Below are 228,095 nucleotides of genomic sequence, written 5' to 3'. Positions count from 1 at the left end.
GCCGCCGCTCCAGGAGGCTGAAAGTGTTGCCGCGGCCGAGCAGGCCATGGTCCTCTCGTTCCTGCACTGGGGCTTTCACGGCTGGGGCGTCTACTGCATCGTCGGATGCGCGCTCGCCTATTTCCATTACCGCAAGGGTCTTCCGCTCTCGATCCGCTCGGCGCTCTATCCAATCATCGGCGAGCGCATCTACGGCCCCTTCGGTCACTCGGTCGACATCCTCGCCGTCTTCGGCACGATGTTCGGCGTCGTAACGTCGCTCGGCCTCGGCGTCATGCAGATCAATGCGGGCCTCGATACGCTCTTCGGCATCGGCAACAACATCGTCATCCAGCTGCTGTTGATCGCATTCATCACCGGACTTGCCACGCTTTCGGTGCTGGCCGGTCTTGATGGCGGCATCAAGCGTCTCTCGAACTTCAACATCCAGATGTCGTTCGTGCTGCTCGCCTTCATGGTGATCGCCGGGCCGACGCTCTACATTTTCGACAGCTTCGTCGAGAACATGGGCAACTACATCAACGAATTCATCTATTTCTCGTTCTGGTCGGAGGCGTATTCCGGCACCAGCTGGCAGGTCGACTGGACGATCTTCTACTGGGCCTGGTGGATTTCCTGGTCGCCCTTCGTCGGCATCTTCATTGCACGCATCTCGCGCGGCCGCACCATCCGCGAATTCACGCTCGGCGTGCTCTTCGTGCCGGCAACGATCATGTTCTTCTGGTTCACGGCATTTGGCGGCGTTGCCATCCAGATGGAGCTTGCTGGTGATCCGGGCCTGATCGCCGTTACGCAGGAAGCCTATGGCAATGCCATCTTCCGGCTCATGGAATTCTACCCGCTCACCGACATCATCACCGGCCTGCTCGTGATCATGATCGTGATGTGGTTCGTCACCTCGTCTGACTCCGCCTCCTTCGTCATCGACATGCTGACCGCCGGCGGCGAAGCCGATCCGCCAAAGGTCCAGCGGCTGTTCTGGGCAATTGCCGAAGGCGCGATCGCAGCGGTGCTGCTGGTGGCAGGTGGGCTCAGTGCATTGCAGGCGGCGGCCGTCGTGGCTGGCTTCCCCTTCGCCTTCGTCATTCTTGTGATGATGTACGGCCTGATGCGCGGGCTCTCCCGCGACCACCTCGTGCTCTATCGCTACGAGCAGTGGTACGAGACGGAAAAGGAGGCGGAAGCCAATCTGCCCAAGGCCTACAGGGGAGAAGAGGCGCTTGGCGGACCACCGGAGCTGGCGAAGGGCACTTAAAGGCGTCGATCAGGAAAGATGGGTTCGCATCGCATCGACCAGCACTGCGACCCCATCCATCGTCGTCACCGGACCGGGCGAGAAGCGCAGCAGCGCGTCTCGCCTGTCTGCGTAAATGCCGCGATCGCGCAAGGTCGAAAGCAGGCCTTCGGCGGTTTCGCTGCTGTCCAGCCGGATCATCACGCTGCCGCCGCGGACATTGTCGTCGCGCGGGCTGACGAGGCTGAACGGCAGCCCCTCGATGCCGGCGAAGATGGCGTCTGACAGCGCCCGGTTGTGCGCAAGCAGCGCCTGCTGGTCCTGGGCCGCATGCCAGCGCATCGCAGGCAGGCTTGCAAGAGCAGAGACCACCGAGGGGGTGCCATTGTCGAAGCGGCGTATGTCGGATGCATAATGGAACTTGTCGAGATCCCAGGAGAACGGATTTTCTTGGCTGAACCAGCCGCGAAACTCAGGCTCGCAGGCGGCGATCAGATCGCTCGCCACGTGAAGCATGCCGGCACCCGGTGTGCCGCACATCCATTTGAGACTGGTGGAGATGGTGAAATCCACAGCCGGGTCGTTGACGGAGAACGGCATTAGCCCGGCGGCCTGCGTGATGTCGACGCCGACCAGGCTACCCATCTTGCGGCCATGGGCGGTGAGCGCGGCAATGTCTGCCCGATGCGACGAGGTGGACGACACCCAGGTCAGGAGCGCCAGCCCGACGGTCTCGTCCCACTTCGCGATCACGTCCTCGTCTTCCACATAGGACGCGCCTTGGCGCAGCGGCACAGTCTCCAGCGAAAAGCCGAAGCGGGGTGCAAGCGCCGTCAGGAGGAAGTGCAGCGACGGGAAGCAGTCGCCTGCCACAAGGAGTTTCCGTCCCTTGAGATGCATGCCCGGAAGCGCGCCGATCAACGCATAGAGCGCGGCGGTCACGTTTTCCGATGTGGTCACGGTGCCTTCGGGCGCGCCGATCAGCCGGCGCCAATGCTCGATGAATTCGGCGCGCCGACCCAGTATCGCACCCCACTGGCCATCGTCCGGCGCACCCCAGACACCGGCAAACTCGGCCATCGCCGCGGCAATGTCCTCGGTTTTGCCGGGATACTGGCCGATCGAGTGATAGAGGAAATAGCCGGAGCCATCCTTGTCGAGGCGCTGAGCGGTCATGTGATGTCTTCAAATCCCTGGATGGCGTTCAGTTCGTGCGGAAGCGGTTTTCGAGATAGGAAACGAGACGCACCGCCGGCAAAAGCACGATCAGATAGATGAGCGCGGCGGCGATCAGCGGCGACGGATTGGCGGTCAGCGCCTGCGCATCGGTCGCCTGCTTGAGGAGATCCGGCATCGCCACCACGGAAGCGAGCGACGTGTCCTTGGCGATCGCAACCGAGTTCGATGTGTGCGGCGGAATGGCGATGCGAAACGCCTGCGGCAGGATCACCTTGATGATGATGATGCGAAACGGCAGCCCGAGCGATTCCGCTGCTTCCGTCTGACCCTTCGGGATCGCCTGGATGCCGGCGCGGAACACTTCTGCCGTAAAGGCCGAAAAGACGAGGCTGAGCGCCAGAACGGCCGAGACGAAGGGGGAGAAGCGCAGGCCCATGAAAGGCAACGCGTAATAGATGAGGACGAGAAGCACGAGGATCGGGATGGCCCGGAACACATCGATATAGGCGACCGCCAGCAGCCGGAACGGCTTGGCGGCATAAAGCCGGATCAAGCACATCAGGACCCCGGCGATCGCGCCGACCGTCAAGGTCGCGCCCGCCAGCGCCAACGTGTTCCAGATGCCGCGCCACAACATCGGCAGCACGCGCATGATGACATCGATGTTGAGGAATGTGTCGACGAAACTCATGGCGGACCTTCGCGCTTGTCAGAGATCAAAAAGAAGCGGCCCGTCTGTTGCAACGGGCCGCCATGTCGCGAAGAGCCGCTTATTCGGCGGTGGGGATTTCAAGCACCGTCACCGTCGAGCTGTCGGCCGCAGGTGCTTCGCCAAGCCATTTCTCGTAGATTTCGGCGAGCGTGCCGTCTTCCTTGATCTCGCTGATGGCCGCGTTGATCGGCTCCAGCAGTTCGGAGCCCTTCGGCAGCATCAGGCCGTACTGGTCCCCGGTCGGGATCACTTCGGCGATGTTGAGATCGGGCATTTCCTTGGCAGCGAAGATGAAGCCCGTCACGTCGCCGATGGCGCCGGCAATGCGGCCGGCACGCACGTCGAGCAGAAGGCCCTGCTGGTCCGGGTAGGTGCGCAGCTCGCCAAAGCCATATTCGGCGGTGTTGGCCTGGATCCAGGCATCGCCGGTCGAAGAGGCAATGGCGCCGACGGGCTCGCCAGCGAGATCGGCAAGGCTAGACGCGCCGTCAGCGAGCGACACGAGCGCGAGGTCCGCGTCGTAGTAGCCCTGCGTGAACGACTGGCTCTGCAGGCGCTCCTGCGTGATCGTGATCGTGGAGATCGCGACATCGATGCGGCCGGAAGCGGTGGCGGCGAACAGCGCCTGGAAGCCGAGATCGGAGATCTCGAGGTCCATGTCGAGCCGTTCGGCGACTTCCGTGATGAGGTCGACTTCGAAGCCTTCAAACTCGCTCTGCTCGTTCTTGAATTCCCATGGCGGGTTCGACGGATAGGCGCCGACGGTGAGCGTCTCGGCGAATGCGGCCGCACCGGCGGTCAGGCCGAGTGCAAGCGTCGTGGTGGCAAGCAGCAGTTTCTTCATATGACTTGTTCCTCTCGTTTGGCCTTCTTTTCCTTCACGCTCGCGCCGGCGATCGATCGAAAGACCTCCAGCGTGATCTCGACATGCAGGCGCAGCTTCTCCCGCGCCACCGGGGCGTCGCGATCGAGAACGACCTGCATCAATTCCGTATGTGCCGTTACCGAATGGGCGCGCGACAGCAGCGCTTCGGTTTCCGGCGTGTGTTTCTCCGGGCCATTCGGGTTGATGGCACGCGGATAGAAGAGAAGTGCCTGATGGTGCAGCCGCAGCTGCTCTGCCGTCCGCACGAAAAAGCGCTTCAGCCAGGACGAACGTCCGGCGGCGTGCAGCGCGATGTGAAACGCATCATGCGTCTCGTCCCACAGCTGGCGGGCGGCGACATCGACATTGCCCGCAGGTGGCGCAACCTGGGTGAGGCGATGATGGGCCGCGACGATGCCACTTTCCCAGTCGAGATCGCCGTGGGCGATCGCATCTTCCAGGAGCGAAGTCTCCACGGTCAGGCGGGCGATTTCCAGATCTTCCAGCTCGGGCAGTGACACAGGTGCGACGCGCCATCCACGGTTGGCGCTGCCGACGACCAGCTGCTTTTCCTCGAGCCGCGAAAGCGCCTCGCGCAGCGGGGTGGCGCTGACGCCGTAAAGAGCGGAAAGCGCTGCGATACGCAGCGGCTGACCGGGCGCGTGACTGCCGTTCAGAATGTCACGGTGCAGCATCTCAAACGCCGCATCTGTCTTGGCCGAATACCCCATGTCGAAAATCTTATTATATACAATCCGGCAAATCCACTATAATTATCATCGGCAGAAGGGGAGATGTGTGGATGGCTGAAACGAAGATTGCGGTGGTGACCGGCGCCGCCGGAGGCATGGGGCGGGCGATCGTGGAGACCTTGCTGCAATCGGGCATGACGGTCGTCGGCCTCGACATCGACGGACCGGCCGTGAGGGCGATGGAAGCGTCTTCAGGAGGCCGTTTCGAAGGCCACTTGGTGGATCTAACAAAGGCCGACGCGATCGCGGAAGTGTTCGAGGCAATCGCCCAAAAGCACGGCGGCATCGACGCACTCGTCAACAATGCCGGCACGTGCCTCATGTCCTCCTTTCCGGACATTCCCGCCGAGGAACTCGATCGCCAGATGGCGATCAACTTCTCGTCTGCCTTTCACTGCTCCCAGCAGGCGGTGAAGCTCATGGCCGGCCGGCCGGGCGTGCGCAAGATCGTGATGATCTCTTCGAACGGCGCCTATAATTTCGATGTGTTCGACCCGCCGCACTACCGCGCGAGCAAGGCGGCTATGGACACGCTGACGAAGGATCTGGCGCGCCGCTACGCTCGCGAGAAGATCGCCGTCAACTCCATCGCGCCGGCCATGACCGAGACGCCGCTCTTCGGCGTCGTCAGCGAAGAAGTCCTCGAGAAGGCACTCGCCGCCATGCCGCATGGCCGCGCGATGCAGCCGAGCGAAATCGCCGCCTGGGTCGCCTTCCTGCTGTCACCGGCAGGCGACGTTTCAAGCGGCAATGTCATCATCCTCAATCAGGGTCGCGATGTTCGCTAGGCGTAGAATTCCGGCGATTTCTTCAGCTGCGGCCACTGCTCGGGCGAGTGGCCGTAAATGACCATCGCACCCTTTTCACCCGCCAGACGCATCAACCGGTCGGCGCTTTCGATCGCAGCTGCCGGATCGTCGGCCGTATCGAAGCGCTCGTCGATTTCCGCCGGCCGCGAGATGGCATCTCCCGTCAGAATCACCGGGCCGGTCTCAGGCAGTTCGACGAGCAGGGCCAGCTGGCCGATCGTATGGCCGGGGGCTGCCAGAACCTTGAGACCGGGGCCGAGATCGACGTCGCCATCGACCAGCATGTATGCGCGATCCGGCCAGTCGAGCGGCTTCAGCCCGCTCCAGTATATCGGCTTTTCGAGCGCGCGCTCTGCGGCCGACATCAGGATCGGGCGGCCCGGGAAATCGGCGATCCCGCCGACATGGTCGATATGGGTGTGCGTCATGACGAGGAGATCGACGTCGTCCATCGCGACGCCGGCCTTGGCCAGTTGCGCCTTTGGCAGATTTTCCTCGGTGAGCGAAAGCACGACGCCAAAGCTGCCAAGCTTGTCCTCTGCGCTGGAGGCCTCGATGTCATAGGCATACTTTGCCGGAAAACCGGTATCGACGAGAATGGTCTCGTCGCGGTCGGTGCGGATCAGAAAGCCGACGATCCCGATCACCCGGCCATTCGCATGGACCTTGAACAAACCGTAGTCGAGCACGGTCAGCGATATCGGCTTACCTTTGATATAAGTTTCTGAAATCATTTATTAATCTCCTCTTTCCGCCTAGTAGGTGCCGATCCGGATGAAAGTCAAGATTCACACGCTCTTTCAGTATCTGCTCGATACGACCGAGGCGGACCCGGAAGCGATCGTCGGCTTTTCGCTGGCGCGCTCGCCGAAGCTCGGCGACTTTCTTCCCGATCTCGATCCGGAACTGTCGCTGGACTGGAACGGCAAGTCGTTCCGCGGGCTTCCGGCGCTCCGGGAGCATGTGATCGCGCAGGCCGGACTTTCCGGCATCTGCACGCCGGACGATATCTTGATCACGGCGGGTGCAGCGGAAGCCAATTATCTCGTCATCCGCCAGTTGGTCGAGGCCGGCGACGAGATCGTTACGGAAGTGCCGGGCTGGCCGCAGGCCGCCGTTCTCGGCGCGGCCGTCGGGGCAACCATGCGCTTTGTCCATCGCCGCGAAGAGGATCAATGGCGCCTGCCGCTCGGTGAGCTGCGCGATGCGGTCACGCCGCGCACGAAACTCATCTTCCTGTCGAACCCCAACAATCCCACCGGCCGGTTGATGGATACAGCCGAGCTCGCCGAGATCGTCGCGATCGCGCGGTCGGTCGGCGCCTGGCTTCTCGTCGACGAAGTCTATGCCGGGCTTGAATGGGAAGGCACGCGCGCGCCGAGCATTGCAGGACTTTACGAGCGCGGCATCACGACCGGCAGCGTTTCCAAGGCGCTCGGACTGCAGGGTTTGCGCACCGGATGGATGATCTGCCGCGACAAGGACCTGATCATGGACGCCGTGATCCTGCGCGAAAACGCAAGCGAGATCATGAACGTAATGGGTGAGGCCATCGCCGAAATCGCGCTCAGACCCGAGCGCCTCGGTCCCGCGCTGGACCGGGCACGCGCAGAAGGCCGCACCAATCTCGATCAGTTGGACCGGTTCGTGGCGAACGAGCCGAAGCTGTCCTGGGTACGACCGCAGGCGGGCCTGATCGGTCTCGCTCGTCTGGCAGACGGCATCGATTCCGACGATTTCGCGCGGCGCCTGCTTGCCGCCCCCTACCGCACCTTCCTGCTGCCCGGTTCCGCCTACGACATGCCCGGCCATATCCGGCTCGGTGTCGGCGGAGGCGAGAGCGTTCGGCTGGAAGACGGGCTTTCGAGGGTTTCCCAGCTCCTGCACGACTGGGACGGACCCGATCACCGAGACCACAAACCATTGCGAGAGGCATGAGCCATGAGCGATACGCGTGCTGAAATGCGCCTTCCCACGAAAGACGTGCGCGACGACCTGCCCTTCTTCACCAAGGTCTTGAAGATGCGGCTCGACACGATCTTTCCTGCCGACGATCCGAAGGTGGCCGTCGTTTCCGGCCACGGACTGCGGCTCTGCCTCGATGCCCATGCCAGCGAGTCGCCCGGCACGATCCGCATTCTGACCGAGGATCCGGACGGCTTTGCCGGCGGCGAGAGGCGGCTGACCGCGCCGAACGGAACGCGGATCGAGATCGAACCGCTGCATGTGCCGCTCGCGACACCGACGACTGCCCATGACTTCGTCGTGCGGCGGCTCGCCGACCAGGCACCCTGGGTCATCGGTCGCGCCGGCATGCACTACCGCGATCTGGTGCCGTCGCGGCTCGGCGGCTCGATCATCGCGAGCCACATCCGAATCCCCGATGGCGGGCCCGTGCCCGACATGGTGCATTACCACACTGTCGGCTTCCAGCTGATCTTCTGCTATCGCGGCTGGGTCGACCTCGTCTATGAGGACCAGGGCGAGCCCTTCCGGCTTGAAGCGGGCAATTGCGTTATCCAGCCGCCTGAAATCCGCCACCGCGTGCTCTATGCCAGCCCCAATATCGAGGTGATCGAGATCGGCGTGCCGGCCGAGCACATCACGTCGATCGACCACGACATGACCTTGCCGAATGGCCCTGCCAATCCCGACAGGCGCTTTCAGGGGCAGCGCTTCGTGCACCACAAGGCTGCGGAGGCGGCTTGGAAGCCGTTCCGGCTGCCGGGTTTCATCGCTCGCGACACGACGATCGGCGAGAACACGCAAGGGGTTGCCGGCGTGCATGTGGCCAGGCGCGGCGAGGGATCGCCGGTTCCCGCGCGGCATGACAGCGACATTCTCTTTACCTTCGTGATGGATGGCGAACTGACGCTCGAGGCCGAAGGTCACGCCGCGCAACGTCTTGGCGCCGGCGATGCTTTCGTGGTGCCGCCGGGCCTCAAGACCCGCTACGCCGACCCATCAGACGACATCGAATTGCTGGAAGTGTCCCTTCCCGCCACCTTCACCACCGACATAGAGGAGGCGGGCGCCGCCTGAATGGTGCGCCGGCTAAATATTTACATGACCGATTTCGACAAGACCCGCCGCGAATTCCATCTGCCCGAGGGCCTGATCTATCTGGACGGCAACTCGCTTGGTCCGCTGCCCAGGAAGGCAGCCGAACGGGTCGCCTCGACCATCACGGCCGAATGGGGGGACATGCTCGTCACCGGCTGGAATAAGGCCGGCTGGATGGCCAAGCCGACGGATATCGGCGTCCGCATCGGCAAGCTGATCGGGGCGCCCGCCGGCACCGTCGTCATGGGCGACACCCTGTCGATCAAGGTCTTCCAGGCGCTTGCCTCGGCGCTGCGGCTGCGGCCCGATCGCAAGATCATCCTGTCCGACACGGGCAACTTTCCCTCCGATCTCTACATGGCCGAAGGCCTGGTGGGGCTGCTCGGCCAAGGCTACAGCCTGAAGACGGTCGCGCCGGAAGACGTCGAAGGCGCGATCGACGAAACGGTGGCGGTCACCTTGATCACGGAGGTCGACTACCGCACCGGGCGCATGCACGACATGAAGCGGATCACCGAAAAGGCCCATGCGGCCGGCGCGCTGACTGTCTGGGATCTCGCCCACTCGGCCGGCGCCGTACCCGTCGACCTGACGGGCGCCGATGCCGATTTCGCCGTCGGCTGTACCTACAAATATCTGAACTCGGGCCCGGGCGGCCCGGCCTTCATCTATGTCAGGCCCGATCTTGCCGAAAGTGCGGAGCCCGCGCTTGCCGGCTGGCTCGGCCACGAGCAGCCATTCGCCTTCGACCAGAACTACAGGCCCGGCCGCGGCATCGAGCGGATGCGCGTCGGCACGCCACCGGTGCTGCAGATGGCCGCGCTCGAAGCGGCGCTGGATATCTGGGACATGACCACGATGGCCGACGTGCGCGCCCGCTCGATCGAACTGACGGAACGCTTCATAGCCGGCGTCGAGGCCGCTTGCCCGGAATTAACGCTCGCGACGCCGCGCGACGCGGGCATGCGTGGAAGCCAGGTCAGTTTCCGGCATGCGGAGGGCTACGCCATTATGCAGGCGCTGATCGCGCGCAAGGTGATCGGCGATTTCCGCGCGCCGGACATCCTGCGTTTCGGCTTCACGCCGCTCTATATCGGCGAGGCGGAAGTGGACGGTGCGGTGAAGATCATCGCCGAAGTCATGGATGGCAGGTTGTGGGATCGCGAAGAGTACAAACGTCGCGCCCGCGTCACCTGATAGCCGGCTAACTTCTGAGCCAGACATAGATGCCGCTGCCGACGAGAAGACCGGCGCCGGCGATCATCGTCCATTGCAGCGGGTCCCCGAAAACGACAACACTGATCGTGGCGGCAGCCACGATCTGGGAATAGAGAAAAGGCGACAGCGACGAAGCCGGCGCGATGGCGAAGGCGCGCACGAGCAGGAAATGGCCGAGCGCGCCTAAACTTCCCATTGCAGCCATCAAGCCGATCTGCGGCAAGGTCGTTGCTTCCCAGACGAAGGGAAGCGCCAGCGAAAACAAAACGGCGCCCACGCTCGTCGTATAAAAGAGCGTGGTCGATGCGACATCGTAGCGGCCGACAAGCCGTGTCAACAGGTAGAAGAAAGCCAGAAGCACGGCTGCGCCGAGCGGGATCAGCATGGCGGCTTCGGCGCCGAATCCCGGCCGGATGATCAGGAGAACGCCCAGGAAGCCGACGACCACGGCGACGAGCTGGCGCGGCCCCACGCTTTCACCCAGGACCAGATAGGCCAGCAGCGTAACGAGCACCGGCGCGAAGAACAGCACCGCGGTCGCATCGGCAAGCGGCACGTGGATCAGCGACGCGTAGAGAAGAAACGTCGTGGCGCACAGCAACAGCGCCCGCACCAATTGCAGGTCGAGACGCCGACTTTTCCAGAAGCCCGGCTTCGCGCGCAGTGCGAGCACCGTCATCACGATCAGCGTATGGAAGAAATAGCGACCCCACACCACCTGCACCACGGGCAGGTCGCCGGTCAGCAGTTTCGACAGGGCATCCATGCTGGCAAGCACGAAGGTTGAGCCGAACGTCAGGGCAATGCCGAGCAGGAGGCGAACCGGTCGGGCGTCGGGCGAGGCTGGGGGCGGAAATTGGGTCAAAGGTTTCTTCAAAGCAGTCCAGGGATCGCGGAACCCGTTTGCTCGGATCCGGCTTTTGGAGGAAGGGTGACCCTATCACCGTCTGAAAGCGCGGGCAGGTTCACCAAGCGAAAATTATTGAAGCAGTCGAAAGGAATTTCGGGATGATGAAGACGGCGATCGTCACCGGTGGCGCTTCCGGAATAGGCGCGGGCATCGTGCGTCAACTGATCGACGAAGACTGGGATGTCGTCGTCGCCGACCTCGATGAAGAGAAGGGCGCTGCGATCGTAGAGGAAACCGGATGCGATTTCGTGGCCTGCGATGTGGCGCGCGAGGACGACATCGTCGCGTTGATCGAGGGCGTGCAGGAACGCAGCGGCCGCATCGATGCCATCGTTTCCAATGCCGGCATCTCCGAGTTTGCTGGCCTTTCCGAACTGACGCTCGCCGACTGGAACCGGGTGATCGCAATCAACCTGACGGCCGCCTTCCTTCTCGCAAAGCATGGCGAAGGGGCGCTGCGGCAAGCGAAAGGCGCCATGGTGCTGATCGCATCCACCCGGGCGCATATGAGCGAGAAGGACACGCACGCCTATTCCGCGACCAAGGGCGGGCTCGTCGCGCTGACCCACTCGCTGGCGATCAGCCTTGGGCCGGACGTGCGCGTCAACTGCATCTCGCCGGGCTGGATCGACGTTTCGGGGGCTAAGCTTTCGGCCGAAGATCACGCCCAGCATCCGGCCGGCCGCGTCGGCACGCCGGAAGACATCGCGCATCTTGCCGCCTACCTCCTGTCCGAGAAAGCCGGCTTCGTCACCGGAGCCGAGTTCACCGTCGATGGCGGCATGACGCGCAAGATGATCTACAGCTGAGCCACTCGGCCGGCTGTCAGTGTGCCTCGTCCCAATTGTCGGCGGCGCGCGCATCCACCTTCAGCGGCACCTTCATGGAGAGCGCGGGCATGGCTGCGTTTTCCATGAGATCGGTGACGAGCTCGATCGTCTGGTCCACTTCCGCTTCGGGCACCTCGAAGATCAGTTCGTCATGCACCTGCAGCAGCATGCGGCCGGACAGGCTCGATTGTGCCAATGCCGGCTCGATGCGGATCATCGCCCGGCGAATGATGTCGGCAGCCGAGCCCTGGATCGGCGCATTGATCGCCGCGCGCTCGTTGAAGGCGCGGACCTGAGGGTTTGACGAGCGGATTTCCGGGTAATGCGCCCGGCGGCCGAAGATCGTTTCCACATAGCCATGCTCACGCGCAAACGCCTTGGTCGCATCCATATAATCGCGGATGCCCGGGAAGCGCTCGAAATAGCGGCGGATGTAGTCGCTGGCCTCGGACCGCTCGATGGCAAGCTGGTTGGCAAGGCCGAAGGCGGAGATGCCGTAGATGATGCCGAAATTGATGGCTTTCGCCCGCCGGCGGACTTCCGACGGCATGCCTTCGATCGGCACTGAAAACATTTCCGACGCCGTCATCGCGTGGATGTCGATGCCATCGGCAAACGCCTGGCGCAGTTGCGGAATATCGGCCACATGGGCAAGGACCCGCAGTTCGATCTGGCTGTAATCTGCCGAGACCAGCTTGTTGCCCGGTTCCGCGATGAAGGCGGTGCGGATCTTGCGGCCTTCGGCGGTGCGGATCGGGATGTTCTGCAGGTTCGGCTCGGAGGAAGAGAGCCGGCCGGTGGTCGTCGAGGCAAGCGAATAGGAGGTGTGGACGCGCTTCGTCTGCGGATGAATGTAACCCGGCAACGCATCGGTGTAGGTCGATTTCAGTTTCGACAGCTGCCGCCAGTCCACGATCTTGCGCGGCAGCTCGTGGCCGACCGCGGCCAGATCTTCAAGCACCTGGGCAGATGTCGACCACTGCCCGGTCTTCGTCTTCGAGCCGCCCGGCAGACCGAGCTTGCCGAACAGGATTTCACCGAGCTGCTTGGGCGAACCGAGATTGAATTTCTCACCAGCAAGTTCATAGGCCGCCGCCTCGTGGGCGCCCGCACCTTGCGCGAATTCGCCGGACAGACGTGACAGGATCTGGCGATCCACCGAGATCCCGCGCTCTTCCATGCGGGCAAGAACCGGCAGCAGTGGCCGCTCCAGCCGCTCGTAGACGTGCACGAGACCCTTGGCCACCAGCTGCGGCTTGATCGCGAACCAGAGTCTCAGCGCAACATCTGCATCCTCGGCGGCATATTCGGTGGCCTTCTCGATCGACACGAAATCGAACGTCACCTGCCCCTTGCCGGACCCCGCAACTTCCTTGAGGCCGATCGTCTTGTGGCCAAGCCAGCGTTCGGCCAGCGCGTCCATGCCATGGCCGCCGGAGCCCCCGAAACTCGCCATGCCGGATTCGACGACATATGACATCAGCATCGTGTCGTCGAACGGGCCGATTTCGACGCCGTAGCGCTTCATCAGCAGCCAGTCATATTTCAAGTCCTGGCCCACTTTCAGGATGGCCGGGTCTTCCAGCAGCACCTTCAGCCGGGCAAGCGCCTCGTCGAAATTCACCTGCCCTTCGGCGATGCCGCCGCCGAACATGTCACCTTCGCCGGTACGGTGGGCGAGCGGCAGGTAGGCCGCCATGATCTCCCTGCCGGATGCATCCTTGCTGTTGCCGGCAACCGCGAGCGACACGCCGACGAGATCGGCCTGCATCGCATCCAGCGCATTGCTTTCCGTGTCGAACGCGACGAGCCCAGTTTCACGGGCAATAGCGATGAAACGGTCGAGCGTCTCCAGATCGGAAATGGTGACATAGGACGTGCGGTCGATCGTGCTGGTTGCTGCCGCTTCGGCACGGGCCTTCGCCAGAGCCTGAGGCGTCCAGGTCTCTGTCTTGGCGCTTACGGAGGCACTTGCAACGGTTTGCTCCGAGCCGCCGGCTGCCCTTTGGGCAACCGTCGTCCCGCCCGCGGGCGCTGCCGCATCGCCCTTGTCGAGATCGGGTCCGTGGGCGTCAGCCCCCCACTGCACCTGGACATGGGACGGCTCGACGGCAGCCGCATCCGTACCGGTGGCTTCCGCGACGCGGCGGGTGAGCGAGGTGAACTCCATCGCCTTCAGAAAACCGACGAGCTTCGGCCCATCCTGTGCGTCGAGGCTCAATTCTTCGAGCCCGACATCGATCGGCGTGTCGAGCTTCAGCGTGACGAGCTCGCGCGACAGCCTTGCCTGATCGGCGAACTGAATGATGTTTTCGCGCCGCTTGTTCTGCTTGATCTCGGACGCACGTTCCAGAAGCGTATCGAGATCGCCATATTCCTCGAGCAACTGCGCTGCGGTTTTCGGGCCTATGCCGGGGATGCCGGGAATGTTGTCGGTCGAGTCCCCTGTCAGCGACTGCAGGTCGATCATCTTTTCAGGCGGCACGCCCCATTTCTCGATGACCTCGGGAATGCCGATCTGCTTGTCCTTCATCGTGTCGTAGAGCGACACTTTGGGGGTAACGAGCTGCATCAGGTCCTTGTCGGAGGAGACGATCGTGACGTCGCCCCCGGCCTCGACAGCCAGCCGCGCGTAGGTGGCGATCAGATCGTCTGCCTCATACCCTTCCTTTTCGATGCAAGGCAGGTTGAAGGCGCGCGTTGCCTGGCGGATCAGGCCGAATTGCGGGATGAGATCATCCGGCGGGGCGGAGCGGTTCGCCTTGTACTGATCGTAGAGCGTGTTGCGGAAGGTCTTTGAAGAATAGTCGAAGATCACCGCGAAATGCGTCGGCGTGACGCCCACTTCCGTGTCGCGCGCCTCGACGAGCAGCTTCCACAGCATGTTGCAGAAGCCAGACACGGCGCCGACCGGCAGGCCGTCGGATTTGCGCGTCAGAGGCGGAAGCGCGTGGTAGGCCCGGAAGATGTAGCCCGAACCGTCGACAAGGAAGAGGTGATCGCCGTTTTTCATGCGCCGACGATTAGCGCGGCGATGAAAGCGAGTCTACACGGCGTCGCTTCGCCAACGCCGTTGTTGCGGCGCCCGGTGCCCATGCTTTCGACACACTCCATTGGAATGGTCGCCCCCTGGCATGCAACCTACGCGTATTGGAGCCGACACCATGTTCTCAGCCCTTGGCGACCTTGGCGCGCTGCGTGCTCCACTGGCTCTCGGCTTTGCCGGGCTCCTGGCTGCCTCGATCATGCCACTGCCGGCGGCCGCCCAGGACGCGCCAGCCACTGCCGTCATCACGAGCGACGAGGCCAAGGCCGCGCTTCCAGACGCCGAAGGATACCGGCTCGAGATTGAAAATGACGGGCTCAATGCGCAGCAGAGGCAGGACCTCGGCACGATGCTGATCGACACGATCGGAGATGCGCATTTCTTCGGTGCGATCTATGCGTTTCTGCCCGAAGGATCAAGGCAGCTCTCCATCCATCTGCGCCGGCAATTGCACTCGATGGAAGCGGCGGAAAAATCCGCACTGGCGGACTGCGACGCCGAACGGAGCGAAGGCGATTCCGAGTGCTACCGGATCGGCCGGATCGTGCCGGAGAACTGGAGCGACGACGACGGCTCGTTGCTATCGCACGAAGCCACCTTTGCGTTTTCCCAGAATGTGGACGCGCTGGAGGGACCGAAGATCGTCGCGCGGTCCCGCAACACGACCGCCTGGGCCATGTGGAGCGGCGAGGATGTTCGCCAAAGAGCGCTGAACGAATGCAATGAAGCGGTCGAGGCCGGAGGGTTCGAGCCGGATTGCGAAATCGTCATCGACGATGACGCGTGAGCGGCAATCATCCGGTGCGTGAGGCCATGGACGATATCGAGCATCGCGCCGGCAGTCCCCTAAAGCCTATCGGCGTGTTCCCGGGCTTCGAAATTCTCGTGTGTTTTGCCGTTCTGATCGGATGCATGGCAGCCGGGGCAGCTTGCTTTGCGCTTGGTGCTTTCGCTCTGCTGCAATGGGCGGAGGGCGATGCACGTGGCGGTGAGATCCTGTTCCTGGGCTTTGCCGTTCTCACCGGCGCCGTCGTGGGGTGCCTGGCAGGCATTGCGTGGTCGGTGCGCTGGCTGCGGGGCCGGTGGCGGATCTTAAAAAGCTGACGGTCGATCCGCCGGCAACGGCCCGCCAGGCATGCGAATAGGCTGACCGGCGAGTGAAAGCCGCCAACGGGCTGGCGCAGAATATCTACCAACAAGAGACAAGCATGGGCCGCTCGGTGACGAGCAAGGTTCAAAGTTAGTCCCTGATGGTTGCTTTGTGGCAGCCCCTCAGCCTCAATGGGATGAGCGTCGCATCGTCTGCGACGGTCACACGAGCTTCCATTGGTCGCGCGTTCGTGCTGGAGGGAGGGGCGTTGCGATCGCATTATTGAAGGAGCGGCCCGCTCCTAGAGGGGATTTTGAGCTTATGGATCTGATTACCGGCTTTTTCGGTCTGATCGAGGACCTCACCTGGGGATGGGCGCTGATCCCCATTCTCGTGGTGTTCGGCGTGTTCATCACGGTGATGAGCGGCTTCGTTCAGATCGAATATTTCACCCGCATGTTCCGTGTGCTCTCGGGCAAGAACCAGAGCGGCGATCCGAATGCGATCAGCGCGCGCGAAGCGCTTCTGATATCCGTCGGCGGCCGTGTCGGCGGCGGAAACATCGCGGGCGTGGCGGTGGCGATCACGCTTGGCGGACCGGGTGCGGTGTTCTGGATGTGGGCGATCGCGCTGGTCGGCATGGCGACGAGCCTTGTCGAGGCATCGCTGGCGCAGCTCTACAAGCGCTCGAACGGCGACGGCACCTATCGGGGCGGACCGGCGAGCTATATCATCCACGGGCTTGGCCACCGCTACCGGTGGCTCGCCGTCGTCTACGCAATCTGCCTGATGCTCGCCTTCGCCTTCGGCTTCAACGCGTTCCAGGGCAACACCTTTGCGGGCGCGGTGAATGACAGCCTCGGCGTCGACCGGCTGTGGAGCGGCATCCTCCTCGCCATCATCACCGGCTTCATCGTCTATGGCGGCATCCGGCGCATCGCCAAGGTGGCGGATGTCATCATCCCGATCATGGCGTTCATCTATATCGGGCTGGCACTTATCGTCATCGTGATGAACATCACGGAGCTGCCCGGCGTGATCTGGTCGATCATCGCCAATGCGTTCGGCCTGGAAGAAGCAGTCAGCGGCGGCGTGGGCGCGGCGCTGGCGCAGGGCCTAAGGCGCGGCCTCTTCTCCAACGAAGCCGGCCTCGGCTCGGCCCCGAACGTGGCGGCGACCGCCGATGTGCGCCACCCGATCAGCCAGGGCATCACGCAGTCCTTCTCGGTCTTCATCGACACGATCATCATCTGCTCCTGCACGGCCTTCATCATCCTGCTCAGCCCCGTCTACCAGCCGGGTGCCGAAGGGATCGACGGGGTGGTGCTGACGCAGCAGTCGCTGGTGAGCCAGGTGGGCAACTGGTCGCAGTACTTCCTGACCTTTGCGATCCTGCTCTTCGCGTTCAGCTCGATCATCTACAACTACTATCTGGGCGAGACGGCGCTGAAGGTGATGACCGGCGCACCGGCGGCGCTGCACGTTCTGCGGCTGGCGATCGTCGTGATCGTCTTCCTCGGCGCGACGGCGCCCGGCGCAACGGCGGTGTTCTTCTTCTCAGACCCGCTGATGGGCGTGCTCGCGATCGTGAACCTGATGGCGATCATGATGCTGTTCCCGACCGCGCTGCGCGTGCTCAACGATTTCCGCGACCAGCTGAAATCGGGCGTGGAACGGCCGGTCTTCCGGCCGACGGCGTTCCCGGATCTCGACCTCGACCACGAGGCCTGGCCCTATGCCAAGGCGAACCCCGAAACGGTGGTGGAGAGCCGGCCGACGGGCGCCTGACAGCTGACGACAGATCTGGTCGGCGGCGGCGCCTTCAGCCGCCGCCGGCTTTGACGGCAATGTCGAAATGCATGACGTCCTCGCGCGTGCCGAGCCTGGTGTAGAGCGCGACGGCCGGATCGTCGCCGTAATCGGCCTGAACATAGACGACCCAGGCGCCACGCTCGGCGCCGATCGCGCGGAGCTTTTCGATCAGAGAGGTGGCGACGCCCTGCCTGCGATGGGCCTCGGCCACCGCAAGATCGTAGATGTAGAGTTCCGAGCGCTGCTGCTCGAACTTTTCGAGCTCATAGGCGACGAGACCGCCGATCACATCGTCCCCGTCCAAGGCCACCAAGGCATGCACGTATTCGCGGGCGAGAAGCCGCGCGAGCCAGGCGTCGGCTGGCGGCCTGGACGCATAGCTCTCGGGATCGTCAAATTCCCGCGCGAAAAGGCCGTTGAGCTGGCGCGCGAGCGCCTCGTCACCCGCGGTGAGCCGCTTGATCTCGAACATCGATCGCTCCGTTTCCTGTCGCCTGTCCAATGCGCGGAGCGTAGCGCGGCCAGTCTTCGAGCGGGAGAGGCCGGCAACGGAACAGGCCGAGAAGGGAGGCCCATGCGGCTTTGCCCGGCACGGCTTTCGCCGCCCGGGGGATGAGGCAGAATGGAGACGGGGCGCGCGAAGCGGCCTCGATAGAAAAAGTAGGTGTGGCTCGCTTCGCGCGCCCCGCCCGACGTTTCACGGGACCCTCGTCCCTCTGGACCAGTCGACACCCTCTGCGCCGTCGCCCTTTTGACGGGGACTTCATGCGGGACCGGACCTTCGCGAGCACATGGTGGCGCACTTCAGGCTCCCGGCGGGACCCTTCATGCGGCTTCACGCGCTCAGCCCGGATCGAACGCCCCTCCACCGGCCGCATCGCAGCTCACGGGGATCATCGCTCGCTTCCGCACCGACGGCTTGCATGGACACGGAGCCAAAGCCGGTCGTAGTGCCGGCGGAGGCGCTGTCGGTCCAGCTCCAGGCTGCGGGCATCGTTCCCCACAACCGGAAGCGCCGTCCCCCACCCGCACCCGGACGTCTCGCGAATGCTTCCAACCGGCGGGGACGAAGGGAGTATGGCACGGGGCGGAGGGGCGGGGAAAATTGGGGGGCAGTTATGACGGCTTTCGATCCAACGACGGTCGGCTACGTCGATATTAGAGAACCCCGAGAGCGGCCGTCATAGATGATTCATGGGGATTGGCCTACCGCATCCCGACAAGCCCGCCGAAGTTTACGTCGAATATTTCAGAATGACGTTGTCAACGAGGTCTTCTATGAAGTCGATGACTTTAGATTTGTTGACCGTCACTCCAGACGGATGGGCGCATGAGTTCCGCGTGCCTAACTTTTGGTCCAAGATTTTCCGAACATCGTTTGAGACTACACCTGCTGCGCGGCACAGCTCGATGAACTTCGTTTCCTTGATTTCGGTGAAGTCATCCCGCTGCGTGATGGCGTCAATTTTGACGCCCTTGTCCTTCAATAGGGCCGCATTGAAGTCCACTAGTTTGTGCTTGATGATATGGGCAAACAGATGATCCATCGCCAATATCCACGTCATGACAATGGCAGCGCGGTTAGCGCCAACCTCGAAGCAATTGATGGCTTCTTTAAGAAATTCCTTATCAGCGCCAGCGGGTAGCTTCTGCTCTAACCCCCGGAGCGTGGCGCTGGTCTGAGCGGTGACGGTTTCGGCTCCAATCTTACGGGAAAGAGCCTCACGCATGTGGCGTTGAAGTTTATAGCCACCATTTGATTTGATATATTTTGGTGGCTTGCTTTTAAGGCCTTCTGATAGGCGAGCACTCACGTTCCCTGGCACAACGAGATCACATGCAGCAAAACATTCAGCAACTTGCTTGGGCGTCGCCGACTCCTGCCCGGATTTGAACGTCAAGAAGTATACAAATAACTCGACGAGGGCACTTTGGCTCTGGTCAGCAGCATTCTCAATCGAACTATAGAATTGATTGACCTCATTGGTCATTCAGAACTCTTCTTTTTGAGATCAAACTTAAAGTGGTTGCTTCCTACAGTGGTAATCCTAATATCCGTGGCGGAATTATAATCGATGTAACCAAAGTTCCGACCGCTAGCATCGCGGAATGCTTGCGCGAATGCCTTGGGCACCCGTGCGTTCACTTTTTCAAAGCAAGTGTAGAATTGATCGGTGTTGGGGTTTTCGATACCCAGTTCATCATTCATGAACTTCAAGAACACCAAGATTTTCTGCGGATTATTTTTAGCTTCATAACGCTCATAAAAAGCCGGCAAGCCTGAAGTGTCGAGATTCTTGTCCAGTTTGGGCGAGTCCGCGCTCACATTGGGACCACCCTCATCACTGGCCAGCCGCTTCTTGGCAGGCGGTTTGCGTTTCGACCTTGCCTTGGGCCTGCCGCCGTCTTCAGCAGGGCCTGCTCCTTCGCTCTCATCAAGTGGAGGCGGCTGCATGGTGCCCCCCGCCAATAATTGTTCTTTGAAATCATCGTAAATGGCGCGAACAAGTTCAGGATCGCCCTCCACATCAATAATTCCCTGAGAGATGTTTATATGAAGCTTCGCGATCACCGAGCCCCCCAGCTGTAGTTAAAATCGGAATTGCGATCTCACGCGATACCAGGCGCGGGAGACAAGGACAATTTTCGGTTCTACACCGTAGATTTCAATTCCAGAGAAGTGCACAGTCTGCGACCCTTTGAATTCTGCCGGTCATCGTTGCCCATTCACCCCACCGCGCGGCGTAGTTCAGCCAAGCATGTCATAGCATGGAAGCGGTGGTCCTCGGCGTCTTCTCGTTCTTCGAGCAAGGCGCGCTGGAAGGTGAAGAAGGCGGCTTGGAAATTGCCGGCCGATCTCGCGAGTTCGGGTCGGCTCCTCAGGTCAACGATCAACCGGGTCAAGGCTAAGTCCTTCTGAACATCCGGTTCTTCGACCACCGCCAGATAGTCTGCAGCTTGGTCGAGGGTCATGCGCACGCCACTCCATGCCAATACTTCAAATCGGCGCGAAGTTACATGCAATTACGTTTTCTGCAACCGCTAGTTTAAGCGGATCGCTACAGCTTATGGAAACACTTTATTTCTGTTTCTATCGACATGCGACCAGCATCGCTGCAGATTTCAGGAGGTTCACTTCTGGCTTCAAGTTCAGCCATGGCGAGAAGATGAGCGAGCATGGGCTCGCGCGATTCGATCGCCAGTTTCCGCAATTCTACGAGCATTTCCGCGACATAAATGAGCTTCAGCTTCGAATTGGCCATGAACGATATCCTGTCATGATGATTCGCTCATACAGAATTCACGCAACTACAGATCGCTTCAAGCACTGAAATGTTATTCAAAACATTTAAATTGGATAAGACGCAGAATGGCTGAGTATTCTGCCGAATACCCCTAAATATTTATGGGAGGACAGTGAACACTCACGCTCCAACAAACAACAAAAACGGCCGCATCTTTCGATGCGGCCGTTGGCATTTCAGCGGAGCTGATCGGCTTGATCAGTCTTCCTGCTTTTCGCGTTCCTTGCCGGTTTCCTGGTCGACGACCTTCATGGAGAGGCGGACCTTGCCGCGTTCGTCGAAGCCCATGAGCTTGACGTAGACCTTCTGGCCTTCCTTGACGACGTCGGATGTCTTGGCGACGCGTTCTTCGGCGAGCTGGGAGATGTGGACGAGGCCGTCGCGCGGGCCGAAGAAGTTCACGAAGGCGCCGAAATCGGCGATCTTCACGACCGTGCCTTCGTAGATGTGGCCGATTTCCGGCTCGTCGACGATGGAGTGGATCCACTTCTTGGCGGCTTCGATCTCCTTGCCGGAGGCCGATGCGATCTTGATCGTGCCGTCATCCTCGATGTTGATCTTGGCGCCGGTCTTCTCGACGATCTCGCGGATGATCTTGCCGCCCGAACCGATGACGTCACGGATCTTGTCGACGGGGATCTGCATCACTTCGATGCGCGGGGCGAATTCGCCCAGCTCTTCGCGGCTCGTCGTGAGGGCCTTGGCCATCTCGCCGAGAATGTGGATGCGACCGTCCTTGGCCTGGCCGAGCGCGATCTTCATGATCTCCTCGGTGATGCCTTCGATCTTGATGTCCATCTGCAGCGAGGTGATGCCGTTCTCGGTGCCTGCGACCTTGAAGTCCATGTCGCCGAGGTGGTCTTCATCGCCCAGGATGTCGGAAAGGACGGCGAAGCGCTCGTCTTCCTTGATCAGGCCCATGGCGATGCCTGCGACGGGGCGCTGGATCGGCACGCCTGCATCCATGAGTGCGAGCGAGGTGCCGCACACGGTCGCCATGGAGGACGAGCCGTTGGATTCGGTGATTTCGGAGACGACGCGCAGCGTGTAGGGGAACTGCTCGGGCGCCGGCAGCATCGGGCGGATCGCGCGCCATGCGAGCTTGCCGTGGCCGATTTCGCGGCGGCCAGGCGAGCCGATGCGGCCCGTTTCACCGACGGAGAAGGGCGGGAAGTTGTAGTGGAGCAGGAAGCGCTCCTTGTACATGCCCGTGAGGCTATCGACGTACTGCTCGTCTTCGCCGGTGCCGAGCGTGGCGACGACGATCGCCTGGGTCTCGCCGCGGGTGAAGAGTGCGGAGCCGTGGGTGCGCGGCAGCATGGAGACTTCCGACACGATCGGGCGGACGGTGGCGAGATCACGGCCATCGATGCGCGACTTGGTGTCGAGGATGTTCCAGCGCACGATCTTGGCCTGGAGCGACTTGAAGACCGAACCGATCTGCTCGGCGGTGTAGCGGGCTTCTTCGCCTTCGGCCGGTGCGAAATGCGCCTTGACCTTGGCCTTGACGGCATCGACGGCGGCGTAGCGTGCGGCCTTGTCGGTGTTCTTGTAGGCGTCGCGGAGTTCGGCTTCGGCGAAGGCGAGCATCTCGCTTTCGAGCGCCGAATGATCTTCGGCGGTGAAGTCGCGCGGCTCCTTGGCGGCCACTTCGGCGAGCTTGATGATCGCGTCGATCACCGGCTGGAAACCGCGATGGCCGAACATGACGGCGCCGAGCATCGTCTCTTCGTCGAGTTCCTGGGCTTCCGATTCCACCATGAGAACCGCGTCACCCGTGCCGGCGACCATCAGGTCGAGCTTGGATTCCGGCATCTCGTCGACGGTCGGGTTCAGGCGGTATTCACCGTTGATGTAGCCGATGCGCGCGCCGCCGACGGGGCCCATGAAGGGCACGCCCGAAAGCGTCAGCGCAGCGGACGTGGCGACGAGGGCGACGACGTCCGGATTGTTCTCCAGATCGTGCTGCATCACGGTGACGATGACCTGGGTGTCGTTCTTGTAGCCGTCCGGGAAGAGCGGGCGGATCGGCCGGTCGATGAGGCGCGAGGTGAGCGTCTCGTTTTCGGAAGGACGGCCTTCGCGCTTGAAGTAGCCACCCGGGATCTTGCCGGCGGCGTAGGTCTTTTCCTGGTAGTTGACGGTGAGCGGGAAGAAGTCCTGGCCGGGCTTCGGCTCCTTGGCGGAAACGACGGTGGCGAGCACGACGGTCTCGCCATAGGTGGCGATGACGGCGCCATCAGCCTGGCGGGCGACCTTGCCCGTTTCGAGGGTCAGCGTGCGGCCGGCCCATTCGAGTTCAACTTTGTGGTGATCGAACATGGAGTGTCCTTGATTGGCGGGGCGCGCGAGGCTCGTCTGAGAACCGCAGCACCCGGCTTGGCGTTATGACGCGCCACGGGCAAGACAACGGGAGGCTTGGTGTCCGGAAGGAAAACGGCGCGCGGCCGATGCAAGCATCCTGCAATCCTGCCCCATGACAGGTCGCTTATCACCCGCACCGACCTCTTGCCGGGCGGGGTAGACCGGACAGGCGGAGCTGCGAAAGGCGCCGCCTGCCGAAAGTGCAAACCGGCGGATGGCCGTTCAACGAACAGCCCCGCCGGCTTCAAGCTCAAAGCCTAGCGGCGGATGCCGAGGCTGGTGATCAGCGTCTTGTAGCGCTCTTCGTCCTTCGACTTGACGTAGTCGAGGAGCGAACGGCGGCTGGAAACCATCTTGAGGAGACCACGACGGGAGTGGTTGTCCTTCTTGTGGCCCTTGAAGTGATCGGTCAGGTTGTTGATCCGCTCGGTCAGGATCGCGACCTGGACTTCCGGCGAACCGGTGTCGCCTTCCTTGATCGCGTATTGCTTGAGCAGTTCAGCCTTACGTTCGGCAGTGATCGACATCGGACAATCCTTTCTATCGATTGTTTGAGGATCTTCGGGACGCCTGCGGCCGGGATGTCGTCCAGCGGAGGCCATGACAAAACGCGAAGGTGGCAGAACCACCCGTCGCGCTGGCGTGCCTATAGGCCAAAACCGCCCATAAGGAAAGGGCGAAATGGCCGTTGCGCCCTGCGGAAAGCCGCAACAGCGGGAGCCCACGCGCTCAGGCTTGCTCCTCGGAGCCATCGGCACGCAGGCGGTCGAGCGGGATGGCGAAGTGCCACTCGATGCCGTTGGCATGAAGCGTGCGCGTGATCTGAGCATCGAGCGTGCCGCCCATCATGCGCTCGAGCACGACGGAGCCGAAGCCCTTGCGCTCCTGATCGGGCGAGACGTGGAGTTTCTTCACATATTCGCGCCAGGTGAGCGACAGCATACCCTCGCGCCGCCACCAGGTGATTTCGAGCCGGCTCTCCTCGTCCGCCAGCGCACCGTATTTCGAGGCGTTGGTGGCGAGCTCGTGCACCGCCATGCCGAGCGTCTGCGAGGCCTGCGCGTCGACCATGACTTTCGGTCCCAGAAGCCGCACGCGCTCCGGGTCGCTCGGCAGAAAAGGCTCGAGCTGGCTTTCCACCAGCGCGCGGAAATCGATGCCGCGGGCGGCGTTGGCGAGCAGCAGGTCGGTGGAGCGGGCAAGGCCGGTGATGCGGCGCCGGAAGCTGTCGACGAACTCGTCGACGCTCGCAGCGTTCTTGGCGGTCTGGCCGACCATGGCGTTGATGACGGTGAGCTGGTTCTTGGACCTGTGCGCCACTTCGCGCATCAGCAGGCGGATCTCGCTCTCGGCCTCGCTGCGATTAGAGGCTGCCTCGCTGAGGGCGGTCGACACGACGGCAAATTCGCTGATCGGATGGGGCGGCTGCGGCACCGGCTGCCCGGCGCCCAGAAGCCGCGCGCTTTCCGACAGCCGCCTTGCAGAGCGCGTGACACGGCCGGCCACGAGCCAGGCGACGAAACCTGCCAGAGCGCCGATCGTCAAGCCGCCGATCAAAAGAAGGGCGATCGAACGCATGATGGGGGCGCTGATCGTCGCCTTCGGAGTCCAGGCGACGACACTCCACTGGGTGAGCGCCGAACCTTCCCGGATGATCTGGAAGGAATGGCCGTTCATGTCCACCTCGGTGATCCCTTGGCGGAAGTTTTCCTTGAAGGTGAAGGGCAAGGTTCCGCCCGCCGCAAGTGAGGGATCGGTGGAGGAGAGAACCGTCTGACTGTCGTCGACGATGGCGACCTGCCAAGAGGCGGGCAGACGACCGTCTTCGATCGCCCGGGCCAGGGAATCGGCGCCACGCGCCAGAACGAGAAGGATGGGTTCGCGCCCCTCGCGATTGACGGGTAGCGCCACGAAGAACACCCACGAGAGCGACGTCTCGCTGAAGAGCACGCCGGATACGGCAGAGGTTCGGTCCTCAAGTGCGCGGCGCAGCGTTCTGGGATCGCTCGCCGCAGGCAGTTGCACCCCATAGTCGGCGCGCGTGTTGAACACCTGCCGCAGATCACTGCCGACGACGGCGAGGTTCATGCCGCGGCCGATGAGCGCGCGGCGGCCGCGGTCGTGGAATGCTTCGAGGTTGTCGGCCTGGAGAGTCGGATCGGTCGCCAGCACCCGCAGCGTCGTCAGCATGCCGGAGACTTCCTGCTCCACCACCTGAACGATCGAACGCGTGTTGGACTGGAAGATGGACTGAAGGCCTTCCTGCTGCACCGAGTTGGTGCGCACCAGAAGGTAGCCTGAAAAGAGGAGGGCAGGCACGAGGCAGATGAGGATCAGGAAGAAAAGATAGTCCGAGATCGGGCGCGAACGCAGCCTGTCCGTCGCTTTGGGAGCCGCCTGCTCCACCTCGGAAGGAGCGTTGTCTTCCACTGCCTGACTCATCAGCACGCAACCCGCATCGAGGCGCGCTTCTGACTGCTCAGCCGATGATGGGAAACAACTTCGAACATCTGATCCCGAGCCTTCTATGCGGCAGCGCGTTCTCGTTATTGTTCTTGCCGGAATGGCGGGCCCGGCACTTTATAGTTTCTCCTTCGGCCACCGGCCGAGAACGCTCCTGGCGTAGATAGGCGCGCCAAGTTGTCCAACTAGGCGCGCAACGTGTGAAATGGATTTCAGTTGCCGAAAACCCGGCGGGGACGAAACTCTCCTTGGCCAATTTCGCCGATTGCAACAAGACGACCGCGCGCCGTGACCCAGACATCGGCCTCATCGAGCGGCGCGTCGCGGCCGCGCAGAATGATCGGGTTGCCCATGCGCAGCCGGTGCGCCTGATCGTCGGTGATCGCGACATGCGGCAGATTGGCGAGCGCTTCACCGGTGTCGATCAGGAACGCATCGAGCGCAGCAAGCCGCTCTGCATCATCCGCCATCTCTTCCAACACCGTCAGGTCGGCGAGTGGCACCATGTCTTCGTCTGAGAACGGCGCGACGCCGATGCGGCGCAGCTTGGCGATATGGCCATAGCAGCCAAGATCGCGACCGAAATCGCGGGCGAGCGAACGCACATAGGTGCCCTTGCCGCATTCCACGACGAAGACGGCAAGATCGTCCTCGGGACAGGCGACCAGATCGAGACGGTGGATTTCCACTTCCCGCGACGCGATCTCGACCGTTTCTCCGCCACGCGCGAGATCGTAGGCACGGTTGCCGTCGATCTTGACCGCAGAATACTGCGGCGGGATCTGCTCGATCACGCCGGTATAGCGCGGCAGCAGGGCCTCGATGTCGGATTGGGCCGGGCGACGGTCGCTCGATTGCGTGACCTCGCCTTCCATATCGTCGGTGTCGCGCTCGGCACCCCACCGCACGGTGAATTCATAGATCTTACGCCCATCCATGACGTAGGGAACCGTCTTGGTGGCGTCGCCAAGGGCGATCGGCAGGAGGCCGGACGCCAGGGGATCCAAGGTTCCGGCATGGCCGGCCTTCTGGGCCTTGAACAGCCACTTGATCTTGGAGACGGCCTCCGTCGAGCCGAAATCCTCTGGCTTGTCGAGGATGATCCAGCCCGAGACGGGCCGACCCTTGTTCTTGCCGCGACGACCGCCCATCAGCTCGACGACCCCTTGTCGGCATCGTCGGTGTCATCGCCATAATTGTCGGTCGTGCGGTCGAGATCGCGAGCGACTTCGGGCGAGCGCAGAAGCTCATCGATCTTCTGGTAATTGTCGAAGCTCGTGTCGTCCCGGAAACGAATTTCCGGCATGTATTTCATCTGTCGGAGCGCTGGCGTGATGTGCTTGCGCACCGCGCGCGCATTGCGGTTGAGCGCCGCGACGAGCGCATCGTGATCCCGCTCGCCAAGCGGCGTGACGTAAGCCGTCGCGATCTTGAGATCGGGCGACATGCGCACTTCGGAAATGGCAATGACGGTCGCTTCGATCAGCGGATCGCGGATTTCGTCGCGCTGAAGCACTTGCGTGATGGCGGCGCGGACCTGCTCGCCGACACGCAACATGCGCTGGCTGGGTCCGGAGCTGGATGAATTCGTACGTGCCATGGGTAATGCTTGTTCCGGTGAAACGGGAATATCGATCGAACGGACAACCGCGTGGATAGCCTCCGCGAATGGGAAGACGCGCCGGGCTGAATGTCCCGACGCGTCCTGATCCGATCGATCGAACGACGACTAGAGCGTCCGCGTTACATGCTCGACGCGGAAGCACTCGATGACGTCGCCTGCACGAATGTCTTCGTAGTTCTGGAACGCCATGCCGCACTCTTGGCCGACCGGCACTTCGGACACTTCGTCCTTGAAGCGCTTGAGGGTCTTGAGCGTGCCTTCGTGGATGACGACGTTGTCGCGGATGAGGCGCACGCCGGCTCCACGCTCGACCTTGCCTTCCGTGACGCGGCAACCAGCGACCTTGCCGATCTTCGTGATGTTGAACACCTCGAGGATCTCGGCATTGCCGATGAAGGTCTCGCGCCGCTCCGGCGACAGAAGGCCCGACATGGCGGATTTCACATCATCTACCAGGTCGTAGATGATGTTGTAGTAGCGGATCTCGATGCCGGCGGCCTGCGCAGCATCGCGTGCCTGCTTGTTGGCGCGGACGTTGAAGCCGATGATCGCCGCATTGGAGGCTTCCGCAAGCGAGATGTCGCTTTCGGTAATGCCGCCAGCGCCGGAATGCACGATGCGTGCACGAACTTCGCTGGTTCCGAGCTTGTCGAGCGTGCCGATGATGGCCTCGATCGAACCCTGAACGTCGCCTTTGATGACGAGCGGGAATTCCTTCAGCCCGGTATCCTGGAGCTGCGTCATCATCTGTTCGAGCGAACCGCGTGAGCCGGCCTGACGCGCGACTGCCTTTTCACGAGCGAGACGCTGACGGTATTCGGAAATCTCGCGGGCGCGCTGCTCGTTCTCGACGACCGCGAACCGGTCACCGGCCATCGGCGTGCCCTGCAGGCCGAGGATCTCGACCGGCATCGACGGACCCGCTTCCTTGACGCTTTCGCCGCGGTCGTTGACCAGCGCACGCACGCGGCCCCACTGGTCGCCCGCGACGATGATTTCGCCCGGATGCAGCGTGCCCTTCTGGACCAGCACCGTGGCAACCGAACCGCGACCGCGATCGAGCTTCGCTTCGACGACCATACCTTCGGCCGTACGGCTCGTATTGGCCTTCAGGTCGAGAATTTCCGACTGGAGAAGGATCGCTTCGAGCAGCTTGTCGAGATTGGCGCCGGTCTTCGCGGACACTTCCACGTCGAGCACTTCACCGCCCATGGATTCCACGAACACCTCGTGCTGGAGGAGCTGCGTGCGGACCTTCTGGGGGTCGGCCGACGGCTTGTCGATCTTGTTGATCGCCACGATGATCGGCACGTTGGCCGCCTTGGCGTGGCTGATCGACTCGATCGTTTGCGGCATCACGCTGTCATCAGCTGCGACCACGAGGATCGCGATGTCGGTTGCCTGCGCACCACGGGCACGCATGGCCGTGAAGGCGGCGTGGCCGGGCGTGTCGATGAAGGTGATCTTGTTGCCATCCTTCTCGACCTGGTAGGCGCCGATATGCTGGGTGATGCCACCGGCCTCGCCAGACACGACGTTGGCGTTGCGGATGGCGTCGAGCAACGACGTCTTGCCGTGGTCGACGTGGCCCATGATCGTGACGATCGGCGGACGCGACGACAGATCGCCATCGACATCCTGCACGTCGAAGATGCCCTCTTCGACGTCGGATTCCGACACGCGCTTGACCGTGTGGCCGAATTCGGTGGCGATGAGCTCGGCCAGGTCGGCATCGATGATGTCGCCGGGCTTCATCATCTGGCCTTCCTTCATCAGGTACTTGATGACGTCGACCGAACGCTCCGCCATACGCTGGGAGAGTTCCTGGATGGTGATGGTTTCCGGCAGGACGACCTCGCGCTGGATCTTCTCGCGGGTCTCCTGCATCTGCGCGCGCTTGAACTTCTCCTGGCGGCGACGCATGGCCGAGAGCGAACGACCGCGGGTCGAACCATCTTCGTCCAGAGCGCCCGTGAGGGTCAGCTTGCCACGGCGGCGTTCGCCGTCGGTCTTGGCGCGGGTTGGCTTCGGTGCCTCCACCTTGGCCGGACCTGCACCCTTGCGAGGGCCGGCGCGACCATCGTCATCGTCGGCATCGACCTTGCGGCCGACGCGGGCGACGGGGGCAGCCTCTTCCTTTTCCTTCTCCTTGACGGGAGCCGGACGCTTGCGTTCGCCGGATTCGGCGGAGAGGACCTTGGCTTCGGTCTCAGCCCGGTTCAACGCGGCCTGTTCCGCCTCGATGCGGGCCTGCTCGGCACGCTCGATGGCGAGGCGCTTGTCTTCCTCGGCGCGGCGGCGAGCTTCGATCTCGGCCTGCTTGCGCTCCTCGATGTCGCGGATGCGTGCTTCCTCGAGTGCACGACGGCGGGCATCCATCTCACCGGCGGAAAGGTTGCCGGTGGAGCCTGGACGCGGCCGCACCTGCGGAGCCGGACGCGGGGTCTCGAAGCGCTGAGGAGCTGAGGCCGGGCGCTGCGGGGCCGGACGCGGGGCTGCCGGACGTTGCGGCTGCTGCTGCGGCGCGGCGGCAGCCGGCGCGGGTGCCGCGGCGGCAGGCGCAGGTGATGCCGACGTCGACGCTGCTGGCTGTGCCGGCTGCTGCTGGGACTGCGCTGCCGGGGCAGCAGCAGGCGTGGGTGCAGCCGGCGCCGCCTGAGCGGGTGCCGGCTTCACATCGTCTTCTGGGCGGTGAATGCGACGCTTGCGCGTCTCAACGACGACGGCCTTCGTCCGGCCGCGTCCCATTTCCTGCCGTACAGTGCCCTGGCTGCCGCCGGGACGCTTCAGAGTAAGGGTCGACTTGCTCGGTACGCTCAGGGTCTTGTCGTCTTTAGTGTCGCTCATTCCGTATCCGTTCCTTGGAAACAGAGATGCGCGACAGGGATGGCGGCGCAGCGCTGTTTCGATCTATTCTCGACGGCGCGGGCTCATGCCGACGCCACACATCTATTCCAGTTCGCCATGTTCGGTCCCACCGTTGAGGGCCCCATCTGACGGCTTAGCCAAGCCGTGGCGGTAGCGATGGAGCAACTTTGCGCGCTTCACTACACCCTCACCGGCCTGTCCCGCAAGCGCTGCGGCATGGATTAACGCGCCTTCGCCCAAATGAAACGCCATCTCGTCGGCGCTGAGGAGGTGAAATGCCTCGATCGGCTCCAGTCCGACCTCGACCGCGAAATGGCGCGCCTGGCCGATCTTGCGCACGCCGTCCTCTGCCGCATCGGTGGCATGGAAGACCGCGAGCGCTTCGCCGGAGCGCACGGCCTTGTCGACCTTGGTGGCGCCGGAGACGAACTGGCCGGCCTTGCGGGCCATGGCCATCATGCCGAGCAACTGATCGCGCAACAGGCGATCGAGCATTTCCGGCATGTCCGGATCGATCGTCACCTCGGCCTTGAGGGCCTTGGCGAAAAGGCGGCGCTTCAGGGCGAGTGCGACGATATCGCGCTCGGGCGTGATCCAGCAGCCGCGGCCGGGCAGTCGCTCCTTCAGATCGGGAACGACGGTGCCGTCCGGAGCCGCGACGAAGCGGATCAGGCCTTCCGTCGGGCCGCTTGCGCGCGTGACGATGCACATGCGCTCGCTCATTGGCTCAACCTTTCCGGCCACGATCCGCTTTCCAGTTTCTTGCAAAAGCCGTTTCGCGTTTCTTCGACTCGCTCAACGGCTCTAAGTTTTGATTTGTCGCGTTTCCGACGGTGAACCGGTATCCACTTAACCTGGAAACGCTCTAGGAGCCGTGAGGCCTCAGGCCTGCTCGGCATCCTCTTCGACGGCTTCTTCCGCACCTTCTTCGGCTGCGATGTCGTCCTCGGTGATCCAGCCGGCAGCCAGACGCGCCTGGATGATCATCGCATCGGCGTCAGCGCGGGACACTTCGAAATCCTTCAGGATGCCGTCGAACCGCTTGGTTTCGCCGTTTTTGCGCTCCGCCCAGCCGACGAGGTCGTCGGCCGCACAGCCGGCGAAGTCGTCGAGCGACTTGATGTCGTTCTCGCCGAGCGCGACCAGCATCTGCGTCGTCAGGCCTTCGACCTGCTTCAGGTCATCGGCAACACCGAGCTCGACACGCTTGGCTTCGAGTTCGGCTTCCAGGCGATCGAGGTGCTCGCGGGCGCGGGTTTGGAGTTCCTGCGCGGTCTCTTCGTCGAAACCGTCGATGGACGCGATTTCGTCAAGATCGACATAGGCGACTTCCTCGACCTGGCTGAAGCCTTCGGATGCCAGCACCTGGCCGACCATCTCGTCGACATTGAGGGCTTCCATGAAGAGGTTCGAGCGCTCGACGAATTCCTTCTGGCGGCGCTGGCTTTCTTCTTCCTCGGTCAGGATGTCGATATCCCAGCCGGTGAGCTGCGAGGCGAGGCGCACGTTCTGGCCGCGGCGGCCGATGGCGAGCGAAAGCTGCTCGTCCGGCACGACCACTTCGATGCGCTCGGCATCTTCGTCGAGAACGACCTTGGCGACTTCGGCCGGCTGAAGGGCGTTGACGATGAAGGAAGCCGGGTCGTGGCTCCACGGGATGATGTCGATCTTTTCGCCCTGAAGCTCGCCGACGACCGCCTGGACGCGGCTGCCGCGCATGCCGACGCAGGCGCCGACGGGATCGATGGAGCTATCGTTGGAGATGACCGCGATCTTGGCACGCGAACCGGGATCACGGGCAACCGAGCGGATCTCGATGACGCCGTCGTAGATTTCCGGCACTTCCATGGTGAAGAGCTTGACCATGAACTGCGGATGCGTGCGCGACAGGAATATCTGCGGGCCGCGCTGCTCGCGGCGCACATCGTAGACATAGGCGCGGACGCGGTCGCCATAGCGGAAGTTTTCCCGCGGGATCGTCTCGTCGCGGCGGATGATGCCTTCGCCACGGCCGAGATCGACGATGACGTTGCCATATTCGACGCGCTTGACGGTGCCGTTGACGATCTCGCCGACGCGGTCCTTGTATTCATCATACTGCTTGTCGCGCTCGGCTTCGCGAACCTTCTGGACGATGACCTGCTTTGCCGACTGGGCGGCGATGCGGCCGAAATCCATGGGCGGCAGCGGATCGGTCACGAAATCGCCGAGCTGGATGTTCTCGTCGCGGTCACGCGCCAGTTCGAGGGCGATCTGGGTTGAATAGTCCTCGACCTTGTCGACGACGAGCAGACGGCGCTGCAGCTTGATCTCGCCTGTCTTCGGATTGATGTCGGCGAGGATGTCGGTCTCCTGGCCGTAGCGCGAGCGGGCAGCCTTTTGGATGGCGTCCGCCATCGCGTCGATGACGATCTCGCGATCGATCAGCTTCTCGCGGGCGACCGCGTCGGCGATCTGCAAGAGTTCGAGCCTGTTTGCACTGACTGCCATGGATATCTCCCTGAATGGGCGCCACCGAAGGCGCCGCTCGTCATTGCGGCGTTGAAGCCGTCAGATGTCGCTAGAGCAGTTTCGCTTTTCTTCGAATCGCTCAACCGCTCCAGCTATTTGATTTGTCGCGCTTCCGGACGGTGAACCGGTATCCACTTCACCTGGAAACGCTTTAGTTGTCGTCGGCGCCGTCGTCCTCGTCGGACTCGGGCGGATTGTTCTCGTTGGCTGCGCGCGCCGCCTTGGCGGCCTTGTCGGCCTGCAGCGCCTCGCGAATGAGTTCGTCGGTCAGGATCAGCTTGGCATCGGCCAGCGCGACGAACGGGATCTGCACCGTCGGCTCGTCGCCATAGCTCGCCTGGTCGCGCTCCAGGAGGAAGCCATCTTCGCTCACAGATGCGATCTTACCACGAAAGCGCTTGCGATTGTCGACGAGGACCGAGGTTTCGACCTTGACGACATGGCCCTGCCAGTTGGCGAAATCGGCGCGGCGGACCATCGGGCGGTCGATGCCGGGCGAGGACACTTCCAGGTGATAGGCCTTGTCGATCGGATCATCGACATCGAGCGCGGGCGACACGGCGCGCGACAGCGCCTCGCAGTCTTCGACCGTCATCGTGCCATCGAGCCGCTCGGCCATGATCTGCAGCGTCAGCCCGTTCTGGCCCGACAGCCGCACGCGCACCAGGCGCATGTCGAGAGAACGCACCACGGGCTCCACGATCGCGGCGATGCGCGCATCGGTGCCCGTTTCGGTGATCAGGCGGTCTTCGTTCGGATCGAATAGTGTTTGCGTTTCAGTCATGCCTGCCAGTCGCTCGCGCGGCGCGCCGCAGACTGGTCGGGTCGGCGGCTGCCGATGGAAACAAAAAAGAGCGGGCCCCGGCAGGAACCCACTCTTGCTCGTATGACCAAGAATTTTGACGACTAGATAGTCTTCTTCGCCCGGAGACGCAAGAGTTTTCCGCGCGGGCAACGGCCGACCAGCCGACCATGTTGGCCACGCTCTTCGCCGCGGTCGTTGGCGCAAGCCGTGGCAGCGCTGCAATAGGCAAAGCGGGACCAAGCGTCTATAGACCCCGGCAATGCTTAGCGAACGGCCACAGTCTCCAGGGTGCGAACCGACAACCGCATGACAGAACCGACCAAAAAGCGACGGCTCGATCCCGACACCGTCATGGGGATGCTGAAGCGCATCCTTTCGGAGAACGGGCGCGACTACGTTCGTGACTACGTGTTCGCGGCCATCTGCCTGGCAATCGTGGCGGCGACGACGGCGTTTACGGCCTGGATCATGGAAATCGTGATCAACGAGGCCTTCGCCAATCAGCGCGCCGACGTCGTCTGGCTCATCTGCGGCTCGATCTTCGCAGCCTTTCTGCTGCGCGGCCTCGCCTCCTACGGGCAGGCCGTGATTCTGGCCAAGGTCGGCAATAATCTGGTCGCACGCTACCAGAAACGGCTCTTCGACCAGCTGATGGCACTCAGCGTCGGGTTTTACAGCGACAACCGCTCCGCACAGATCGCCGCGCAGATCAGCCAGAACGTCATCGGCATCCGCGACGTCTTGAACCTGACGATCACGTCGCTTGCGCGGGACCTCCTGACGCTCGTCGCGCTGATCGGGGTCATGCTGTCGAAAGACTGGCTCTTGACGCTGATCGTCTTCACCGTCGCGCCGCCGCTTCTCCTGGCATTGCGCTATATTTCGAAGCGGCTGAGGAGCGCCACGCGCGATGCGGTGGAGCTGAACAGCAGCGTTCAGGCCGCCATGCAGGAAACTGTCCAGGGCATCACCATCGTGAAATCCTTCACCATGGAAGACGTGCTCAGGGTGCGCATGAACCGGCTGATCGACGCGGCCGAAGGGCGGGCGAACCGCATCATCCGGCTGACGGAGCGGACCTCGCCGCTGACCGAAACGCTTGCCGGCCTCGCGATTTCGGGCGTGCTCGCCTATGCGGCGTTCCGATCGATCTATGGCGACGTGCTCCCGGGCGCGTTCTTCGCCTTCGTGACGGCGCTGCTTCTCGCCTACGAGCCGGCCAAGCGCCTGGCGCGGCTGCAGGTGAGCCTCGAGCGGGCTGTCGTGAATGCCCGCATGATCTACGAAATCCTCGACATCCAGCCGCAGCAGGCCGATCGTCCCGGCGCCAAGCCGCTCGTGATGGGCAAGGGCGAAGTGGTGCTCGATGGGGTCAACTTCTCCTACCAGCAGGGCGATCCGATCCTGCGCGACGTTTCGTTCACGGCGCATGCCGGGAAAACGACAGCGCTCGTCGGGCCTTCGGGCGCCGGAAAGTCCACGGTCATCAGCCTCGTGCCGCGCTTTTACGATCCAGAAGCAGGCCGCATCCTGATCGACGGGCAGGATATCGCCGACGTCACAAAGCAGTCACTGCGCGCCGCGATCGCCTATGTCTCGCAGCAGCCTTACCTGTTCGAGGGCTCGATCCGCGACAATATCCGCTATGGCCGGCCGGATGCGACGGATACCGAGATCGAGGAAGCGGCGCGCCGAGCGAATGCGCATGATTTCATCCTGACCCAACCGCGCGGCTACGACACGCCCGTCGGCGAAAACGGGATCACGCTTTCGGGCGGCCAGCGCCAGCGGCTGTCGATTGCCCGCGCGCTGGTGCGCAACGCGCCGATCCTGCTTCTGGACGAGGCGACGTCCGCGCTGGACACGGAATCGGAAGCGCTGGTGCAGCGCGCGCTGGAGACAGCGATGCAAGGCCGTACCGTCATCGTCATTGCGCATCGCCTGTCCACCATCGCACGCGCCGACAAGATCGTCGTCATGCAGGCGGGACGCGTGGCCGAGGAAGGCCGCCATGACGATCTGGTCACCAAGACCGACGGGATCTACGCACGCTTCCACAACATGCAGATGCTGGGCATCGACGGCTTCGACGAGAGCGACGCCCTGCCCCAGCCGGTCAGCAGCAAAGGGCAGATGTCATGAGCGATATGAAGGACCTGAAGCTCGTCGTAGCCGGTGCAGGCGGACGCATGGGTCGCGCACTGATCCAGAGCATCGATGCCATTCCGGGCGTTGTGCTCGTCGGCGCATTCGACCGGCCGGGCGCCGCCTCGATCGGCGCTGACGCCGGCCAACTGGCAGGCCTGGGCGCCAATGGCGTGATCGTCACCCACGATCCGGAAGCAGCGCTTGCCGAGGCCGACGGCGTTCTGGATTTCACGGCGCCGGAAGCGACAGTTGCACTTTCGCGCCGCGCTTCGACCGCGGGGCTCGTCCACATCATCGGAACGACCGGATGTTCCGACGAGGACGAGGCGGCCATTCGCGACGCGGCGGCCGGTGCGCGGATCGTCAAGTCCGGCAATATGAGCCTTGGCGTGAACCTGCTCGCCGTGCTGGTGGAAGACGCGGCCCGCGCGCTCGAAGCGGCCGACTGGGACATCGAGGTGCTGGAAATGCACCACCGGCACAAGGTCGATGCGCCATCAGGCACCGCATTGCTGCTCGGCCAGGCGGCCGCCCACGGACGGGCGATCGACCTTGCGGAAAAGAGCGTGCGGGTGCGCGACGGGCACACGGGCGCGCGGCCCGAAGGCACGATCGGCTTTGCGACGCTGCGCGGCGGTTCGGTGGTCGGCGAGCACACGGTGCTGATCGCCGGCGAAGGCGAAACGATCGAGCTGACCCACAAGGCAACCGACCGGGCGATCTTCGCGCGCGGCGCAGTCAAGGCCGCGCTTTGGGCCAGTCGTCAGCAGCCGGGGCTCTATTCGATGATCGACGTGCTGGGGCTGAAGGGCCACAACTGAGCCATAACCCCGTTTCGCATCTTCAATAATGCGGGGGTCTGGTGACTGGAACGGGCCCGCTGCTTTGTTCCTCGATCGCCATGAAGCGCTGCGCGATCGCCTCGACCTGGCGTGTCAGCCTGTCGGTGACCTGATACTGTTTGGCCAGCTCGTCCGAAAGATCCTCGATCGTCTTCGCCTGGTGCGCGGCGAGTTCTTCCAGCGCGGTCAGACGGTTTTCCAGATCGGCGCTCATAGCGAAATCTCCTCGAGGATGGTCCGCCAGCGCGCATCGAGCGGCTGCGGTTTGCGACTTACGCGATCCACATAGACATGGGTGAACCGGCCCTGTGCCGCCTCGACGCCCTCGTCGCCGCGAAAGAGGCCGATGCGGTAGGTGACGGACGACGTGCCGATGCGCGTGACGGCTATGCCAGCCGTGACGGGATCGGGAAAGGCCATTTCGCTGAAATAGCTGCAACCGGTTTCGACCACGAGCCCGACGATCTCGCCGCGGGCGATATCGAGGAGCTCCTTTTCGACCAACCAGCCGTTGATGGCCGTATCGAACAGCGCGTAATGCACGACATTGTTCATGTGCCCGTAGGCATCATTGTCGGCCCATCTTGTCTGAAGCGGTCGGAAAAGGCGGTAGTCGTCGCGCCGCCGCGGTTCGGCTCTCTGCATGAATTCACCCGATCGTGAGCGGTTTTACCTTGCCTGCACGCGGCTTCATCGTTACCCGGCGCGTGCGCAGCCCAACTGGACTTTATGCGAAGAACTGTCGAGAGTGGCAAACCTCTCCTTGCGCAGCAGGCGGCGCTCAGCAAGATGTCGATAATCCTGACGACCAAAGCGGTTTGGCCAAGGCGGACATGAACGAAACAGCGATCGAACTTATCGGCATCAACAAGCGCTTCGGGCTCGTGCATGCCAACAAGGACATCAGCCTGAAGGTCCGCAAGGGTACCATTCACGGCATCATCGGCGAGAACGGCGCAGGCAAGTCGACGCTGATGTCGATCCTCTACGGCTTCTACGAGGCCGACAGCGGCGAGATCCTGGTCGACGGCACCAAGCGCAAGATCACCAATCCGAACGAGGCGATCGCCGCCGGCATCGGCATGGTCCACCAGCACTTCATGCTGGTCGACAATTTCACGGTGCTCGAGAACATCATGCTCGGCGCCGAAGACAGCGCGATCCTGAACAAGGGCATTGCGCGGGCCCGCGCCGAATTGAAGCGGCTGGAGCGCGACTACGCGCTGGAAGTCGATCCGGACGCGGTGATCGAGGAACTGCCCGTCGGCCTGCAGCAGCGCGTGGAAATCCTGAAGGCGCTCTATCGCGGGGCGGAAATCCTCATCCTCGACGAGCCGACCGGCGTGCTGACGCCGCCGGAAGCCGACCACCTCTTCCGCATCCTCGGCCAGCTCAAGGACCAGGGAAAGACGATCATCTTCATCACGCACAAGCTGCGCGAGATCATGGCGATCACCGACGAGGTGTCCGTCATGCGCCAGGGTGAACTGGTCGGAACGAGGCAGACGGCAGACACCTCCGTCGAAGAGCTCGCGAGCCTGATGGTCGGCCGCCGCGTTCTGCTGCGCGTGGAAAAAGGCCCCGCCAATCCCGGTGACGTGAAGCTTTCGGTGCGCAATCTCACGGTCAAGGATTCGCGCGGCGTGACTGTGGTCGACAACGTGTCGCTCGACGTGCGTGCCGGCGAGATCGTCGGGATCGCGGGCGTTGCCGGAAACGGCCAGTCGCAGCTTCTGGAGACGATCGCCGGTATCCGCACGGCGTCGGGAGGCGAGGTCTATCTCAACGGCAAGCCGGTCGACATTTCCGGCAAGGCGGACCCTGCGGAACTGCGCCGCCGCGGCCTCGCGCATGTGCCGGAAGACCGGCACCATATGGGCCTGATCCTCGAATTCGAGGAGGCCGAAAGCGCCATCCTCGGCTATCACGACCAGCCGGACTATCTGAACGGGGTGTTCCTCAACGTCGACGCGATCCGCAAGGATGCCGAGGCAAAGATCAAGGCCTACGACATCCGCCCGGCCAACGCCCGGCTGAAAACCGCCAATTTCTCCGGTGGCAACCAGCAGAAGGTGGTGCTCGCGCGCGAGATCGAACAGGATCCCGACGTGCTGATCATCGGGCAGCCGACGCGCGGCGTCGATGTCGGCGCCATCGAATTCATTCACAAGCGCATCATCGAGATGCGCGATGCCGGCAAAGCCGTGCTCCTCGTCTCCGTCGAGCTCGACGAAATCCGCGCGCTCTCGGACCGGATCCTCGTGATGTTCGCCGGCCGGGTCGTCGGCGAGCGCGACGGCGAAGCGGGCGAAGACGATCTCGGCCTGCTGATGGCGGGCATCGAGGAAGACCGGGAGGCGGCGGAGTAGTTCAATGGCCACCCCATATGCAAAACTTCCGGGATGGGTGGAATATGTCCTCATCCCGCTCATCAACCTGATCGTCGCGTTTGCCGTTGCCGGTCTCGTCGTGCTTCTCGTCGGCCAGAGCCCGATCCGCGCGGCGACGCTTCTGGTCGACGGCGCCTTCGGCTATGGCGAGGGCATCGGCTATACGCTCTACTACGCGACGACGTTCATCTTTACGGGGCTGGCGGTCGCGGTCGCTTTTCACTGCAAGCTCTTCAACATCGGCGGCGAGGGCCAGGCCTATATCGGCGGCATCGGCGTGGCGCTCGCGTGCCTGACCTTCGACACGATCCTGCCCTGGTACCTGACCTTCATCGTGGCGACGATCGGCGCGGCGCTGTTTGGTGCGGCATGGGCGTTCATTCCTGCCTATCTGCGCGCCAAGCGCGGCAGCCACATCGTCATCACCACGATCATGTTCAACTTCATCGCGTCGAGCGTGATGATCTATCTCCTCGTCGAGGTGATGAAGCCGGCCGGCACCATGTCGCCGCAAACGCGCACCTTCGGCGAGGGCGGGCAGCTGCCGCAGCTCGACTGGCTGATGGCGATCTTCGGGCTCGATATCGGCGGCGCGCCGTTCAACGTGTCGTTTCTTCTGGCGCTCGCCGCGGCCGTCTTCGTCTGGGTGCTGATCTGGCGCACGAAGCTCGGCTATGAAATCCGCACCATGGGATTCTCGGAAAAGGCCGCGCGCTACGCCGGCATCAAGGACAGCCGGATCATCATCATCGCCATGCTGATCTCCGGCGCGCTTGCCGGCATGATGGCGCTGAACCCGATCATGGGCGAGCAGGGCCGCATGCAGCTCGATTTCGTCGCGGGCGCCGGCTTTGTCGGCATCGCAGTGGCGCTGATGGGACGTTCGCACCCGGCCGGCATCATCCCTGCGGCGATCCTTTTCGGGATGCTCTACCAGGGCGGCGCCGAGATTTCCTTCGAAATGCCGGAAATCTCGCGCGACATGATCGTCATCATCCAAGGCCTCGTGATCCTCTTCGCCGGCGCGCTGGAAAATACCTTCCGGCCGGCCATTTCGCGCTTCTTCGGCGCGCGCGCGGCCAAGACACCGCCGGTCAGCGTGGGGAGTGCGGGCTGATGGATATCGTCGTTCTCACCATCGAATCCACCATCCGCCTGTCCGTGCCGCTGCTGCTCGCAGCGCTTGCCGGCCTGTTTTCGGAACGGTCGGGCATTTTCGACATCGGGCTTGAAGGCAAGATGCTCGGCGCGGCCTTTGCGGGCGGTGCAGCGGCGGCCGTATTCTCCTCCGCGCTGATGGGGCTTCTGGCGGCGCTCGTCGTCTCGGTCGCGCTGTCGCTCGTGCATGGCTATGCCTCGATCACGCAGCGCGGCAACCAGATCGTTTCGGGTGTTGCCATCAACTTCATCGCCATGGGAACGACGGTCATTCTCGGCCAGGCGTGGTTCGCGCAGGGCGGCCGCACGCCGGCGCTGACGGGCGATGCGCGCTTCACCACGATCGATCTACCGTTTGCCGAAGCGCTTGCCGACGTGCCGGTGCTCGGCACGATCTATTCCGACATCCTGTCGGGGCATTTCTGGCTGACCTATTTTGCCTTCGCCATGGTGCCCTTCGCCTGGTGGGTGCTTTACCGCACGCGCTTCGGCCTGAGGCTCCGGGCTGTCGGCGAAAACCCAGGCGCGGTCGATACGGCGGGCATCTCGGTGACCTGGCTGCGCTACCGGGCCGTGATCTGCTGCGGCATTCTCTGCGGCTTTGCTGGTGCCTATCTCTCCATGGCGCTGACGGCGGGCTTCGTGAAGAATATGACGGCCGGCAAGGGCTATATCGCGCTCGCCGCACTGATCTTCGCCAAGTGGCGGCCAGTGCCGATCATGTATGCCTGCCTGCTCTTCGGCTTCCTCGACGCCATGGGCATCCGCATGCAGGGCCAGCCGCTGCCGATCATCGGACCGGTGCCGGTGCAGTTCATCCAGGCCCTGCCCTATATCTTGACGGTGATCCTCCTAGCGGGCTTCATCGGCAAGGCCGAGCCGCCCAAGGCCGGCGGTGTCCCTTACGTGAAAGAAAGATAGACCGATGGCTGAGGATCTGTTCCTGGCGGCCCGCGATGCCATGGCGCGGGCGCATGCTCCCTATTCGAAGTTTCCCGTCGGCGCAGCGATCCGCGCTACGGACGGCAATATCTACGCCGGAGCGAACATCGAGGTGATCTCCTATCCCGAGGGCTGGTGCGCCGAGACGACGGCGATCGGCCACATGGTGATGGCCGGAGCCGGCAAGATCGCCGAGGTGGCCGTGATTGCGGAAAAGATGGCCAAGTGCACGCCCTGTGGCGGCTGCCGCCAGCGGCTCGCGGAATTCGGCACGCCAGCGACAAAGGTCTATCTCTGCGACGATACCGGCGTGGTGGAGACGGTGACGCTTGCCGATCTTCTGCCGATGGCGTTCGAGACCGAGGTCTTGAAGTGAGATACGCGGCCGAAATCCTCAACGAGAAGCTCGGCGGGCTGAAGCCGAAGGTTGCGATCGTGCTCGGCTCTGGCCTCGGCGGCCTCGTCGATGCGCTGGAAGGCGCAGTGTCGGTGCCTTACGAGGCGCTTCCCGGGTTTCCGCGCGGCGGCGTTTCGGGCCATGCCGGCCGGCTCGTCGGCGGCACGCTTTCCGGCACGCCGGTACTGATGCTGGCTGGACGGGTCCATTATTACGAAAAGGGCGACGCCGACGCGATGCGTCCGGCGCTTGAAGCGCTGAAGGCGCTCGGCATCACGACGCTGATCCTGACCAATGCCGCCGGTTCAGTGCGCGAGGACATGCCGCCCGGCTCGGTGATGCGGATTTCCGACCACATCAACTATTCGGGCCTCAACCCGCTGATCGGTGAGGAAAGCGATGCACGCTTCGTCGGCATGACGAGCGCCTATGACGCGGAGCTCGGCGCGGCAATGCAGGCGGCGGCGGACAGCGTCGGCGTGACGCTGCATGAGGGCGTCTATATGTGGTTTTCGGGCCCGAGCTTCGAGACGCCGGCGGAAATCCGCATGGCGCGCATTCTCGGCGCGGACGCCGTCGGCATGTCGACCGTGCCCGAAGTGATCCTCGCGCGCTTCCTTGGATTGAAGGTGGCGGCGGCGTCCGTCATCACCAATCTCGGGGCCGGCATGACCGGTGGCGAACTCAGCCACCAGGAAACCAAGGACATGGCGCCGATCGGGGGCGAACGCCTTGGCCGGGTGCTGAGCGAACTGTTGCGGAAAGAGAACTGACCATGGCCGAAGAGATGAAGACCGAGGCCGCACGGGCACTTTCCATGCTCGATCTGACCGACCTGACGGACCATTGCACGCCGGACGCGATCGACGCGCTCTGCCGCGACGCCTTTATCGGCGACGATCATGCAGCAGCCATTTGCATCTGGCCGCGCTTCGTGGCGCAAGCGCGCGGCATTCTCGGGCCGGACAGTGCCGTGAAGATCGCGACGGTGGTGAATTTCCCGTCCGGCGACATGGCCGTTTCGGATGTCGTGGCGGAGACGGTGCAGGCAATTGCGGACGGCGCTGACGAGATCGATCTCGTGATTCCTTATCGCGCGCTGCTTTCCGGCGACGAGAGATCCGTTTCCGCAATGGTGGAGGCGATCCGCGAGGTGTGCGCCGAGCCGGTGCTGCTGAAGACGATCCTCGAGACGGGCGAGCTCGTCGATCCGGCGCTCATCCGTCGTGCATCGGAGCTTGCGATCGAGGCACGCGCGGACTTCATCAAGACCTCGACCGGCAAGGTGCCGATGAACGCGACGCCGGAAGCCGCGGAGATCATGGTGAGCGCGATCAAGGCGAGCGGCCGGGCCGTCGGCTTCAAGGCGGCGGGCGGCGTGCGCACGGTCGAGGATGCCTCGCGCTATCTCGCCCAAGCGGAAGCAATCATGGGTGAAGGCTGGCCGACACCTGCCACCTTCCGCTTCGGCGCATCGGGCCTTCTCGGCGACATCCGCGCCAAGCTGACGGGCGGGGCTGCCGCAGGCGGAGCGGAGGCTTCCTATTGAGCCTCCTTCCGCAGGAATTCATCCGCCGCAAGCGCGATCGCCAGAAGCTGGATGAGGCCGACATCGCCGCCTTCGTTGCCGGGATCACCGACGAGACGATCACCGAGGGCCAGATTGCGGCCTTTGCAATGGCCGTCTTCTTCAACGGGCTGTCGCGCGACGAGACGGTGGCTCTGACGCTTGCCATGCGCGATTCGGGCGACGTTCTGGCCTGGCCGGACATCGACCGGCCCGTCTCGGACAAACATTCCACGGGCGGCGTCGGCGACAATGTCTCGCTGATGCTTGCGCCGATCCTGGCTGCCTGTGGCGTCGCGGTGCCAATGATTTCCGGCCGCGGGCTCGGCCACACGGGTGGCACGCTCGACAAGATGGAATCGATCCCCGGCTATTCGGTGATGCCAGACAACGCGCTGTTCCGACGCACGGTGGACGAGGTGGGCTGCGCCATCATCGGCCAGACCGGCAGGCTCGCGCCTGCGGACAAGCGCTTCTACGGCATCCGCGACGTGACGGCGACGGTGGAATCGGTGCCGCTGATCACCGGCTCGATCCTGTCGAAGAAACTCGCCGCCGGGCTCGGCTCGCTGGTGCTCGACGTCAAATGCGGCAACGGCGCCTTCATGGACGACCCGAAGAAGGCCGAGACGCTGGCGCGCTCGCTCGTCGATGTCGCCAATGCCGCAGGCCTTTCGACCAGTGCGCTGATCACCGCGATGGACCAGCCGCTGGCGTCCGCCGCCGGCAACGCCGTGGAAGTGCGCAATGCCGTGGACTTTTTGACTGGCGCGCATCGCGACGCACGGCTCCTCGACGTGACGCTGGCGCTTGCCGCCGAGATGCTTCTACGCTCGGGCCGTGCTGCCTCTCACGGCGAAGCGGCAGACCTTGCCCGCGATGCGCTCGACAGCGGCGCGGCGACGGAGAAATTCCAGGCCATGGTGACGGCGCTCGGCGGGCCGGCTGATTTCGTCGAGGCGATGGACCGGCACCTGCCGAAAGCCGCAATCGTTCGCGATATCGCAGCCCCACAGGCAGGAACGGTGCTCGGCATCGACACGCGCGGGGTAGGCCTTGCAGTCGTGACGCTCGGCGGTGGTCGCCGGCGTGCAGCCGACACGGTCGATCACGCCGTCGGCCTCGACCAGCTCGTCGGGCTCGGCACGGTGCTTCAAGAGGGTGACGCTATCGCCCGCGTGCATGCGCGTAGCGAAAACGAGGCCGCGGAGGCCGAAGCCGCCGTCATCGCCGCCTACCGGATCGGCGAGGGCGAAGCCTCGATCAACGATGCGGTGATGATGCGGATCGCCGACTAGACGGTTTTTCCAGATCCGCTGCAGCTAGTTGACCAGCAGAAGCTCGCCGTTGGCGACCTGGAAGCTCTTGAGCTTGTTCAGGAAGCTCATGCCGATCAGATTGACCGAGATGTTCTGGTCCTGCAGGACGAAGGCTTCCACGTCTTCCACGCGCAGCGAGCCGACCTCGACATGGCTCAGCGTGACCTTCGCCGCCTTGGTCTCACCATTGGCCGTCTGCACACCGTAAATGAAATCTGCAGGCGACAGGGCAACGCCGAGACGGCGCGCGGTCGACTGGTTGACCGCCACATAGGTTGCACCGGTATCGATGAGGCCTTGAAGCGGCGTGCCGTTCACGCGGAAATTGCCGGTGAAATGGCCTTTTTCATCCGCCATGAGGCGGATGCTGCGGCCGGCCGCATAGCTTGCCTGATAGGTGGGTTTGACGGCAGGCGCTGTGACGCTGTCCTGCACGCGTGCCAAATCGCCGACGGCCGATTGAGCCTCGGCCGCCTGCCGATCGGCCAGCCGCCCCTGAAACTGGGATGCATAATGGGGAATGGCGGCCACGACGCTTGCGCCGACGACTGTCCAGACGACCAGTTTGAGCATGGTTTTCCGCCCCTGAAAATTGCAGGGGCCAGCACATCATGCCATCGCTAAGAAGGCGCTAACGCAGCTGCCTCGATCGCCGACCACCTGCGATCGGAGTCAACGGAGCGTAAAGCGCGGTCGACGGGTTTGACGCTATTTCGTTCCGTACATGCGGTCGCCGGCATCCCCGAGGCCGGGGACGATGTAGCCTTTTTCGTTGAGATGGCTGTCGACGGACGCCGTATAGATCGGCACGTCGGGGTGAGCTTCCTGAAAGTTCCGGATGCCTTCAGGCGCCGCGAGCAGGCAGAGGAAGCGGATGTTGCGCGCGCCGCGCTCCTTCAGCTTATCGATGGAGGCGATGGAGGAATTGCCAGTCGCAAGCATCGGATCGACGACGATGACGAGACGGTTGACCACGTCTTCCGGCGCCTTGAAGTAATATTCGATGGCTTCCAGCGTCTCATGGTCGCGGTAGACGCCAATGTGGGCGACGCGGGCCGATGGCACGAGATCGAGCATGCCTTCCAGCAGGCCGTTGCCGGCGCGCAGGATCGAGGCGAAGACGAGCTTCTTGCCCTCAAGCTTCGGCGCCTGGATTTCCATCAGCGGCGTCTCGATCGTCTCCATGGTGAGTTCGAGATCGCGCGTCACCTCGTAGCAGAGCAGCGTCGAGATCTCGCGCAGCAGCCGGCGGAAGCTTGCCGTCGACGTGTCCTTTGAGCGCATGATCGTGAGTTTGTGCTGCACCAGCGGGTGATCGATGATGGTGACGCCGTCCATGGCTTTGGCCCTTCCTTCGTGCGCGCTCGTCTGGCTGCTTTAAGACACAGAAAGGCGGCCGGCGACAAGGGCGCCGGCCGTTTCGCTCACAGGCTGCCGTCGACGGCGCGGTCGAAGATCGAAAGCGCGCGCTCACGCGTCAGCTCGATCGGGTTGCCGCCGGCGGTCGGATCGACGATCGCCATGTCGGCGATCTGGTCGCGCTTGTCGGTGCCCACCTTGAAGTCGCCGAGCGTGTGCGGCACGTCGAGCGTCTTGCGCAGCTTGAGAACGGCGTCGAGGAAGGCATCGAAGGAGGCTTCCATGCCGAGGAAGGCCGCCAGTCTTGCGATCTTATCCTCGATCGCTGCGCGGTTCTCGACGAGCACGTAGGGCATGAAGACCGCGTTCGTCATGCCGTGATGGGTATCGTACAGCGCGCCGACCGGGTGTGAGAGCGCGTGGATGCCGCCGAGGCCCTTCTGGAACGCCGTGGCGCCCATGGCGGCGGCGCTCATCAGATGGCCGCGCGCCTCGATGTCGTTGGCGTTGGCGGCGACCTTCTCGAGGTTTTCGAAGACGAGGCGCATGCCTTCGACCGCGATGCCCTCGGCCATCGGGTGGTAGCCGGGCGCGCAATAGGCTTCGAGACAGTGCGCCAGCGCATCGAAGCCCGTGCCGATGGTGATGAAGCGGGGCATGCCGACGGTAAGCTCGGGATCGCAGATGACGATCTTCGGCATCATCAGCGGGTGGAAGATCACCTTCTTGGTGTGGGTCGTCTCATCGGTAATGACGCCGGCGCGGCCGACTTCGGAGCCGGTGCCGGCGGTGGTCGGCACGGCGATAATCGGCAGGATGCCGGCCGGATCGGCGCGGGTCCACCAGTCGCCGATGTCCTCGAAGTCCCACATGGGCCGCGTCTGGCCGGCCATGAAGGCGATGACCTTGGCCGCGTCGAGGCCCGACCCGCCACCGAACGCGATGACGCCGTCATGGCCGCCTTCGCGCAGCACCTTGATGCCGGCTTCGACATTGGCGGCGATGGGGTTCGGCTTCACGTCGGAAAAGAGAGCGCAGGGGATGCCGGCATCTTCCAGGATCTTCAGCGTCGATTGCGTGACCGGCAGATTGGCAAGGCCCGCATCCGTCACGAGAAGCGGCTTCGATATGCCGCTCGCCTTCAGCGCGTCGGGCAATTCGGCGATGCGACCGGCGCCGAAACGAACGGCGGTGGGGTAGTTCCAGTTGGCTTTGACGGTCATGTCTTGAACTCAGATCTGCTTGAGATGGAAGGATTTCGGTTGGGTCAGCATCTGGTAGCCGATCTCCGACAGCGCGCCGCCCTTGCCGGTGTCCTTGACGCCCGTCCAGACGAGCGCGGGATCGAGATAGTCGCAGCGATTGGCAAAGACGGTACCGGTTTTCACGCGCGCGCCGAGCCTTGCGGCGGCATCGAGATCGCGTGTCCAGATGGAGGCGGTGAGACCGTAAGGGCTGTCATTCATCAGCGTGACCGCCTCCTCGTCGTCGGCGACCGGCATGATGCCGATGACTGGACCGAAGCTCTCCTCGCGCATCACCGCCATCTGGTGATCGACGTTGGAGAGGACCTGCGGGGCGAGATAGGGTGAACCTTCCTGGTCGCGATCATCCTGGCCATCGAGATGCGTCACCGCGCCCTTGCGGATCGCTTCCGCCGTCTGGGCGCGCACATGATCGGCGAACGAACCGCGCGCCATTGGGCCGACGACGGTGTCGGCATCGAAGGGGTTGCCGAGCTTCCAGCCCTTTGCGCTTTCGACGAAGCGCTCCAGGAACTCGGGATAGAGCGCGCGGTCCACATAGATGCGCTCGATGCCGCAGCAGCTCTGGCCGGAATTGAAGAAGGCGCCATCGACCAGATTGTCGACCGTCTTGTCGAGATCGGCATCCGCGCGAACGAAGGCCGGATCCTTGCCGCCGAGTTCGAGGCCGAGCGTGGCAAAGGTGCCCGCCGCTGCCCGCTCGATCGCGCGGCCGCCCTCGACGGAGCCGGTGAACACGATGTGGTCGATGCGGCCCGAGCCGATGAGCTTCTCGGTGTCGCGGTGGCTGAGGACGAGGTTCTGGAAGAGCCCCTTCGGCAGGCCGGCGCGGTCGGCGGCAAGCTGGAAGCGCTCGCCGACCAGCAGCGTCTGGCTCGCATGCTTCAGGATGACGGCGTTGCCGGCCATCAGCGCCGGGACTATGGAATTGACAGCGGTGAGGTAAGGATAGTTCCACGGCGCGATGACCAGCACCGTGCCGACGGGTTCGCGCGCGATATGGCGGATGAAGCCCGGCTTTTCCGGCAGTGCGATCGGCGCCAGCGCCTTTTCGGCAATGGCGATCATGTGGCGGGCGCGTTCCTCGACGCCGCCTTTCTCACCGCCGTAGCGCACCGGCCGGCCCATCTGCCAGGCGAGTTCCGGCACGATCTCCTCGTTCATCGCGATGAGCGCGTCGGCGAAATGCGTCATGATCTTGGCGCGTTCGCCAAGCGTCGTCTCACGCCACGCCTTCCGCGCGGCCAGCGCCGCTTCGACGGCGCGCTCGATCGTAGCCGGCTCGGCATAGGGCCGCTCGGCGTAGACGGAGCCATCCACGGGTGAAATCAGCTTGACCAGTTCGGTCATGGACAGTGCTCCTTGTCAGCAGAAAGCGCGGCCCGCGCCGCGCGAAAGAGTGCCGATTGCCTTATTCCGATGTCGGGCGCGCTCCAAGGGGTGGCGCGCAACAGTTTTCAACACCGCTCGAAACCGCGCTTGATTTCCCAATCGGTCACGCGGCGGTCGTATTCCAGCTGTTCCCAATCGGCGGTGTGGGCGTAGTGGGAGATCACCTGCTCGCCGAATGCCTCTTTCAGCATGGAGGAGCCGCGGAAGGCGGCGATGGCGGCGCGGAGCGTTTTCGGGATTTCGGGCAGTTTCTCGCCGCTATAGGCGTCGCCCGTATAGGGCGGTTCGAGCTCGAGTTCGTCCTCGATGCCCTTGAGGCCGGCCGCGATCATGCCGGCATAGGCGAGATAGGGGTTCAGATCGGCGCCGCCGATGCGGCATTCGATGCGGATGCCCTTGGTGTTTTCGCCGCAAAGCCTGAAGCCCGCCGTGCGATTGTCGCCGCTCCAGATCGCCTTGGTGGGGGCGAAGGTGCCGGCCTGGAAGCGCTTGTAGGAGTTCACATAGGGCGCGAGCAGCACGGTGATGTCGGCGGCGTATTTGAGAAGGCCCGCCACATAGTGCTTCATCAGCTTCGACATGCCGAGCGTGTCGTTGGCATCGATGAACGCGTTCTTGCCGTCTCTCGCGAGCGACATGTGCACGTGGCTCGATGAACCGGCGAGACCGTAATCCCACTTGGCCATGAAGGTGACGGCCTTGCCCTGGGCGTAGGCGATTTCCTTGATGGCGTTCTTCATCACGACGTGGCGATCGGCCATGGTCAGCGCGTCGGCATAGCGGACGTTGATTTCTTCCTGGCCCGGGCCCCATTCGCCCTTGGAGTTTTCGATCGGGATGCCGGACGCCTGCAGCTTGCGACGGATTTCGCGCATCACCGGCTCTTCCTTGGTGGTCTGGAAGATGTGGTAGTCCTCGATGTAGTAGCCGGCCGTCTTGAGGCCACGGAACCCCTTCTCGTGGATCGTGCGGTAGTCCTCGTCGAAGAGGTAGAATTCGAGCTCTGAGGCGAAGTTTGCCGTGAGGCCCAGCGCATCAAGCCGCTCGAGCTGCGTCTTCAGGATGGCGCGCGGTGAATGCGGCACGGGGTCGTGATGGTGGTGATCGACGAGATCGCACAGAACGATCGCGGTGCCTTCCAGCCAGTGCGCCTTCATCAGCGTGGCAAGATCCGGCTTCATGACAAAATCGCCGTAGCCGCGCTGCCAGTTGGCGACGTCGTAGCCGGGCACCGGCTCCATATCGATGTCGTTGGCGAGCAGGTAATCGCAGCCATGCGTCTCGTCGAGTGCGCCTTCGACGAAGAATTCCGCCTGGAAACGCTTGCCGATCAGGCGGCCCTGCATGTCGGGGAAGCAGACGAGCACGGTGTCGATGTCGCCCGACTTGATGTCGGCCTTCAGCGTTTTCAGATCATAGGCGGCCATCGGCACTCTCCCTCACGCGGTTCCGGTTGGTCTTTTTGATTTGCGAGACCCGGCGGCCTCGATTGAAGCCGCCGGGTCGATTGTCGTGACGCCTGTTAGGTGTAGCGGTACGGTGCGCCTGCGTTGCGCATCGTCTCGGCGTAGTTTTTCAGGATTTCCACGACGCGGGCGCTGCGGTCGCTTTCCTGGGCCACCTCGTCCCAAAAGGCCAGTGCCTCGTCTTCGACGCGCTTCCACTCCGCTTCCGGAATGGTGGTGAGTTCAAGCTTGCCGCCGGTCGTGCGGTAGTGCGCCTCGCCCCACCAGTACCAGTGCTGGCGATAGTAGTGGGAGCTGTCCATCGCCATGTTGAAGAGCGTCTTCAGATGCTCCGGCAATTCGTTCCAGCGATCGGTGTTCGCGAAGAACGAGCCGGCCCAGGCGCCGTTGATGTTGTTGGTAAGGTAGTACTGGGTCACGTCCGCCCAGCCGACTGTGTAGGCTTCGGTCGCGCCGCACCAGGCGACGCCATCGATTTCGCCGGTCTGGATCGCGACTTCAATGTCTTCCCAGGGCAGCGTGACCGGCACGACACCGAAGCGGGTGAGGAAGCGCCCGCCCGTCGGGAAGGTGAAGACGCGCAGGCCGTTCAGATCATCGACGCTGCGGATCGGCTTGGTGGTGACGAAGTTGCAGGGATCCCACGCACCGGCAGACAGCCAGGTGACGCCTTCGATCTCGCCGTAGGCTTCTTCCCAGATCTCCTTCAGGCCGTACCAGTTCCAGAGCACCGGCACGTCGAGGCCGTAGCGCGATGCAAACGGGAAGTACGCCCCGAAGACCGAGACGTCGACCGGAGACGCCATGGAATCATCGTCCGACTGGCAGGCATCGATCGTGCCCCGCTGCACGGCGCGGAAGAGTTCGCCCTGCGGCACGAGCTGGTCGGCGGTGAAGAGTTCGATGACCATTTCGCCGTTGGCGGCCGTGTTGAACGCGTCGATTGCCGGCTTCACCACATGCTCGGCGAGTGCCGGGCCGGCATAGGTCTGCAGGCGCCAGCGGATCGGGCTCTGTGCCTTGACGTAGGGCGCGGCGAGCGTGGAGGCCGATACGCCACCGGCAGTCACCAGACCCGCCCGCTTGATGAATTGTCGCTTGGTGAACTTCGTATTGTCACTCATGTCGATTTTCCCTCTTTCGGTTCCTGATCTTTTCGCCGCCCGTTCGTCGGACGGTCATTTGCCGTATCTCGTCGCCGTGCTTGTGGGCGTAAGGCCTCTCCGTTGGTTCTCAGTCAGCGGGCGGACCAGAGGCCCGGCAGCCAAAGCGCAATTTCGGGGAAGATCATCAGGATGACGATGGTGAGCACCATCAGCCCGACGAAGGGCACGATCGATCGATAGATGTCGGCAAGCGTGATCTCCGGCGGCGCCATGGCGCGCATCAGGAAGAGATTGTAGCCGAAAGGCGGGGTGATGTAGGCGATCTGGCAGGTGATCGTGTAGAGAATGCCGAACCAGATGGCGTTGAAATCAAGCCCGATAACGAGCGGGATATAGAGCGGCGCGACGATGACGAGCATGGCCGTATCGTCGAGGAACATGCCCATCACCACGAAGGACAGGAGCATGAGAATCAGGATCGTCCAGCGGTCCAGCTCCCAGGTGTTCAGGAGCAGGTTTTCGATGGCGCGCACGGCGCCCAGCCCATCATAGACCGCACCGAAGCAGAGTGCGGCCAGGATGATCCAGAGGAACATGCAGGAGATGGTCAGCGTGTTGCGCGTTGAATCGTCGATGACCTTCCAGGTGAGCTTTCGCGACACGGCGGCGGCCAGTACGGCCAGGAGAGCGCCGACGGCGGAGCTTTCCACCAGGCTCGTGACGCCGCTGATGAAGAGGCCCATCATGGTGCCGAAAACGACCAGCGGCAGGAAGCCCGCTCCGAGTAGGCGCATCTTCTCCGATTTCGTGATGGCCGAGCGCTCTTCCGCGGGCATGGCCGGCGCAAGCTCCGGCTGAAGCCGGCAGCGGACATAGATGTAGATGCAGAAGAGCGTCGCCATCAAAAGCCCGGGCAGGATGCCGGCGAGCCAGAGCTGCAGCACGGGCTGGCGCGCGATCATGGCGTAGAGCACGAGCACGACCGAGGGCGGGATGAGGATGCCAAGCGAGCTGCCGGCCTGGACGACGCCGGTGACCATGACCTTGTTGTAGCCCCGGCGCAGAAGCTCCGGCAGGGCAACCGTCGCTCCGATCGCCATGCCGGCGACGGACAGGCCGTTCATGCAGGAAATCAGCACCATGAGCCCGATGGTGCCGAGCGCCAGACCACCGCGCATGCCGCCGAACCAGACGTGGAACATGCGGTAGAGATTGCTGGCGATGCCGGATTCGGAAAACACGAAGCCCATGAAGACGAAGAGCGGCACGGTGATCAGCGGATACCAGTTCAACACCTGAAACGCCGCGTTGAACGGCAGCTCCGACGAGCCCTGCCCCCATAGCCAGAGTGCTGCAGCCGCGCCGACGAAGCCGATGACGCCGAAGACGCGCTGCCCGGTCAGGAGCAGCACCATCATGGTGGAGAACATGAAGAGCGTGATCAGTTCCGAGCTCATGCGATCGGCTTTCCGCGCGCCATGGCGACATCCTTGAAGAAGGACGAGATCGCCTGAAGGAGCATGAGGAAGATGCCGAGCGTCATGATCACCTTGATCGGCCACAGGGGTGGCGCCCAGGACGTGTAGTTCTTCTGCCCGTATTCGATGGAATAGGCCGTGCTCGACAGGCCGCCCATGAGAAGGACGCCCAGATAGAAGAGCACGAACAGGATCGTGAAGGCATCGGTGACGGCCCGCTTCTGCGGCGTCAGCTTGCTGTAGAAGAGGTCCATGCGGACATGGCCGTCATTCTGCATCGTGTAGGCGCCGCCGAGCAGATAATAGGCCGAGAGGACGAACTGGCTCATCTCCAGCGACCAGTTGACCGGCGTGCCGATGATGACGCGCGAGAGCGTGGAATAGAGCAGGATCGCGGCCAGCACGAAGAGCAGGTACATGGCGAAGCGGCCGACGACCCTGTTGATGGCATCGACCACCCGGACAAAGGCGCGGATCGGCTTCGGCATCCCGGTCACGCCTCCCTTTGACGCGAGGATTGCGCAGCTGGCTCTGCGCGATCGGCAGCGCCGCTTGCATGGGCGGCGTGCAACGCGCGTCCGAGCCGACCGGCCCAATCGGCAACGCCCGCGGGATCGGCGATCTCGTCATTTCGGATTTCGACCATGACGGCAGCAAGACCCTTCGCATCGCCGTGTTTTTCGAGCGTCAGCGTGACGCCGTTCAGCGCCGCATAGGGCTCGTTCCACCCGACATTCAGCGTGGGGTCGTCTGCCGCCAGAGCATCGGCGACGGCGCGGGTGAACCGGGTATCGACGCCGTGGATCAGCCCGATCGGCCAGGGGCGCGGCACGCCGTGATAGACCGGCGTGAAGGAGTGCATGCAGACCAGAACGGTTTCCTGTCCTCTCGCCAAACGCTTCGCGATCACCGCGTCGATCGCCTCGTGGAAGGGCCGGTGATAGGCATCGATGCGGAACTGGCGCTCCTGCGGATCGAGGTTCTCATTGGCGGCGATGCGGGTGCGTTCCGACAACGTCCAGATCAGATCCGGCGCATCGAGATCGCGGTTGCAGTCGATGATGAGACGCGACACGGTCGACTGGACGAGCGGCGCATCGAGCGCTTCGACCATAGCGAGGCTGACCGCCTGCGCGCCCGGATCCCAGGCGATGTGGCTCTTCAGTTCTTCAGGTGTGAGGCCGAGCGTTCCGTAGCGTGCCGGCAGCCGGTTCGAGGCATGGTCGCAGACGAGTACGAAGGGCGAAGACCCTTCGGCATTCACGACGTCGACGGCTTTCTCGGTGGACATGCCCCAACACCCCCTTTACTGGTACAGTAATTCGGGAAACCGAATATGTGTCAACACTGAAACGAGAATTTCAGAATGGCGGTGAGCATTCCGGCGACGGTCGAGACCACCGTTCATGCCACGATGGACGCACTGACATCCGCCGAGAAGCGCGCAGCGCGGACGCTGCTGGCGAATTATCCGACGATCGGGCTGGCGCCGGTTGCAGAGTTTGGCACGGCGGCAGGTGCAAGTGCCGCAACGGTGTTGCGCTTCATTTCCCGGCTGGGCTTTCGCTCCTATCCGGATTTTCAGCGCGCGCTGCGCACCGAACTGGACGAGCGCACGAAATCACCGCTGCAGCGCAGTTTCGAGGTGCCGCGCCAGGAGAGCGAGCGGTTTCTCGACCGGTTCTTCGAGCAGACCGCGGAGATCATGCGGGCGACGGCCGAGCGCATCCCCGCATCCGAATTCGAGGCCGCATCCCGCAAGCTCGCCGACAGCCGCCATGCATGCCATCTCGCCGGCGGCCGCTTCACCGACGCGCTCGCCATGTACATGGAAGCGCATCTCAGGCGCGCGCGGCCCGGCGTGCGCAGGCTTGACGGGCGGATCGCCAACCGGGCCGACCAGTTGCTGGACATCAAGGCGGGTGATGTCGTCGTGCTGTTCGACATGCGCCGCTATGACGACGATTTGCTGGAAACGGCGCGCCAGCTGAAGGCAGCGCGCGCCTTCACCATTCTTGTGACGGATGAATGGATTTCGCCGATTTCGCGCTTCTCCAAGATCGTGCTGCCGTGCCGGGTCTCGATCGACCGCATCTGGGACGCGAACACCGCCATGTTCGCGCTTGTGGAAGCGCTGATCGCGCGGACCACCGAATTGTCCTGGAAGACCGCCGAAAGCCGCATTCGCGCCGGCGACTGAGTGCGCCGCGCCGGGTCGCAAATGCCTTTGGGCTTGCGCGCCGGCCTTGCGATGACGCAGAACCATTGTCGACGGCCTGCGGGTCTGCAGGCGAAGGATGAGACATGGTGCGACCAGACGAGAGCGGCCCCGCAGACACCGACCCTACGGACGGCGAAGCCGCTACCCGCGACGGCAGGCCCGCGCCGGCCTTCACCATCGGCACGACAGAGATCAAGGCGCGGCCGGTGGAGCCGGCGCTCTATCTCGTTTCCACGCCGATCGGCAATCTCGGCGACATCACCCTTCGCGCTCTGGAGACGCTGGCGGCGGCGGATCTGCTCGCCTGCGAGGACACGCGCGTAACCCGCGTTTTGCTGGAGCGCTACGGCATTCGCCGCCGGCCCTTTGCCTATCACGAGCACAATGCGCAAGCCGCCGGCGAGCGACTGATGGCGGCGCTCGATGCCGGGCAAAGCGTGGCGCTGGTTTCCGATGCCGGAACGCCGCTCGTTTCAGACCCGGGCTTCAGGCTGGTGGAGAGCGCACTTGCCGCGGGCCACCGCGTGGTGCCGATACCTGGCGCTTCGGCACCGCTTGCGGCGCTGACCGCTTCCGGCATGCCGAGCGACAGCTTTCTCTTTGCCGGCTTCCTGCCGCAGAAATCGAAAGCGCGCCGCGACCGGTTGGGGGCGCTGCAGCGCATGCCCGCCACGCTGATCTTCTTTGAATCACCCCACCGGATCGCAGATGCTCTCGTCGATGCGGCCGAGGTTCTGGGCGAAAATCGTCCGGCCGCCGTTTGTCGCGAGCTGACCAAGACGTTCGAGGAGACGCGGCGGGGCACGCTTGACGAACTGGCTCAGCACTATGCTTCCTCAGGCAATGTTAAAGGCGAGATCGTGTTTCTGATCGCACCTTTTGAGGAGGAGGCCAGCGACATCGATCCGCAGGCGCTGCTGGACGATCTGGTGCGCACGATGCCGCCGGCGAAAGCCGCGACGGAAGCGGCGAAACTGACAGGCCTGCCGCGCAAGGACCTTTACGCGCGGTTGCTCGAGATGAAGAAGGGCTGACGGCCGATGCGTGCTCCGCGTGAGCGGCGGGAGCAGCCGATGTCGCGGCAGGAAGCCGAGCGGCGCGGTCATCTGGCGGAAGCGCTCGCCGCGTTCTCGCTGCAGCTTCGCGGCTACAGGATCCTCGCGCGGCGCCACAGGACGCGGCTCGGCGAGATCGACCTGATCGTGAAACGCGGCGCCATCATCGCCTTCGTCGAAGTGAAGGCACGGAGTGACGAACGCGCGGCAATCGACGCGGTCTCCCATATGACGGCGACGCGGATCCGCAGTGCGAGCGACCTTTGGATCGCGGCACAGATGAAGCGCGGCGTCGATCTCTCCCGCGTCTCCTATCGCTACGACATCGTTGCGATCACGCCGTGGCGCTGGCCCCGGCACTTCGCCGACGCGTTTTGAGATCAACACCACTGGACAGTTGCGCTTGAGGGCACCCGCGCACTATCTGAACGACAACGCAAAGCAGGGACAATCGAGAATGGCGAAGTTGTTGAAAGTGGCGGTCCAGATGGACCATGTGCAGTCGATCAACATCGAAGGCGACTCCACCTTCGCCATGTGTCTCGAGGCGCAAGCGCGCGGCCACGAGCTTTATCATTACACGCCCGACCTCTTGACGCTGCGCGACGGCAAGGTGTTTGCCCGCATCGAACCGATGACGGTGAAGGACGAGAAGGGCGCGCATTACACGCTGGGCGAGCCCGTGCGCACCGACCTTTCGACCATGGACGTGGTGCTCTTGCGCCAGGATCCGCCGTTCGACATGGCCTATATCACCTCGACGCACCTTCTGGAGCGCATCCATCCGCAGACGCTCGTCGTCAACGATCCGGCCTGGGTGCGCAATTCGCCCGAGAAGATTTTCGTGACGGAGTTTCCGGACCTGATGCCCGAAACGCTGATCACCCGCGACTGGGCGGAAATTCGCGCGTTTCGCGAAGAGATGGGCGACATCATCCTGAAGCCGCTCTACGGCAATGGCGGCGCTGGCGTCTTTCACCTGGCCGAGGGCGATCGCAACCTCTCGTCGCTCCTGGAAATGTTCACCCAGATGTTCCGCGAGCCGATCATCGCGCAGCGCTACCTGCCGAAGGTGCGTGAGGGCGACAAGCGCATCATCCTCATCGACGGCGAACCGGTCGGCGCCATCAACCGCGTGCCGGCGGAGCACGACAGCCGCTCCAACATGCATGTGGGCGGCAAGGCGGTGAAGACCGAGCTGACCGATCGCGAACGCGAAATCTGCGCACGCATCGGGCCGGCCTTGCGCGAACGCGGCTTCATTCTCGTCGGCATCGACGTGATCGGCGACGTCATGACCGAGATCAACGTCACCTCGCCGACCGGCATCCGCGAAGTGCGCAAATTCGGCGGTGCCGACATCGCTGCCCTGATGTGGGATGCGATCGAAAAGCGCCGCTGACCACCACCGTTTGTTCCGCCACTGCAACCGCGCCGACCAGCTGTGACGTGCGATGAGTTGCAATCGTTCCGAAAACGTTCTTGTTTTATTCTTTCTGCTATGTCAAGTTGCATGGGCGGCGAATAAAACATGAAGTTGTTGGAGCCGATGCGATAGACCCTATCGGATCGTTTGGAGAGGCGGTGCAGGATGGTCAGTCGCGTCAGGACGGTGTCGTTCCAAGGTATCGAGGCGGTTCCCGTCGACGTGCAGGCGATGCTGGCGCCGGGCAAGATCGGCATGCATATCGTCGGGCTGCCCGACAAGGCGGTTGCGGAAAGCCGCGAACGCGTCCAGGCGGCGCTGCATGCGTCCGGTCTGGCCCTGCCCGCCAAGAAGATCACGCTCAATCTCGCACCCGCCGATCTGCCCAAGGAGGGCAGCCATTTCGATCTGCCGATCGCGCTGGCGCTGATGGCGGCGCTGGGTGCCATCCCTGCCGATGCGCTGGATGACTACGTCGTTCTTGGCGAGCTTTCGCTCGATGGCACGATTGCGCCTGTCGCGGGTGTGCTGCCGGCGGCGATCGGCGCGAACGCGCTCGGCAAGGGCCTGATCTGCCCGGCCGAAAGCGGCCCCGAAGCGGCCTGGGCGGGTGCCTACATCGACATCCTTGCGCCGCGCAGCCTGATCGCGCTCGCCAATCATTTTCGCGGCAGCCAGGTGCTGTCTCGGCCGGAACCTGCGTTGCATCAGCCGGCAATCGGACTGCCGGATCTATCCGACATCAAGGGCCAGGAAACGGCAAAACGCGCGCTGGAAGTGGCCGCTGCGGGCGGGCACAACCTCTTGATGGTCGGGCCTCCCGGGTCCGGCAAGTCGATGCTGGCGGAACGTCTGCCCTCGATCCTGCCGCCGCTGCCGCCTGCGGAACTGCTGGAAGTGTCCATGGTGCATTCGATCGCCGGGAAGCTTGCCGGTGGCAAGCTTTCGGATCGTCGGCCGTTTCGCGCACCGCATCACTCGGCCTCCATGGCGGCGATGGTCGGCGGCGGGTTCAAGGCGCGGCCGGGCGAGATGTCGCTTGCCCATCATGGCGTGCTGTTTCTCGACGAGTTTCCGGAATTCACGCCGCAGGTGCTCGACAGTCTGCGCCAGCCATTGGAAACAGGCCAGTGCGTGATCGCCCGGGCGAACCACCGGATCAGCTATCCGGCCCGCATTCAGCTCGTGGCGGCGATGAACCCGTGTCGCTGCGGCATGGCCGGTGAACCTGGCCACGTTTGCGCGCGCGGTCCGCGTTGCGCGGGCGACTATCAGGCACGTATTTCCGGCCCGCTGATGGACAGGATCGATATTCGCATCGACGTGCCCGCCGTATCAGCCGCCGATCTCATCCGCCCGACCGTCGCGGAGACGAGCGCGACCGTTGCGGAGCGGGTGGCACGGGCGCGTGACCTGCAGCGCCATCGCTACGGCGAACTTGGCGTTACCGGCGTGACTGCCAACGCACAATGTCCGACAGCACTGGTGGAAACCGTCGCGGCGATCGACAGCGCGGGGCGCGCGCTTCTGTCGGAGGCGGCCGAACGCATGGCCTTTTCGGCACGCGCCTACCACCGGATCTTGAAGGTCGCGCGCACGCTGGCCGATCTCGATGGCAAGCCGGCAGTCGGCCGCATTCACCTGGCCGAGGCAATTTCCTACCGGGTGATGGCGGAGCGGACGAGCATGGCTGCTTGAGCCTCTGACGGGCGATCGGTCGCTTATCCGAAGCTCGGTGCACGACCAGGCGGCCGATTTCCAAATGGCATGCCAGCAGCCAATGGCTGGAGCAGAACGCCGGCGAGGGAGGGGCAAGAGTTGCGCTCGACACTGTCGAAGCCTGCACTGCGCGGGGTCGAAGGTTCCGTTGCGCTGGGAGCAGCGACCTGGTCGTTGCCGATGGCAATCAGAAGGGAAGATCGTTGAGGATCGACTTGCGCTGCTGCGGCGTTAGGGCTTGGTTGGGATCATCCGCCCAAACTTGCCGCACACTCTTATTTCGGAGCGTCCCATAGTGAAGTCTGTCCTGCGCACTGCCCTGATCCTCACATCTCCTCTTATGGCCCTTGCTGCGCTGCCATCGACCGCCGCTCTCGCACAGGACGCCCGGCCCCTCGACGAAGCGCCGCGCACGGCCGTCGTCTCAGCCTTCGAGCCGGAGTGGCTGGCGCTGCAGGAGGCGCTGATCGAGCGCGAAGAATATGAGATCGCAGGCGTCGAATTCGTCACGGGGCGCATTGAAGGGCGCCGCGTCGTTCTGTTTCTGAGCGGCGTCAGTATGGTCAATGCGGCGATGACGGCACAGATCGCGATCGATCATTTCAACCTGAGGGAGATCGTCTTTTCCGGCATCGCAGGCGGTGTCGATCCGCAGCAATCGATCGGCGACGTCGTCGTGCCGGAACGCTGGGCGCAATATTTGGAAGCGGTGTTCGCGCGCGAAACCGATGAGGGCTTCACACCGCCAAGCTTCATCGAGACGCCGTTTCCCAATTACGGGATGATCTTTCCACGCGAGGTGGATGTCGCGCGCGCGGGTGGCGAGATGGAAGAGCACTTCTGGTTTCAGGTCGATGGCGCGCTGTTCGAAACCGCGCGTCAGCTCACAAACGCCGTCACGCTGCAACTGTGCACCAGCGACGACACCTGCCTCAGCGAGCAGCCGACCATTCGCGTGGGCGGCAGCGGCGTCTCGGGCCAGGCATTTGTCGATAACGGCGCCTTCCGCGACTATGTGTTCGAGACCTTCGGCGCCAATGTGCTCGATATGGAGAGTGCGGCCGTCGCGCATGTGGCCTACGCCAACGACGTTCCCTTCATCGCGTTTCGATCGGTATCGGACCTCGCCGGTGGCGGTCCGAGCGAGAACGAGATGGCGACCTTCATGCAGATCGCGTCCGACAATTCGGCCCGCGTGGTGCGGGCCTTCCTCGCCGCCCTGCCCGAGTGACGAGGCGTTTTCAGCCGGTTCAAACCTACCGACGCAGCGTCGACGGATCGATGGCCTTTTCGCCAACGTATCTGGCGATGATCCCCGCGATGTCGGCGTCGCGCATGGCCTGGCGCAGCGCCTCGAAAGACGGCAGCACGAAATAGACCCGCTGGAAGCTGTCGATCTCGTAGCCCGTGCGCATGATGGTTTCGATATCCATCGGAACGTGGTTCGCGTCCGGGCTCTCGAGCGCGAAGCGCAACTCGGTTGCCGAGGACATCAACCCGGCTCCGAAGGCCTTCAGCGGCCCACCCTCTTCCTGGATCAGGCCGTACTCGGCCGTGTACCAATAGAGCCGCGTGATCATCTCGTCGCCGCCGGCAGCCATCACTGACAGCGCCGTTTCACCATACATCTGCATGAAATCGGCAAATTCCGGCTGCATCAGGATCGGCACATGACCGAAAAAGTCGTGAAACATGTCGGGCTCGACGATGTAATCCAATTCGTCGCGGCTGCGGAGCCAGTCCGTGACGGGAAACCGGCGCTCGGACAGATGCCTGAAGAAGGGCTCAGCCGGGATGAGCCCCGGCACCGCGACCAGCGTCCACCCGGTGGCAGCGGATAGCCTGCGGCTGACTTCGGCGAAGTCCGGGATGTCGTCGAGGATCCCGAGCGCTTCAAGGCCGGCGAGATAGGAGTGGTGGGCAAGCTCCTGAGTCAAGGCGCGCTGCCGATCGGCGAGCGTCTTCCAGACGGCGCGGTCTTCGTCATCATAGGCGTCGAGGTTCTGGGTAACAGTGAAATCGTCCCGGCAGCGGGCATAGTCGCCGCGCATGCCGGCTGTGGCGCATTCGGCAGCGTAGGTTTCGACATTGATCGACATGATGGCGCTCCTCCAAGCTTACACCTTGTCATTCTAGCGCCGCTGCTGGAGTGTTTTCCGGCTGACTGGACCAGCGAAGGAGGAGGCTTGAGTGAAAGAGCCCAAAAAATCACCGAAAGCGGGGGAGATCCACCTCGACTGGTTCGAGGTCAGAATGCTCGATCGCCTTCAGAGGTCGGGCCGCATGCCGACCACCGAGTTGGCGGCCGCGGTCGGGCTTTCCGCCACGCCCTGCGCACGCAGGCTGGAGGCCATGATGGAAAGCGGGGTGATCGAGGGCTTTGGCGCCCGGCTCGATCGCCGCAAGATCGGGCTTTCGGTGGAAGTGTTCGTGCTGGTTCGGCTTATCAGCCACAGTGATCAGTCACCGGACAGGTTCGTCACCAAGGTCGAGGCGATGGAGCCGGTGATTGCCTGCTGGGCGCTGACGGGGGACCATGACTTCATGCTGCACGCGGTACTGCCGGACGTGGAAGCACTCAACCGCTTCATCGCCGAGGACCTGATGCGCATCGAGGGGGTGCGGGACGTGCGCACCAACCTTGTGCTGCGCAACATCAAGGGGCCGGAGCCGCTGCCGCTTTCCCACCTCGCCGAATGATCCCCGGCGAGGTGCGACGTTTTCGGCTGACTTGCTGGGTCAGTCGTATTTCAACTCCGTCGCCTTCCCCCGGAAGATACGGTAGGCGAGGATCGTGTAGCCGCCGATGGTCGGAAGCACGATGGCCGTGCCGACAAGGATGATCATCAGGCTTTCCGGAGCGCTTGCCGCTTCGTAGATCGTCAGCTGATCCGGCACGATATAGGGATAGAACGAGTAGGCGAGCCCGGCGAAGCCGAGCGTGAAGATCGTCGCCATCGCCAGAAAGGGCACCAGCGCATAGGAATCGTCCGGCCGGGGCAGCTTTGCTGTCAGGAACCAGAGGCCGGCGAAGACGGCGCCCGTCAGAAGCGGCAGCGGAGCCAGCAGGTAGATTTCCGGCGTCGTGAACCATTTGTCAAAGATGCGGGCCGAGGCGAATGGCGTCGCGATGGAGATCATCGCCATACCCGCCGCCGTCAAGAGCAGGCACATGCGCATCCAGATGACGGCCTTTTCCTGCAGCTGGCCTTCCGTCTTGTAGATCAGCCAGGCTGCGCCGACAGCGCCGTAAGAGGCCGCGAGGCAGAGGCCGACAAGCGCTGCAAAGCCTGCCGATGCCCAGCTGAGATCGAGCCCCAGCACGTAGATGCCGAGCATGTAGCCCTGCGACAGCGACGACATGACGGAGCCGATGAAGAACAGGAGGTTCCACATCCACTTCGACTGCGCGCTGACCTTGGAGCGGAAGTCGAAGGCAATGCCGCGAAGGACAAGACCGACGAGCAGCACGAAAACGGGCAGGTAGAGCGCCGTCAGGATGATGCCGTGCGCGATCGGAAAAGCCACCAGGAGAAGGCCGATCGACAGGACGAGCCAGGTTTCGTTCGCATCCCAGAACGGGCCGATCGAGGCGATCATCGTGTCCTTCTCGTCGTCGGTGCCGAAGACCGAGAGGATGCCGATGCCGAGATCGAACCCGTCCAGGATGACGTAGACGAGGATCGAAATTCCCATCAGGCCCGCAAAGATCAGGGGCAGGATGACGTCAGGTTCGTAGCCGAACATCAGGTCCGCTCCTATTCCGCCGGCTGCAGGGCTTCGCCTGTCGCCTTGCCCATGGAGACACTGTCGCCGCGCGGATCCGGGTCTTTTTCGATGTTGCCGTAATGGGCGCGGATCGCGAGCTTGTAGAGCACGGTCAGGTAGACGACGATCAGCACCGCATAGAGCGCGAGATAGGTTGCGAATGTGAGGGCCACATGGGCGCCCGGCACGGGGGCAACGGCTTCGGCGGTTGTGACCACGCCCGAAACCAGCCAGGGCTGACGTCCGATCTCGGTCGTGTACCAACCGGCAAGCGTTGCGATCCAGCCCGAGAAGGCCATGCCGGCGAGCACGAAAGCCATCGGCTTGTTGATGTCGTCGCGACGCCACAGCATCCAGGCCGCCGCCCAGGACACGACCAGCATCAGCATGCCGACGCCAACCATGACGCGGAACGAGATGAAGAGCGGCAGCACAGGCGGGTGCTCAACCGTACCGTCTTCGGCGACGAAGTCGTTGAGGCCCGGCACGACGCCATCAGCATGGTGCTTGAGGATGAGCGACGCGCCGCTCGGGATGCCAATCTCGAAGCGGTTTTCGCGCGCCTCCTCGTCCGGCAGAGCGAAGAGGACGAGCGGCACATTGCCCCGCGTTTCCCAGTTCGCTTCCATGGCCGCGACTTTCTGCGGCTGGTGTTCCAGCGTGTTCAGGCCGTGCATGTCACCGGCGAAGATCTGCACCGGGATCAGGATCGCGCCGAGGTAAACGCCGGTGCGCAGCGCCTTGTACATGGGCTCGGAGCGATCGCCGTAGATCCAGCGCAGCGCCGAAAGCCCGGCCATGAGGAAGGCGACGGTCAGGCCCGAGGCGAGCAGCATGTGCACGAAACGGTACGGCATGGACGGATTGAAGATGATGGCGAACCAGTCGGTAGCATGCGCCACGCCGTCACGCATCTCAAAGCCCTGCGGCGTGTGCATCCACGAGTTCAGCGCGATGATCCAGAAGGCCGACATGGTGGTGCCGAAGGCCACGAGGAAAGTCGCCAGCGTGTGGATACGGCTCGACACGCGAGAAAAACCAAAGAGCATGATGCCGAGGAATACGGCCTCAAGGAAAAACGCCGTCAGCACTTCGTAAGCGAGCAGCGGACCGGCGACATTGCCGACGGTTTCCATGAAACCGGGCCAGTTCGTGCCGAACTGGAAGCTCATCGTAATGCCGGACACGACGCCAAGCGCGAAGGACAGCGCGAAGACCTTCACCCAGAAGAAATAGGCTTTCATCCAGGCGTCATTGCCGGTCCGCTCATAGCGCCACTTGAAGAACAGCAGCACCCAGCCAAGCGCGATCGTGATGGTGGGAAAGAGGATATGGAAGGAGATGTTCGCAGCAAATTGCATGCGCGACAGGATTAATGCGTCCATTGTCTTCTCTCGTTTTTTCTTTCTCTCCTCACCGCAGCCTCAAAACTAAGCGATGGGGCCGAGGGCGCCAGTGTCGATACTGTCGCACGGCGAGAATGTCGCACAGCTGCCTAACGTTTCCTATCGATCTCCGTGGGTGCCGACATGCTTTCTGGCAACCCGGCTTCGGGTTATGCTCATCGTCCTGCGATGCATAGTGGAGGACGACGATGGCGATCTATCTCATCGGCTACGAGGGACGCACCGAACGGCCCTATGATCGGTTGCAGGAGGCGATGGATCGCGAAGGCGGCGTGAAACTGATCGATGGGCTCTGGGCGCTCGATGTGGAGAAGGATGCGACCGAACTGCGCGACTGGGTCCACACCTTCATGGACGACGTGGATGCCATCTTCATCGCGCAGATGCGCGCCGGCAGCCATTGGGCCAGCCGTCACCTCAAATCGAGCGCCAATGACTGGCTGAAATCCCGCCTCTAGCAGCTTTCCGCGGCCCTCGTCTCTCCACTCACAAGACTTGCAGATGCAAACTTGGCGGTGCAGATGATGGCGACATTCGGAACACTTCCATGATCGGATCCGGCGTGCCGGCCGACAATCGACGGCGGACGCAATGCGGAAATGGCAATGGAAGCTGAGACGCCTGTTCGAGCGGCTCTGGGTGCGGGCGGTTCTCTACTCAATTCTGGGCCTGATCACGGCCTTCGCGGCGGTCGTTCTCGATCCGCTGATTCCCGACGGCTTCGAGGATGCCGTGGGCGCAGGCGCGATCGATACGATCCTCAACATTCTCGCAACGAGCATGCTGACGATTACCACGTTCTCGCTGACGACGATGGTGACCGCCTTCACCGCATCCACGCAGGACGTGACGCCGCGCGCAACCCGCCTGTTGATGGCGGACACGACCACGCATTCGGTGCTCGCGACCTTTATCGGCACGTTTCTCTACAGCCTGGTCGGCATCATCGTTTTGTCGATGGAGGCCTATGGCAGCGGTGGGCGGGTCGTTCTGTTCGCCGTGACGATTTTGGTCATCATCATTGTCATTGCCGCGTTGCTGCGCTGGATCGACCATCTGACGCGCCTTGGGCGGGTGAACGAAACCACAAGAACGGTGGAGTTGGCAGCGCGGGATGCGTTGCAGGCCTATCACAGGGCGCCGACCATGGGCGCTGTGGAAATCGCCGATGACGCCGTGCCGCAAAGCGCAACGCGCATTCTGGCCAATGACATCGGCTATGTCGCCCATATCGACATGCAGCAGCTGGACACGATCGTGGGCGAAGCCGGAGCGATCGTGACGGTGCTGTCGCGTCCCGGGGTGTTCGTTCACAAATCAGAGCCGCTGGTGGCCGTGGTGTCGGGAAGCGTCGATGCAGACGAGGTCCGGTCCACCTTTACCATCGGTCGCGAACGAACCTTCGATGAAGACCCGCTGTTCGGCCTGGCGGTGCTCTCGGAAATTGCGTCCCGCGCCCTTTCGCCGGGCATCAACGACCCCGGCACTGCGATCGACGTCTTAGGACGAGGCGTGCGGCTGATCGCACTATGCTCCGACAAGATCGACGAAGCTGAAGATGCGCCCGAATATTCCAACCTTCGGATGACCCGGTTGCCGATCCTGGAATTTCTCGACCACCTGTTCACCCCGATCGCGCGCGATGGCGCGGACAAGTTCGAAGTTCAGGTCAAGTTGCAGAAGTCCCTGGCAGCGCTCGCTGCGATGGATGAGCCGCTGTTTGGAAACGCGGCGCGGCAGATTTCGCGCGTGTCGATGGATCGTGCGTCAAACACGCTCACCAGCGAATACGATATTGCGCGTGTGCGGAAGGCAGCAACACTGCTTTCTTGAAGTTTCGGCTGTTCAGTAGCCAGAATGACGATCGCGGTTCGAGCCCCGCTGGACATTCGCCATTTCGGCAGCATCCATCTTGCGGAGCAGGTCCACCATTGCGTCAGGAGTTCCCTCCGGGACGCGGAACGGGTCCATGCCGGCGAGAAGGCGCCGGTTTGGGCTCGTCTGGATCTGGTGAAGAACCACGTCTTCGAGACGCAGCCCACGAACATTACTCATTTTGGTCGTGCCGCCTTGGGATTAATACTCGACAAACACCAGCCGATTGGTTTGGTTCCACCGATCCACAACAGCTTCGAAGACAAATTGTCGCTGGTGGAAACACGGCGTACATTCTAGTCGCCCAGGCGTCAACGTTTCGTAAACGCTTTCGAAATCAAGCAGATAGTGTTGGGGCCATCCGCTGAGGTGCTGGCGGGGGCACGAGCTCAGCCCCCGGCAAGCCCGCGACGCTTCGACTACTGAAGCGCACCGACCAGAACGTCTGTGGAGTTCTCAATCGAAACCCAACGACCGGTGTGGAAGGATGCCTGGCGCTTGAGGAAGACGTAAGATGTTTCGCTCCAGAGCTGCACCTCGTCGGACAAGTTGTCCAGAACGTAGTCGCCGTTTGACGTCCGCAGCGTGAGAACGGCGTGACCCTCGCCATCGGCCTTGCGAACGACGGTGATGAGAAGGTCCGAAGCGGAGAAGCCGCGCTCCATCAGCATCAGGCGCTTCAGAAGCACGTAGTCTTCGCAATCGCCTTCGAGATCGGGATAGGACCAGTGCTCTTCGATGCCGTGCATTTCCATGTCGGTGCGCGGCACGATCGTGCTGTTTACCGCAAGGTTCACCTCCTGCACGACTTCCCAGCCGTAGTCAGTGATGTCCGGTGCGCGGCTTGCCGTGGTGCGAACGGCGCATTCCGAATAATGCCGGCGACAGAAATCGTAATGACCGATAGGCTGTGACGTCAAAGGGCCGGTGATCATCGACCGGGACGGCTCGGCCTCGGCGTTTGCCGACGGCATGGCCAGGGAAACGAAGCCCGCCATGGCAATGGCTGCTCCAATTCTCGCAATCGTCAGCACCGTTGGTCGCCCCGCCTCAGCATCATCGTTAACAAACAGTTAAAATTGGTGATGATGCAAAGTCAATCGGGCCAACCCCCGCGATTGCAGTTATGGTTACCGGCCAAGCCTGGTTGTGTCTTCAGCGCTACAGTTCGTCAGCACGCGGTTTCGTGATCGCCTCTCAATGGCCGCCGGCGATGAGATCGTTGAGCGCCTTCAGCATGCGGCCGATATCGGCCGGGCGCGACAGGCGATGATCACCATCGCGTACCAATGTGAGGACGACATCGTCAGCCGGGAGGTGCTCCATCAGCCGCAAAGCGTGAGTATAGGGCACGTCCGGATCCTGCATTCCCTGAATGATCGTGACAGGACATCCGGTGTCGATGACACCATTCAGAACGCTGTTTGCACGGCCATCCTCGATCAGCGCACGGGTGTAGATATTCGGGTCGGGCCCGTAGGGTGTCGGTTCCTCGAAACGACCTTTTTCGGAAAGATCAGCGCGTTGGGCATCGGTGAGGCCTGGCTCGATGAGTTCGGCGGTGAAATCCGGCGCCGGTGCGAGAAGCAGCATGCCTGCCAGACGGCCGGCATCACCGCGCTGCTTCAGGGCCTTTGCCATAAGAAGTGCAATCCAGCCGCCCATGGACGAGCCGACCAGTATCTGAGGTCCGGTCGTGTGCCTGTCGAAGACGGCGAGCGCCTCCTCCAGCCAGCGTGAAATCGTGCCGTCTTCGAACGCACCCCCGGATGCACCATGTCCGGAATAGTCGAAGCGCAGGCATTCCAGCCCCTCGCGCGCCGCATAGGCGTCGAGTTCGAGCGCCTTGGTGCCGCTCATGTCGGACCGGTAGCCGCCGAGCCAGACGAGGCCGGGACGATTGTGGCCGCCGAGCCCCGGCCGAAAGGCGACCGCGATGGTGCGTGCCTCATCACCCTCTCCGACGACGAGTTCCAGTCCCTTGGATGTATGCTCCTGCATGTCGATTTCCTTGCTGGTGGCATTTTCGGGGCAATTGACGGCAGAATCACCGCGCGTGGATGCTATTTCTGACTGGGCGTGCTATTGACTCAAAGCAAGCGATAACGACATTGCGGGCAATTCCGGCGATTTCGTCTTCGCAGTACATTCAGCCACAGGTTCAACAGTTCGAGGAGAACACGACCATTCGCAGACCGTTCAGAGCGCCGCCGCCAACCAAGGATGGACCGCGGGCCAATGAGGAAATCCGGGCAAGCCAAGTTCAGTTGATCGATGCCGAAGGCAATAACCGCGGAATAGTGCCCATCAACGAGGCGCTGGAGATCGCGGCGGAAGCCGGCCTCGACCTCGTCGAAATCTCACCCAATGCCGAGCCTCCCGTCTGCAAGGTGCAGGACCTCGGCAAGCTCAAATACGAAAAGCAGAAAAAAGCCGCCGAGGCGCGCAAGAAGCAGAAGACCGTCGAGGTCAAAGAAATCAAGATGCGCCCGAACATCGACACGCATGATTATGACGTGAAGATGCGCGCCATGAACCGCTTCTTCGAAGAAGGTGACAAGGTGAAGGTGACGCTGCGTTTCCGTGGTCGTGAAATGGCGCACCAGGAACTCGGCATGCGGCTTCTTCAGAAGGTCAAGGAACAGACCGCCGAAATCGCCAAGGTCGAGGCCGAGCCCAAGCTCGAAGGCCGACAGATGATGATGGTTCTCGCACCGCGCTAAATATAGCCCGTTGCTCCGTTCAAGCTCCCCGTGCCAGATGGCCCGGGGAGTTTTTTCATTTCGGGAGCCGGCTGATTAAGACATCCGCTTTGGCTTGTTGACGGACAATTCATGGACCAGACCACGCAGGAACGGGGTAAACTTCAGAACTTCCAGCGTATGCGCCGGCTTGTGCTGGCGCTCATCATCGCCGCATTGGTGATCGCGCTGCTCTTCGTGCGCTCCGCATGGGGCGAAGAAGGGCATGAGTTCATAGAGGCAATCGGGATCGGCACGATCGCAGCCGGCATTCTCGGCCGCATGTGGTGCACGCTCTATATCGGCGGCAGCAAGGCCTATGCGATCGTGACGGCGGGCCCCTACTCGATCAGCCGCAATCCGCTCTATCTGTTTTCGTCGATCGCAGCGTTCGGCGTCGGGGCGCAGACGGGAAGCCTGATCGTGGCGTTTGTTTTCCTGATCGGATGCGCCCTTGCCTTCCACGTCGTGATCCTGCGCGAGGAGCGGTTTCTGCTGCCTGCCTTCGGCGAGCCATATCGCGCCTATCTCAATCGCGTGCCGCGCTTCGTGCCGCGCACACTTAAAGTCGTCAACGAAGAGAGCCTCGTGGTGCAGCCGGCCCGGCTCTACCGGACGTTCATCGACGGCATGGTCTTCTTCGTGGCGATGCCGGCGCTCGAGATCGTCGAATGGCTGCAGTCGAGCGGCGTGCTGCCCGTGCTGCTGCGGCTTTACTAGCCCGGACGAGAAAAAGGGCGCCGCTTTCGCGACGCCCTTTTATCAGTCACCGATAGGCAGTGCCGCGTGGTCAGGCAGCCTTTTCACGTTCGAGCGTTGCGAAGGGATAATCGATGTAGCCCTTGGCGCCACCGCCGTAGAACGTGTCGGTGTCCTGCGCGTTGAGGGGCGCGCCGGTGCGGAAGCGTTCCGGCAGGTCCGGGTTGGCGATGAATGGCTTGCCGATCGCGACCGCATGGGCATAGCCTTCAGCGACGACCTTGGCGGAGCTTTCCGCATCATAGGCGCCATTGGCGATGTAGAAGCCGGTCCAGTTCGGGCGCAGCTTCTTGATCAGCTCTTCGCCGCCTTCACTGCCGTGGCCGAAGCGCTCTACAATGTGCAGATAGGCGAGCTTGCGCTGATCCAGCGCCTTGTAAAGCGCCGAGAACAAGGCTTCCGGATCGCTGTCGGAAATGTCGTTGGAATCGCCACGGGGCGACAGACGGATGCCGGTGCGATCGGCACCGATTTCCTTCACGACCCGGTCGACCACTTCGAGCGTGAGCCGCGTGCGGTTCTCGATCGAACCACCATAGACGTCGTCGCGCTTGTTGACGCCGTCCTGCAGGAACTGGTCGAGCAGATAGCCATTGGCGGAATGCACTTCCACGCCGTCGAAGCCGGCCTGGATCGCAAGCTTTGCGGCGTGGGCATAATCCTCGATCAGCTGAGGGATTTCGCTGAGGGCCAGGGCGCGCGGCTTGGACGTCGCCTCGAAACCGTTCGCCGTGAAGGTCTTGGCATTGGCAGCGACATCTGTGGAGGACACCGGCGCATCATTGTTCGGCAGGAGCGAGGAATGGCTGATGCGGCCCACATGCCAGAGCTGGCAGAAGATGCGGCCGCCATTGGCGTGAACCGCGTCGGTGATGCCGCGCCACGCGGCCACATGCTCGTCGGTGTAAATGCCGGGTGTATCGATGTAGCCCTTGCCGTAAGGCGAAATCTGGGTCGCTTCGGAAATGAGGAGGCCGGCAGAAGCGCGCTGGCCGTAATAGGTCTCGGCCATGGCGTTCGGCGTGCCATCGGACTTCGCGCGGTTGCGGGTCAGGGGAGCCATGAAGATGCGGTTCGGGACGTTCAGGGCGCCGAGCTGGATCGGTGTGAACAGCGTGTCTGCCATAGGGTCTGGTCCTTCATTCTTGTTCAGCGGCCAAGTGGGAGGATGCCGCGATTGCCTGCCTCAGATAGGTCGTGCACGATGAAATACCACCGGTTCACCACCGCAAAATGACGAACGCTGCGTGTGCCAATCGCGCTGCAACCTCTTGCGTAACGGCCCCACTCCCGGTATATGGCCGCGTCCGAACAGTCCGGCAGGGCATGCCGTGTCTGTTCCGAATGCTAGTGTGAGGCCGGGTCGTCTCCGGTTCGCACAGATCACCAACCAAGCGTTCCGCAGGGGTCTTGGGCAGCCATTTCACGATGGCGAACATGACCCTCGTTTGCTTCGGCGAACCAGAGTGCGGGAAACGCTGCATCACGGGGCTCGAACGGCAATGCCGGTCGAAAGCCTCACAAAGGAGAGCAAAATGCCCAAGATGAAGACGAAGGCATCCGCCAAAAAGCGGTTCAAGATCACGGGTTCCGGCAAGGTTCTCGCAGCTGCTGCCGGCAAGCGCCATGGCATGATCAAGCGGTCGAACAAGTTCATTCGCGACGCACGCGGCACGATGGTCCTTTCGGACGCCGACGCCAAGATCGTCAAGAAGTTCCTGCCGAACGGTCTCTGAGACCTTCGCCCCGACCGAGATTTAAGGAGATCACACCATGGCACGCGTGAAAAGAGGCGTCACTTCGCACGCCAAGCACAAGAAAGTCCTGAAGAAGGCAAAAGGCTTTTACGGCCGCCGCAAGAACACGATCCGCGCAGCAAAGGCTGCCGTCGATCGTTCGATGCAGTACGCATATCGCGATCGCAAGAACCGGAAGCGCAATTTCCGCGCTCTCTGGGTCCAGCGCATCAACGCAGCCGTTCGCGAGCACGGCCTGACCTACGGCCGCTTCATCGATGGCCTGACCAAGTCCGGCATCGAAGTCGACCGCAAGGTGCTGTCCGACATGGCCATCCACGAGCCGGAAGCATTCGGCGCGCTGGTTGCAGCAGCCAAGAAAGCGCTCGAGTATCTGAAAGACACGACGCCGAACGCATTTGAAAGCGCTGTCCGCTAAGCCAGCGCCTTCACGATACCATTCGCCTGAAGGAACCCGCGCTGGCTGACCGGCGCGGGTTTTTTCGTTTCTGGAGCATGCAGGACGATGCGCAACACCCGCACAGAGGATGAGATGTCACCGGAAGGTCTGCGCGACCTTCTGGCGCTGCTTGCTTCCTCGCGCGGCGAGCGCATCAGCCGTGCCGTGGTCGATGGCGACACTGTATGGGTCAAGCGCTACGATGCCGAAAGCCGGCCGCTCGGCAAACGGCTGCATGGCTGGGCGACACCCCTGATGCCGAAGCCATTCCTGCGGTCTTCCAGATTGCTGAAGCCACACGCCCAGGTCGATCGCGAGTTGCGCAAGATGGAGGCCTTCCAGCGTGCAGGCTTCATCACCGCCGGCCTTGTCTACCGCAAGGGGCCGATCCTGGTGCTGCGCAACGGCCCGCCGACGCTGCTTTCGCTGGTGGACGGGGCGGCCACTGCTGCCGACAGTCACCGCCTGCTGAGAGGTGGCGGCGAGGCGCTTGCCAAGGCGCACCGCCTCGGGCTTTGCCACGGACGGCCACATCCCCGGGATATGTTCCACGACGGCCAGAACTGGGGCTTCATGGACTTCGAGGAGGAGCCGGAAGCAGTGATGCCGCTTGCCGAAGCGCAGGCGCGCGATGCCTTTCTCTATCAGTTCGGGGTCGTCGCCCTGTCGCGCGATGCCGAAACGCCGCAAAGCGTGCTTGACGCCTATCGCGCCAGGGCGCCCGCCGCCACCTGCGCGGCGCTCGACAGGCTCATCGCCTTCTTCAAGCCGCTGCAGCGGGTTGGCGAAGCGATGGCGAAGGTTCACCGCGGTGGCGACCTCGATCGGTTGCTGCGAGCCATGGCCGTGTTTTCGGCACCGACAGCCGCGACGGCGTCATCGAAGCCCTTGGAGGCCGGGGCGCTTTCTGATTTAAGACCCGCCGAAGAAGGCCGGCCCGAGCGGCCGCCAACATGCAGGACCCAGGATGAGCGACATCGTTGAGTTGGAAGAGACGATCCTTGCCCGGATCGCCGAAGCAGATGACGAACAGGCGATCGAAGCCGTGCGCGTCGCGGCGCTCGGCAAGAAGGGCTCGATCTCCGAAAAGCTGAAGACGCTCGGGGCCATGAGCGCTGAAGAGCGCCAGACCATGGGCCCAGCGATCAACGGGCTGAAGACACGCGTGACGGATGCCATTGCGGAGCGCAAGCAGCATCTGAAGGCGGTGGCCATCGAGGCGCGGCTTTCGCGCGAAACGCTCGACGTGACGCTGCCGGTGCGGCCATCCCCAACCGAGATCGGCCGCATCCACCCGATCACCCAGGTGATCGACGAAATCACCGCGATCTTCGCCGACATGGGCTTTTCGATCGCCGAAGGTCCGGACATCGAGACGGACTACTACAATTTCACGGCGCTGAACTTCCCCGAGGGTCACCCGGCCCGCGAGATGCACGACACGTTCTTCCTGAAGGCCGCCGAAGGCGAGGAGGCGAAGGTGCTGCGCACGCACACTTCGCCCGTGCAGATCCGCACCATGGAGACCCAGAAGCCGCCGATCCGCATCGTCATCCCCGGCAAGACCTACCGCCAGGACAGCGACGCAACGCATTCGCCGATGTTCCACCAGGTGGAAGGCCTCGTCATCGACAAGACGGCCAACATCGCCAACATGAAGTGGGTGCTGGAGGAATTCTGCAAGGCGTTCTTCGAAGTGCCGCAGGTGAAGATGCGCTTCCGGCCATCCTTCTTCCCTTTCACCGAGCCGTCGATGGAAGTCGACATCCAGTGCGACCGATCTGGCAGCGAAGTAAAGTTCGGGGAGGGCACTGACTGGATGGAGATCCTCGGCTGCGGCATGGTACACCCGAACGTGCTGAAGGCCGGCGGGCTCGATCCCGACGAATACCAGGGCTTTGCCTGGGGCATGGGCATCGACCGCATCGCGATGTTGAAATACGGCATGCCGGACCTGCGCGCCTTCTTCGACGCGGATGTGCGCTGGCTCAACCATTACGGCTTCCGCCCGCTCGACATGCCGACGCTGTTTGGCGGCTTGAGTGGGTAGGTGCCAACGCTGCTGATCTGGCATGGCTACCGGTTTCGCTTCTATGCCTCTGATGGTCCGGAACCGCCCCATGTCCATATTGTGAAGGAAGGCAGCACCGCGAAAGTCTGGCTCCGTCATTTGTCGGTCAGCTACAATCGCGGATACAATGAGCGGGAGTTGAGGGAGCTTCTGGCCGTTGTGGCGGAGAACCGTGATGACTGGATTGGAACCTGGAATGCATTCTTCGGAGTTTGAAACGGAGGAGGTTCGTCCCATGGCCGCGCGCTGCGACGCCGATGGCGTCAGCGTGAAGCTGGCCGACGGGCGCGAAGTGCAGGCGCCGCTCTGGTGGTATCCGTTTCTTCTGCGCGCCGAACCGACCGCTCGTGCAGAGATCGAATTGCAGTTCGATGGCTTGTGGTGGCCGACACTCGACGAGGGCATATCGATCAAGTCGATGCTGCTCGGCTGGAGAGCACCGGGTGCCGTTCCGCCCTCGGTTGCGGCGGAGTAGCGCATGCCTCACGCGGGATCATGCCGGTGCGCGCGCGTTGCGGTGGAGACGAAGGCTGAGCCGTTTCGGCGCGCCTATTGCCATTGCCGCGATTGTCGCAAGCAGACGGGTGCGCCCGTGATGGCCTTTGTCGGTTTCATGGATGACGCGCTGACCTGGTTCGGCACCCCCAAATCCTATCGCTTCGGCGGCGTGGAGCGTCTGTTCTGCGGCGATTGCGGCAGCCAGATCGGCTATCGCGACGAGCGGCTTTCAGGCCGCGTCTACCTGGCGCTCGGCTTCATGGACGATCCGGAGGCGCATCCGCCGACCTTCCACGCCTTTAGCAAGCGGCAGATGCCGTTCGTCGTGATGGACGATCATCTGCCGCGCTTCGACGACTTTCCGCCCGAACGCTGATTTCTCCCTTGATGGACCCCGAACAATGAAATTCACACTCTCCTGGTTGAAGGACCACCTCGACACGGATGCGCCTCTGGAGCGCATCGTCGAGACGCTGACGGCAATCGGCCTCGAGGTCGAGAGCGTCGACGACAAGGCGGCCCTCCAGCCTTTCGTGATCGCCAAGGTTCTGTCGGCGGAAAAGCACCCCGACGCGGACAAACTGCGCGTGCTCATGGTCGACACCGGGTGCGGCGATCCGGTGCAGGTGGTCTGCGGCGCGCCGAATGCGCGGGCGGGCCTCATCGGCGCCTTTGCAGCACCCGGCACCTATGTTCCCGGCATCGATACGACTCTCGCCGTCGGCACGATCCGTGGCGTCGAAAGCCGCGGCATGATGTGCTCCGAGCGCGAACTCGAAATGTCGGATGCCCATGACGGCATCATCGACCTGCCGGACGATGCGCCTGTCGGCACGACCTTTGCGAGCTATGCAGGGCTCGACGATCCGGTCATCGAGATCGGCCTGACGCCGAACCATCCGGAAGCGACCGGGGTTGCCGGCATCGCGCGCGATCTCGCCGCCGCCGGGCTTGGCACGCTGAAGACGGCCCCGATCGCAACCGTGGACGGCGAAGGCCCTTGCCCAGTGAAGGTGCGCATCGATGCGCCCGAGCTCTGCCCGGGCTTCGCGCTCCGGCTGGTGCGCGGCGTGAAGAACGGACCGAGCCCCACCTGGATGCAGAAGCGCCTTTTGGCGATCGGGCTTCGACCGATCAATGCGCTGGTCGACATCACCAATTACATCACCTTCGATCGCGGCCGGCCGCTGCACGTCTTCGATGCGGCGAAGGTTGCGGGCGACCTCGTGGTGCGGCGCGCGGCAGATGGCGAACAGATGCTGGCGCTCGACGAGCGCACCTATACGCTGAACAGCTCCATGTGCGTGATTGCCGACGACAATGGCGTTGAATCGCTTGCCGGCATCATGGGCGGCGAGCATTCGGGTTGCGACGAAACGACGACCGACGTGCTGATCGAATCGGCGCTATGGGACCCGATCACCATCGCCAAGACCGGCCGCTCGCTCGGCATCATCACCGATGCGCGCTATCGCTTCGAGCGTGGCGTGGATCCGGAATTCCTGGTTCCCGGCCTCGAACTGGCGACGCAGCTCGTCACCGAAATCTGTGGCGGCACCCCGAGCGAGGCCGAAGTCGTCGGATATCAGACGCCGGAGCGGAAGAGCATCCGCTTCCCCATCTCCGAGGTGAAGCGGCTGACGGGCATCGACGTTGCGCCAGACGATGCGACCGGCATTCTGACCCGTCTCGGCTTCGAGGTTCAGGGCTCGGGCGATACTGTTGACGTGCTGGTGCCCACCTGGCGGCCGGACGTGGATGGCAAGGCCGATCTCGTCGAAGAAGTGATGCGGATCACGGGTGTTGACCAGATCGCGCCGCAGCCGCTGCAAAGCCATGGCGCCGTCAATGGTCGCATCCTGACGACGCTGCAGATCCGCACGCGGCTTGCGCGCCGGACGCTTGCGGTGCGCGGCATGCTGGAAGCCGTCACCTGGTCGTTCATTCCCGAAGCCCATGCCAAGGCCTTCGGTGGCGGACAGCCATCGCTGAAGCTTTCGAACCCCATCGCAGCCGACATGTCGGACATGCGTCCTTCGCTGCTGCCCGGCCTCATCGCCGCAGCCCAGCGCAATGCGGATCGCGGTATCGGCGACGTGGCGCTCTTCGAAGTCTCCGGTACCTATGAAGGCGACGGCCCGAACGACCAGCGTCGTGTCGCGGGCGGCGTTCGCCGCGGTACGGCTCGCTTCACCGGCACGGGACGCCATTGGGACGGCGCCGCCAAGCCCGTCGGCGTATTCGATGCGAAGGCAGATGCAATCGCGGTGCTGGAAGCTGCCGGTGCGCCGATCGACAAGCTGCAGATCGAACCCGGTGGCCCTTCCTGGTACCATCCGGGTCGCTCAGGCACGATCAAACTCGGCCCGAAGATGGTGCTTGGCACGTTCGGCGAGCTCCACCCGCTGGTCCTGGAAACACTCGACGTTTCCGGCGCGCTTGCCGGCTTCGAAGTGTTCGTCGACGCCATTCCCGAGCCCAAGCGCAAGGCGACGCGCACGAAGCCCGCATTGACGCTCTCGCCACTGCAGGCGGTCAAGCGCGACTTCGCCTTCGTCGTCGACAAGGCCGTGCGCAGCGCCGACATCCTGAAAGCCGCCTCGGCGGCAGACAAGAAACTGATCGCAGGCGTGACGGTGTTCGACCTGTTCGAAGGGCCGTCGCTCGGGGAAGACCGCAAGTCTGTCGCAATCGAAGTTTCGATCCAGCCGACGGACCGAACACTGACGGACGAAGACCTCGAGGCCCTGACCTTGCGTGTCGTCGATAACGTCACCAAAGCGACCGGTGGCACGCTGCGCGGCTGATGATAGCTACGGAAGGGCGTTCGTCCGAATGCCCTTCACTTCAAGCTGTTGAAGACTTCGATTGTTCTTTTCGATTTCTTTTCAAATTGCTCGATTTTTCTCCATGGAAAATAGTTTTTGTGCCATGGCGAAGTCTCGCCATCGTCAAGTATCGGATTATTAATCCTGCCGGCGGCATTCTTCGGCCCTAAGCTCTACCGGGGTCGCCGATGCTTCGTCTGCCTTTTGCCAATTCACGCGCAATACAGCACTACGCCGCCATATCCGCCTCACATGCCCTCATCTGGTTCCGGCCGGATGGCTTGATCCAGGGCGCCAACGACAATTTTCTTGCCGCTCTCGGCTATCAGTTGGATGAGATCGTCGGCAACCATCACCGCATGTTCGTGGAACGCTCGGTGACCGAAAGCGCCGACTATCTCCAGTTCTGGCGCGACCTTGCCGCTGGAAAGTCGCAGCGCGGGCAGTTCCGCCGCATCTCGAAAGCGGGCAAGGATGTGTGGATCGAGGCGTCCTACGATCCGATTTTCGCCAATGGCAAGGTCGTGGGCATCGTAAAGATCGCAGCCGACATCACGGCCACCAAGATTGCCTCTCTGCACAATGAGAACCTCCTGCGCGCGCTGGAGCGTTCGGTTGCGGTGATCGAGTTCGAGCCCGACAGCACGATCGTCGATGCCAATGCAAGCTTCTGCAAGACGCTCGGCTATGCGCACGAGGAGATCGTCGGCAAGAAACACAGCATCTTCTGCGATCCGGGCTTCGTTACGAGCGGCGGCTATGACAGTTTCTGGACGCGGCTTCGCGCCGGCGAATTCTTTTCCGATACCTTCAAGCGGATCGGCAAGAATGGCCGCGAGGTCTGGATCCAGGCGACATACAACCCGGTCTACAACTCGCGCGGCGCCATCTATCGGGTGGTGAAATTCGCGACCGACGTGACCGAACGGATGAAATCCGTCAGCACGCTGAGCGTCGCGATCGGCGATCTTGCCCAAGGCGACCTGACATCACAGGTGACGCGCGCGCTCGACCGCTCGATGGAGACCACGCGGTCGGATTTCAACACGGCGGTCGGCCGACTGTCGGCGGTCATCGGCGAAATCGCGGAGAATGCGCGCGACATCGCCCAGACGGCGAACGAAATGATGGACAATTCCGGCTCGATCGCCAAACGAACCGAGCAGCAGGCGGCGGCGCTGGAGGAAACGTCGGCCGCACTGGAGGAAATCACCCAGACCGTGACGGATGCCAGCCGCCGCGCCTCCGAAGCCGGAGAGATCGTTCGCGAGACGCGCGCGTCGGCGGAGGAGTCCGGGCTGGTCGTGCGGGATGCCGTGGCAGCGATGGACCAGATCGAGCAATCGTCGCGCGAGATCTCCAACATCATCAGCGTCATCGACGAAATCGCCTTCCAGACGAACCTGCTGGCGCTGAATGCCGGCGTCGAAGCGGCCCGCGCCGGCGAGGCCGGCCGCGGCTTCGCGGTCGTTGCGCAGGAGGTACGCGAACTCGCACAGCGCTCGGCAAAGGCCGCCAAGGAAATCAAGGCACTGATCGGCACCTCGTCGGCGCAGGTGAGAACCGGGGTCGAGCTGGTGGACCGGACCGGCAAGGCGCTCGAGAAGATCGTCGAGCGGGTGCGCGATGTGGATCAGAACGTGGCTGCCATCGTCGAAGCGAGCCGCGAACAGGCGATCGGCATTCGCGAGATCGGCCAGGCCGTGCACCAGCTGGACCAGAGCACCCAGCAGAACGCCGCAAGCGTGGAAGAGCAAAATGCGGTGAGCAACCAGCTTGCCGAGCGTGCCGTGACGCTTGCCGGGCTTCTCGGTCAGTTCAAGACCGGACAGGCCGCCGCAGCGGTTGCCACGACGCCCCGTGCGCGAATCCCGGTTCCAGCGCATGCCGCGTCCGTTGCGCCAATGCGCAAACGCGCAGCCAATGCAGGCCAGTGGGAAGAGTTCTGAAAGCCACCAAGCCGACAAAACCGTTCGCGAGCCGTATTTAAAAAGGCCCCGTCATGCGGGGCCTTTTCGCATCTTTGAAAAGAGAAGTAGATCGAGCTTCGATCCCCCCCTATCGCATATCAGTAAGGGCAGCTGTCGTCCGACATGTAGTCGTGGACTTCGATGTCGCCGGCGATGATCGCAGCCTTGGCCTCTTCCACAGCGGCTTCCATTTCGTCCGTAATCAGGTCGGCGTTGTTCTCGTCGAGCGCGTAGGCGACGCCGTCTTCGGCGAGACCGAGCGAGGTGACGCCGTAGTCGAACGAACCGTTCATCGCATCGGTGAAGGCATCATAGACGGCAACGTCGACGCGCTTGACCATCGAGGTCAGCACGCTGCCCGGGTGCAGGGCGTTCTGGTTTGAATCCACGCCGATGCCGAGAGCGCCTTCGTCTGCCGCTGCCTGCAGCACGCCGACACCGGTGCCGCCGGCTGCGTGGTAGACCACGTCCGCGCCCTGGCTGATCTGCGAGCGGGTGATTTCAGCGCCGCGCACGGGATCGTTCCAGGCTTCCGGCGTCGTGCCGGTCATCGCCTCGATGACGGTCGCGCCTTCGGTCGTTGCCTTCACGCCGCCGACATAGCCGCAGGCGAAGCGACGGATGAGCGGAACGTCCATGCCGCCAACGAAGCCGACCGTGTCGGATTCGGACGCCAGCGCGGCGAGAACGCCGACGAGGTAGGAGCCTTCCTGCTCCTTGAAGACGACCGAACGCACATTCGGCAGGTCGACCACGGCATCGATGATGGCGAAATCGGTGTCCGGATTTTCCGCAGCGACCGATTCCAGAACGGCTGCCCAGTTGAAGCCGGCCATGACGATCGGGTTGTTGCCATCGCGGATGAAGCGGCGAAGCGCCTGCTCACGCTGTGCGTCGTTCTGGATCTCGAACTCGCGGTATTCGACACCGGTTTCGGTCTTGAACTGCTCGGCCCCAGTGTAGGCGGCTTCATTGAAGGATTTGTCGAACTTGCCGCCGAGATCGTAGATGATGGCCGGCGTAAAGTCTGCGTCCTGCGCCATCGCGGTCGAGGCCATGGCCGCGAGCGCAAAGAGGCTGATGAGCGTGCGCTTCATTATCGTTCACCCTGTGCTTGTCTTTTCGGTTGTCACTTCAAGCCCCGGTCCTTGGCGGACAGGGCGCCCCGACGGGCTGGCCTTCGTGCCAGGTTCCCGTTCTGCGGCGATCCTTGCATGCTGGCCCGGAAGAATCACGCAGAATTTGACCAGTCGGATAATTTTTGCAGCAGGGCTTTGACGGCGCCCGAGTAAGGCGCCGCCAGGATATCAGGTGCTTTTGTCAGCCTCAGACGAGCGACGCATCCAAGGAGTTTCCCTGCGGATGGCGATGGCCCAGAGCTAGCAAAGCGCCGAGAAGGTCAACCGCCCACGCAGGCGACGCCCGTGCCGCGCAGGCCGCAATAGCCGCCCGGATTCTTGGCGAGATATTGCTGATGATAGTCCTCGGCAAAGTAGAACGCGCCGGCCGGAGCTATCTCGGTGGTGATCTTGGACTTCAGCCCGGCATCGGTCAGCGCCTGTTGGTAGCGATCGCGCGATGCTTTCGCCGTCTCGGCCTGCGCATCGCCGACCGTGTAGATCGCGGAGCGGTATGTCGTGCCGATGTCGTTGCCCTGGCGCATTCCCTGGGTGGGATCGTGCTCCTCCCAGAAGACGCGCAGCAGATCGTCGTAGCTCACGATCTTCGGATCGTAGACAACGAGCACGACTTCCGTGTGCCCGGTCTGGCCCGTCACCGTTTCATGATAGGTGGGGTTCGGCGTGAAGCCACCGGCATAGCCTGCTGCCGTCACATAGACGCCGGGCATCTTCCAGAAGAGCCTCTCGACGCCCCAGAAGCAGCCCATGCCGAAATAGGCCATCTCCAGACCTTCCGGGTAGGGACCCTTCAGTGGCTTGCCGTTGACGAAATGCGTCTCGGCCGTTGGAATGGGCTCGGCACGGCCGGGCAGCGCTCGGTCGGCCTCGGGCATCGCGGTCTTCTTGTTGAACATGTCGATCAGAAACATCGCCTCATTCTCCGCGTCACGGACGCGAAGCCGCGTCCTCTTCGCCCAAGAATATAGGAGGTTTCAGCGCGGATTGAAGCGGCGCTTCGCTGGCCGGTAGGCCAAAAGATGCAGAAGGAAGGCGAGTGCAAGAAGCACGATGCAAGCCGGCTGGCCGAGAAACAGCGGCAGGACGAACGATGCCGCACCCTGCGGAAGATAAGTGGCGACCGCACCTTCCAGCGCCGCAAGCGTCGACGGGCTCACATCTTCCCACGCGGCGCTCAGCGGCGTGAGCACAACCGCATCGGCGGCGATCGACTGGATGGCGTCGATCGCGCCGGCCATCACGCCGAGCACCAAGGCGATCAATGCCAATATCCTGAGCAAGATGCGCATCAGATGCTGACCCCAGGCCGGCCCCGCCCCCGATGGCGAAGCATGCGTATACCGCCGCTGTCATAGAATGCGCCTCGCCTGCCCGCAAGCGCTGGCCGAAACGCGCCGGAGATCGGCGCGATGCGAGGCCCAAGTGCGCAACTTCGTCATCGAAAAGCGACCGATATGGCCTCACAGCATTTCTTTGGCGCAAGGCGCAAAACCCTGCCTTTCCCCCTTGTGCCGCAATCCGTCTTGGCTATAGTGCCGCCCGGTTCGGACGGTCCAAGCGGCCCCTCCAACACTCGTCGTTAAAGCGATGAAAAACCGAAGGTGCCCCAAAGGCATCATGCTTCAGCATACGGCGTTTTTCGCCCTTGCCGACAGCAACGGAGAGATGGCCGAGTGGTCGAAGGCGCACGCCTGGAACGCGTGTAGGCGGGTAACCGTCTCGAGGGTTCGAATCCCTCTCTCTCCGCCATATTTCTTATTCAAACATCTGATTCTGCCTGGCTTTTAAGCCTGATCTATTTATCTTCCCCACTTAGTTCCCCACTGCCCAGATTGGTCATGCCCTCAGCCAGCCTGCGTCGATCCACTTTCTTGGGATTGGATAAAAATCAGAGTGCGAGAATGGCGTCTCTCAGGCTTGGCACCATGGTCCACTCGAATTCGCGGCGAGGCGGATACCATCCCTCCGCGATGATGCTCATCCAAACGGGGGAGCCGTCGTCGCGCTGGTCTGGCTTGAAGTTCAAGCGTTCCGTGAGACGGTGGGCAAGTGTGCCATAGATGAGGTTTGCCGTGGCTGGCTCGTTCTTGCCCAACGCTTCGAGAGCAAGAGCGCGCATCGACGCTGTTCGTCGAGGAGCCGATGCGTGAGCCTTCAGCAGTCGCCTTTGCTTCTCTGAAGGCCCGAGCGCAGTGAGTGCTGCCAAGAACTGCTCGGTGTCGGGCCTCTGCCGAAGTGGACGAGGCCGCGCCCATGGCGCCTCAAGGGATTCTGGATCAAGAGTAAGGTGCCTCCACCAGTCGTCCTGAATGCGACGGAAGCGGATGGCTGGAAGATCGACGTGATCGCCTCGTACGAGGCGCTCGCACAGCTCTCGTCGAACTGGCGGCGTTCGCAGCTTAGCAAATTCCGCTCCATAGCCGCCTGCATCGAGATGAAGACAGAAGAGCGCCCATTCGCCCGGCGGCGCGTTGAAGCGCTTGTGCAGCCTCATGTGGCATGACTTACACACGGGGTACGACTCCGGCGGCTCGAAGCTGTACGGCTCGGAATAATCTTCGGAGTGCCATTCTCCTGGCGCCCGTTCCCGGTCGCCGCAGATAGAACACGGCTCGCCGTCGAATGGTGCGTCCTTGCCCGTGAGCTTTCTGAATGCAGGAATGATTTTCATGCGCTGTGCCCAGCTGTATCCGTTGTAGGGCATATTGGACATCGATGGTCCGCTTCCTTTGATATGACCTGCTAGTGTTGAGCTTCGCGTGCACCGATAGGCGCCTTCAGAACGGCAGTTTCATGCCAGAGATAACGGCGGGGTTTCGTTCTGCTGGCTCGGATGCGGATTTGAATTCGCAGATATTGGCCGGATAGTATGAATAGGCTGGGCAATTCGGGCTGGAGACGCACGCCTCGTGACACCATTGCAACGTGACGCCTCTGAAAATCTCACGCCCAGGGGCGCGGATCTCAGAGCCCTCGCTCATTCGGAATGGGCCACTGACTGAAGTGGACAGGCCAACGGCCATGGGGCTCGCCACAAGGTCGGCCCGATATGCCGATTGGGCGCCCGTGAAGGGTGTCGACCGCGATGCTCCATTCTTGAGGAAGCAGGCCTTGGCGCCCTCGTTGAAGGTATAAGCAACGCATTGTGTGTGGGTCTCGCACGCGGCCTGGCATTGCGACGTGCTGTCCAGGCGCATGGGCATACCGGGAAGGTCTGAACCAGGCAGATCCTGCTCCCCGAGCGCAGCCCAACGCTGCGCCGGTGGTGTCGCAGGGGCGATCGTCGACGATGGAGGATTTGAAGGGGCAGGCTCGGCGTAAGCTGATGCTGCAGGCGTTTTCTCGGTATCCTCGAACCATTCGACGTCGATCTTTGCGATACTCGCAAGTTCAGGGGTCAGCCACGTCATCGATGATGGATCGGCAAGTGTGGACAGCGCGATCACTGTGTCGGACATTCCCAGTTTGCTGAGATAACTTCCAACGAGAGCGTTGGCTATGCCGCTGACAGCGCCGGTGTTTCCGTCAAATGCGGCATGAAAGCCGATGAGGCTGGTATCAAATGCGGCGCGCTGCTTGCCAGCCAGCCATGCGAGCCCGCACGCCGAAGCACAAACGGTATTGGGAGCGACGACCGTAGAGAACCCCTTGAACTCGATCGTGCGGCCAATCTCTATGCCCTCGATGACCAAGCCGCCCTCGCTGGCCAGCATGACCAAAGCCTCATCGAGGAGTATTGCCTCCATCTGAAAGCGCTTGTGGTCATTTTCGACCAGCTCGCCTTCAACAACGATCACTGTTGGCCGATTGCCGTCCGCCGGCACCGTGTAAATGTCTGCGGCGAAGGCCGGCAGGCAAGAGGTCAGGAATGCTGCGACTGACACCCAGTTTTTCATGATGCATGCTCCCCAGCTGCAACAGCATCATGCAACTGGAAAAACAGGAAGGCGAGTCGGATTCAATCTAAGTTCGTTGAAGGGTTACCGCCGCAATCCACCTTCTCGCGCGCTTACTCCTCCGCAAAGAAGTCCTCGTCCAGCCGCTTGAACTCGACGGTGCGATAGCCGCGGACGCCGACATCGTGTTCGATCATGAGCTCGGCTAGTTCGCGGCCGTCTATGAGGATAACGCGCTGGCTGAGGTGCTTTACAAACTCGCGCGCTGGCTGGCTGAAAGTCGACGTTGTGACGAAAACGCCCTTGCTTGCGCCTAAGCCAACAAGACTGCCGACGAAGCCGTTAACGTCCGGGCGGCCTACCTGATTGGCAGGCGCATAGCGTTTGGCCTGGACGTAGATGCGGTCGAGCCCCAGACGATCCTCGTTGATGATGCCATCCACGCCCCCATCGCCGGATCGTCCAAGTTGAGCCGCGGCGTTCTTGTGCGTTCCGCCATAGCCCATGGCCACAAGGAGATCGACGATCAGTTGCTCGAAGAAGGCAGGACTGTTGGTCAAAATCCGCTCCAGAAGTTCACCCCGCAGCTCTGCCTTCAATGCTGCATGGGCCGCATCAATTTGCTCTTCCGGTGTGAGATTGTCAGCGTCTGATGTGACCGTCTTTGTCTCTGGAGTTATACCGTCTTCGGCACGATTACCGGCGTTGCGATAGAACTCCTGGAACTCCGCTTCCTTTAGGAGAAGAGTGACGTCGATACGCGCGGGTCCAGTGGCGAGCAGCGCCTTACCCTTCAGCGAGGCAACAAAACGCCCTCGCGCCGGAGAAGCGATGAGGCCGGCCTTGCTCATGTAAAATTTGGCCCAATGGATGCGATTATGCAGAAGCCGCTGGCGGCCGCTCGGCAAGAGCTCGTCGCGCTCCTCCTGCGTCAACCGAAGATCGTCAGCGATGCGCTCGGCGACATCGGCCACGCGCGTTTCGCCTTCGGAAGCGAGCCGCAGTACCGGGAGCATGAGGGTCTGGTAATCGGGGATCATACGTAACTCGGCTTAGATTTGTCGAAGAATGACCGCCATTCTAGACGCGATGTCTGCCTGCGACGGCCCGCTAATGATCTCCCCGTTACTCGGCAGTCGGTATTTCGCAAAATGCGCCAGAAGGGCCTGCTCGATCTTTCGCGCTTCATCTTCGTTCGAAGTCGGTTGCTTCAGTGGCAGTTGCCAAGTCAAACCGGTGACCTCTGGCGCTGAGTGCGTACGATAGTGCTTGAGGCGCGCTTCCGGATCATTGGCGTAGCCAATCTTGAATGCCCGATCGCGCCCTCGCTGATCCTGGAGAGCAAGCACATATACGAACCACACGTCGTGAACTCCAAAGGCGCCTGTAAAAGCGCCTTCGTGTTTGGGCGCAAGTTTGCTGCTCATTTGCGCGAGGAGCCCGCGCCCGAGTAGAGTCCTTGGCTTGGCCAGTTCGACCGGTCGGCGGTCAAGCTCCAGCAACGGCGCTGCCATCTCGTGATCGAGTTCAACAACGGTGGACTGGGCTCGTAGATGATGTGGGCCAGTGAGCGGTCCAACAAGCTTCGAGAAGACGTTTTCTTCCGCGGAGATCTCCCAGACTGCGATCGGATGGAGAGCATATGGAAATTCAGCCGATGCACGGCCTGATACTTCGCTCGTATCCATCTGGCCAACATAATCTTGGGTATTCACTTCAAGCGACGACACTTGATAAACGCCAAGGACTCGCCCTTGGTATTGGCTCCAGGTCGGCTCGTTCTTCGTTCCGACAGTGAAGACGAGATCGCCCTCTGTCAGTGCCTTTTTCGCCTGCGTGCGCGCTGCCTTGGTACCGAAGGTCAACGGCCAGCAAGGCTCACCCGGCGGGCCCCAGACATAAGTGAAGAAGACCTTTGGCATCTTTGCCCCCGCGCTCACGTGTCAGTGTCGTATGATACAGCCCATTCGAATACCCGCTGTTGCTGGTCTTTCAGAAAGGCTTCCTCATCGGCGATAGCATAACCGAGGGAACGGGCCGCTTCGCAGAATCCCTTCAGTGTCGAGGGCTCCATGCGTCCATCTTTCAGGTTCTGCTGGTTCACAATGATGGCGCTGAGCAGCGGCCATCCCTTGCGATGCGCATATTCGATCAGGTCGCCGAGATGCTGGTTGGCCGCATATCGCACCCTCGACCATTCGACACCGCTCTCGTCCGCAAGCTGCTTGTAGGACAAGAAGCGCCGTTCCTGCGCCGCCTTCAGAACGGCGCGAAAGCTTTTCTCGAAATCCAGTCCGGCGCCTTTGCGACGAGCCATTTCGGCCAGAGCGTCGAGATAGTAGGCGTCATCCACCCTGCCCTGCCGTTTATAGTTTGCAATCAAGTTGGCGAGTTGTTTGTCGTCCCATTCGGCGACAGGTTTCATGCGGCAATCACCTTCCCCGCGCTGGTCCTAAGTGACAGGCGAAAATGATAAGGTGTGACTTCCTCGAAGAGAACGACGTCACCCGGCTTTGCGCCAGTTCGCGCGAAGAAGTCGCGGACGAAGTTGCGATCCTGGAAAAAGGTGCGTGGTCGACCATTCTTGTCGGTCGGGACGAAGGTATCCGTTCGCAAAGCTCCGAATTCGAGACGAACGCGGCGCGGTGCCGGCGTGTAAACGCTCGTGCCTCCGAAGACATCGGCCGGAAGGTTTCGGTAGAAGGGCGTGATGTAGATGTGCGGCCATTTGCCCTCAAGTGTGAAGTTGCCGGCAGTTAGCTCACTTTCGTAAACCGTCATCCCTTCGAACCCCGCCCACGTTTGCCCTTCGGTGCCGTCTCGCGCTCGGCCCGGATGCGAGCGAGCAGGAGTTCGGCGGGTTCGTCGTTCTCGTCCTGGGGGACGAGTTCGCCGCGGAAGGCTTTGGCCAGAATCGCTTCGTCCAGCCGGCCCACCAGCTCCAGCGCGCGCTTTGCCTCTTTCGCCAGCCGGTTGATTTTGGCGAAGGCGGATTCGATGCGGCGTACGATTTCGTGTTGCACCGCTAAAGGAGGTAGTGGCAACGGCGTCTTATTGAGGGCGTTCTGGTTTATCTTCGGCAGTACGGTTCGGCCTTGATGTTCGACCGCAAAGTGAGTGAATTGCTCGCCAACTAGCCACTGCAGCAAGTACCGGGCCGCAAGGACGTCGCGAGGGGCTAATGGATACATGTCTGCGCTACACGCTCCGTCAAAATCGGCGATCACGGCCTTACGAAGATATGGGCGGATCTTTGAATAGAGAATTTGACCAGCATAGAAGCGATGCTTGGCGCTGATAACACCATTTTCTTTGATGGTTCTGTAAGGCAATAGCCTCGTTGTTCCGCTCTCAATGTTATCAGGCGCGATGTGAGGCAAATCGGGGATCGTGTTGGGATTGACGAGATTTGAAGCAATCTCAACAGCCTCCTCAAAGGCCACCCAACGCCATCCAAACGGCAGATCCCAACACAAAGCATGAGGCTTTTCTGTCGCAGCAGATACCAGGCCAACCAGTTCCCCGTTGAAAGCCTTGCTGAGCACGGCCTGCTTGTAGCGGGAGACGAGGGTTTCTATGCGGGCGAGTTCGGTGCGGGCGCGGGCGGATTTCGCGTTAAGCGCATCCAGCTTGGCCACGATGCGCTTTTGCTCGGCCAGGGGTGGGAGGGGGATAGCCACCTGGCCAAGAATAACAGCGTTTGCGCCCGGCTGCGCCGTGCCCTTCGAGACTACTTGGATTTGTTGCCAGTAAACCGGCCCTTGCATGAATTTCCATATATAATCGGATTGAAGCTCGTGACTGACTGCGATGCGTATCAAGTACGAAGCAAAGGCCGTTGGGACAGGTACATTTCTGATAAGATAGCTCTTCCCGGTTGTCGCCCCTGTTCGGGCAACGACTATATCGCCACTTCGCACGAGAAAGGCCGGATCAGGCTGATCATCACAGTAAGGCAAGGAAGCCCAGTCGACTTTGTAATCCTGAATGTCAGTTATCCGAAGCAAGCGGGCGCCTTCGCCGACAGTGCTGGATTTTGTTGTGAAGCCGTAAGTTATTCCACCTGATATCTCAGCAAGGCTGGTTTCAACCCACCCCCTCGGCAGCCCACTCATTCCGCCGCCTCCGGCAGGTCATCGCTGAGCTCCGCCATCAGCGCCTCGATCTCCAGGGTCGCGGCCTGAAGATGGCCGAGGATGGCGGCGGCGATGTCGTCGGGTTCGATAAGGCCTTCTTCCGCCTCTTCCTCCGCCTCGCGCAGCCAGGCGATATCGAGATTGTCGCCACGGGCGGCGATGGCTTCGCGGCTGAACTGGCGCCAGCGGCCGGTCTCGCCCTCATCCGGGCCGCGCTCCTTGCCATAGGGGTCCTTGCCAAACGCCTGTTTAAAACCTTCGAAATGGGCCTCTGTCAGCGGCGTCGTCTTGCCGAATTTCGGCATCTGGGCGCGCAGGTCATAGATCCAGACAGATCTGGTGTTGGCACTCTCGGTCTTTCCGCGCGTCAGGAAGATCACATTGGTCTTGACGCCCTGGGCGTAAAAGATGCCGGTCGGCAGGCGCAGGATGGTGTGCAGATCGCACCAGTCCATCATCATCCGGCGCAGTTCGCGCCCACGCCCGTCTTCGAAGAGGACGTTATCGGGCATGACGATCGCCGCGCGGCCACCGGGCTGAAGCCCGCGGATGCAGTGTTCGACAAAGGGAAGCTGGTAGGAGGAAACGTTTGCCGTGACTGAGAGGTCATCGCGGGTCGGCGCGCCACCGGCCGGACCGAACGGCGGGTTGGTGAGGATGAGATGGGCGCGGCCAAGCCCCTTGCCCTTGTCGGAGAGTGTATCGCCGAGATCAACATGGTCACCGTCGATGTCATGCAGATAGAGGTTCATCAAAAGCAGGCGCAGCGTGCCCGGCACGTTTTCCATGCCGTGGATGGCGCGACGCTTCTGGAACTCCTGTTCCTTTTCGCCGAGATCGAGATAGTCGTCGGTGCGCGCCTTCATGTAGCGATCGGCGGCAATCAGGAAGCCGCCGGTGCCGGCGGCGGGATCCTGGATTACCTCGCCGGGCTTCGGCTGCATGAGGCGGACCAGAAGCTCGATCAGCACGCGGGGGGTAAAGTATTGCCCGGCACCGCGCTTGGTTTCTTCAGCGTTTTTCTGCAGCAGGCCCTCATAGAGATCACCGAACTGGTCGCGCTCCTCGGAGAACCAGTCGAGCTCGTCAATGGCGGTCACCAGTGTCGTCAGGTTCTGCGGCTCGCGCAGGAAGGTGGAGGCGTTGTCGAAGATCTTTTGCACCATCTCAGGCAGTGGACGGGCATCGGCATAACGCTTGCGCTCTTCCTGGCTGGCACCTTCGCTGGGTGGCAGAACTAAAGCATCACCTTGTCCCAGCTTAGTACTCGCGGCGCCAAGGGTGACGAGAACCTTGCGGTAGTGTTCAAGCTTCGCCAGACCGTTGGTCGCGACCAGATCCGCCCAGCGCATGCCCTTGGGCAGGCTGCCCGTCTCGCGGTTGCGCTCGGCCATCATCTTCAGAAAGAGCAGATAGGTCAGCTCGGTGACATATTGCTGATAGGTGATGCCGTCCTTGCGCAGGACCGTGCAGAGGCGCCAGAGTTTCTGGACGATGGCATTGGCATTCATGACTTGATTCTCATTGGAACGGGGATCGTTGTCTTGGTGGTAGCCCAGCGAGGCGAATGGTCAACCAAGCTGGACATCAGGCAGCAGGCGACGACCAGATTGCCTCGTTGAAGGCGTGCAGTACCTCGTCGAGCTCGCCGTCAAACTCCGTCGCAATGCGCTTGAAGCCGCCCTTATCGGCAAAGGCGCCCTGGTCGAGCAGCGTCGGATCCGCCACGGGCTTGTCCTTCAGGGCGCGACCGATGCGGCGCAGCCATTCCTTCTGCTTCTGCGTCCAGGGCCTGGAGGCCTCGATCTTTATGATCGCGTTGTCGACGCGAGTGGCATAGGGGATCAGCGGATCGCCGAGCGCTGCTTGGCGGACGAAGCCGATGATGTGGGCGGCGATGTCGGCATTGCGGGCGCGGCCGTAAGCGGCGCGAAGCATGGCTTCGGAATAGTTCTTCTCGTCGAGCAGCCCGGCGAGCTCGGAGAGCTCCTTGCGGGTCAGATCACGCGGACGCTGGGTGACGGCAATCAGCGCCGGGACCTGGTTCATGTTTTCGCGCACGAAGCGTTCGAAGCCTGTGATGTAATCCTCCGGTGTCGTGTTCTTGCCAAAAATCTCCTCGATGCGCAGCAGCTCGTCCTCATGGGTGGAAATGACGACGCCATCATTCTTGTCCGTGTAGAGCGGTCGGCGCTCCAAAAGCTCTACCGCACGGGGATAGTCGGCAAGCCACTGCTGCAACTCGGCACCAGAGCTGGTGGAAAGCCGCTGCAGTGTCATGTCGGGGTTTTCGCCTGTATGGCGCTCAAAACTCTCACGCGTTTCGTCATCCATGCGCTTCACCAGGCTTCGCATGCGCACGATGACCTGGGCTGCGACCCAGCTCTTGTCCTCTTCCGTCTCTGCATTCTGCAGGTCCGCGACCAGCTGGCCGAGGGCAATGTCCGGCTTGACCACGACCGGGCGCATGTCGCTCATCTCCTGCAGCTCCGCATAGAGATCGACGGCATCGAAGATGCGGAAATGCTCCTTGCCGATATCGGGGCAGAGCCGCGTGGCGCGACCGATCATCTGGTCATAGAGGATGCGGCTCTTGACCCGGCGGACGAAGACAAGATTGCAGATGGAGGGCACGTCGACGCCTGTGGTGAGCAAATCGACGGTGACGACATATTTCGGATAGGGGTCGTTCTTGAACTTCAGGATCAGGTCATCGGCCTTGTCGACCGTGCCGGTGATCTTCGTCACCATGCCATGTGGCACGTTTTCCTTGCCGTATTCCTCCTGCAGCTCCTCGACCAGAAGGCGAACGATGTCATCGGCATGGGCATCGCGGGCGGCGAAGATCAGCGTCTTGCCGGGTTTCGACGGCGGGATCTCCGTAGCGATGGCGCGGCAGACGATGCGGTTGAAGGATTCCGAATAGACGCGCCTGTTGAAGTCGGCGAGGTCGTAATCAAGCGAGACTTCGTCGGGCAGTTCGAAGAGATCAATCTGGCCGGTCTTGCGGTCGATGATCTCGACCTCCTCGCCACCCTCGAAATGGATGCCGGCTTCCGACAAAGCCGTTGTGATGCGCTTCGGCGGCAGGTGATCGTTGAGATAGCCTTCGACGACGGCTTGGCGATAGCCGTAGTGGAAGACAGGATGGCCAAATATCTCGCGGGTATGCAACGCGGGTGTGGCCGTCAGCGCCACCTTTACGGCGTCGAAGTAATCAAGGATCTGGCGGTAGGCCGACTGGTAGTCGTCGATGTTGCGAAAGCCGATATCGCTTTCGCGCAGCTCGGCGTCCAGCGTGTAGCCGCGATGGGCTTCGTCAACGATGATGCAGTCAAAGGTGCCGGGCGTGGGGCGCTTGGCAGGATCCGGCTCGTTGAAGATGCGGGCGATTAGCGACTGGACGGTTGCGACCTGCACTTGGTCCTCGTCCTCCGGCAGCTTCTGCTCCAGCCCGGCGACCTTGTAGATCTGGGCGAAGTTTAGCATGCCCTCGATCTCGGTCGTTTCCAATGCGTCACTTGTCTGCCGGCCGAGCGCCTTGCGGTCGACAAGGAAGAGGATGCGACGGAAGCGCTTGTGCTTGAGCAGGCGATACATCAGCGCGATTGCCGTGCGCGTCTTGCCCGTGCCGGTCGCCATGGAGACAAGGATATCGCGCTGGCTAGCAACCACGGCACTCTCGATCGCGGCGATCGCTTCTTCCTGATAGGGACGCATCCGCCCCTTGCCGAAACTCTCTTCGGCGAGACCCTGGGCAGCGGTGTCGACATCGGTGGTGAGCTTGTCGATGAGGTCCTTAGGCGAGAACCAGCTCGTCATCGGGATGGCGTGGTTAGTCTCGCGCCGGACATCGCGGTACCAGATCCCGGATTTGGTCACCCACTGGCGCACATAGGGTCGGCCATTGGTGGCGAAGACAAATGGCACACGGAAGGGCTCATCCAGGCCGTGCTTCCAAGGGCCGTGCGGATGTGCTTCTTCGGGGGCGAGCAAGATGGTGCGGGCGTAGCGCTCGGCCTGCTGGAGAGTGGACGGCACATCGACGCTTTCGCGCTTGGCCTCAATGACACCGACGCAGGTGAGGCCGACGAACAGGGTATAATCCGCTCGGCCACCGTCCGAAGGCCATTCGGCGATGGCGAGACTGCGACCCTCCTCGGGTCGGGCACCCCTTTGAAAGGTCAGGCGGTCGCTGTCTGCTTCCCATCCGGCATCGACAAGCTGCACGTCGATCAGCCGCCGGGTCTGGCGCTCATCGAGCTCAAGGTTGCTCGCAGCTTTCAGGCCTGCCTTTTTGAACTCGATCTGTAACTGCTCGGGCTGGGCTTCAGCCGCCTTCTGCAATTCGGCAAGCTTGCGGGCCAGTGCTGCCTGATTGGCCTCCATCTCGACAGCGGTCTGCTCCCAGACAGCACTGTCGGCTGAAGCCTGGCGAGCAAGCTCTTCGGCGGCGGCGCGAGCTTTGGCAAGCTCTTGTGTGGAAGCATGTGCCGCAGCGAGTTCTGCCTCCGCTTGTTGAACTTGGGAGCGTAACGCTTCAAGCTCGGTCTTAGTCGCTTGATCGATGTCGACAGCGGCCCGAGGTGGAACGAACGGGCCTGGTTTAAAACTCGGATCTCGGCCAAAGGTGCGGCGATACCAGACCCCTAAGGCCCTACAGAACTTCAGAGCCGCTAACGCTTCCGTCGGCGAGCCTCCAAGGCTGTGGGTTGCTTCATTGCCGCTTTTGCGGACGGCATGAAAGATGTCGGCGACTTCTCGGGGTAGCACCTGTTGGGCTGCAAGACGCCGCAGAAGGTCATGGGTCGTATCCCGCGAGGCTGCATCGTAAACGCCAGAGAGTGCTGCAATCTCCTTGACCATGTACTCGCCGAACTGCCGACTTTTGAGCAGCGACGTATTTGCATCGTCGGCAAAGAACCGTTCCGCCAAAACGCCTAAGCGGTGAAGCTCAGGGCTAAGCATCTGCAAATGATCAAAATTCTGAGACAAATCCCTGCCGAGCCCCCGAAGCAGTCCTTGAGAGTTCAGCTTATCTATTGCGGTCAAATGCGCAACTGCAGCGCGTGACTGACCCTGATTTCAACGAGAGCGCCTACTGGAACAAGTCCCGCGACTTGAGCAATGCTGAGACGCTCCGCAGATTGGTTCCGCCAAGTGAAGCGACGGCTCGGTGACCCATTTAGGAATTCAATAAACGCAAAGGCGTGCTTAAATCATAAGCGCCGCGCCCAGGGCGTCGGCCTTAGCAACCCCAATCTATCCACTTCCCTGCGATCCGATTTCCGCTAATAGTGGATTGGGTTGTCGCGGGGGCGTGATTCAATTGAAAGTTGGCCGGGTGATCGGGGTGGCGCTATGGACGGCATCTATACCCGCATTTCTAGCTTCTCCTGCATACGATGCGGCAAAAATTGCCTTCACATTGGCCGACCCCATTCAGATTGCCGAATATCGCCTCACCCGTCTTTCTCCGGAAGCCTATGAAGCGGCAATCCAACAAGCGCTACTTGAGGGCGATGTTGAAGAGGCCGCCCAAATTGTCGACATCGGAGTTGCACGAAATATCGATTTAGATGCCGAGTTGGTCGCCCAAACCCAGGAGACAATTCTCGGAGCAACCTACCGAAACGCGGGATCATTCATCGACGGCTTTTTTACTGGAGATGCCTCTGACGGTTATGCTTTGGCGGGGTCGATAACGTCTGACTACCTTCTTTTTGGCGACCTTCGGGATAGCGTAAGCGAGGGCACCGCAGCTCTTACGGGCAATGATTACAATGGCCTGATCCTGGCACTGTCGCTGTTCGGGCTGGCAACGGTTGTACCTGGAGCCGGACCAGTCGATGTAGGTGCTTCACTAATGAAAGCCACGGTCCGTGTTGCCGGATCATCCGGCAGCTTTCTTCAAAAGTTTGCACGAACTGCTACGGGTGCCATTGATCAGGCGGCTTTACGACGTGTGCTGTCCGGCAACGGGCTTAGCTCGCTTATGAAGCGTCCATCCACCTCGGAGCTAACCCAGATACTTCGATCGTTACCACGCGGTGCAACTCAAGGGACGGACCCGAACGCTTGGGGCCGAGCCATTTCCAAGTTGTCACCAATTGATGCTGCGGCTGCGCGTAAAGCAGCGTCTTCAGTTTTCCGTCCGGGAAGCGTCGCAGAGATTGGAGCTATCACGACCGGGGTCGGAAAAATTGCGACCACGGCTGGCGCACGCGGTGCCATGAAGGTCGTGGCTCTTTCCGACGATGTTCGAGATCTACGCCGATTTCAAAGAGTGGCTGATGGCTTCAAGGCTCGGACGCCTGGCGTTCTGCGACTGTTAGGCAAAACGGCGATCCTCTTGGGCGACCTGATGTGGCTGGTTATCTCCGCGGCGATAACTGTCCTGAGCTGGGTTGCCTGGGGTGGCTGGATACTATTCCGCATCCTGCGCAGCACGGTGGGCCTCTTCCCGCGTCCGAGCTTGCCGGTATGAAGCCTGCGGTCACACGACATCTCATTCAAGCGGCCACTTTTGGCTTTGGAGCCTCCGCCGGACGAGATCTTTGGATCTGGTCAAAAAAGAATGGGTGGGTGGCGATCACTGGGGTTGCTCTGGCTGGTGGCATCGCGCTTCCCTTTATCGCGGGGCGCACTCTTTGCGAGGGCCAGGACAGAGGCTTTTGGCAGACGCTTCTCCGGACGCTGCTCTTCAGCATTGTATTGGCTTCAGTCGGAACGATGTTGGCTTGGTTGGCAGTTTTCATCGCCTGCATGCTGATCCCCGGTTTGGCGCTAGCTCTAGACGTCAGAGCCGATGCTTCCAACGTTTACGAGCGCGTAGGAATGACCGCTGTGATAATCGCCGGCATATTTTTTGGCCTAGGTGCCGCCGTTGGTCTCACAAGGCGACCTGGTCGAACGCGCGCTTTTGCCGTAGCTGCGCACAACAGGCTGTTCCTGAAACAGCAAGGCATAGACCCAACATCCGCAAGCGATGCGACCCACGTCGGACCCAACGGTGAACGGCTGCGTATGCTTGGCGCCGACAATGACGCGATCGCGTTTATGGTGGTGGGCAAACGTTCGATGCGAGCGTTCGTCTATCAGGATAAAGATGGACGGTTTCAGAGTTACAGCGGGCCCCAGCGCATTTGAGGTTGCCTCCAGCAGTTCCACTGTGCCTTGGTGGAGCTACCGGACGTGAACTGGCGGGCGTAAATGTGACACGAAGGGTCGACTAGTCCCAGGGGGGGGTCATCCGGTTCAGATGTGCTGCCAGCTGCTCTACCATGTGAAATAATGAGCTTTTTTTGCATGGGCATGCCGGTTGGAATGTGGCGGAAGACGCCGCACAGCCAGTCGGACCTGACGCCGCGCGAAAGGCGTGAAAAAACTCAACTGAGTGGTACGAGATACCCGATTAGTGGTCTTTTTGAGCCACGGAGTGGTCTTTTTTTGTCATCGAGTGGTATCGGAGCAGCAGTAGAGCGGCCTTCTCCTTTGGTCGTCGACGTGACCCGCTTGCTGGAATGAGCGGCTTGTGATTTGCTGTGGGTATGGGATGGGTTTCAAAAACAGAAGATGACGACGAAGCCCGCGGGTCGCGTTACCCCTTGGTCCGAAAAGATTTTCCAGACATAAAAGCTCTGCCGGGCAGCCGGGCCAAATCACCAAGTCGGCACGCAAACGCACTTAACCACGCATTAAACTCACTTCATGAAGCGCAAGAGCGTCATGAAAAGACAATGAGAGACGTGAACCGTCGAACAAGTAATCCAATCGAGATTTCTATTGCCTCGTCAACAGGTACTGAGGCGACTTACAAAGCACTGAATAACTGCCTGCGTGCTTGTCCAAGCAACCATCCGGATCGCCCGCTATTCATTGCAGGGCTTCAGTCGATGAGGTCAAATCGCTGACAGTTCCCGAAAAATGCGCCATTGATGCAAGGACACCCTTCGTGTGGACTGGGCCGCCCAGGGACTGGTACATGCATTGGCAATCTCGCCGAGATTGCCAATGCATGGTGTCGGATGAATTCGACGCCCCTGCTGAAAGCTTAATCATCTGGTAGAGACGGCCTTACTGCTTCCTGACCACGTTCGCTAAGGAGATAGTTGCGGCGCCATTCGCGACGGTCGCCGGATGAGTGGTATTGGTAGTTTTCTTGGTTGAACCAGAGGCCGACTTTGCCCTCGAAATCGCCGTTTCGCTGCTTAGCAACGTTAAGCACAACGCCCGGCTTGTTCTCCAGTTCGGCACGAATTTCATCGCTCTCAGCCACCTTGATCGCGTCTTCGTGCTGTCGGTTGCGCCATACCGTGACGATGTTGAAGGCGTTAGAGCCGATCTCGGATGCGCCCTTTACGTCTTCGGTCTCAGGGGCGCCCTGCCCGCGTTCGCTCTTGCGAGAGTGGGCCACGAGATGGACGTGGACGTTGTTCTTGATCGTCCAGTCGACAATGCGGAAAACGGCCTTTTCCTGCCCCGTGTAATCGTCCGAGGCGATGCCGAGACGCATCAGGCTGTCGATGATGAATTGATCGCAGCCGTACTTGGCGCGGGCATAGTCGAAGACTTCAAGCAGGGCATCGACGCCCGCCTTGCCCACTCGTTCGTAAAGCAGCAGGCCGTCGTCCAGATAGCCGATCAACTGACTGATGAATTGCGCAGTGGGCCGATCAACGCCGCCCGTCTGCTTGCACATGCGGCGCAAGGATTGCTCGCCCTTCATCTCCAGGCTGGCAAGGCAGATGCGGCTTCCCTGGTTGATCCAGAACGGGATGCAATCGGAAAGAATTTGGCTCTTTCCCGAACCCGATGCGCCGCTCCACAGGGACAGCTCACCGGCACGAAACAGGAGCTTTCCGCGCAGCTTGGAATACGGGACCGTATAGCCAGGCTCTTCGCCTTCGGCAGGCCAGAACAGGTGGATCACCTTATCGGTGTATTCGCTGGCTCTAAGGAGCCCTTCAGGGTCGCTCGTCTTTGCCGTATCCAGCGCGTACTGCATCGCCTTGACGGGTAGATCGTCCATCAGGCAGGCGTTCGCGTCCTTGAGCGGCAGAGACACACGATAGCAGCGGTGACGGCCAAGGCGGGAAATGATCTCTTCCGCAGCCTCATCGCCGGGCTTGTCCATGTCGGTCGAAATGTAGATCTTCTCGAAGCGCTCAAGCCGGTCGAATTCGTTCTCAATCCACTTTTGCTTTGCGCCCTTGCCGCCGCCACGAGGCAGAGACAGCGCCGGATAGCCGTAGGTGAACCACGACATGGCATCCTTTTCGCCTTCACAGATGATAATGGTTCGTTCGTTGTTGGGGACAATTTGCCAGCCGAAGAGGCAATCTTCGGTATCCGTGCTGGAGCTGATCTGCTTCTTGTCCTTCTGGTTTAGGTCAATGCACTCGCGCTTCCACATCACGAGTTCGCCATCCCGCACATACGGAAAAACCATCCAACGTCCGTCTTCGCCCACCTTGAAGGCGTCAATGGTTGACTGCGGGATTTTCCGCTCGTCCGTCAGGTACTTGAAAACAGGGCCGATAGGCTTGGTGCACTTCGGCTTTGCGGGGCGAACGTATTCCTTACGCGGCTCACGGAACGCCTGCGGACGCTCAAGTCCCAGATAGCTGCGCGCCCAATCCAGCGCTTCAGCCAGAGAGCCACCCTTGCAGGCCACATACAGATCCAGAAGGTCGCCACCCTCCCCGGTCGCGAAGTCTTGCCAGACACCCGCCTTTGCACCGGAGAGGGCAACGCCGAGGCTCTGCCCCTTCTCGCCGCGGACTGACCCAGCTTTCCACTCGGTGCCTTCCTTGAGGCCACCGGGCAAAAGCATTTCGGCAACGGATTGGGCTCGGTCCGCCAAGAGCCTCTTGATGGTATTGATATCGCTCACAGGACACCTGCATAGATGCGCTTTTCCTGTGCTTTCCAGCGGCGATCTTCGGGTGTTTCGACGCTGAACTGCTCGACACCCGGCACGCCCCGGTAGGCCATGGCTTCAGGCGACGATGCTCGGATAACCTTCTGGAGCCATTCCATCGGGTTTTCCTTCTCGCTGGCTTGGCGCAGGTAGTCAGCCGCCATGCGCAGGTCATGCCCGCAAACCTTCTTGAGGTTCGCGATCACGCCGCCTGCTGATTTACCCAGCATGGCTTTGCCGAACCGGAAGACTTCAGCTTCAGAGATTTCGCCCATCACCGGCGCAGCCCCCCGAAGGGGTTCTTTCCCTGTATTTAAGTTATTTTCCCTGTCTTCTTGTTCGCGTCGCTGCTGCGTCGCTGGTTCGTCGGTTACTGCGTCGCTGAGTGCGTCGCTCGGAAGACTGACGCGCTGATAAATGTCGTATTTACAGATAGTTATCTGCGTCGCAAGTGCGTCGCTAACCACCTCCACCATTGCGTCGTTTTTCAGCCGGTTTATGAAGCGTCTCACCCTGGCTTCAGACCACTTCCAACGGTCAGCCATGAACCGCATGGAGGTTGCCAACTGACCACGCTTAAGGTCGCACACCTTGCGGCCTACCCGCACGCGGCGATCCTTCCATGCTGCCTCACGGATCAACCAGATCCACGCCTCGCGCTGCGTAAAGGCTTCGTCTTCAAACAGCGGGTGCTCAAAGATATTCCGTGCTACCGCGAAAACGCCGCTTGCCATGCCGTGCCTCGATTCTTCGATTGATTGCCGCTGAAACGCTCTACGAAGATCACGTTGCCGCCGTCTGTGCTGCATATGAGCCACGCTCAAACATGCGCATGAACCGGCCCCAAAGCTTTCCGGCGATGATGCCGTCTTCGATGTTCCGAGTGCGCTGGGCATGATCCTTGGCTTCGAGATAATCGTCCCAGGCGCTCTGCAATTCGTCGTCGGTCGGGAAGCGCTCGCTCATGCCTTTGCGTCCTCTTCTTCGATCCCACATTGTTGCGGATGCGCTTTTGAAAGCACAACAAAACGCGCGCCCATTGCGCGACGTCAGGATCAGCTTGCTTGTGGAGAGATACGAATTCCCCCGAGCGGTAAGGCCAGCTCGGGGACTGATCGAACCTAACGTGCGGGCAGATTTTTCAAGAATGCTTCCGCATCTGCGAGCAAGACCACGGTCTTGCGACCCAGCTTGCGCGCGACGAGGCGATGTTCCGCGACATGCTTGTAAAAAGTGCTGCGGCCAATGCCCGCCCAGCGGCAGAACTCTTTGACGGTCAAGGCGCCACGCTGAATTTCCGACATAGCTGTCTCCATCGGTTGTTGACGAACTGCAGCAAACCGCACGGCTATTTCAGCGTACATCCCCACGAACTATTTTCGATTTAACTAATTTACGCGGCGGCGTAGCTGGGATGCCCGCCGCGGTGCGCTGAGCGGAGACTTTGTCGCGAAACTTTTTCACTTCGTTGCCAAACCGATAGGGATCAGTCTCATGCAACCTTCTTTTGGAGCTTTCTTCCAGCTTGGTCAGCATCAGCTCAATGGCCGCGGCATCGCTCAGCGCATAACCCTCTGACTTTTCAAAGAAGCGTTTGAAATCCAACAGCAGGCGAAGCTCATCCCGCCGATGCAAATTATTTTGCGATGTGAAGCGAGGATTATCTGCATCTCGCCTGCTAGGGCGATGTGCTGGCCGAGAGTACGAGTGAAGGAGCAGGCCGCTCTCATCAGCGATCAATCGGGTCTTATCTCTCCACGCCACATCGGTGAAAGATATCCGTTGGTCCATAGCATAACGGATAGTGTTCAGCTCGATCCGCTCGAACATGATCCAATGTTCGCTGCCAGGACGATGCTGCGGATACTGGTTCTCAAGAAAATCTGGAATTTTTGCACTCAGCAAAGTAGCGAGTTCGTTTTCAACCTGCCACGTCCAATCGTGATAGTCGTCATTGGATGAATAGCCGAATCTGGAAAGAACGGCCAGTAGCTCAGATTCGCATATGTGCATAGCAATGCTCCCAATTAGGTTCTCATTGCTACCTCCGTTATGGAGCCTCAGGCTGCGTTTGGCCGGCCAGACGAACGTCGATGGTATGCAGCTGGCCGCTTATGAACAGCAGTAGACGGACCATGCTTCCATCAAAGCACGTCTTTTTTCAAGAGCGTCCGCTCGGCGATAGGCGCGTTCTGTTGCGTCACCCACACTATGTGCCAGTGCAGCTTCGGCCACCTCGCGCGAGAAGCTCGTTTGATCGCCAGCCCAGTCACGGAAGCAAGAGCGAAAGCCATGGACGGTATAGTCCGCCACTTTCATCCGCTTCATCAGGTTTGGCATTGCTGTCTCAGAAAGGGGCCGACCTGCTTTTTGCCCCGGGAACACATAATCGGACAGCCGGACCGATGACATTTCGATGAGGAGCGAGTGCGCGCGATGTACTAGAGGCACACGATGTATCCTCCCAGCCTTCATGCGTTGCGCCGGTATGGTCCAGATGCCTTTTTCAAGATCTATTTCATCCCACTTGGCACCAAGCACTTCGCCAGATCGCGCGGCTGTAAGGATGAGAAACTCCAGTGCTCTTGCGCTGATAGCGGCTTGAGATGGAAGCCGGCGAATGAATGCAGGCAGATGCTCGTAAGGCATGGCCGCGTGATGACCACGAGTGAGGCGCTGCCGCGGCGGAAGGGCGTTTTTCAGATGTCCGCGCCAAAGCGCAGGGTTTTCTCCCGTTCTCCAACCTTTGACTTTTGCAAAATCGAGTATCCGCTCGATGCGGCCGCGAACTCTGGACGCTGTTTCGGCCCTTGTGCTCCAAATCGGTTGAAGCACATCTAGTACGGCCGCCGTATCGATATCGGAAATCTTCAAGCCTCGAATTGACGCACAATAGACGCTGAGGGTCATCCGCCATTGCGCGCGATGCTTTTCGTTTCGCCAAGCGTTTTCCATTGAAGCTAAATAAAGGTCGGCGCACTCGCCGAATGTGGGCTCACGTTCCTGAGCTCGTGTCGCCAGTGGATCGCGCCCCTCGGCAACCTCTAACCTCAGGTCAGCCGCCTTTTTCCGCGCTGCAGCGAGCGAGACGGTCGGATAGGAGCCAAGCCCCATCTCTCTACGTCTCCGCTCACGCGTCCACATGAATACCCACGATTTGCTGCCAGTCGCAGAGACGGACAAGTAGAGGCCACCACCGTCGGACAATCGGCCGGCTTTCAAGCTGACCGCTCGCAGCTGCGTATCTTTCAGTATGTGAATTGCTCCCGCCATGCGCCTTCCCCACTTTCTTCCCCACTCTTGAGTGGGGATAATGGCGGAAGTGCGCGAACAAGGGAAGACCCGTTCGGACTACAAGCTATTGAGTATAAGAGCGTTTATGGATCACGGCGACTGAACCTGAGCATTAGTTTGGCGGACTCTCTCTCCGCCATATCCTCCCCCTCTCTCCACCACCGCGATCTTTCCGTTCAGCGAACACGCCCAAGGCTCTCGGGCTGAGCTGTCACCCCAATTGCCTTTACGCCTGATGTTCCATTTCTATCGCCCTGCGGATGGCTATCTGCACCGCAGACGGTGGCTGCGACGGGTCGAACTCGGCCCTGGGCAGGAGCGGAGGCTGGGCCATGAAGCGGGGCTTGGACCCTCGATGCGGCTGGGCAGAGTGGACGAGGAATGGGTGGCAGAGATAGACCGTTCCGGCCTCGCCGGTCGCCAGCACTTCTTCGCAGTCGGACGTCGACGCAAAGCCATCGGCGGCAAGTTCGCCAAGGGTGAGACCACCGGCTCCGGCCGGGAGCAACTGCCTGGCGATCGCGCGGTGCGAGCCTTTCCTGATCTTGGTGGGCGCATCCAGTTCTCCGACATCGGAGAAGAGGAACAGCATGAGCAGGGCGCGACCACTGCTTTTCACATTGACCCGCCACTGCATGAAATCCGGGTTGTCGGTGCCGAAACTGGCATCGACATGCCAACCCGCGTCTCCCGGATCGTTCGGCGACGGGAAGCGCACGGGGAAAGTGCCAAGACCTTCGGGTTTCAGCCAGCGGCCCTCGCCCACGAGCGCATCGTAGGCGCCATGCAGGAGCGGCGTGTTGGCAGCATCGACGAAAGGCGCGCCGGTCATGAAGCCCAAGCGGACGACAGGCTGTGTCCATGCCTCCGGCGCGTCAGGGGAAAGCCCCATCGCGTTCCAGAGCTGGTCTCGCCCCTTCGAGGCAAGGGCGCCATCGAAGGCACCGTCGAGCTTGATGTAACCGTCTTCGATGAATTGCGCGATCTGAGCCGGGCTCAGACCGGAATGAGACGCTTGCGACATTCGATCCTTTTTCGAACAGCCTCCACGCGGGACAGGCCGGACGCGACTTTGAGAGGCATCTGGATGCTCGACGGCTGGGTGCCGTCCGTTCGGCGGTAAGAATGTGGATTGAAACATCATCATGGCGCGTGTTTGGCAGCCATACCGTTTCCGGGCAAGAGATCGGCAAACAAGGCCTGAGGCGCTTCTCATGCGGGGAACATCGCCAACGCACTTCAAGCCGCTGGGACACATGTCCCAGCCGTCCGGCAGCAGGGCTGGCGGTCCGAAATCGACGCCCGGCCATGGACAGGGGCTGGTTCACGTCCCAAAAGGCGGGTTTACGAGGAGCGGAGGCGCCATTTCGATGTCCATGTTCACCACTCGTCCGGAAATCCTGGGCACGTTCGGCGTCGTTGCCTCGACGCACTGGATCGCGTCGGCGGTCGGCATGCGCATGCTGGAAATCGGGGGCAATGCCTTCGACGCGGCCGTTGCCACGGGCATGGCGCTGCAAGTGCTCGAGCCGCATTTGAACGGACCGGGTGGCGACCTGCCGGCGGTGATCTATTCGGCGCGGAAGGACAAGGTCGAAGTCATCTGTGCGCAGGGTCCGGCACCGGCCGGGGCGACGATCGAACACTATTCGCGCGAGGGAATGGATATCATTCCGGGCGACGGGTTGCTCGCAACCGTCATCCCCGGCGCCTTCGATGGCTGGATGACGATGCTGCGCGACTATGGTCGGCTCAGCCTACGCGAGGTGATGGAACCGGCAATCCATTACGCCGAGCATGGCCATCCCGTTCTGCCGCGCGTGGCCGCGACGATCGCGGGGCTGACGGATTTTTTCCGTGAGGAATGGCCGACCTCGTTCGAGACCTGGCTGCCCGGCGGACACGCCCCTGGCGCAAACGACACCCTGCGCAATCCCGTGCTTGCCGAGACATGGAAGAAGATCGTCGCGGAGGGCGAGGCGAGATCCGGCCGCGAAGAGCAGATCGAAGCCGCGCGTGACGCTTTCTACAGGGGGTTCGTCGCCGAGCGCATGTCCGATTGGCTCAAGACCGCCGAAGTGAAGGACGCGAGCGGTCGCCGCCACAGGGGCGTGCTGACGGCGGACGATCTTGCCAATTATCGTGCAACGATCGAGGCGCCCGTTACCTACGACTATCATGGCTGGACCATTGCCAAGACGGGACCCTGGGGCCAGGGGCCGGTGCTCCTTCAGTCGCTGGCGATCCTCAAGGACATCGAACTTGCGGGAATGGCCACGGGCGGCGCGGATTTCGTGCATTATGTGGTCGAGGCGATGAAGCTCGCCTATGCGGACCGAGAGATCTATTACGGCGACCCGGACTTTGCGCCCGTGCCACTCGATCACCTGTTGTCCGAGGCCTACAACGCAGAGCGCCGGAAGCTGATCGGCGCGACAGCCAGCCGCGAGCTGCGCCCCGGTCGTGTTCCCGGTTTCGATGCGCAGCACGATGCGACCATGGCTCTTCTTGAAGCGATGAGCCCGACGGGACAGGGCGTCTACGAGCCGACCATGGCGCATCTCTCCGAGAAGCGTGGCGATACGGTGCATATCGATGTCATCGACCGGGAAGGCAACATGGTGTCGGTCACACCATCGGGTGGCTGGCTGCAATCCTCGCCGACCATTCCCGGCCTCGGGTTTTGCCTGAATTCGCGGGCGCAGATGTTCTGGCTGAAGGATGGTCTGCCGACCTCGCTTGCGCCTGGCAAACGGCCGCGCACGACGCTGACGCCATCGCTTGCACTGCATGAGGGCCGGCCCGCCATGGCCTTCGGGACGCCCGGAGGCGACCAACAGGACCAGTGGCAGCTCGCCTTCTTCCTGCGCCACGTGCATCACAGGCTCGATCTGCAGGAGGCGATCGACCTGCCGCTCTTTCACACCACGCATTTCCCGAGCTCGTTCTATCCACGCTCGCGCCAGCCGGGGCACATCATGGTGGAGGAGACGATCGGCGCAGCAACGCTGAACGAGCTGAAAGCGCGTGGACACGAGATCACGGTCGCAGAACCTTGGACCGTCGGGCGCCTGACCGCCACGAAACGCGACGCGAACGGGCTGTTGCGCGCGGCGGCAACGCCGCGGCTGATGCAGGCCTACGCGATCGGGCGATAGACGCTCGGTCGCCCCGCGGCTACGCGTTGGCAGCTACTTCGCGATGCGGTTGGCGACGAGAAAGCCCGACCCGCCCGACAGGCCAGGCCCCGGGTGCGTGGACGCGCCGATGTGGTGCAGATCCTTGATGCCGGTTGCGTGGTTGACGGACCCGGGTAGCGGACGCCAGACGAAGAACTGATCGATCGTCGCAGCGCCGCCATAGGGATCGCCGCCGACGAGGTTGACGTTGATCGCTTCCAAATCGGCCGGCGAATAGGCGCGGCGCTTCAGCACGATCTCGTCGAAATTCGATATGTGACGCTTGAGGATCGCTTCGATACGGTCGGCGAAGGCCTCTCTCGTTGCCTCGTTCCAGGTGCCGTCGGTCGCGATTTCACCGGCTGCGTCGCCTTTGATTTCGCGTGGCGCATCGGGGATCTGGATCCAGAGGATCGCCTTGCCTACCGGAGCGCGGGATGGATCGAGCGCTGCGGGCTGACCGACGCAGATCGTCGGCGTTTCCGGCAGCATGCCGCGTAGCGCTTCGTTGTGCGACTTGGAAACGGCATCGATGCCGTCGGTCAAATGGATGAGTGCTACCTTCTCGAAGCCCTCGGTGGTCCAGCGCGGTGCGGCGTCCAGGGCATAGTGAAGCTGAAAGTTGCCGCGCCCATAGGTAAAGGTCTTTACCGCCTCACGGGCGGGCGGTGGCGCATCATTGCCGAGCAGCGGACCATAAAGTCTGCCCGGCGCGACGGAGGCGATGACCGAGCGCGAGGCGCGCAGTTCTTCACCGCCTGCCAGACGTATGCCGACCGCTCGCCCGTTTTCGACGAGGATGCGGGTCACGTCGGCGCCGGTACGCACCGTGCCGCCACGTTCCTCGATCAGGCTGCGGAAGGCTTGAGCCGCCTTGCCAGCTCCGCCCTTGACGATCGGCGCGCCGGCCGCCTCGAGCGCGAAGGCGACGATCTTGCCCATCTGGCCGGAATAGGCGTCGTCGGGGGAAAGCCCGCAATGGAGCGTCCAGGGCGCAAACAGCGCCTGAAGTTCGGGCGCCTGGTAGGTGGAGCCGAGCCAGCGGCGCGCCGGCATCAGCGCTTCGCCGAGATAGGCGAGAAGGGCACGCGGACCGCGCTTCCACGCTTCGCGCGCAATCAGTGTCGCGGTCTGCCGGCTCCACAGTTCGCCGCCGAGCAGGCCGAAGAGCAAGGGGGCGTTGGCTTCGATGCCGGTAACATCGGCCTTGTAGGCAGCGCCGTCGCCGGGAGACAAGCGGTCGAAGGCGGCGATATTGCCCGCGCGGTCTGTCGTGAGAACAACGCTCGATCCATCCGGACGGATGACGCCAGTCGGGTGCGGCGTGTGGCAGAATTCGAGCCCGTGGCGGGCGAGATCCTGACCGAGCGCGGCATGAGCCGGACCGGTCAGGAAGAGGACGAAGGTGGCCGCCATCACATCATGGGTAAAGCCCGGCAGCGTGGCTTCGGTTGACAGCATGCAGCCGCCGACATGGTCCGCCCGCTCCAGCACGAGGACCTTGTGGCCCTTACCCGAGAGCATGGCGGCGGCCGTAAGCGCATTGATGCCGCTGCCGATGATGATGTGGTCGGCCACCATCGTCGTTCTAGTGCTTCGCGACGAGCGCGAGCGCGCGGATCGGGCTCCCCGTGCCTTCCGCAATCTTCAGCGGCGCGGCGATCAGGACGGCGCCCTTCGGCGGAAGCTTGTCGAGATTGCAGAGGCTGGCGAGACCATATTTGTTGGCCTTGTGCAGGAAGTTGTGGGCCGGGAATGGTGGCTCCATGCCGCCGGCACCGCCCGCATCGGTGCCGATGCACTGGGTGCCCCAGCCGATTGCGCCCTTCTCAAGGATATAGGCGATGCAATCGGGTGTCGGTCCGGGAGAGTGTGGGCCGTTCTCGTCCATGTTCAGGAAGGTATCTTCCGAGCCGTTGCGCTTGTCCCAGTCGGTGCGCATGACAACCCATTCGCCGGGCTTGATCTCGCCGTGCTTGGCTTCCCAGGCCTTCACGCCTTCGGCGGTGAGCAGGAAGTCCGGGTCGGCTTCGGTCTCGGCCGAGCAGTCGATGACGTTGACCGGGGCCACGAAATTCTGCGGCTTGATCGTGTCGGTATAGCCGTCGGCAAAATTCTTGCCGGTGATCCAATGGTGCGGCGCATCGAAATGGGTGCCGGAATGCTCGCCGATCTTCAGCCAGTTCCACGCCCAGAAAGGACCGTTCTGGTCGTATTCGGAGATCTTGTGGATCTCAATCTTCGGCGTGTCTTTCGCCAGTTCCGGCGGCAGCTTCAAGAGCGGGGTATCGGGTCCGAGCGGTGCGGAGAGGTCGACCACCTCCACCTTGCCACTCAGGAGAAGCCCGGCCAGTTCGCCCAATGTATCGGCAGCAGACATCTTCACTGTTCTCCTCTTTGTCAGCGACGGCCGCAACCTTCGCCTCTTTTCCATACGCGCGAAACAAATTTCGCAGGCGCTTCGGCGAGACTAGACGGAAGTAAATGCATCTGCAAATATCTTGATCGGGGATGGTGCCGACATGACTGATGCTGATGCCCTTATCATAGGGGCTGGACACAACGGACTGGCCTGTGCGGCGCACCTCGCCGCAAAGGGTTGGAAGGTCGCCGTTTGCGAAACGGCAGATCGGCCGGGCGGAGCTGTCAAAACGCAAGAGCTGACCGCACCCGGCTTCAAGCACGATATCGCGGCGATGAATCTCAGCCTGTTTGCGGGTTCAGCCTTCCACAGGGCCTATGGCAGCGAGCTTGCCGGGCACGGACTGGCGTTCGCCCCGGTGTCGCGGCCTTTCGCATCCATCTTCCGTGATGGCAGCTGGCTCGGCGTTTCGACCGACATGGGCGAGACGCTCGGCTGGATCCAGGCACGATCTCTGAAAGATGCGGAGACATGGAAGTCCCTCGTCGCGGGCTTTCCCAAGCGCGCCGACAGTCTGTTCTCGCTGCTTGGCAGCCCGATGAAGAAACGTGCAATTGCACGTAATTTTCTTAGCGCCTTTCGCCGCGAAGGTGTCGGCGGTGGTCGCGAGCTGCTTCGGTTTCTTCTGATGTCGCCCCGCGCCTGGCTCGACGAGACGTTCGAGAGCGCGGAGATGCGCACCATGCTCGCCGCGTGGGGCATGCATCTCGACTTCGCGCCTGATGTCGCGGGCGGCGCGCTCTTTCCCTATCTGGAAGGCATGGCCAACCAAAGCTTCGGCATGGTGATCGGCAAGGGCGGCGCCGAAACCATGATCACGGCGCTCACCGGGATGATCGAGAAGCGGGGCGGCCAGGTGCACTGCAATGCGCGCGTGGAGCGCGTCGAGACGAGTGGTGGCAAAGCCACCGGCGTAGTGCTGGCGGACGGTCGGCGGTTTGCCGCCAGACGCGCGGTAATCGGGTCGGTGGCGCCCAAGGCGCTCGCACATCTGCTGCCGGAAGGCAGTGGCGACAGGAGCTTCGACGCGAAGATGGCGGCGTTTCGCCATGCGCCCGGTACGATGATGCTGCATCTGGCACTCGACGGGCTGCCGGACTGGCCGGACGCCGAACTCCAGCGCTTTGCCTATGTGCATGTGGCGCCAGATATGGACATGATGGCGCGCACCTATTCGGATGCGACCGCCGGGCTTCTGCCGCGCGAGCCGGTGCTCGTCGTCGGCCAACCGACGACGGTCGACCCCTCCCGCGCACCCGATGGCAAGCATGTGCTCTGGGTGCAGGTGCGCATGGTGCCCGCCATCATCGAGGGCGATGCGGCCGGCGAGATCGAAGCGCGCGACTGGGACAGCGTGCGCGAGATCTATGCCGAACGCGTGCTCGACATTCTCGAACGCTATGCGCCGGGCCTGCGCGGCAAGATCATCGGCAAAACAGCCGTGTCGCCGCTCGATCTCGAACGCGGCAACGCCAATCTCGTCGGCGGCGACCAGATTTGCGGCAGCCACCATCTTGCGCAGAATTTCCTGTTCCGCCCGGCCCCGGGCTTTGCCGACTGGCACACGCCCGTCGGCAATCTGCATCTCGTCGGCGCGGCCACCTGGCCGGGTGCGGGCGTCGGTGCCGGGTCGGGCTACATGCTCGCCTGCCAGTTGGCAGGCCAATGAGTGCCAAACAATGCCGCGCAAACAAGCGGCCGAACACAGGGGAACTGAACCGATGATCACGCATCCCAACAGACGCACTTTGCTGAAGCTTGCCGGCGCAAGTGCTGCGCTTGCGGGCTTCAACCTGCCGCTCTCGGCCTTCGCGCAGGAAGCCAACGAGCTTGTCATCGCCTATAACGTCAACCTGCCCTCCTGGGACCCGACGGTCGGCCCCTCGGCGGTCAACCCGACGATCCAGGGTTTCTACCAGTCCGTATTCGACATGTTCATCCATCAGGATCCGGACCTGAGCTTCAAGCCCGGACTGATCACGGAGTGGGGCTGGAACGACGACAACTCCAAGATCTTCATGGTCGTGCGAGACGGCGTGAAGTGGCACGACGGCAGTGACTTCAGCGCGGAGGACGTCGTCTGGTCGCTGGAGCGCGCCGGCAAGGCCGAAACGGGCAACCCGATCCAGTTCACCTGGTCCAAGATCGGCAATTTCACCATCGACGGAAACCGCATCGAAGCCGACGTGCTGGAGTTCGACCCGACCATCTTCAAGTGGATGTCGTTCCTCACGGGCTATGTTCTGCCCAAGGCCTATTACGAAGAAGTCGGCGCGGATGGCTTCGAGGCAAAGCCGATCGGCACCGGCCCCTATATGGTCGAGAGCTATGAGCGGAACGCCTTCGTGCGCCTCAAGGCCAACCCGGATTACTGGAACGGCGCGCCCGCTTTTGAGGCGGTAACGATCAAGTTCGTGACCGATGCGGCGAGCCGCGTGGCGGAAATCGAATCCGGCAATTCCGACGTGACGCTTGAAATTCCCTATGAGGAATATGACCGCCTGACCGGCGGCGAGTTCGAAGGCGTGGCCGAGCCGATCTCCGACATCGCCATGATCTTCCTGAACGACGTCGAGCCGATGCTCGACAAGAATGTGCGGCTTGCCGCGCACATGGCTATCGACAAGCAGCTTCTCATCGACCGGTTGCTCAGCGGCTACGGCGTGCCGATCAGCACGCTGCAGACGCCGGAATACATCGCCTACGATTCCTCCATCGAAGTGGCCTATGACGAGGAAGGTGCCAAGGCGCTGCTCGCGGAATCCGGCTTCTCGCCCGAGAACCCCGTGCGCTTCAAGATCCAGACGACGCGCGGCTTCAAGCCGAAGGACTACGAGATGATCCAGGCGATCGTCGGCATGTGGCGCCGCGTCGGGATCGAGGCGGAGATCGAGGTGTATGAGATCGCGCAGCATTTCGAACTGCGCGCCGCCGATCAGCTTGCACCGGCAGCCTTCTACAACTGGGGCAATGCGGTGGGCGACCCGACGACGTCGACCGGCTTTGCCATGTTCGGCCCGAGCCCGCATTCGGTCTGGGATGGCCAGGACCTCATGGACCGCATCATCCCGCTTTGGGGCGAGGCGGACGAAGAGGCCCGCATTCAGGGCTGGAAGGATGTCGATCGTTTCATCGCCGAGGAAGGCCTCGTCATCCCGCTCATCCAGTATGTCCAGCCGATCGTCTACCGTCCCGGCCTGACGGTGACGGCGCATGCCTCCGGTGCGCTGCTGCCGCAGCTGATCGGGCAGGCGTGAGCGGACTTTTCCTGATGATCAAGGCCGGCGCGCTGGACTGATCCATGCCCATCCTTCGCGTCGTCCTTTCGCGCTTTCTCACCACGCTGATCACATTGATCGGCGTGGCCATCATCGTTTTCGTCGTGGTGCGTGTCGTGCCCGGCAATCCCATCGCCATGATGCTGCCGCCAGGCGCAAGCACTGCCGATATCGAGCGGCTGAGCGCGCTCTACGGGCTCGACAAATCCATCTTCGAGCAGTTCACGATCTGGTTCGGCAATGTGCTTCAGGGCGATTTCGGGACGTCGATCTCCACGCGCCAGCCGGTGCTCGACCTCGTTCTCGGCCGGTTGCCGGCAACACTCGAACTGAGCCTCATGGCGCTGATCATCGCGGTGATTCTCGGCATGGGTGCCGCGATCATCGGCACGCGCTACCGCGGCCGCCGCACGGAGACGGGCGTCGATCTTGCCAATGGCATCGGCCTTTCAGTGCCCGATTTTCTTTGGGGCCTGCTGCTGATCATCCTGCTCGGCGTCGTCTGGCCGCTTTTCCCGATTTCCGGCCGCGTATCGCCGCGTCTCGACCTGCCGTTTTCGACTCAGTTTTACCTGATCGAGAGCATCTTCAGGCTGCGCTTCGATCTGACCGGCAATCTGCTGCGCCACATGTTCATGCCAGCGCTCGCGCTTGCGCTGCCGCTCGCCGCGATCATCGCGCAGCTGCTCAAACAATCGCTGAAGGAAACGGTCAATCTCGACTACGCGGTGCTGGCCCGCACGAAGGGCTATTCGGAAACGCGGGTGATCCTCTCCGAGGCACTGCCCAATGCGCTTCTACCGACGCTGACGCTGATCGGGGTGCAGTTCACCTTCCTCATCGGCGGCACGGTGATCATCGAGCGGCTCTTTTCCTATGAGGGGCTCGGCAACATGGCGGTGGATGCGGTGATCAACCGGGACCTGCCGTTGATCCAGGGAATCGTCATTCTCTTCGCGCTGATCTTCACAGCGATCAATCTTCTGGTCGACATGACCTATGCGTTCCTGAACCCGAGGCTTCGCCATGCTTGACGGGCGCGGCGCGGTCAAAAGGCGGGCCGGCGCACGGCTCTGGCTCTCGGGCCTGTGGCTGGCGATCGTTGCGCTTGCGGCAGTCTTCGCGCCGCTCATCGCGCCGCACGATCCGCTGATGCAGGATCTTCTCTATGGGCGGCTGCCGCCTTTCTGGATGGCGGGTGCCGAACCCGGCTACCTGCTCGGTACGGACAGTCTCGGCCGCGACGTGCTTTCACGGCTCATCCATGGTGCGCGGATTGCCCTCATCGTCGCGCTTGTCGCCGGGATCGGCACCTGTCTGATCGGCTCGACGCTCGGGCTCATTGCCGGCTACTATCGCGGCTGGGCGGACCGGATCATCAGCCGGCTGGTCGACATCTGGATGGCGTTTCCGCCGATCCTCTTCGCCATTCTTCTCATCGCCGTCATCGGCACCGGGCTCACCTCTGTCATCGTTGCGATCGTCGTCATCGACTGGACTCGCTTCTGCCGCGTGGTGCGCGCCGAGACGCTCAACCAGTCGCAGATGGACTATGTGCACAGCGCCCGCATTGCCGGCTTCACGCGGATGAAGACGATGCTTTCGGAAATCCTGCCCAACGTGCTGCCGACGATCGTCGCGCTGCTCAGCCTGGAAATGGGGATCGCGGTCATCGTCGAGGCGATCCTCTCCTTCGTCAATTTGTCGATCTCCACCGACCAGCCCACCTGGGGCGGCATGATCGCGGAGGGGCGCCTGAGCATTCACCAGGCGTGGTGGGTGCTGGTCTTTCCGTTGATCACGCTTTTCCTCACCGTCCTCTCCTTTGCCCAGTTCGGCGAGGGACTGAAGGACCGCTTCGATCCGGTGCTTCGATGAGCGGCGGCTATCTCACCATCCGCAATCTGTCGGCCGTGCTGCGCGATACGGGCGAGCGCGTGCTGCGCTCCGTCGACATCGATCTTCAGCCCGGCACGATCCGCGGGCTCGTCGGGGAAAGCGGTGCCGGCAAGAGCATGATCGGCAAGGCCGTGCTTGGCGTGTTGCCGAAGGCGCTGAAGGTCGTGGAAGGTGAGATCCTGATCGACGGGCAGGACCTCCTGAAGCTGAAGGATGCAGACCGGCGGCGGCTGATCGGCGCATCGACCGCGCTCATTCCACAGGACCCGCTGACCGCGCTCAACCCCTCGCACCGGATCGGGCCGCAGATCACCAATCGGCTGGTCGACATTCTCGGCTGGACGCGCCGCGCCGCCGAAGTACGGGCGCTGGAAGTCCTGGAAGAGGTGCAGATCGCTGATGCTGCGCGCGTCATGCGGCAATATCCGCACGAATTGTCGGGCGGCATGCGCCAGCGCATCCTGATCGCCTCGGCCTTTGCGGCTGAGCCGAAGCTCATCATCGCCGACGAGCCGACGACGGCTCTCGATGTGACAGTGCAGAAGCAGATCCTGAAGCTCATTTCCAACCTGCAGGCTCGGCATGGCACGGCGCTGCTTTTCGTGACGCACGACCTCGGCGTGGTGGCGAAAATCTGCGACAGCCTCAGCGTTCTGTACGGCGGCAAGGTTGTGGAGGACACGGACGTCGCCTCGTTCTTCAACGGCCCGCACCATGCCTATGGCCGTGCGCTCCTTGCAGCGACACCGCGGCACACGGACCCGGATGCATCTCTCCTGCCCGTGCCCGACGACGTGATCGCAGCCGTGCGCGCAGAGCTCGGCGAAGCTGATCGCCAATGGGTGCGCCATGACTGACGCGCTCTACAGGATCGAGGGGCTGAGGGTGGAGGTTGCCGACCAGACCCGCAAACCGCTTTTCGGCGCAGCACCGCGCTTGCGCATTCTCGACGACATCTCGTTCTCCATCGAACGGCGCAGCGTGCTCGGCATTGTCGGCGGCTCGGGCTCGGGCAAAACGACGCTTGGACGCACGCTGGTGCGGCTCGTCGAGCCAACGGCGGGAACGCTGATTTTCGACGGGCAGGATGTGACGCAACTTTCCGACGATGCGATGCGACCGCTTCGGCAACGGATCCAATTGATATTTCAGGACCCGATGTCGGCGCTCAATCCGCGGCTGACGATCGGCCGGATCATCGCGGCGCCTCTGCGCGCGAAGACCAGCGATCCCCGCGTTGCGGCAGCGCTCGACAATGTGGGATTGCCGCGCGGTTTTGCCGGGCGTTATCCGCACGAGCTGTCCGGCGGGCAGCGCCAGCGCGTCGGGATCGCGCGGGCAATCGCGCTCCGTCCGGATTTCATCGTTGCTGACGAGATCGTCTCCGGCCTCGACGTGTCGTCGCAGGCGCAGGTGCTGACGCTTTTGGCGAATTTGGTGAAGGACCTCGGGCTGACCCTTGCCTTCATAAGCCACGATCTTTCCGTGATCCGAAGATTGTGCGACCGGGTGATCGTGCTGCAGAAGGGGAAGATCGTGGAGGATCAGCCGGTGGCAGACCTCTTCACGTCGCCTTCCCACGAGTATACGCGCCAGCTTCTCAACTCCATCCCGGAGCCTGATCCCTCGCAACGCTGGTGATGCAGCAATGCGTGTTCAATCGCTGATGCGGTGCGCGTTCGCGTAGATCTCGATGTCGCCATGGTTGAAGGCCGCCAGGGTGAGGCCGGCTGCTTCGGCAACCGTTACTGCCGCGCGGGTTGGGGTCGACATTCCGATCAATGCCGGAATGCCGCTGATCACGCATTTCTGCACAAGATCGACCGAAATCCGACTCGTGATGATGACGGCGCCGGCGGCGGTCTCGATGCCGCAGCGGAACATCGCGCCGCAGAGCTTGTCCAGCGCATTGTGTCGGCCGACGTCTTCGCGCGCGAGCAGGATGCCGAGACCGGGATGCATGAAGCCGGCTGCGTGCAGCCCACGCGTTTCATCCCGCAGCGGCTGGTGGACGCGCAGTTCCGTGCGCGCTTCGTGTATGGCGGCAACGCTCAAGCGGACGTTGCCGGCCTCCATCCTTGGCAGTGGGCGCATCGCTTCCTGCAGGCTGTCGATGCCGCAGAGACCGCAGCCGACCGGTCCCGCCATCTTGCGGCGGCGCGCGCCAAGGTCGGCGGCACGCTCTGCCTTCAGCCAAAAGCGTGCCTCGATGCCGTTGTCATGCTGCAGAACATCGAACCAGTCGACATCGTCGGGACTTTGGATGAAGCCTTCCGACAGCGCGAAGCCCCAGGCGAAGTCCTCCACGTCGCGCGGCGTCGCCATCATAACGGCCTGGCTGGAGCCGTTGCAGGTGATCGAAACGGGCACCTCATCTGGCAATGACGCGAGCACGGCGCGGGGATAGGTGTTGCTCAGGCGGCTTGCTGCTTCCATTTCGCGGGCTCTCCAGACGTCCGCCCTGCATTGGGCCATGCACGCATAATCTGGCGTTCCCGGTCCGGTTCCAGCCCGGCCGCACTTTTCTGCCCGCTTCGATGCATCTTTTGATAGGCCCACCCGTTGCGCCTGAGTAGCAAACAACGCGGATGTATTCATGACCAGCAAGGCCGAAGAGCACGACGACCTGCCCAAGGAGAGCGGACCCGCCGGAGGCTGGGGCTCGCTGCGCAGCATCGCCCGCATCACCGGCATGAGCGACCCCTCGTCGGATGCGCTTCAAACACTTTGGCGGCAGAACAAGCCCGGCGGCTTCATGTGCGCGTCTTGTGCCTGGCCGAAACCCGCCAATTATCGCGCCTTCGAGTTTTGTGAAAACGGGGCGAAAGCGACGCTCTGGGAATCCACGAAGGACCGCTGCACGCCGGACTTCTGGAAAGATCACACCGTCACCGAATTGCTCGGCTGGAGCGACCACGATCTGGAGAAGACCGGGCGGCTGACGCATCCGCTGCGCTACGACGCCGCGAGCGACCGCTATGTGGAAACGAGCTGGGCTGATGCCTTCGCCGCCATCGGCGCGACGCTTGCAGACCTTCCGAAAGACGACGTGGTTTTCTACTCATCCGGCCATGCAGGGCTGGAAGCATCCTATCTCTGGGCGCTGACTGCGCGGCTCTACGGCAACAACAACCTGCCGCAGTCATCCAACATGTGCCACGAAACGACCAGCGTTCGACTGACCGAGGTGATCGGCTCACCGGTTGGCACCATTATCTGGGAGGATCTGGAGGAGACCGACTGCCTTTTCTTCTTCGGCCAGAATCCCGGTACCAATTCCCCGCGCTTCCTGCACCCTTTGAAGGAGGCCAAGGAGCGTGGCGCCAAGATCGTCACGTTCAACCCCGTGCGGGAACAAGGGCTGATCTCCTTCGTCAGCCCGCAGGATCCGGTCGCCATGATCACCGGCAAGGAGACGACGATCTCCGACCAGTATCACCAGTTGCGGGCCGGTACGGATATCGCGGCGATCCTCGGGCTTTGCAAAGCCGTCATCGAGGCCGACGACGCGGCTCGAGAAACAGGCGGAACCCCGGTCATCGACTGGCCATTCATCGAGGAGCACACCAACGGCTTTGACGCCTTCGTCGACTTCGCGCGGTCGCAGCCATGGGCAGCGATCATTTCGGCGTGCGGGCTGACGGAAGAAGCGCTGCGTGAGGCAGCGCAGATTTACATGGAAGCCGAGCGGGTCATCGGCGTTTACGGCATGGGCCTCACCCAGCACACCCACGGTGCCGACAATATCGGCATGCTCGTCAACTTCCTCATGCTTCGCGGCAATATCGGCAAGCCAGGTGCAGGCTGTTGCCCGGTACGCGGCCATTCCAACGTGCAGGGCCAGCGCACCGTCGGCATTGCGGAGAAGACCGCGCTGATCCCCATGGATCGGCTGCGCACTCTTTTCGATTTCGATCCTCCCGAGAAGGACGGGACGCATATCGTCGATGCTGCGGAAGGCATCATCGGGGGCAGGATCAAGGCCACCTTGTGCCTTGGCGGCAACCTCATGCGTGCGCTGCCCGAGACCGAACAGTTGGAGAGGCATTGGCGCGCCCATGAGCTGACCGTCATGGTCTCCACCAAGCTCAACCGCAGCCATCTTTATCCCGGCAAAGCAGCGTTTATCCTGCCTTGCCTCACGCGGGGCGAGAAGGACGAACAGGCTTCGGGACCGCAATACATTTCAGTCGAGGACAGTTTCTCGATGATCCACGGTTCGATCGGCAAGCAGGAGCCTGCTTCGGCAGAACTGAAGTCGGAGCTGGATATCGTCGCTTCGATCGCTGAAGTGATCACCGAGCCGCATCCCAAGCGCCGCTGGCGCGAATGGGTCGCAGATTACAGCCGGGTGCGCGACCTGATCGAGGCGACCTATCCGGACGATTTCAGGGACTATAACCAGCGCCTGAACACACCCGGCGGTTTCTGGCGCGGCAACCCGGCGCGCGACCGTATCTGGGAGACCGACAGCGGGAAGGCCGAGTTCACCGTGCCGGAAAAACTCAACGCACTGGGCTTCGACGATGCGGAGGGTCGCTTCACGCTGATCACGATGCGGTCCAACGACCAGTTCAACACCACCATCTACGGCTATTCGGATCGGTTCCGCGGGATCGAGGGCACGCGCGACGTGCTTCTCATCAACGAAGCCGACATGCTGCGCGAGGGGCTGGCGAAGGGCCAGATCGTGACGCTCGTCAGCGATGCGGACGATGGCATCTCTCGTCGGCTTCCCGGGCTCGAGGTCATCCCGTTCGACCTCCCGCTCGGCACGATCGGCTCCTACTATCCGGAATGCAACGTGCTGGTGCCTCTCAGCCTGCATGACCGTACATCGAAGACACCCGGCTCGAAGGGCGTGCCGGTCAAGATCGAGAAGGCCTGACAACCGGCTGCGCGTATCGATTGCAAAATGCGCATGCACGCCTCCAACACGCGATGACGTCTCGACTTGCAGCTGCCAATACGTACAATTGTACGTATTAAGATCCTTCCAAGCTGTGGGGCATGCGTGGCCGGGACTGAATCTGCGCTATCGGTGCGCACAGCGCAGGCCGTGCGCCTTGCGGAAACGGTCGACGATGCGGTGCACGCCTTGCGCAGCCATTTCGGTTTCGACCATGCGACCTACCATCTCGGCTACACAATCGACGCCGTCATTGACGCGCCCTTCGTCAAGAGCACCTATTCGGACGCCTGGATGGGACGTTACATCCTGAAGCGCTACGTCAATGTCGATCCGGTGGTGCAGCACGGGTTTCGCAGGCAGCTGCCGTTCTTCTGGAGCGAACTGCCGATGGCACCTCAGGCGATGGAGCTGATGCAGGATGCCATAGCCCACGGCGTCGGCACCGAGGGCTACACGATCCCGATCATCGATCGCGTGCGCCGGCGGGCGCTTCTGTCCTTGACGACGACTCAACTCGATACCACGCCCTTTCGGCAGATTGTGGAGGCGGAGCGGGCCGCGCTCGCCGAGCTTGCGTTCCTGATCCACGAAAAGGCGATCGGCGAGCTCCATGGATCGGATCCGCTGCCGGCGCTCGCCGCCCGCGAGCTCGAATGCCTGACCTGGAGCGCGGAGGGTCGCACATACAAGGAGATCGCGCGCCAGCTCGACATCTCAGAACACACCGCACGCGCCTATCTTCGATCGGCCCGCCTGAAGCTCGGATGCGGCAGCATCGCCGAGGCGGTCGCCAAGGCAATCCGGTTCAATCTCATCGAAGAAAACAACGCCTGAAACGATACGTACATCGGTACGGACCGCAGCTGGCGGGACGCTCTGTGCGGATTTTCCAAGCGGCGCTCGAATGTCACCTTTGTTTCAAATTGAAACAGGGGCAGCACAATGTTTCGGATACTTCAGGCACCATACCGGCCGGCTGATGCGGATCTGCTCGATCAGATGTACCGGCTGCGCAAACGCGTGTTCATCGATCAGCTCGGCTGGTCGCTGCAGCATTGCTCCGCCGGGCTCGAACGCGATCGCTACGATGGGATGGATCCGGTCTATATCGTGTGGACGGACGAGCGAACCGGCACCCTCCTCGGCTCGACGCGCCTGATGCCGACGACCGGCCCCACGCTTCTCTACGACGTGTTCAGCAAAACCTTTCCCGATGCCGCGTGCCTTGCGGCGCCGGGCATATGGGAGGCGACGCGGACTTGCGTCGACTGCGAGGCGATCGCTGCGCTACGGCCGGACATCGCCGCGAGCGATGCTTTCGCGACCATGTGTCTTGCGATCATCGAATGCGGGCGCGCCCACGGCATCCACACGATCGTTTCCAATTACGAGCCGCACATGAAGCGGGTCTACCGCCGGGCGGGGCTGCAGCTGGACGAAATAGGGCGGTCCGATGGCTATGGCAGGCTGCCGGTCTGCTGCGGGATTTTCGATATCTCCCCGCCGGTGGAAGCCGCTGTGCGGGCAAAGCTCGGGTTGCCTGCACCGCTTTTTGCACCCATTGCTCCCGAGCGCGTCGCTGCCTGAAGCCGCGCATATCTGATGACTGTCGCGCAGCGTTGTGGCATGAAATATCTCATGGGGATGAACTGGAAAAGCGCGGAGAGAACGGCGAGGCGGCTGATCGGCAGCCTGCTTCTCGGCTATCTCTTGTTCTTCCAAGGCCTCGTCACGAGCTACGCTCAAGCGACGATGCTGGGCGGGCCGGATCCGGCCACCATCATCTGTTCGGTGCACGAAGCCGTCGTCGACGGTGAACCGCACCCTCTGCAGGATCTCGACCTGGACTGCTGTTCCACGCTTTGCCAGGCGGCCTGCGCGACCGGCGCAGGCCTTCCTGGAGCTGACGCTCCCTCGTTCGCGCTTCCGGTGCTGCCGGGACTGACCCATGCCCTGATCGCAGCGCCGCAGGCGCCGCCCAGCCACTGCGGCCTCGCCTCCAAGGCCCGGGCACCTCCTTCTTTCTCCGCGTGATGTTTCCGGCGGCCGGCTGTTTTGCTGCGGCTGCCTTTTTCTTGCACATCCTCGGAGATTTCCATGAAACCGACCCTTCTCGGGCAGGCGGCGCTGCATGTCCGCCACTCCATGACCCGTTCCATCCTCCTCGTCACGGCCAGCGGTCTCGGGGCCAGTCGCACTCGATGCGACGCGGCCTCTTCCGTTCCTGCGGCCAGCCGCGTCTGACGGGAGAGATCGATGACCGACACGACCTTCAGCGCGGCCGCACAGCCATCGCGTTCAGCCGATCTTTATCGCGCCGTCTGGCGCTGGCATTTCTATGCGGGGCTTTTCGTCCTGCCCTTCATGATCACGCTCGCCGTCACCGGCGCGCTTTATCTTTTCCGCGACGAGCTGGATGCGATCATCCATGCCGACATGAAGCGGGTAGCGGTTCAGGAGACCACCAACCTCGCCGCGCCATCGGCCATGATCGACGCGGCGCTGGCGGCCTATCCGGGCACTGCGGTGAAGTTCACCGATCCGGCACGTCCCGATCAGTCGGCGGAAATCACCGTCAACACAGACGGCGGCGAGCGCCTGGCGGTTTACGTGAACCCCTATTCGGCCGAGGTGATTGGCGCGATGTCGGATCGGGGTACGGTCATGTGGACTGTGCGCTATCTGCACAGCCTGCGCTATTTCGGCCCGGTGGCACGCGGCATCATCGAGATCGTCGGCGGCTGGACCATCCTGCTCGTCGGCACCGGCATTTTTCTGTGGTGGCCGCGCGGCAAGTCACGGGGCGGCGTCGTCACCGTGCGGGGAAAGCCGAAATCGCGCACATTCTGGCGCGACACCCATGCGGTCACCGGCATTTTCGTCGGCTTCTTCATCGTGTTCCTCGCGCTCACCGGCATGCCCTGGTCGAATGTCTGGGGCGGGAAGGTCAATGAATGGGCGAACGGCAACAATTTCGGCTATCCGGCAGGCGTGCGTGTGGCCGTGCCTATGTCGGACGAGCATCTGCACCATATGGGCCAGACAAGCTGGTCGCTTGAACAGGCGCAGGTGCCCGAAACCGCCGAGCCCGCCGATGGCGCCCCCTCGATCGGCATCGACCGCGCGGTCGAGACGTTCGAGCGGCTTGGGCTTCATGCCGGCTATGCGGTGAACATTCCCGCGATACCCACGGGCGTCTTCACTGGCTCGGTCTACCCGGATGATCTTGCGCAGCAGCGCGTGGTCCATCTCGATCAATATACGGGCGAGCCGCTGATCGACATGAGCTATGCGGATTACGGCCCGCTCGGCAAATGGCTGGAATTCGGGATCAACGTGCATATGGGCCAGCAATTCGGCCTCGCGAACCAGATCCTGTTGCTTGCCGTCTCCTTCGGGATCGTCGCCATGGCTGTCTCGGCCGGCGTGATGTGGTGGAAGCGTCGACCGAGTGGCGGGATCGGCGTACCGCCCATGCCGGCTGACAGACGGGCATTCCGCGGGCTGATTGCCATTCTCGTCGTGGGCGGCATTCTCTTTCCCCTGACCGGATTGTCGCTCCTGGTGATGCTCGCTCTCGATTGGACGTTCATGCGCATCAGAGGCCGCCCCGTCATACGCTGAATTCGACGCGGCCGGTGGGTGGCTGACGCAACCTTCCGGCCGGTCACCTGTTCCCCGTCGCGGCTTGACGCTCGAACAAAAACGAGGCACCCGAAACGTGGAAGCGCGGAGGGAGTGCATGTCGGCCAGCCACCAACAGAACGAGCGCGATCACGCAGCCTATCTGGCGGATGGCGCCGTCCATGCCGTCGGTCTCGCGGCAGGCCTGATCGGCGGTGCCGCACTGGTGGTGATTGCGCTTCGCCACGCCGACGCGCTCCATACGGCAGGTGCAGTCATCTATGTGGCGAGCCTTCTCGCCTCCTTCGCCGCATCCGCCGCCTACAACATGTGGCCGAATTCCCCGGTGAAGGCGCGGTTGCGCAAGCTCGACCACGCAGCGATCTATGCACTGATCGCTGGGACCTACACACCGTTTGCGCTGCAGATCGATACGGTGGGCAACTGGCTGCTCGTCTGGATCTGGGGGCTCGCGGGCCTTGGCATCCTGATGAAGGTCATCTCCATCGGCCGCTTCGACAAACTGTCTGTGCTGCTTTATCTCGCGCTGGCCTGGAGCGGGGTGCTGATCTTCGACGACATGATGGCGACGCTCGGGCCGCAGGTCGTTTCACTGATCGTCATCGGCGGCCTCATCTATTCGGCCGGGGTCATTCTCTATCTCTGGCAGGGACTGCGCTTTCAGCGCGCGCTCTGGCACCTGTGCGTGCTGGTCGCTGCGGGCTTCCATTTCTCCGCAGTCACGGTGGCCATCACCGGACTGAGCAGCGCCTGAAAATCCCGATCAGGACTCGACGGGCGGGTCCAGTGCCTCCAGCGTCGAGCGGAAGCGGATCTTCGAACGCTCCACATGGCGGAAGAACGCTTCCTGCGCACGTTCGCGGTTGCCGGAAGCAAGCGCATCCACCATTTCGCGGTGCTCGCGGTTGGACACGGACAGGCCGCCGGCCTGAACGAGACCCCTTGCACGGGCAAGGTGGAGCTTGTTCACGAAGCTCTTATATTCCTTGACCAGCGTCTCGTTGCCGGTCGAGGTGACGAGGTAATCGTGGAATGCGAGGTTGACCGGGTAATACTGATCGAAATCCTTGCCCGCGGCGATCTCGTCCATCTGATCGAGAAACGCGTTCAGCCGCGTCAGGATCTGGTCCGTGACGAGATCGGCAAGAAGTCGGCCGGCCAGCCCGAAGACCGCAGCGCGGACGTCATAGATCTCCAGCGCTTCCTTGGCGGAAACCGAGCGCACGAAGACACCGCGGTTGCGGATGATATCCACCAGACCCTTGGCCTGCAGGCTGCGCGTTGCCTCGCGCAGCGGGCCGCGGCTGGTACCGAAGCGGGTCGAGATCTGGATTTCGTTCAGCCGCTCGCCTGGTTTCAGCTCTCCGGTGAGGATGAGATGCTCGAGCTCACGCTCGAGCACTCCCGTCAGCGAAGACGTGCGCAAAACCATCAGGTCGCTACTGTCCGTCTTCATCTGCTGATACATGATCGCTGCCCTTCAACCGATATTCAATTGTAGGCAATAAACATCGGTCGCGTAAGCTGCAACTGATATCGCAGCCGGTTGTCAGCCGAGCGCCTCCAGTAACGCTTCCGTGACCGCCTTCGTATTGGCCTGGCCACCCATGTCCGGCGTGAACGGTCCCGATGCACTGATCGCCTTGATCGCCGCCATCAGCTTGTCCGCTGCGGCCTTTTCGCCCAGATGCTCGAGCATCATCGCGCCCGTCCAGAACGCACCAATCGGGTTCGCGATGCCCTTGCCCATGATGTCGAAGGCCGAACCGTGGATCGGTTCGAACATGGACGGGCTCTTGGCCGACGGATCGATGTTGCCGGTCGCCCCATTACCGAGACTACCCGTCAGTGCCGAAGCAAGATCGGACAGGATGTCGGCATGGAGGTTCGTGGCGAGGATCGTATCGAAATTGCCGGGCTTCGTCACCATCATGGCGGCCATGGCGTCGACGAGTTTCCAGTCGACGTCGAGCTCTGGAAATTCCTTCAGAACATCGCGGCAGACTTCGTCCCACAGCACCATGCCGTGACGCTGCGCGTTCGACTTGGTCACCACAGTCAGCCGCTTGCGCGGCCGCGCCATCGCCGTTTCGCAGGCGAAGCGGCAGATACGTTCGACACCGGCGCGGGTGAAGATCGCGACATCCATCGCGACTTCGATCGGCAGGCCCGAGTGGGCACGACCGCCTACGCCAGCATATTCGCCTTCGGAGTTCTCGCGCACGATCACCCAGTCGATCTGCTGCCCGAGTTCCTTGCGCAGCGGGCCGACCGTGCCGCCGAGCAGCTTTGTCGGCCGCACATTGGCATATTGGTCGAGACCCTGGCAGATGGCGAGGCGCAGTTCCCAAAGCGTGATGTGATCGGGAATGTTCGGGTCACCAACGGCGCCGAAATAGATGGTGTCGAAGGCTTTCAGCCGTTCGACGCCATCCTTCGGCATCATCTCGCCGGTGCGGCGATAGTAGTTGGAGCCCCAGTCGAAGCGCGTGACGTCGACCGAAAACCCTTCGCTCTTCGCCAGCTTCTCGATGACGGCGACACCGGCTTCGATGACTTCCGGGCCGACGCCGTCGCCGCCGATCGCTGCGATCTTATGCGTGCGCATGCGCCTCTCCCATGCCGTTCAGAATCCCGTCGATCATCTGGCGCTGGGTGCCCGTGCCGCGAATATCCGGCGTGCGCGTCGCGGGATCGGACAGCGCCTGGTCGATGCCGGCCTTCATGATGCGCGACATCTCAAGCGCCGCATCGATCTTGTGGTGGTGGCCCATCCAGTCGAACAGCATGCGGGTGGATTCGATCATCGCGAAAGGATTGGCGATGCCCTTGCCGGCGATGTCCGGCGCGGAGCCGTGGGTGGCCTGCGCCATCGCGATCGAGCCGCGACCGATGCAGAGCCCCGGCGCCATGCCGAGACCGCCGACGAGACCGGCCGCTTCGTCCGTCAGGATGTCGCCGAACATGTTGGTGGTGACGATCGTGTCGAAGCTCTGCGGATCGCGCACGAGGCGCATCGCCATCGTATCGACGATCACCTCGTTCACCTCGACGTCCGGGAAGTCCTTGGCGACCTGGTAGCAGCTGTCGACAAACATGCCGCAGCCGAGCTTGTAGACCGTGTTCTTGTGCACGAGCGTCAGCTTCTTCCGGCGCGAGCGGGCGATCTCGAAGGCCGCACGGGCAACCTTGGACGACCCCTCGACCGTGATGACGCGCACCGAGATGGTGACGTCATGGGTCGGGCGGAACTCGCCGGAGCCCATCACGACGTTGCGGTCGGGCTGAAAGCCTTCGTTGTTCTCGCGCACGATCACCATGTCGATGTCGTCATGCAGGCAGCCGATGCCCGGGAAGGACCGTGTCGGGCGCACGTTCGCGAAGAGATCGAAGCGCTTGCGCAGGATCGGATGCGGATTGATGGCTTCCGGCACCTTCGGATATTCGCGGTGGCCGATCGGGCCGAGGATGAAGCCATCGAGCTGACCTAGCGTTTCCAGCGTGCCGTCCGGCATCGTGTGGCCGTGCGTATCGAGCGCACGACGGCCGATCGGCACGTCGATCCACTCGATCTGCATGCCGGAGGCGGCTGCGGCCGCCTTGGCGATCTCGACCGAAGCCGGCACCACTTCGTGGCCGATGTCGTCCCCTTCCAGGATACCGATGCGGAGGGATGACTTCTTCTGCACGTCACTCATTCTGCTGCTGCCTTTGCTTCAGCCGAGCCGGGAACGCTGGCGCGTGCGACTTCGGCGGCATCCTTCAGCTCTTCCAGCTTCCAGGATGTCTCGAGGAGTTTCTTCGTTACGGCATCACCGACGACGAGCGCCGACTGAACCGTGAACTTGTGATCGATCTGCTGATCCGTGAGCGGCACTTCCATGGAGCCGATGGCACGTTCCACATGCTTGGACACGGTGGATCCGTCCTCGAAGGTGACGAGGATGTCGACCGAGGCCTCGTGGCAGTTCTTGTCGGCAGTCGCCTTGGTCTTGTCACGCAGCGCGATGATTTCCGGGTCGCGCACAAGCTCGTCCGTGAAGGCCGTCGGTGCGCCATCGCCCTTGAGCAGGGCCGCGGCGGCGGCGTGATAGACCGAGAACTTGCCTTCCAGGCCCGTCTTCGGATCGGTCTTGCCGGTCAGTTCAAGGACCAGCGGGTGTGTCGTCAAAGCGACCGACTTGATCTGGCGGATCTTCGCGTCGCCAAGCTCTTCGCGCAGCTGTACGCAACCGTCGATGGTCGGGTGGATGACGATGCCGCAGGCAAACGGCTTGTAGCTATTCAGTGCCGATTCCCAACGGGTGCCGAGGTCGTCGACGATTTCGGAATAATCCTGCTTGTCGGACATGACGCTGGCGAAACCGCGCGGCGCTTCGATGGCGCGCTCGGAGCTGTCGTAATTGGCTTCGGCGAGGAGCGCCGCAAACATGCCGTTCTGGGCGGCGCGGCCGGGGTGGAAGCTCTTGGTCATCGTGCCGAACATTTCGCGGAAGCCGGACGACTGCGTGGCTGCAAGACCGAATGCCCAGCGCATCTGCTGCGCGTTGAGGCCGATGACCTTGCCGACCGCTGCCGCCGCACCGAAGACGCCGGCCGTGCCGGTGATGTGCCAGCCGCGATCATAGTGGTGAGGATAGACCGAGTTGCCGATGCGGCATTCGACTTCAACGCCGATGATGAGTGCCGTGAGAAGATCGTAGCCGGAGATCTCGCGGGTTTCGGCCAGCGCGAGAAGTGCCGAGGCGACGGGGCCGGCAGGGTGGATGATCGTCTTCAGATGCGTGTCGTCATAGTCCAGCACGTGCGAGGTGATGCCGTTGACGAGGGCTGCATGCAGCGCATCGAGCTTCTCAGTGCGTCCAATGACCGTAGAAGTCGCTTTGCCCGAGAACGGTGCGATGGCAGCCAATGCGCGGTCGGCCGTTTCGTGGCTCGCGCCGCCGACGGCGCAGCCCACCCAGTTGACGAAGGTGCGCAGGCCTTCGCGGCGCACTTCCGGCTGGATGTCGGATCCTTTGATGTTGACGACCCAATCGGCGAGGATCTGGGTGACCTTCGGGGTGCCGGGAGCAGCTTCCTGATGCAGGCTCATTGTTGTTTTCTCCTAAGCTTTGTTCTTATGCGCTTCCGGGCGGCGAACCTGCGTCCACTCCACCGAAATGCGCCGGTTAGAGCAGACCGCGGGCGATGCCGCCGTCGACATTGATCGTTTGCCCGGTGACGTAGCTGGCGCGCGGGCTCGCAAGCCAAACGACCATCGTTGCCACTTCCTCGGCCGTCGCAAAGCGACCCAGCGGAATGTCCTTGGAAAAGTCCTTGAGAACCTCTTCGCGCGAGCGACCCTCGTCGGCCGACATCTTGTCGGCGCGCTTGGTCCAGAGCGGCGTCAGCGTGCGACCGGGTGCAACGCAGTTCACGCGGATCTTGCGCTCGGCGAGTTCGGCAGCGAGCGTCTTTGTCAGGCCGAGCAGGCCGGCCTTGTGGACGTTGGAGACGATCTGGTGCTGGTACGGCATCTTGGACGCCGCAGCACCGAGCGTCACGATCGCCGGGTTCTCACCCTTCTCCAGAACTGGCAGCAGCGCACGGATGGCGCGCACCGTGGAGAGAATGTTGAAGGTGTAGTTGCCGAGCCAATCCTCGTCGGTGAGATCCTCGAAGGATGACCGGATTGAGCCGCCGACAGCGGTGACCAACACGTCCAGCGCGCCCCAGCGGTCGGTGACCGAAGCGGCCAGTTCGTCGCCAGAACCGGTCTGCGTGACATCGCAGACAAGCGTTGCCGGCTTCAAGCCGACGGCGCCCTCGATGGCCGCTGCGGATGCGGCGAGGTTGTCGGCGCTGCGCGATGCGATGACGACATCCGCGCCCTCGCCCACCATCAAGGATGCAGACGCCTGGCCAATACCATAGCTGCCGCCGACGATGAGCGTGCGACGCCCATTATACTGAAGGTCCAACGGTCCCTCCCTTCAATTTGAGATACAGCTTGAACACGAGGAGCACGGTCGACGACACGACGGCGATCCTCAAAACATGGAATGCGGTGACGACCTCGGCCTCCAGGTGCATCACTTGCGCCGTCAGAACCATTTCGGTCACGGCGGCAGGGGCAAGCGACAGGAAGCTCGTCGTGAACGGCAGATCGGTCGTCAGCGTCAAGACGAAGGCCCCGAACGCGGCGCAGCCGATCATGAATATGGAAACGATAACAGCGGCGAAGGTGACGCGCGGCAACGCGGCCAGAAGGTCGCGCCGGAACTGGCAGCCGAGCCAGGTGCCGAGCATGATCTGCGCGATGATGATCAATGTCGGCGGAATGGAGACCGTGTAGAGGCCAAGCACGCCGATGATGATGCCCATCAGGATCGGTCCGACCAGCCACGGGTTTGGCAATGGCGTGGGCTTCAGCAGCCGCGCCATCAAATAGCCGAGCAGCAGCGACAGGCCGACCAACAGCCAATTGGAACCGGCCGAGGCCGCATCCGGCGCCGTGCCCTGCTCGCCGAAAATCACGACGAGGAACGGCACGATGGCCACGACGCCGGAGACGCGCAGTGCATGGACGACGGCGACCGAGCCGGCTGCACCGCCATATTCCTTGGCGACAGTCGCCATGTCGGCGACGCCGCCGGCGGCTGTGGCAAAAAATGCCGTGACGTTGTCGACCTTGGCGAGCGGCTTGAACAGAAACGCCGCCACCATTGTGAAGGCAATGACATAAAGCGTGCCGGCGATCATGGCCGGCAGCAGGCCTGCCATGGTGGCAAGCACCGCAGGCGTGAAACGCATGCCGACGGCGACGCCGATCGCCACCTGCCCCAGTTCACGGCCCATCGGCACGAGGGCCGATTCAAAGCCCATGATCGAGAAGGCGGCGAGCGCGAAAAACGGCCCCAGCATGAAGGGCAGGGGCATGTTGACGACGTCCGCCAGAAACCCGGCGGCCGTCGCTATTGCATAGGTCAGGACGAGCAGACCCCACCAGCGCGGCTGGCGATAACGCTTGACCCCACCGGGCTTGCCGCCCGGTGTGGAACGCGCCGCCACGTCTTTGCTGGCATCGAGCACGGGATGCTTCCTGTCCGTTCGAGTGGCAGCGTCAGTTGCTGACGAGCGCCATCAGTCCGCGGATATCGGACAGCTTTTCGAACTCGGCGACGACGCCGACGACTTCCTTCGCCTTGCCCTGATCCCAGCGTGCGAACTCGGCGCATTCGAGGAACTTGGCGGCGACTTCGTCGTAGCTCATCGGGTTGGCCGGGCTGCCCTTGCCGAAATCGGCGAGACCCGAAATCGTGCGGCCATCCTTCAGCTTGATGTCGATATAGGTCGTCATCAGGTGGTAGCCGGCGGCTTCAGCGCGATCGTCGACCACGAAATCGACCTTCTCGATCATCGCCTTGACGTCGTCACGCAGGACAACTTCGTCGGTGAACTCGTTCAAGCCGGCGCGGCCTTCGAGCAGCAGGATCGCCATGCAGAATTCCATGGAGAACTTGGCCTGCAGCTCGTTTTGCGGACGGTGATGGATGAGCGCGTTCGGCATGTTGTGATTGGTGCCGATGCGGACATGCTCGACGTCCGCCGCCTTGATGCCGTGCTCCTTGATGAGGCGCAGCATCTCGGTCATGCCGGGGTGCGTCAGCGAACCCGACGGATGCGGCTTGATCGAGACGCCGGGGCTGTCGAAGGTCCATGGGTTGCCGAGCTTGCCGGAAATCGCATTGTGATCGTAGCCGCCGCCTGCAGCGGAGAAGAAGCCGCGCGGTGCTTCGAGAATCGTCGGCGCAGCGGTCCAGCCATAGGAGGCGAACTGCGCGGCGACGATGCCGCTTTCGGACGAACGGCCAGCGTGGAACGGCTTGGTCATCGTGCCGAAGTTTTCGCGAAGGCCGGCAGACTGGCTGCCTGCCATCGACAGCGCACGCAGGAGCTGGTCGAGATTGAGGCCCATCAGGCGGCCGGCGGCCGAAGCAGATGCATAGGTGCCGCAGGTGGCCGTCGCGTGGAAGCCGGTCTGATAGTGGCGCGGATTGATCGCTTCGGCGATCTTGCACTCGACTTCGACACCGATGTGATAGGCGAGCATGACGTCTGCACCCGTCGAGCCGAGCGTCTCGCCCATGGCGAGCGCGGACGGGAGGGCGGGAGCGGTCGGGTGCGTCAGAAGACCGTAGACGCGGTCCTTGGCGACGGCGAGCTGGGTGTCGTCATAGTCATCGGCATGGATACCGACGCCGTTTGCAAAAGCGGCAAAACGTGGTGCGACCTTGCGGTTGGAACCGATGACGGTCGCCGAGCCGCTTCCAGCACCGAGATCGTCGAGATGCTGGCGAACATATTCGCCGGACTTTGCCACCGAGCCAGACAGCGCCAGGCCAAGGCCATCAAGAATGGACTTCTTGCCGTTTTCGATGACAACGGCAGGAAGATCGGCCAGCTTCGCGTTCTTGACGAATTCGGCGACTTCGAGTGTGAGCGACGCGCTCTCGATCGGGGCGGTCTTTGCGGCTGCTGCAGTCATCTTCACATGTCCTCCCTAGCAATTTCCTGGATGAACCGGGAGCTCGCGACGGTGCCGCCGAGCCCCATCTGGTCTCGGGCGGCAACAAACGTGAGTTTCTGTCGATTGTCAACAACTTGACGCGGGTTCCCTGCCAATGGCGATCTCCATTCCGCCGGAGCACCTACATTACCCTACAATCTTGGGGTAGAAAGTCGTTGTCGTGCCGATGTTGCGACGCGTCAAAGTGATATTGCAGCGCAATCTGAAATATTGTTGACAGTCGACTAATGGGGCCATAGCTTCTCGAACGGCTTTGGGAGGATGACCATAAGGCCCGGGCCCCTGAAGGCAAAGAGCTGGAACAGCTCAGGAGGACAACAATGAATTCCAAGTTTTCTCGTCGTAACGTTCTGAAAGTCGCCGGTGGCGGCGTGGCGATGGCTGCTCTCGGCATGCCGTCGATCCTGCGCGCCCAGGGCAGCTTTCCAGATCGCCCCATCAACATCGTCGTGCCGTTCGATACGGGCGGCTACAACGACCGTCTCGCACGCGCATTCGCGCCCTTCCTGCAGGAAGCGCTTGGCCAGCCGCTGACGATCATCAACCGCGGCGGCGCCGGTGCGTTGCTCGGTCACACCTTCTTCCTGCAGCAGCCGGACGATGGCTACACCATCCTGTGCACGTCTGCTGCTCCCTACATTCCGCTGAACATGCTGACGCAAAACGCCGAGTTCACGCTGGAAGACTTCTACATGGTCAACCTGCCGTCGCAGGACTACACGCTTCTCGCGACCAGCGCCGATTCCGACATCCAGTCGATCGACGACGTCATCACGCGTCTCAAGGAAGATCCGACGAGCCTGTCTGTCGGCCTGCAGCCGGCTTCCGCCGACCTCGTCAATTTCAGCATTCTTTGCGAAGCGAACGACATCGACTTCGAAGCCACCCGCATGGTCACGTATGATGGCGGTGGCCCCGCTCGTAACGCAACCGCAGGCGGCGTCGTCGACATCGGTCTCGTCGGTGGTGAAGGCTTCCTGCCGCTCGCCGAGCAGATCCGCCCGCTCCTGACATTCGACAGCCGCCAGCGCGACAATTGGGAAGGCGCGATCGTCACGGACGTTCTCGGCGCCGAAACCGATTTCGTCGTTGGATCGCAGCGCGGCTGGGGCCTGCACGGCTCGATGCAGGAATCGAACCCGGAAGCGTTCCAGATCCTCGTCCAGGCGATCGAGACGGCTTCAAAGAACCCTGCAGCTATCGAAGCCCTCACGACACAGCAGCTTGCAACCGACTGGTACGGACCGGAGGAGTCCAACCAGATGCTCGCCCGCACCGCAGCCGTGATGGAACAGTATATCGACCTTCTGCAGGGCCAGTAATCGACGACAAATTCACCGAGAGCCGTCCGCCCCTGCGGACGGCTCAGTCGTATCAGGGAGAGGTTTCCGATGAGCACCAAACCGGGACGGAGGGTCGTGTGGGGTCACCTGCTGCTCTTGACCGTCATCGTAGGCGTGGTGATTGCCTATCTGCTCGACGCCCGCGGCGTATCCACGCGCGTCAACAATCTTTTGCTCGTGCAGCCTGCCGCTATCCTCGCACTCATTCTGGCCGCGCTCGTGCTGCCGGGTCTCTTTCCGCAGAGGGGCTCCGCCGAAGAAGACGAGCTTCCGAAGGAAACGCCTGCCGACCTCATGCGCATCTTCGCTTTGATCGGTGCGCTCGCCTTTCTCGCGTTCTCGCTCGAGACGATCGGGTTCGACATCGCCACCTTCATCTTCATGGTAGTGGCGCTCGCCATTTGCGGTGAACGGAGATGGTGGGTGAACCTGCTCTTCAGCGCGCTTTTCACCGTATTCCTGATCTACGGCTACGGGACGATCACGCCGTTTCCGTTCCCGCTGACCATTCTGTGAGGATCGCGCCATGATCGAACTCAATGCGGTTTCCGGCGCGTTCGCGCTTCTGTCATCCGACATTAATGCCTGGCTCTACCTTCTGCCGGGCCTCGTCATCGGTCTCGTCTTCGGCGCGATGCCAGGCATCTCGATCACGATGGCCATGGCATTTGCCTTGCCCGCAACGCTCTACATGGATTTCCTGCCGGCCATCATCTTCCTGACCGCCATCTATACGGGCGCTGGATTCGGTGGCTCCGTCCCGGCCGTTCTCATGGGCATTCCAGGAACGTCATCGGCCGTCGCGACGACGTTCGACGGCTATCCGATGGCTCGAAAGGGCGAGCACAACCAGGCACTCGGCGTCGCGCTCGCGTCGTCGGTCTTCGGTTGTCTCGTAAGCTATCTGCTTCTGTTCTTCCTGATCGCACCCGTTTCCAGCGTGGTCCTGAAGCTCGGTCCTCTCGAGATGTTCGCGGTAGCGGTCTGGGGCATGCTGCTGCTGGGCTCGCTCGCCGGCCGGCATATGAGCCGCGGCCTGCTTGCCGGTGTCTTCGGCGTTCTGCTCGGCACGATCGGCATGAACACGGCCGGCTTTATCCGAGGCACGATGGGCGTGCCGTGGCTGCTCGATGGAATTCCGCAGATCCCCGCCATGATGGGCCTGCTGGCAGCGAGCCAGTTGATCGGCCTCATCAACACGACCTATCTCATCGAAGACGAAGGCTCGCGCAAGATCAGCTTCTCCAAGATCCTGAGCGGCCTGAAGACAGCGTTCGTCTATCCGACGATCATCTTGCGCGGGTCGGTCATCGGTGTCGTGATCGGTGCCATTCCAGGCGTCGGCTCTTCGATCTCCAACCTTCTTTCCTATTCGGAAACGAAGCGGAATGCTCCGGATGGAGATACGTTCGGCCAGGGTAACCCCAAGGGCGTCATTGCGGCGGAATCCGCGAACTCCTCGTCGGAAGGCGGCGCCATGGCAACGATGCTGGCGCTTGGCATTCCTGGGGGGGGCGCCACCGCGATCTTGCTCGCGGCCTTCGCGATGCACAATATCGTCGGCGGCCCGAGCTTCATCGCCAACAACAAGGACATCGTCTACGCGCTCATCTTCTCGAACTTTGCGCAAGCGATCCTGCTGCTCTTCGTCGGTCTCGGCTTCGTCTATGTGGCCAGCTACGTGGTTCGGGTCCCTCTCCGGTTCCTGATCCCCAGCGTTCTCGTCGTGTCGACTTTCGGTGCCTATGCCATCGAAGGCAGTGCGTCCGGTCCGATCACGTTGTGGATCTTCTCGGTGCTTGGCTGGGCCATGGTGCGCTACGGCTATCCGGTTGCAGCCGCCGTCGTCGGTCTGCTGCTCGGCAGCCTGCTCGAAGGCAATCTGCTGCGCACGAACCAGATCAGCGGCGGTGACTTCATCAGCTACGGTCTGGAACGCCCGTGGGCGCTTCTGATCTTCGCGCTGATGATCGGCTCGATCATCATGCAGGCGCTCTCCAAGCGCAAAAAGCTGAAGCAGGCTGCCGAAAACTCCGAGTCGCGATCGGCATCCGAAGCAAGCTGATCTTTCAACTCTGCCGGCGCGCCCGACCCCGGCGCGCCCTTCTCCACCCGGCCGTTTCGACGGCCGGGTTTTTTATTTCTGTCGGCAAGAACAGCGCACGAAAAACCCGCCGCGGACTGCGTCCAGCGGCGGGTTGGGAGAGCCGAAAACGAAACTTCAGGCTTTTGGCGAGGTGATGCGATAGGCCGCCTTCTCGATATCGTCCATCTGCGCGATCAGGCCGGTCTCCCATTCGAGATAGCGGCGTGAGGCTTCCAGATTGTCGTCGTGGCGGTCGTGCACGAAGAAGAGATGGTCGATGGCGTCGGCATCCGACGGTTCGTAGGGGGTCTCGACGACAGACGCACCGGCTTTCATCAACGCCGCATGGCCGCCTTCGACGACGCGGACATCTTTCACACCTGCCTTGCGTAGATCCTCCGCAGCCCAAGCGGCCGCTTGGATGTCATCCGCAACGAGATAGGCGCTCTTGCCGGCGAGTGCCGTCGCCAGGCGTTCTGCACGCGGGCGGACCAACCAGCGTGTGCCCTCGACATGGCCCTTGCGGTAGTCGAGCGAGCCGCGCATGTCGACAAGGATCGCCTCGCCCAAAGCCACGCAATATCGAGCGCGCACCGGATCGATGGTCGTCAGCGGCGGCGGCTCAGGAGATTTGGGGCGGGCCTTGAACGCTTCCGACGAACTGAAGCGCTTGAGCGTTGCGCGCATCGCTTCGTCGAGCAGGCAGATGTAGGGTTCGTAGCCAAGCTGATGCAGCCAGAAAGCCGCGAGTGCGGCACGCATGCCGCCATCGTCCAGAAGAATAATGCGCGAATTGCGCACCGCCACCCATTGATCCGTGGCCTGAACCAGCTGGCCCGAAAGGGCATGGACGCTGCCCGAGATCGGATCGGCCTTGGCTTCTTCGGTCGAGCGGACATCGAGCAGGTACGTCGTCGCTTCGGGCTCCGTGAGAAGGGCTTCGACGCGAACCGGATCGGCAATTTCCAAGCCATATGTGCCGGCAAGCGCCATAGCAGTATCGCGGCTCTTCTCGCGCTGGGCATCTGTGAGCTCAGGATAAGGCGCCGCGCTGTTGCCACGCTCCAGCTTGCCGCCGGAGAGCGCCCAGCCCTGGGTGCCATTTTCAAGCGCCATGACGGGCCCTGCGTGGCCGGCAAGCATGACGCCGATCGCGCCGATGATGCCGCGCGTGCGGCCGGCGCAGGTGATGACGATCGGCGTCTCACTTTCGGCGATGGCGGGAAGCCGGTGCGCGAGTTCCCCGTTCGGCAGGCACTCGGCGCCCGGCACGCGCATCTTGGCATATTCCACGGGCGGTCGCGCGTCGTAAAACCGGAACGGGCGATCCTCGGCCTTCCAGGCAGCAAGGTCTTCGGGTTTCAGCATTTTCGGGTGCCACACGCCCTCGGCAATTTCGCCGAGCACCTTGGAGGGAACGTTGACGCCTTTGTAGACGGGGAAGTCGGCCGCCGCCCAGGCGGGCATGCCGCCTTCGATCAGGGCGACATCGCTGTAGCCCATGTCCACAAGCCGCGCGCCGGCGCGTTCCGCTATGCCGTCGCCATCATCGACAAGGACGATCGGTGCGGTGTGGCGCGGTACGAGATCGGGAACGCGGGCTTCAAGCCGGGAATAGGCGCAAGGGATGGCGAAGAGCGCATGCCCCTCGCCGAACTGCCCGGCTTCGCGCACATCGAGAAAGGCAATTTCGCCCGGGCCGTGAATTTGTCGGCGCGCTTCTTCCGCGCGGAGGCGCTTGACGGTGCCTGTCCTCATGCGGCGCTTTCCGGCTCGTAGTGCGGCTTGCGGCCGGTGAAGAAGTCGAAGAACAGCGGATAGATGATGTCCGGCCGATGCTCTGCCGGGTAATGACCCGTCGGCACACCGAAGCCCGTGACATCGTCGGCCCACTCGCTCCAGGCTTCGACCGGCTTGAAGTGGCGGCCGCAATGGCTGTTCGTGCCCCAGATCACCATCACCGGGCACTCGATCTTGCGCTTGCCGTATTCGGCTGTGTCCATCGCGAGATCGAGTGTCACCGTCGCGCGGTAATCCTCGCAGACCGAATGGATCTGCTCCGGCGTCGTGCAACGCACATACTCCGCCATCGCTTCCTTGGTGAAGATCTCGAGGCCGACGCCCTTCTTGTTGAGCTTGTAGTGGATGTAATAGTCGAGATCGGCGCAGATCAGCCGCTCCGGGAACGGTGCCTTCTGCGCCATGAAGAACCAGTGATAGCTCTCCAGACCCCAGCCCATGGAGACATTGGTCAGCACATGATGCGTCGGCACGATGTCGAGCGCACAGAGGCGTTCGACGCGCTGCGGCTGGTCGAGCGCCATGCGGAAGCCGACGCGGGCGCCACGATCATGCCCGGCGATCTGGAAGCGATCGAAGCCGAAATGATCCATGACATCGAAATTATCCTCGCCCATGGCGCGGAACGTGTAGGCCGCGTGATCCTCCCCGCCATCGGGCTTTGAGCTGTCGCCGTAGCCGCGCAGGTCTGGGGCGATTACGGTGAACGACTTGGCGAGCGTCGGCGCGACCTTGTGCCAGCTCACATGGGTCAGCGGATTGCCGTGGATCAGAAGCAGCGGCGGCCCCTCGCCGCCGATGGCGACATGAATTTCTGCGCCTCGCGTCTTCACCTTCTCGACGCGGAATCCCTCCATCAAACGGTTCGACTGGACGAGCGTCGGCAAAGCATCCTGATTCATGATCACTTCCTCCCATTTTGTCGATTGTCTACAATAATGAACTCGGCTAGACAATGGCGCAGATGACAAAGGGAGGTGCGTCATGATCATTCAAGACATCAAAGCCAGCCTGCATGGTTTCTCGATCGAGATTCCGCTTCTCGAAGGTCGCGTCGAAGGGTACGGCCGCGAGGAGCAGACGCATTTCGTCTTTTGCCAGGTGAAGACCGATGAAGGCATCGTCGGCTACGGGTTGACGGGGCACTTCCTATCGCGCGCGGTGATTGTCGCGCTCGAGAAGCACATTCTGCCTTGCGTCAAAGGCATGGATGTTCGCGATCTGGAGAAGATCCATCAGCGCGTCTGGCAGAAGCTCAACCCGCGCGCCATGAGCGGCACGATCTCGATGGCGCTGTCGTGCCTCGACATCGCGCTGTGGGACATCATCGGCAAGAAGGAGGGCCGCTCAATTGCCGCCATGCTCGGCGGTGCGCGAAGCGAAGTGCCTTGCTACGTCACCTTCGGCTTCCCGCAATACGACATCGATCTTCTCGGCGAAGCCGCCAAACTGCATGTCTCGAATGGTTTCAAGGCGTTGAAATCGGTCGTTGCGGTCGACAAAGGCGGCTGGCGCGAGGATGCCCGCCGCGTCAAGGCCATTCGGGACGCGGTCGGCTCCGAGATCGACCTGATGATCGACGCCAATTACCTCTTCAATCCGGTCGAGGCCAAATATCTCTGCCGCGAGATCGAGGATTGCGGGATCACCTGGTTCGAGGAGCCGCTGACGCAGAACGATGCACGCGCGCTCGGCGACCTGCGTCGCCACACGAAGATTCCGATCGCTGCCGGCCAGATGGAAGGCCATCGCTGGCGCGTGCGCGAATTCGTCGAGCACCAGTCGCTCGACATCCTGCAGCCGAACGTGACCTATTGCGGCGGCTATACGGAGGCGCGCAAGATCGCGCACCTCGCGCAGATCTACAACATGCCGATCGCCAATGGCGGCGGCTGGCCGCTGTTCAACATGCATCTGCTCGCCGGCATGATGAATGGCTGGATCGTGGAGTGGCATCTGGGCATGGTCGCGGTGGGCGAAATGATGTTCACCGATGCGCCGAAGCCGGTGAACGGCATGATCAAGATCCCCGAGCGGCCGGGCCTCGGCCTCACTCTGAACGAGGATGCGTTCCGCGAGACGCGGGTCGCGCTAGACTGATCGCGCTATCCGAAATAAATTGTTGACACTTAACAATTTCGGGGCCTAGTCTCCGCTAGGCTTTGGGCGAGGGTAGAGGGAGATCCCGAAGACCTGCCAAGAACGGCTTCGTCCGACGGACGATCCATGTCCGTCGGCACTCTGGGAGGATTGTCATGACACGACTGCCACTTTACGCGGCGGCCAGCGCCGCGTTCATCCTGAGCGGCGCAGCCGTTCAGGCACAGGAATACCCCGTCGATACGGTAACGCTCATCACGCACTCCAGCCCCGGCGGCGGCAGCGACGTGTTCCTGCGCGAACTGTCGCGCTATCTCGCCCCCTATCTCGGCGCCAATGTGATCGTCGAGAACGTCAGCGGTGGTTCGGGTGCATCGGCCATGGCGCGGCTTGCACAGGCCCCAGCGGACGGCTCGATCTTCTACGCAACGACGCCGACCTTCATTTACACGTCGCTGCTTTCCGATCCGGAGTACAAGTACACGGATCTCGAGCCGCTGGTGAACTTCTTCATCGATCCGGAAGTCATCTACACGGCTGCCGACAGCGAGTTCGAGACACTCGAAGACGTGATCCAGTATGCCCGCGACGGTCGCGGACAGTGGGGCGCGGCGAATCCAGCATCGCTGGAGCGCCAGGCGCTGGAACAGCTGAAAGCCGCTGCCGACGTCAATGCGGCCGTCGTGACCCATGAAGGCGGCGGCGACCTGATGATCAACGTGCTGAATGGCACGCTGCAGATCGGCGTCGGCGAAGTCCAGGAAATCCAGTCGCAGCTCGAAGCCGGTGAGCTTCGCCTGCTGGCGACCTTCAGCGAAGAGCGGCTCGACGCATTCCCGGACCTGCCGACGGTGGCTGAAAGCGGCTATGACGTGGTCGTGCGCAAGTTCCGCGGTCTTGCCGGCCCGAAAGGTCTGCCGGAAGACGTGATCACCGCTTGGGAAGCCGCAACCCAGGCCGTGCTCGAGGATGAAGAGTACAAAGCGGCCTATGAGGCAGGCAATCTGCGCGCAGAGTTTATTCCGCACGATGAATACAACGCCTTCATCGAGCAGTTCGGCACCGAGACCTCGACGTTCCTGAAAGAGACAGGCGTCATCGAATAAGCCAACCGGCTTCGGAGCGGCGCCTTTAGGGCGCCGTTCCTTTTTCAGTTCCTGCTTCCAGGGTGTGAGACCGTCATGTTGACCCGAGATTTCGTCGGTGGTGTCGCGACCATCGTGATCGGCGCCGTTTACCTTTATTTCGCCTATCAGCTGCGCGTCAGCGCGCTGGACGACAGCATGGGTCCCGGCGGACTGCCGCGCATCTATGGATGGCTGCTTGTCGGTCTTGGCAGCATCCTCGTCATTCAGGCGCTCGTGGCACGCAGTCTTGCCGCCCCGGCCGGAGCCGAGCCCGTCAAAGGCGAGTGGGATGGGCAGGGGCGCAAGATCGCTTACGCGGCTGGCCTGCTCGTGATCGCCATGGGCTATATCTTCATCGTCGAAACCGTCGGCTACCTGGTATCCGTCGGGCTCTTGATCGTGACGACGGCACTCTACCTCGGCGCCGGCTTTTCAGGGCGCCTGCTCGCCATCGGCATCGGTGGTGCCGTTTTCCTCTATGCGATGTTCGTCAGCCTGCTCGGCGTGCGCATGCCGGCCGGCATGCTTGCACCGCTTGGCCTCTAGAAGCGATTAAGGACGACTGACAATGGAAACGATCGCTCTTACGGCCTCCTACCTCTTCGACTGGCACATCCTGCTCGCCGCACTGGCAGGCGTCACCTGGGGCATCATGGGCGGCGCGCTGCCTGGCATCTCGCCTTCGATCACGATGGCACTTCTCCTGCCCTTCACCTACACGATGGACCCGACCGGCGCGATCGTCCTGCTCGCCTCCACCTATATCGGCGCGGAATATGGCGGCTCGGTTCCTGCCATCCTGATCCGCACGCCAGGCACCAACGCCGCCGCCGCGACCGTCATCGACGGCTACGAGATGAACAAGCAGGGCAAGGCGGGACTGGCCCTCGGCATTTCGCTGATCTCAGGCTTCTACGGCAGCATGTTCGGCCTCGCCATGCTCATGGCACTTTCCGGGCCATTGGCGCTGGTGGCGCTCAATTTCACGCCGATGGCCTACTTCGCGCTCGGCATTCTCGGCTTGTCCGTCATTGCGACACTGTCCGGCGAAAACCTGATCAAAGGTTTCATTGCCGCCATTCTCGGCCTGATGATCGCAACCATCGGCAGCGATCCCGTCACCGGGGGCACCCGCTTTACCTTCGGCTCTTCCGAGCTGCTCGGCGGCATCGAGCCGGTGATGATCATGGTCGGTCTCTTCGCCATGAGCGAACTTCTCATCCAGGCTTCAAAGCGCGGCGCCGACGAGCGCGTGACGTCGCGGCCGCGCATCCAGTTTCCGGACTGGAAGCTGACGAAGCGCCTTTTCCCGGCGCAGATGATCGGCAACGGCATCGGCACCTTCGAAGGCGTTATGCCCGGCGCCGGCGGCACGATCGCCTCCTTCATGGCCTATAACGAGGCGCGTCGCTGGTCTAAACATCCGGAAGAATTCGGCAAGGGCTCGCCGGAAGGCATCGCTGCGCCCGAAACGGCCAACAACACCGTTGCGGAAACCGCGCTCGTCCCGCTGCTCTCCTTCGGCATTCCAGGCTCGAATTCCACCGCAATCCTGCTTGGAGGCTTTCTGATCCATGGCATCGTGCCCGGCCCCATGCTGTTCGAGCGCTCCGGCGAAGTGGTCTATGGTCTCTATGCCGGCCTTTTCGCGGCGATCATCGGCATGGTCATCATGGGCTTCCTCATGCTGCCGGTCTGCATCTGGCTCGTGAACCGGCCGCGGCCTTATCTCAACGCCTTCATCCTGGCGCTGATCCTGTCGGGTATCTACTCGATTCACAACGAGACCTTCGATCTCGGCATCATGCTGGCAGCCGGCGTGCTCGGTTTCTTCATGCGAATGTTGCGCTTCCCCTTCCTGCCGACCGTGCTTGGCCTCGTGCTCGGCTATCTGGTGGAAAGCAACTTCCGGCGTTCGCTGGTGCTGTCGGGGGACGATTTCATGATCTTCATCGATGACCGGATTTCGCTCAGCCTTCTGCTGCTCGCCTTCCTGTTCATTGCCGGCTCGATCGGCAAGCACGTCTACGACGCCTTCTTCCGCAAGCCCAAGACCGTTTCCGAAAGCTGATACCCATGAAGCACGATACACCGACCAAATCCGTCTCCGAGCGGCTAGCCGCCTGGGGCGTCTCGTTGAGCCCCGAAAGCCTGTCTGACGCAACGCGCACCAAGAGCCGGGACATTCTCGTCGACATCGTCGGGCTCTGTGTCGCGGCGCGGCACACGGACTATGTCGCCGCGACGAAGGCGGCGTCGGAGCCGGGCGACCACATCGTGATCGGCCATGGCGAGCGGGTGTCGGCATCGAGTGCGGCGCTGATCAACGGCACTGCCGCGCATGGCGAGGATTTCGACGACACGTTCGAGGGCGGGCCGGTTCATTCGGGCGTCGTCATCGTTCCGGCACTGCTCGCCGCCGCGCAGAAATACAAGCTCGGAAACGACCGCGTGATGCTCGGCATCGCGGCCGGAACGGAGCTTCTCTGCCGGCTGGCCCTGACGCTGCCGAAGGCGGTGCACAAGGCAGGATTCCATCCCACCGCCGTTCTCGGCACCTTCGCTGCGACCTTCGGCATTGCGGTTGCGCGCGGTGCCGACGAGAAGACGATCGTCAACGCGCTCGGCATCGCCGGCTCCACCGCGTCCGGCATCATCGAATATCTCGGCGACGGCAGCTGGACCAAGCGCATGCATCCGGGCTGGTCGGCGCAATCGGCGCTGCGGTCTTTCGCGATGGCCGAGGCCGGCTTCTTCGGCCCGCGCATGGTCTTCGAAGGCACCCATGGCGCGTTCAAGACGTTCGCACCGTCGATCGAGCCGAAGACCGACAAGCTGTTCGAGGGGCTCGGCGAGACCTTCGTGATGAATACGATCACCTTCAAGCCCTACCCGTGCGGCACGATGGTGCAGCCCTATATCGACGCCGCCATGAAGCTGCGCGCAAAGAACGTGAAGCTCGACGGCATCAAGCGGATCGTCTGCAAGACGGCCGAAGGCATCGTGCATCGCCTCTGGGAGCCGATCGAACTGAAGCGTCGCCCGCCGACGGCCTATGCGGCGAAATTTTCGACCCCCTTCGGCGTCGCGCTCGGTCTTGCCCGCGGCCATGCCGATCTCGGCGATTTCACCGATGACGCCATCCAGGATGCCGAACTGTTGCGGCTTTGCGCGCTCGTCGATTTCGAGATCGACCCGAACAATCCCTACCCGGCCGCCTACACCGGGCATGTTCGGATCGAATACGAGGACGGCAACATCGAGGAGGCCGATCAGGGCCATATGCGCGGCGGTTCGGAAGAGCCCCTGACGCGCGAAGAGATCGATGGGAAGTTCCGTGCCAACGTCGCCTTTGGCGGCCACGAGAATGCCGAAGCCCTGTTCAGCGCCTGCAACGAAATCGGAGCGATGAAGGGTGGACACGAACTGATTGCGGAGCTTGCGAAATGACCACTGAAGACCTGAAGGGGCGCGTCGCGCTCGTCACCGGCGCCTCGCGCAATATCGGCCGCGCGATCGCGGTCGCCCTCGCCTCGCGTGGTGCCGACGTCGTCGTGCATGTTGCGCGCGATACCAATGCCGGCGCCGAAACCGTTGCGGCCGTGGAAGCGCTCGGGCGGAAGGCTGAGCTGCTTTCCGGCGATCTGTCCGACCCCGAAACGGCACGTAGCGTCGTGGCCGATGCAGCCGCCGCCTTCGGCCGCCTGGACATCGTCGTCAACAACGCGGCAATCCGGCCCGAAGCGGCCTTCGGCGACATCACCTTTGCCGATTGGCGTCAGGTCATGGGCGTCGCGCTCGATGCGGTCTTTCTCGTCAGCCAGGCGGCTCTGCCGCATCTGGAGGCGAGCGACCAGGCGGCAATCATCAATCTCGGCGGCCTGACCGGGCATACCGGTGCTGCGCACCGCGCCCATGTCATCACCGCCAAGGCCGGCGTCGTCGGTCTCACCAAGGCCATGGCACACGAGCTTTCGCCGAAGGGCATCACCGCAAACTGCGTGGCGCCTGGGCTGATCGATACGAAGCGCGTTTCCAACGATGGCGCGGCGCCGAAACATCACGATACGCGCAAGACGCTGGTCGGGCGCCGGGGCACCCCGGAAGACGTCGCCGAAGCCGTCGCCTATCTCGCCGGGCCAGCGGGACGCTACATCACCGGCGAAACGCTGCATGTGAACGGTGGCACCTACCTTTCATGAGTGTTTCCGCCAACCTGCAGCTTGCGGGGGGCATCCTCGCCTCGGCCATCTGCGGGTGGCTCGCCTCGCTCACCGGGATACCGCTTGCCTGGATCCTGGGCGCGATGGCGGGAAGCGCGATCTACGCAAACACGATCGGGCTTGGCGGCAAGACGAAATACATGCGGCGGCTGGGGCAGCTCCTGATCGGGGCAGCAACGGCCGCCGTGCTCACGCCGGACATTCTGGGTGAGCTGCTTTCCTACCTGCCGGCGATGGTGATTGCTGCAATCGTCGCCAATGCGCTCGGCGTGCTGCTGGCCTTTCCGTTGGCGAAGATCGCCAATGTCGATCGCAAGAGCGCGCTTCTATCGACGCTTCCGGCCGGGATGTCGGAAATGGCCTCTCTTGCCCGCGAAACCGGGGCGCAGGCCGACGTGGTGATGGTCGTTCACACGCTGCGCGTCGTCATGATCGTCGTGCTGGTGCCGTTCCTCTTCGGGATCGACCGGAGCGCCATCCAGGCCACCATCGATCCATCGGCCAGCGTGCTGGCGCTCTTTGCCTGCCTCATCGGGGGGCTCGTGCTCTCCATCGTCACGTCCAAACTCGGCGTCCTCAACCCGTGGGTCATCATGCCGATGGCCGTCGGCATCGTGCTCGCCTCGCTCGATATTTCCATCGCCCAGATGCCATGGGGCGTGCTGGTCGTGGCGCAGATCCTCATCGGTTTCTCGCTGGGTGCGCGACTGAAAAAGGAAGATTTCGCCCGGGTGCCGCGCGCAGCACTCGCCGCCATCATCTGCAGCGGCGGGCTGATCGCGATCATGATCTTCGGCTTCGTTCCCATTCTCCGGCTCTTCGTCGATGAAACCCCCGTATCGCTGGCGCTCGGCGTCGCACCGGGTGGGCTTGGCGAAATGATCGCGTCGGCCAAGGCGCTCGGCGCTGCCTCGGCGATCGTCGCCGGCTTCCAGTTCACGCGGTCGTTCCTCACCAATGTGATCGCGCCGCCGCTCCTCGTCCGTTTTGCCGCCAACACGAAAGGCCCGACCCCATGAAAATCGTCGACATCCGCGAAGCGGTCGTCTCGATCTCCTCGCCCATCCGCAACGCGTTCATCGACTTCTCCAAGATGACGGCGAGCGTCGTCGCGGTGGTGACGGACCAGGTGAAGGACGGCAAGCCGGTCGTCGGCTATGGCTTCAATTCGAACGGACGCTATGCAGCGAGCGGGCTTTTGAACGAACGCTTCCTGCCGCGCCTGCGCGAAGCTTCTCCCGAAAGCCTGATCCGCGACGACGGCACCAATCTCGACCCGCACAAGATCTGGGCGACGATGATGGTCAACGAGAAGCCCGGCGGGCACGGCGAGCGCTCGGTCGCGGTTGGCGTCGTCGACATGGCGGTGTGGGACGCCGTCGCCAAGATCAACGGCGTGCCGCTCTACAAGCACCTCGCCGATACCTATGGCGATGGCACGCATGACGATTCGGTCTTCGTCTATGCCGCCGGCGGCTACTACTATCCCGGCAAGGACGACAGCCAGTTGCAGGACGAAATGCGCCGCTACCGGGCCATGGGGTACGAAGTGGTGAAGATGAAGATCGGCGGCGCACCGCTCGACGAAGACATCCGCCGCATCGAGGCCGTTCTGGAAGTGGTCGGCGAAGGCAAATATCTCGCCGTCGACGCCAATGGCCGCTTCGACCTGGAAACCGCGCTTGCCTATGCGGAGGCGATGAAGCCCTACAACCTCTTCTGGTACGAAGAGGCGGGCGATCCGCTCGACTATCACATCCAGAACGAGCTCTCGAAGGTCTACCCGGGCCCGATGGCGACCGGCGAGAACCTCTTCTCGCACCAGGATGCCCGCAACCTCGCACGCTATGGCGGCATGCGCCCGGATCGCGACTGGCTGCAGTTCGACTGCGCCCTGTCCTACGGCCTCGTCGAATACATGCGCACGCTGGAGGCCATCGGCAAGGAAGGCTTCTCCAGCCGCAATTGCGTGCCGCATGGCGGGCACCAGCTCTCGCTGAACATCGCAGCCGGCCTGAAGCTCGGCGGCAATGAAAGCTATCCGGAAGTGTTCAAGCCGTTCTGCGGCTTTGCCGATGGCATCAAGGTGGAGAACGGCCGCGTCGGCCTGCCGGACGCGCCGGGCATCGGCTTCGAGCAGAACTCGGCGCTGATCAAGGCGATGCGAGACGCCACCAACACCTGAGCGGGCGACCTGCCCGCTCATCACAAGACTTCAAAATGAGGGAGGAAACCCCATGAGCACCCCCGCGCGCAAGCCTGACACGCAGGCTGCCCAGAGCGCCGATCCGCATGCGCATCTCGCCGGCCTGACCAAAGCCGCTGCATCATTCGTCGCCAACCATCGCTTCGAGGATCTCAACGACGAGACGCTGCGCATCGCGCGGCGTTGCGTCCTCGATGGTCTCGCCGTCGCGCTGGCCGGCTCCGAGCAGCCGGGCATGGCCCCGCTTGGCGCCTATATCGACAGCCTCAACGGTACGCCACAGGCGCGGCTCATCGGCAACGCTTCACGCAAGGTGCCAGCGCACCTCGCCGCACTCTGGAGCGCAACGGCTGGCCACGCGATGGACTGGGACGACACGCAGCTCGCCGAAGGTCCGGGCCGGCCCTATGGCCTGCTGATGCATCCGACCATGCCGCCGCTGGTCGCCGCATTGACCGTGGCCGATTTGGTCGCCGGCGAAACGGGTAAGCCCGTCGACGGCAAGACGCTTTTGACATCGTTCACGGCCGGCTTCGAAGTGGGATGCAAGATCGCCGAGGCGATCAACCCGGACCACTACATGCGCGGCTTCCACACATCCGGCACGATCGGAACGTTTGCGGCCGCTGCGGCGGCGGCCAAGATGCTCGGCATGAACGAGGAAGACGTGGCGAAGACGCTCGGCGTCGCGGCTTCCATGGCTTCCGGAATTCGCGCCGGCTTCGGCACGATGACCAAGCCGATGCATGTCGGACGCGCCGCCGAAAACGGCATCACAGCGGCTCTTCTCGTGCGGCACGGCTTTTCGGCCAATCCGGAAGCGCTCGATGGCCGCTGGGGCTATCTCGCAATTGCCGGACCGGGCGGCGAACCGGCGCTGGTGAACGACAAGTTTGGCAAGCCCCACACGATGGAAAACCCCGGCGTCTCGATCAAGCCGTATCCATCGGGCGTGCTGACGCATCCGAGCATGGACGCGCTTCTGTTCCTGATGCGCGAAAACGGGCTTGAGGCGAAAGACGTCCAGTCCGTGAAGCTCAAGGCCGGTAGCAATGTGCTCGGGCCGATCCGCTTTCGCATTGCGCGCACGGAACTCGAGGGAAAGTTCTCCTTCGCGTTTCTTTTGACGGCGATCATTCTCGCCGGTCGTGCCGGCAAGGCGGAATTCACCGACGAGTTCGTGTCATCGGCAGCTTCACAGGACATGCAGGCCCGCATCGAGACCGAGTTCGATCAATCCATCGAGGATATGGGCTGGGATCGCATCCGCTCGAAGATCGAAGTCACGACGACCGATGGCCGCATCATCGAGCGTTGGGCAGACGAGAACTATCGGGGCAGCCCGCACAATCCACTCTCCGACACGGAGCTCGAAGGCAAGTTCCGCGACTGCGCCGACGGCCTGATCGACGAGGCACGGATGCAGCAGGTCTTTGACACTGTCTGGTCGCTGGAGAAGAGCACGGATGTCGGAGCGATCTTCGACCTGCTCGATTGGAACGCCACGCGCTAGACCGGCAGCAGCTTGCACGTGATCCGTAGCCCGGTTGATACCCATCGGCCGGGCTACTTGCGTTATGTCCGAGCGAAAAGCGGCATGCTGCGCCTCTGCGCACAATAAATCATCAAAGCACGCCTTTTATTGCAACAAAACGCACATATTGCACCCACTCTAAACCTGCCAGTACATAGTCGATACATAGCAACAATCGGCGATTGCATGAATTGTTTGTATTGTCAGACCTTGGTCCGCTTTACCGCAAGTTAAAAAACGATTAATAGCTCGCGAGAAGCGGAGCGCTGCAGCTCAGACCCGCCAAGAGGTCCCGCTTGGAAACGCCTTTCAATTGGCCTCGGATGATTCGAGACGGAGATTGAAAGATATGACGAGTCCTCAAATTGGAGCCACGTCCGACCACCGCGTTTTAGGTGTCGCGCGTGCTTTCGGCTTCATCTTCGCTGGAGCGCTGGTTTCGACCATGGCGTTCGCCATGATCCCCAACCAGTTCTTCATCGTCTCCGAAAAGGCGGTGGTGAACGCTCCCGTCAATCTCATCACGTCGCCGATCTACGGGCGCATCGACGATATAAGGCTTGAAGTCGGGGCTGCGGTCCAGCCTGGCTTCGTCGCCGCCGTCATGTCGAACCCGAACCAGGACCAGACCTCCGTGGTCGGCCTGCGGCTGGAAAAGCTCGACATCGAGGAACGGCTGAACAACGAACTGGCAGCACTGGATCAGCGCCGCGACCGCCTGACGCTGATCGACGTGCAGATCGCCGACGTCAAACGCGGCGCGCTCGAAGAACTTGCCTCCATCGTCGAAAGCGCCAGCTCGAACGTGCAGTATTTCCAGGCGAAGGTGAACGAGCAGCAGGCCCTCGTCGACCGCCAGCAGACCCTGCTCGACCGCGGCGTCATCAAGCCCGAAAGCATGGCTCCGCTGCTGCAGCAAAAGGCGGCGGCCGATTTCGAGTTGCAAGGCGCCCAGGGGGAGCTGAAGCGGCAGCAGCTGCTGCGCTCGCTCTTCGAGCAGGGTATCTTCACCGGCGGGCAGAGCGCGACCAACATCTTGTCGCTGGAACTGCAACGCAAGACGCTTGCCGTGGACGTGGAAGAAGCGGAAACCGAAATCAATCAGATGCAGCGCCGGCTGGCTGAACTGACGCAGTTGCTGGATGGCGAGCAGAACCGTCTCGGCGGCATTGGCGCCGCCGAAGTGATGGTCGAGGCATCCGGCCAGGTGGTCAGCGTCGAGGCTGCCTATGGCGACTTCCTGACACAGGGCCAGCCGATCGCTCGTTCGCTCGATTGCAACGAAGCCTTCGTCGCCGCCGTCTATTCGAGCCGCGATGTGGCCGATATCGAGATCGGCACTCCGTCACTCGTCAACATCCGCAGCATCGGCCAGCAGCGCCACGGCCGGGTCTCCAAGATCGTGCGCTATTTCGGCAAGGGCGGTGAAGATCGTTATTTCGAAGAGCTTCCGGAGGCGGAAGGGCACGAGGTGTATGTCCTCGTCGAACTCGACAGCGAAGCCGAAGACGGCGAGGGCGCCGGTCTCGTCGAGACCGATCAGTCCAAGTTCTTCGGCTGCCATGTCGGCGAGGACGTCGTCGTGTCCCTCGGCGAGCCGATGATCGAAAAGCTGGTGCGCTACTCCACGGACGTGGCGGCACTTGTCGGTCCCTATCTCGGCCTCGACACCGTTCTACGCACCGCGCAGGCATCCGACGACCCACAGGACGCCACCACCGCTACCGTTGCACGCGTCACCTACTGAGGCGATGACCGATGGCGCCGATGGCACCACTTCAGCCGCGATCCTGGCTGCACTCGCCCGCTGTGCGGGCCGCGCAGGCAGGCGCCGGACTTGTACTCTGCGCGATGATCGCTTCTTCTCCTCCTACCAATTCGGCTCGCGCCCAGGGGCCACTCGATACCGGTTCGTCGATGCGGGAGCAGGTGGCATGCTCCGCCTGCGCTGCACTCGAAGCGATGATGCCGGATGGTGAGGGACCGTTCTTCTACCGCAGCTTCGAACCGGCCAATGCGGGATCGCGGCTGCATCCCTCGCTCGAAAACACGGCATTCACCTACGATAATGCTCTTGCGGCGATGGCTCTTTACGCCTGCGACCAGGCTGAAAAGGCCCGCCGCGTCGTCGATGCACTGCTCGTCGCCCAGGCGACCGATCGGCATTATAGCGACGGACGACTGCGCAATGCCTACCGTTCCGGCCCGGTCTCGCAAGCCGAAGAGAGCATCCTCCTGCCGGGATATTGGGATGCCGGCGCGAACCAGTGGATCGAAGACGGCTATCAGGTCGGCTCGGCGACGGGCAGCACCGCCTGGGGTGCGCTCGCATTTCTGACGGCCTTCGCCGAAGAGGGAGAGCCGGTCTTTCGTCAGGCGGCCGTAGACGTCATGGCGTGGGTGAACACGCAGACTCACGATCCGCTGGGCGAAGGCTATTTCGGTGGCTTTTTCGGCCATGAGCCTGCACCACAGTTGCAAACCTGGAAGTCGACCGAGCACAATATCGACGTCTATGCCGCCAATCGCTGGCTGGGGGATCTGGATGGCGGCGCTCAATGGGCGGAGGCGGCCGAAAGCGCGGACGCGCTGCTGGAAGCCATGTGGCGACCGGACACGGGCAGTCTTCATATCGGTACCCTGCCCGGCAGCGACGCGCCGAACCTGACAAGCTCCGGCCTCGACGCGCAGCTCTGGGCACCGATCGGCACTGACCGCTTTGTCGACCGCGCCGACGAGATCATGGCCTGGACAGAACAGAACCACGGCATCGGCGAAGGCACTGTGTCGGGTTTCGACTTCAACGACGATCGCGACGGCATCTGGCTGGAGGGTACCGCACAGGCGGCGCTGACCTACCGGCTCACCGGCGCTCCCCAGAAGGCCGAGCCGCTGTTCGCCACGATTGCGGAGAACTTCGCACCCGACGGGCTCGTCTACGCCACGGCGGACGAGGAGCTGACGACGGGCTTGAGCGTCGGGCCGGCGTCGGAGCCGGGCGATTTCAAATATTACCGCTTGCCGCATGTCGGCGCGACGGCGTGGGCGGCGCTGGCCGCGCTCGACTGGAACCCCTTCACCGGGCGCAGGGAGAGCGCCGCAACACCCCTGGAGCCTCCTGCATGTCTCCCGAAACCGTAACGCTCAGCGACGCGGGTCTCTTCTCCCTCATCGCGGCCGCGCTCGTTCTCGCCTGTGCCTTTCTGCTGGACAGCAACAAGACGCTCGATCGCGTCGTCTTCGGCAGCATCGTGATCGTGATGATCGGCAATTATCTGCTGTTTCGCATCTCCGACACGCTGCCCCAGTTCGAGTGGAGCGCCTATGCGATCTGGCCGCGCATCTATCTCGCCTTCGAGACGATCATCGTTTTCTACACGATCCTCTCCATCGTGTTCTTCTTCAAGCGCAGCGACCGGACGGCCGAGGCGAACGAGAGCCAGCGCAGGCTCGAAGAGGCCACAGGGCGTGGCGAAGCGGTGCCGGGCGTCGACGTCTTCATCTGCACCTACAACGAAGATCTCCTGATCCTCGAACGCACGATCCTTGCGGCAAAAGCGATCGATTACCCGAACTTTACCGTCTACGTGCTCGACGATGGCAATCGCGACTGGCTCGGTGCGTTCTGCGCGAAGGTCGGGGTGCACCACATTACGCGGGCCGACAACAAGGGCGCCAAGGGCGGCAATCTGAACAATGGCCTGGCACGATCGGCCGAGATCTCCAATGCGCCCTTCGTGCTGATTCTCGATGCCGATTTCGCGCCGCAGTCGCCCATTCTCAAACGCACCGTCGGCCAGTTCGCCGATGAGACGATCGGCGTCGTTCAGACACCCCAGTTCTATTACAATGCCGACCCGGTGCAACATAACCTGCTCGCCAAGGACGCTTGGGTCGATGACCAGCGCATCTTCTTCGACGTGATGCAGCCTTCGAAGGATGCCTGGGGTGCTGCATTTTGCGTCGGCACGTCCTGTGTCGTGCGGCGCAGCGCGCTCGATCTCATCGGCGGCATGCCGCATGAGACTGTGACGGAGGATATCCACCTCACCTACCGGCTGCTGCAGAAGGGGCTGAAGACACGGTGGCTGAACGAGCGCCTGTCGGTCGGCCTGTCCGCCGAAAGCCTGTCGGGCTACATCACGCAGCGCTGCCGCTGGTGTCTCGGCACGATCCAGGTGGCGCTTCTTAAGGACGGGCCGTTCCGCGGGACGGGCTACAGCTTCACCGCCAGACTGCACTATTTCCACGGCCTGCTCTTCTGGTTCTGCCGGCCGTTCATCCTGATGCTGCTCGCGGCCCCTATCCTCTATTATTTCATGGGGCTGCCCGCGATCCTGATGGAGCCGGCCGCGTTCTTCCTGTATGCGCTGCCGACGGTCGCCGGGATGTGGATCTTCCATGCATGGGTGTCGGGGCGGCGCTCGCTGCCGCTCTTCACCGAAGTGTCGCAGATGGTGGTTGCCCTGCCGATCACGGTCGCCATCGCCCATGCGATCGCCAGGCCTTTCGGCCGGCCGTTCAAGGTGACGGCCAAGGGTGAGGACCGCAGCAAGGTGCAGGTGATCTACCCGCTTGCGCTGACCTTCTTCGCGATCATCGTCTTGACCTTCATCGGCATGCTGCGCGGGCCGATCCTTAACACCCACAACGATCTCGATGCCTTCTCGATCGCCTGGGGGCTGATCGTGATGGTCTACGCGTTCGTCTCGCTGCTCGTCTGCATCGAGCTGCCACGCCCGGCTGCAGAGGACGTGCGCTTTCCGCTCAACCGCACGACCAGGATTGCGATCCCCGGCATGACCGAGATGGGCCGTGTCACGAGCATATCGCCCTTCGACGCTGAACTTCAGCTCGACCGGGGCGCTCTTTCTGAAAAATCGACGGTGGGGGACACGATGTGGTTTTCGCCCTTCGATGGGCTGATCCTGGCGGGGCGGGTGCTGGAACGTGCCGCCGATGCCAATACCATTCGTGTGGAGATCGTCGCCGCCTGCGAGCGCAGCGGCGCCGTCACCTACGATGCGGCGGAAGTCCGCCACATGGTGATCGGATGGCTCTTCAGTAAAACCCCGATCAATGTCGCGCCGGTGGCCTCGCTCGGCCGGGCACTCGCCAGCTTGCTGCGGCGCATGTTCGGGCGCGCCGCCACCCTGATCAGGACGGCTGCGCCATCGACGCCGTAGGCGATCAGAAAGTCGCCGTCGCCTGCATGGTGGTGCGCCCCTGATGATCCGCGCACCACAGATCGAAGCCCTTCTCCGTCGGGTCCGCATTCACCGTGAAGATCGCGCCGTGGAACAGAGGCGATACGCCACGGTAATCGAAGGTGGCGACCGGGCGTGCCTCTGCCAGCTTGGCGGCGAGATGCAGCATCAATGTCGCCTGCAACGGGCCGTGGACGACGAGGCCGGGATAGCCCTCCTCGCTGCGGGCATAATCGACATCGTAATGGATGCGATGGCCGTTGAAGGTGAGCGCCGAATAGCGAAACAGCAGAGTCGTTGTCGCATCCACCGAAATACTGTGGGCGCCGACGCGGGGTTCGACCGGCACAGGGGCAGGCTTTGCGGCATCCATCGGGCGATAGACAATGTCCTGGCGCTCGGACACCGCGACCTCGCCACCGGCGATGATGTCGTGGGCGACGGTGACGAAAACCAGTTCGCCGCTGCGGCCCGTCTTGTGGACGATGTCGGCGATGCGCGACCGGCGCGTCACCACATCGCCGGGCTTCAGCGGCCGCAGGAACGTCATCGCCCCGCCTGCCCACATGCGGCGCGGCAAGGGAACGGGCGGCAGGAAACCGCCGCGCGCCGGATGCCCGTCCGGGCCCAAGCCCTCAGGCGCCACGGCCGGCGGCGCCAGGCACCAGTGGATGGCGAGCGGCGCAGCCTCCGGCTCACGATGCAGCCCATGGCCGATCGTCGCCTCGAAGCGCTCGATCAGCGCCGTCGTCACCGTTTCGACCTGCGTTTCCTCGCGCCCGATCGAGCCGCGCAGATGATCCATGTCGATGGCTTGACTCATCAGTCGGCTCCTTCTGCAAACTCGGCCCGGACAGTCTCGGTATCGCGGCCAAGCTCGGGTACCGGGCCACCCTTCACGTGCCTGCGCACGGGCGACGCCACGGGCCTGAAGGCGCCACCCGGCACCACGCCATCGACCCGGCGCAAGGCCGGATGCGCAGCGAGGTCGGCGACGGTCGAGACCTTCGACCAGGCGAGCGCGTTTGCTTCCAGAAGCGCGATCGCTTCGCTGCGCGTCATCGCGCCGAACACCTGATCGAGGATGGCGCCGAGCTCGCGGCGATGTTCGACGCGGGTGGGGTTGTCGCGGTATTTCGGATCATCGACGAGGTCTGGCCGCTTCAGCACGGCGGTGCAGAGCCGCTTCCACTCGCCGGGGTTCTGCACGACGATGACGATCTCGCCATCCGAGCAGGCAACGCTGTTATAGGGGAAGATCGCCGCGTGGCTGAGGCCCGTGCGGGGTGTCGCGCGGCTGGCATAGACGTGGTGGAAGAGCGGCACGCTCATCATGTCGGCCATGGCGGCGAACATGTCGATCTCAATCGCCTGCCCCTTGCCGGTGAGGGATCGCTCGATCAGCGCCTCGAGGATTGCCGCGTGGGCGTTCATGCCGGTCTGAACGTCGGCCAGCGACACGCCGACCTTGACCGGCGTGTCCGCGGTGCCAGTAACGGCGCAGATGCCGGCTTCTGCCTGGATCAGCATGTCGTAGGCGCGCATGGCGGCATAGTCGCTGTCCTGCGGGTACCCGACGATGTCGAGCGCGATCAGACGGGGATGGCGCGCCACGAGGTCTTTTGCACCGAGGCCGAGCCGCTCGGTCGCGCCGGGCGCCAGGTTCTGCACGAAGACGTCGGCCTTCGCGATCATGCGCTTCAAGAGCGCGAGATCGGCCGCATCCTTGATGTCGAGAACCGTGCTTTCCTTGCCGCGGTTCAGCCAGGCGAAATAGGCGCTCGTGCCATGCACCGCCTTGTCGTAGTGACGTGCGGTCTCGCCCTCGGCCCGTTCGATCTTGATCACGCGTGCACCCGCATCCGCCAGGCGCTGCGTGCAGGTGGGCGCAGCGACGGCCTGTTCGATGGATACGACGAGCAAACCTTCGAGCGGCAGCATGGAACCTCCCTCAGCCATCAGTAGGAGCGGGGCATGCCGAGAACATGCTCCGACACGTAGCTGAGGATGAGGTTGGTCGAGATCGGCGCGACCTGATAGAGCCGCGTTTCGCGGAACTTGCGCTCGACGTCGTATTCCTCGGCAAAGGCGAAGCCGCCGAAGGTCTGGACGCAGGCTTCGGCGGCGGCCCAGGATGCCTCGGCAGCAAGCATCTTCGCGATGTTGGCCTGCTCGCCGCAGTCTTCGCCAGCCTCGAAGCGGCGCGCTGCTTCATGCACCATCAGTTCGGCCGCGCGCATCTCGGCATAGGCGCGGGCGATGGGAAACTGGATGCCCTGGTTCTGGCCAATCGGCCGGCCGAACACGCTGCGCTCGCTGGCGTAGCTCGATGCTTTGTCGATGAACCATTTCGCGTCGCCGATGCATTCCGCGGCAATCAGGATGCGTTCGGCGTTCATGCCCGAGAGAATGTAGCGGAAACCCTTGCCTTCCTCGCCGACGAGGCTTGTCGCCGGCACGACCACGTCATCGAAGAACACCTCTGTCGTGGAGTGGTTCATCATGGTGCGGATCGGCTTGATCGTCATGCCGGCTTTCAGCGCCTCGCGCATGTCGACGATGAAGACCGACAGGCCATCGGTGCGCTTCGTCACCTCTTCCTTCGGCGTCGTGCGGGCGAGAAGGAGCATCAGGTCGGAGTGCTCGGCGCGCGAGGTCCAGACCTTCTGGCCGTTGATGACGTAACGGTCGCCGTCTTTTCGCGCAAACGTCTTGATCGAGCTCGTATCGGTGCCGCTGGTCGGTTCCGTCACGCCGAAAGCCTGGAGGCGCAGCTCGCCGGACGCGATGCCCGGCAGGTACTTCTCCTTCTGGGCATCGTTGCCGTGCCTGAGAAGCGCACCCATGATGTACATCTGGGCATGACAGGCGGCACCGTTGGCACCGGCGCGCTGCACTTCCTCCAGGATCGCCGCGGCGGCGGAGAGCGGCAGGCCGGAACCGCCATACTCTTCCGGGATCAGGACCGACAGATAGCCGGCATCCGACAGCGCCTTCACGAAGTCGGTCGGATAGGCGTTTTCACGGTCGAGCTTGCGCCAGTATTCCGGCGGGAACGTTGCGCAGAGCCGGCGCACGCTTTCCCGGATCTGGGTGATCTCTTCGCTTTCCGGCAGGTCCTTGATCGTCATGAGATGCGTCTTCCCTCAGCCAGCCGCCAGCAGCGGCCCCATTCTGTTCAATTCGCCGATCGCCCAGAGGCGCGGCATAAGCTTCGTCATTTCCGCCGGGTCGGCAGCACCCGAAAAGCGGGCAAGGCCGATGGCCTTCGCCTCGATCTCATCGCGGCCGAGCGTGTTGCCGGGATCACCCTTGGGCTCATCGACGCGGGCATCGACGGTTCGACCGTCTCTCGTCACGACGCGCACCTTGCCGATCCAGCGCGCCGGATAGGCGCCGTCGACCTCCGGATCGAGCACCATCGTGACGCGCGCGCGGAAATCCGCGACATCGGCACGATCGAATGTTTCGGCAAACTCCGCCATGCCGGCACGGCCATGGGCGGCGATGAGCCCAAGCGTCGTGCCCATGGAGAATTTTGCCTGGTGGACGCTTTTCGGCGTCACGACCGGGCCGAGCACATCGATCGCGCCCTGGTGCACGAAGGCCGTGACGGACGCGATATCGGCCATGGCGAGCTTCTGCTCGGTCATCGCTTTCAGAAGCGCGTCGGCCGCAGGGTGGGTATGGCGGCAGGAGGCGTGGAACTTGAAGGAGGTTTCGGCGATGGCAAAGCGCGATCCCAACCGGTCGACGAGGCGGCTCGGATCGGCGTCGCTCGACATACCGGCGGCGAGCCCTTGCGGACCTTCCAATATGCGGGATGCACCGGTGAAACCATCGCGTGCGAGATAGGCGGCCATCAGGCCGTTCGATGCGGCTTTGGCCGTGTGCAGCGGCTTGGAGTCGGCGCCATCGCGCAGAAATTCCCAGAGCCCGGCGGCCTGCGTTCCGGCGGACCCGAATGCGTGGTTCATTTGAGCCGGCGTCAGGCCGAGCAGACGGCCGGCCGCAGCTGCGGCGGCGAATGCACCGGCCGTGCCGGTCGTATGGAACATCTTGTAGTGCGACCGACCAAGGAACTCGCCGACCCGGATCCCGACTTCATAGCCGGCTATCGACGCTGCCAGAAACTCTTTGCCCGACGCTCCGGTCGCCTGCGCGACGGCGAGCGCTGCCGGGAATACGACAGCCGCAGGATGGAAGACAGAGGCATTGTGCACATCGTCCTGTTCAGCAACATGGGACGAAGCGGCATTGACCATCGCGGCGAATAGCGGGGACGTGCGGCCGCGATCGATCAGCGTCTCACAGGGGCCATCGGCCGGGCCCATCGATTTGGCGAATGCTACGATTGTCTCGACCGGCGCGACACCTCTGCCAGCAAGCGCCGAGCCAACCCAGTCCACGAAAAGATCTTCTGTGCGCGCGACGATGTCGGCGGGCACGGTATCGAGATCGAGCGCAGACGCGAAAGCGGCAAGCGTCGCGCTTTCGCCGCTGCCGTTTGCTGCCCTGGTATCGTGCGCTGTCATCGTGACCATCCTCCCTAGCGACGACTGCTAGCAAGCCCATGCGCGACAAGGCAATTCGGCATTGCCAAAGCCCGGCTTTGCCTGCATCGAAAGGGCAGTTGCCAAGCGGCGCGAAATTTGGAGCCTCATGTCCCTACCGCGATACGATCTGACCGATCTCAGGCTCTTCATCCACGTGGCGGAAGCCGGGAATCTGACGCGCGGCGCGGAGCGGAGCCATCTGTCGCTCGGTGCGGCGAGCCTGCGCATCAAGAACCTCGAAGAGACGCTCGGCACGCCGCTGCTCAGGCGCATGAGCCAGGGGGTCGAGCTGACGCGGGCCGGTGAGACATTGCTTGAGCATGCGCGCACGATCCACCGCCAGACGGAGCGGCTGCATGGCGACCTGCAGGCCTATTCCACGGGCCTCAAGGGTCGGGTCCGCATCTTTGCCAACACGACGGCGATCACGGAAATCCTGCCGGCGGCGCTCGGCGCCTATCTCGTTCATCATCCGATGGTCGATGTGGACCTCGAGGAGCGGCTGAGCCCGGAAATCGCCCGCGCCGTCGCCGATGGTGTGGTAGATATCGGCATTCTGGCCGGGACCGTGCCCGCCGAGGGTCTGGAGATGATCCCGTATCAGCGCGACCGGCTCGTGCTGGCGACACCGCTCGGCCATGCTTTGGCCAGTCTTGGCGAGATCGCATTTGCCCAGGCGATTGCCGAGAATTTCGTGCTGCTTCATGCGGGCAGCGCCATCCACGGCTTTGCCGAGCAGATCGCCTCCGACATGGGCACGAGCTTATCCATCCGGATCCGCGTATCGGGCTTCGAGGCCATGTGCCGCATGATCGAGGCAGGTGTCGGTGTCGGTCTTATTCCCGAAACCGTGGCGCGAAGGCTCTCGAAGAGCCACGATATCGCGCTGGTTTCGCTTTCCGACGATTGGGCGACGCGTGAACTGAAGATCTGCCTCCGAGACCGCAACGAGCTGCCGGTGTTCGCGCGCGACCTTGTCGACTTCCTGATCCGCCACAATGCCGAGACACCCTCAAGGGCCTAGGTTCCTCGTTTGCCACTTCGGACCAGCGTCGCTATAGGCTGAACGCTGACCAACACGGCAGGGCAAGAGGATCATATGGCTGGCAATATCAGGCTGCATCGCGGCGACATCTCGATCGAGGATGCGGCCCGCTATACCGGCGCGATCGCGATCGACACCGAAACGCTCGGCCTCGTGCCGCGCCGCGACCGGCTCTGCGTCGTGCAGCTTTCGCCGGGTGACGGCTCGGCCGACGTGATCCAGATCGCGGCCGGCCAGACGGAAGCGCCGAACCTCGTGGCGCTTCTCGCCAATCCCGCCCTGCCGAAGATCTTTCATTTCGGGCGCTTCGATATCGCCGTACTCTTCAACGCTTTCGGCGTCACCTGTGCGCCGGTGTTCTGCACCAAGATCGCTTCGCGGCTGACGCGCACCTATACGGACCGTCACGGCCTGAAGGACAATCTGAAGGAGCTGATGGAGGTCGACATCTCCAAGCAGCAGCAATCCTCCGATTGGGGTGCCGAGACGCTGACGGACGCACAGCTCGAATATGCCGCCTCCGACGTGCTTTATCTGCACGGCCTGAGGGACAAGCTCACTGCCCGGCTCGAACGGGACGGACGGATGGCGCTTGCGGAGGCGTGCTTCGAGTTCCTGCCGACACGCGCGAAGCTCGATCTCATCGGCTGGGAAGAAACCGACATCTTCGCCCATAGCTGATCTAGAGCAATTTCGCGTCTCTCAACTGCTCTAATTTTTTGATTTGCGCGTTTCCGAACGGTGAACCGGTGTCCACTTCACCTGGAAACGCTTCAGACGACGGGAGCCGGTCATGAACGGGAATGGTCTGGCAAAGCGGCTTCTGGATGTGATCGAGAACAACATCCTGCCGCTGACCGAGCGGGGCGTTGCCGACGGCAATAAGGTCTTCGGCGCGGCGATCCTGCGCAAGTCGGATCTGTCGCTCGTCATCGCCGAAACCAACAACGAGACGGAAAATCCGCTCTGGCACGGCGAAGTGCACACGCTGAAGCGCTTCTACGAGATGGCGGAGACGCCGCCGACGGGCGAGCTGATCTTCCTATCGACGCACGAGCCCTGCTCGATGTGCCTGTCGGCGATCACCTGGGCGGGCTTCGACAATTTCACCTATTTCTTCAGCCACGAGGATTCGCGCGACAGTTTCTCCATCCCGCACGACCTGAAGATCCTGAAGGAAGTCTTCCGGCTGGAACCGGGCGGCTACGCGCGCGACAATGCTTTTTGGAAATCGGCACCGATCGCAGCGCTGATCGCGGCTGCGCCCGAGGCCGAGCGTGCCGCACTGGAAGAACAGGCTGCGCGGATCACGGAGCGCTATGCTGCCCTTTCCGCGCACTACCAGGACGGAAAGGCCGACAACGCCATTCCACTGAACTGAATTCCTCGCACCACCGAACCTGAAACGAAAAAGGCCCGCGAAGATCGCTCTTCGCGGGCCCTTTGATTTCGAATGGCCTACTGGCCGAGGCTTACTTGTCGTCGCCCTGCTTCTTGAGCGCAGCGCCGAGAATGTCGCCGAGCGAAGCGCCCGAGTCGGACGAACCGAACTGTGCGACGGCTTCCTTCTCTTCTGCGATCTCGAGAGCCTTGATCGACAGCGTGATCTTGCGATCGCGCTTGGAGAAGTTGACGACGCGTGCGTCGAGCTTCTGGCCAACCGAGAAACGCTCCGGACGCTGATCGTCGCGGTCGCGAGCAAGATCGTTGCGACGGATGAACGATTCCAGGTTTTCGTGGTCGACGAGACGGACTTCAAGGCCACCATCGGTCACTGCGGTGACTTCCGCGGTGACGACGGCATTCTTGCGCAGGTCGCCGGAGGCGGCAGCATCGCCGACCGCATCACGGCCGAGCTGCTTGATGCCGAGCGAGATGCGTTCCTTCTCGACGTCGACGTCGAGAACCTGGGCCTGCACCATGTCGCCCTTGTTGAACTCCTCGATGACCTGCTCGCCCGGACGGGACCAGTCGAGGTCGGAGAGGTGAACCATGCCGTCGACATCGCCGTCGAGGCCAATGAACAGGCCGAATTCGGTCTTGTTCTTGACTTCGCCTTCGACGACCGAACCGACGGGGTGCTTCTGAGCGAAGACATCCCACGGATTTTCGAGCGTCTGCTTGAGGCCGAGCGAGATGCGGCGCTTCTGCGGGTCGACTTCGAGAACGACCACGTCGACTTCCTGCGTCGTCGACAGGATCTTGCCGGGGTGAACGTTCTTCTTCGTCCAAGACATTTCCGAGACGTGGATGAGACCTTCGATGCCCGGCTCCAGCTCGACGAACGCACCGTAGTCGGTGATGTTCGTGACGGTGCCCGTGATGCGCTTGCCGGTCGGGTACTTGGTGCCGATACCATCCCACGGATCCGCCTCGAGCTGCTTCATGCCGAGCGAGATGCGGTGCGTTTCCTGGTTGATGCGGATGATCTGGACCTTGACGGTCTGGCCGATCGACAGGATTTCCGTCGGGTGGTTCACACGGCGCCATGCCATGTCGGTGACGTGCAGCAGGCCATCGATGCCGCCGAGATCGACGAACGCACCGTAATCGGTGATGTTCTTGACGACGCCCTCAACGACCTGACCCTCTTCGAGGTTCTGGACGATTTCCGAACGCTGCTCGGCACGCGACTCTTCGAGAACCGTGCGGCGCGAAACGACGATGTTGCCGCGGCGCTTGTCCATCTTGAGGATTTCGAAGGGCTGCGGGTTGTGCATCAGCGGCGTGACGTCGCGGATCGGACGGATGTCGACCTGGCTGCGCGGCAGGAAGGCAACAGCGCCGTCGAGATCGACCGTGAAGCCGCCCTTGACCTGGTTGAAGATGACGCCTTCGACGCGCTCTCCGGCCTCGAACTTGACTTCGAGCTTGACCCAGCTTTCTTCGCGACGCGCCTTTTCACGCGACAGGACTGCTTCGCCAAGCGCGTTTTCGATGCGCTCGACATAGACTTCGACTTCGTCGCCGACCTTCATCTGGCCGTCGCGGCCCTTGGCGCCGAATTCCTTCAGCGGGACGCGGCCTTCAACCTTCAGGCCGACGTCGATGATGGCCATGTCCTTCTCGATCGCGGTTACGGTGCCCTTGGCAACGTAGCCTTCCGCGAGATCATTACCGCCAAAGGATTCTTCGAGGAGGGCTGCGAAGTCCTCCCGCGTGGGGTTTGCTACTGACATTGAGTGCTCCTGGTGACCGGGCCGCAATCTTCATGCTGGCCTGGCACGCGCCGGTATCTTGTGTTGCGATCATTCCAGGAGTGACCTGGCCTCGTCGCCCGAAAGCGGTGGCCAATGATCCGGCGCGGTGGTCTCTCGCGGAATGCTTAACTCGGTTTCTTGCGCGCCAAGGCCTCGTCTATGAGAATTTGGGCGGCGCGAAACGCGGCCTCTATACTCATTTCCGAGGTATCGAGCAAGTGCGCGTCGTCGGCGGGGCGCAGCGGCGAATCCACGCGGCCCATGTCGCGGGCATCGCGGCGCCGGATGTCGTCCAGCACGTCGTCATAGGAAAGGCTGCCGCCCGACTTGCCGATCTCCTCGAAACGGCGCCCGGCACGCACGCCGGGCGACGCCGTCACGTAGAGCTTCAGCTCCGCGCCGGGGCAGACCACCGTGCCAATGTCGCGGCCGTCGAGCACGACGCCGGGCTCGCGGATGGCGAACCGGCGCTGCGCTTCGACCAACGCGCGGCGCACCGCCGGCATAACGGCCACCTTCGACGCGGCCTCGCCGATCTCATGCGCGGCGAGCACAGAGCGATCGAGCGCGCCGAGATCCACTTTGTCGGCCTGCTCCGCCGCCAGCGTCTCGTCGTCGAGCGGCAGGCCGGCGTCGAGCAGCGCCTTGGCGGTTGCGCGATAGGTCAGGCCGGTATCGAGATGGTGGAAGCCGTAACGTTCGGCGATCTTGCGGGCGAGCGTTCCCTTGCCAGAGGCGGCCGGGCCATCGATGGCGATCGTGAATCCCATCAGGCCGGCTCCTCCACGCCACGGTCGATGCTGGCGCCAAGACCCGCCATCAGATCCATGAATTCGGGAAAGCTCGTCGCGATCATGCGGGCATCGTCGACCGTGACGGGATGTTCGCTGGCAAGCCCCATGACCAGGAAGCTCATGGCAATGCGGTGATCGAGATGCGTCGCGACCGCGTCGCCACGGGCCGAGCCGATGCCCTTGCCCGACGGCGTGCCGCGCACGGTCAGGATCGCCTCGCCTTCGGTGCAGTCGACATTGTTAAGACGAAGCCCGGCGGCAACGGCGGCCAGACGGTCGCTTTCCTTGACGCGCAACTCCTCGATACCATCCATGACGGTTTCGCCCTCGGCAAAGGCCGCTGCGACGGCAAGCACGGGATATTCGTCGATCATCGAGGCAGCGCGTTCCGGCGGCACGACGACGCCCTTCAGCTCGGAATGGCGCACGCGCAGATCGGCAACGTCCTCGCCACCTGCAGAACGTGCATTGAGAATGTCGATCTTCCCGCCCATTTCGATCAGCGTGGTGATCAGGCCCGTTCGCGTCGGGTTCATGAGCACATTCAGGATAGTAATGTCTGAGCCCGGTACCAGGAGCGCCGCGACCAGGGGGAACGCCGTCGAGGACGGATCACCCGGTACGTCGATGACGCAGCCTTTCAGTTTCGGCTGACCCTCGATGCTGATGTGGCGCGTCCCGTCTGCGTCCGTTTGGATGTCCAGCGACGCGCCGAACCCGGCCAGCATCTTTTCTGTATGGTCGCGCGTCATGATCTTTTCGGTCACGGTGGTGACACCGGGAGCGTTGAGCCCGGCGATCAGGACCGCGGACTTCACCTGTGCCGACGCCATGGGCACTGTATAATGAATGGGTGCTGCCATGCGCGGGCCGCGCAGCGTGACAGGCAGCTTGCCGCCTTCGGCCGATTTGACCTGCACGCCCATGAGCTTCAGCGGATCGAGAACACGACCCATCGGCCGCGTCGAGAGGGACGCGTCGCCGATGAAGGTCGTTTCGAAATCATAGGTTCCAGCCAGCCCCATGGTGAGCCGGCAACCGGTGCCCGCATTGCCGAAATCGAGCGGCGCTTTTGGCTCGAGCAGGCAGCCATTGCCGGTGCCCTCGATGATCCAGGTATCGCCTTCCTTGCGGATGGAGGCGCCCATTGCGCGCATGGCGTTGCCGGTCGCGATCACATCCTCGCCTTCGAGCAGGCCTGTGATCCGCGTCTCACCTGCGGCGAGACCGCCGAACATGAAGGAGCGATGGGAGATCGATTTGTCTCCCGGAATTCGCACGGTGCCCGAAAGCGGTTCGGAACGTCGCGCCGTTGCCGGGATTGCGCCTTGGCTGCCATGTGCCATCGTGGATCGACCTCTTATCTGCGAATGCCGGTCGCGCGATATCACAGGGCAGCGCGAGCGTCATCCGCCGATCGATCAAAATAAGGGGCGGCAAAGGCTTGGAAACCGGCGGTAGATAGGCTTTGACACGGCGTTGCAACATCATTATGGGGACCGCACATCGCAAATCGACGGGCCGGTCTCTCAAGCCGGCTGACTGGCGACAGTCCCCAATCCATCGAGAGGTTCGCCGTGGCAAAGCCCGAACTTGGAACGAAACGCGTCTGTCCCGAAACAGGCCGTAAATTCTACGACCTGAACCGCGATCCGGTCGTGTCGCCCTACACCGGCAAGAGCTACCCGCTGTCCTATTTCGAAGACACTGCCGTTGCGAAGGTGGTCGAGGCGGAAGAGGAAGAGGACGTCAAGGAACTGGATACCGAAGGCAACGAAGCGGAAACCGTGCCGCTGGAAGATGCCGACGGCGATTCCGCCGACAAGGACGACGATCTGCCGGACCTGGACGGCGACGAGGAAGAAGTCGAAATCGACGACGATGACGACGACACCTTCCTGCCGGACGACGACGATGATGACGACGACGACATGAGCGACCTCATCGGCGGCGCGAACGAAGACGAAGACGAGAGCTGATCTCAAGGCTTTCGAAACATCTCACGGGATGTTCAAGAAATTCGACGAGGTCATCTTGATCTCGTCGGAAACCGGACGTAAGAAGCCGTCCACGAGCCGCCGCGGCGGTTTCGAAATGGGGCCATAGCTCAGCTGGGAGAGCGCCTGCATGGCATGCAGGAGGTCAGCGGTTCGATCCCGCTTGGCTCCACCAACCTCCGGTTTGTTTAGAAATCGGTAGGCAATCCCACGTAATCCACAGGCTATCGGTATTCCGGCCACTTGACCACTCTGCGTGGCGGATCCATCGTCGCGCAAGTTTGAAGCGGTACTGTCGCCATCGGCAGCGATGACAAAAACCGCCATCGCATTCAGGTCGTTTTGTTGGGAGACGGCACTGGCATGAGATTGTTGATCGATCGTCAAGTTCGTTTGATCGGCGCCCGGTTCGCGTTTCGCGAGGGCGAGCCCGCAGGCAAGAGCTTCGAGGCCAGGGTCGCCGCGCGGCTCATACGAAGAATCTGCAGGCCCATCCGCGATCCCGTTTCTGCCGAAGCCATGCGCGCCACACTCATGGACGCCCATGCCAATCTGACCGCAGCGATCGCTCTCGGGGTTGCGCCCGAACAGATTGAGGTGATCGAAAACGAGTTCATCGCGCTCGTGATCGAGACCCAGGCACGCGCCAAGCGGGACATGCATTAGACCTCGCTCCTTTCGAATCAACCGGTTGGGACTGCGTCTCAGCGCATCAGGATGCCGCCATTGATGTCGATGGTCGCTCCGGTGACGAAGCCGGCCGCATCCGTTGCAAGATAGACCGCGAGTGCGCCGACCTCCGACGGGTCGCCGAAGCGCTTCAGCGGCACCTGCGCCGCGACGCGGGCGACCCGGTCCGGCGGTGCGAGCGCCGTCTGTTCTGTCTGGATCGGCCCCGGCGCAATGGCGTTCACGGTGACGCCGCCTTCCGCGAAGAGCTGAGCAAGATAGCGGGTCGCACCGATGATCCCCGCCTTCGACGTGGCGTAGTGCAGGCCCTGCACGCCGGGGCCGCCGCGCTGGCCGGCCACGGAGGTCATGTTGATGATGCGGCCGAAACCGCGCTCCATCATTCCAGCTGCCATCACCTGCGCCGTCAGGAAGTGCGAGCGCAGATTGACGGCCATCAGGTCATCCCATTCCTCCACGGAGAGATCGAAGAAGTCGGTGGCACGCGTCAGCGCCGCGTTGTTGACGAGGATCTGGACCGGGCCGAAGCGCTCTTCGCAGATGGCAGCAGCTCTTTCGATTGACGATTTGTCGCGCACGTCGATCGCGACCGCGGCTGCATCGTCGCTTTGCAATCCGGCAACGACGCCTTCGACCTTCGCGACATCGATATCTGCAAAGACCACGCGATGACCGGCACCGTGGAGCGCTTTGGCAATGGCAGCGCCAAGCCCCTGCGCCGCTCCGGTGACGAGAGCGACGCGTCGCACAGTTGCTTCACCATTCGTCATTGCTCGATCCGATCTGGCAGGCATTCAATTGCGGGCGGTTTGCGACCCGGCGGCGAGCGGGTGCGACGGCGGCGATCTCAACGCGGGAGACCGCGTTCCATGAGATTTCGCTCCACTGCGCGAAGATGCAGGTACATCTCGCGCCCCGCACCTTCGATGTCGCGCTTTTCGATCGCCTCGATGATGCGGTCGTGCTCGGCGAAGGAATGGTGCGTTTCCGGTGGACGGTCCGTATTGGTGCGCAACATGCCCCAGACGACGGCGCGGCGCACGGCGTTCAGCGCATCGAAGAGCGCCAGCAACAGCCGGTTACCGCTCGCTTCCGCGATCCGGCGATGCAGCTCGTTGTCGGCCGTCTCGTATTGCCGCCAGGTGGCTGCCTGGTGTGTGCGGTTGACGCAGCGGCGCAGCGCATCGATGTCGACCGATGTCGCGTTGAGCGCAGCTTCGCGCGCGATCAGCGGCTCGATGAGAAGCCGCGTGCGCATGACTTCGGCGGGATTGGTCTGACGATCGATCTCGGCAAGGCTCATCACCTCGATCGCGCGCGATCCCGTAAACGTGCCCTTGCCGACATGGCGCCAGAGCTGGCCTTCTGCCTCCAGTGTCGCCAGTGCCTTGCGCAGGTCGCCGCGGGATACGCCAAGGATCTCGGCCAGCTCGCGTTCTGCCGGCAGCTTTGTATCCGGCGGAAAATCGTGCCGCGTCAACCAGGCGCGCAACTGCACCAGGGTTGCACCGTTCGCGTCTGCCGCCGGATCATGCTTGCCGTCAATGTCGCTGAACTGGCCGTGCAAATCGCTCTCCCGGCGGTTTGACCAATCTTGAATTGGTTCAGACATGACGCATCGATCTGGCGTTGTCAATCGATCTGCTGAGCGCCGTCTAACACTGCAGTGCCGCAAGTCTGTCGTAAAACCCTGCTTTCAGGTCCGACAACACCGTTGTGCGATGCTGCTTGACGCTCAACCAATTCGGTGATTTGATTTAACCAATATCCGGATTGGCCAAGGTTGGAGGACCTGCTGCCGGATTGAGATCGTCATGTCACGGGAGGAAACCACATGATCAAGCGCAGTCTCTTGAAATCCGCAGCCGCAGCCTGTCTGGCCACGGCATCGATCGTCGGACTGTCGGCCGGCGCTCACGCCCAGACCGGCGAGCCCGTGCGGGTCGCCATGGGCGACATTGCCAGCATCGAGAGCCTCGGCCTGCTGATCGCCATGGAGCGCGCGAAGGAGCGCGGCGTTCCGATGGAACTCACCTTCTTCAACTCCGAAGACGTCGCCACGCAGGCCGTCGTCGGTGGCCAGGCCGATATCGGCGTCGGCGCGCCCTACGCCTTTATCCAGAATTCCAATGCGCCGATCCGCATGTTCTACCAGATGAGCACGCTGCTCTTCTTCCCGGTCGTCAACACGGAAGTCTATCAGGATTGGGCAGACCTCGACGGCCAGGAAGTCACCGTTCACTCGCGCGGCTCCGGCACCGAAGCCCTGATGCGCCTGATGGAACAGCAGCACGGCATTACCTATTCCGGCATCTCCTACGTGCCGGGCGCCGAAGTGCGCGCGGGCGCACTGCTGCAGGGCACGATCAACGCATCGATCGTCGACAGCTCGGCCTTCCGTCTCCTGGAGCAGCAGGGCGGCGGCAAGTTCGCCCGTCTCCCGCTCGACGGCGTCAACGCCACCGACGAAGCACTCTATGCCAATGCCGACTTCCTGAACGAGCGCGAGGAAGATGTTTCGATCTTCGTCGAAGAAATGCTGCGCACCTGGAACGAGATCAACGAGAACCCGGGTATCGTCGCTGAACTGCGCACGCAGTACGACCTCCTGCCGGACCTGCCGGAACAGGCGGTCGCAGAGATCACCCCTTACTTCACCGAATCGGCTGAAAGCGGCGTGTTCCCGACCGATGGCGGCACGCCGGAAGACGTGACCGACGATCTCGAGTTCCTTGCTGCCGCCGGGCAGGTCGATGCGCCGGAAGGCGATGTCGACGAGAGCATGTACTGGGATTTCGATCCGCTGAACGCGGCCAAGAACTGAGACTGAGCCTGCCCCCTCGCGCCACCCGTGGCGCGAGGGATTCCTGGCCGCGGGTCATGGTCGGCGCAAACCGACCGCTTCGTCTCGCGGTTGATTTTTGGAAACGATCACAGGTTCATCCATGTCTTATTCACCGACCGCCCAACCGGCCTTCGCCGGCCCCCGGCGCGACGCTCCGACGATCTGGAGCCGCATTGGCGAAGTGACGCTCTTCTGGAAAATCCTATCGGTGGTGATCTTCGCCGCGCTTTGGGAATATGCCGGACGGACGGGCTTCAACTTCTCCTTCCCGACCTTCAGCGCGACCGTTTCGGCCTTCTTCGAAATGGTGGCCGATGGCTCCATGGGTGCCGCTTATCTGCGCACGCTGGAACCGCTCGTCATCGGGCTCGCCTTCTCGCTGATCGTCGGCATTTCCGCCGGGGTGGCCATGGGCCTGCGCCGCGACGTGGAATGGTTCACGCTGCCGGTCTTCATCGTCATGCAGGCCGCGCCGATGGCGGCGCTGATCCCGCTCATCACCTTTGTCTACGGCATCGGCCTGGCGTCCAAGGTGCTTGCCGTGGTCATGTTGTCGCTGCCGGTCATCGCGATCAACAGCTACAAGGCCGTGCGCAACGTACCGCCGTCACTGGTTTCCATGTGCCATTCCTTCATGGGCAACCGGCGCCAGCAGATCTTCCAGATCGTCATTCCGGCGGCGAGCCCGATGATGTTTGCCGGCTTGCGGCTCGGCGTTGCCGAAGGCTTCTCGGGCGTCGTCCTGGCCGAGCTCCTCATCACGCCGACCGGCATCGGCGACCTCATCACCTACCACCGGTCGGTCGCCAATTTCGCACACATGTACGCGACGATCGCGTCGATCGTGCTCTTCGCGATCATCGCCGTCAGCACCCTTCAATGGATCGAGGCCAAGCTGTTCAGGCCTGAAAAGCGGAGTTCGAAATGAGCCTGGCCCTTGCAAAGAAATACGAGGAACCGACGCCCGTGACCAAACCCTCCAACCCCATCATCGAAGTGCGGGGGGTGTCGAAGGTCTACGGCAATGACGTGGTCGCCCTCGACAACATCAACATCGCCTTCGAAACCGGCCACCTGACCAGCCTTCTCGGCCCATCGGGCTGCGGCAAGACCACGCTGCTCAAGATCGTTGCCGGGCTGTTGCAGCCGACCGCCGGCGAAGTGCTCGTCAAGGGCAAGCCGGTCACCGGCCCCGGCCCAGAGCGCGCCTTCGTGTTCCAGGATTTCGCGCTGATGCCTTGGGCAAGCGTGATGGACAATGCCGCCTTCGGCCTGAAGATGCAGGGCGTGCCGCGTTCGGAGCGTGAGGACAAGGCCCGGCACTACATCGCCGAGGTCGGGCTTGCCGGCTTTGAGAAAAAGTACCCGCACGAGCTTTCGGGTGGCATGCGCCAGCGCGTCGGGCTTGCCCGCGCGCTCGCCGTGAATGCCGACGTTCTTCTGATGGACGAGCCCTTCTCGGCCGTCGACGAGCAGACCCGCCGCAAGTTCCAGGAGGATCTCTTTCGCCTGCGCGAGGTCGAGAAGAAGACATTTCTCTTCGTCACCCACTCCATCGAAGAAGCCGTGTACGTCTCCGACCGCATCATCATGCTGTCGCCGCGCCCCGGCCGCATCTCGGAAATCATCGATCCGGCGATTCCGAAGGGCATCAACCCGGACGATCTGCGCCGCAACGACGTCTACCTGGATACGGTCGAGCAGATCTGGCAGGGCATCAGGAAATATGTGGAGTAGGTCATGACACTCTTCGGGTTTAGAATGCCCAAGATGGCCTCGCTCCTCGTCTGGGTGATCATCTGGGAAATCATCGGCCGCTTCGAACTGGTGATGCTGTTTCCGCCGTTCACGGAAGTGCTCGCGGCTCTGGGCGACGTCGTGACGTCGCGCAGCTTCGGCGAAGCGATGCGGATCACGGTACAGTCCTATCTCGGCGGGCTGGGGCTAGCGATTGCGATCGGCATTCCGCTCGGCTTCCTGATGGGCCTGGTGCCTGCGGCCGACAAGATGCTGAACATGTGGGTGAACACCTTCCTGTCGGCACCGCTTTCGGCACTCGTGCCGGTGTTCATGATCCTCTTCGGCCTCGGCACGCCGACCGTCATCGTCACGGTCTTCATGTTCGCGGTCTGGATCATCGTTCTCGATACCCGCGCCGGCGTGCTCAGCATTTCACCGTCGCTCATGGAAATGTCGCGCTCTTTCGGTGCCTCGCGCGCCGAGCGCTTCAAAATGGTGCTTCTGGCGGCGCTGCCCGAAATTCTGGCCGGCATCCGGCTTGGCATGATCCGCGGCGTCAAGGGCGTCGTCATCGGCCAGCTTCTGGTCTCGATCATCGGTGTCGGCGCGCTGTTCCAGCTGTACCAGCAGAACTTCCTCATGGCCCACTTCTGGGCCCTGGTGTTGATCCTTTTCACCATCGCGCTCACTCTTGCGGAACTCGTTGCAAAGCTTGAGAAGCGTGTCGAATACTACGCAGGAGTCAGGAGTTGACCATGTCAGAAAGTGCATTGAAGAAGCCGGCGGAACAGACCTACGTGGTCTCTCCTCCCGAAATCGTCGCCCTGCCCGTTGAGGGCAGCGACGAGCTCTTCCCGATCAACCGAGTCTTCTGCATCGGCCGCAATTACGCTGCCCATGCCGTGGAGATGGGCCACGACCCGGACAAGGAGCCTCCGTTCTTCTTCTTCAAGTCGCCTTCCAACGTGACCTACGGCGAAGACTTCCCCTATCCGACCAAGACGTCCGACGTGCACCACGAGATCGAACTTGTCGTGGTACTGCACAAGGGCGGCAAGGACATCTCGGTCGATAGCGCGCTCGACCACGTCTACGGCTACGGCGTCGGCCTCGACATGACCCGCCGCGACCTTCAGGGCGAAGCCAAGAAGCTCGGCCGTCCGTGGGAAGTCGGCAAATCCTTCGAGAAGTCCGCACCCTGCGGCGCCATCGTTCCGGCGTCGAAGATCGGCCATCCGACGGAAGGTGAAGTGACGCTCGACGTCAATGGCGAGCGCCGCCAGACCGGTGACCTCAACCAGCTGCTCTGGAAAGTGCCGGAAATGATCTCGATCCTTTCGGAGTATTTCGAGCTGCAGCCGGGCGACATGATCATGACCGGTACGCCGTCCGGCGTCGGTGCCGTCAACAAGGGCGACACGATGGTCGGCAAGGTCGCCGGCGTCGGCGAGATCACCGTCAAGGTTCTCTGAGACGCGACCGTCTTTCAGGTTATAAGGGCGGCGCGACTGCGCCGCCTTTTCTTCTTCATCCTCACACACTTCTTCCCAGGACCCCTTCCATGCTCGACGTTGGCCTGACCGAAGCGCTCACGCTCATCGGTATCCTTGTCGTCACCGGTGCGATCGCCGGTATCATCTCCGGCCTGCTCGGCGTTGGCGGCGGCATCGTCATCGTGCCAGTCCTGTTCTTCGTCTTCATCGGTCTCGACATCGAGGAAGAGGTGCGCATGCATGTGGCGGTGGGCACGTCGCTCGCGACGATCATCTTCACGGGGTTCATGTCGGCGCGTTCGCACTGGAAGAAGGGAAGCGTCGATACCGACCTTCTCAAGCGATGGGGCCCGGCGGTCGCCTTCGGCGTCATCGTCGGCACCGTCATCGGCGGCAATGTCTCGGGCGAAGTGCTGACCATCGTCTTCGCCGTGGTTGCCGCACTCGTTGCCATCAATATGGCGTTCAAGCCTTCAGAAGCTTCCCAGAAGCGCGAGATGCCGAAGAGCCCGCTGAAGGAACTGCTCGGGACGATCATCGGTCTGTTCTCGGTGATGATGGGCATCGGCGGGGGAACGCTTTCGGTACCGATCCTGTCCTTCTTCGCCTATCCCATCCGCAAGGCGGTCGGTACTGCGTCGGCGATCGGCCTCATCATCGCAATTCCGGGCACGATCGGCTATATCTGGTTCGGTCTCGGCGTCGAAGACCTGCCGCCATTCTCGCTCGGCTACGTCAACCTCGCCGGCCTGATCGCAATCATCCCTGCATCGATGCTGACTGCACCGCTCGGCGCGCGCATCGCGCATTCGATCTCGCCGGCAGCTCTGCGCTACTGCTTTGCAGCGTTCCTGGCACTGACCAGCATCCGCATGATCACGAGCGTGCTTTAACGCTTCCTTGACGGCGGTCGGCAATCATCGGGCTCGTTCTCGCGGGCCCTCGGCCCCGCCGGCATGGTGATGGCGCTTTGCGAAAATTATTTCTGGCGCTTGCGCTTCTCGTGTTCATCCTCGCGACGGTGGAATTTCTTGCGGGCGTCCACGCGGTCGACCGCATCCTTCTCTTCGGCCTGCCCGATCCCTTCGGCGCCATTGAGGGCGAGGGCAGGATCGCATCCCTCGCCTGGAGCTTTACGGCACTCGGCAGTCCGGAAATCGTCGCAAGCTTTGCAGCCGCCATGCTCGCCTACGCAGTGCTGGCGCGCCATTTTTCTGCTGCCATCTTTCTGATCGTCGGCATCGCCGGAGGCGCTGTTGCCGGCTATGTCGCCAAGGCCGCTTTCGCCTGGCTGCGGCCGCACCATCTGCACGGCTCCTATTCCATGCTGCATACGAGCTTTCCCTCGGGGCATGCGCTGCTTGCGGCGCTGCTCTTCGGCTCGATCGCGGTGTTTGCCATCCGCGCCACGCCCTATCGACTGCCCAAAATCTGCGCTCTGGGCGCGGCGATCGGTCTGACTGTTCTGGTGGGACTAAGCCGCATCTATCTTCGAACGCATTGGCCGAGCGACGTGATTGCGGGCTGGGCCTTCGCCTATCTCTGGCTGTCTCTCGCGACCGCGGTGAGCTTCGGAGCCCTGTCATCGGCTTCAACCGCCGTCTTCCGCTCTCGGTCGAACGCCGTTGCCGAGGGTGAAGATCAGCCGTTGCGTCATTAAAGGTGGCCTTGCCCGGGAGCATTAATTCGTTTATTCGGGAATTATGGATATGATGTTGGACGGCTTCCGCTGATCCGGCATCCTCATCGACATTTCGGAAAACGGATCCGGCAGCCATGACCCGCATCGCATTGAACGGCCTCGGCCGCATCGGCAAACTTGTCCTGCGGGACCTGATCGACAGTGGGGCCGGCGGTGACATCGTTCTCGTCAACGATGCTATGGGCGACGCTGCGCAGCACGCGCTTCTCATGGAGTTCGACAGTGTCCATGGACGCTGGAACGTGCCGATCGCGCATGACGACGACCATCTCATCCTGGACGGCAAGCGCATTCGGCTAACGCGGGAGAAGACGATCGAGGCGCTGCCGCTTGCCGAACTCGGCGTCGATCTCGTGATCGACTGCACCGGAGTCTTCAAAACGGCGGCGAAGGTCGAGCCCTATCGTTCGGCTGGCGCAAAGAAGGTCGTCGTATCTGCGCCGGTGAAGGATGGCGGTGCGCTGAATCTCGTCTATGGCATCAACCACGATCTCTACGACAAGGATCAGCACTGGCTGGTCACGGCCGCGAGTTGCACGACGAACTGCCTCGCGCCGGTCGTGAAGGTCATCCACGAGTCGATCGGCATTCGCCACGGCTCGATCACCACGATCCATGACGTGACAAACACGCAGACGATTGTCGATCGGCCGGCAAAGGACATGCGCCGCGCACGGTCCGCCCTGATGAACCTGATCCCTACGACCACGGGCAGCGCAACCGCGATCACGCTGATCTACCCCGAACTCAAGGGACGCCTGAACGGCCATGCGGTGCGGGTGCCGCTCCTCAATGCGTCGCTGACGGACTGCGTTTTCGAGGTCGAGCGTCCGACGACGGTGGAGGAGGTGAACGCCCTGTTCAAGGCCGCCGCCGACGGGCCGCTGAGCGGCATCCTCGGCTTCGAAAGCCGGCCTCTGGTCAGCTGCGACTACACCAATGATCGTCGCTCCGGCGTGATCGATGGCCCTTCCACGATGGTCGTGAACGGCACGCAGGTGAAGATCTATGCCTGGTACGACAATGAGTGGGGTTATGCCTGCCGACTGGCGGATATCGTCCGGATGATGGCAGGCTCGATGTGAGCGCCGCTCGTCCCATGCGTGCCTATGTTGCCGTTACGGCGTCCTACTGGGCATTCATGCTCTCGGACGGTGCGCTGCGCATGCTGGTGCTTTTGCACTTCAACGGCCTCGGCTTCACACCGATCCAGTTGGCCTGGCTCTTCCTGCTCTACGAAGTCGCGGGGATCGTCACCAATCTCTATGCCGGGTGGCTCGCCGCACGCTTTGGACTCGCGTCGACGCTCTACGCCGGGCTGACGCTGCAGATCCTGGCGCTCGTCGTTCTGACACAGCTGGATCCCGCCTGGGGCGTTGCCGCCTCCGTGGCATTCGTCATGGCCGTGCAGGGCGTGTCGGGCGTGGCCAAGGACCTGTCGAAAATGTCGTCCAAATCCGCGGTCAAGCTGCTCGCGCCCCAAGGCGACGGCACGCTGTTCCGCTGGGTCGCGCTTTTGACGGGCTCCAAGAACGCCGTCAAAGGGCTCGGCTTCTTCCTTGGCGCGGCACTGCTCGCACTCGCCGGGTTCGAAGCTGCAATTTGGGCAATGGCTGCGATCCTGCTCGTCATCCTCATTGCCGTGGCCCTCTTTCTGCCACCCGGCCTGCCGGCAAAGGACAAGAGCGCCAAATTCGGGGCCTGGCGTTCGTCCGACCCGCGCGTCAATAGGCTGTCGCTTGCCCGCATGTTCCTGTTCGCCGCGCGCGATGTCTGGTTCGTGGTCGGCGTGCCGATCTATTTCCAGGCCGTGTTGTCCGATGGGACCGACGAAGGTCGGCGCTGGGCCTTCTTTGTGATCGGTGGGTTCCTTGCTGCCTGGATCATCCTTTATGGATTCGTGCAGGCGGCAGCCCCGCGCATTCTCAAGGCCGCAACACTTTCGGAGGCAGAGGTCGCCCGCAAGGCCGTCTGGTGGGCCGGGTGCCTCGTGCCGATCCCTCTCGTCCTCGCCGCCAGCGCCTGGCTATCAGGCGAGCCGGCCCCTTGGCTCACCGTCTTTCTGATCGGCGGCCTGTTCGCGTTCGGCTACGTGTTCGCGATCAATTCCGCGGTGCATTCCTATCTGATCCTCGCCTTCGGTGACGCCACGCGCATCACGCGTGACGTCGGCTTCTACTATATGGCGAATGCCGCGGGCAGGCTTCTCGGAACGCTGCTCTCCGGCCTGAGCTATCAGGCCGGCGGATTGCCGCTTTGCCTCGCCACGGCCGGCGCCATGGCTTTCTTGAGCTGGCTGGCTGCGCGCCGCCTGGTGAATGAGCCGCCGGCCATCTCTCCCGTGAGTTTGCCCCAGTGACGCCATTGGCTGAAGAAGACGTGCAGTTGGCGATCAGGCCGCTGTCGGAATGCGGGCGATGACCTTGATTTCGAAGTCGAACCCGGCGAGCCAGTTCACACCGATCGCCGTCCAGTTCGGATAGGGTTTTTCCGGAAAGGCTTCGGACTTCAGCGCCAGAAAAGGCTCGAACTGGGTTTCGGGATCGGTGTGGAAGCTCGTCACGTCGACGACATCGTCGAGGGTGGCACCCGCCGCTGCCAGCGTCGCCTTCAGGTTCTTGAACGCCAACCGCACCTGGGCTTCGTAGTCTGGCTCCGGCGAGCCATCGTCCCGGCTGCCCACCTGACCTGAGACGAACAGGAAGTCGCCGGACTTGATGGCGGGCGAATAGCCGTGCGCGTCGTAAAGCTGGTGGCGGCCGGCGGGATAAACGGGTTCACGAACAGTCATGGGTCAAGGCCCTTTCAAAATTGGGCGCTTCACAAGGGAAGCTGCTTTCATATACGCTACGTATGCAAAATGTTCACATACGTCCCGTATGTCAACTCGCATGGTAAGCTTTCAGTTTTTGCGAGGATGGGAATGTCCGGGAAAAGCCGCGCCGCAATGATGGAAGAGACGCGCGCCAAGCTGATTTCGGCCGGCCGCAAGGCCTTTGCCGAAAAGGGATTTGCCGATGCGTCGATGGACGATCTGACGGCGGATGCCGGGCTTACGCGCGGCGCGCTCTATCATAATTTCGGGGATAAGAAGGGCCTGTTGGCCGCGGTGGTGGCGCAGGTCGACGGCGAGATGGCGGCGAAGGCAAGACAGGCCGCGTCCGGTGCCGAGGATACCTGGGCTGCCCTGGAGGCCGAAGGAGCTGCCTATATCGAGCTCGCGCTCGATCCCGAAATCCAACGCATCGTGCTGCTCGATGGCCCAGCGGTTCTCGGCGACCCGTCGGCGTGGCCGAGCCAGAATGCCTGCCTTGCAGAAACCCGGCGGGCGCTCATGGCACTGGCCGAGGAGGGCCGGCTCAAACCCGTGGACATCGAAGCCGCGGCACGATTGCTGAACGGCGCGGCCTTGAACGCGGCTCTCTACGTCGCCGCCAGCACCGATCCCAAAAAGATCCTGCCCCGCACCGTCGAAGCCTTCAAGGCACTGGCGCGGGGTTTTCTGGCTACGTAGGCCTCGTCTTACGGATAACAGTCAGGTTCAAGCGGGACGTGTTGGTTCAGCGCGCTTCGATCAGCTCGACGAGCGCTGCCCCGATCTCCGTCATTGCGGCATTGCGAGCCTGGAAGTCAGCCGTCGTGTCGGAGAGATAGATCGAGACCACATAGGGCGCTTCATCGGGTGGCGTGACCATGGCCACGAGATTGCGCGTCCGGTTGCCGCTGCCGGACTTGTCTGCCACCAGCCAATCCTCGGGCGTGCTTGCGCGCAGCAGCGCGCCCGTCACACCCCCGATGCTCATCCATTCGATCAGTTGTGCTTGTGACGCAGGGGACAAGCCGTCGCCTAGCAGCATCGTTTCCCAGCTCGCCGCCATGGCAGCGGGTGTCGTGGTGTCGCGTGGATCTCCTTCGGCAAAGGTGTTCATCTCCGGCTCCAAGCGGTCAAGCCGGGTGACGCTGTCGCCGAGGCTGCGCATGAAGGCAGTGACCTCCTGTGGCCCGCCGAGTCGACTGATCAGCAGATTGGCGGCCGTGTTGTCGCTCATGTCGAGCGTCGCTAGGCACAGCTCTCCGATCGTCACGCTTTCTCCGACACGGGTCTCCGCCACGGGCGCATAGTCAAGAATGTCCGACGCCTCGATCTCGAGTGTCTCTGTGAGTGCCAGCTCTCCGATCTCGGCGCGCTGAAGGACCGCGCCGCACAGCACGGATTTGAAGGTGCTGTTCATCATGAACCGTTCGTCTTCCCGGTGCGCCCACTGCCAGTCCGAGCCGCTGTCACGCACGACGATACCGACGCGGGCATCCAAGTTTTCCTCGATCGTCGAGACGACCTCCTGAAGCCGCGCATCGGCATCTTGGGCATTGGCCGCCCCGGCAATCAACAAGCCCATGGTGAAGGCGGCAATGGCTGTCTGTGAGACAATCGAACGTGGCGTCATCGGCAGTTTCCCTCATCTGGTCGCAAAATGTGCATCGCTCTTATCGGAGCGGTGCATCAGATAAACTGATGGCGAATGCATAGACCGCGCTCCAGAACAGTGGCAGACGACAATTTCTTCGATCTGCCATGAGCTCAGGTAATACCCGATGGATCGTCACGACATTCCGCTCAACGCCTTGCGTGTGTTCGAAGTCGCGATGCGGCAAGGGAGCTTCACGCGTGCCGCCATCGAACTGCGTGTGACGCAGGCGGCCGTCAGCCATCAGATCGCGCGGCTGGAGGACATGCTCGGCACGACGCTCTTTCGCCGCACATCGCTCGGGCTCGTGCCGACGGAAGAGGCCTCGGCGCTGTTTCCCGTGCTCGAGCACGGGTTCGATACCATGGCGCGCGCGCTCGATCGCGTGCGCGGCAAACACCACATCGAGGTGCTGCAGATGGGTGTGGTCACGACATTCGCGCTGGGCTGGCTGATGCCGCGGATCGGGCATTTCAACGAGGCGCATCCGGAGATCGATCTGCGCATCTCGACGAACAACAACCGCGTGGAGATCACGCGCGAAGGCCTCGACATGGCCATTCGCTTCGGCGCCGGATCGTGGACCGGACTGGAGGCGGAGCCGCTGCTTGCCGCGCCGATGACGCCGCTCTGTGCACCCGATGTTGCAAAGCGCCTGCGTGTTCCGGACGACCTTACCCGGGAGACGCTGCTGCGCAGCTATCGCAAGGACGAGTGGGAGCAGTGGTTCGAGGCAGCCGGCATAGCCTGCCCGCCGCTCAACGGCCCGGTGCTCGACTCCTCGATTGCCCTTGCCGAGCTGGCAGCTGATGGTTTCGGCGTGGCGCTGCTGCCCTCCGCTATGTTCAACCGACAGATTGCAACCGGTCGTCTCGTGCGGCCATACGATGTGGCGGTTTCAGCGGGCTCCGATTATCTCACGCGCCCAATGGGGAAGGCGGTGACACCTGCGATGGCCAGTTTCGCCGCATGGCTGCGATCGGAGCTTTCCGATGCGAGCGACGCCTAACCTTCATCCATTCCTGGACGTGAGGACCGACGCCATGGAGGCCCCGATTTGGCCGCCTGCATAATCGTCGCCATAGGCGCTCCGGGTTTGCTGGTTGAGTTTCACCAGTGCCGGGTGGGATGACACCCTGCGCGACAAGGCCAAGGTGTGCGGCGCCGTCTCCGCCAGCATCTTCTCGATCCGGTCGAAGCGATCGGCGATCGTGGTCCAGAGCGTTGCCGTGACGATGTCGGCGATCCCCGGAGCGGACCCGCCAAGCAGATATCCGTCATCGGCCGTCAGGCCGTGCTTCGTGCCCAGCACTTCCCAGAACGTCATCCACTTGCGTAGACGGGGGAGGAAGTCCTGCCACCGCTCTTCTGTCCACATGGCCTGGCCGCCATTGAGCGTCAGCTCGTCGATCACGTCATTGGCGTCGTTGACCACTTTCATGGTCAAGGCGCGCAACTCCGGCGTCTTTGGCAGAAGATCCAGTTTCTCGCCGAGATAGAACACGATCGCGGGCATCTGGGAGACCGCGAAGCCACTTTCGCTGTCGATGAGAACCGGAGGGCCCATGAAGGGGACCGGCATGTCGAAGACATTGGCGTCCATCAGTTCCGCGATCGCGGGTTCATCCCACTCGGTCCATTCCACGCCGGCATGGGCAAGGATCGCGCGCACGAACTGGCCGCGAAACGGCACCGACCAGTACAGAAGCTCATAGGAGGCCACGGCACGTCTCCGTCTCGTCTGGCGTGAAGCGTTTCGAGCGCTCAGCCTAACCGATATGCCTTCCTTGCCAAACCGGCCGCAAGATCCTGCGCGATCGCAAAGGCCTCGTCTTCTTCCATGCGGTGCGACGTGACCAGTTCGGCCAAGAAGGCGCAGTCGGTCCGTCGCGCGACATCGTGGCGTGCCTGGATCGAGGTGATGGCGCGTGTGTCGTCGTTGAAACCGGCCGTGTTGTAGAAGCCCGCCGTCTCGGTGACCTGCTGACGATAGCGACGGATGCCTTCGAAGCTGTCGTGGAACCACCAGGGCGGGCCGAGCACGAGTGACGGCCACGCGCCGGCAAGCGGTGCGAGTTCTCGCGTGTAGGTCGTCTCGTCCAGAGTGAAGAGAATAACCCGTAGCTGAGGCTCCAGACCCACCGCATCGAGCATCGGCTTCAGCGCTTCGGTGAAGCTGACAGGAACCGGGATATCGAAACCGCGGTCACGCCCATTGTCGGCAAGAACGGAGCGGGAGTGGTTGCGGTGCGAGCCGCAATGGAGCTGCATGACCATGCCGTCTTCGGCAGACATGCGCGCCATCTCGGTCAGCATCTGCGCACGGAAAAGTTCGGCCTCGCCCGTGCCCAGGCGTCCGGTGCGGGCACGGTCGTAAAGGCTTGCGGCTTCGTTCTGCGGCATGTCGGCGGTGCGCGGCGTTGCATGTCCGTGGTCCGTCGCCGTCGCGCCCAACTCCCGGAAAGCGGCACGCCGCGCGCGGTGAGCGTCGAGATAGCCGGCCCATGTCACTGTCGACATGCCCGAGACTTCTGCCAGTCTTTCCAGGTTATCCGCAAAGCCAGGCTGGTCGGGGTCCGTTACCGCATCGGGACGATAGGTCGGCACGACGCGCCCGTGCCACGCAGACTCGCGGATCTGTCGGTGCCATTGCAGATCGTCCAAGGCACCATCGGTCGTCGCGATGACCTCGATGTTGAACCGGTCATAGAGCCCGTGAGGCCGGAAGCGATCCTCCTGCAACACGGCCTGAATGCGCTCATAGGCGGCATCGGCGGTTTCCGATTGTAGTCGCTCCGAGAACCCGAAGACGTTCTCCAAAGCATGCTCGATCCAAAGCTTGGAGGGCGTGCCGGAGAAGAGATGGAAGTTCGACGCGAATGTACGCCAGATGGCACGTGGATCGGTTTCGGCCCCTTGTCCGATTCCGAGCGCCTCGAACGAGACGCCCTGGCTGACGAGCATGCGGGTAACGTAATGGTCCGGCGTGACGAACAGCGTCGCCGGATCGCTGAATGCCTCATTCGTCGCCCACCAGCGCGGATCGGTATGACCGTGCGGAGAGACGATCGGCAGGTCGGCGACCGTCTCGTAAAGCGCACGGGCGATGCCGCGTGTGGCCGCGTCGGTCGGGAACAATCGGTCGGGATGAAGCGCCATTACATCAGCCAATTGGGGAGGAACAGGACGATCTCTGGAAACAGGATCATGATCGCGACGAGCAGGAGGACCGCAAGCGCCAGCGGAATGAGTTCGATCGAATAGTCCTTGTAGGAACAGTTCAAGATCCCGCAGACCGCGAACATGGACACGCCGAAGGGCGGCGTCATTCCGCCGAAGGTCACGAGCGTCATCATCACCAGTCCGAAATGCACCGGATCCACGCCCGCGGCCGTGACGACCGGTACAAGGATCGGCGTGAGGAGCATGACGAGAACCGTCGCTTCCACCAGCATGCCGAGGACGAGCAGGAAGCCGGCGATGACAAAGAGAAGCACCGTCGGGTCCGAGAGCGTCGTCAAAGCCACTTCGGCGATCGACTGCGGCACGCGCTCGAAGGTGATGACGTAGCCGAAGGTACCGGAGAAGAGGATGATCAGCATGATCATGCCGATATCGTTGATGCTCTTCATCATGGCGTCGATGCAGCCGGCGATCGTCATCTGTCGGTGAATGAAAAAGCCGACGATCAGCGCATAGGCGACGGCGAAAGCGCCCGCTTCCGACGGCGTGAAATAGCCGAAACGGATGCCGACGAGGAGCCAGATGGGAAACATGACCGCCCAGAAGCTCTTGCGGAATTCCTGGCCCACTTCGCGCAGCGTCGGGTAGCGGTCGTTGATCGGCTGGTAGTCACGCTTGACGGCCACCATCCATGTCGTGACCATCAGCACGATGGTCAGCAGGACGCCAGGCACGACCCCGGCGATGAACAGACGGCCGATCGAGACTTCGCCAAGATAGCCGTATAGGATGAGCCCAAGGCTTGGCGGCAGCGTCGCGGTGATGAGCCCGCCGACGGACAGAATTGCAGCGGTGAACCCGCGGCTGTAGCCCTGCTGGATCATTGGGTTTCCAAGGATGCGCGCCTGCATGGCAGCATCGGCGACTGCCGAACCCGAAATGCCGCCCATCAGCGCGGAGAGGATGAGCGTCGACTGCGCGAGCCCGCCGCGCATCCAGCCGGCGACTGTGGTTGCCAGCGCGACGAGCCGCGGCGTGATGCCCGCGCTGTTCATCAGATTGCCGAGCAGGATGAAAAGCGGCACCGCCAGAAGCGGGAAAGACTGGCTTGCGGCAACGATGCGCTGCACTGCCGTGCTTTCCGGCAGAAAGACCGAGGGCAGAAGGAAATAGCTGGAGCCGGCAATACCGATCGCGAAGGCGACGGGCATGCCGAGGATGATCAGGCCAAGAGCAGCCGCGAGGATCAGAGCGGAGATCATAGGACGCCTTCCTTCGCCTCTTGAGTGGGCTCGTATGATGCAATGAACCCCTTGGTCCAGGCCCGACGAAGAAGCGAGATCGCCAAGAGCGCCGAGCCGACGGGCAGGGCGAGCGTGACGAGGCCGTAGCTCAGCCCGGAGGCCCCAAGTGTGCGCTGCCAGTTACCAACCGAAAGATCGAAACCGAGCTTGGCGACGAAGCCAAGGAAGACGAGCATCAGCAGCAGGTTGAAGCCGGCAACCCAACGGCGCAGCGCGACCGGCAAGATATCCGGGAGTGCCGAAACGCGGATGTGTTCGCCATGCTTGGCCGTCAGATCGGCGCCGACCATGCATGTCCAGATCAGAAAGAGCTGTGCGAATTGCGGACCGGACGTGATCGGCGTGCCGATCGACCGACCGATGGCCGTCAACAACACGGCCAGAACCGTCGCGGCAAGCAGTGCGAGCGCGAGCACGAGTTCGATGCGGTCATAGATCTTCCAGAATACGGACATCGGAGCCTCGCTGCCCATCATAGGAGTCGTTCGGGCGGTCCTGACGACCGCCCGAAACTCAGGTCAAATCCGCCTTACTGGGCGGACGGGAGGTAGGGCTGCAGAGCCTCGCGGGCTTCCACCAAGCCGACTTCCTCGTAGACGGAGGCCGTCGCTTCGCGGAAGGGTGCCATGTCGACTTCGTTGAAGACGACGCCTGCCGCTTCCATTTCGGTCTGCACTTCGCCGAGGCGTTCGACAGTCATGCGCGTGGCCTCGTCGCCGGCCGCCTTCAGCTCTTCGTCGATGATCGTGCGGATGTCTTCCGGCAGCGACTCCCACCAGGCTTGCGACGTCGCCAGGCCCGTGAAGAGCTGGATGTGGTTCGTCAAGGCGATGTTGGTCGCGACTTCATGGAGCTTGATGCCATAGGCGCCGGTCAGCTGCGCTTCTGCGCCATCGATCGCGCCAAGCTGGAGCGCCGAATAGACTTCGGACCACGCCATCGGCGCTGCCGTCGCACCCATGGATTCGACCGTCGCGATCCAGCTTGGTGCATCGATGGTGCGCACGCGCACGCCCGAGAGGTCTGCCGGCGCGGTGATCTCCTTCTTGGTGATCATCTGACGCGTGCCCTGGAACCAGTTGTAGTTCAGGAGGCGAATGCCGGAGCTTTCGGCGAGCTCTTCGACCCATTCGCCATAGACGGGAGAATCGGTGATCGCTGCGTATTGCGTGTAGTCGTCGACAAGATATGGCGCGGCCAGAATGCCTAGCTCGGCGTGCAGAGGTGCCAGGCGACCGGCATCGACGAGCGCCGCGATCGGCGCACCGTTGCGGATCTGCTCCAGAACGTCGTTATCTTCGCCAAGCTGCGAGCTCGGGTAGATCGTGACATCGACGCGACCCTCGGAGCGCTCCTCGATGCGCTGTTCGGCACCCTGCATGGCAATGACCAGCGGGTCCTGCAGCGTCTGTGACGTCGAGAGGTTGAGCGAGAATTCCTGTGCCGAGACGACGCCTGCTACGAGTGCGAGCGCAGTTGTCAGTCCAAGTGTCTTCAGTGTGACGTTCATGATCGTTCCTCCTTGATCATTCTCAGTGATTTTCAGCCGTCGGTGACGGGAGCGGCGTCAGCGTCCACAGGCCGGCGCGGGCGCCTTCCGTGACGAAGATGGCGACGTGGTAGAGCAGGCGGCTCAAGGCCTCGGACCAGACAGGTCGGCCATCAGCATCGAGACGGTTGACCCAGACAGACAGACCGGTCGCCGCAGCCGGAGCAAAGAAATGGCGAGCCATGATCGATGCGAGGCCGCGTGCGCGCGCTGCATCACCAGTCTCAGCAAGACGTGCATGGCGGGCCGCGTAGAATTTGCCGGCTTCCGTCAACGGCCAGAGAAGATGCGTGTGCTCGGTGACCTGACCTCGAGCATCGAGCGCATCGAAAGGAAGGCCTTCCAAGGGACCGGAGTGCGGTGCCAGCCCATGCCGCTCAACGAAGGCGATCATCGGGTCGGCCAAAGATCGCGCATCGTTCACGCCGGCCAGATCGGCGTAGCGATGAAGCAGCCAGGCCCATTCATACTGATGACCCGGCTCGCGCCGCTCGCCATCCGCGTCGGCGAGGCTCTGCAAGTCATGGCCGACGAATTCGCGCACCGCGCCCGTCGTTTCATCGATGAAAAAGCGGCGGCCGACATCGGGCATGGCTTCCGCGCGTTCCAGCCAGACGCGATCGCCGGTCATCTCGAAAGCCTGCAGCAGCGCTTCGAACATGTGCATGTGCGGATTCTGGGCGCGCAGATCGCCGGGCTTGGCGCCCGCGGCCGCCATGACATCGTCTTCCCAGAGCGCACCGGTGCCGGGATCGGTCAGGCGCTGCGATATGAAGTTCCAGCATTCGTCGATCCGGTGTTGCGACACCGAATTAGGCGCGGCCTTCTGCAGGGTTACGAGCGCCAGGAGCACGAAGGACTGATCATAGGTTCGGCGAACCTGAGACATCGGATCGGCCAAGGGCTGACCATCGCGCGAAACGCTGAAACGGTAACCGCCGTCCGCGTCGCGAAGGTGCCCATCGAGAAAGCGGTACGTATCGAGCGCTGCATCGAGCAATCGCTGGTCGCCGGCGACAAGATGGAGATGAGCGAGGGTGAACGCGAGGCGCGCATGAACGAGCGTGGTCTTTGCATCGCCTTCGACCGGGCGACCATCGAGGGCGAGCCGATCGAAGATGCCACCATGCACTTGGTCACGCGCAAGCTGCAGCCAGCGCGGCACGAAGGACGAAGCGAAGTTGGCGACGTCGAATGGCGCGATGGGGACCACGACACTCATGGCGCTTCAACGCGTTCGTCGAAGAAGGCAGGCAGGGCGGCGATCACGGCTGGGAGATCGTCGAGAATCTGCCGCAGATGCGACCGCATCGCGCCTTCGGCGCCATCGCCGTCGCCATTGCGGATCGTCCGAGCGACATCTTCATGCTGCGAGAGGAGCTGGCGCAATGGGAACTGCTTGGCGCTCAGATGGCGCACGCGGTCCATCTGCGTCTTCAGTGGCTGCAGAATATCCCAGCTTGCACCCTGCCCCGCTTCAGATGCCAGCAGCCGGTGAAACCGTTCGTCGAGCTGGATGAATGTCGTGGGGTCGTCGTCCTCGACGGTGGCGCGCTGGCGGAGGATCAGGTCGTCCAGCTCCCGCAGAAACCCTTCTTTCGGCCGCGCCGCGAGAATCCGGACAATGTCCGCCTCGACGGCTTCGCGCACGAACCGGGCGGACATGACGGCGGCAACGTTGATCTGGCTGACATAGGTGCCGCGCTGTGGCCGGATCTCGACGAGGCTTTCCTCGGACAATTTGATGAAAGCTTCGCGCACCGGCTGGCGGCTGACCGCATAGGACGCCGCGACATCGACTTCGGAAAGCCGCGTGCCCGGAACAAGGTCACCTTTCACGATACGCTCACGCAACAGGCGATAGAGACGCGGGCCAACAGGCTGCCCTCGTTCCTCGTCACGTGTTTGCAGTGCCAATGCGTCTCGCAAGTTCACGGTGATCTCCTCCGCGCCAAGCAATGAACCATACTACCATACTAGTCAACATCAAAGCGTGGTGCTATCTGATGGCGGGTCGCCGTTGGGCGGCTGACTATGCAGGAGGAGCATTCATGCGGCAGACTTGGCGCTGGTTCGGCCCGAAGGATCGGGTCTCTATCGACGATATGATGCAGGCCGGCGTCGAAGGGGTCGTATCCGCTTTGCACCACGTCCCGACCGGGTCGGTCTGGACGCCGGACGAGATTGAGAAACGGCAGTCGCTGATTGCCCGCATGAAGGACGGCGCCTCGTCGGGACTTGCCTGGGAAGTCGTTGAAAGCCTGCCCGTCTCCGAGGACATCAAGAAGCAGACGGGCGACTGGCGCGCGCATATCGGTGCCTGGCGCACCTCGCTGAAGCACCTGCATGCGGCTGGCATCGAGACCATCTGTTACAATTTCATGCCGGTGCTCGACTGGACGCGCACCGAGCTTGCGCATCGGCGCCCGAACGGCGCCACCTGCATGCGCTTCGACCTGATCGACTTCGCGGCGTTCGACATTCACATCCTCAAGCGGCCGGGCGCGAGCGACGATTTCAGCGACGCCGTCGTCGAAGATGCCGGCCGTCGCTTCGCTGCCATGGACGATGCCACGCGGGCGAAGCTTGCCGACAACATCGTTTGCGGATTGCCGGGCGCCGCGGAAAGCTTCACGCTCGACGACATTCGCGATCATCTCGCGGGCTACGCTGTGCTGGGTGAAGACCGCCTGCGCCAGAACCTCATCGATTTCCTGTCAGAAGTCGCGCCGCTTGCAGATGAGCTGGGCATGCGGCTTTGCTGCCACCCGGACGACCCGCCCTTCGCTCTGCTCGGACTGCCGCGCATCATGTCGACGGAAGCGGACTATCGCTCCATTCTCGATGCGGTCGATCTGCCGTCCAATGGGGTGACGCTGTGCTCTGGATCGCTCGGCGCACGCCCCGACAACGACCTGCCGAAGATGATGGAGGCGCTCGGCGATCGGGTGCATTTCCTGCATCTGCGCAATGTGACGCGCGAGAGCGACGACATCGCCGGCAGTTTCTTTGAAGACGAGCATCTGGGCGGCAGCACGGACATGGTGGCTCTCATCGCCGCGGTGGTGCGCGAGGAGCGCAAGCGGCGGCAGGCCGGGCGACACGACGTCTCGATCCCGTTCCGACCCGATCACGGCCAGGAGATCCTCGACGATTTCCAGCGCAAGGCACAGCCCGGCTACCCGGCGATCGGTCGACTGAAGGGGCTTGCCGAACTGCGCGGCATCATGACGGCGCTGACCCACGAGCACGAAGGGCTCCGGGCATGAGCGGTGGAGAAGCGCGGCCGCGGCTAACAAGCCTGTCGGACGTCGCTGGATCGGCCCGGCTTCCAACCTACCAGCCGGACGATCAGGGCACGGGGATCGTGCATCTCGGACTTGGCGCTTTTCACCGGGCACACCAGGCTGTTGCAACCGACGACGCGCTCGCGGCGGCAGGTGGCGACTGGCGCATCTGCGCTGTCAGTCTGCGCAGCACGGCACTTGCGGAAGCGCTTGCGCCGCAGAACGGGCTTTACACGCTGATCGAACGTGGCACCGAGGGCACCCGTGCCCGCGTGATCGGATCACTTTCACAAGTCATCGCCAACGATCCGGTCGCGACGCTTGCTGCGCTGTGCGACGCGGCGGTCAAGATCGTGACCCTGACGGTGACCGAGAAAGGCTACGGTATAGACCGTGCCAATGGCGGACACGATCCCTCGCATCCCGCTGTCGCGGCGGATCTTAAGTCGCCGGACACGCCGTCCGGCGTTCTTGGGCTGCTGACTGCCGCGCTCAAGCTGCGCCGCGATGCTGGCATCGCGCCCTTCACCGTTCTTTCCTGCGACAATCTTCCGGAAAACGGACAGCTCCTGCGCGGTGGCGTCATCGGATTTGCCCGCGCCTTAGACATCGAACTCGCTGACTTCATCGCGGCGGAGGTAGCGTTTCCATCGTCCATGGTGGACAGGATCACGCCGGCCGCGACCGATCAGACGCTGGCCGATGCGGCGGCGGCGACGGGCTGCGTCGACCTTGCGGCGGTGGAGACAGAACAATTCAGCCAGTGGGTCATCGAGGACCACTTTCCGCAGGGTCGACCTGCCTGGGAGGCCGGTGGGGCGATTTTCGTGGCGGATGTCACGCCTTTCGAGCGCGCCAAGCTCACCATGCTGAACGGCACCCATTCGATGCTCGCTTATGCGGGCTTCCTCTCCGGGCACCAGTTCGTCCGCGACGTGATGGGCGACACCGCGCTTGCGGCGCTCGTCGGGCGTCATCTGCAAGCTGCCGGCCGGGTTCTGCCGCCCTTGCCGGGCTTCGACGTGCAGGCCTATGCCGCCGCACTCGAGGACCGTTTCCGCAATCCCGCGATTGCTCATGCGACCTATCAGATCGCAATGGATGGCACCGAGAAACTGCCCCAGCGGATCTTTGCGCCCGCGATCGCCGCTCTCGATGCCGGGCAGCCGCTGCGCCCATTCGCATTCGCGACTGCGGCGTGGATGCGCTACACGCTGGGTGTCAGCGACGCGGGTGTGCCCTATGCGCTGCGCGATCCCCGCGAGGACGAAATCAGGCGCCAGGTTCAATCCGTGTCGCGCGATGCGGCGGCCATCCGTACCGGCTTGAGCGGCATGGCGAACTTCATGCCGGCGCAGCTTGCACGATCCGAAGCATGGAATGATGCGGTAGACGATTGTCTCGATGCGATCCTGAACCAAGGCATGCCTGCCGCAATTCTCGCAGAGGCGAGCCGATGAGTTCGAAACTGTTTCTTGCCATCGGCGAGCCTATGGTGGAGCTGAGTGGCGCAGGAGAGAGCGATGCCGATCTCTGGCGGATGGGCTTTGCGGGAGACGTGCTCAATACGCTTTGGTACACGCGCGCCGCCCTGCCTCAAGACGGCGCCGCCGGTTGGCGCACAGCACTTCTCACGCGTCTAGGCAGCGATCCATTTTCGTCGAAACTGCGCGGCTTTCTGGATGACAACGGGATCGACACCGCATTCATCCAGACCGACGAAAAGCGCAGCGTCGGCCTCTATGCCATCAGCCTGTCAGAGCATGGAGAGCGCAGTTTCTCCTATTGGCGGTCGCATTCGGCGGCGCGCCGCCTGGCGGATGATCGGAACGCGCTTTCGGAGGCAATCACCTCTGCCGACGTCGTCTATTTTTCCGGTATCACACTGGCCATCCTGCCGGACGAGGGACGCCAGAACCTTCTCGAAGAAGTGCGCGCTGCGCGTCAACGCGGCCAGCAGATCGTTTTCGATCCCAACATCCGTCGCCGGTTGTGGGACGATATCGAGACGATGAAACAGTGGCTTTGCCAAGCCATGGCAGTCGCTTCGATCGGCCTGCCGAGCTTCGACGACGAAGCCGATCTCTGGAACGACGCCACGTTGGACGACTGCCTCTCCCGCTGGCAAGAGTCCGGTTGTGGTGAGGTCGTCGTCAAGAATGGCGGTGGCGACATGGTGGCGGCCGAAACGGGGAACCCGGTCGAGCGGCTCGCGGTGAAGCGCAAAAAGCCAGTCGATACGACGGGCGCCGGCGATGCTTTCAACGCGGGCTACATCGCCGCCCGGCTGGGTGGGAAAAGCCTTCGTCAGGCCATGTTTGACGGACATGCGATGGCAAGCCGGGTCATTGCAGTGCCCGGTGCTCTGGTCCCGATGGCACAGCTGATCTGAACAGGTTCGTTCTCCCCGCCGAGGCTACGCTGTCTTGTGCAGTCCCGGCAGAGCGGCCCGGATATGGGTGCCCAGCGCCCGTGCCGCCGACGATGGGCGCTGCTCGGAGAACTCGAGCGCGACGCCAATCGTGGGAAGTGGTGGTAGGGCTCTCGATACGACGTGAAGATCAGGTGGGACGGCGGATCGCGTCAGAACGCTGATGGCGTGACCGGAACGGGCGATCGCGATCAGGCCCGCGAGACTGTTGCTGGCAAAGGCAATTCTATATCGCCGATTGACCGCGCCCATCGCATCGCAGGCGGCGCGATAGTCGAGGCTGACGGGAGCGGACAGCGCCAGCGGTATGACCGCATGGTCGACGATCGCCGGATCTGCCTCACTCGCCACCCAGACGAAGCTCTCCTTGCGGATCACCTCGCTGCTTTCGGGGTCCGCCACCGAGACCAGCGCGATGTCGAGCTGGCGGCGATGCAGCAGCGGTCGCAGATCGGACGTCGGCGCACAGACCATGCGCAGTTCGATGTCGGGGTGCAGCGCGCAGAAATCCCTGAGCAGCTCTGGCAGAAAAGCGATGGAGTAATCCTCCGGACACCCAAGGCTCACCGAGCCTCTGATTGCCGTTCCACCCATGTCGGCCCAGACCTCATCCTGCCTCGCGAGCAGCGCCTCGGCATGGACCAGAAACTTTTCTCCGGACGCCGTGAGCCTGACACCCGATCCGCTGCGATGGAAAAGCGTGTGGCCGACCTGATCCTCGAGGCGGTGCATCTGCATGCTGAGCGCCGACTGGGTGCGCCCCACTTCCAGCGCTGCAAGGCTGATCGAGCCCGTGCGCGCAACGATGCTGAAGCTGCGAAGCAGGGCAAGATCAAAAAGCTGCATGCCATCAATCCGGTTGATACCGGATTGAAGCAATATCAATTTGCCTCAAGCTTCAAGCAAATCTAGCTCTGGACGCTTCTCTTGCCGAGGATGCTGCCATGTCGCTGAACAATGATGCCGCCTTCTGGAGTGCCGCGCAAAAGCATGTGACGCGCTATGGGCCGAGTTTCGAGACGGTGATCATCGAACGGGCCGAAGGCAGCCATGTCTATGACGCGGACGGACGGGCCATCCTCGATTTCACCTCCGGCCAAATGAGCGCCGTTCTCGGCCATACGCATCCCGACATCGTGGCGACCGTCGACCGGCAGATGAAATCCGTCGCCCACCTCTTCAGCGGGATGCTGTCGCGCCCGGTGGTCGATCTGGCGACTCGCCTGGCCGCACTTGCGCCCGGTCTCGAGCGCGTTCAGCTGCTGACGACCGGGGCGGAATCGAACGAAGCGGCCATCCGCATGGCCAAGCTGGTCACCGGCGGACATGAGGTCGTTGCTTTCGCGCAGAGTTGGCATGGCATGACGGGCGCTGCGGCGTCGGCAACCTACAGTGCCGGCCGTCGCGGGTACGGGCCGGCGACGGCAGGCTCTTTCGTCATTCCTGCTCCCAACTCCTACCGACCGCGCTTCACCCATGCGGATGGATCGAACGACTGGCAGGCAGAGCTCGACGATGCGTTCGACCTGATCGACAGGCAGTCGACGGGGGGCCTCGCGGCGTTCATCGCCGAACCGATCCTGTCGAGCGGCGGCATCCTTGAGCTTCCGCTCGGCTATCTCGCGGCTCTGAAGCGCAAATGCGAAGAGCGTGGCATGCTGCTGATCCTCGACGAGGCGCAAACAGGTGTTGGGCGCACCGGACACATGTTCGCCTTCCAGCGCGAGGGCGTGACGCCGGATATCCTAACGCTGTCGAAAACGCTCGGCGCCGGCCTGCCGCTTGCGGCCGTCATGACGACCGAGGAGATCGAGCAGAAGGCCTTCGAGAAAGGGTTTCTCTTCTACACCACCCACGTTTCAGACCCGCTGCCCGCGGCAGTCGGCGTAACGGTTCTCGACGTGGTCGAGCGCGACGGGCTGGTGGAGCAGGCCGTGAAGCAGGGTCGGCGACTGAGGGATGGGCTACTCTCCCTGCAGCAACGTTTCGAATGTGTCGGCGACGTGCGCGGACGCGGGCTGCTGCTCGGGCTCGAAGTGGTTGCCGACCGGCAGACGAAATCGCCTGGTTTCGAACTTGGTGCCCGGGTGATGGAAGAGGCGATGAACCGGGGGCTCAGCATGAACATCGTCAAGCTTCCCGGCATGGGCGGGGTGTTCCGCATTGCCCCACCGCTAACGGTGTCGGATGATGAGATCGATCGCGGGCTGTCCATCATGTCGGACGCGATCGAAGCGGCCTCTGCGATGCGCTGAAGCCACCCGATTTGGATAGTCTGCACGCGCGGCTGCGGGCTGCAGTCGTCCAGTCGCGCTAGGAGGTTTTCAGCACGTCGTGCCATTCCGTATGGCGCTCGAACTGCGCTTTGGCGAAGGGGCAAAGCGGGATGATCTTGATGTTATCCCGCCGCGCATCCTCGACTGCCTGGCGCACCAGACGCTCGCCGACCTTGCGTCCCCGCAATGCCGAGGGCACTTCGGTATGATCGATGATGATGAGGCGCTCACCAGCGCGGCTATAGGTCATCTCTGCCTCAATGCCTCCGATCACCAACAGATATCGGCCCTTCGATCCACCATCCTCGCGCTCGACCTCGCCTTCGTCGAGAGAAGGTGATTTCGCCTCCGAGCGCTCGGCGTCATGCGGGCGTACCTTGAGCGGCTTGCCCGGCGCGCATTCGAGCAGATCACGGTCCCAGCCGCCGAGATCGGCGGCGGCTTCATAGGTCGAGGTGAGAAAGGCGAGCAGCGCTTCGTCGGGATCATCGGCCGAACGCACGGCATCGTAAGGCAGGATGAACTCCGATAGGCCTTCATGCCAGAATGCAGTGTCCGGCTGTACTGCAGCGCTGCGGAAACCGCCTGGCGCGGGATACGCATAGGCGTAGAAAGCGGGATAATCGATACCGCCGCCGCCCGGCCAGAATCCTGCCGAAGAGACTTCCCGATCATACGCCTCCTGCGCCACGTCGTTCGGAAGCGCCGGCACGCCACCGGGATGGAGCGGCGCGCGGCGGCCTGAAAAGCGGGTGACGGCGAGATCGAAACTGCCCCAGAAAAGATGAACCGGGCTCGATTTTCCCAAGAAGGATGTGCGGAACCTGTTGAAGACACCGTCGACGGCCATGAGCGCCCGGTGGAACCGCTCAACCGCCTCGCTGTCATAGGGGCGGTCGCGGTCGTCTTCTCGAAACGGCACCGGGTAGGGCACTTCGTTCGGCTGGCCGTTGAAGGTCGGGCTGCCGCCAAGCTCGGATATGAAGTCGACGAATTTCGCATGGAACGCCGCGACGGTCATCGGGCCGAGCTCGAACGATGACCGGCGGCCTTCGCCGCAGATAGCGATGATCCTATGCTCGCGGAAATCGAACCGGATCTCGATGCCGGGACCATCCGGGATCATGCCCGTCGTCAGGCCGGTTGGCGTCACATAGGAGGTGGCATTCCAGGAGTGGTTGATCCAGGGCGTGTGCGCCAGCCGGTACTTCCCGACGATCTGAAGATAGAGATGCAGGGCGGAGCAGGTGTCGCGCCAGCTGAGATAATCGAGTTCCGGCCATCTGTCGTTCATTGGATCTCTTTCCGTGAATTCGTGCAGGTTCGATGCCAGCCCGGCGCGCAAGGCGGCTCTCAGGGCAGCGGGATGTATTCGTCGCGATCATCGGCAGGCAGGTCGAAGCGGCCGCTGCCCCAGTTTCCCGCCCGCCAATCCGCCTTTGCCTCCTCGATGCGCTCCCTGGACGAGGCAACGAAATTCCACCAGATGTAGCGCGGCCCGTTGAACGTCGCGCCGCCGAGTATCATCAGCCGCGCACCTTGCGGTCCCGCAGCGACCGTGATCGCGTCACCTGGCCTGAAGACCATCATCTGCGACGCCTCGTAGTGCTGGCCGGCAATGAGGATCGACCCCTCGACGATGTAGATGCCGCGATCCTCGTGCTCGTTCGGCAGCGGCAGCCGGCTCCCCGGATCGAGCTTCACATCCGCATAGAAGGTCTCGGAAAACATCTTCGCGGGAGCAGACGCGCCATAGGCGTCGCCGAGAATGAGGCGAACGGAGACCCCCTTGTCCTCGATCATCGGAAGGCTTTCCTTGGCGTGATGCTCGAATGTCGGCGCCACGTCTTCGACGTCTTCGGGAAGTGCCAGCCAGGTCTGAATGCCGAACAAGCCGTTCGGCCCTTTGCGGGCTGCTTCCGACGTGCGCTCCGAATGGGTCACGCCGCGCCCGGCAACCATCCAGTTCAGCGCGCCCGGCTGGATGATCTGGTCGGCGCCGGTGCTGTCCCTGTGATGAAAGTCGCCTTTGAAGAGATACGTCACCGTGCCGAGGCCGATATGCGGATGCGGCCGCACGTCGATCCCCTGCCCGGTCAGCAGTTCCGCCGGCCCCGCCTGATCGAAGAAGATGAAGGGGCCGACCATTTGCCTTTTGGGCGCGGGAAGCGCACGGCGCACTTCGAAACCGCCGAGATCGCGCGAGCGCGGAATGATCAGGGTCTCGATCGCATCGAGCCCGACCTCGTCGGGGCAGCCCGGTTCAATTGCGGGATTCCAGCTCATAGGCGCCATCCTCTTCGTGCAGGGCCTGGACCCTCGTTGCCATGACCGGCGGATCATATCGGCCCGCACCGGAAGCGGCGCTCAAGATATCCTGCCGCCCTGCCTTGCACTACCGGTGGATGCGTCCCGCAACTAGGTCCGAATTGCCGTCAGCTGTGTTGCAGAAAGTGGAACGCGGTTCATGCTCCTGACGCCCCGCGTTTCTTGCCACGAGAGACGGCGGCGCTCTCAGCTCGGCGCGGATCCTTCTGATCGAGACCCCAGAGCTGCGGGTTGCGCTCGAAATGCGCGATCAGCATGTCGGTCAACACACGAATCTTGCGCGCCGGATGCTGACCGGGTGGACGGATGACATAAGCACCAGCAGGCGGTGGCGGATAGCCGGTCATGATCGGTACGAGCGCGCCGGACGAGACGTAGTCAAACGTGATGCAGTCCGGAAGCCAAGCGATGCCGAGGCCGGCCGCAGCGGCAGCGGCGAGCGCCGTGGCATTGTCAGCCTTGAACCTGCCCTGCGGCTGCACAGAGACGATCTTGTCTCCGTCCATAAGCTGCCAGGTTTCAGTTCCCTGCATGACCGCTTCGTGGGTTGCGATGTCCTCCAGCCTTTCCGGTGCGCCACGCGCCCTGATGTAGTCAGGACTGGCGACCAGTCGCCCATAAATCGGGCCGACGCGCTTGGCGACCAAATCGGAATCCGGGAGATAACCGACGCGGATCGCGCAATCGAAACCTTCAGCAATGAGGTCGACAAACCGATCGCTGTAAGATGCATGGATGTGCAGGGCCGGGTGTTGAAGCGCCATGTCGGCGATTACAGGCGCAAAGTGCGTCGGGCCAAAGGTCAGGGGCACTGCAACTCTCAACCGGCCGCGCAGTTCCCCGGCAGGCATGATCGCCTCCCTCGCCAAGTCGATCTCTGCGCTGACCCTTGCAGCATGGTCTCGAAACGTCATGCCTGCGTCTGTCAGGGCGGCACCCCTCGTCGTGCGCGCGACAAGTTGGGCGCCAAGCGCCGATTCCAGCCGCAGCAGGCGCCGACTGACGATGGACTTGGAGATGCCGAGCCGTCGCGCCGCTGAAGAGATCCCGCCTGCGTCGGCAACCACCACGAATGTTTGAATGTCCTCTATGTCCACTGCGACGCTCCCCGTCTGGCAACAAAATCGCCCACAATTATGATCGCTTTTCCTAATATAAGAACGTCTAATGCGCTCACGAAAACTTTACCACATGCAACGTGACTTTAATTTGGTGCCTTCGAATTAAGCAAACTCATAAGAATTAAGCGGAGGTTGGCCGTTCTTCATTTTGTGAGAACAGCAATGACCAAAACCTTCCTGAACGATCGAAGCGGCAACTTTGCAATATTTGCTGCATTTGCACTGCCCGTTACTCTCGGCGCAGCCGGTCTAGGCGTCGATGTCGTTCACATGCGCTCCGTCGTTTCCGAGGTACAACAGATCACCGACGGCGCTGTTCTCGCCGCGACGCGCCGAGCGATGAGCGACAGCGAGCGCAAACAAGTATTCGAAGATCACCTGCGGTCCCACGTGGCCCCTGGCGCTTCATACAAAGTGCTAAAGGCGGAATTGCGCAGTGTCGAAGGCACCAACCACATCGAAGTCACGGGAGACGTCACGCTCGCTGTCGACACGTTCTTCCTTCACAACGCCCGTAAGGAACCAGCGCGGGTAATCGCGGCCGCTTACCAATCCACCAAGGCTGTCGAAATCGGGCTCGTGCTCGACAACACCGGATCGATGGGACAGGAGGGCATCGACACCCTCAAGAGTGCTGCTCTCGGTCTGCTGGGCGTCGTGCAAGATGGCGCTTCCGCCGGCAAAGACATCCGTGTCGCAGTCGTGCCCTTCGTCACTGCCGTCAACATCAAGGGCGAAGGCTTCGATCCGACCTGGATCGATGATGAGGGCGAGTCCCTCTACAATGGCTGGACCTTTCTCGACGAAGACGAGCGTGAGCGTCGTGGCGAAGGGCTTCCCACGGACTGGGAAGACAACGCGGCGCGGTCCGGGGGTGGTGATGATGACGACGATGACGATGACGATGATGATGATGATGATGATGATGATGATGATGACAGCGACGAGAAAGCCTGCGGCGATCAAGGGCAAGGCGACCAAGCCAAAGCTTTAAGAGATTCCTGTCGTCAGCAGCGGCTTGCTAAGCTGGAGTATCCGCACCAGACGGCATTGTTCAGTGTGTCCGGCACGCAGTGGAAAGGATGCGTCGAAGCGCGTCCGTATCCGCTCAATCTCGGGCTCGAGCCACCACGCTCCCGGGATCCCGACACGCTCTTCGTCCCCTATTTCGCACCCGACGAACCGGGCACGGCAACCTCAGGCGGGGGTAATAATTCCGGCGCATTCAATAATTCTTGGCTGAACGATCTCGTCGACGGCAGCACAGCCGAGGTTCAGCGTTCGGCGCTGAAATACATCGATCCGGAGGTGCGGCGGGTTGAAGAGGCCAAGTCCCTTTCACAAGGCCCGAACCGCGCTTGCCCGACGCCCATCGTGCCGCTTTCGCGGGATATGGCCAAGGTGCGCGCCGGGATCAACGCCATGCAATACTGGAACGGCTCCGGCACGAACATCGCGGAAGGACTGGCCTGGGGCTGGCGGGTGATGACCCCGGGCGCGCCCTACACACAGGCTGCTGCGATCGACCCGGCGAGCACCTCCAAATTCATCGTGCTCATGACCGACGGACGCAATGTGTCCTTCGGCTCCAGCAGCACGATAAACAAGTCGGATTACGGGTCCTACGGTTTCCTGGCAGACGGTCGCATAGCCGGTGCCAGCACCTCATCGAGCGCCGAAAAGACGCTGAACGATTGGACGCTGAAAATCTGCGAAGACATCAAGGCGCAGCAGATCGAGATCTTCACTGTTCTCTACAAGGAAACGGACAACAACGTTCAGAAGATGCTGAAGCAGTGTGCGACCAAGCCCGGCAATTTCTATATGGCCACCAAGACGGCGGGGCTCATCAGCGCTTTTGGCGACATCGCCCGGCAAATGTCGCCGCTCCGCCTGATCCGGTAACGGCGGCATGCCGAACCTTGCCGATGGAGGAACCGGCCCATCGGCAAGGCCGCTCCCATGACCTCAGGAAAGTCGTTTGCCGGTTTCTGCCGCAAAGACCTGCAGCAAAGCCAGCGAAAGCGTCGCGTCGGACAGACGGAGGCCGTCGCCGTCTCGCCGCGCATCTCCCATGGCCACGCGCTGGCGCTGCCCGCCGCAGATCTGACGACGCTTGCGATCGAGATAATTGCCGATCTGCAGGATGCGGAAAGCCTTAGCCACGCGCCGCTTGTTCTCCGCAAAGGAGTGCCGCGGTTCTTCGCTCCGGAAGCCGTGTTCGCGCGCGCCGTCATGTGCGGGTAGAGCGCGTAGTTCTTGAATCATCAGCCTGCTTGCTGCCAGGGTGAGCAGCCGAATCCATGGGAAAAATTGGATTAGGAGCACAGCGAGATAGTGCTGGATGCGGTTCACCGAACCGCAAGGCAACGATGGCTGCTGCAACTACTGAGGATCTTCATCTGGTAGGAAATCAAGATGTTAACATCTTGCTGGTGCCCAGAAGAGGACTCGAACCTCCACACCCTTGCGAGTACCAGCACCTGAAGCTGGCGCGTCTACCAATTCCGCCATCTGGGCAACTGGCGCCGATGTAAGCGGCGTCGGTTGCACTGTCAACGGCTTTTCTCGGTCGTGCGCAACAACCGACTATCTTGATCATCAGTGTTTAACATGACTATCATAGTCATGTTTTTATCCTGGTCGTCGGAGATGGCGCATGTGTGCGGGTTGCAGCGGAGCGGGGCGAGAAGGTGCGCCCAAGATCGGAGCCCGGCTGCGCCTGTGGGCGTTTGACGACGCGGCGCACTGCCCTGTGATCGGGACGTGCCTGACCCACGCGGATCTCATGCGCATCGCCGCATCGCTGCGGCTTGTCTTCCCGAAAGACGCTCAGGACTACGACGTTCACGGCCATTTCGTGCGTGCGGCCACAGCGGACACTCCAGAAGCACGCGCCGTATCGAAGCTGCTCGACGAGCGGCATGCGGGGCTTTTGCGGCGCGTTCGGCGCGAACACTGCCAGGAAGCGCTGCTTCGGCTCTGGGACGAGATGAAAGGTGACGGGCGGATCGCCGGAGGGTTCTGGGCCTTCATGACCTCGTCCAACGTCGGGATTGCACTGCGCGGCCATATCTTCGGCGAAGTCCACATGCTTTCGCACCTGATGGGCAGCGCCAGCCGCCGCCAGAGCGAGGAAACTGCCCGCCTTAAGGCTGAACTCGAAGATGTGCGCGTGCGGGCGAACCGGCAGGAAGCCCATGCGCGCCGGACCGTTCTCGAGCGTGATTCGCAGATCGCCCGGCTGGAAGACGCGCTGGCGGAAGCCCAGCGGGCCCTCATCTCCAAAACGGCGAATCACCCGAGGGAGACAAAGGGGGCCGCAGGTACCTTGTCAGCTGCCCGGCGCCAGAAGCTGGAGCGGGCACTCGCAGTCTCTCGGGGCCGCGCGCGGGCGGCCGAAGCGGAAGTCAAGCGCTTGAGACTGGCTGCCGAAGCGAGCGGTCGCGCACCGACGCCCGCGGCCGAGCCGGAAAAATCATTGCCGGCACACACGCCGCTGCGTCCGATGGCGCGTCTTCAAGGGCTGAACGTGCTCTATGTGGGCGGGCGAAACGGCCAGGCGCACCATCTGAAGGCGCTTGCGGAGACGTTCGGCGCGCATTTCCACCACCACGACGGTGGCCTGGAGGATGCGGTGACGCGGATCGACGACGTCCTGCCTTCGATCGACTGCGTGTTCTGCCCGATCGACTGCGTCAGTCATGATGCGTGCCTGCGCGCCAAGCAGGGCTGCAAGAAGCTCGGCAAGTCCTTCGTGCCGTTGCGCAGTGCGAGCCGCGCCTGCCTGAGACATGCACTCGTTTCGATGATCGGCTCCGATGATCCTGCCGGCCCATCTGCCACAGGCGGGCGGAACCCTACGCAGAACCCCGGCGTTTACGCCTAAAGTCCAGTGCGACAATGTTGCAGAGCAGCAAAAGCGTGCTAACTTCTTTTTACACAATCGCTGTCATAAAGACTTTCACGAACCGGGATCAGCGGTGCATTGGAGCGGAGGCTCAGGCCGAAGCTTCCTTTTAAGGGCTGGGTGGAATAGCGGGCGGCGGGAAACCGCCGAGCGAGCGAGAGCCTGAAACACCTCTGCGGCCGGGTCCTCAACAAGGGCTCTCGCCAATGTTCTATCAGTTCTACGAAATGGGCCACGCTGCTGTCGCGCCATGGCGTGCCGCGGCGGATGCGATGAAGATCGCCTATCAGAACCCGCTCAATCCGCTATCGCACACTGCATTCGGGCGCGCCGTCGCTGGCGGCATGGAAGTGTTCGAGCGCACCACCCGTCGTTACGGCAAGCCGGAATTCGGCTTGAAGACGACCAACCTCAACGCCGGACGCGTTTCGGTGCACGAGAAGGTCGTCTGGTCGCGCCCCTTCTGCAACCTCATTCACTTCGAACGCGCGCTGCCGGCCAATCATCGCCCGGATCCCAAGATCCTCATCGTGGCGCCGATGTCGGGCCACTATGCGACGCTGCTGCGCGGCACCGTGGAAGCCCTGCTGCCCAAGGCCGAGGTCTACATCACCGATTGGATCGATGCCCGGATGGTGCCGGTCACCGAAGGGCATTTCGATCTCGACGACTATATCGACTACGTGATCTCGATGCTGCATGCGCTCGGACCGGATACCCATATGATGGCGGTTTGCCAGCCATCGGTACCGGTGCTTGCGGCTGTGGCGCTGATGGAAGCGCGCGGCGATACGATGGCGCCGTCCTCGATGACGCTGATGGGTGGCCCGATCGACACGCGCCGTAACCCCACCGCCGTCAACCAGCTGGCGCAGGACAAGCCGCTCTCCTGGTTTGCCGACAACGTCGTCATGCAGGTGCCGTGGCCGCATCCGGGCTTCGGGCGCGATGTCTATCCAGGCTTCCTGCAGCTGTCGGGCTTCATGTCGATGAACCTCGACAAGCACATGAATGCGCAGAAGGACTTCTTCTGGCACATGGTGCAGAACGACGGAGATTCCGCCGAAAAGCACCGCGAATTCTACGACGAGTATCTCGCCGTGATGGACCTGACGGCGGAATTCTACCTGCAGACGGTCGACACCGTGTTCATCAAGCACGCGCTGCCGAAGGGCGAGATGATGCACCGCGCCGAGCGCGTGGATTGCAGCCAGATCCGCAACGTGGCGCTTCTTACCATCGAGGGCGAGAACGACGACATCTCCGGCATCGGCCAGACCGAGGCGGCGCAGACGCTGTGCAGCAACATTCCCGACACGATGCGCCACCACTATATGCAGCCGAAGGTCGGCCATTACGGCGTGTTCAACGGCTCGCGCTACCGGGCGGAGATCGCGCCGCGCATTCTCGATTTCATGCGCACCCATTCCGCTGCCAACCGCAAGGCAGCTGCCGCAAAGACGAAATCACCCGTGCGCAAGGTCATCCAGGGCGGCAAGACAAACTAAGATCCCGCCTTCTTGACGAAAGTCGATAACGTCTTTCGATAGTTAGCGGATTCGCAGGGGCGTGTTCTTGAACCGCCACAATCTTTTCCCCAACTCGAAGTGAAGGGGCGGCAAGGGTGCCGCTCTTACACAACGACGAGGAAAGAGATGACCACTTCCCATGTGCATGCCGCTTCGGCCAGCAAGCCGGTGATCCGGCCTGAATGGACGCCCGCGACCATCGCGCTGATGGTGCTCGGTTTCATCGTTTTCTGGCCGCTGGGCCTGGCCATGCTCGCCTACATCGTCTGGGGCGACAGGCTTCCGGCACTGAAGCGCGATGTAAACAAGGCGACAGACAGCATGTTTTCGACATTCTCGCGGGCAACCGGCACCGCACGCACACCGACCGGCAACGTTGCCTTCGACGACTGGCGCTCGGCTGAGCTGAAGCGTCTTGACGAGGAGCGCGCGCGCCTGGAAGCCATGCGGGACGAGTTCGAGGATTATGCCCGCGAGCTGCGCCGCGCAAAGGATCAGGAAGAGTTCGATCGCTTTATGGCTCACCGCCGCACCACATCCGGCGAGCGCAGCGGTCCGACGATCGACGCGGCGTAACCGAGAAGACGGTCGCCTCATTCGGTTCAAGCTTCCCCTGCCCCATCCGGTGACAAGACCGTAACACCGCGTCTGCGGCGCCTCGCGAAAGCGGGGCGCCGTTTCTCTTTTCGAGGCTCCACATTCGGCGAATCATTTAGACTGGACAGCATGTTCAAGGCGCTTTCCCCATTGTTGCGTGGCCGCAAGCCAAAGCCTCGACAGGCGCTTCGCGAGGTGCGGGTGCATGATCGCGTTCTGCCTCTCGTCATCGCAGAGCATGGCCGCAGCACGCGCCTGACATTGCGCATCGAGCCGGGTGGTCGCGGTTTGAAGGTCACCGTGCCGCCGGGTGTGCCGTCGAGCGAGATCGACCGCTTCATCGAACGTCAGCAAGGATGGCTGATGACGCGGCTTGCCCGCTATCCGGTCGGGGCATCGATCGTCGATGGCGGGCAAATCAGCCTGCGCGGCGTGGACCATGTGATCCGCGCGACAGGAAAGGTGCGCGGCCGCACCGCATCTGTCGTCGAAAATGGCCAGGCCTTTCTCGATGTCGGGGGTGAGCCCGAACATCTGTCGCGCCGCATCCGCGATTTTCTCAAGAAGGAAGCACGGCAGGATTTGACCGAAGCGGTCGCTCGCCATGCCGGAACACTGAAAAAGCGCCCGGGAAGGATCACGATCAAGGACACCCGCTCGCGCTGGGGTTCGTGTACGTCCGACGGCAACCTCGCCTTTTCCTGGCGCATCGTCATGGCGCCGCCGCACGTCATCGACTATCTCGCCGCTCACGAAGTGGCGCATCTCGCCGAGATGAACCACGGTCCGCAGTTCTGGTCGACCTGTCGTGCGCTCTGCGCCGAAACCGATGCTGCCCGGGCCTGGCTGAAACGGCATGGCACGCTTCTGCACGCGGTCGACTTCGGCGCGTGAACGACACCCCGCCGGCCTCGACTCCGGCGCCTTTTCGTGGCACCTGACCGCGATGGACATCCAGGTCAAAATCTGTGGCCTTTCCGACGACACCGCGGTCAGGACAGCACTCGACGGCGGCGCGAGCCATATCGGCTTCATTTTCTTTCCACCGAGCCCGCGGCATGTGAGCGTCGACACGGCTCGTGCGTTACGGGCCCCGGCGCGTGGCCGCGCGCTTGCGGTTGCCGTCACGGTCGATGCCGACGATGCTCAGCTGGACGAGATCGTAGCGGTCATGGAGCCGGACGTTCTCCAGCTTCACGGCAAGGAAAGCCCCGAGCGCGTGCGCGCGGTCAAAGCCCGATACGGTCTGCCCGTGATCAAGGCCTGCTCGATCCGCGATGCCGGTGACGTCGATGCAGCGCTCGCCTACCGATCGGTGGCCGACCGGTTGCTTCTCGACGCCAAGGCGCCGGCAGGATCGAAACTGCCGGGCGGCAACGGCGTCAGCTTCGATTGGGGGCTTCTTGCCACGCTTGACGAAAGCGTCGATTACATGCTTTCCGGTGGCATCACGATCGGCAATGTCGACAATGCGCTGAGCGTGACACATGCCCGCGCGCTCGACGTCTCCTCTGGTGTCGAAAGCGCTCCGGGCGTAAAGGACGCTCAACTGATCTCGCAGTTTCTCCGAACGGTCGATGAGCGCGGACATGGCGCGCGCGGTCCGGCTGAGGTCGGGCAAGGGAGTTTCTCATGAACCAGCTTCTGAAGCCGAATTCCTTCCGGGCAGGCCCGGACGAAGACGGTCGTTTCGGTATTTTCGGCGGGCGCTTCGTCGCCGAAACGCTGATGCCTCTGATCCTCGACCTGCAGGACCACTGGACCAATGCCAAGACCGACCCTGCCTTCAAGCAGGAGCTCGACTGGCTGAACACACACTACATCGGCCGCCCGAGCCCGCTCTATTTCGCCGAGCGCATGACAGCCGAACTCGGCGGCGCGAAGATCTACTTCAAGCGCGATGAGCTGAATCACACGGGCAGCCACAAGATCAACAATTGCGTCGGCCAGATCCTGCTCGCCAAGCGGATGGGCAAGACGCGCATCATCGCCGAGACCGGTGCTGGCCAGCACGGCGTGGCGACGGCAACGGTTGCCGCACGCTTCAACCTGCCCTGCATTGTCTACATGGGCGCAACCGACATCGAGCGGCAGGCACCGAACGTCTTCCGCATGAAGCTTCTCGGCGCCGAAGTCCGCCCTGTTACGTCGGGCAACGGCACGCTCAAGGATGCGATGAACGAGGCGTTGCGTGACTGGGTCACCAATGTCGACAGCACCTATTATCTCATCGGGACCGCGGCCGGCCCGCACCCCTACCCGGAAATGGTGCGCGACTTCCAATCGGTGATCGGGCGCGAGACGCGCGAACAGATGCAGGAGCGCGAAGGTCGCCTTCCCGACATGCTGGTCGCTGCCGTCGGCGGCGGATCGAACGCGATCGGCCTGTTCCACCCGTTCCTCGACGATCCGACGGTGCAGATCGTCGGTGTCGAAGCAGGCGGCAAGGGCCTCGACACGAACGAGCATTGCGCTTCGCTGACGGCCGGTGCGCCGGGCGTGCTGCACGGCAACCGCACCTACCTGCTGCAGGACAGGGACGGGCAGATCGAGGAAGGTCATTCGATTTCCGCCGGCCTCGACTATCCCGGTATCGGCCCGGAGCATTCCTGGCTGAAGGACAGCGGCCGCGTCGACTATGTTGCCATCACCGACCGCGAGGCGCTGGAAGCGTTCCAGTTCCTCACCCGCGTCGAAGGCATCATCCCGGCGCTGGAACCCTCCCACGCGCTGGCCGAAGTGATGAAGCGCGCGCCGAAGATGGACAAGGACCAGATCATCATCATGAATCTGTGCGGACGCGGCGACAAGGACGTATTCACCGCCGCCAAGGCCCTTGGCGTGGAGCTTTGAGGACGCAATGACCGCACGCATGGACCAACGGTTTGCCGATCTGAAGGCTGAGGGGCGCCCGGCGCTCGTCACCTATTTCATGGGCGGCGATCCGGACTATCAGACCTCGCTCGACATCATGAAGGCGCTGCCGCGCGCCGGTGCAGACATCATCGAGCTCGGCATGCCGTTTTCCGATCCGATGGCGGATGGCCCTGCGATCCAGATGGCCGGACGCCGTGCGCTCGATGCCGGCCAGACCCTTTCGAAGACGATCGACCTCGCCCGCGCCTTTCGCGAAACCGACCAGAAAACGCCGATCGTTCTGATGGGTTATTACAATCCGATCTACCGCTACGGCGTCGAGCGCTTCCTGGACGATGCGCTGGAAGCAGGTATCGACGGGTTGATCGTGGTCGATCTGCCGCCGGAAATGGACGACGAGCTTTGCCTGCCGGCGCTTGCCAAGGACGTCAATTTCATTCGCCTGGCCACGCCGACGACGGACGCCAAGCGCCTGCCGATGGTGCTGCGCAACACATCAGGCTTCGTCTATTACGTGTCGATGAACGGCATCACCGGCTCGGCGCTGCCCGATCCCTCGGGCATCGGCGAGGCTGTCACCCGCATCAAACAGCACACGGATCTGCCTGTCTGCGTCGGCTTCGGCGTGAAGACGGCCGAGCATGCGCGCCGGATTGGCATGGCGGCCGACGGCGTCGTCGTCGGCACGGCGATCGTCAACCAGATTGCGAACACATTGGACGCGCAAGGTCGCGCAAGCGCAGACACCGTCGAGAGCGTCGCCACGCTGGTGCGCGGTCTCTCGACCGGCGTGCGCACCGCGCGTCTGGACGCGGCCGAATAGGCTTCCCATATCGGAAGCGACTTCGAGTAATTTGTCGCGTTTCCGACGGTGAACCGGTATCCACTTCACCTGGAAACGCTCTAGACTTCAGGAGCCATTCGCTTGAACTGGATCACCAACTACGTCCGGCCGAAGATCAACTCCATGTTCGGTCGCCGAGAGGTCGCCGAGAACCTCTGGATCAAGTGTCCGGAAACCGGTGAGATGGTCTTTCACAAGGATCTCGAGAGCAATCAGTGGGTCATCCCCTCCTCGGGATACCACATGAAGATATCGGCCAAGGCCAGGCTCGGCTATTTCTTCGACGATGGCGCGTATGAGCTTATTCCGGCGCCGAAGGTGCCGCAGGACCCACTCAAATTCCGCGACACGAAGAAGTATGTCGACCGGCTGCGCGAGCACCGGGCGAAGACCGAGCTCGACGACGCGATCGTTGCCGGCATCGGCAAGGTCAGCGGTATCGAGACCGTCGCCTGCGTCCACGATTTCAATTTCATCGCAGGCTCGCTTGGCGTCGCGGCCGGCGAAGCGATCATCGCCGCCTTCGAAACGGCCGTGAAGCGCCACTGCCCGCTGGTAATGTTCCCGGCCTCCGGCGGCGCCCGCATGCAGGAAGGCATCCTGTCGCTGATGCAGCTGCCCCGCACGACCGTTGCTGTCGAAATGCTGAAAGAGGCAGGCCTTCCCTACATCGTCGTTCTCACGAATCCGACGACGGGTGGCGTTTCGGCCTCCTACGCCATGCTCGGCGACGTGCATCTTGCCGAGCCGGGCGCCGAGATCGGTTTCGCCGGCCGCCGCGTCATTCTGCAGACCATTCGCGAGCAGCTGCCGGAAGGCTTCCAGACTTCGGAGTACCTGCTCGAACACGGCATGGTCGACATGGTTACCCACCGCCACGACATTCCGTCGACGGTTGGACGGCTCTTGCGCATGATGCTCAATCAGCCGGCGCTCGAAAAGCCGCAGGCCTCGGCGACCGGTAACGGCATCACGCTCAACGGCACCGGCGGCAGCGACCCGATCGTGCAGATCCTGGATGATCCCGGTACACGGGCGAAGCCCCCCTTGGTCGACGCGCGCCGTGAGGCCACGCCGGCGGCGAACTGAGCCGCCCGCCGGACGCCCGAGGAGTGCATTCATGACGACGGCACCGGCTGAGACCGCAGCCCAGGAAATCGACAAGCTTCTCAGCCTTCATCCCAAGGGCTTCGATCTGTCGCTCGACCGCATTCGCGCGTTGCTCGACAAGCTCGGCAACCCGCAAGACAGGCTGCCCCCGGTCATCCACATCGCCGGCACCAACGGCAAGGGCTCGGCATCGGCCTTCTGCCGCGCGATCCTCGAAGCCGCCGGGCTTCGCGTTCACGTCCACACATCGCCGCATCTCGTGCGCTGGCACGAGCGCTACCGCATGGCCGGGCAGGACGGCGAACCCGGCGCGCTGGTCGATGACGCCGTTCTCGCCGATGCGGTGCGCCGCGTTGCCGAAGCCAATGGCGGCGCGACGATCACGGTATTTGAGATCCTCACGGCCGTGACCTTCGTTCTCTTCTCCGAACATCCGGCCGATGTGGCGATTATCGAGGTTGGTCTCGGTGGCCGATTCGATGCGACGAATGTGATCGCCAAGCCCGCCGTTTCGCTGATCATGCCGATCTCGCTCGACCATCAGGCCTATCTCGGCGACCGCGTGGAACTGATTGCCGCGGAAAAGGCGGGCATCATGAAGCGCGGCTGCGCCGTCGTCATCGGCCATCAGGAAGAGGATGCGGCACGCGAGACGCTCGTCGCGATTGCCGAGCGGCAAGGCTGCCCGACCACGATTTTCGGGCAGGAGTTCTTTGCCCATGAAGAGCATGGCCGGCTCGTCTACCAGGATGAATTCGGTCTCGTCGACCTGCCGCTGCCGCGGCTCGTCGGCCGGCATCAATATGCCAATGCAGGCGCTGCCATTCGCGCGGTGAAGGCCGCAGGTTTCGCCATTGACAATGATGCAATCGAAAAAGGGCTGACAGGCGTCAAATGGGCCGGGCGCATGCAGCGGCTGACCGAGGGCCATCTGCTGGACTCACTTCCGAAGGGCAGCGAGCTTTGGCTGGATGGCGGGCATAATCCCGGCGCCGGCCAGGTGATCGCCGAAGCCTTCGCAACGCTGGAAGAGCGCAACCCTCAGCCATTGTATCTCGTCGTCGGCATGCTCTCGACAAAAGATCCGATCGGCTATTTCAGTGCGTTCAAGGGTTTGGTGAAGTCGGTCTTCACCGTTGCCATCGCAAACTCCGATGCGGGCCTCGATCCGCTGGTGCTCGCCGACGACGCCATCGATGCGGGCCTTACGGCAGAGCCGGTTTCTGACATCGTCGATGCGCTCGACCGTATCGGTGGCCTCGCAGGTGGAGATATCGCGCCGCGCGTGCTGATCGGCGGCTCGCTCTATCTTGTCGGCGAGGCGCTGGAGCTCAACGGCACGCTTCCGGACTGACGAAACGAAAAATGCCCGGCTCTTTCGAACCGGGCATCGAAGTCTCGACTATTCCTGAGATCAGGAAACAGCGCCGGAAATCCAGGATGACAGGGCCGTCTTCGGCGATGCGCCAACCTTGATGTCGGCAACTTCGCCGCCCTTGAACATGGCGAGCGTCGGGATCGAGCGCACGCCGTATTGGGCTGCCAGTTCCGGATTGTCGTCGATGTTCAGCTTGGCGACCTTCACGCGGCCGGCCATCTCATTGGAAATCTCTTCCAGGCTCGGGGCAATCATCTTGCAGGGGCCGCACCATTCAGCCCAGAAATCGACCACGACCGGCTCTGCGCTGTCGAGAACCTCGGCCTGGAAATTCGTCTTGTCGACTGTGACGGTTGCCATCAAGGCACTCCTTCATCGCGTTTTCGTTGAGCTCAATGTGCGCATCAGCGCCCGAGCTTTCAACGTGCGGTATCTCATTTTGTCGTGAGTTCGGCAATCGCCGCTTCAAGCACGCCGGTTGGAAGGGCGATGATGGACGGCGCCTGGGTATACACCAACGCGGCGGAGATGTGCCGGCCGGGATAAAGCGGCGCGATCAGGTCGCGATAGAGCGCCATCTGCGCGCGATGAGCGAAAGACACATCCTCAAGGCGCGCGATTGCCGGCCTGTTGGTCTTGTAGTCGACGATCAAAACCCGATCGGGAAGCACCACCATACGGTCGAGCCGACCGGATACGACGTGACCGCGCCCACTCAGGCGCACGGTTCCCATGACGGAGACCTCGGCCCTGCTGCCCGGCGCGAATACCTCGGCGAATTGCGGATCATCCAGGATCGAAAGCGCCTCGGCTGCAAGCGCGCTCGCGGCATCCTCGTCCATGTGCGGCGCGGCACGCTCGATATAGCGATAGGCTGCGGCTTCGCGGTCTTCCGCCTGGATCGCCGGCAGCATCTGCAGCATGCGGTGCATCATTCGACCACGCTCAAGTCCTTCGGCTGCCCCTTTTCCGGAGCTTTCCGACCGATCGAAGAGCGGCGATCGCACGGAGCCGCCCTCGTTGGCGCCGTCGATGATGGCGCTGGCACCGGATGGGACGAGCGGTCGCGGCGGGCGTGCGGGCGGCGGTAGGGGCCGCTGTAGCACCAGAGGCAAGTCGCTCAAGGCGTTCGGCGCGGACGATGCCTCGGCTTCCTTACCGGTCGTCGGCTCCGATTCGCCGCCGAAACTCAACCCGGCCCACTGCTGATCGCCGGCCGAGAATTCGATCTGTCGCGCCTTCTCGCTCTTGGATAGCGCGCTCGCGACCATTGAATGCCAGTGCGCCCCGCTTGGCGCGTTGATGCCGTGATAGCCGCACACGACCAGACGGTCGGCGGCACGGGTCAGCCCGACATAGAGCAGGCGGCGATATTCTTCTTCTGCGGAGGCTTCGAGCGACTGCCTGATCGCCCGCGTCACGCTGTTCTCGTAGTCCTTGCCGGGCACCCAGAGGATCGGCTGCGGCCCCTCGCCCACCATTTCGCGCAGTTTCGGGACATGCGTTGCCTGTACCGCTGCACCGCCGGAATCGACCAGAAATACGATCGGCGCTTCGAGACCCTTGGAGGCGTGCACGGTCATCACGCGCACTTCGTCGCGTCCCTGCTCCATCTCCCGCTTGATCTCCGGCGACTGAGCCTCCAGCACGGCAAGAAAAGCCTCGAGGCCGGGCAGGCCGGTGCGTTCATGGTCCAGCGCAAAGGACAGGAATTCATCCAGCAGATCCGCTGCTTCGTGGCCGAGCCGCGCCAGGAAATCCGCCCGCACACCGCCGGGCCCGAGCAATTCCGCGTAGAAATCATGTACCGACAGGTCGCGCGCGGTCTGCCGCCAATGGTCCAGCCGCGCAAATGCGCGATCGAACGGCGCTACATGCCGATCGGCGTGCTCGCGCAAGGCATCGAAAACACCATGGTTGCCGGGGCGCGCGTGGCAAAGCGCAAACAGATCGTCTTCCGATAGGCCGAAAAGCGGCGATTTCAGCGCTGCCGCAAGGGCGAGATCGTCGTCCGGCAAAACGATCGCACGCCCGAGCGCGACCAGATCCTTCACCGCGATATGATCGGCGAGCTTCAACCGATCCGCACCGGCGATCGGCACTGTCGGGCTCTTCTTCAGCTCCCGCGACAGTGCGTTGACGAAGCCGTCACGCTTGCGGACCAGAACAAGGATGTCACCCGCAGCGATGGGGCGCCGCCCCTTCTTGGTCATGATCGTTTCGTGCCCAACCCACTGGCGGATCGTGCCAGCGACACGGCGTGCGAGTTGCGCCTTCGGGTCGCTTTCAGGCGTGTCGTCGAACGGTGCGGTCCAGTCCTTGTCGTCGAGGCGCTTTTCCTTGCCGATCATCTCCCAGAGATCGACCCGTCCGATATCACCGCCCCGCGCCGTGCTGTGCTTGATCAACTCGTCGTCGGCGCCGAGCCCGCGCTTGTGATCGGCTTCGGCGAAAACAGCATCCACCGCATCCAGAACATCCGCAGTGGAACGGAATGACTGACGCAGCGCCACGGTCTCGAACTGCCGGGCCGACGCCGTGGCTTTGCTTGCCGCATGCCGCCCCTCTTCACGGAACCGCTCCGGCCGCGCGCCCTGGAAGGAATAGATCGACTGTTTCTCGTCACCCACGGCAAAGAGGGTGCGCGGGACCCGCTGCTGTTCTTCGCCGGCAAAGAATTCCTCGGCCAAGCGCCCGACGATCGCCCACTGCCGAGGGCTCGTGTCTTGCGCCTCGTCCACCAGAATATGATCGATGCCCTGATCCAGCTTGTAATGCACCCAGGCGCTTGCGCCCTTTTCGCTGAGAAGCGCGGTCGCGCGCTCGACCAGATCGTCGAAATCCAGCCGGCCGCGCTGGCGCTTCAGCCGCTCGTAGTCCGAGAGCAGACGCGCGGCCAGAACATGCGCAGCCTTGGTCAATTCGAGCATGCGCCAAAGGGCGAGGCGATCCTTCACCGCCAAGACCTGCGCTGCGGCGGACGCCAGCCGCTCTTCGATGTCGGGAATTGCGGCGGCAATGTCCGCGCTCGCGATATTGCGGGTGGAGCGCGGCGAGCCGTCCTTGGTCAGGAAACACTGAACCAGCGCCGCATAACGCTCGGTAGGCGCCAGCAATGATGCGGACTTCAAATTCTCGACGAACTTCTTCGGCGAAGCGGCCTTGGCCGACCGGGCAACGCTGTCGAACAGATCGAGCAGATGGGCGGGAAAGGCTTCCATCGGCCAGGCGTGCCCCGCGATCGCCTCTTCCGTCTCGTGCGGATCGATCCCGGTTCGCCTGTGCAGTTCCGTGTCGATGCCCGCGCCGGCACGGGCCGCATCGTGGAAGCGGCCGACCAGCGTTCGCTGGCGGATCAGGCTGTCCAGCAATTCATCCAGCCCGAACTCGCCGACGGCTTCCAGGATGCGCTGGAAGGCAGCGGCGAGATCCGCCTCGGTTTCGATCGTCGTTGCGCTCAGGAGCGAGCGGCGGGCCTCGGCAAGAAGCGTGGCGGATTCGCCGTCATCCATCACCTCGAAATGCGCGGCAACGTTGGCTTCCAGCGGAAACTGGTGCAGCAGCGCCTCGCAAAATGCGTGGATGGTCTGGATTTTCAGGCCGCCAGGAGTCTCAAGCGCTCTTGCAAAGAGACGGCGTGCCGCGCCGAGCTTGATCGCATCGGGCATCTGCCCTTCCAGCTTGTGCAACTCCGTTGCCAACGCTTCGTCGGATAAGGACGTCCATTTCGACAGGCGGGAGAAGACGCGGTTCGACATCTCGGCCGCCGCAGCCTTGGTGTAGGTGAGGCACAGGATGCCCGAGGGGCGGGCGCCGGCGAGAAGCAGCCGGATCACGCGCTCGGCCAGCACATGCGTCTTGCCCGAGCCCGCATTGGCGGCCACCCAGGCGGACGCGCGCGGATTGGAGGCGCGCGCCTGCTGCCGCGAAGTCCAATGGAGATCGTAGAGGGTTTCCGGCTCGCTCATGCCTCACCTCCCTCGTCGTCGTCCGCGTCGCCATTGGCCCACTCGGCGACACGCGCGAGATGGTCGTACTCGCCTCCGTAGTCGCGCGCCTTGGCCGGAATGATGCGTGAAGCGAAGCCACGCCTGCCGGTTTGGAGCACAGCTATGAAGCCGGCTAATCGATCGAGCGACTGCATGCCGAGATCGGCCGCGCTCATATGAGTGCCGTCATCGGCGGAATTGGCGCCGCGGCGATCCTTGCCCTCCAGTTCATCGACCAGCAATCGATCGGAAGGCTTGAGGCGCACATATTTCAGAGAGTTCGGTGTTCGTGGGCCGACGCGCTTGAAGCCGCCATCGAGAAGCGCTGCGGCTTCCAGCGGCAATTGGGGGTCTAGAAGACTCCGCGCCTGTTTGCGTGACGGCTCAGTGCCCGACTTGAAGTCGATGATGTCGACGGTGCCATCGTCGCGCAGATCCACGCGGTCGGCGATGCCCGACAAAAGCACGCCGGTTTGCCGAACCGGGATCTCCGCGTGCAGCTCCGTATGGCGCTCAGCAATCTCTCCGTTTCGCTGCCGCTCCCATTCGAGCCAGTGGCGCGCCACGTGATCGAAGCGCGGGCGCCACAGCACCTTGACATGATGCGGCAGCCGCTGGGCGGCGAAGCACTCATCGGCAATGCTTTCCAGCAGCAGATCGGCATCGGGATGATCGATGTCGGGGCAGCGGCTAATGAAGGTTTCCAGAATCTCGTGATAGAGCGTTCCCCGCTCCGCCACGCCCGGATCGCGAATGAGTTCGGCCAAGGGGTCGAGACGCAGCACCTTGCGGGCATAGATCGCGTAGGGATCGCGCCGCAGCGTCTTCACCTCGCTAAAAGAGTAGCGCTTAGGCTGGGCTTCGACAGGCGGACGCGGCTCAGGCCGCGATGCCTGCGGCACGGGCTCGCGGCGGTCCAGAAGCGCTGCCTGCGCAAGGATCTCCGCGCCTCGCAGGCGCATCGCAGCTGCCTCCGCCTCACCCGCGACCGCGAGCAGCCGTTGCAGCCAGCGTGATGCGACGGTCGGTGCGCCGCCGGAACGGGTGGAGCGGCTGAGCACGACATGTTCTGCGCCGAGCGCCATCTGGAAATCATGGGCAGCAAGACCGATCCTGCGTTCGGGCGGCTCGAGCCCGATCAACGCCTTCATCGGTCGCGACAGAAACGGATCCTGGCCGGGCCGCTGTGGCCAGGAGCCTTCGTTCAAGCCAGCGAGCAACAGCGTGTCGACATCCTGCAGCCGCGCCTCGAGCGCGCCCCAGATGAAGATGCGCGGGTGAGCCGTCACATCCGGCTTCACGATCTCGCCGGCCAGGAACGCGGCTGCGATATCGGCCCAGTCGGTGCCGCCCGCGGAGATTTCCGCACGCGCCGCGATGAGATCGGCAAAAAGTCCCCCCAGTTTGCTACCCGCCTCGCCGCCCCAGAGATTGCCGAGTTCGCCCCGATCATCGGCAGCGACGCCTTCCAGCACCCGCGCGGTCAACTCCGCCCATTGCGCAATCGTCAGCCGTCCAGGGGCGGCATCGGCGCGGCGGCTGGTCAAGAAGCGTGCGAAGCGGCCGGCGAGGGGCGCCACCGCGGCTTCCACGCGCAGCGTCATCACGCGGGCGGCCGCGATGTCCTCATCGGAGATGCGACGTCGCCAGGCAGGCTGGTGTCGGCGCTCCGACCGGGTTGCAGCCTCAGCATCCAGCAGCGCGGTCAACGCGGTGACATCGACATCGCCGAGCGTGCCGCGAAGGGCGATGCGCTCAAAGATGCTGGCTGCCCGGCGCTTTTCGTCCGGCTTCATGCCGAAGCGGGCCAGCGGATGGCCGAGCAGTGCCGTCAGCGCCACCGGATCTTCCGGTTCCATGACGGTATCGAGCAAGAGCCGCAGCAACGTGCCCTGGGGCGTCGAGGACAGCGGCAAGCCGCCGGAATCGTTCGCTTCGATACCGAAACGGCGAAGCTCGATCGACACGCGGCGGGCGAGATTGCGATCCGGGGTAACCAGCGCCACGCGCTGTTTCGGATTTTCTGCCGCGAGCCGCATGGCGACGGCGAGAGCCGTTGCTTCCTCGCGCTCGCCGCCTGCTTCGATGACCGTCACCCCTTCGAAGGCGGCAGGATCGAATGCGCCAACCCCGTGCCAGTGATCGGTGGCCTGTGCGGGCAGCAGCGCTGTCGAAACCAGTCGGTTCCGCGCGGCGATCGTGTACGATGTATCGCCGAGCGGCGTCACCATCTCACGCGCAGCGTCGAGCCGGTCGAGGAGGCGGCTGAGGCCGAATTGCGGATGGGCTGCGACAGCCGGGTCGGACAACAGCCCGGCCTTTCCGCCGACCAGCGGCCAGATGTCTTCGGTGATGCCGAGATCGAGGCCCGGAAAGATGACGGCGCCCTGCTCCAGCGTCGCAACCGCGGCAATGAGGTCTGCCGTCGCCGGGATCGAGCCTGTCGACCCGGCAACGATGACGGGCCCGTCCGGCGGATTGGCAAGCATGCGCGCGATTTCGGCCGACATCGCTCCGTTTCGATGCTGCGCCGGATCGGAACGGCTGAGTTCTTCAAGCCGCGCCGGCCAGAAGCTGCGGGCGATCTTCATGAATTCGAGCGTGAGCTGCCACCAGGTGCCGAAATCCGCCGCTTCCAGCGCATCGAGCGCCGCCCAATCTCCGCCATGCGTGCCCATTGCATCGATGAGATCGCGCAGATCGCGCGCCAACCAAACCGCATCGGCGGGCGTCGCCGGCACGACCAGCGAGTCGAAGCGGCCGTCGCCGAGTGCCGCTGGCAGCGCCGCCTTCCAGCGCTCGACGAGGCTTGCAAGCTCCAACACCGCCTCGACGGAGCCGATCGGCGGCGCCAGATCGAGTGTCGCGGGCATCTCCGCATCGAAGAAGCCGCCATCCTCATCCAGCTCGCCGAGCGCCTTCAGGGTTGGCAGGATGGCGCTGCCCGTTCCGACGACGTCGACGAATTCGGAACGCAAGGACCGCACGGCGCGTCGTGTGGGCAGGTAAATCGTTGCGCGCGAAAGCGACAGCGGATCGGTCGGATCATAGCGGAAACCCGGCACGAGATCGCCCGCACAGAGGCTCTCGGCGAGGATGCGCAGGAACGGCGCACCGGGGGGAATCGTGAAGAGACGCTTCTGCATGGTTGCAGCCATATCAGCGCGTGGCGGAAAAATCCGCAATGACGGCTTCGGCCGCGCCGATCGCTTCGGGTGTGCCCACCGTCAACCAGTGACCCCTAAGCCGGATTCCATGCAGCCGGCCCGCTGCGATCGCCGCGTCGAAAAACCGGTTCAACGAGAAAGGTTCGCGCGGAGCATCACCTAGCAATCGCGGATGCAGGATCATTGCGCCGCAATAGATCAGCGGATCGGCCAGCCCCTCGCGGTAACGGGACAGCCGGCCATCGGCCTGCATAACGAAATCGCCGCCGGCCTTTTCGTGACCGGTGCTCTGCCTCGGTTCGGCCAAAAGCATCAGCATGTCCATCGTGTCTGTATGGAACGCGGACCAGAGACGGGCGATGTTGGTGTCGCCCGCATCGCTCGGCTCGAGCCAGAAACTGTCGGCATTGAGAAGAAGAACCGGCGCTTCGCCCAGGAGATGGGCAGCCTTCACCACGCCGCCACCGGAATCCATCAGGTGGTCTCGCTCGTCCGAAATCGTCACCAAAGGCGTGAGTGGCGCAAGATGCGCTTCCATCTGATCCGCGAGATGGTGGACGTTGACGACGACCTGGTCGACGCCATCGGCCTTGAGGAGATCGATGAGATAGTCGATCATCGGCCGCCCTGCGACAGGCACGAGCGGCTTCGGCGTGCTCAGTGTCAGAGGACGCAGGCGCGTGCCGAGCCCCGCGGCCAGGATCATCGCGCGCTTTTCAAGCCTGTCGGTCATCGCCTGCACCTGAACCGAAAACGCCGGCGGTCTCGTACCACGACCGCAGTGCCGCCAGATCGGGGTGGCGCAGCGCTTCGGCCACATAGCTGCGCATGCGTGGCAGATGGCGAAGATAGCCCGGCTTGCCGTCCCGCTGCTTGAGACGGACGAAAATGCCAAGGATCTTCGAGCCGCGCTGCGCCTGCATCAGGGCAAGCGCCCTGCGGAATGCGGGCTCATCGAATGGTCCCAGGCCGTGCCGCGCCGCGACATAGGCAGCGACCAGCCGATCCGCCATCGGCTTGTCGATCGTGACGCGGGCATCCTGCACGATCGACGCCACATCGTAAGCCGTCGGTCCTAGCATCGCGTCCTGAAAATCGATGATGCCAAGCCTGTCGATGCCGTCGCGGTCCGCGCGCCAGATCAGGTTGGGCGAATGGTAGTCGCGCAGGACGACATGAGCTTCGCTGCCCTCCAGCGAGGCGATCGCTTGGCGCCAGAGGGTGATGTAGTCCTCCCGCTCGGTGGCAGAAGGCGGCGTTCCGCGCTCATGCGCAAGATACCAGTCCACCAGAAGCTCGACTTCAATCTGCATCGCGCCAAGATCATAAGCCGGCAAATGGTATGTCTCGCTGCCGACGGGCAAGGCACCGGGAACGGGCGTGACGTGCAGCTGCGCAAGGGCCTCGACGGCGGCAGTGTAGCGTTCCTCGATCGGGGCGCCCGATGGGTCCAGCAAACCGTCCGATCCAAGGTTCTCGACGATGAGGAAACCCTGCTCCAAGTCTTCGGCGCGGATCTTGGGGGCGCTGAAACCTTCGCCCTTCAGCCATTTTGCCATAGCGACAAAGGGTCGAACGTCCTCGGCGAGATGCGCGATGCGCGAATAGGGCTTGCCATCGCGGATGATGGGTCCATCGGGCTGAGCGGGGGCGTTCATCAGAATGATTGGTGAGGCGCCATTGGCGACCAGGCGTTCATAGGCCCGGCTTGAGGCGTCTCCAAGCAGGAAGCGTCGCTGAACCCCTTCAAAGCCCGATGCATCGAGGAAGACCCGCGCCGCCAGCGTCCGATCGATCCGCGCGATAGTCTGGTCGGGAGCCCGAATGTGCACCGTTCGCGCGTCGGCCGTTTCACCTTCGGTGATCGTCAGGTGGATCATTGCTTCCGGAAGCATATCGCCGGCGCGCTCTGGCCACTCGACCAGCACGACGCCGTTCGCGACGGCTTCGTCGAAGCCGAGCTCTGCGAGTTCATCGGGGTCCGTGATCCGATAAAGATCGAAATGCGCGATCGGCAGTCGCAACTCGTAGGATTGAACGAGCGTAAAGGTCGGGCTCGGCACGTCGAGATCAGGATCGTCGGCAACCGCACGGATCAAGGCGCGCGCGAAGGTGGATTTGCCGGCGCCCAGTTCGCCCGATAGCGCAAGCACGTCGCCGGCTCGCAACATGACCGCGATGTCTTCGGCGAGCCGTTCGGTCGCCCGTTGATCGGCGAGATGAAGGAGCCTTTCGCCCATGCGCCTGCTTCTCTATTCCGCTGCCACGGTTTCGAGCCGGCTTCCGGCGGGCAGGCGGCAGATGATCGTCGTGCCGCGCCCTTCGACGCTGTCCACCTCGACGCGGCCGTCATGCAGGCTGACGAAGCTGTCGACGATGGAGAGACCGAGGCCGGCGCCACGACGGCGACCGCCCGAGCCGTGGCTTTCGAACCGCGAAAAGATCGTCTGCAGCATGTGCGTGGGGATGCCGGGGCCCTGGTCGGACACCGAGAAAACGATATCGCCAGCCTCTCGGCGGCAACGCAACTGGATCTGCGATCCCTCCGGTGCAAAATTCGCGGCGTTGCTCAGGAGCTTGGAGAGGATCTGGCGAACCCTCTGCCGATCGGCGACGAAGGTCCCCGGATGGGCAGGGGCGTCGACGGCGAGCGTCAGATCGCCTTCCTTCAGGCGATCGCTCATCAGGCTCGCCGCTTCGTCGAGAAGTTCGGCGATATCGATCTCGCTGCGCTCCAGCGTCATGATGCCGGCATCGACCGTGGCGAGATCCAGGATGTCGTTGACGATCATCAAAAGCACGGAGGAGGACGTCGCGATATGCTCGACATACTCGGCCTGCTTCGGATTGAGCGGCCCGGTGGTCTCCGTGCGCAGGAGGTCGGCAAAACCGATGATGTTGGTGAGCGGCGTGCGCAACTCATAGGAGACGTGCTTGACGAAGTCGTTTTTCAGCGCGTCCGCCTTGCGCAGCGCGTCGTTCTTCTCGGTCAACGCCTTTTCGACGCGCGCACCGTCCGTCACGTTGACGAAGGTGAGCATGGTCTGCGCATTAGGCAGCGGCACGACGGCGTAATCGAGGATCAGGCCTGTCTTGAGATCGAAGCGGCCGGAATAGCTGCGGCGCTCCTCATCGAGACTCGTGATGATGGCCGAGAAATTGCGCCAGCCATCGTCTTCAGGATAAGCCGGCTCACAAACGCGCGTGATGGTGCTGATATGCGTGCCGGGCTGCGCCTCGGCCTCGCCGATGCCCCAGAGGACGCGGAAGGCCGGGTTCGACAGCTTTAGCCGGCCATCGGCACCGAACACGCAGACCGCTTCGGCAAGATGATCGATGGTCTCGCCCTGCACCTTCACCAGCGTGTTGTAGCGCTGCTCCAGATCGACCTGCTCGGTGAGATTTTCGAAGACCCAGGTGGCGCCGCCCTGTGGGTGCGCCGTCGCGAACACATTCAGCGTGCGGCCATCGGGCAGATACCAGAAGTTCTGCTGCGGCTCGACGCTCTGATAGACGGCGAGCATCTGGTCCTTCCAGTCGCGCCAGGAGTGCTGCTCCGGCAACTTCCCGTCGACCCGCAGGCGCTCCAGGAATTCCGCGTTGCCCGGCCGCGTCTCCAGGAAGGGCGTTTCGAGCCCGAACAGCTTCTGGAACGCCTGGTTGTAGAACTGCAGGCGCTGTTCGCGATCGAAGATCGCAACGGCCGTCGCCAGATGGTCAAGCGTCTCGGAATGGCTGCGGAGTGTGCGGGCAAGTTCTTCGCGCACGGCCTCGACATCGCTGATGTCGCTTGCCATACCGGCCACGCCCATGGTCGAGCGCGCTTCCAGGACGTCGTAGATCGTCCGATTGCCGCGCACCACCGTCGACAATTTGTCGGCGAATGGCCGATCGGGCGTGGCTGCCATGCGGATGCGTTCACGCTGGTGCGTGCCGATCAATTCGAGTTCGCGGCGCACCGCGTCTTCGCCGTCCACGGCTTCGACAGCATGTGCGTAGGCACTGTTGACCCACAATAGCCGGCCATCGGCCTGGCGGACCCAGAAGGGCTGGTCGATGGCATCCAGCACGTTCTGGATCGTTTCCATCGTCGTGGCCAACCGGTCACGCTCGGCCTTCAGCGATGCGAGTTCAGCACGCAGGTCGCCCAGTGCGAGGAACCGCACGAAGGCGCGGCCGCCGGAAACGCGGCCTTGCGCCTCGAGCAGCTGACCGCGCTGCGTCTCGATCACCACGTCGAAGGTCTCGCCGCGAGCGCGTAAGAGATCGACCGCGTTTTCAAGCGATGCGGCGGACTTCGCCTCCAGCCAGCGCCCGAAGGCGAGGAAGGCGGCACGGGTTTCAGGCGCGCCAGCCTCGGTCGGCAGGTCTCCAAGAAGCACGGCGGAATTGTCGTCGCCGTCCCAGACGATAATCCGGCGATCCTTGTCGACGATCAGCGCGTCGTAGCGGTCGATCTGCGTCGTGGCATCGCCGAGCCGGACCTTCAGCTCGACATTCTCGGCTTCGATCTTTGCCTTTTCGCGGATGAGCCAGATGGCAGACAGAAGCGCGGCAGAAACCGCGCCGATGACCGTTGCGCCACCGACGACATCGATGGATGACAGCGCCCAACCGAAGGGGAGCGGGATCGCTTCCGCCGCAAACGCCAGATCCGGCGCCACGATCAATGCGGAGCTGCCGGCGAAAGAGCTTGTCCAGATCGGTTTGCGCAAGTTTCCGCGCGATGCGGCCGGTCGTGTTCCGTCATCCGCACACCCATCGTCAGGCGCACTTTGTGTCCCGTCAGACCCCGACATTCGTCGTCCTCTCCGCAGCCCGGTGGACCGGCCTTCCACTGAAATGAAAGAGCCCCATCACGCGGGACCCGTCGCGGCGCCCCAGTTGTCCCCATGAAGCGCGCGCGAATCGTATGGTTAAGGGTACCTTTTCGCTGAATCGCCGAAAAGGCCGGAGCACCAAAAAGTAAGGCCGCGCCCTTTGAAAGGCGCGGCCTGGATCGGCTCAGGTCGGGAGACTGAGGATCAGTAGCGGTAGTGTTCCGGCTTGAACGGGCCGGTCTGCGACACGCCGATATAGTCGGCCTGCTCGGAAGACAGCTCCGAAAGCGTCGCGCCGAGCTTGGCGAGATGGAGCTTGGCGACCTTCTCGTCGAGGTGCTTGGGCAGAACGTAGACTTCGTTCTGATACTGCTCGCCACGCGCGTAGAGTTCGATCTGTGCCAGGACCTGGTTGGTGAACGAGGCCGACATGACGAAGGACGGGTGACCCGTCGCGTTGCCGAGGTTGAGCAGTCGGCCTTCCGACAAGAGGATCATCCGCTTGCCGCCCGGGAACTCGATCATGTCGACCTGGGGCTTGATGTTGTCCCACTTGAAGTTCTTGAGCGCGGTGACCTGAATTTCGTTGTCGAAATGGCCGATATTGCCGACGATCGCCATGTCCTTCATCTCGCGCATATGCTCGAGGCGAATGACGTCCTTGTTGCCGGTGGTCGTGATGAAGATGTCGGCCGTCGAGGCGACATCCTCGAGCGTGACGACCTCGAAACCGTCCATGGCAGCCTGCAGCGCGCAGATCGGGTCGACTTCCGTGACCTTGACGCGAGCGCCGGCGCCCTTCAGCGAGGCAGCCGAGCCTTTGCCCACATCGCCATAGCCGCAGACGACGGCGACCTTGCCGGCCATCATGACGTCGGTGGCGCGGCGGATGCCGTCGACCAGCGATTCCTTGCAGCCGTACTTGTTGTCGAATTTCGACTTGGTAACGCTGTCGTTGACGTTGATCGCGGGGAAGGGCAGCAGGCCCTTCTTCTGCAGCTGGTAGAGGCGGTTCACGCCGGTGGTGGTCTCTTCGGTCACGCCCTTGATGGCGTCGCGCTGGCGGGCAAAGAAGCCCGGCGTTGCGGCGAGGCGCTTCTTGATCTGCGCGAACAGGATTTCTTCTTCTTCCGAACCCGGGTTCGACAGCACGTCCTCGCCGGCTTCAGCGCGGGCGCCGAGCAGGATGTACATGGTCGCATCGCCGCCATCGTCGAGGATCATGTTGGAGGTGCCGCCATCGGTCCACTGGAAGATGCGGTCGGTATAGTTCCAGTATTCTTCGAGCGTCTCACCCTTGACGGCGAAGACCGGAACGCCGGTTGCGGCGATCGCCGCTGCTGCATGATCCTGCGTCGAGAAGATGTTGCACGATGCCCAACGGACTTCGGCGCCGAGAGCCGTGAGCGTCTCGATCAGCACCGCAGTCTGGATCGTCATGTGAAGCGAGCCCGTAATGCGGGCGCCCTTCAAAGGCTTGCTCTCGCCAAACTCCTCGCGGCAGGCCATCAGGCCCGGCATCTCGGTTTCGGCAATGGTGATTTCCTTGCGGCCGTAGGCTGCAAGCGACATGTCGGCGACGAGGAAATCGTCACCCTGGGCTGACTGCGTCTTGATGGCTGTGCTCATCGTCATCTCCGAAAGCGCGTCGAAGGCTCGCATGCGTGAGCCTAGTGACGGCAAAATGGCATCATGGGCGCCCCATATCAGGGATCGGCGCTCCCATCAACTCACATATAAAGATTTCTTTATGTCGTTATGCGCTGAAAATAGATCAGCACTCTTCGCCGAAGCGGTCCGCGACGAGATCCGCCAGAGCTTCCAGAGCCTGCGCGGCTTCGGGGCCGCTGGCTTCAACTGCAATGTGACAGCCGGGGCTTGCCGCCAGCATCATCAGGCCCATGATCGAGCTGCCACCGACGCTGACGCCGTCTTTGCTGACGACGATCTCTGCGTCGAAACGCTCCACGGTCTGGACGAATTTTGCGGAGGCGCGCGCATGCAGGCCGCGCTTGTTCACGATCGACAGCGTTCGCGTCAACGGCTGGTCGATGGTGCTTATATCATTTGCCACTGAGGATTCGGCTCGCGACATTGATGTATTTCCGGCCCGCATCCTGCGCCTCTTCGAGCGCCCGTTCCATGTTACCGTCCACCCGAACGCCGGCAAGCTTGATCAGCATCGGCAAATTGACCCCGGCGATGACTTCGATCCGTCCGCCATCCATGACCGAAATCGAGAGATTTGAAGGCGTTCCGCCGAACATGTCGGTCAAAATGATGACGCCCGACCCATTGTCGGCTCGACCGACGGCGTCGACGATATCGAGGCGGCGCTGATCCATATCGTCGTCAGGACCGATACAGACGGTCTCCACCGACGCTTGCGGGCCGACAACATGCTCGAGCGCATGCTTGAACTCTTCCGCAAGCTTGCCGTGGGTGACAAGCACCAAACCGATCATCAAATGTGGGCTCCCGTCATTCTTTCATTATCGCGGCACGCATCACATGCCCCGGAGCGTCGGCGCAAATCTTGTCGAGCGACGGCGCGAGTGCAAGCGCAAAAAAGTCACATAAGACGGTCGAATGGCTGAATCGTTACCGGTTGCGACCCAAATATGCCCAAAGATGTCGCAAGGGTTGCAATCGCAACGGCCGGCTCGCCGTATCTGAGAGGAAGGATCGGGAGCGAGACGCCATCCTGGAAGGTCATTCGGGCCTCTTCCGGCACCCGTTCCGGGCCGAGCGGCGCCAGCACATGGTGCAGGACGGCACTTTGAATATGCGGAAGCGGGACGACACCCGTTCCCCGTATCTCGATCAGTCCGGCGATCGGTGCGGGCGCGCTCGCGATCACGCGGCCGGATTTCACGGTGATCCAGACCCGATCATCGGCGACCAGCCTCGCGAATGTGCCGTGTGAGGAACATGCATGGATGATGGCCAGCGCCAATGCGCTCTTGCCGGAGCCTGAAGGGCCAGTGATGAGCAGGCCGACTTCTCCCACGACGACAGCCGTTGCATGAACGTTGACTGGGGCGGCGTCCACTGCGCTCAACGTGGTTCGGCAGGCAGGCGGATCAGGAAGCGGGCGCCCTTGATCGGACCATCCTCAGTGTCACGCATGTTCTCGGCTGTCAGCGAGCCGCCGTGAACTTCGACGATCTGGCGGCTGATCGACAATCCCAGACCGGAATTCTGGCCGAAATCCTCACCGGCCGGACGGTCCGTATAGAAGCGCTCGAAGATCCGGTCGATATCTTCTGCCTGGATGCCGGGCCCGTTGTCTTCCACGGTCACCCGATACCAGTCGCCCTTGCGGTCGATGGTCACCAAGATCCGCCCGTCCTGATCCGGCACGAACGACCGAGCATTCTCGATGAGGTTCGTGACCACCTGACCGAGCCGCAGATCGTGACCGTGAACGATCGCCGCATTGCGCTGGGCCTGATCGAGTTTGACCGCAAGATCGATGCTGACCTGCTTGGCATTGGCATGCGCATGGCGGGCAAGCTCGACCAGTTCGGTCAACAGCTTCACCAGATCCACTCGCGACGCGTCCTGGCGCGCAAGTTCGGCATCCAGCCGCGAAGCATCCGAAATGTCGCTGATTAGGCGATCCAACCGGCGCACGTCGTGCTGGATGATTTCCAGGAGGCGTTTCTTGTTTTCTTCCGTGCGGGCGAGCGGCAATGTCTCCACAGCACTCCGCAACGAGGTCAGCGGGTTCTTGAGCTCGTGGCTGACATCGGCGGCGAAGCGCTCGATGGCGTCCATGCGATCGTAAAGGGCATTCGTCATGTCGCGGAGCGCGACCGACAGGTTCCCGATCTCATCCTGCCGATCGGAAAAATCGGGGATCTCCTCGCGTGCCCGGGCACCACGCTTGACGCGCACAGCTGCAGCGGAAAGACGGCGGAGCGGATTGCCGATGGTGCTGGCGAGCAGCAGGGAAAGGACGATGGACACGGTGGCCGCCACCGCGAAAATGCGCACGATCGCCAGCCGCTCGGCATGGACGATCTTGTCGATATCGCCGGCCTGCGTGGACAAAAGCAGCACGCCGAGGACCGCACGGAAGCGCTGCACCGGCACCGCGACGGAGACAATCAATTCACCCTGGTCGGTGACGCGCACCACGGCGCCGCGCCCGCCGGTCAATGCATTGACGACTTCGGGATAGATAGATCCGTCACCGCCCGGCTCTTCGCGGTAGGTCGGCAGATTGCGCTGCTGCAGCAGGCGGTTCACGGCGTTGCCGATGCTGCCGAAAAAGCCTTCCTCATCGGGAGAAACCGGCGGCAGATCGTAGCGCAGCACCTGGCCGCTCGAATAGAGATACCGGGAGTCGAGAATAAGATTGGCTTCGCCGTCATAGATGCGCGCACGGGTGCGCGTCGGCGAGATCAGCCGTCGCAGCACCGGTGCCACGCGCTCCGGATTGATGGGAAAATCGAGATTCTCATCCAGTGAATTGGGCGCAATGCTTTCGCCGGCCTGCAATTCGAGCAGCTTTTCCGGATCGATGGTGATCGAATTGGTCTCGACCGTTGCCGAACCGGCGATCGCGCCGGCGATGATTTCACCCTGTGTTAGAAGACTTTCGACACGCGCGTCGATCAGGCCTTCGCGGAACTGGTTGAGATAAAGAATGCCAAAAACGAGGACGAGGAGACCGGCGAGGTTCAGAAAGAGGATACGCCGGGTGAGGCTCGAAAAAACAATATTGCCAAAAACGCGCCGGATCAGCGTGAAGGGCAGGCTGAGCGGGCGTGGTGCGGCGCGGCGCGGCCTGGTGGTCGCTCCGGACGGTCTGGTGCCGCCTTGCTGCGTCTCAGCGACCATGGCCGGTCGTCGTGCCTTTCATCCTCGCCCCCCAGATCTCAACGATGTTAGGCAGGCGTTTCGCGGAAGCGGTAGCCGACGCCGTAAAGCGTTTCGATCATGTCGAAACCGTCATCGACCATTTTGAACTTCTTGCGCAAGCGCTTGATGTGGCTGTCGATGGTGCGATCATCCACATAGACCTGCTCATCATAGGCGGCATCCATCAACGCGTCGCGACTTTTCACGACGCCGGGGCGCTGGGCGAGTGACTGGAGGATCAGAAACTCCGTGACGGTCAGCGTCACGGGCTCGTTCTTCCACGTGCAGGTATGCCGTTCCTGATCCATGATCAGCGAGCCGCGCTCCAGTGTCTTCGAGGTCACCTGTCCAGGCTTTGCGGCGGCGGCGAGCTCGCGGCTGCTTGCGCGGCGCAGGACTGCGCGGACGCGCTCGACCAGAAGCCTCTGGGAGAACGGCTTGGTGATGAAATCATCAGCACCCATCTTCAAGCCGAAGAGCTCATCGATTTCCTCATCCTTGGAGGTGAGAAAGATGACGGGGATGTCGGACTTCTGGCGCAGGCGGCGCAGCAGCTCCATCCCATCCATGCGCGGCATCTTGATATCGAAGATCGCAAGTTGCGGCGGCCGGGCCAGCAATCCATCCAGCGCGGAAGCCCCGTCAGTATAGGTCTCGACGCGGTATCCTTCCGATTCGAGCGCGATCGATACGGAGGTCAAGATATTCCGGTCATCATCGACAAGCGCGATGGTCTGCATTGGCAAAGTCTCCGTTGACATCCGGCGCGTCCCTTAGGCTGATTTCAGGTTGCTCGAAGCCCCACCCGCCCCGCGGCTCGCCGCGCGCCACACACGCGCAGACCAACCGTCCGCGCTACATGGGTATGAAGTAAGAACAAAGTGTGGCACGCCCACACTCCCATGTCACCCGCGGGTTTCCGCGTGACGGAGTCGCAGCGCTTATAAGGCCACCGAACGACCGTCGATACAAACGATTTAAACTGAGAGTGGCAATTTTAAATCGATTAATACTCTGATATTATTGCGAAATTACTGATTCACTGTGTTGCGTTGTCAAAGCGCTGACACTATGGTCCGGCTCCATTCAATCCGCCCCGCAAGCCAGCAGCAGGTGACATATGAAGCAGATCGGACGGCGCAATCAGGCCATCGACATTGCGACGATCGGATTTTCCGATGTCGCCAGCGTGCATTACAATCTATCGGAAGCGGCTCTCTACGAGCACTCGGTCGCGCGCGGCGAAGCCGAGCTGACGGTTCACGGTGCGCTCAGAGCCTTGACCGGTCAGCACACGGGCCGCTCCGCCAAGGACAAGTTCATCGTCCGCGACGAGCACACCGATGGCGTCATCTGGTGGGACAACAATAAGGCCATGTCGCGCGATCATTTCGATGCGCTGCACGCCGATTTTCTCGCGCATGCCAAGGATATGGATCTGTTCGTCCAGGATCTCGTCGGCGGCGCCGATGCGGAAAACCAGCTGCCGACGCGCGTCGTCACGGAATATGCCTGGCATTCGCTCTTCATCCGCAACCTGCTGATCCGCCCGGCTCCTGAGACACTGGACGACTTCCAGCCGAAGCTGACGATCATCGATCTGCCGAGCTTCCAGGCCGATCCGGCACGCCACGGCTCGCGCACAGGCACCGTAATCGCCGCGGATCTGACGCGCGGGATCGTGCTGATCGGTGGAACGTCCTATGCGGGCGAGATGAAGAAGTCCGTCTTCACCGTTCTCAACCATCTGCTGCCTGCCAAGGGCGTCATGCCGATGCACTGCTCGGCCAATACCGGCCCGGCCGGCGACGCAGCGATCTTCTTCGGCCTTTCCGGCACCGGCAAGACGACGCTCTCTGCCGATCCGGCCCGCGTTCTCGTCGGTGACGACGAACATGGCTGGGGCGAAAACGGCATCTTCAATTTCGAAGGCGGCTGCTACGCCAAGACGATTCGCCTCTCGCGCGAAGCCGAGCCGGAGATTTATGCAACGACGGAGCGTTTCGGCACGGTGTTGGAAAACGTCGTGCTCGACGAGCAGCGTCGTCCTCAGTTCGATGACGGATCGCTGACGGAGAACACCCGCTGCGCCTATCCGCTGCACTTCATTCCGAATGCCAGCTCGACGGGCACTGCGGCGCATCCGAAGAACATCATCATGCTGACGGCGGATGCCTTCGGCGTGCTGCCTCCCATCGCTCGGCTGACGCCGGCGCAGGCGATGTATCACTTCCTCTCAGGCTACACCGCAAAGGTTGCCGGCACCGAAAAGGGCGTGACCGAACCGGAAGCTACGTTCTCGACCTGCTTCGGCGCGCCCTTCATGCCGCGCCACCCTTCGGAATACGGCAATCTGCTGCGCGAACTGATCTCGCGCCACGGCGTGTCTTGCTGGCTCGTGAACACCGGCTGGACCGGCGGCGCCTATGGAACGGGCTCGCGCATGCCGATCCGCGCGACCCGTGCACTTCTCGCTGCCGCGCTCGACGGATCACTCAACGAGGCAAGCTTCCGGACCGATCCGAATTTCGGCTTCGAAGTGCCGCTCGCCGTCCCCGGCGTCGACGCGACGATCCTCGATCCGCGCCGCACCTGGGCCGATGGCGACGCCTATAACCGGCAAGCCGAGAAGCTCGTTTCCATGTTCATCGCTAATTTCGAGAAGTTCGAAGAACATGTGGGCGGCGACGTTCTGGGGGCTGCCCCCCGGCTCCCCATGGCCGCCGAATAAGTCACGCTTCTCTTGCTACGGAAGGCCCGCGACCCGGAACGGTCGCGGGCCTTTGTTTTTGCGGTCGCCATCTTTTCTTTTTCTTGGCCCGGGCGCACATGAGGACATGGCCAGCGACGACCTCATCATCACACGTTCGATCACCATCAAAGGGTGGGAGCTGACGGAGCAGTTCATCACCTCTGCCGGTCCCGGCGGACAGAACGTCAACAAGGTCGCCACCGCGGTTCAGTTGCGGTTCAATGCCGCGAATTCGCCCTCGCTCACGGACCGGGTAAAGGAAAACGCGCTGAAGCTCGCTGGGCGCCGCGCGACCAAGGATGGCGATATCGTGCTGGAAGCAAGCCGCTTCCGGACCCAGGAGCGGAACCGGGAAGATGCCCGCGACAGGTTGCGGGAGCTCATCGCCAAGGCAGCCGAGCCGCCCCCACCACCGCGCAAGAAGACGCGACCCGGGCGCGGCGCCATCGAGCGACGCCTGAAAGCGAAGTCGGAGCGCGGCTCGATCAAGAAGATGCGCGGCAAAGTGGATGGTTGAGGCATCACCGGAACGGGATCGCATTCCGGAAGGCTTCCGGTACCTTCCCGCCTATCTGACATTGGACGATCAGCGGGCTCTTCTGGAAGACATTCGACGCGTCGTGGCACAGGCACCGCTCTACGTGCCGCGCATGCCACGCAGCGGCAAGGCGCTGAGCGTGCGGATGACGAACTGCGGCGACCTTGGCTGGGTGACGGACCAGGCCAGTGGCTATCGCTATCAACCCAACCATCCTGCGACCGGCAAGAAGTGGCCGGCGATCCCTCAAGCGCTTCTGGATCTGTGGCGTGATCTCTCAGGCGCCGATTTTCCACCGGAAGCCTGTCTCGTCAATTTCTACGACGCGGATGCACGCATGGGATTGCACCAGGACAAGGACGAGCAAAATCTCGAAGCACCGGTCCTTTCCATCTCGCTCGGCGACGATTGCCGCTTCCGGATCGGTGGACCAGTGCGCGGCGGCCCTACGGCGTCTCTCAGGCTGAACAGCGGCGACATCGTTGTGCTCGGCGGACCCGCCCGCCTCGCCTATCACGGCGTCGACCGCATCTACGCCGGCACCTCGACGCTCCTGAAGAACGGCGGACGAATCAATCTGACGCTGCGGCGGGTGACGACAGCAGAGGCTTCCGGAACCGGGGGTTAACGCTTGAGCTGTAATCTCGCGGGCAGACCCAGCGCGAGCCTTCCATGTCCACGATCGAGAGCCTAGCGACCAAGACGCCTTTGCGGATGCCGGCACGGTTTCTGATCGGCGAGAACGCCCCGGTTCTGCTGATCATCGCACTGCATGGGGCGGCGGTTCTCGCCGTGCGGGACTGGATTGGATACGACGGGCTCGCGCACCCGCTTTACTTCAAACAGTGGACTACCCTCTACCTCGTGATGTGCCCGATCCTGATGATCGCCGGCATCCTGTTCATGATCGTCCACCGCACAAACGACTGGCGCGAGAGGCGGCTTCTGCTGCAGCAGGCGACGTCGGCAAATCATATCGCGACGTTCACATCCGGCCTCGTGCTTTTGATGGCACTCATGCTCTTCATGGGCAGCTTCACGACGTTCAAGACGATGATGCCGACGCTTCGTGGCGGCTTCCTCTACGATCGCGCGCAGGCCGATTGGGATGCCTGGCTGCACTTCGGGCATGAGCCGTGGACGTTGATGCAGGGATGGCTAGCGAGCGACTGGATTCGCCAGGCTGTCGAATTCAACTATAACGTCGTCTGGTTTCTCGTGTGCTTTCTGCCATTGTTCTGGATCGCGGTCTCGCCGCGCGCTTCGGCCATCCGCACACGCTATTTTGCCTGCTTCACGCTGAGCTGGATCGTGATCGGCAATCTGCTGGCGCTCGCGTGGATTTCGGCAGGGCCTGCTTTCTACCACCACGTGACCGGCGATACGGAGCGCTTCGCCGGCCTCCTGGCCTTCATTGCCGGAGGCGAGGGTTCCGCTCATTCGGCCGCGCGGTTCCAGGAATATCTCTGGTCGACTTATACCCGAGGCGAGATGGCGTTTGGGACGGGCATTTCCGCCTTTCCAAGCATGCATGTCGCGCTTGCTGCGCTGAACGCGGTCTTTCTCTTCGACTACAGCCGCAGACTTGGCGCCATTGCCTTCGCCTATCTTGGGCTGGTTCTGGCGAGTTCGGTCTATCTCGGATGGCACTACGCCATCGACGGGTATGTCTCGATCCTCGTGGTTGTCGCGCTCCATCTCGCCCTCAAGGGGATCGAGGGGCGCTCCTCCCGGATCAAAGCTTCCTGAGCGCCACCTGCTCGATCAGGTGGTTCTCGCCCTTCTTCAGTATCAGATCGGCGCGGGGGCGGGTGGGCAGGATGTTCTCGCGCAGGTTCTTCAAATTGATGTTCTGCCAGAGACCCTCTGCGACGGCGCGTGCGGCGTCTTCCGAAATCGTTGCGTAGCGGTTGAAGAAGGATTCCGGGTTCTTGAACGCCGTTTCGCGCAGCCGCATGAAGCGGTCCACATACCATTTGTGGATCAGGTCTTCGGGCGCATCGATATAGATCGAGAAGTCGAAGAAATCCGAGACGAAGGGCACGATCTTCCCGTCTTCCGGCAATGCGCGCACCTGCAGCACGTTGATGCCCTCGAAGATCAGGATGTCCGGGCGGTCGACCGTCTGGAACTCGCCGGGCAGAACGTCATAGGTGAGGTGCGAATATAACGGTGCCTGGACGTTTGGTTGTCCCGCCTTGATCGCCGACAGGAACCGCAGCACCTGGCCGATATCGTAGCTTTCTGGAAAGCCCTTGCGGTCCATCATGCTGTCGCGCCGTAGCGTCGCGTTCGGGTAAAGAAAGCCGTCTGTCGTCACCAGATCGACCTTGGGGCTCGACGGCCAGCGTTTCAGAAGCTCTTGGAGCACGCGGGCCGTGGTGGATTTGCCCACCGCAACCGATCCCGCAATGCCTATGACGAAGGGTGTCTTGGTCGTGTTCTGCGCGTTGAGGAAGTGCGTTCGCTGCTTGAACAGCAGTTGTGTCGCCTCGACATGCGCAGACAGAAGCCGCGATACAGCAAGATAGATGCGGCTGACTTCATCGACGTCGATCGGATCGTTGAGGGATCGAAGCCGGCCGATCTCGTCGGCTGTCAACGTCAGCGGCGTGTCGGCCCTGAAACGCGACCATTCCTCGGCGGAGAAGATGCGATAGGGCGAATAGGTGCCCGGCCTGAAATGATCGAGGCCGATATCCTCGCCAAAGCCCGTATCGCGCTTCATCGCGGCGATGCGCTCCCGGCGCGATCGGCCTTCTCCTGAAGGCCGGATTTTCCGGTGCGGCGCTCGAGTTCCGCCATGATCTCGGCGAGCGGAATATCGGCAATTTTCAGGACGACGAGCAGATGGTAGAGCAGGTCGGCGCTTTCCCCGACCAGTTCCGCCCGATCCTGGCCAACGGCCGCAATCACCGTTTCAACCGCTTCCTCGCCAAGCTTCTGGGCGGCCTTTTCACGTCCTT

General features: G+C 62.6%; 207 protein-coding genes, 3 tRNA genes and 2 pseudogenes (2 of these 212 cut by a window edge). 104 read left to right on the top strand and 108 right to left on the bottom strand.

The annotated features are described in order from the left end of the window. A protein-coding gene (locus QQL76_RS17455; protein ID WP_499208733.1) for a BCCT family transporter crosses the window boundary here: on the top strand, positions 1 to 1,255 show its 3' portion. The gene continues 377 nt to the left of window position 1, outside the view; only the last 1,255 of its 1,632 coding nucleotides appear in the window; its start codon lies beyond the left edge, outside the window; its stop codon occupies positions 1,253 to 1,255. A 9-nt stretch (positions 1,256 to 1,264) separates the two neighbouring features. Here QQL76_RS17455 and QQL76_RS17450 read toward each other — a convergent pair whose 3' ends face one another. The 4 genes from QQL76_RS17450 to QQL76_RS17435 form a co-directional block, all read right to left on the bottom strand. After that, complete coding sequence (locus QQL76_RS17450; RefSeq protein WP_499208732.1) at positions 1,265 to 2,410, bottom strand: aminotransferase class V-fold PLP-dependent enzyme; 1,146 nt, start codon at positions 2,408 to 2,410, stop codon at positions 1,265 to 1,267. A gap of 28 nt (positions 2,411 to 2,438) precedes the next feature. Beyond that, positions 2,439 to 3,104, bottom strand: a complete 666-nt coding sequence (locus QQL76_RS17445) for an amino acid ABC transporter permease (RefSeq protein WP_126006977.1) — start codon at positions 3,102 to 3,104, stop codon at positions 2,439 to 2,441. 79 nt (positions 3,105 to 3,183) lie between these two features. Further along, the gene (locus QQL76_RS17440; protein WP_499208731.1) at positions 3,184 to 3,969 is read right to left on the bottom strand and encodes an ABC transporter substrate-binding protein; all 786 of its coding nucleotides are present in this window, start codon (positions 3,967 to 3,969) and stop codon (positions 3,184 to 3,186) included. Beyond that, a complete protein-coding gene (locus tag QQL76_RS17435; RefSeq protein ID WP_499208730.1) occupies positions 3,966 to 4,721 on the bottom strand; it encodes a GntR family transcriptional regulator in 756 nt (251 codons plus the stop codon). The genes QQL76_RS17440 and QQL76_RS17435 overlap by 4 nt, the downstream gene beginning before the upstream one ends. Before the next feature lie 71 nt (positions 4,722 to 4,792). Here QQL76_RS17435 and QQL76_RS17430 point away from each other — a divergent pair, with 71 nt between their 5' ends. Then, a complete protein-coding gene (locus tag QQL76_RS17430; RefSeq protein ID WP_499208729.1) occupies positions 4,793 to 5,530 on the top strand; it encodes an SDR family NAD(P)-dependent oxidoreductase in 738 nt (245 codons plus the stop codon). Here the strand turns inward: QQL76_RS17430 and QQL76_RS17425 are convergent. Continuing rightward, positions 5,527 to 6,285 carry an N-acyl homoserine lactonase family protein gene (locus QQL76_RS17425; protein ID WP_499208728.1) on the bottom strand — a complete coding sequence of 253 codons (759 nt, stop codon included), beginning with the start codon at positions 6,283 to 6,285 and terminating at the stop codon, positions 5,527 to 5,529. The two genes, QQL76_RS17430 and QQL76_RS17425, sit on opposite strands and share 4 nt — an antisense overlap. Positions 6,286 to 6,325: 40 nt before the next feature. Here QQL76_RS17425 and QQL76_RS17420 point away from each other — a divergent pair, with 40 nt between their 5' ends. The 3 genes from QQL76_RS17420 to kynU are packed head-to-tail and all read left to right on the top strand — an operon-like array spanning position 6,326 to position 9,811. After that, positions 6,326 to 7,489, top strand: a complete 1,164-nt coding sequence (locus QQL76_RS17420) for a PLP-dependent aminotransferase family protein (RefSeq protein WP_499208727.1) — start codon at positions 6,326 to 6,328, stop codon at positions 7,487 to 7,489. 3 nt (positions 7,490 to 7,492) lie between these two features. Further along, complete coding sequence (locus QQL76_RS17415; protein ID WP_499208726.1) at positions 7,493 to 8,593, top strand: cupin domain-containing protein; 1,101 nt, start codon at positions 7,493 to 7,495, stop codon at positions 8,591 to 8,593. 24 nt (positions 8,594 to 8,617) lie between these two features. Continuing rightward, complete coding sequence (gene kynU, locus QQL76_RS17410) at positions 8,618 to 9,811, top strand: kynureninase (protein WP_499208725.1); 1,194 nt, start codon at positions 8,618 to 8,620, stop codon at positions 9,809 to 9,811. 7 nt (positions 9,812 to 9,818) lie between these two features. Here the strand turns inward: kynU and QQL76_RS17405 are convergent, their stop codons facing one another. Next, entirely contained in the window at positions 9,819 to 10,697 is an 879-nt protein-coding gene (locus tag QQL76_RS17405; protein ID WP_499208724.1) for a DMT family transporter, read from the bottom strand. Between the two features lie 143 nt (positions 10,698 to 10,840). Here QQL76_RS17405 and QQL76_RS17400 point away from each other — a divergent pair, with 143 nt between their 5' ends. Further along, on the top strand, positions 10,841 to 11,551 hold the full coding sequence (locus QQL76_RS17400; protein WP_126006995.1) for an SDR family oxidoreductase: 711 nt from the start codon (positions 10,841 to 10,843) through the stop codon (positions 11,549 to 11,551). Positions 11,552 to 11,567: 16 nt separating this feature from the next. On the opposite strand, the gene polA is transcribed toward QQL76_RS17400, so the two are convergent. Further along, the gene (polA, locus tag QQL76_RS17395; RefSeq protein WP_499208723.1) at positions 11,568 to 14,585 is read right to left on the bottom strand and encodes a DNA polymerase I; all 3,018 of its coding nucleotides are present in this window, start codon (positions 14,583 to 14,585) and stop codon (positions 11,568 to 11,570) included. A 151-nt stretch (positions 14,586 to 14,736) separates the two neighbouring features. Between polA and QQL76_RS17390 the strand changes: the two genes are divergently transcribed. The 3 genes from QQL76_RS17390 (at position 14,737) to QQL76_RS17380 (ending at position 17,496) form a co-directional block, all read left to right on the top strand. Further along, the gene (locus tag QQL76_RS17390) at positions 14,737 to 15,405 is read left to right on the top strand and encodes a hypothetical protein (RefSeq protein WP_499208722.1); all 669 of its coding nucleotides are present in this window, start codon (positions 14,737 to 14,739) and stop codon (positions 15,403 to 15,405) included. Next, positions 15,402 to 15,722, top strand: a complete 321-nt coding sequence (locus tag QQL76_RS17385) for a hypothetical protein (protein ID WP_499208721.1) — start codon at positions 15,402 to 15,404, stop codon at positions 15,720 to 15,722. The genes QQL76_RS17390 and QQL76_RS17385 overlap by 4 nt, the downstream gene beginning before the upstream one ends. A 307-nt stretch (positions 15,723 to 16,029) precedes the next feature. Beyond that, entirely contained in the window at positions 16,030 to 17,496 is a 1,467-nt protein-coding gene (locus QQL76_RS17380) for an alanine/glycine:cation symporter family protein (RefSeq protein ID WP_499208720.1), read from the top strand. A gap of 34 nt (positions 17,497 to 17,530) precedes the next feature. On the opposite strand, the gene QQL76_RS17375 is transcribed toward QQL76_RS17380, so the two are convergent. The 14 genes from QQL76_RS17375 to rimP form a co-directional block, all read right to left on the bottom strand. Continuing rightward, positions 17,531 to 17,992: a GNAT family N-acetyltransferase gene (locus tag QQL76_RS17375; RefSeq protein WP_499208719.1), complete on the bottom strand. Its 462-nt coding sequence runs from the start codon at positions 17,990 to 17,992 to the stop codon at positions 17,531 to 17,533. Between the two features lie 763 nt (positions 17,993 to 18,755). After that, positions 18,756 to 19,511: a hypothetical protein gene (locus QQL76_RS17370; protein ID WP_499208718.1), complete on the bottom strand. Its 756-nt coding sequence runs from the start codon at positions 19,509 to 19,511 to the stop codon at positions 18,756 to 18,758. Beyond that, on the bottom strand, positions 19,508 to 20,092 hold the full coding sequence (locus QQL76_RS17365; protein ID WP_499208717.1) for a hypothetical protein: 585 nt from the start codon (positions 20,090 to 20,092) through the stop codon (positions 19,508 to 19,510). Before QQL76_RS17365 ends, QQL76_RS17370 begins: the two co-directional genes overlap by 4 nt. A 155-nt stretch (positions 20,093 to 20,247) precedes the next feature. After that, positions 20,248 to 20,493: a hypothetical protein gene (locus QQL76_RS17360; protein ID WP_499208716.1), complete on the bottom strand. Its 246-nt coding sequence runs from the start codon at positions 20,491 to 20,493 to the stop codon at positions 20,248 to 20,250. Positions 20,494 to 20,579: 86 nt separating this feature from the next. Next, positions 20,580 to 20,783: a hypothetical protein gene (locus QQL76_RS17355; RefSeq protein WP_499208715.1), complete on the bottom strand. Its 204-nt coding sequence runs from the start codon at positions 20,781 to 20,783 to the stop codon at positions 20,580 to 20,582. A 240-nt stretch (positions 20,784 to 21,023) separates the two neighbouring features. Then, positions 21,024 to 23,147, bottom strand: coding sequence for a polyribonucleotide nucleotidyltransferase (pnp, locus tag QQL76_RS17350; protein WP_499208714.1), 2,124 nt, complete (start codon positions 23,145 to 23,147; stop codon positions 21,024 to 21,026). 299 nt (positions 23,148 to 23,446) lie between these two features. Continuing rightward, on the bottom strand, positions 23,447 to 23,716 hold the full coding sequence (gene rpsO / locus QQL76_RS17345) for a 30S ribosomal protein S15 (RefSeq protein WP_126007017.1): 270 nt from the start codon (positions 23,714 to 23,716) through the stop codon (positions 23,447 to 23,449). 202 nt (positions 23,717 to 23,918) lie between these two features. Further along, on the bottom strand, positions 23,919 to 25,631 hold the full coding sequence (locus QQL76_RS17340; RefSeq protein ID WP_499208713.1) for a sensor histidine kinase: 1,713 nt from the start codon (positions 25,629 to 25,631) through the stop codon (positions 23,919 to 23,921). Positions 25,632 to 25,864: 233 nt separating this feature from the next. Continuing rightward, positions 25,865 to 26,803: a tRNA pseudouridine synthase B gene (truB, locus tag QQL76_RS17335; RefSeq protein WP_499208712.1), complete on the bottom strand. Its 939-nt coding sequence runs from the start codon at positions 26,801 to 26,803 to the stop codon at positions 25,865 to 25,867. Beyond that, on the bottom strand, positions 26,803 to 27,252 hold the full coding sequence (rbfA, locus tag QQL76_RS17330; protein WP_499208711.1) for a 30S ribosome-binding factor RbfA: 450 nt from the start codon (positions 27,250 to 27,252) through the stop codon (positions 26,803 to 26,805). Before rbfA ends, truB begins: the two co-directional genes overlap by 1 nt. A gap of 129 nt (positions 27,253 to 27,381) precedes the next feature. Then, positions 27,382 to 30,123: a translation initiation factor IF-2 gene (infB, locus tag QQL76_RS17325; protein WP_499208710.1), complete on the bottom strand. Its 2,742-nt coding sequence runs from the start codon at positions 30,121 to 30,123 to the stop codon at positions 27,382 to 27,384. Positions 30,124 to 30,225: 102 nt separating this feature from the next. Beyond that, positions 30,226 to 30,867 (bottom strand): YlxR family protein, encoded by a 642-nt coding sequence (locus QQL76_RS17320; RefSeq protein ID WP_499208709.1) that lies wholly within the window; start codon positions 30,865 to 30,867, stop codon positions 30,226 to 30,228. A 159-nt stretch (positions 30,868 to 31,026) separates the two neighbouring features. Further along, positions 31,027 to 32,634 (bottom strand): transcription termination/antitermination protein NusA, encoded by a 1,608-nt coding sequence (nusA, locus tag QQL76_RS17315; RefSeq protein WP_499208708.1) that lies wholly within the window; start codon positions 32,632 to 32,634, stop codon positions 31,027 to 31,029. A gap of 172 nt (positions 32,635 to 32,806) precedes the next feature. Further along, a complete protein-coding gene (rimP, locus tag QQL76_RS17310) occupies positions 32,807 to 33,439 on the bottom strand; it encodes a ribosome maturation factor RimP (protein ID WP_499208707.1) in 633 nt (210 codons plus the stop codon). Between the two features lie 327 nt (positions 33,440 to 33,766). On the opposite strand from rimP, the gene QQL76_RS17305 reads away from it, so the two are divergent. Together QQL76_RS17305 and dapB are read left to right on the top strand one after the other, a co-directional pair. Then, a complete protein-coding gene (locus tag QQL76_RS17305; protein ID WP_499208706.1) occupies positions 33,767 to 35,602 on the top strand; it encodes an ABC transporter ATP-binding protein in 1,836 nt (611 codons plus the stop codon). Continuing rightward, positions 35,599 to 36,429 (top strand): 4-hydroxy-tetrahydrodipicolinate reductase, encoded by an 831-nt coding sequence (dapB, locus tag QQL76_RS17300; protein WP_499208705.1) that lies wholly within the window; start codon positions 35,599 to 35,601, stop codon positions 36,427 to 36,429. The genes QQL76_RS17305 and dapB overlap by 4 nt, the downstream gene beginning before the upstream one ends. 22 nt (positions 36,430 to 36,451) lie before the next feature. Here dapB and QQL76_RS17295 read toward each other — a convergent pair whose 3' ends face one another. After that, positions 36,452 to 36,664: a SlyX family protein gene (locus tag QQL76_RS17295; RefSeq protein ID WP_151987014.1), complete on the bottom strand. Its 213-nt coding sequence runs from the start codon at positions 36,662 to 36,664 to the stop codon at positions 36,452 to 36,454. Next, positions 36,661 to 37,095, bottom strand: coding sequence for an acyl-CoA thioesterase (locus QQL76_RS17290; RefSeq protein ID WP_499208704.1), 435 nt, complete (start codon positions 37,093 to 37,095; stop codon positions 36,661 to 36,663). The genes QQL76_RS17295 and QQL76_RS17290 overlap by 4 nt, the downstream gene beginning before the upstream one ends. A 188-nt stretch (positions 37,096 to 37,283) precedes the next feature. Between QQL76_RS17290 and QQL76_RS17285 the strand changes: the two genes are divergently transcribed. The 7 genes from QQL76_RS17285 to deoA are packed head-to-tail and all read left to right on the top strand — an operon-like array spanning position 37,284 to position 44,202. After that, positions 37,284 to 38,819 (top strand): ABC transporter ATP-binding protein, encoded by a 1,536-nt coding sequence (locus QQL76_RS17285; RefSeq protein WP_499208703.1) that lies wholly within the window; start codon positions 37,284 to 37,286, stop codon positions 38,817 to 38,819. A 4-nt stretch (positions 38,820 to 38,823) separates the two neighbouring features. Further along, positions 38,824 to 39,957, top strand: a complete 1,134-nt coding sequence (locus QQL76_RS17280) for an ABC transporter permease (RefSeq protein WP_499208702.1) — start codon at positions 38,824 to 38,826, stop codon at positions 39,955 to 39,957. Then, positions 39,957 to 40,919, top strand: coding sequence for an ABC transporter permease (locus tag QQL76_RS17275; RefSeq protein WP_499208701.1), 963 nt, complete (start codon positions 39,957 to 39,959; stop codon positions 40,917 to 40,919). Before QQL76_RS17280 ends, QQL76_RS17275 begins: the two co-directional genes overlap by 1 nt. A 4-nt stretch (positions 40,920 to 40,923) precedes the next feature. Beyond that, entirely contained in the window at positions 40,924 to 41,316 is a 393-nt protein-coding gene (locus QQL76_RS17270) for a cytidine deaminase (protein ID WP_499208700.1), read from the top strand. Further along, positions 41,313 to 42,110, top strand: coding sequence for a purine-nucleoside phosphorylase (locus QQL76_RS17265; RefSeq protein ID WP_499208699.1), 798 nt, complete (start codon positions 41,313 to 41,315; stop codon positions 42,108 to 42,110). Before QQL76_RS17270 ends, QQL76_RS17265 begins: the two co-directional genes overlap by 4 nt. Positions 42,111 to 42,112: 2 nt before the next feature. After that, positions 42,113 to 42,886 (top strand): 2-deoxyribose-5-phosphate aldolase, encoded by a 774-nt coding sequence (deoC, locus tag QQL76_RS17260; RefSeq protein ID WP_499208698.1) that lies wholly within the window; start codon positions 42,113 to 42,115, stop codon positions 42,884 to 42,886. Next, a complete protein-coding gene (gene deoA, locus QQL76_RS17255) occupies positions 42,883 to 44,202 on the top strand; it encodes a thymidine/pyrimidine-nucleoside phosphorylase (protein WP_499208697.1) in 1,320 nt (439 codons plus the stop codon). Before deoC ends, deoA begins: the two co-directional genes overlap by 4 nt. A 24-nt stretch (positions 44,203 to 44,226) precedes the next feature. On the opposite strand, the gene QQL76_RS17250 is transcribed toward deoA, so the two are convergent. The 9 genes from QQL76_RS17250 to QQL76_RS17210 form a co-directional block, all read right to left on the bottom strand. Next, entirely contained in the window at positions 44,227 to 44,787 is a 561-nt protein-coding gene (locus QQL76_RS17250) for a TIGR02281 family clan AA aspartic protease (protein WP_499208962.1), read from the bottom strand. A 144-nt stretch (positions 44,788 to 44,931) separates the two neighbouring features. Then, positions 44,932 to 45,561, bottom strand: a complete 630-nt coding sequence (gene upp / locus QQL76_RS17245) for a uracil phosphoribosyltransferase (protein ID WP_126007059.1) — start codon at positions 45,559 to 45,561, stop codon at positions 44,932 to 44,934. Between the two features lie 86 nt (positions 45,562 to 45,647). Then, positions 45,648 to 46,805 carry an iron-containing alcohol dehydrogenase gene (locus QQL76_RS17240; RefSeq protein WP_499208696.1) on the bottom strand — a complete coding sequence of 386 codons (1,158 nt, stop codon included), beginning with the start codon at positions 46,803 to 46,805 and terminating at the stop codon, positions 45,648 to 45,650. A 9-nt stretch (positions 46,806 to 46,814) separates the two neighbouring features. After that, positions 46,815 to 48,197, bottom strand: a complete 1,383-nt coding sequence (locus QQL76_RS17235; RefSeq protein ID WP_499208695.1) for an aldehyde dehydrogenase family protein — start codon at positions 48,195 to 48,197, stop codon at positions 46,815 to 46,817. Between the two features lie 107 nt (positions 48,198 to 48,304). Next, a complete protein-coding gene (locus QQL76_RS17230; RefSeq protein ID WP_499208694.1) occupies positions 48,305 to 49,666 on the bottom strand; it encodes a glutamine synthetase family protein in 1,362 nt (453 codons plus the stop codon). Positions 49,667 to 49,761: 95 nt separating this feature from the next. Further along, positions 49,762 to 50,829: a TRAP transporter substrate-binding protein gene (locus tag QQL76_RS17225; protein WP_499208693.1), complete on the bottom strand. Its 1,068-nt coding sequence runs from the start codon at positions 50,827 to 50,829 to the stop codon at positions 49,762 to 49,764. Between the two features lie 113 nt (positions 50,830 to 50,942). Continuing rightward, entirely contained in the window at positions 50,943 to 52,268 is a 1,326-nt protein-coding gene (locus QQL76_RS17220) for a TRAP transporter large permease (RefSeq protein WP_499208692.1), read from the bottom strand. Further along, the gene (locus QQL76_RS17215) at positions 52,265 to 52,777 is read right to left on the bottom strand and encodes a TRAP transporter small permease subunit (RefSeq protein ID WP_126007071.1); all 513 of its coding nucleotides are present in this window, start codon (positions 52,775 to 52,777) and stop codon (positions 52,265 to 52,267) included. Before QQL76_RS17215 ends, QQL76_RS17220 begins: the two co-directional genes overlap by 4 nt. Positions 52,778 to 52,782: 5 nt before the next feature. Next, on the bottom strand, positions 52,783 to 53,580 hold the full coding sequence (locus QQL76_RS17210) for an N-formylglutamate amidohydrolase (protein ID WP_499208691.1): 798 nt from the start codon (positions 53,578 to 53,580) through the stop codon (positions 52,783 to 52,785). A gap of 75 nt (positions 53,581 to 53,655) precedes the next feature. Between QQL76_RS17210 and QQL76_RS17205 the strand changes: the two genes are divergently transcribed. From QQL76_RS17205 to QQL76_RS17180, 6 genes are all read left to right on the top strand, one after another. Continuing rightward, positions 53,656 to 54,489, top strand: a complete 834-nt coding sequence (locus QQL76_RS17205) for a MurR/RpiR family transcriptional regulator (RefSeq protein WP_499208690.1) — start codon at positions 53,656 to 53,658, stop codon at positions 54,487 to 54,489. Positions 54,490 to 54,593: 104 nt separating this feature from the next. Further along, positions 54,594 to 55,544 (top strand): 16S rRNA (cytidine(1402)-2'-O)-methyltransferase, encoded by a 951-nt coding sequence (gene rsmI / locus QQL76_RS17200; RefSeq protein WP_499208689.1) that lies wholly within the window; start codon positions 54,594 to 54,596, stop codon positions 55,542 to 55,544. 6 nt (positions 55,545 to 55,550) lie between these two features. After that, complete coding sequence (locus tag QQL76_RS17195; RefSeq protein WP_499208688.1) at positions 55,551 to 55,943, top strand: YraN family protein; 393 nt, start codon at positions 55,551 to 55,553, stop codon at positions 55,941 to 55,943. Between the two features lie 79 nt (positions 55,944 to 56,022). Beyond that, entirely contained in the window at positions 56,023 to 56,967 is a 945-nt protein-coding gene (gshB, locus tag QQL76_RS17190) for a glutathione synthase (RefSeq protein WP_499208687.1), read from the top strand. Positions 56,968 to 57,156: 189 nt separating this feature from the next. Next, a complete protein-coding gene (locus QQL76_RS17185; protein WP_499208686.1) occupies positions 57,157 to 58,689 on the top strand; it encodes a YifB family Mg chelatase-like AAA ATPase in 1,533 nt (510 codons plus the stop codon). Between the two features lie 316 nt (positions 58,690 to 59,005). Continuing rightward, on the top strand, positions 59,006 to 59,941 hold the full coding sequence (locus QQL76_RS17180) for a 5'-methylthioadenosine/S-adenosylhomocysteine nucleosidase (protein ID WP_499208685.1): 936 nt from the start codon (positions 59,006 to 59,008) through the stop codon (positions 59,939 to 59,941). 25 nt (positions 59,942 to 59,966) lie between these two features. Here QQL76_RS17180 and phhA read toward each other — a convergent pair whose 3' ends face one another. Further along, on the bottom strand, positions 59,967 to 60,809 hold the full coding sequence (phhA, locus tag QQL76_RS17175; protein ID WP_499208684.1) for a phenylalanine 4-monooxygenase: 843 nt from the start codon (positions 60,807 to 60,809) through the stop codon (positions 59,967 to 59,969). 154 nt (positions 60,810 to 60,963) lie between these two features. Between phhA and QQL76_RS17170 the strand changes: the two genes are divergently transcribed. Then, the gene (locus QQL76_RS17170; protein WP_499208961.1) at positions 60,964 to 61,410 is read left to right on the top strand and encodes an Lrp/AsnC family transcriptional regulator; all 447 of its coding nucleotides are present in this window, start codon (positions 60,964 to 60,966) and stop codon (positions 61,408 to 61,410) included. A 39-nt stretch (positions 61,411 to 61,449) separates the two neighbouring features. On the opposite strand, the gene QQL76_RS17165 is transcribed toward QQL76_RS17170, so the two are convergent. Continuing rightward, positions 61,450 to 62,457 (bottom strand): cytochrome d ubiquinol oxidase subunit II, encoded by a 1,008-nt coding sequence (locus QQL76_RS17165; RefSeq protein ID WP_126007089.1) that lies wholly within the window; start codon positions 62,455 to 62,457, stop codon positions 61,450 to 61,452. 11 nt (positions 62,458 to 62,468) lie between these two features. Further along, positions 62,469 to 63,863, bottom strand: coding sequence for a cytochrome ubiquinol oxidase subunit I (locus tag QQL76_RS17160; RefSeq protein ID WP_499208683.1), 1,395 nt, complete (start codon positions 63,861 to 63,863; stop codon positions 62,469 to 62,471). Between the two features lie 209 nt (positions 63,864 to 64,072). Here QQL76_RS17160 and QQL76_RS17155 point away from each other — a divergent pair, with 209 nt between their 5' ends. Next, positions 64,073 to 64,342: a hypothetical protein gene (locus QQL76_RS17155; RefSeq protein WP_499208682.1), complete on the top strand. Its 270-nt coding sequence runs from the start codon at positions 64,073 to 64,075 to the stop codon at positions 64,340 to 64,342. 133 nt (positions 64,343 to 64,475) lie between these two features. Beyond that, complete coding sequence (locus QQL76_RS17150; protein WP_499208681.1) at positions 64,476 to 65,717, top strand: DUF2254 domain-containing protein; 1,242 nt, start codon at positions 64,476 to 64,478, stop codon at positions 65,715 to 65,717. Between the two features lie 12 nt (positions 65,718 to 65,729). Here the strand turns inward: QQL76_RS17150 and QQL76_RS17145 are convergent, their stop codons facing one another. The 3 genes from QQL76_RS17145 to QQL76_RS17135 form a co-directional block, all read right to left on the bottom strand. Beyond that, on the bottom strand, positions 65,730 to 65,939 hold the full coding sequence (locus QQL76_RS17145; protein ID WP_499208680.1) for a hypothetical protein: 210 nt from the start codon (positions 65,937 to 65,939) through the stop codon (positions 65,730 to 65,732). 239 nt (positions 65,940 to 66,178) lie between these two features. Next, complete coding sequence (locus tag QQL76_RS17140) at positions 66,179 to 66,757, bottom strand: transglutaminase-like cysteine peptidase (protein WP_499208679.1); 579 nt, start codon at positions 66,755 to 66,757, stop codon at positions 66,179 to 66,181. A gap of 199 nt (positions 66,758 to 66,956) precedes the next feature. Further along, entirely contained in the window at positions 66,957 to 67,760 is an 804-nt protein-coding gene (locus QQL76_RS17135) for an alpha/beta hydrolase (protein WP_499208678.1), read from the bottom strand. 185 nt (positions 67,761 to 67,945) lie between these two features. On the opposite strand from QQL76_RS17135, the gene infC reads away from it, so the two are divergent. Further along, positions 67,946 to 68,482 (top strand): translation initiation factor IF-3, encoded by a 537-nt coding sequence (gene infC, locus QQL76_RS17130; RefSeq protein WP_245451508.1) that lies wholly within the window; start codon positions 67,946 to 67,948, stop codon positions 68,480 to 68,482. A 111-nt stretch (positions 68,483 to 68,593) separates the two neighbouring features. Next, positions 68,594 to 69,220, top strand: coding sequence for a methyltransferase family protein (locus QQL76_RS17125; protein WP_499208677.1), 627 nt, complete (start codon positions 68,594 to 68,596; stop codon positions 69,218 to 69,220). 70 nt (positions 69,221 to 69,290) lie between these two features. On the opposite strand, the gene QQL76_RS17120 is transcribed toward QQL76_RS17125, so the two are convergent. After that, positions 69,291 to 70,385: an alkene reductase gene (locus QQL76_RS17120; protein WP_499208676.1), complete on the bottom strand. Its 1,095-nt coding sequence runs from the start codon at positions 70,383 to 70,385 to the stop codon at positions 69,291 to 69,293. A 409-nt stretch (positions 70,386 to 70,794) separates the two neighbouring features. Here QQL76_RS17120 and rpmI point away from each other — a divergent pair, with 409 nt between their 5' ends. The 9 genes from rpmI (at position 70,795) to QQL76_RS17075 (ending at position 78,801) form a co-directional block, all read left to right on the top strand. Continuing rightward, complete coding sequence (rpmI, locus tag QQL76_RS17115; RefSeq protein ID WP_126007107.1) at positions 70,795 to 70,995, top strand: 50S ribosomal protein L35; 201 nt, start codon at positions 70,795 to 70,797, stop codon at positions 70,993 to 70,995. Positions 70,996 to 71,032: 37 nt separating this feature from the next. Then, a complete protein-coding gene (rplT, locus tag QQL76_RS17110; RefSeq protein WP_126007109.1) occupies positions 71,033 to 71,434 on the top strand; it encodes a 50S ribosomal protein L20 in 402 nt (133 codons plus the stop codon). Positions 71,435 to 71,521: 87 nt separating this feature from the next. Further along, positions 71,522 to 72,439 carry a BUD32 family EKC/KEOPS complex subunit gene (locus QQL76_RS17105; RefSeq protein ID WP_499208675.1) on the top strand — a complete coding sequence of 306 codons (918 nt, stop codon included), beginning with the start codon at positions 71,522 to 71,524 and terminating at the stop codon, positions 72,437 to 72,439. Beyond that, positions 72,423 to 73,505 (top strand): phenylalanine--tRNA ligase subunit alpha, encoded by a 1,083-nt coding sequence (pheS, locus tag QQL76_RS17100; protein WP_499208674.1) that lies wholly within the window; start codon positions 72,423 to 72,425, stop codon positions 73,503 to 73,505. The genes QQL76_RS17105 and pheS overlap by 17 nt, the downstream gene beginning before the upstream one ends. Beyond that, entirely contained in the window at positions 73,506 to 73,742 is a 237-nt protein-coding gene (locus QQL76_RS17095) for a DUF4160 domain-containing protein (RefSeq protein ID WP_499208673.1), read from the top strand. 19 nt (positions 73,743 to 73,761) lie between these two features. Next, positions 73,762 to 74,001: a DUF2442 domain-containing protein gene (locus tag QQL76_RS17090; protein WP_499208672.1), complete on the top strand. Its 240-nt coding sequence runs from the start codon at positions 73,762 to 73,764 to the stop codon at positions 73,999 to 74,001. Positions 74,002 to 74,004: 3 nt separating this feature from the next. Continuing rightward, positions 74,005 to 74,400, top strand: a complete 396-nt coding sequence (locus QQL76_RS17085) for a GFA family protein (RefSeq protein WP_499208671.1) — start codon at positions 74,005 to 74,007, stop codon at positions 74,398 to 74,400. Between the two features lie 25 nt (positions 74,401 to 74,425). Further along, positions 74,426 to 76,831 carry a phenylalanine--tRNA ligase subunit beta gene (pheT, locus tag QQL76_RS17080; protein WP_499208670.1) on the top strand — a complete coding sequence of 802 codons (2,406 nt, stop codon included), beginning with the start codon at positions 74,426 to 74,428 and terminating at the stop codon, positions 76,829 to 76,831. Positions 76,832 to 77,040: 209 nt separating this feature from the next. Then, positions 77,041 to 78,801, top strand: coding sequence for a methyl-accepting chemotaxis protein (locus tag QQL76_RS17075; protein ID WP_499208669.1), 1,761 nt, complete (start codon positions 77,041 to 77,043; stop codon positions 78,799 to 78,801). A 119-nt stretch (positions 78,802 to 78,920) separates the two neighbouring features. Here the strand turns inward: QQL76_RS17075 and QQL76_RS17070 are convergent, their stop codons facing one another. The 3 genes from QQL76_RS17070 to QQL76_RS17060 all read right to left on the bottom strand — a co-directional run bounded on the left by QQL76_RS17070 (position 78,921) and on the right by QQL76_RS17060 (position 81,223). Next, complete coding sequence (locus tag QQL76_RS17070) at positions 78,921 to 79,919, bottom strand: BMP family lipoprotein (protein ID WP_126007125.1); 999 nt, start codon at positions 79,917 to 79,919, stop codon at positions 78,921 to 78,923. A gap of 302 nt (positions 79,920 to 80,221) precedes the next feature. Then, positions 80,222 to 80,872 (bottom strand): peptide-methionine (S)-S-oxide reductase, encoded by a 651-nt coding sequence (msrA, locus tag QQL76_RS17065; protein WP_499208668.1) that lies wholly within the window; start codon positions 80,870 to 80,872, stop codon positions 80,222 to 80,224. A 63-nt stretch (positions 80,873 to 80,935) separates the two neighbouring features. Further along, on the bottom strand, positions 80,936 to 81,223 hold the full coding sequence (locus QQL76_RS17060) for a hypothetical protein (protein ID WP_499208667.1): 288 nt from the start codon (positions 81,221 to 81,223) through the stop codon (positions 80,936 to 80,938). 397 nt (positions 81,224 to 81,620) lie between these two features. Between QQL76_RS17060 and QQL76_RS17055 the strand changes: the two genes are divergently transcribed. Further along, positions 81,621 to 81,710, top strand: a tRNA-Ser gene (locus tag QQL76_RS17055). A 139-nt stretch (positions 81,711 to 81,849) separates the two neighbouring features. Here the strand turns inward: QQL76_RS17055 and QQL76_RS17050 are convergent. The 9 genes from QQL76_RS17050 to hsdR form a co-directional block, all read right to left on the bottom strand. Further along, complete coding sequence (locus tag QQL76_RS17050; RefSeq protein WP_499208666.1) at positions 81,850 to 82,674, bottom strand: hypothetical protein; 825 nt, start codon at positions 82,672 to 82,674, stop codon at positions 81,850 to 81,852. Between the two features lie 64 nt (positions 82,675 to 82,738). Then, the gene (locus QQL76_RS17045; protein ID WP_499208665.1) at positions 82,739 to 83,857 is read right to left on the bottom strand and encodes a PAN domain-containing protein; all 1,119 of its coding nucleotides are present in this window, start codon (positions 83,855 to 83,857) and stop codon (positions 82,739 to 82,741) included. Positions 83,858 to 83,970: 113 nt separating this feature from the next. Continuing rightward, the gene (locus QQL76_RS17040) at positions 83,971 to 84,897 is read right to left on the bottom strand and encodes a restriction endonuclease (RefSeq protein ID WP_499208664.1); all 927 of its coding nucleotides are present in this window, start codon (positions 84,895 to 84,897) and stop codon (positions 83,971 to 83,973) included. A gap of 12 nt (positions 84,898 to 84,909) precedes the next feature. Continuing rightward, on the bottom strand, positions 84,910 to 85,779 hold the full coding sequence (locus QQL76_RS17035; RefSeq protein ID WP_499208663.1) for a GIY-YIG nuclease family protein: 870 nt from the start codon (positions 85,777 to 85,779) through the stop codon (positions 84,910 to 84,912). A gap of 14 nt (positions 85,780 to 85,793) precedes the next feature. Then, positions 85,794 to 86,282, bottom strand: coding sequence for a hypothetical protein (locus QQL76_RS17030; RefSeq protein WP_499208662.1), 489 nt, complete (start codon positions 86,280 to 86,282; stop codon positions 85,794 to 85,796). Next, positions 86,279 to 86,638 carry a hypothetical protein gene (locus QQL76_RS17025; protein WP_499208661.1) on the bottom strand — a complete coding sequence of 120 codons (360 nt, stop codon included), beginning with the start codon at positions 86,636 to 86,638 and terminating at the stop codon, positions 86,279 to 86,281. The genes QQL76_RS17030 and QQL76_RS17025 overlap by 4 nt, the downstream gene beginning before the upstream one ends. After that, a complete protein-coding gene (locus QQL76_RS17020) occupies positions 86,635 to 87,972 on the bottom strand; it encodes a restriction endonuclease subunit S (RefSeq protein WP_499208660.1) in 1,338 nt (445 codons plus the stop codon). The genes QQL76_RS17025 and QQL76_RS17020 overlap by 4 nt, the downstream gene beginning before the upstream one ends. After that, positions 87,969 to 89,504, bottom strand: a complete 1,536-nt coding sequence (locus tag QQL76_RS17015) for a class I SAM-dependent DNA methyltransferase (protein ID WP_499208659.1) — start codon at positions 89,502 to 89,504, stop codon at positions 87,969 to 87,971. Before QQL76_RS17015 ends, QQL76_RS17020 begins: the two co-directional genes overlap by 4 nt. A gap of 76 nt (positions 89,505 to 89,580) precedes the next feature. After that, positions 89,581 to 92,988, bottom strand: coding sequence for a type I restriction-modification system endonuclease (gene hsdR / locus QQL76_RS17010; protein ID WP_499208658.1), 3,408 nt, complete (start codon positions 92,986 to 92,988; stop codon positions 89,581 to 89,583). Between the two features lie 325 nt (positions 92,989 to 93,313). On the opposite strand from hsdR, the gene QQL76_RS17005 reads away from it, so the two are divergent. Further along, positions 93,314 to 94,480, top strand: a complete 1,167-nt coding sequence (locus tag QQL76_RS17005) for a hypothetical protein (RefSeq protein ID WP_499208657.1) — start codon at positions 93,314 to 93,316, stop codon at positions 94,478 to 94,480. Beyond that, positions 94,477 to 95,142: a hypothetical protein gene (locus QQL76_RS17000; RefSeq protein WP_499208656.1), complete on the top strand. Its 666-nt coding sequence runs from the start codon at positions 94,477 to 94,479 to the stop codon at positions 95,140 to 95,142. Before QQL76_RS17005 ends, QQL76_RS17000 begins: the two co-directional genes overlap by 4 nt. A gap of 904 nt (positions 95,143 to 96,046) precedes the next feature. On the opposite strand, the gene QQL76_RS16995 is transcribed toward QQL76_RS17000, so the two are convergent. The 7 genes from QQL76_RS16995 to QQL76_RS16965 form a co-directional block, all read right to left on the bottom strand. Then, positions 96,047 to 97,888: a bifunctional DNA primase/helicase gene (locus tag QQL76_RS16995; RefSeq protein WP_499208655.1), complete on the bottom strand. Its 1,842-nt coding sequence runs from the start codon at positions 97,886 to 97,888 to the stop codon at positions 96,047 to 96,049. After that, positions 97,885 to 98,649, bottom strand: a complete 765-nt coding sequence (locus tag QQL76_RS16990) for a hypothetical protein (RefSeq protein WP_499208654.1) — start codon at positions 98,647 to 98,649, stop codon at positions 97,885 to 97,887. The genes QQL76_RS16995 and QQL76_RS16990 overlap by 4 nt, the downstream gene beginning before the upstream one ends. Positions 98,650 to 98,698: 49 nt before the next feature. Continuing rightward, on the bottom strand, positions 98,699 to 98,881 hold the full coding sequence (locus tag QQL76_RS16985) for a hypothetical protein (RefSeq protein WP_499208653.1): 183 nt from the start codon (positions 98,879 to 98,881) through the stop codon (positions 98,699 to 98,701). 155 nt (positions 98,882 to 99,036) lie between these two features. Next, positions 99,037 to 99,219, bottom strand: coding sequence for a helix-turn-helix transcriptional regulator (locus QQL76_RS16980; protein ID WP_499208652.1), 183 nt, complete (start codon positions 99,217 to 99,219; stop codon positions 99,037 to 99,039). Between the two features lie 49 nt (positions 99,220 to 99,268). Continuing rightward, a complete protein-coding gene (locus QQL76_RS16975) occupies positions 99,269 to 99,928 on the bottom strand; it encodes a hypothetical protein (protein ID WP_499208651.1) in 660 nt (219 codons plus the stop codon). A gap of 99 nt (positions 99,929 to 100,027) precedes the next feature. Continuing rightward, entirely contained in the window at positions 100,028 to 101,188 is a 1,161-nt protein-coding gene (locus QQL76_RS16970; RefSeq protein WP_499208650.1) for a tyrosine-type recombinase/integrase, read from the bottom strand. Between the two features lie 247 nt (positions 101,189 to 101,435). Further along, positions 101,436 to 102,233 (bottom strand): phytanoyl-CoA dioxygenase family protein, encoded by a 798-nt coding sequence (locus QQL76_RS16965; protein ID WP_499208649.1) that lies wholly within the window; start codon positions 102,231 to 102,233, stop codon positions 101,436 to 101,438. Between the two features lie 346 nt (positions 102,234 to 102,579). Between QQL76_RS16965 and QQL76_RS16960 the strand changes: the two genes are divergently transcribed. Then, positions 102,580 to 104,367 carry a gamma-glutamyltransferase family protein gene (locus QQL76_RS16960; RefSeq protein ID WP_499208648.1) on the top strand — a complete coding sequence of 596 codons (1,788 nt, stop codon included), beginning with the start codon at positions 102,580 to 102,582 and terminating at the stop codon, positions 104,365 to 104,367. A 33-nt stretch (positions 104,368 to 104,400) separates the two neighbouring features. On the opposite strand, the gene QQL76_RS16955 is transcribed toward QQL76_RS16960, so the two are convergent. Beyond that, positions 104,401 to 105,969, bottom strand: coding sequence for a phytoene desaturase family protein (locus QQL76_RS16955; RefSeq protein ID WP_499208647.1), 1,569 nt, complete (start codon positions 105,967 to 105,969; stop codon positions 104,401 to 104,403). A 7-nt stretch (positions 105,970 to 105,976) separates the two neighbouring features. Beyond that, positions 105,977 to 106,768, bottom strand: a complete 792-nt coding sequence (locus QQL76_RS16950; RefSeq protein ID WP_499208646.1) for a cyclase family protein — start codon at positions 106,766 to 106,768, stop codon at positions 105,977 to 105,979. A gap of 142 nt (positions 106,769 to 106,910) precedes the next feature. On the opposite strand from QQL76_RS16950, the gene QQL76_RS16945 reads away from it, so the two are divergent. Genes QQL76_RS16945 through QQL76_RS16920 form a run of 6 tightly spaced genes read left to right on the top strand, consistent with a single transcriptional unit; the run spans position 106,911 to position 113,628 of the window. After that, a complete protein-coding gene (locus QQL76_RS16945) occupies positions 106,911 to 108,479 on the top strand; it encodes a phytoene desaturase family protein (RefSeq protein ID WP_499208645.1) in 1,569 nt (522 codons plus the stop codon). Positions 108,480 to 108,531: 52 nt separating this feature from the next. Next, positions 108,532 to 110,067, top strand: coding sequence for a periplasmic substrate-binding domain-containing protein (locus QQL76_RS16940; protein ID WP_499208644.1), 1,536 nt, complete (start codon positions 108,532 to 108,534; stop codon positions 110,065 to 110,067). Between the two features lie 44 nt (positions 110,068 to 110,111). Further along, a complete protein-coding gene (locus tag QQL76_RS16935) occupies positions 110,112 to 111,122 on the top strand; it encodes an ABC transporter permease (protein WP_499208643.1) in 1,011 nt (336 codons plus the stop codon). Continuing rightward, a complete protein-coding gene (locus QQL76_RS16930) occupies positions 111,115 to 111,966 on the top strand; it encodes an ABC transporter permease (RefSeq protein ID WP_499208642.1) in 852 nt (283 codons plus the stop codon). The genes QQL76_RS16935 and QQL76_RS16930 overlap by 8 nt, the downstream gene beginning before the upstream one ends. Continuing rightward, complete coding sequence (locus tag QQL76_RS16925) at positions 111,963 to 112,844, top strand: ABC transporter ATP-binding protein (RefSeq protein WP_499208641.1); 882 nt, start codon at positions 111,963 to 111,965, stop codon at positions 112,842 to 112,844. Before QQL76_RS16930 ends, QQL76_RS16925 begins: the two co-directional genes overlap by 4 nt. Continuing rightward, positions 112,837 to 113,628: an ABC transporter ATP-binding protein gene (locus tag QQL76_RS16920; RefSeq protein ID WP_499208640.1), complete on the top strand. Its 792-nt coding sequence runs from the start codon at positions 112,837 to 112,839 to the stop codon at positions 113,626 to 113,628. Before QQL76_RS16925 ends, QQL76_RS16920 begins: the two co-directional genes overlap by 8 nt. Positions 113,629 to 113,643: 15 nt before the next feature. Here the strand turns inward: QQL76_RS16920 and fdhD are convergent, their stop codons facing one another. Further along, complete coding sequence (gene fdhD / locus QQL76_RS16915) at positions 113,644 to 114,423, bottom strand: formate dehydrogenase accessory sulfurtransferase FdhD (RefSeq protein WP_499208639.1); 780 nt, start codon at positions 114,421 to 114,423, stop codon at positions 113,644 to 113,646. A gap of 160 nt (positions 114,424 to 114,583) precedes the next feature. Between fdhD and QQL76_RS16910 the strand changes: the two genes are divergently transcribed. The 6 genes from QQL76_RS16910 (at position 114,584) to trhA (ending at position 121,298) form a co-directional block, all read left to right on the top strand. After that, positions 114,584 to 116,875, top strand: a complete 2,292-nt coding sequence (locus QQL76_RS16910; protein WP_499208638.1) for an FdhF/YdeP family oxidoreductase — start codon at positions 114,584 to 114,586, stop codon at positions 116,873 to 116,875. A gap of 126 nt (positions 116,876 to 117,001) precedes the next feature. Next, a complete protein-coding gene (locus QQL76_RS16905) occupies positions 117,002 to 117,733 on the top strand; it encodes a helix-turn-helix transcriptional regulator (protein ID WP_499208637.1) in 732 nt (243 codons plus the stop codon). A 108-nt stretch (positions 117,734 to 117,841) separates the two neighbouring features. After that, positions 117,842 to 118,486 carry an acyl-homoserine-lactone synthase gene (locus tag QQL76_RS16900; protein ID WP_499208636.1) on the top strand — a complete coding sequence of 215 codons (645 nt, stop codon included), beginning with the start codon at positions 117,842 to 117,844 and terminating at the stop codon, positions 118,484 to 118,486. A 39-nt stretch (positions 118,487 to 118,525) separates the two neighbouring features. Further along, on the top strand, positions 118,526 to 118,933 hold the full coding sequence (locus QQL76_RS16895) for a hypothetical protein (RefSeq protein ID WP_499208635.1): 408 nt from the start codon (positions 118,526 to 118,528) through the stop codon (positions 118,931 to 118,933). A gap of 222 nt (positions 118,934 to 119,155) precedes the next feature. Next, entirely contained in the window at positions 119,156 to 120,523 is a 1,368-nt protein-coding gene (locus QQL76_RS16890) for a PepSY-associated TM helix domain-containing protein (RefSeq protein WP_499208634.1), read from the top strand. Positions 120,524 to 120,641: 118 nt separating this feature from the next. Beyond that, complete coding sequence (trhA, locus tag QQL76_RS16885) at positions 120,642 to 121,298, top strand: PAQR family membrane homeostasis protein TrhA (RefSeq protein WP_126007158.1); 657 nt, start codon at positions 120,642 to 120,644, stop codon at positions 121,296 to 121,298. A 9-nt stretch (positions 121,299 to 121,307) separates the two neighbouring features. Here trhA and QQL76_RS16880 read toward each other — a convergent pair whose 3' ends face one another. From QQL76_RS16880 to QQL76_RS16850, 7 genes are all read right to left on the bottom strand, one after another. After that, positions 121,308 to 122,012, bottom strand: coding sequence for an FCD domain-containing protein (locus tag QQL76_RS16880; protein WP_245451397.1), 705 nt, complete (start codon positions 122,010 to 122,012; stop codon positions 121,308 to 121,310). 81 nt (positions 122,013 to 122,093) lie between these two features. Beyond that, complete coding sequence (locus tag QQL76_RS16875) at positions 122,094 to 123,152, bottom strand: isocitrate/isopropylmalate dehydrogenase family protein (protein WP_499208633.1); 1,059 nt, start codon at positions 123,150 to 123,152, stop codon at positions 122,094 to 122,096. Further along, on the bottom strand, positions 123,139 to 124,242 hold the full coding sequence (locus tag QQL76_RS16870) for an isocitrate/isopropylmalate dehydrogenase family protein (RefSeq protein ID WP_499208632.1): 1,104 nt from the start codon (positions 124,240 to 124,242) through the stop codon (positions 123,139 to 123,141). The genes QQL76_RS16875 and QQL76_RS16870 overlap by 14 nt, the downstream gene beginning before the upstream one ends. Continuing rightward, positions 124,239 to 125,639, bottom strand: coding sequence for an MmgE/PrpD family protein (locus QQL76_RS16865; protein ID WP_499208631.1), 1,401 nt, complete (start codon positions 125,637 to 125,639; stop codon positions 124,239 to 124,241). The genes QQL76_RS16870 and QQL76_RS16865 overlap by 4 nt, the downstream gene beginning before the upstream one ends. A 76-nt stretch (positions 125,640 to 125,715) precedes the next feature. Beyond that, entirely contained in the window at positions 125,716 to 126,507 is a 792-nt protein-coding gene (locus tag QQL76_RS16860) for an SDR family NAD(P)-dependent oxidoreductase (RefSeq protein WP_499208630.1), read from the bottom strand. Then, positions 126,491 to 127,618 (bottom strand): AbrB family transcriptional regulator, encoded by a 1,128-nt coding sequence (locus QQL76_RS16855; protein WP_499208629.1) that lies wholly within the window; start codon positions 127,616 to 127,618, stop codon positions 126,491 to 126,493. Before QQL76_RS16855 ends, QQL76_RS16860 begins: the two co-directional genes overlap by 17 nt. A 31-nt stretch (positions 127,619 to 127,649) precedes the next feature. Then, the gene (locus tag QQL76_RS16850; protein ID WP_499208628.1) at positions 127,650 to 129,074 is read right to left on the bottom strand and encodes an MmgE/PrpD family protein; all 1,425 of its coding nucleotides are present in this window, start codon (positions 129,072 to 129,074) and stop codon (positions 127,650 to 127,652) included. 362 nt (positions 129,075 to 129,436) lie between these two features. Here QQL76_RS16850 and QQL76_RS16845 point away from each other — a divergent pair, with 362 nt between their 5' ends. The 3 genes from QQL76_RS16845 to QQL76_RS16835 all read left to right on the top strand — a co-directional run bounded on the left by QQL76_RS16845 (position 129,437) and on the right by QQL76_RS16835 (position 132,524). Beyond that, on the top strand, positions 129,437 to 130,438 hold the full coding sequence (locus tag QQL76_RS16845) for a Bug family tripartite tricarboxylate transporter substrate binding protein (protein WP_499208627.1): 1,002 nt from the start codon (positions 129,437 to 129,439) through the stop codon (positions 130,436 to 130,438). A 69-nt stretch (positions 130,439 to 130,507) separates the two neighbouring features. Then, the gene (locus QQL76_RS16840) at positions 130,508 to 130,975 is read left to right on the top strand and encodes a tripartite tricarboxylate transporter TctB family protein (protein WP_499208626.1); all 468 of its coding nucleotides are present in this window, start codon (positions 130,508 to 130,510) and stop codon (positions 130,973 to 130,975) included. Between the two features lie 10 nt (positions 130,976 to 130,985). Beyond that, positions 130,986 to 132,524, top strand: a complete 1,539-nt coding sequence (locus QQL76_RS16835) for a tripartite tricarboxylate transporter permease (RefSeq protein ID WP_499208625.1) — start codon at positions 130,986 to 130,988, stop codon at positions 132,522 to 132,524. 156 nt (positions 132,525 to 132,680) lie between these two features. Here the strand turns inward: QQL76_RS16835 and QQL76_RS16830 are convergent, their stop codons facing one another. Further along, positions 132,681 to 134,303, bottom strand: a complete 1,623-nt coding sequence (locus QQL76_RS16830) for a rhodanese-like domain-containing protein (protein WP_499208624.1) — start codon at positions 134,301 to 134,303, stop codon at positions 132,681 to 132,683. Beyond that, complete coding sequence (locus tag QQL76_RS16825; RefSeq protein WP_499208623.1) at positions 134,300 to 135,247, bottom strand: alpha/beta fold hydrolase; 948 nt, start codon at positions 135,245 to 135,247, stop codon at positions 134,300 to 134,302. Before QQL76_RS16825 ends, QQL76_RS16830 begins: the two co-directional genes overlap by 4 nt. Positions 135,248 to 135,329: 82 nt before the next feature. On the opposite strand from QQL76_RS16825, the gene QQL76_RS16820 reads away from it, so the two are divergent. The 12 genes from QQL76_RS16820 (at position 135,330) to QQL76_RS16765 (ending at position 150,721) form a co-directional block, all read left to right on the top strand. Then, on the top strand, positions 135,330 to 136,445 hold the full coding sequence (locus QQL76_RS16820; RefSeq protein ID WP_499208622.1) for a mandelate racemase/muconate lactonizing enzyme family protein: 1,116 nt from the start codon (positions 135,330 to 135,332) through the stop codon (positions 136,443 to 136,445). Between the two features lie 155 nt (positions 136,446 to 136,600). Further along, a complete protein-coding gene (locus QQL76_RS16815) occupies positions 136,601 to 137,551 on the top strand; it encodes a Bug family tripartite tricarboxylate transporter substrate binding protein (RefSeq protein WP_499208621.1) in 951 nt (316 codons plus the stop codon). Between the two features lie 75 nt (positions 137,552 to 137,626). Then, complete coding sequence (locus QQL76_RS16810; RefSeq protein WP_499208620.1) at positions 137,627 to 138,118, top strand: tripartite tricarboxylate transporter TctB family protein; 492 nt, start codon at positions 137,627 to 137,629, stop codon at positions 138,116 to 138,118. 22 nt (positions 138,119 to 138,140) lie between these two features. Next, positions 138,141 to 139,643: a tripartite tricarboxylate transporter permease gene (locus tag QQL76_RS16805; RefSeq protein ID WP_499208619.1), complete on the top strand. Its 1,503-nt coding sequence runs from the start codon at positions 138,141 to 138,143 to the stop codon at positions 139,641 to 139,643. Between the two features lie 5 nt (positions 139,644 to 139,648). Next, positions 139,649 to 141,022: an MmgE/PrpD family protein gene (locus QQL76_RS16800; RefSeq protein ID WP_499208618.1), complete on the top strand. Its 1,374-nt coding sequence runs from the start codon at positions 139,649 to 139,651 to the stop codon at positions 141,020 to 141,022. Next, positions 141,019 to 141,774 (top strand): SDR family NAD(P)-dependent oxidoreductase, encoded by a 756-nt coding sequence (locus QQL76_RS16795; protein ID WP_499208617.1) that lies wholly within the window; start codon positions 141,019 to 141,021, stop codon positions 141,772 to 141,774. The genes QQL76_RS16800 and QQL76_RS16795 overlap by 4 nt, the downstream gene beginning before the upstream one ends. Next, complete coding sequence (locus QQL76_RS16790) at positions 141,771 to 142,814, top strand: AbrB family transcriptional regulator (RefSeq protein ID WP_499208616.1); 1,044 nt, start codon at positions 141,771 to 141,773, stop codon at positions 142,812 to 142,814. Before QQL76_RS16795 ends, QQL76_RS16790 begins: the two co-directional genes overlap by 4 nt. Further along, on the top strand, positions 142,811 to 143,980 hold the full coding sequence (locus QQL76_RS16785; RefSeq protein ID WP_499208615.1) for a mandelate racemase/muconate lactonizing enzyme family protein: 1,170 nt from the start codon (positions 142,811 to 142,813) through the stop codon (positions 143,978 to 143,980). Before QQL76_RS16790 ends, QQL76_RS16785 begins: the two co-directional genes overlap by 4 nt. 52 nt (positions 143,981 to 144,032) lie before the next feature. Then, positions 144,033 to 145,514: an MmgE/PrpD family protein gene (locus QQL76_RS16780; RefSeq protein WP_499208614.1), complete on the top strand. Its 1,482-nt coding sequence runs from the start codon at positions 144,033 to 144,035 to the stop codon at positions 145,512 to 145,514. 370 nt (positions 145,515 to 145,884) lie between these two features. Next, positions 145,885 to 147,282: an HlyD family secretion protein gene (locus tag QQL76_RS16775; protein WP_499208613.1), complete on the top strand. Its 1,398-nt coding sequence runs from the start codon at positions 145,885 to 145,887 to the stop codon at positions 147,280 to 147,282. Positions 147,283 to 147,302: 20 nt separating this feature from the next. Next, positions 147,303 to 148,676 carry a hypothetical protein gene (locus QQL76_RS16770; protein WP_499208612.1) on the top strand — a complete coding sequence of 458 codons (1,374 nt, stop codon included), beginning with the start codon at positions 147,303 to 147,305 and terminating at the stop codon, positions 148,674 to 148,676. Further along, entirely contained in the window at positions 148,658 to 150,721 is a 2,064-nt protein-coding gene (locus QQL76_RS16765; RefSeq protein WP_499208611.1) for a glycosyltransferase family 2 protein, read from the top strand. The genes QQL76_RS16770 and QQL76_RS16765 overlap by 19 nt, the downstream gene beginning before the upstream one ends. 4 nt (positions 150,722 to 150,725) lie before the next feature. On the opposite strand, the gene QQL76_RS16760 is transcribed toward QQL76_RS16765, so the two are convergent. Genes QQL76_RS16760 through QQL76_RS16745 form a run of 4 tightly spaced genes read right to left on the bottom strand, consistent with a single transcriptional unit; the run spans position 150,726 to position 155,277 of the window. Beyond that, positions 150,726 to 151,565, bottom strand: a complete 840-nt coding sequence (locus QQL76_RS16760) for an HTD2 family dehydratase (RefSeq protein WP_499208610.1) — start codon at positions 151,563 to 151,565, stop codon at positions 150,726 to 150,728. Beyond that, on the bottom strand, positions 151,565 to 152,683 hold the full coding sequence (locus QQL76_RS16755; protein WP_499208609.1) for a CaiB/BaiF CoA transferase family protein: 1,119 nt from the start codon (positions 152,681 to 152,683) through the stop codon (positions 151,565 to 151,567). Before QQL76_RS16755 ends, QQL76_RS16760 begins: the two co-directional genes overlap by 1 nt. A 17-nt stretch (positions 152,684 to 152,700) precedes the next feature. After that, a complete protein-coding gene (locus QQL76_RS16750) occupies positions 152,701 to 153,873 on the bottom strand; it encodes an acyl-CoA dehydrogenase family protein (protein ID WP_499208608.1) in 1,173 nt (390 codons plus the stop codon). 15 nt (positions 153,874 to 153,888) lie between these two features. After that, positions 153,889 to 155,277 (bottom strand): MmgE/PrpD family protein, encoded by a 1,389-nt coding sequence (locus QQL76_RS16745; RefSeq protein ID WP_499208607.1) that lies wholly within the window; start codon positions 155,275 to 155,277, stop codon positions 153,889 to 153,891. A 127-nt stretch (positions 155,278 to 155,404) separates the two neighbouring features. On the opposite strand from QQL76_RS16745, the gene QQL76_RS16740 reads away from it, so the two are divergent. The 3 genes from QQL76_RS16740 (at position 155,405) to QQL76_RS16730 (ending at position 157,724) form a co-directional block, all read left to right on the top strand. Further along, the gene (locus tag QQL76_RS16740; protein ID WP_499208606.1) at positions 155,405 to 156,322 is read left to right on the top strand and encodes a LysR family transcriptional regulator; all 918 of its coding nucleotides are present in this window, start codon (positions 155,405 to 155,407) and stop codon (positions 156,320 to 156,322) included. Positions 156,323 to 156,397: 75 nt separating this feature from the next. Next, positions 156,398 to 157,024 (top strand): ribonuclease D, encoded by a 627-nt coding sequence (locus QQL76_RS16735; RefSeq protein ID WP_499208605.1) that lies wholly within the window; start codon positions 156,398 to 156,400, stop codon positions 157,022 to 157,024. A 112-nt stretch (positions 157,025 to 157,136) separates the two neighbouring features. Continuing rightward, positions 157,137 to 157,724 carry a tRNA-specific adenosine deaminase gene (locus tag QQL76_RS16730; protein ID WP_499208604.1) on the top strand — a complete coding sequence of 196 codons (588 nt, stop codon included), beginning with the start codon at positions 157,137 to 157,139 and terminating at the stop codon, positions 157,722 to 157,724. Positions 157,725 to 157,815: 91 nt separating this feature from the next. On the opposite strand, the gene rpsA is transcribed toward QQL76_RS16730, so the two are convergent. From rpsA to aroA, 3 genes are all read right to left on the bottom strand, one after another. Continuing rightward, entirely contained in the window at positions 157,816 to 159,522 is a 1,707-nt protein-coding gene (gene rpsA, locus QQL76_RS16725; protein ID WP_126007214.1) for a 30S ribosomal protein S1, read from the bottom strand. A 146-nt stretch (positions 159,523 to 159,668) separates the two neighbouring features. After that, positions 159,669 to 160,313, bottom strand: coding sequence for a (d)CMP kinase (gene cmk, locus QQL76_RS16720; protein WP_499208603.1), 645 nt, complete (start codon positions 160,311 to 160,313; stop codon positions 159,669 to 159,671). Further along, the gene (gene aroA / locus QQL76_RS16715; protein WP_499208602.1) at positions 160,313 to 161,683 is read right to left on the bottom strand and encodes a 3-phosphoshikimate 1-carboxyvinyltransferase; all 1,371 of its coding nucleotides are present in this window, start codon (positions 161,681 to 161,683) and stop codon (positions 160,313 to 160,315) included. Before aroA ends, cmk begins: the two co-directional genes overlap by 1 nt. Before the next feature lie 231 nt (positions 161,684 to 161,914). Between aroA and QQL76_RS16710 the strand changes: the two genes are divergently transcribed. From QQL76_RS16710 to QQL76_RS16700, 3 genes are all read left to right on the top strand, one after another. After that, positions 161,915 to 162,316, top strand: a complete 402-nt coding sequence (locus QQL76_RS16710) for a TIGR02300 family protein (RefSeq protein ID WP_499208601.1) — start codon at positions 161,915 to 161,917, stop codon at positions 162,314 to 162,316. Between the two features lie 117 nt (positions 162,317 to 162,433). Next, positions 162,434 to 162,509: transfer RNA gene (locus tag QQL76_RS16705), tRNA-Ala, on the top strand. A gap of 188 nt (positions 162,510 to 162,697) precedes the next feature. Further along, positions 162,698 to 163,000 carry a hypothetical protein gene (locus QQL76_RS16700; RefSeq protein ID WP_499208600.1) on the top strand — a complete coding sequence of 101 codons (303 nt, stop codon included), beginning with the start codon at positions 162,698 to 162,700 and terminating at the stop codon, positions 162,998 to 163,000. Between the two features lie 38 nt (positions 163,001 to 163,038). Here QQL76_RS16700 and QQL76_RS16695 read toward each other — a convergent pair whose 3' ends face one another. Together QQL76_RS16695 and QQL76_RS16690 are read right to left on the bottom strand one after the other, a co-directional pair. Further along, a complete protein-coding gene (locus tag QQL76_RS16695; RefSeq protein WP_499208599.1) occupies positions 163,039 to 163,794 on the bottom strand; it encodes an SDR family NAD(P)-dependent oxidoreductase in 756 nt (251 codons plus the stop codon). A 77-nt stretch (positions 163,795 to 163,871) separates the two neighbouring features. Continuing rightward, entirely contained in the window at positions 163,872 to 164,591 is a 720-nt protein-coding gene (locus QQL76_RS16690; protein WP_245451401.1) for a FadR/GntR family transcriptional regulator, read from the bottom strand. Between the two features lie 267 nt (positions 164,592 to 164,858). Here QQL76_RS16690 and QQL76_RS16685 point away from each other — a divergent pair, with 267 nt between their 5' ends. From QQL76_RS16685 to arsJ, 9 genes are all read left to right on the top strand, one after another. Continuing rightward, positions 164,859 to 165,848: an ABC transporter substrate-binding protein gene (locus QQL76_RS16685; RefSeq protein WP_126007228.1), complete on the top strand. Its 990-nt coding sequence runs from the start codon at positions 164,859 to 164,861 to the stop codon at positions 165,846 to 165,848. Between the two features lie 121 nt (positions 165,849 to 165,969). Continuing rightward, positions 165,970 to 166,797, top strand: coding sequence for an ABC transporter permease (locus QQL76_RS16680; RefSeq protein ID WP_499208598.1), 828 nt, complete (start codon positions 165,970 to 165,972; stop codon positions 166,795 to 166,797). After that, positions 166,794 to 167,606, top strand: coding sequence for an ABC transporter ATP-binding protein (locus QQL76_RS16675; RefSeq protein ID WP_499208597.1), 813 nt, complete (start codon positions 166,794 to 166,796; stop codon positions 167,604 to 167,606). The genes QQL76_RS16680 and QQL76_RS16675 overlap by 4 nt, the downstream gene beginning before the upstream one ends. A 3-nt stretch (positions 167,607 to 167,609) precedes the next feature. Continuing rightward, a complete protein-coding gene (locus QQL76_RS16670) occupies positions 167,610 to 168,362 on the top strand; it encodes an ABC transporter permease (RefSeq protein WP_499208596.1) in 753 nt (250 codons plus the stop codon). Positions 168,363 to 168,364: 2 nt separating this feature from the next. Next, positions 168,365 to 169,081, top strand: a complete 717-nt coding sequence (locus tag QQL76_RS16665) for a fumarylacetoacetate hydrolase family protein (RefSeq protein WP_499208595.1) — start codon at positions 168,365 to 168,367, stop codon at positions 169,079 to 169,081. An 89-nt stretch (positions 169,082 to 169,170) separates the two neighbouring features. After that, complete coding sequence (locus QQL76_RS16660; RefSeq protein WP_126007237.1) at positions 169,171 to 169,995, top strand: sulfite exporter TauE/SafE family protein; 825 nt, start codon at positions 169,171 to 169,173, stop codon at positions 169,993 to 169,995. 77 nt (positions 169,996 to 170,072) lie between these two features. Further along, complete coding sequence (locus QQL76_RS16655) at positions 170,073 to 170,762, top strand: phosphatase PAP2 family protein (protein ID WP_499208594.1); 690 nt, start codon at positions 170,073 to 170,075, stop codon at positions 170,760 to 170,762. A 116-nt stretch (positions 170,763 to 170,878) separates the two neighbouring features. Beyond that, positions 170,879 to 171,889 (top strand): ArsJ-associated glyceraldehyde-3-phosphate dehydrogenase, encoded by a 1,011-nt coding sequence (locus QQL76_RS16650; protein ID WP_499208593.1) that lies wholly within the window; start codon positions 170,879 to 170,881, stop codon positions 171,887 to 171,889. Further along, a complete protein-coding gene (arsJ, locus tag QQL76_RS16645; RefSeq protein WP_499208592.1) occupies positions 171,886 to 173,163 on the top strand; it encodes an organoarsenical effux MFS transporter ArsJ in 1,278 nt (425 codons plus the stop codon). Before QQL76_RS16650 ends, arsJ begins: the two co-directional genes overlap by 4 nt. Positions 173,164 to 173,196: 33 nt before the next feature. On the opposite strand, the gene QQL76_RS16640 is transcribed toward arsJ, so the two are convergent. Beyond that, positions 173,197 to 173,595: a RidA family protein gene (locus QQL76_RS16640; RefSeq protein WP_499208591.1), complete on the bottom strand. Its 399-nt coding sequence runs from the start codon at positions 173,593 to 173,595 to the stop codon at positions 173,197 to 173,199. Positions 173,596 to 173,727: 132 nt separating this feature from the next. Here QQL76_RS16640 and QQL76_RS16635 point away from each other — a divergent pair, with 132 nt between their 5' ends. Then, on the top strand, positions 173,728 to 174,318 hold the full coding sequence (locus QQL76_RS16635) for a TetR/AcrR family transcriptional regulator (RefSeq protein ID WP_404863302.1): 591 nt from the start codon (positions 173,728 to 173,730) through the stop codon (positions 174,316 to 174,318). Positions 174,319 to 174,364: 46 nt separating this feature from the next. On the opposite strand, the gene bla is transcribed toward QQL76_RS16635, so the two are convergent. Then, complete coding sequence (bla, locus tag QQL76_RS16630) at positions 174,365 to 175,249, bottom strand: serine hydrolase (protein ID WP_499208590.1); 885 nt, start codon at positions 175,247 to 175,249, stop codon at positions 174,365 to 174,367. 148 nt (positions 175,250 to 175,397) lie between these two features. Between bla and QQL76_RS16625 the strand changes: the two genes are divergently transcribed. Then, positions 175,398 to 176,279 (top strand): LysR family transcriptional regulator, encoded by an 882-nt coding sequence (locus tag QQL76_RS16625; protein WP_499208589.1) that lies wholly within the window; start codon positions 175,398 to 175,400, stop codon positions 176,277 to 176,279. 3 nt (positions 176,280 to 176,282) lie between these two features. On the opposite strand, the gene gst is transcribed toward QQL76_RS16625, so the two are convergent. The 7 genes from gst to QQL76_RS16590 all read right to left on the bottom strand — a co-directional run bounded on the left by gst (position 176,283) and on the right by QQL76_RS16590 (position 183,241). Then, a complete protein-coding gene (gst, locus tag QQL76_RS16620) occupies positions 176,283 to 176,993 on the bottom strand; it encodes a glutathione S-transferase family protein (protein ID WP_499208588.1) in 711 nt (236 codons plus the stop codon). Between the two features lie 41 nt (positions 176,994 to 177,034). Further along, on the bottom strand, positions 177,035 to 178,429 hold the full coding sequence (gene uxaC, locus QQL76_RS16615; protein WP_499208587.1) for a glucuronate isomerase: 1,395 nt from the start codon (positions 178,427 to 178,429) through the stop codon (positions 177,035 to 177,037). Next, positions 178,429 to 179,715, bottom strand: coding sequence for a TRAP transporter large permease (locus QQL76_RS16610; protein ID WP_499208586.1), 1,287 nt, complete (start codon positions 179,713 to 179,715; stop codon positions 178,429 to 178,431). The genes uxaC and QQL76_RS16610 overlap by 1 nt, the downstream gene beginning before the upstream one ends. Further along, positions 179,712 to 180,212, bottom strand: a complete 501-nt coding sequence (locus QQL76_RS16605; RefSeq protein WP_499208585.1) for a TRAP transporter small permease — start codon at positions 180,210 to 180,212, stop codon at positions 179,712 to 179,714. Before QQL76_RS16605 ends, QQL76_RS16610 begins: the two co-directional genes overlap by 4 nt. A 74-nt stretch (positions 180,213 to 180,286) precedes the next feature. Next, positions 180,287 to 181,267, bottom strand: a complete 981-nt coding sequence (locus QQL76_RS16600) for a C4-dicarboxylate TRAP transporter substrate-binding protein (RefSeq protein WP_499208584.1) — start codon at positions 181,265 to 181,267, stop codon at positions 180,287 to 180,289. A 22-nt stretch (positions 181,268 to 181,289) separates the two neighbouring features. Continuing rightward, positions 181,290 to 182,528 carry an AGE family epimerase/isomerase gene (locus QQL76_RS16595; RefSeq protein WP_499208583.1) on the bottom strand — a complete coding sequence of 413 codons (1,239 nt, stop codon included), beginning with the start codon at positions 182,526 to 182,528 and terminating at the stop codon, positions 181,290 to 181,292. Next, entirely contained in the window at positions 182,525 to 183,241 is a 717-nt protein-coding gene (locus QQL76_RS16590; RefSeq protein WP_499208582.1) for a GntR family transcriptional regulator, read from the bottom strand. Before QQL76_RS16590 ends, QQL76_RS16595 begins: the two co-directional genes overlap by 4 nt. A 116-nt stretch (positions 183,242 to 183,357) precedes the next feature. Here QQL76_RS16590 and uxuA point away from each other — a divergent pair, with 116 nt between their 5' ends. Genes uxuA through QQL76_RS16575 form a run of 3 tightly spaced genes read left to right on the top strand, consistent with a single transcriptional unit; the run spans position 183,358 to position 186,985 of the window. After that, entirely contained in the window at positions 183,358 to 184,575 is a 1,218-nt protein-coding gene (gene uxuA, locus QQL76_RS16585; protein WP_499208581.1) for a mannonate dehydratase, read from the top strand. Continuing rightward, positions 184,572 to 186,053 carry a mannitol dehydrogenase family protein gene (locus QQL76_RS16580; protein ID WP_499208580.1) on the top strand — a complete coding sequence of 494 codons (1,482 nt, stop codon included), beginning with the start codon at positions 184,572 to 184,574 and terminating at the stop codon, positions 186,051 to 186,053. The genes uxuA and QQL76_RS16580 overlap by 4 nt, the downstream gene beginning before the upstream one ends. Next, complete coding sequence (locus QQL76_RS16575) at positions 186,050 to 186,985, top strand: sugar kinase (protein ID WP_499208579.1); 936 nt, start codon at positions 186,050 to 186,052, stop codon at positions 186,983 to 186,985. The genes QQL76_RS16580 and QQL76_RS16575 overlap by 4 nt, the downstream gene beginning before the upstream one ends. A gap of 24 nt (positions 186,986 to 187,009) precedes the next feature. Here the strand turns inward: QQL76_RS16575 and QQL76_RS16570 are convergent, their stop codons facing one another. Further along, positions 187,010 to 187,870 (bottom strand): LysR substrate-binding domain-containing protein, encoded by an 861-nt coding sequence (locus tag QQL76_RS16570; RefSeq protein ID WP_499208578.1) that lies wholly within the window; start codon positions 187,868 to 187,870, stop codon positions 187,010 to 187,012. 98 nt (positions 187,871 to 187,968) lie between these two features. Here QQL76_RS16570 and QQL76_RS16565 point away from each other — a divergent pair, with 98 nt between their 5' ends. Further along, positions 187,969 to 189,279, top strand: coding sequence for an aspartate aminotransferase family protein (locus QQL76_RS16565; protein WP_499208577.1), 1,311 nt, complete (start codon positions 187,969 to 187,971; stop codon positions 189,277 to 189,279). 58 nt (positions 189,280 to 189,337) lie between these two features. Here the strand turns inward: QQL76_RS16565 and QQL76_RS16560 are convergent, their stop codons facing one another. The 3 genes and pseudogenes from QQL76_RS16560 to QQL76_RS16550 all read right to left on the bottom strand — a co-directional run. Continuing rightward, entirely contained in the window at positions 189,338 to 190,594 is a 1,257-nt protein-coding gene (locus tag QQL76_RS16560; protein WP_499208576.1) for a DUF5996 family protein, read from the bottom strand. A gap of 59 nt (positions 190,595 to 190,653) precedes the next feature. Next, complete coding sequence (locus QQL76_RS16555) at positions 190,654 to 191,586, bottom strand: pirin family protein (protein ID WP_499208575.1); 933 nt, start codon at positions 191,584 to 191,586, stop codon at positions 190,654 to 190,656. Positions 191,587 to 191,834: 248 nt separating this feature from the next. Continuing rightward, a pseudogene (locus tag QQL76_RS16550) lies at positions 191,835 to 192,725 on the bottom strand (LysR family transcriptional regulator); the annotation flags it as partial. 186 nt (positions 192,726 to 192,911) lie between these two features. On the opposite strand from QQL76_RS16550, the gene QQL76_RS16545 reads away from it, so the two are divergent. Then, positions 192,912 to 194,654: a pilus assembly protein gene (locus QQL76_RS16545; RefSeq protein ID WP_499208574.1), complete on the top strand. Its 1,743-nt coding sequence runs from the start codon at positions 192,912 to 192,914 to the stop codon at positions 194,652 to 194,654. Positions 194,655 to 194,813: 159 nt separating this feature from the next. Here QQL76_RS16545 and QQL76_RS16540 read toward each other — a convergent pair. Together QQL76_RS16540 and QQL76_RS16535 are read right to left on the bottom strand one after the other, a co-directional pair. Then, positions 194,814 to 195,013: pseudogene (locus QQL76_RS16540) on the bottom strand (sn-glycerol-3-phosphate ABC transporter ATP-binding protein UgpC); the annotation flags it as partial. A gap of 169 nt (positions 195,014 to 195,182) precedes the next feature. Beyond that, a tRNA-Leu gene (locus QQL76_RS16535) sits at positions 195,183 to 195,269 on the bottom strand. Positions 195,270 to 196,257: 988 nt separating this feature from the next. Here QQL76_RS16535 and QQL76_RS16530 point away from each other — a divergent pair. The 9 genes from QQL76_RS16530 to QQL76_RS16490 all read left to right on the top strand — a co-directional run bounded on the left by QQL76_RS16530 (position 196,258) and on the right by QQL76_RS16490 (position 204,970). Further along, positions 196,258 to 196,638 (top strand): DUF2325 domain-containing protein, encoded by a 381-nt coding sequence (locus QQL76_RS16530; RefSeq protein WP_499208960.1) that lies wholly within the window; start codon positions 196,258 to 196,260, stop codon positions 196,636 to 196,638. Positions 196,639 to 196,865: 227 nt separating this feature from the next. Continuing rightward, entirely contained in the window at positions 196,866 to 198,167 is a 1,302-nt protein-coding gene (locus QQL76_RS16525; protein ID WP_499208573.1) for a polyhydroxyalkanoate depolymerase, read from the top strand. A 147-nt stretch (positions 198,168 to 198,314) separates the two neighbouring features. Beyond that, the gene (locus QQL76_RS16520) at positions 198,315 to 198,764 is read left to right on the top strand and encodes a DUF2852 domain-containing protein (RefSeq protein ID WP_499208572.1); all 450 of its coding nucleotides are present in this window, start codon (positions 198,315 to 198,317) and stop codon (positions 198,762 to 198,764) included. A gap of 150 nt (positions 198,765 to 198,914) precedes the next feature. Continuing rightward, positions 198,915 to 199,679, top strand: coding sequence for a M48 family metallopeptidase (locus QQL76_RS16515; protein ID WP_499208571.1), 765 nt, complete (start codon positions 198,915 to 198,917; stop codon positions 199,677 to 199,679). A 52-nt stretch (positions 199,680 to 199,731) separates the two neighbouring features. Then, positions 199,732 to 200,421: a phosphoribosylanthranilate isomerase gene (locus tag QQL76_RS16510; protein ID WP_499208959.1), complete on the top strand. Its 690-nt coding sequence runs from the start codon at positions 199,732 to 199,734 to the stop codon at positions 200,419 to 200,421. Next, on the top strand, positions 200,418 to 201,638 hold the full coding sequence (trpB, locus tag QQL76_RS16505; RefSeq protein ID WP_499208570.1) for a tryptophan synthase subunit beta: 1,221 nt from the start codon (positions 200,418 to 200,420) through the stop codon (positions 201,636 to 201,638). Before QQL76_RS16510 ends, trpB begins: the two co-directional genes overlap by 4 nt. 7 nt (positions 201,639 to 201,645) lie before the next feature. Then, positions 201,646 to 202,485, top strand: a complete 840-nt coding sequence (gene trpA, locus QQL76_RS16500) for a tryptophan synthase subunit alpha (protein ID WP_499208569.1) — start codon at positions 201,646 to 201,648, stop codon at positions 202,483 to 202,485. Between the two features lie 102 nt (positions 202,486 to 202,587). After that, a complete protein-coding gene (accD, locus tag QQL76_RS16495) occupies positions 202,588 to 203,595 on the top strand; it encodes an acetyl-CoA carboxylase carboxyltransferase subunit beta (RefSeq protein ID WP_499208568.1) in 1,008 nt (335 codons plus the stop codon). A 31-nt stretch (positions 203,596 to 203,626) separates the two neighbouring features. Continuing rightward, positions 203,627 to 204,970: a bifunctional folylpolyglutamate synthase/dihydrofolate synthase gene (locus QQL76_RS16490; protein ID WP_499208567.1), complete on the top strand. Its 1,344-nt coding sequence runs from the start codon at positions 203,627 to 203,629 to the stop codon at positions 204,968 to 204,970. Positions 204,971 to 205,030: 60 nt separating this feature from the next. Here QQL76_RS16490 and trxA read toward each other — a convergent pair whose 3' ends face one another. From trxA to QQL76_RS16430, 12 genes are all read right to left on the bottom strand, one after another. After that, positions 205,031 to 205,354 (bottom strand): thioredoxin, encoded by a 324-nt coding sequence (trxA, locus tag QQL76_RS16485; RefSeq protein ID WP_126007312.1) that lies wholly within the window; start codon positions 205,352 to 205,354, stop codon positions 205,031 to 205,033. A gap of 74 nt (positions 205,355 to 205,428) precedes the next feature. After that, complete coding sequence (addA, locus tag QQL76_RS16480; protein WP_499208566.1) at positions 205,429 to 208,962, bottom strand: double-strand break repair helicase AddA; 3,534 nt, start codon at positions 208,960 to 208,962, stop codon at positions 205,429 to 205,431. Then, a complete protein-coding gene (gene addB / locus QQL76_RS16475; protein ID WP_499208565.1) occupies positions 208,959 to 212,129 on the bottom strand; it encodes a PD-(D/E)XK nuclease family protein in 3,171 nt (1,056 codons plus the stop codon). Before addB ends, addA begins: the two co-directional genes overlap by 4 nt. 13 nt (positions 212,130 to 212,142) lie before the next feature. Next, positions 212,143 to 212,883: a nucleotidyltransferase family protein gene (locus QQL76_RS16470; protein WP_499208564.1), complete on the bottom strand. Its 741-nt coding sequence runs from the start codon at positions 212,881 to 212,883 to the stop codon at positions 212,143 to 212,145. Next, positions 212,867 to 214,390, bottom strand: coding sequence for a bifunctional tRNA (adenosine(37)-N6)-threonylcarbamoyltransferase complex ATPase subunit type 1 TsaE/phosphotransferase (gene tsaE / locus QQL76_RS16465; RefSeq protein ID WP_499208563.1), 1,524 nt, complete (start codon positions 214,388 to 214,390; stop codon positions 212,867 to 212,869). Before tsaE ends, QQL76_RS16470 begins: the two co-directional genes overlap by 17 nt. A gap of 12 nt (positions 214,391 to 214,402) precedes the next feature. After that, positions 214,403 to 216,949 carry a sensor histidine kinase gene (locus QQL76_RS16460; RefSeq protein WP_499208562.1) on the bottom strand — a complete coding sequence of 849 codons (2,547 nt, stop codon included), beginning with the start codon at positions 216,947 to 216,949 and terminating at the stop codon, positions 214,403 to 214,405. 225 nt (positions 216,950 to 217,174) lie between these two features. Beyond that, a complete protein-coding gene (gene ahcY / locus QQL76_RS16455; protein WP_404863337.1) occupies positions 217,175 to 218,599 on the bottom strand; it encodes an adenosylhomocysteinase in 1,425 nt (474 codons plus the stop codon). A 145-nt stretch (positions 218,600 to 218,744) separates the two neighbouring features. Next, entirely contained in the window at positions 218,745 to 219,065 is a 321-nt protein-coding gene (locus QQL76_RS16450) for an HPr family phosphocarrier protein (RefSeq protein WP_499208561.1), read from the bottom strand. Further along, complete coding sequence (locus tag QQL76_RS16445) at positions 219,034 to 219,435, bottom strand: PTS sugar transporter subunit IIA (RefSeq protein ID WP_126007326.1); 402 nt, start codon at positions 219,433 to 219,435, stop codon at positions 219,034 to 219,036. Before QQL76_RS16445 ends, QQL76_RS16450 begins: the two co-directional genes overlap by 32 nt. Positions 219,436 to 219,542: 107 nt before the next feature. After that, positions 219,543 to 220,022, bottom strand: a complete 480-nt coding sequence (locus QQL76_RS16440; RefSeq protein ID WP_499208958.1) for an HPr kinase/phosphorylase — start codon at positions 220,020 to 220,022, stop codon at positions 219,543 to 219,545. A 5-nt stretch (positions 220,023 to 220,027) separates the two neighbouring features. Next, complete coding sequence (locus QQL76_RS16435) at positions 220,028 to 221,818, bottom strand: sensor histidine kinase (protein WP_499208560.1); 1,791 nt, start codon at positions 221,816 to 221,818, stop codon at positions 220,028 to 220,030. 47 nt (positions 221,819 to 221,865) lie between these two features. After that, positions 221,866 to 222,579: a response regulator transcription factor gene (locus QQL76_RS16430; protein WP_205665505.1), complete on the bottom strand. Its 714-nt coding sequence runs from the start codon at positions 222,577 to 222,579 to the stop codon at positions 221,866 to 221,868. A 380-nt stretch (positions 222,580 to 222,959) separates the two neighbouring features. On the opposite strand from QQL76_RS16430, the gene QQL76_RS16425 reads away from it, so the two are divergent. From QQL76_RS16425 to QQL76_RS16410, 4 genes are all read left to right on the top strand, one after another. Next, a complete protein-coding gene (locus QQL76_RS16425; protein ID WP_499208559.1) occupies positions 222,960 to 224,570 on the top strand; it encodes a phosphoenolpyruvate carboxykinase (ATP) in 1,611 nt (536 codons plus the stop codon). A 106-nt stretch (positions 224,571 to 224,676) separates the two neighbouring features. After that, entirely contained in the window at positions 224,677 to 225,108 is a 432-nt protein-coding gene (gene arfB / locus QQL76_RS16420) for an aminoacyl-tRNA hydrolase (protein ID WP_499208558.1), read from the top strand. Continuing rightward, positions 225,101 to 225,757 (top strand): alpha-ketoglutarate-dependent dioxygenase AlkB family protein, encoded by a 657-nt coding sequence (locus QQL76_RS16415; protein WP_499208557.1) that lies wholly within the window; start codon positions 225,101 to 225,103, stop codon positions 225,755 to 225,757. Before arfB ends, QQL76_RS16415 begins: the two co-directional genes overlap by 8 nt. Positions 225,758 to 225,801: 44 nt before the next feature. After that, positions 225,802 to 226,878 (top strand): phosphatase PAP2 family protein, encoded by a 1,077-nt coding sequence (locus tag QQL76_RS16410; protein WP_499208556.1) that lies wholly within the window; start codon positions 225,802 to 225,804, stop codon positions 226,876 to 226,878. Here QQL76_RS16410 and coaA read toward each other — a convergent pair. After that, positions 226,865 to 227,857: a type I pantothenate kinase gene (coaA, locus tag QQL76_RS16405; RefSeq protein ID WP_499208555.1), complete on the bottom strand. Its 993-nt coding sequence runs from the start codon at positions 227,855 to 227,857 to the stop codon at positions 226,865 to 226,867. The two genes, QQL76_RS16410 and coaA, sit on opposite strands and share 14 nt — an antisense overlap. Then, positions 227,854 to 228,095, bottom strand: partial view of a phosphoribosyl-ATP diphosphatase gene (locus tag QQL76_RS16400; RefSeq protein WP_126007344.1) — the 3' portion only. It continues 94 nt past the right edge of the window; 242 of the gene's 336 nt are visible here — the last part of the coding sequence; its start codon lies off the right edge, out of view; its stop codon occupies positions 227,854 to 227,856. Before QQL76_RS16400 ends, coaA begins: the two co-directional genes overlap by 4 nt.

The organism is Rhizobium albus, from assembly GCA_030160035.1.
GTDB classification, from domain to species: Bacteria; Pseudomonadota; Alphaproteobacteria; order Rhizobiales; family Rhizobiaceae; genus Georhizobium; species Georhizobium albus.
This window is presented reverse-complemented; position numbering and strand designations above follow the sequence as displayed.

Bases quoted from the DNA above. Each gene is read 5' to 3' on its own strand.
- QQL76_RS17450 (WP_499208732.1), bottom strand. From the start codon at position 2,410: ATGACCGCTCAGCGCCTCGACAAGGATGGCTCCGGCTATTTCCTCTAT.
- QQL76_RS17445 (WP_126006977.1), bottom strand. From the start codon at position 3,104: ATGAGTTTCGTCGACACATTCCTCAACATCGATGTCATCATGCGCGTG.
- QQL76_RS17440 (WP_499208731.1), bottom strand. From the start codon at position 3,969: ATGAAGAAACTGCTGCTTGCCACCACGACGCTTGCACTCGGCCTGACC.
- QQL76_RS17435 (WP_499208730.1), bottom strand. From the start codon at position 4,721: ATGGGGTATTCGGCCAAGACAGATGCGGCGTTTGAGATGCTGCACCGT.
- QQL76_RS17430 (WP_499208729.1), top strand. From the start codon at position 4,793: ATGGCTGAAACGAAGATTGCGGTGGTGACCGGCGCCGCCGGAGGCATG.
- QQL76_RS17425 (WP_499208728.1), bottom strand. From the start codon at position 6,285: ATGATTTCAGAAACTTATATCAAAGGTAAGCCGATATCGCTGACCGTG.
- QQL76_RS17420 (WP_499208727.1), top strand. From the start codon at position 6,326: ATGAAAGTCAAGATTCACACGCTCTTTCAGTATCTGCTCGATACGACC.
- QQL76_RS17415 (WP_499208726.1), top strand. From the start codon at position 7,493: ATGAGCGATACGCGTGCTGAAATGCGCCTTCCCACGAAAGACGTGCGC.
- kynU (WP_499208725.1), top strand. From the start codon at position 8,618: ATGACCGATTTCGACAAGACCCGCCGCGAATTCCATCTGCCCGAGGGC.
- QQL76_RS17400 (WP_126006995.1), top strand. From the start codon at position 10,841: ATGATGAAGACGGCGATCGTCACCGGTGGCGCTTCCGGAATAGGCGCG.
- polA (WP_499208723.1), bottom strand. From the start codon at position 14,585: ATGAAAAACGGCGATCACCTCTTCCTTGTCGACGGTTCGGGCTACATC.
- QQL76_RS17390 (WP_499208722.1), top strand. From the start codon at position 14,737: ATGTTCTCAGCCCTTGGCGACCTTGGCGCGCTGCGTGCTCCACTGGCT.
- QQL76_RS17380 (WP_499208720.1), top strand. From the start codon at position 16,030: ATGGATCTGATTACCGGCTTTTTCGGTCTGATCGAGGACCTCACCTGG.
- QQL76_RS17375 (WP_499208719.1), bottom strand. From the start codon at position 17,992: ATGTTCGAGATCAAGCGGCTCACCGCGGGTGACGAGGCGCTCGCGCGC.
- QQL76_RS17370 (WP_499208718.1), bottom strand. From the start codon at position 19,511: ATGACCAATGAGGTCAATCAATTCTATAGTTCGATTGAGAATGCTGCT.
- QQL76_RS17360 (WP_499208716.1), bottom strand. From the start codon at position 20,493: ATGACCCTCGACCAAGCTGCAGACTATCTGGCGGTGGTCGAAGAACCG.
- QQL76_RS17355 (WP_499208715.1), bottom strand. From the start codon at position 20,783: ATGGCCAATTCGAAGCTGAAGCTCATTTATGTCGCGGAAATGCTCGTA.
- pnp (WP_499208714.1), bottom strand. From the start codon at position 23,147: ATGTTCGATCACCACAAAGTTGAACTCGAATGGGCCGGCCGCACGCTG.
- rpsO (WP_126007017.1), bottom strand. From the start codon at position 23,716: ATGTCGATCACTGCCGAACGTAAGGCTGAACTGCTCAAGCAATACGCG.
- QQL76_RS17340 (WP_499208713.1), bottom strand. From the start codon at position 25,631: ATGAGTCAGGCAGTGGAAGACAACGCTCCTTCCGAGGTGGAGCAGGCG.
- truB (WP_499208712.1), bottom strand. From the start codon at position 26,803: ATGGGCGGTCGTCGCGGCAAGAACAAGGGTCGGCCCGTCTCGGGCTGG.
- rbfA (WP_499208711.1), bottom strand. From the start codon at position 27,252: ATGGCACGTACGAATTCATCCAGCTCCGGACCCAGCCAGCGCATGTTG.
- infB (WP_499208710.1), bottom strand. From the start codon at position 30,123: ATGAGCGACACTAAAGACGACAAGACCCTGAGCGTACCGAGCAAGTCG.
- QQL76_RS17320 (WP_499208709.1), bottom strand. From the start codon at position 30,867: ATGAGCGAGCGCATGTGCATCGTCACGCGCGCAAGCGGCCCGACGGAA.
- nusA (WP_499208708.1), bottom strand. From the start codon at position 32,634: ATGGCAGTCAGTGCAAACAGGCTCGAACTCTTGCAGATCGCCGACGCG.
- rimP (WP_499208707.1), bottom strand. From the start codon at position 33,439: ATGACTGAAACGCAAACACTATTCGATCCGAACGAAGACCGCCTGATC.
- QQL76_RS17305 (WP_499208706.1), top strand. From the start codon at position 33,767: ATGACAGAACCGACCAAAAAGCGACGGCTCGATCCCGACACCGTCATG.
- dapB (WP_499208705.1), top strand. From the start codon at position 35,599: ATGAGCGATATGAAGGACCTGAAGCTCGTCGTAGCCGGTGCAGGCGGA.
- QQL76_RS17295 (WP_151987014.1), bottom strand. From the start codon at position 36,664: ATGAGCGCCGATCTGGAAAACCGTCTGACCGCGCTGGAAGAACTCGCC.
- QQL76_RS17290 (WP_499208704.1), bottom strand. From the start codon at position 37,095: ATGCAGAGAGCCGAACCGCGGCGGCGCGACGACTACCGCCTTTTCCGA.
- QQL76_RS17285 (WP_499208703.1), top strand. From the start codon at position 37,284: ATGAACGAAACAGCGATCGAACTTATCGGCATCAACAAGCGCTTCGGG.
- QQL76_RS17280 (WP_499208702.1), top strand. From the start codon at position 38,824: ATGGCCACCCCATATGCAAAACTTCCGGGATGGGTGGAATATGTCCTC.
- QQL76_RS17275 (WP_499208701.1), top strand. From the start codon at position 39,957: ATGGATATCGTCGTTCTCACCATCGAATCCACCATCCGCCTGTCCGTG.
- QQL76_RS17270 (WP_499208700.1), top strand. From the start codon at position 40,924: ATGGCTGAGGATCTGTTCCTGGCGGCCCGCGATGCCATGGCGCGGGCG.
- deoC (WP_499208698.1), top strand. From the start codon at position 42,113: ATGGCCGAAGAGATGAAGACCGAGGCCGCACGGGCACTTTCCATGCTC.
- upp (WP_126007059.1), bottom strand. From the start codon at position 45,561: ATGGACGGCGTCACCATCATCGATCACCCGCTGGTGCAGCACAAACTC.
- QQL76_RS17240 (WP_499208696.1), bottom strand. From the start codon at position 46,805: ATGACCGTCAAAGCCAACTGGAACTACCCCACCGCCGTTCGTTTCGGC.
- QQL76_RS17235 (WP_499208695.1), bottom strand. From the start codon at position 48,197: ATGACCGAACTGGTCAAGCTGATTTCACCCGTGGATGGCTCCGTCTAC.
- QQL76_RS17230 (WP_499208694.1), bottom strand. From the start codon at position 49,666: ATGGCCGCCTATGATCTGAAAACGCTGAAGGCCGACATCAAGTCGGGC.
- QQL76_RS17225 (WP_499208693.1), bottom strand. From the start codon at position 50,829: ATGAGTGACAATACGAAGTTCACCAAGCGACAATTCATCAAGCGGGCG.
- QQL76_RS17220 (WP_499208692.1), bottom strand. From the start codon at position 52,268: ATGAGCTCGGAACTGATCACGCTCTTCATGTTCTCCACCATGATGGTG.
- QQL76_RS17215 (WP_126007071.1), bottom strand. From the start codon at position 52,777: ATGCCGAAGCCGATCCGCGCCTTTGTCCGGGTGGTCGATGCCATCAAC.
- QQL76_RS17210 (WP_499208691.1), bottom strand. From the start codon at position 53,580: ATGTCCACCGAGAAAGCCGTCGACGTCGTGAATGCCGAAGGGTCTTCG.
- QQL76_RS17205 (WP_499208690.1), top strand. From the start codon at position 53,656: ATGGCGGTGAGCATTCCGGCGACGGTCGAGACCACCGTTCATGCCACG.
- rsmI (WP_499208689.1), top strand. From the start codon at position 54,594: ATGGTGCGACCAGACGAGAGCGGCCCCGCAGACACCGACCCTACGGAC.
- QQL76_RS17195 (WP_499208688.1), top strand. From the start codon at position 55,551: ATGCGTGCTCCGCGTGAGCGGCGGGAGCAGCCGATGTCGCGGCAGGAA.
- gshB (WP_499208687.1), top strand. From the start codon at position 56,023: ATGGCGAAGTTGTTGAAAGTGGCGGTCCAGATGGACCATGTGCAGTCG.
- QQL76_RS17185 (WP_499208686.1), top strand. From the start codon at position 57,157: ATGGTCAGTCGCGTCAGGACGGTGTCGTTCCAAGGTATCGAGGCGGTT.
- phhA (WP_499208684.1), bottom strand. From the start codon at position 60,809: ATGTCGATCAATGTCGAAACCTACGCTGCCGAATGCGCCACAGCCGGC.
- QQL76_RS17170 (WP_499208961.1), top strand. From the start codon at position 60,964: ATGCTCGATCGCCTTCAGAGGTCGGGCCGCATGCCGACCACCGAGTTG.
- QQL76_RS17165 (WP_126007089.1), bottom strand. From the start codon at position 62,457: ATGTTCGGCTACGAACCTGACGTCATCCTGCCCCTGATCTTTGCGGGC.
- QQL76_RS17160 (WP_499208683.1), bottom strand. From the start codon at position 63,863: ATGGACGCATTAATCCTGTCGCGCATGCAATTTGCTGCGAACATCTCC.
- QQL76_RS17155 (WP_499208682.1), top strand. From the start codon at position 64,073: ATGGCGATCTATCTCATCGGCTACGAGGGACGCACCGAACGGCCCTAT.
- QQL76_RS17150 (WP_499208681.1), top strand. From the start codon at position 64,476: ATGCGGAAATGGCAATGGAAGCTGAGACGCCTGTTCGAGCGGCTCTGG.
- QQL76_RS17145 (WP_499208680.1), bottom strand. From the start codon at position 65,939: ATGAGTAATGTTCGTGGGCTGCGTCTCGAAGACGTGGTTCTTCACCAG.
- QQL76_RS17140 (WP_499208679.1), bottom strand. From the start codon at position 66,757: ATGGCGGGCTTCGTTTCCCTGGCCATGCCGTCGGCAAACGCCGAGGCC.
- QQL76_RS17135 (WP_499208678.1), bottom strand. From the start codon at position 67,760: ATGCAGGAGCATACATCCAAGGGACTGGAACTCGTCGTCGGAGAGGGT.
- QQL76_RS17125 (WP_499208677.1), top strand. From the start codon at position 68,594: ATGGACCAGACCACGCAGGAACGGGGTAAACTTCAGAACTTCCAGCGT.
- QQL76_RS17120 (WP_499208676.1), bottom strand. From the start codon at position 70,385: ATGGCAGACACGCTGTTCACACCGATCCAGCTCGGCGCCCTGAACGTC.
- rpmI (WP_126007107.1), top strand. From the start codon at position 70,795: ATGCCCAAGATGAAGACGAAGGCATCCGCCAAAAAGCGGTTCAAGATC.
- rplT (WP_126007109.1), top strand. From the start codon at position 71,033: ATGGCACGCGTGAAAAGAGGCGTCACTTCGCACGCCAAGCACAAGAAA.
- QQL76_RS17105 (WP_499208675.1), top strand. From the start codon at position 71,522: ATGCGCAACACCCGCACAGAGGATGAGATGTCACCGGAAGGTCTGCGC.
- pheS (WP_499208674.1), top strand. From the start codon at position 72,423: ATGAGCGACATCGTTGAGTTGGAAGAGACGATCCTTGCCCGGATCGCC.
- QQL76_RS17090 (WP_499208672.1), top strand. From the start codon at position 73,762: ATGGCCGCGCGCTGCGACGCCGATGGCGTCAGCGTGAAGCTGGCCGAC.
- QQL76_RS17085 (WP_499208671.1), top strand. From the start codon at position 74,005: ATGCCTCACGCGGGATCATGCCGGTGCGCGCGCGTTGCGGTGGAGACG.
- pheT (WP_499208670.1), top strand. From the start codon at position 74,426: ATGAAATTCACACTCTCCTGGTTGAAGGACCACCTCGACACGGATGCG.
- QQL76_RS17075 (WP_499208669.1), top strand. From the start codon at position 77,041: ATGCTTCGTCTGCCTTTTGCCAATTCACGCGCAATACAGCACTACGCC.
- QQL76_RS17070 (WP_126007125.1), bottom strand. From the start codon at position 79,919: ATGAAGCGCACGCTCATCAGCCTCTTTGCGCTCGCGGCCATGGCCTCG.
- msrA (WP_499208668.1), bottom strand. From the start codon at position 80,872: ATGTTTCTGATCGACATGTTCAACAAGAAGACCGCGATGCCCGAGGCC.
- QQL76_RS17050 (WP_499208666.1), bottom strand. From the start codon at position 82,674: ATGTCCAATATGCCCTACAACGGATACAGCTGGGCACAGCGCATGAAA.
- QQL76_RS17045 (WP_499208665.1), bottom strand. From the start codon at position 83,857: ATGAAAAACTGGGTGTCAGTCGCAGCATTCCTGACCTCTTGCCTGCCG.
- QQL76_RS17040 (WP_499208664.1), bottom strand. From the start codon at position 84,897: ATGATCCCCGATTACCAGACCCTCATGCTCCCGGTACTGCGGCTCGCT.
- QQL76_RS17035 (WP_499208663.1), bottom strand. From the start codon at position 85,779: ATGCCAAAGGTCTTCTTCACTTATGTCTGGGGCCCGCCGGGTGAGCCT.
- QQL76_RS17030 (WP_499208662.1), bottom strand. From the start codon at position 86,282: ATGAAACCTGTCGCCGAATGGGACGACAAACAACTCGCCAACTTGATT.
- QQL76_RS17025 (WP_499208661.1), bottom strand. From the start codon at position 86,638: ATGACGGTTTACGAAAGTGAGCTAACTGCCGGCAACTTCACACTTGAG.
- QQL76_RS17020 (WP_499208660.1), bottom strand. From the start codon at position 87,972: ATGAGTGGGCTGCCGAGGGGGTGGGTTGAAACCAGCCTTGCTGAGATA.
- QQL76_RS17015 (WP_499208659.1), bottom strand. From the start codon at position 89,504: ATGAATGCCAATGCCATCGTCCAGAAACTCTGGCGCCTCTGCACGGTC.
- QQL76_RS17000 (WP_499208656.1), top strand. From the start codon at position 94,477: ATGAAGCCTGCGGTCACACGACATCTCATTCAAGCGGCCACTTTTGGC.
- QQL76_RS16990 (WP_499208654.1), bottom strand. From the start codon at position 98,649: ATGGCAAGCGGCGTTTTCGCGGTAGCACGGAATATCTTTGAGCACCCG.
- QQL76_RS16985 (WP_499208653.1), bottom strand. From the start codon at position 98,881: ATGAGCGAGCGCTTCCCGACCGACGACGAATTGCAGAGCGCCTGGGAC.
- QQL76_RS16980 (WP_499208652.1), bottom strand. From the start codon at position 99,219: ATGTCGGAAATTCAGCGTGGCGCCTTGACCGTCAAAGAGTTCTGCCGC.
- QQL76_RS16975 (WP_499208651.1), bottom strand. From the start codon at position 99,928: ATGCACATATGCGAATCTGAGCTACTGGCCGTTCTTTCCAGATTCGGC.
- QQL76_RS16970 (WP_499208650.1), bottom strand. From the start codon at position 101,188: ATGGCGGGAGCAATTCACATACTGAAAGATACGCAGCTGCGAGCGGTC.
- QQL76_RS16965 (WP_499208649.1), bottom strand. From the start codon at position 102,233: ATGTCGCAAGCGTCTCATTCCGGTCTGAGCCCGGCTCAGATCGCGCAA.
- QQL76_RS16960 (WP_499208648.1), top strand. From the start codon at position 102,580: ATGTCCATGTTCACCACTCGTCCGGAAATCCTGGGCACGTTCGGCGTC.
- QQL76_RS16955 (WP_499208647.1), bottom strand. From the start codon at position 105,969: ATGGTGGCCGACCACATCATCATCGGCAGCGGCATCAATGCGCTTACG.
- QQL76_RS16950 (WP_499208646.1), bottom strand. From the start codon at position 106,768: ATGTCTGCTGCCGATACATTGGGCGAACTGGCCGGGCTTCTCCTGAGT.
- QQL76_RS16945 (WP_499208645.1), top strand. From the start codon at position 106,911: ATGACTGATGCTGATGCCCTTATCATAGGGGCTGGACACAACGGACTG.
- QQL76_RS16940 (WP_499208644.1), top strand. From the start codon at position 108,532: ATGATCACGCATCCCAACAGACGCACTTTGCTGAAGCTTGCCGGCGCA.
- QQL76_RS16935 (WP_499208643.1), top strand. From the start codon at position 110,112: ATGCCCATCCTTCGCGTCGTCCTTTCGCGCTTTCTCACCACGCTGATC.
- QQL76_RS16930 (WP_499208642.1), top strand. From the start codon at position 111,115: ATGCTTGACGGGCGCGGCGCGGTCAAAAGGCGGGCCGGCGCACGGCTC.
- QQL76_RS16925 (WP_499208641.1), top strand. From the start codon at position 111,963: ATGAGCGGCGGCTATCTCACCATCCGCAATCTGTCGGCCGTGCTGCGC.
- QQL76_RS16920 (WP_499208640.1), top strand. From the start codon at position 112,837: ATGACTGACGCGCTCTACAGGATCGAGGGGCTGAGGGTGGAGGTTGCC.
- fdhD (WP_499208639.1), bottom strand. From the start codon at position 114,423: ATGGAAGCAGCAAGCCGCCTGAGCAACACCTATCCCCGCGCCGTGCTC.
- QQL76_RS16910 (WP_499208638.1), top strand. From the start codon at position 114,584: ATGACCAGCAAGGCCGAAGAGCACGACGACCTGCCCAAGGAGAGCGGA.
- QQL76_RS16900 (WP_499208636.1), top strand. From the start codon at position 117,842: ATGTTTCGGATACTTCAGGCACCATACCGGCCGGCTGATGCGGATCTG.
- QQL76_RS16895 (WP_499208635.1), top strand. From the start codon at position 118,526: ATGAAATATCTCATGGGGATGAACTGGAAAAGCGCGGAGAGAACGGCG.
- QQL76_RS16890 (WP_499208634.1), top strand. From the start codon at position 119,156: ATGACCGACACGACCTTCAGCGCGGCCGCACAGCCATCGCGTTCAGCC.
- trhA (WP_126007158.1), top strand. From the start codon at position 120,642: ATGTCGGCCAGCCACCAACAGAACGAGCGCGATCACGCAGCCTATCTG.
- QQL76_RS16880 (WP_245451397.1), bottom strand. From the start codon at position 122,012: ATGTATCAGCAGATGAAGACGGACAGTAGCGACCTGATGGTTTTGCGC.
- QQL76_RS16875 (WP_499208633.1), bottom strand. From the start codon at position 123,152: ATGCGCACGCATAAGATCGCAGCGATCGGCGGCGACGGCGTCGGCCCG.
- QQL76_RS16870 (WP_499208632.1), bottom strand. From the start codon at position 124,242: ATGAGTGACGTGCAGAAGAAGTCATCCCTCCGCATCGGTATCCTGGAA.
- QQL76_RS16865 (WP_499208631.1), bottom strand. From the start codon at position 125,639: ATGAGCCTGCATCAGGAAGCTGCTCCCGGCACCCCGAAGGTCACCCAG.
- QQL76_RS16850 (WP_499208628.1), bottom strand. From the start codon at position 129,074: ATGACTGCAGCAGCCGCAAAGACCGCCCCGATCGAGAGCGCGTCGCTC.
- QQL76_RS16845 (WP_499208627.1), top strand. From the start codon at position 129,437: ATGAATTCCAAGTTTTCTCGTCGTAACGTTCTGAAAGTCGCCGGTGGC.
- QQL76_RS16840 (WP_499208626.1), top strand. From the start codon at position 130,508: ATGAGCACCAAACCGGGACGGAGGGTCGTGTGGGGTCACCTGCTGCTC.
- QQL76_RS16835 (WP_499208625.1), top strand. From the start codon at position 130,986: ATGATCGAACTCAATGCGGTTTCCGGCGCGTTCGCGCTTCTGTCATCC.
- QQL76_RS16830 (WP_499208624.1), bottom strand. From the start codon at position 134,303: ATGAGGACAGGCACCGTCAAGCGCCTCCGCGCGGAAGAAGCGCGCCGA.
- QQL76_RS16825 (WP_499208623.1), bottom strand. From the start codon at position 135,247: ATGAATCAGGATGCTTTGCCGACGCTCGTCCAGTCGAACCGTTTGATG.
- QQL76_RS16820 (WP_499208622.1), top strand. From the start codon at position 135,330: ATGATCATTCAAGACATCAAAGCCAGCCTGCATGGTTTCTCGATCGAG.
- QQL76_RS16815 (WP_499208621.1), top strand. From the start codon at position 136,601: ATGACACGACTGCCACTTTACGCGGCGGCCAGCGCCGCGTTCATCCTG.
- QQL76_RS16810 (WP_499208620.1), top strand. From the start codon at position 137,627: ATGTTGACCCGAGATTTCGTCGGTGGTGTCGCGACCATCGTGATCGGC.
- QQL76_RS16805 (WP_499208619.1), top strand. From the start codon at position 138,141: ATGGAAACGATCGCTCTTACGGCCTCCTACCTCTTCGACTGGCACATC.
- QQL76_RS16800 (WP_499208618.1), top strand. From the start codon at position 139,649: ATGAAGCACGATACACCGACCAAATCCGTCTCCGAGCGGCTAGCCGCC.
- QQL76_RS16795 (WP_499208617.1), top strand. From the start codon at position 141,019: ATGACCACTGAAGACCTGAAGGGGCGCGTCGCGCTCGTCACCGGCGCC.
- QQL76_RS16790 (WP_499208616.1), top strand. From the start codon at position 141,771: ATGAGTGTTTCCGCCAACCTGCAGCTTGCGGGGGGCATCCTCGCCTCG.
- QQL76_RS16785 (WP_499208615.1), top strand. From the start codon at position 142,811: ATGAAAATCGTCGACATCCGCGAAGCGGTCGTCTCGATCTCCTCGCCC.
- QQL76_RS16780 (WP_499208614.1), top strand. From the start codon at position 144,033: ATGAGCACCCCCGCGCGCAAGCCTGACACGCAGGCTGCCCAGAGCGCC.
- QQL76_RS16775 (WP_499208613.1), top strand. From the start codon at position 145,885: ATGACGAGTCCTCAAATTGGAGCCACGTCCGACCACCGCGTTTTAGGT.
- QQL76_RS16770 (WP_499208612.1), top strand. From the start codon at position 147,303: ATGGCACCACTTCAGCCGCGATCCTGGCTGCACTCGCCCGCTGTGCGG.
- QQL76_RS16765 (WP_499208611.1), top strand. From the start codon at position 148,658: ATGTCTCCCGAAACCGTAACGCTCAGCGACGCGGGTCTCTTCTCCCTC.
- QQL76_RS16760 (WP_499208610.1), bottom strand. From the start codon at position 151,565: ATGAGTCAAGCCATCGACATGGATCATCTGCGCGGCTCGATCGGGCGC.
- QQL76_RS16755 (WP_499208609.1), bottom strand. From the start codon at position 152,683: ATGCTGCCGCTCGAAGGTTTGCTCGTCGTATCCATCGAACAGGCCGTC.
- QQL76_RS16750 (WP_499208608.1), bottom strand. From the start codon at position 153,873: ATGACGATCAAGGACCTGCCGGAAAGCGAAGAGATCACCCAGATCCGG.
- QQL76_RS16745 (WP_499208607.1), bottom strand. From the start codon at position 155,277: ATGACAGCGCACGATACCAGGGCAGCAAACGGCAGCGGCGAAAGCGCG.
- QQL76_RS16740 (WP_499208606.1), top strand. From the start codon at position 155,405: ATGTCCCTACCGCGATACGATCTGACCGATCTCAGGCTCTTCATCCAC.
- QQL76_RS16735 (WP_499208605.1), top strand. From the start codon at position 156,398: ATGGCTGGCAATATCAGGCTGCATCGCGGCGACATCTCGATCGAGGAT.
- QQL76_RS16730 (WP_499208604.1), top strand. From the start codon at position 157,137: ATGAACGGGAATGGTCTGGCAAAGCGGCTTCTGGATGTGATCGAGAAC.
- rpsA (WP_126007214.1), bottom strand. From the start codon at position 159,522: ATGTCAGTAGCAAACCCCACGCGGGAGGACTTCGCAGCCCTCCTCGAA.
- cmk (WP_499208603.1), bottom strand. From the start codon at position 160,313: ATGGGATTCACGATCGCCATCGATGGCCCGGCCGCCTCTGGCAAGGGA.
- aroA (WP_499208602.1), bottom strand. From the start codon at position 161,683: ATGGCACATGGCAGCCAAGGCGCAATCCCGGCAACGGCGCGACGTTCC.
- QQL76_RS16700 (WP_499208600.1), top strand. From the start codon at position 162,698: ATGAGATTGTTGATCGATCGTCAAGTTCGTTTGATCGGCGCCCGGTTC.
- QQL76_RS16695 (WP_499208599.1), bottom strand. From the start codon at position 163,794: ATGACGAATGGTGAAGCAACTGTGCGACGCGTCGCTCTCGTCACCGGA.
- QQL76_RS16685 (WP_126007228.1), top strand. From the start codon at position 164,859: ATGATCAAGCGCAGTCTCTTGAAATCCGCAGCCGCAGCCTGTCTGGCC.
- QQL76_RS16680 (WP_499208598.1), top strand. From the start codon at position 165,970: ATGTCTTATTCACCGACCGCCCAACCGGCCTTCGCCGGCCCCCGGCGC.
- QQL76_RS16675 (WP_499208597.1), top strand. From the start codon at position 166,794: ATGAGCCTGGCCCTTGCAAAGAAATACGAGGAACCGACGCCCGTGACC.
- QQL76_RS16670 (WP_499208596.1), top strand. From the start codon at position 167,610: ATGACACTCTTCGGGTTTAGAATGCCCAAGATGGCCTCGCTCCTCGTC.
- QQL76_RS16665 (WP_499208595.1), top strand. From the start codon at position 168,365: ATGTCAGAAAGTGCATTGAAGAAGCCGGCGGAACAGACCTACGTGGTC.
- QQL76_RS16660 (WP_126007237.1), top strand. From the start codon at position 169,171: ATGCTCGACGTTGGCCTGACCGAAGCGCTCACGCTCATCGGTATCCTT.
- QQL76_RS16650 (WP_499208593.1), top strand. From the start codon at position 170,879: ATGACCCGCATCGCATTGAACGGCCTCGGCCGCATCGGCAAACTTGTC.
- QQL76_RS16640 (WP_499208591.1), bottom strand. From the start codon at position 173,595: ATGACTGTTCGTGAACCCGTTTATCCCGCCGGCCGCCACCAGCTTTAC.
- QQL76_RS16635 (WP_404863302.1), top strand. From the start codon at position 173,728: ATGTCCGGGAAAAGCCGCGCCGCAATGATGGAAGAGACGCGCGCCAAG.
- bla (WP_499208590.1), bottom strand. From the start codon at position 175,249: ATGACGCCACGTTCGATTGTCTCACAGACAGCCATTGCCGCCTTCACC.
- QQL76_RS16625 (WP_499208589.1), top strand. From the start codon at position 175,398: ATGGATCGTCACGACATTCCGCTCAACGCCTTGCGTGTGTTCGAAGTC.
- uxaC (WP_499208587.1), bottom strand. From the start codon at position 178,429: ATGGCGCTTCATCCCGACCGATTGTTCCCGACCGACGCGGCCACACGC.
- QQL76_RS16610 (WP_499208586.1), bottom strand. From the start codon at position 179,715: ATGATCTCCGCTCTGATCCTCGCGGCTGCTCTTGGCCTGATCATCCTC.
- QQL76_RS16605 (WP_499208585.1), bottom strand. From the start codon at position 180,212: ATGTCCGTATTCTGGAAGATCTATGACCGCATCGAACTCGTGCTCGCG.
- QQL76_RS16600 (WP_499208584.1), bottom strand. From the start codon at position 181,267: ATGAACGTCACACTGAAGACACTTGGACTGACAACTGCGCTCGCACTC.
- QQL76_RS16595 (WP_499208583.1), bottom strand. From the start codon at position 182,528: ATGAGTGTCGTGGTCCCCATCGCGCCATTCGACGTCGCCAACTTCGCT.
- uxuA (WP_499208581.1), top strand. From the start codon at position 183,358: ATGCGGCAGACTTGGCGCTGGTTCGGCCCGAAGGATCGGGTCTCTATC.
- QQL76_RS16580 (WP_499208580.1), top strand. From the start codon at position 184,572: ATGAGCGGTGGAGAAGCGCGGCCGCGGCTAACAAGCCTGTCGGACGTC.
- QQL76_RS16575 (WP_499208579.1), top strand. From the start codon at position 186,050: ATGAGTTCGAAACTGTTTCTTGCCATCGGCGAGCCTATGGTGGAGCTG.
- QQL76_RS16570 (WP_499208578.1), bottom strand. From the start codon at position 187,870: ATGCAGCTTTTTGATCTTGCCCTGCTTCGCAGCTTCAGCATCGTTGCG.
- QQL76_RS16565 (WP_499208577.1), top strand. From the start codon at position 187,969: ATGTCGCTGAACAATGATGCCGCCTTCTGGAGTGCCGCGCAAAAGCAT.
- QQL76_RS16560 (WP_499208576.1), bottom strand. From the start codon at position 190,594: ATGAACGACAGATGGCCGGAACTCGATTATCTCAGCTGGCGCGACACC.
- QQL76_RS16555 (WP_499208575.1), bottom strand. From the start codon at position 191,586: ATGAGCTGGAATCCCGCAATTGAACCGGGCTGCCCCGACGAGGTCGGG.
- QQL76_RS16545 (WP_499208574.1), top strand. From the start codon at position 192,912: ATGACCAAAACCTTCCTGAACGATCGAAGCGGCAACTTTGCAATATTT.
- QQL76_RS16530 (WP_499208960.1), top strand. From the start codon at position 196,258: ATGGCGCGTCTTCAAGGGCTGAACGTGCTCTATGTGGGCGGGCGAAAC.
- QQL76_RS16525 (WP_499208573.1), top strand. From the start codon at position 196,866: ATGTTCTATCAGTTCTACGAAATGGGCCACGCTGCTGTCGCGCCATGG.
- QQL76_RS16520 (WP_499208572.1), top strand. From the start codon at position 198,315: ATGACCACTTCCCATGTGCATGCCGCTTCGGCCAGCAAGCCGGTGATC.
- QQL76_RS16515 (WP_499208571.1), top strand. From the start codon at position 198,915: ATGTTCAAGGCGCTTTCCCCATTGTTGCGTGGCCGCAAGCCAAAGCCT.
- QQL76_RS16510 (WP_499208959.1), top strand. From the start codon at position 199,732: ATGGACATCCAGGTCAAAATCTGTGGCCTTTCCGACGACACCGCGGTC.
- trpB (WP_499208570.1), top strand. From the start codon at position 200,418: ATGAACCAGCTTCTGAAGCCGAATTCCTTCCGGGCAGGCCCGGACGAA.
- trpA (WP_499208569.1), top strand. From the start codon at position 201,646: ATGACCGCACGCATGGACCAACGGTTTGCCGATCTGAAGGCTGAGGGG.
- QQL76_RS16490 (WP_499208567.1), top strand. From the start codon at position 203,627: ATGACGACGGCACCGGCTGAGACCGCAGCCCAGGAAATCGACAAGCTT.
- trxA (WP_126007312.1), bottom strand. From the start codon at position 205,354: ATGGCAACCGTCACAGTCGACAAGACGAATTTCCAGGCCGAGGTTCTC.
- addA (WP_499208566.1), bottom strand. From the start codon at position 208,962: ATGAGCGAGCCGGAAACCCTCTACGATCTCCATTGGACTTCGCGGCAG.
- addB (WP_499208565.1), bottom strand. From the start codon at position 212,129: ATGCAGAAGCGTCTCTTCACGATTCCCCCCGGTGCGCCGTTCCTGCGC.
- QQL76_RS16470 (WP_499208564.1), bottom strand. From the start codon at position 212,883: ATGACCGACAGGCTTGAAAAGCGCGCGATGATCCTGGCCGCGGGGCTC.
- tsaE (WP_499208563.1), bottom strand. From the start codon at position 214,390: ATGGGCGAAAGGCTCCTTCATCTCGCCGATCAACGGGCGACCGAACGG.
- QQL76_RS16460 (WP_499208562.1), bottom strand. From the start codon at position 216,949: ATGTCGGGGTCTGACGGGACACAAAGTGCGCCTGACGATGGGTGTGCG.
- ahcY (WP_404863337.1), bottom strand. From the start codon at position 218,599: ATGAGCACAGCCATCAAGACGCAGTCAGCCCAGGGTGACGATTTCCTC.
- QQL76_RS16450 (WP_499208561.1), bottom strand. From the start codon at position 219,065: ATGTCGCGAGCCGAATCCTCAGTGGCAAATGATATAAGCACCATCGAC.
- QQL76_RS16445 (WP_126007326.1), bottom strand. From the start codon at position 219,435: ATGATCGGTTTGGTGCTTGTCACCCACGGCAAGCTTGCGGAAGAGTTC.
- QQL76_RS16435 (WP_499208560.1), bottom strand. From the start codon at position 221,818: ATGGTCGCTGAGACGCAGCAAGGCGGCACCAGACCGTCCGGAGCGACC.
- QQL76_RS16430 (WP_205665505.1), bottom strand. From the start codon at position 222,579: ATGCAGACCATCGCGCTTGTCGATGATGACCGGAATATCTTGACCTCC.
- QQL76_RS16425 (WP_499208559.1), top strand. From the start codon at position 222,960: ATGAAGCAGATCGGACGGCGCAATCAGGCCATCGACATTGCGACGATC.
- arfB (WP_499208558.1), top strand. From the start codon at position 224,677: ATGGCCAGCGACGACCTCATCATCACACGTTCGATCACCATCAAAGGG.
- QQL76_RS16415 (WP_499208557.1), top strand. From the start codon at position 225,101: ATGGTTGAGGCATCACCGGAACGGGATCGCATTCCGGAAGGCTTCCGG.
- QQL76_RS16410 (WP_499208556.1), top strand. From the start codon at position 225,802: ATGTCCACGATCGAGAGCCTAGCGACCAAGACGCCTTTGCGGATGCCG.
- coaA (WP_499208555.1), bottom strand. From the start codon at position 227,857: ATGAAGCGCGATACGGGCTTTGGCGAGGATATCGGCCTCGATCATTTC.